The sequence below is a fragment of the Flavobacterium plantiphilum genome, from assembly GCF_046000495.1.
GTDB classification, from domain to species: Bacteria; Bacteroidota; Bacteroidia; order Flavobacteriales; family Flavobacteriaceae; genus Flavobacterium; species Flavobacterium plantiphilum.
The window spans coordinates 57,672-288,357 of record NZ_JBELQA010000006.1; the positions used below are offsets into that span (position 1 = coordinate 57,672).

The 230,686-nt window shown below is 34.2% G+C and carries 193 protein-coding genes and 6 tRNA genes; 129 read left to right on the forward strand and 70 right to left on the reverse strand.

All coding sequences use genetic code 11. The features are described 5' to 3' along the window. Positions 1-126: 126 nt before the first annotated feature. Positions 127-567, forward strand: a complete 441-nt coding sequence (locus tag ABS764_RS11235) for a KTSC domain-containing protein (protein WP_408081896.1) — start codon at positions 127-129, stop codon at positions 565-567. Between the two features lie 76 nt (positions 568-643). Here ABS764_RS11235 and ABS764_RS11240 read toward each other — a convergent pair whose 3' ends face one another. Continuing rightward, on the reverse strand, positions 644-1,336 hold the full coding sequence (locus ABS764_RS11240) for an SIMPL domain-containing protein (RefSeq protein ID WP_408081897.1): 693 nt from the start codon (positions 1,334-1,336) through the stop codon (positions 644-646). Positions 1,337-1,383: 47 nt separating this feature from the next. Next, positions 1,384-2,022 carry a rhomboid family intramembrane serine protease gene (locus ABS764_RS11245; RefSeq protein WP_408081898.1) on the reverse strand — a complete coding sequence of 213 codons (639 nt, stop codon included), beginning with the start codon at positions 2,020-2,022 and terminating at the stop codon, positions 1,384-1,386. 115 nt (positions 2,023-2,137) lie between these two features. Here ABS764_RS11245 and ABS764_RS11250 point away from each other — a divergent pair, with 115 nt between their 5' ends. Continuing rightward, complete coding sequence (locus tag ABS764_RS11250; RefSeq protein WP_408081899.1) at positions 2,138-3,007, forward strand: lysophospholipid acyltransferase family protein; 870 nt, start codon at positions 2,138-2,140, stop codon at positions 3,005-3,007. Positions 3,008-3,070: 63 nt separating this feature from the next. Here ABS764_RS11250 and ABS764_RS11255 read toward each other — a convergent pair whose 3' ends face one another. Together ABS764_RS11255 and ABS764_RS11260 are read right to left on the reverse strand one after the other, a co-directional pair. Further along, the gene (locus ABS764_RS11255) at positions 3,071-3,823 is read right to left on the reverse strand and encodes a membrane metalloprotease (protein ID WP_408081900.1); all 753 of its coding nucleotides are present in this window, start codon (positions 3,821-3,823) and stop codon (positions 3,071-3,073) included. Positions 3,824-3,904: 81 nt separating this feature from the next. Then, complete coding sequence (locus ABS764_RS11260; RefSeq protein ID WP_408081901.1) at positions 3,905-4,945, reverse strand: hypothetical protein; 1,041 nt, start codon at positions 4,943-4,945, stop codon at positions 3,905-3,907. Between the two features lie 239 nt (positions 4,946-5,184). Here ABS764_RS11260 and ABS764_RS11265 point away from each other — a divergent pair, with 239 nt between their 5' ends. From ABS764_RS11265 to ABS764_RS11280, 4 genes are all read left to right on the forward strand, one after another. Then, a complete protein-coding gene (locus ABS764_RS11265; RefSeq protein ID WP_408081902.1) occupies positions 5,185-5,700 on the forward strand; it encodes an RNA polymerase sigma factor in 516 nt (171 codons plus the stop codon). A 59-nt stretch (positions 5,701-5,759) separates the two neighbouring features. Continuing rightward, the gene (locus ABS764_RS11270; protein ID WP_408081903.1) at positions 5,760-6,674 is read left to right on the forward strand and encodes a FecR family protein; all 915 of its coding nucleotides are present in this window, start codon (positions 5,760-5,762) and stop codon (positions 6,672-6,674) included. Continuing rightward, on the forward strand, positions 6,661-9,183 hold the full coding sequence (locus ABS764_RS11275; RefSeq protein WP_408081904.1) for a TonB-dependent receptor: 2,523 nt from the start codon (positions 6,661-6,663) through the stop codon (positions 9,181-9,183). Before ABS764_RS11270 ends, ABS764_RS11275 begins: the two co-directional genes overlap by 14 nt. 86 nt (positions 9,184-9,269) lie before the next feature. After that, positions 9,270-9,668: a DoxX family protein gene (locus tag ABS764_RS11280; protein ID WP_408081905.1), complete on the forward strand. Its 399-nt coding sequence runs from the start codon at positions 9,270-9,272 to the stop codon at positions 9,666-9,668. Between the two features lie 65 nt (positions 9,669-9,733). Here ABS764_RS11280 and glmM read toward each other — a convergent pair whose 3' ends face one another. Next, positions 9,734-11,134: a phosphoglucosamine mutase gene (gene glmM, locus ABS764_RS11285; protein WP_408081906.1), complete on the reverse strand. Its 1,401-nt coding sequence runs from the start codon at positions 11,132-11,134 to the stop codon at positions 9,734-9,736. Positions 11,135-11,232: 98 nt separating this feature from the next. Between glmM and ABS764_RS11290 the strand changes: the two genes are divergently transcribed. The 5 genes from ABS764_RS11290 (at position 11,233) to uvrA (ending at position 18,378) form a co-directional block, all read left to right on the forward strand. Continuing rightward, the gene (locus ABS764_RS11290) at positions 11,233-11,817 is read left to right on the forward strand and encodes an acyl carrier protein phosphodiesterase (RefSeq protein ID WP_408081907.1); all 585 of its coding nucleotides are present in this window, start codon (positions 11,233-11,235) and stop codon (positions 11,815-11,817) included. Between the two features lie 3 nt (positions 11,818-11,820). Then, positions 11,821-12,486 (forward strand): DNA alkylation repair protein, encoded by a 666-nt coding sequence (locus ABS764_RS11295; RefSeq protein ID WP_408081908.1) that lies wholly within the window; start codon positions 11,821-11,823, stop codon positions 12,484-12,486. 48 nt (positions 12,487-12,534) lie between these two features. Beyond that, positions 12,535-14,319 carry a chloride channel protein gene (locus ABS764_RS11300; RefSeq protein WP_408081909.1) on the forward strand — a complete coding sequence of 595 codons (1,785 nt, stop codon included), beginning with the start codon at positions 12,535-12,537 and terminating at the stop codon, positions 14,317-14,319. A gap of 140 nt (positions 14,320-14,459) precedes the next feature. Then, positions 14,460-15,419 (forward strand): tetratricopeptide repeat protein, encoded by a 960-nt coding sequence (locus ABS764_RS11305; protein WP_408081910.1) that lies wholly within the window; start codon positions 14,460-14,462, stop codon positions 15,417-15,419. Between the two features lie 124 nt (positions 15,420-15,543). Continuing rightward, positions 15,544-18,378 carry an excinuclease ABC subunit UvrA gene (uvrA, locus tag ABS764_RS11310; protein WP_408081911.1) on the forward strand — a complete coding sequence of 945 codons (2,835 nt, stop codon included), beginning with the start codon at positions 15,544-15,546 and terminating at the stop codon, positions 18,376-18,378. Between the two features lie 35 nt (positions 18,379-18,413). Here uvrA and ABS764_RS11315 read toward each other — a convergent pair whose 3' ends face one another. Further along, positions 18,414-19,835: an ATP-dependent DNA helicase gene (locus tag ABS764_RS11315; RefSeq protein ID WP_408081912.1), complete on the reverse strand. Its 1,422-nt coding sequence runs from the start codon at positions 19,833-19,835 to the stop codon at positions 18,414-18,416. Between the two features lie 266 nt (positions 19,836-20,101). Here ABS764_RS11315 and ABS764_RS11320 point away from each other — a divergent pair, with 266 nt between their 5' ends. Next, a complete protein-coding gene (locus tag ABS764_RS11320) occupies positions 20,102-20,908 on the forward strand; it encodes a DUF3822 family protein (protein WP_408081913.1) in 807 nt (268 codons plus the stop codon). After that, positions 20,905-21,495: an RsmD family RNA methyltransferase gene (locus ABS764_RS11325; RefSeq protein ID WP_408081914.1), complete on the forward strand. Its 591-nt coding sequence runs from the start codon at positions 20,905-20,907 to the stop codon at positions 21,493-21,495. Before ABS764_RS11320 ends, ABS764_RS11325 begins: the two co-directional genes overlap by 4 nt. A gap of 256 nt (positions 21,496-21,751) precedes the next feature. On the opposite strand, the gene ABS764_RS11330 is transcribed toward ABS764_RS11325, so the two are convergent. Then, positions 21,752-22,300 carry a type 1 glutamine amidotransferase domain-containing protein gene (locus tag ABS764_RS11330; RefSeq protein WP_408081915.1) on the reverse strand — a complete coding sequence of 183 codons (549 nt, stop codon included), beginning with the start codon at positions 22,298-22,300 and terminating at the stop codon, positions 21,752-21,754. A gap of 366 nt (positions 22,301-22,666) precedes the next feature. Then, positions 22,667-23,542 (reverse strand): hypothetical protein, encoded by an 876-nt coding sequence (locus ABS764_RS11335; RefSeq protein WP_408081916.1) that lies wholly within the window; start codon positions 23,540-23,542, stop codon positions 22,667-22,669. Positions 23,543-23,650: 108 nt separating this feature from the next. Between ABS764_RS11335 and ABS764_RS11340 the strand changes: the two genes are divergently transcribed. Both ABS764_RS11340 and ABS764_RS11345 read left to right on the forward strand, forming a co-directional pair. Beyond that, positions 23,651-24,706: a formimidoylglutamase gene (locus ABS764_RS11340; RefSeq protein WP_408081917.1), complete on the forward strand. Its 1,056-nt coding sequence runs from the start codon at positions 23,651-23,653 to the stop codon at positions 24,704-24,706. Positions 24,707-24,820: 114 nt separating this feature from the next. After that, entirely contained in the window at positions 24,821-26,074 is a 1,254-nt protein-coding gene (locus ABS764_RS11345) for a DEAD/DEAH box helicase (protein WP_408081918.1), read from the forward strand. A 59-nt stretch (positions 26,075-26,133) separates the two neighbouring features. On the opposite strand, the gene ABS764_RS11350 is transcribed toward ABS764_RS11345, so the two are convergent. Together ABS764_RS11350 and aroC are read right to left on the reverse strand one after the other, a co-directional pair. Further along, a complete protein-coding gene (locus ABS764_RS11350) occupies positions 26,134-27,417 on the reverse strand; it encodes a dicarboxylate/amino acid:cation symporter (protein WP_408081919.1) in 1,284 nt (427 codons plus the stop codon). A 156-nt stretch (positions 27,418-27,573) separates the two neighbouring features. Next, on the reverse strand, positions 27,574-28,632 hold the full coding sequence (aroC, locus tag ABS764_RS11355; RefSeq protein ID WP_408081920.1) for a chorismate synthase: 1,059 nt from the start codon (positions 28,630-28,632) through the stop codon (positions 27,574-27,576). Between the two features lie 185 nt (positions 28,633-28,817). Between aroC and ABS764_RS11360 the strand changes: the two genes are divergently transcribed. Beyond that, positions 28,818-29,642: a UDP-2,3-diacylglucosamine diphosphatase gene (locus ABS764_RS11360; RefSeq protein ID WP_408081921.1), complete on the forward strand. Its 825-nt coding sequence runs from the start codon at positions 28,818-28,820 to the stop codon at positions 29,640-29,642. Positions 29,643-29,758: 116 nt separating this feature from the next. Next, positions 29,759-30,253, forward strand: a complete 495-nt coding sequence (locus ABS764_RS11365; RefSeq protein ID WP_408081922.1) for a hypothetical protein — start codon at positions 29,759-29,761, stop codon at positions 30,251-30,253. A 52-nt stretch (positions 30,254-30,305) separates the two neighbouring features. Here ABS764_RS11365 and ABS764_RS11370 read toward each other — a convergent pair whose 3' ends face one another. Together ABS764_RS11370 and ABS764_RS11375 are read right to left on the reverse strand one after the other, a co-directional pair. Continuing rightward, on the reverse strand, positions 30,306-30,542 hold the full coding sequence (locus ABS764_RS11370) for a hypothetical protein (protein WP_408081923.1): 237 nt from the start codon (positions 30,540-30,542) through the stop codon (positions 30,306-30,308). Between the two features lie 75 nt (positions 30,543-30,617). Further along, positions 30,618-31,784 carry a THUMP domain-containing class I SAM-dependent RNA methyltransferase gene (locus ABS764_RS11375; protein WP_408081924.1) on the reverse strand — a complete coding sequence of 389 codons (1,167 nt, stop codon included), beginning with the start codon at positions 31,782-31,784 and terminating at the stop codon, positions 30,618-30,620. A 136-nt stretch (positions 31,785-31,920) separates the two neighbouring features. Between ABS764_RS11375 and ABS764_RS11380 the strand changes: the two genes are divergently transcribed. From ABS764_RS11380 to ABS764_RS11420, 9 genes are all read left to right on the forward strand, one after another. Beyond that, on the forward strand, positions 31,921-32,685 hold the full coding sequence (locus ABS764_RS11380; protein ID WP_408081925.1) for a class I SAM-dependent methyltransferase: 765 nt from the start codon (positions 31,921-31,923) through the stop codon (positions 32,683-32,685). A 96-nt stretch (positions 32,686-32,781) separates the two neighbouring features. Continuing rightward, on the forward strand, positions 32,782-33,453 hold the full coding sequence (locus ABS764_RS11385; RefSeq protein ID WP_408081926.1) for a ZIP family metal transporter: 672 nt from the start codon (positions 32,782-32,784) through the stop codon (positions 33,451-33,453). Between the two features lie 64 nt (positions 33,454-33,517). Beyond that, a complete protein-coding gene (gene murQ / locus ABS764_RS11390) occupies positions 33,518-34,333 on the forward strand; it encodes an N-acetylmuramic acid 6-phosphate etherase (RefSeq protein ID WP_408081927.1) in 816 nt (271 codons plus the stop codon). Positions 34,334-34,416: 83 nt separating this feature from the next. Continuing rightward, the gene (locus ABS764_RS11395; protein ID WP_408082130.1) at positions 34,417-34,638 is read left to right on the forward strand and encodes a DUF6095 family protein; all 222 of its coding nucleotides are present in this window, start codon (positions 34,417-34,419) and stop codon (positions 34,636-34,638) included. Next, complete coding sequence (locus ABS764_RS11400; protein WP_408081928.1) at positions 34,638-35,210, forward strand: pentapeptide repeat-containing protein; 573 nt, start codon at positions 34,638-34,640, stop codon at positions 35,208-35,210. The genes ABS764_RS11395 and ABS764_RS11400 overlap by 1 nt, the downstream gene beginning before the upstream one ends. A gap of 1 nt (position 35,211) precedes the next feature. After that, complete coding sequence (locus ABS764_RS11405) at positions 35,212-35,589, forward strand: DNA topoisomerase IV (protein ID WP_408081929.1); 378 nt, start codon at positions 35,212-35,214, stop codon at positions 35,587-35,589. Between the two features lie 35 nt (positions 35,590-35,624). Next, positions 35,625-36,395, forward strand: coding sequence for a TerC family protein (locus ABS764_RS11410; protein WP_408081930.1), 771 nt, complete (start codon positions 35,625-35,627; stop codon positions 36,393-36,395). 115 nt (positions 36,396-36,510) lie between these two features. Further along, complete coding sequence (locus tag ABS764_RS11415; protein WP_408081931.1) at positions 36,511-38,451, forward strand: DUF294 nucleotidyltransferase-like domain-containing protein; 1,941 nt, start codon at positions 36,511-36,513, stop codon at positions 38,449-38,451. Next, positions 38,451-39,104 (forward strand): 3'-5' exonuclease, encoded by a 654-nt coding sequence (locus tag ABS764_RS11420; protein WP_408081932.1) that lies wholly within the window; start codon positions 38,451-38,453, stop codon positions 39,102-39,104. The genes ABS764_RS11415 and ABS764_RS11420 overlap by 1 nt, the downstream gene beginning before the upstream one ends. A gap of 59 nt (positions 39,105-39,163) precedes the next feature. On the opposite strand, the gene ABS764_RS11425 is transcribed toward ABS764_RS11420, so the two are convergent. The 3 genes from ABS764_RS11425 to ABS764_RS11435 form a co-directional block, all read right to left on the reverse strand. Further along, positions 39,164-39,237: transfer RNA gene (locus ABS764_RS11425), tRNA-Arg, on the reverse strand. A 112-nt stretch (positions 39,238-39,349) separates the two neighbouring features. Beyond that, a tRNA-Pro gene (locus tag ABS764_RS11430) sits at positions 39,350-39,424 on the reverse strand. Positions 39,425-39,520: 96 nt separating this feature from the next. After that, a tRNA-Ser gene (locus ABS764_RS11435) sits at positions 39,521-39,604 on the reverse strand. A 246-nt stretch (positions 39,605-39,850) separates the two neighbouring features. Here ABS764_RS11435 and ABS764_RS11440 point away from each other — a divergent pair. Both ABS764_RS11440 and ABS764_RS11445 read left to right on the forward strand, forming a co-directional pair. Then, positions 39,851-41,029 (forward strand): acetyl-CoA C-acyltransferase, encoded by a 1,179-nt coding sequence (locus ABS764_RS11440; protein WP_408081933.1) that lies wholly within the window; start codon positions 39,851-39,853, stop codon positions 41,027-41,029. Positions 41,030-41,042: 13 nt separating this feature from the next. Continuing rightward, a complete protein-coding gene (locus tag ABS764_RS11445; RefSeq protein ID WP_408081934.1) occupies positions 41,043-41,804 on the forward strand; it encodes a C40 family peptidase in 762 nt (253 codons plus the stop codon). A 2-nt stretch (positions 41,805-41,806) separates the two neighbouring features. On the opposite strand, the gene ABS764_RS11450 is transcribed toward ABS764_RS11445, so the two are convergent. Then, positions 41,807-42,463 (reverse strand): M15 family metallopeptidase, encoded by a 657-nt coding sequence (locus tag ABS764_RS11450; RefSeq protein ID WP_408081935.1) that lies wholly within the window; start codon positions 42,461-42,463, stop codon positions 41,807-41,809. 256 nt (positions 42,464-42,719) lie between these two features. On the opposite strand from ABS764_RS11450, the gene purL reads away from it, so the two are divergent. The 13 genes from purL (at position 42,720) to ABS764_RS11515 (ending at position 57,001) form a co-directional block, all read left to right on the forward strand. Then, positions 42,720-46,382: a phosphoribosylformylglycinamidine synthase gene (gene purL / locus ABS764_RS11455; protein ID WP_408081936.1), complete on the forward strand. Its 3,663-nt coding sequence runs from the start codon at positions 42,720-42,722 to the stop codon at positions 46,380-46,382. Between the two features lie 114 nt (positions 46,383-46,496). Beyond that, complete coding sequence (locus tag ABS764_RS11460) at positions 46,497-47,252, forward strand: LuxR C-terminal-related transcriptional regulator (protein ID WP_408081937.1); 756 nt, start codon at positions 46,497-46,499, stop codon at positions 47,250-47,252. Positions 47,253-47,354: 102 nt separating this feature from the next. Then, on the forward strand, positions 47,355-48,536 hold the full coding sequence (locus ABS764_RS11465) for a PQQ-binding-like beta-propeller repeat protein (protein WP_408081938.1): 1,182 nt from the start codon (positions 47,355-47,357) through the stop codon (positions 48,534-48,536). A gap of 11 nt (positions 48,537-48,547) precedes the next feature. Further along, positions 48,548-49,510, forward strand: coding sequence for a cell envelope integrity protein TolA (locus tag ABS764_RS11470; protein WP_408081939.1), 963 nt, complete (start codon positions 48,548-48,550; stop codon positions 49,508-49,510). Positions 49,511-49,553: 43 nt separating this feature from the next. Further along, complete coding sequence (locus ABS764_RS11475; protein WP_408081940.1) at positions 49,554-50,669, forward strand: hypothetical protein; 1,116 nt, start codon at positions 49,554-49,556, stop codon at positions 50,667-50,669. Between the two features lie 73 nt (positions 50,670-50,742). Continuing rightward, entirely contained in the window at positions 50,743-51,330 is a 588-nt protein-coding gene (locus ABS764_RS11480) for a hypothetical protein (RefSeq protein ID WP_408081941.1), read from the forward strand. A 2-nt stretch (positions 51,331-51,332) separates the two neighbouring features. Further along, the gene (locus tag ABS764_RS11485) at positions 51,333-52,496 is read left to right on the forward strand and encodes a LolA-like protein (RefSeq protein ID WP_408081942.1); all 1,164 of its coding nucleotides are present in this window, start codon (positions 51,333-51,335) and stop codon (positions 52,494-52,496) included. Between the two features lie 106 nt (positions 52,497-52,602). Then, the gene (locus tag ABS764_RS11490; RefSeq protein WP_408081943.1) at positions 52,603-53,133 is read left to right on the forward strand and encodes a hypothetical protein; all 531 of its coding nucleotides are present in this window, start codon (positions 52,603-52,605) and stop codon (positions 53,131-53,133) included. A 118-nt stretch (positions 53,134-53,251) separates the two neighbouring features. Next, the gene (locus tag ABS764_RS11495) at positions 53,252-53,692 is read left to right on the forward strand and encodes a DUF2059 domain-containing protein (protein WP_408081944.1); all 441 of its coding nucleotides are present in this window, start codon (positions 53,252-53,254) and stop codon (positions 53,690-53,692) included. Positions 53,693-53,759: 67 nt separating this feature from the next. Then, positions 53,760-54,185, forward strand: coding sequence for an HIT family protein (locus ABS764_RS11500; protein ID WP_408081945.1), 426 nt, complete (start codon positions 53,760-53,762; stop codon positions 54,183-54,185). A 165-nt stretch (positions 54,186-54,350) separates the two neighbouring features. After that, positions 54,351-54,746, forward strand: a complete 396-nt coding sequence (locus ABS764_RS11505) for a GNAT family N-acetyltransferase (protein ID WP_408081946.1) — start codon at positions 54,351-54,353, stop codon at positions 54,744-54,746. Positions 54,747-54,807: 61 nt separating this feature from the next. Further along, on the forward strand, positions 54,808-56,241 hold the full coding sequence (locus tag ABS764_RS11510) for an aminotransferase-like domain-containing protein (RefSeq protein ID WP_408081947.1): 1,434 nt from the start codon (positions 54,808-54,810) through the stop codon (positions 56,239-56,241). Continuing rightward, positions 56,222-57,001: a PhzF family phenazine biosynthesis protein gene (locus tag ABS764_RS11515; RefSeq protein WP_408081948.1), complete on the forward strand. Its 780-nt coding sequence runs from the start codon at positions 56,222-56,224 to the stop codon at positions 56,999-57,001. Before ABS764_RS11510 ends, ABS764_RS11515 begins: the two co-directional genes overlap by 20 nt. A gap of 90 nt (positions 57,002-57,091) precedes the next feature. Here ABS764_RS11515 and ABS764_RS11520 read toward each other — a convergent pair whose 3' ends face one another. The 4 genes from ABS764_RS11520 to ABS764_RS11535 form a co-directional block, all read right to left on the reverse strand. Beyond that, complete coding sequence (locus ABS764_RS11520) at positions 57,092-57,280, reverse strand: hypothetical protein (RefSeq protein WP_408081949.1); 189 nt, start codon at positions 57,278-57,280, stop codon at positions 57,092-57,094. A gap of 133 nt (positions 57,281-57,413) precedes the next feature. Next, a complete protein-coding gene (locus ABS764_RS11525; RefSeq protein ID WP_408081950.1) occupies positions 57,414-57,965 on the reverse strand; it encodes a hypothetical protein in 552 nt (183 codons plus the stop codon). A 2-nt stretch (positions 57,966-57,967) separates the two neighbouring features. Further along, complete coding sequence (locus ABS764_RS11530) at positions 57,968-58,450, reverse strand: RNA polymerase sigma factor (protein ID WP_408081951.1); 483 nt, start codon at positions 58,448-58,450, stop codon at positions 57,968-57,970. 55 nt (positions 58,451-58,505) lie between these two features. Further along, positions 58,506-58,694 carry a hypothetical protein gene (locus ABS764_RS11535; protein ID WP_408081952.1) on the reverse strand — a complete coding sequence of 63 codons (189 nt, stop codon included), beginning with the start codon at positions 58,692-58,694 and terminating at the stop codon, positions 58,506-58,508. 135 nt (positions 58,695-58,829) lie between these two features. Here ABS764_RS11535 and ABS764_RS11540 point away from each other — a divergent pair, with 135 nt between their 5' ends. Genes ABS764_RS11540 through ABS764_RS11550 form a run of 3 tightly spaced genes read left to right on the forward strand, consistent with a single transcriptional unit; the run spans position 58,830 to position 60,593 of the window. After that, positions 58,830-59,168, forward strand: coding sequence for an ArsR/SmtB family transcription factor (locus ABS764_RS11540; protein ID WP_408081953.1), 339 nt, complete (start codon positions 58,830-58,832; stop codon positions 59,166-59,168). After that, a complete protein-coding gene (locus tag ABS764_RS11545; protein ID WP_408081954.1) occupies positions 59,146-59,649 on the forward strand; it encodes an SRPBCC family protein in 504 nt (167 codons plus the stop codon). Before ABS764_RS11540 ends, ABS764_RS11545 begins: the two co-directional genes overlap by 23 nt. Then, on the forward strand, positions 59,646-60,593 hold the full coding sequence (locus ABS764_RS11550; protein WP_408081955.1) for a DUF6807 family protein: 948 nt from the start codon (positions 59,646-59,648) through the stop codon (positions 60,591-60,593). Before ABS764_RS11545 ends, ABS764_RS11550 begins: the two co-directional genes overlap by 4 nt. Positions 60,594-60,732: 139 nt before the next feature. Here ABS764_RS11550 and ABS764_RS11555 read toward each other — a convergent pair whose 3' ends face one another. Further along, positions 60,733-62,265, reverse strand: coding sequence for a SulP family inorganic anion transporter (locus ABS764_RS11555; protein ID WP_408081956.1), 1,533 nt, complete (start codon positions 62,263-62,265; stop codon positions 60,733-60,735). Positions 62,266-62,467: 202 nt separating this feature from the next. On the opposite strand from ABS764_RS11555, the gene ABS764_RS11560 reads away from it, so the two are divergent. The 28 genes from ABS764_RS11560 (at position 62,468) to ABS764_RS11695 (ending at position 99,852) form a co-directional block, all read left to right on the forward strand. Next, entirely contained in the window at positions 62,468-62,923 is a 456-nt protein-coding gene (locus tag ABS764_RS11560; RefSeq protein WP_408081957.1) for a DinB family protein, read from the forward strand. A gap of 43 nt (positions 62,924-62,966) precedes the next feature. Then, the gene (locus ABS764_RS11565) at positions 62,967-63,284 is read left to right on the forward strand and encodes a DUF6660 family protein (protein WP_408081958.1); all 318 of its coding nucleotides are present in this window, start codon (positions 62,967-62,969) and stop codon (positions 63,282-63,284) included. A 48-nt stretch (positions 63,285-63,332) separates the two neighbouring features. Then, positions 63,333-65,504, forward strand: a complete 2,172-nt coding sequence (locus ABS764_RS11570; RefSeq protein WP_408081959.1) for a TonB-dependent receptor — start codon at positions 63,333-63,335, stop codon at positions 65,502-65,504. 127 nt (positions 65,505-65,631) lie between these two features. Continuing rightward, complete coding sequence (locus ABS764_RS11575) at positions 65,632-68,085, forward strand: DUF4982 domain-containing protein (RefSeq protein WP_408081960.1); 2,454 nt, start codon at positions 65,632-65,634, stop codon at positions 68,083-68,085. 523 nt (positions 68,086-68,608) lie between these two features. Then, positions 68,609-68,962: a transcriptional regulator gene (locus ABS764_RS11580; RefSeq protein WP_408081961.1), complete on the forward strand. Its 354-nt coding sequence runs from the start codon at positions 68,609-68,611 to the stop codon at positions 68,960-68,962. Between the two features lie 159 nt (positions 68,963-69,121). Next, positions 69,122-71,344 carry an Eco57I restriction-modification methylase domain-containing protein gene (locus ABS764_RS11585; RefSeq protein WP_408081962.1) on the forward strand — a complete coding sequence of 741 codons (2,223 nt, stop codon included), beginning with the start codon at positions 69,122-69,124 and terminating at the stop codon, positions 71,342-71,344. A 288-nt stretch (positions 71,345-71,632) separates the two neighbouring features. After that, positions 71,633-72,316: a suppressor of fused domain protein gene (locus ABS764_RS11590; RefSeq protein WP_408081963.1), complete on the forward strand. Its 684-nt coding sequence runs from the start codon at positions 71,633-71,635 to the stop codon at positions 72,314-72,316. A 250-nt stretch (positions 72,317-72,566) separates the two neighbouring features. Continuing rightward, positions 72,567-73,016 carry an RDD family protein gene (locus ABS764_RS11595; protein WP_408081964.1) on the forward strand — a complete coding sequence of 150 codons (450 nt, stop codon included), beginning with the start codon at positions 72,567-72,569 and terminating at the stop codon, positions 73,014-73,016. 2 nt (positions 73,017-73,018) lie between these two features. Next, positions 73,019-73,708, forward strand: coding sequence for an SGNH/GDSL hydrolase family protein (locus tag ABS764_RS11600; RefSeq protein ID WP_408081965.1), 690 nt, complete (start codon positions 73,019-73,021; stop codon positions 73,706-73,708). A 211-nt stretch (positions 73,709-73,919) separates the two neighbouring features. After that, positions 73,920-75,161 carry a ribulose-bisphosphate carboxylase large subunit family protein gene (locus ABS764_RS11605; RefSeq protein ID WP_408081966.1) on the forward strand — a complete coding sequence of 414 codons (1,242 nt, stop codon included), beginning with the start codon at positions 73,920-73,922 and terminating at the stop codon, positions 75,159-75,161. A 165-nt stretch (positions 75,162-75,326) separates the two neighbouring features. Then, entirely contained in the window at positions 75,327-76,715 is a 1,389-nt protein-coding gene (locus ABS764_RS11610; protein WP_408081967.1) for a four-carbon acid sugar kinase family protein, read from the forward strand. Positions 76,716-76,734: 19 nt separating this feature from the next. After that, entirely contained in the window at positions 76,735-77,397 is a 663-nt protein-coding gene (locus ABS764_RS11615; RefSeq protein ID WP_408081968.1) for an aspartate/glutamate racemase family protein, read from the forward strand. Positions 77,398-77,407: 10 nt separating this feature from the next. Beyond that, on the forward strand, positions 77,408-78,676 hold the full coding sequence (locus ABS764_RS11620; protein WP_408081969.1) for a bile acid:sodium symporter family protein: 1,269 nt from the start codon (positions 77,408-77,410) through the stop codon (positions 78,674-78,676). A 203-nt stretch (positions 78,677-78,879) separates the two neighbouring features. After that, positions 78,880-80,277 (forward strand): Gfo/Idh/MocA family oxidoreductase, encoded by a 1,398-nt coding sequence (locus ABS764_RS11625; RefSeq protein WP_408081970.1) that lies wholly within the window; start codon positions 78,880-78,882, stop codon positions 80,275-80,277. Positions 80,278-80,287: 10 nt separating this feature from the next. Next, complete coding sequence (locus ABS764_RS11630; RefSeq protein ID WP_408081971.1) at positions 80,288-81,838, forward strand: glycoside hydrolase family 43 protein; 1,551 nt, start codon at positions 80,288-80,290, stop codon at positions 81,836-81,838. Positions 81,839-81,911: 73 nt separating this feature from the next. Further along, positions 81,912-83,267, forward strand: coding sequence for a glycoside hydrolase family 28 protein (locus ABS764_RS11635; RefSeq protein WP_408081972.1), 1,356 nt, complete (start codon positions 81,912-81,914; stop codon positions 83,265-83,267). Between the two features lie 290 nt (positions 83,268-83,557). Then, positions 83,558-86,818, forward strand: coding sequence for a SusC/RagA family TonB-linked outer membrane protein (locus tag ABS764_RS11640; protein ID WP_408081973.1), 3,261 nt, complete (start codon positions 83,558-83,560; stop codon positions 86,816-86,818). Positions 86,819-86,853: 35 nt separating this feature from the next. Next, entirely contained in the window at positions 86,854-88,974 is a 2,121-nt protein-coding gene (locus ABS764_RS11645) for a RagB/SusD family nutrient uptake outer membrane protein (protein WP_408081974.1), read from the forward strand. A 122-nt stretch (positions 88,975-89,096) separates the two neighbouring features. Continuing rightward, a complete protein-coding gene (locus ABS764_RS11650) occupies positions 89,097-89,435 on the forward strand; it encodes a cupin domain-containing protein (protein WP_408081975.1) in 339 nt (112 codons plus the stop codon). Between the two features lie 32 nt (positions 89,436-89,467). Then, on the forward strand, positions 89,468-90,136 hold the full coding sequence (locus tag ABS764_RS11655; protein WP_408081976.1) for a 3-keto-disaccharide hydrolase: 669 nt from the start codon (positions 89,468-89,470) through the stop codon (positions 90,134-90,136). 124 nt (positions 90,137-90,260) lie between these two features. Next, the gene (locus ABS764_RS11660) at positions 90,261-91,064 is read left to right on the forward strand and encodes an O-methyltransferase (RefSeq protein WP_408081977.1); all 804 of its coding nucleotides are present in this window, start codon (positions 90,261-90,263) and stop codon (positions 91,062-91,064) included. A 121-nt stretch (positions 91,065-91,185) separates the two neighbouring features. After that, entirely contained in the window at positions 91,186-91,872 is a 687-nt protein-coding gene (locus tag ABS764_RS11665) for an ABC transporter ATP-binding protein (RefSeq protein ID WP_408081978.1), read from the forward strand. A 96-nt stretch (positions 91,873-91,968) separates the two neighbouring features. Beyond that, positions 91,969-92,538 (forward strand): cob(I)yrinic acid a,c-diamide adenosyltransferase, encoded by a 570-nt coding sequence (locus ABS764_RS11670; protein ID WP_408081979.1) that lies wholly within the window; start codon positions 91,969-91,971, stop codon positions 92,536-92,538. 176 nt (positions 92,539-92,714) lie between these two features. Continuing rightward, on the forward strand, positions 92,715-92,936 hold the full coding sequence (locus tag ABS764_RS11675; protein WP_007138072.1) for a DUF2795 domain-containing protein: 222 nt from the start codon (positions 92,715-92,717) through the stop codon (positions 92,934-92,936). Positions 92,937-93,013: 77 nt separating this feature from the next. After that, positions 93,014-96,391 (forward strand): preprotein translocase subunit SecA, encoded by a 3,378-nt coding sequence (gene secA, locus ABS764_RS11680; protein WP_408081980.1) that lies wholly within the window; start codon positions 93,014-93,016, stop codon positions 96,389-96,391. Between the two features lie 386 nt (positions 96,392-96,777). Then, positions 96,778-97,545 carry an Abi-alpha family protein gene (locus ABS764_RS11685; protein WP_408081981.1) on the forward strand — a complete coding sequence of 256 codons (768 nt, stop codon included), beginning with the start codon at positions 96,778-96,780 and terminating at the stop codon, positions 97,543-97,545. Between the two features lie 905 nt (positions 97,546-98,450). Beyond that, complete coding sequence (locus ABS764_RS11690; RefSeq protein ID WP_408082131.1) at positions 98,451-98,843, forward strand: DUF805 domain-containing protein; 393 nt, start codon at positions 98,451-98,453, stop codon at positions 98,841-98,843. 154 nt (positions 98,844-98,997) lie between these two features. Further along, complete coding sequence (locus tag ABS764_RS11695; protein WP_408081982.1) at positions 98,998-99,852, forward strand: SGNH/GDSL hydrolase family protein; 855 nt, start codon at positions 98,998-99,000, stop codon at positions 99,850-99,852. 118 nt (positions 99,853-99,970) lie between these two features. Here ABS764_RS11695 and ABS764_RS11700 read toward each other — a convergent pair whose 3' ends face one another. Then, positions 99,971-100,252 carry a hypothetical protein gene (locus tag ABS764_RS11700; RefSeq protein ID WP_408081983.1) on the reverse strand — a complete coding sequence of 94 codons (282 nt, stop codon included), beginning with the start codon at positions 100,250-100,252 and terminating at the stop codon, positions 99,971-99,973. 248 nt (positions 100,253-100,500) lie between these two features. On the opposite strand from ABS764_RS11700, the gene ABS764_RS11705 reads away from it, so the two are divergent. After that, on the forward strand, positions 100,501-100,869 hold the full coding sequence (locus ABS764_RS11705; RefSeq protein WP_408081984.1) for a DUF1801 domain-containing protein: 369 nt from the start codon (positions 100,501-100,503) through the stop codon (positions 100,867-100,869). A gap of 30 nt (positions 100,870-100,899) precedes the next feature. On the opposite strand, the gene ABS764_RS11710 is transcribed toward ABS764_RS11705, so the two are convergent. Then, positions 100,900-102,690, reverse strand: a complete 1,791-nt coding sequence (locus ABS764_RS11710; RefSeq protein ID WP_408081985.1) for an SLC13 family permease — start codon at positions 102,688-102,690, stop codon at positions 100,900-100,902. A 232-nt stretch (positions 102,691-102,922) separates the two neighbouring features. Between ABS764_RS11710 and ABS764_RS11715 the strand changes: the two genes are divergently transcribed. After that, the gene (locus tag ABS764_RS11715) at positions 102,923-103,921 is read left to right on the forward strand and encodes a bile acid:sodium symporter family protein (RefSeq protein ID WP_408081986.1); all 999 of its coding nucleotides are present in this window, start codon (positions 102,923-102,925) and stop codon (positions 103,919-103,921) included. 80 nt (positions 103,922-104,001) lie between these two features. Here ABS764_RS11715 and ABS764_RS11720 read toward each other — a convergent pair whose 3' ends face one another. Then, positions 104,002-104,559: a DUF4494 domain-containing protein gene (locus tag ABS764_RS11720; protein ID WP_408081987.1), complete on the reverse strand. Its 558-nt coding sequence runs from the start codon at positions 104,557-104,559 to the stop codon at positions 104,002-104,004. A 178-nt stretch (positions 104,560-104,737) separates the two neighbouring features. On the opposite strand from ABS764_RS11720, the gene ABS764_RS11725 reads away from it, so the two are divergent. The 5 genes from ABS764_RS11725 (at position 104,738) to ABS764_RS11745 (ending at position 110,434) form a co-directional block, all read left to right on the forward strand. Beyond that, positions 104,738-105,418 (forward strand): 2'-5' RNA ligase family protein, encoded by a 681-nt coding sequence (locus tag ABS764_RS11725; protein ID WP_408081988.1) that lies wholly within the window; start codon positions 104,738-104,740, stop codon positions 105,416-105,418. A 203-nt stretch (positions 105,419-105,621) separates the two neighbouring features. Beyond that, positions 105,622-106,248 carry a TetR/AcrR family transcriptional regulator gene (locus tag ABS764_RS11730; RefSeq protein ID WP_408081989.1) on the forward strand — a complete coding sequence of 209 codons (627 nt, stop codon included), beginning with the start codon at positions 105,622-105,624 and terminating at the stop codon, positions 106,246-106,248. Continuing rightward, positions 106,238-107,578: a TolC family protein gene (locus ABS764_RS11735; protein WP_408081990.1), complete on the forward strand. Its 1,341-nt coding sequence runs from the start codon at positions 106,238-106,240 to the stop codon at positions 107,576-107,578. The genes ABS764_RS11730 and ABS764_RS11735 overlap by 11 nt, the downstream gene beginning before the upstream one ends. A 12-nt stretch (positions 107,579-107,590) precedes the next feature. After that, the gene (locus tag ABS764_RS11740; RefSeq protein ID WP_408081991.1) at positions 107,591-108,670 is read left to right on the forward strand and encodes an HlyD family secretion protein; all 1,080 of its coding nucleotides are present in this window, start codon (positions 107,591-107,593) and stop codon (positions 108,668-108,670) included. Positions 108,671-108,853: 183 nt separating this feature from the next. After that, positions 108,854-110,434, forward strand: coding sequence for an MDR family MFS transporter (locus ABS764_RS11745; RefSeq protein WP_408081992.1), 1,581 nt, complete (start codon positions 108,854-108,856; stop codon positions 110,432-110,434). Between the two features lie 140 nt (positions 110,435-110,574). Here the strand turns inward: ABS764_RS11745 and yaaA are convergent, their stop codons facing one another. Then, on the reverse strand, positions 110,575-111,333 hold the full coding sequence (gene yaaA, locus ABS764_RS11750; protein ID WP_408081993.1) for a peroxide stress protein YaaA: 759 nt from the start codon (positions 111,331-111,333) through the stop codon (positions 110,575-110,577). 384 nt (positions 111,334-111,717) lie between these two features. On the opposite strand from yaaA, the gene nhaA reads away from it, so the two are divergent. The 6 genes from nhaA (at position 111,718) to ABS764_RS11780 (ending at position 119,072) form a co-directional block, all read left to right on the forward strand. After that, on the forward strand, positions 111,718-112,890 hold the full coding sequence (gene nhaA, locus ABS764_RS11755; protein ID WP_408081994.1) for a Na+/H+ antiporter NhaA: 1,173 nt from the start codon (positions 111,718-111,720) through the stop codon (positions 112,888-112,890). Continuing rightward, the gene (locus ABS764_RS11760; protein ID WP_408081995.1) at positions 112,874-114,202 is read left to right on the forward strand and encodes a TIGR00341 family protein; all 1,329 of its coding nucleotides are present in this window, start codon (positions 112,874-112,876) and stop codon (positions 114,200-114,202) included. The genes nhaA and ABS764_RS11760 overlap by 17 nt, the downstream gene beginning before the upstream one ends. Positions 114,203-114,204: 2 nt before the next feature. Then, positions 114,205-114,819, forward strand: a complete 615-nt coding sequence (locus tag ABS764_RS11765) for an alpha-ketoglutarate-dependent dioxygenase AlkB family protein (RefSeq protein WP_408081996.1) — start codon at positions 114,205-114,207, stop codon at positions 114,817-114,819. Positions 114,820-115,052: 233 nt separating this feature from the next. Continuing rightward, complete coding sequence (locus ABS764_RS11770; protein ID WP_408081997.1) at positions 115,053-117,014, forward strand: DUF349 domain-containing protein; 1,962 nt, start codon at positions 115,053-115,055, stop codon at positions 117,012-117,014. Between the two features lie 194 nt (positions 117,015-117,208). After that, positions 117,209-118,573 (forward strand): oxygen-independent coproporphyrinogen III oxidase, encoded by a 1,365-nt coding sequence (gene hemN, locus ABS764_RS11775; protein WP_408081998.1) that lies wholly within the window; start codon positions 117,209-117,211, stop codon positions 118,571-118,573. Positions 118,574-118,664: 91 nt separating this feature from the next. Further along, positions 118,665-119,072, forward strand: a complete 408-nt coding sequence (locus ABS764_RS11780; RefSeq protein ID WP_408081999.1) for a VOC family protein — start codon at positions 118,665-118,667, stop codon at positions 119,070-119,072. 85 nt (positions 119,073-119,157) lie between these two features. Here ABS764_RS11780 and ABS764_RS11785 read toward each other — a convergent pair whose 3' ends face one another. The 3 genes from ABS764_RS11785 to ABS764_RS11795 all read right to left on the reverse strand — a co-directional run bounded on the left by ABS764_RS11785 (position 119,158) and on the right by ABS764_RS11795 (position 123,845). Then, on the reverse strand, positions 119,158-120,009 hold the full coding sequence (locus ABS764_RS11785; RefSeq protein ID WP_408082000.1) for an alpha/beta fold hydrolase: 852 nt from the start codon (positions 120,007-120,009) through the stop codon (positions 119,158-119,160). A gap of 169 nt (positions 120,010-120,178) precedes the next feature. Continuing rightward, entirely contained in the window at positions 120,179-121,444 is a 1,266-nt protein-coding gene (locus ABS764_RS11790; RefSeq protein WP_408082001.1) for a hypothetical protein, read from the reverse strand. 22 nt (positions 121,445-121,466) lie between these two features. Beyond that, entirely contained in the window at positions 121,467-123,845 is a 2,379-nt protein-coding gene (locus ABS764_RS11795; protein WP_408082002.1) for a TonB-dependent receptor plug domain-containing protein, read from the reverse strand. A gap of 115 nt (positions 123,846-123,960) precedes the next feature. Here ABS764_RS11795 and ABS764_RS11800 point away from each other — a divergent pair, with 115 nt between their 5' ends. Then, positions 123,961-124,956: a helix-turn-helix domain-containing protein gene (locus ABS764_RS11800; RefSeq protein ID WP_408082003.1), complete on the forward strand. Its 996-nt coding sequence runs from the start codon at positions 123,961-123,963 to the stop codon at positions 124,954-124,956. A 71-nt stretch (positions 124,957-125,027) separates the two neighbouring features. Here the strand turns inward: ABS764_RS11800 and ABS764_RS11805 are convergent, their stop codons facing one another. From ABS764_RS11805 to ABS764_RS11840, 8 genes are all read right to left on the reverse strand, one after another. After that, positions 125,028-125,729 carry a sulfite exporter TauE/SafE family protein gene (locus ABS764_RS11805; protein WP_408082004.1) on the reverse strand — a complete coding sequence of 234 codons (702 nt, stop codon included), beginning with the start codon at positions 125,727-125,729 and terminating at the stop codon, positions 125,028-125,030. Positions 125,730-125,810: 81 nt separating this feature from the next. Then, a complete protein-coding gene (locus ABS764_RS11810) occupies positions 125,811-126,260 on the reverse strand; it encodes a FixH family protein (protein ID WP_408082132.1) in 450 nt (149 codons plus the stop codon). A gap of 134 nt (positions 126,261-126,394) precedes the next feature. After that, on the reverse strand, positions 126,395-127,813 hold the full coding sequence (gene ccoG, locus ABS764_RS11815) for a cytochrome c oxidase accessory protein CcoG (protein WP_408082005.1): 1,419 nt from the start codon (positions 127,811-127,813) through the stop codon (positions 126,395-126,397). 118 nt (positions 127,814-127,931) lie between these two features. Further along, entirely contained in the window at positions 127,932-128,831 is a 900-nt protein-coding gene (locus tag ABS764_RS11820; protein ID WP_408082006.1) for a cbb3-type cytochrome c oxidase N-terminal domain-containing protein, read from the reverse strand. A gap of 15 nt (positions 128,832-128,846) precedes the next feature. Next, positions 128,847-129,029: a CcoQ/FixQ family Cbb3-type cytochrome c oxidase assembly chaperone gene (locus ABS764_RS11825; protein ID WP_408082007.1), complete on the reverse strand. Its 183-nt coding sequence runs from the start codon at positions 129,027-129,029 to the stop codon at positions 128,847-128,849. A 73-nt stretch (positions 129,030-129,102) separates the two neighbouring features. Continuing rightward, on the reverse strand, positions 129,103-131,280 hold the full coding sequence (gene ccoN, locus ABS764_RS11830) for a cytochrome-c oxidase, cbb3-type subunit I (RefSeq protein WP_408082008.1): 2,178 nt from the start codon (positions 131,278-131,280) through the stop codon (positions 129,103-129,105). A 42-nt stretch (positions 131,281-131,322) separates the two neighbouring features. Beyond that, the gene (ccoS, locus tag ABS764_RS11835) at positions 131,323-131,526 is read right to left on the reverse strand and encodes a cbb3-type cytochrome oxidase assembly protein CcoS (protein ID WP_408082009.1); all 204 of its coding nucleotides are present in this window, start codon (positions 131,524-131,526) and stop codon (positions 131,323-131,325) included. Between the two features lie 127 nt (positions 131,527-131,653). Then, positions 131,654-134,062, reverse strand: a complete 2,409-nt coding sequence (locus tag ABS764_RS11840; protein ID WP_408082010.1) for a heavy metal translocating P-type ATPase — start codon at positions 134,060-134,062, stop codon at positions 131,654-131,656. Positions 134,063-134,360: 298 nt separating this feature from the next. Between ABS764_RS11840 and ABS764_RS11845 the strand changes: the two genes are divergently transcribed. The 15 genes from ABS764_RS11845 (at position 134,361) to ABS764_RS11915 (ending at position 151,510) form a co-directional block, all read left to right on the forward strand. Beyond that, positions 134,361-135,038 carry a Crp/Fnr family transcriptional regulator gene (locus ABS764_RS11845; RefSeq protein WP_408082011.1) on the forward strand — a complete coding sequence of 226 codons (678 nt, stop codon included), beginning with the start codon at positions 134,361-134,363 and terminating at the stop codon, positions 135,036-135,038. 580 nt (positions 135,039-135,618) lie between these two features. Then, a complete protein-coding gene (locus tag ABS764_RS11850; protein ID WP_408082012.1) occupies positions 135,619-136,380 on the forward strand; it encodes a DeoR/GlpR family DNA-binding transcription regulator in 762 nt (253 codons plus the stop codon). Between the two features lie 42 nt (positions 136,381-136,422). After that, positions 136,423-137,826: an L-fucose/L-arabinose isomerase family protein gene (locus ABS764_RS11855; RefSeq protein WP_408082013.1), complete on the forward strand. Its 1,404-nt coding sequence runs from the start codon at positions 136,423-136,425 to the stop codon at positions 137,824-137,826. 11 nt (positions 137,827-137,837) lie between these two features. Continuing rightward, entirely contained in the window at positions 137,838-138,677 is an 840-nt protein-coding gene (locus tag ABS764_RS11860) for a transketolase (protein ID WP_408082014.1), read from the forward strand. Beyond that, positions 138,677-139,639, forward strand: a complete 963-nt coding sequence (locus tag ABS764_RS11865) for a transketolase family protein (RefSeq protein WP_408082015.1) — start codon at positions 138,677-138,679, stop codon at positions 139,637-139,639. Before ABS764_RS11860 ends, ABS764_RS11865 begins: the two co-directional genes overlap by 1 nt. Then, a complete protein-coding gene (locus ABS764_RS11870; RefSeq protein ID WP_408082016.1) occupies positions 139,636-140,556 on the forward strand; it encodes a D-ribose ABC transporter substrate-binding protein in 921 nt (306 codons plus the stop codon). Before ABS764_RS11865 ends, ABS764_RS11870 begins: the two co-directional genes overlap by 4 nt. A 2-nt stretch (positions 140,557-140,558) precedes the next feature. After that, positions 140,559-141,170: a DUF2291 domain-containing protein gene (locus tag ABS764_RS11875; protein WP_408082017.1), complete on the forward strand. Its 612-nt coding sequence runs from the start codon at positions 140,559-140,561 to the stop codon at positions 141,168-141,170. 1 nt (position 141,171) lies between these two features. Further along, positions 141,172-142,662: a sugar ABC transporter ATP-binding protein gene (locus ABS764_RS11880; RefSeq protein ID WP_408082018.1), complete on the forward strand. Its 1,491-nt coding sequence runs from the start codon at positions 141,172-141,174 to the stop codon at positions 142,660-142,662. A gap of 2 nt (positions 142,663-142,664) precedes the next feature. Beyond that, positions 142,665-143,639, forward strand: coding sequence for an ABC transporter permease (locus ABS764_RS11885; protein WP_408082019.1), 975 nt, complete (start codon positions 142,665-142,667; stop codon positions 143,637-143,639). Positions 143,640-143,853: 214 nt separating this feature from the next. Continuing rightward, positions 143,854-145,353: an FGGY family carbohydrate kinase gene (locus ABS764_RS11890; protein ID WP_408082020.1), complete on the forward strand. Its 1,500-nt coding sequence runs from the start codon at positions 143,854-143,856 to the stop codon at positions 145,351-145,353. 268 nt (positions 145,354-145,621) lie between these two features. Further along, positions 145,622-147,418 (forward strand): AIPR family protein, encoded by a 1,797-nt coding sequence (locus ABS764_RS11895; RefSeq protein WP_408082021.1) that lies wholly within the window; start codon positions 145,622-145,624, stop codon positions 147,416-147,418. Positions 147,419-147,799: 381 nt separating this feature from the next. Further along, on the forward strand, positions 147,800-148,357 hold the full coding sequence (locus ABS764_RS11900; RefSeq protein WP_408082022.1) for a hypothetical protein: 558 nt from the start codon (positions 147,800-147,802) through the stop codon (positions 148,355-148,357). 328 nt (positions 148,358-148,685) lie between these two features. After that, entirely contained in the window at positions 148,686-150,341 is a 1,656-nt protein-coding gene (locus ABS764_RS11905; protein WP_408082023.1) for a sensor histidine kinase, read from the forward strand. Positions 150,342-150,443: 102 nt separating this feature from the next. Further along, entirely contained in the window at positions 150,444-151,076 is a 633-nt protein-coding gene (locus ABS764_RS11910) for a response regulator (RefSeq protein ID WP_408082024.1), read from the forward strand. Positions 151,077-151,189: 113 nt separating this feature from the next. Then, complete coding sequence (locus ABS764_RS11915) at positions 151,190-151,510, forward strand: hypothetical protein (protein ID WP_408082025.1); 321 nt, start codon at positions 151,190-151,192, stop codon at positions 151,508-151,510. Between the two features lie 92 nt (positions 151,511-151,602). Here the strand turns inward: ABS764_RS11915 and ABS764_RS11920 are convergent, their stop codons facing one another. The 4 genes from ABS764_RS11920 to def form a co-directional block, all read right to left on the reverse strand. Further along, positions 151,603-152,790 (reverse strand): transglutaminase-like domain-containing protein, encoded by a 1,188-nt coding sequence (locus ABS764_RS11920; RefSeq protein ID WP_408082026.1) that lies wholly within the window; start codon positions 152,788-152,790, stop codon positions 151,603-151,605. Between the two features lie 450 nt (positions 152,791-153,240). Further along, complete coding sequence (gene mazG, locus ABS764_RS11925; protein WP_408082027.1) at positions 153,241-154,014, reverse strand: nucleoside triphosphate pyrophosphohydrolase; 774 nt, start codon at positions 154,012-154,014, stop codon at positions 153,241-153,243. 82 nt (positions 154,015-154,096) lie between these two features. Beyond that, positions 154,097-154,567: a DUF5606 family protein gene (locus ABS764_RS11930; protein ID WP_408082028.1), complete on the reverse strand. Its 471-nt coding sequence runs from the start codon at positions 154,565-154,567 to the stop codon at positions 154,097-154,099. Positions 154,568-154,644: 77 nt separating this feature from the next. Next, the gene (def, locus tag ABS764_RS11935) at positions 154,645-155,232 is read right to left on the reverse strand and encodes a peptide deformylase (RefSeq protein WP_408082029.1); all 588 of its coding nucleotides are present in this window, start codon (positions 155,230-155,232) and stop codon (positions 154,645-154,647) included. 196 nt (positions 155,233-155,428) lie between these two features. On the opposite strand from def, the gene ABS764_RS11940 reads away from it, so the two are divergent. Then, on the forward strand, positions 155,429-157,666 hold the full coding sequence (locus ABS764_RS11940; RefSeq protein WP_408082030.1) for an FUSC family protein: 2,238 nt from the start codon (positions 155,429-155,431) through the stop codon (positions 157,664-157,666). 70 nt (positions 157,667-157,736) lie between these two features. Here ABS764_RS11940 and ychF read toward each other — a convergent pair whose 3' ends face one another. After that, the gene (gene ychF, locus ABS764_RS11945) at positions 157,737-158,831 is read right to left on the reverse strand and encodes a redox-regulated ATPase YchF (protein ID WP_408082031.1); all 1,095 of its coding nucleotides are present in this window, start codon (positions 158,829-158,831) and stop codon (positions 157,737-157,739) included. Between the two features lie 255 nt (positions 158,832-159,086). Between ychF and ABS764_RS11950 the strand changes: the two genes are divergently transcribed. Further along, on the forward strand, positions 159,087-159,848 hold the full coding sequence (locus ABS764_RS11950; protein ID WP_408082032.1) for a class I SAM-dependent DNA methyltransferase: 762 nt from the start codon (positions 159,087-159,089) through the stop codon (positions 159,846-159,848). 19 nt (positions 159,849-159,867) lie between these two features. On the opposite strand, the gene ABS764_RS11955 is transcribed toward ABS764_RS11950, so the two are convergent. Continuing rightward, positions 159,868-160,218 (reverse strand): 4Fe-4S dicluster domain-containing protein, encoded by a 351-nt coding sequence (locus ABS764_RS11955; protein WP_408082033.1) that lies wholly within the window; start codon positions 160,216-160,218, stop codon positions 159,868-159,870. Between the two features lie 160 nt (positions 160,219-160,378). Here ABS764_RS11955 and ABS764_RS11960 point away from each other — a divergent pair, with 160 nt between their 5' ends. The 7 genes from ABS764_RS11960 to ABS764_RS11990 all read left to right on the forward strand — a co-directional run bounded on the left by ABS764_RS11960 (position 160,379) and on the right by ABS764_RS11990 (position 167,597). Next, complete coding sequence (locus tag ABS764_RS11960) at positions 160,379-161,437, forward strand: acyl-CoA reductase (RefSeq protein WP_408082034.1); 1,059 nt, start codon at positions 160,379-160,381, stop codon at positions 161,435-161,437. A gap of 93 nt (positions 161,438-161,530) precedes the next feature. Continuing rightward, on the forward strand, positions 161,531-162,601 hold the full coding sequence (serC, locus tag ABS764_RS11965) for a 3-phosphoserine/phosphohydroxythreonine transaminase (protein WP_408082035.1): 1,071 nt from the start codon (positions 161,531-161,533) through the stop codon (positions 162,599-162,601). A gap of 252 nt (positions 162,602-162,853) precedes the next feature. After that, entirely contained in the window at positions 162,854-163,804 is a 951-nt protein-coding gene (locus ABS764_RS11970) for a D-2-hydroxyacid dehydrogenase (RefSeq protein WP_408082036.1), read from the forward strand. Between the two features lie 97 nt (positions 163,805-163,901). Further along, positions 163,902-164,459: a hypothetical protein gene (locus ABS764_RS11975; RefSeq protein ID WP_408082037.1), complete on the forward strand. Its 558-nt coding sequence runs from the start codon at positions 163,902-163,904 to the stop codon at positions 164,457-164,459. A gap of 181 nt (positions 164,460-164,640) precedes the next feature. Then, positions 164,641-166,638 carry a BCCT family transporter gene (locus ABS764_RS11980; RefSeq protein ID WP_408082038.1) on the forward strand — a complete coding sequence of 666 codons (1,998 nt, stop codon included), beginning with the start codon at positions 164,641-164,643 and terminating at the stop codon, positions 166,636-166,638. Between the two features lie 180 nt (positions 166,639-166,818). Then, positions 166,819-167,250 carry a DUF6146 family protein gene (locus ABS764_RS11985; protein WP_408082039.1) on the forward strand — a complete coding sequence of 144 codons (432 nt, stop codon included), beginning with the start codon at positions 166,819-166,821 and terminating at the stop codon, positions 167,248-167,250. Positions 167,251-167,282: 32 nt separating this feature from the next. Next, positions 167,283-167,597: a DUF6787 family protein gene (locus tag ABS764_RS11990; protein WP_408082040.1), complete on the forward strand. Its 315-nt coding sequence runs from the start codon at positions 167,283-167,285 to the stop codon at positions 167,595-167,597. On the opposite strand, the gene ABS764_RS11995 is transcribed toward ABS764_RS11990, so the two are convergent. After that, the gene (locus tag ABS764_RS11995; RefSeq protein WP_408082041.1) at positions 167,594-167,860 is read right to left on the reverse strand and encodes a hypothetical protein; all 267 of its coding nucleotides are present in this window, start codon (positions 167,858-167,860) and stop codon (positions 167,594-167,596) included. The two genes, ABS764_RS11990 and ABS764_RS11995, sit on opposite strands and share 4 nt — an antisense overlap. A 12-nt stretch (positions 167,861-167,872) precedes the next feature. Further along, positions 167,873-168,421: a peptide-methionine (S)-S-oxide reductase MsrA gene (gene msrA, locus ABS764_RS12000; protein ID WP_408082042.1), complete on the reverse strand. Its 549-nt coding sequence runs from the start codon at positions 168,419-168,421 to the stop codon at positions 167,873-167,875. A 127-nt stretch (positions 168,422-168,548) separates the two neighbouring features. Here msrA and ABS764_RS12005 point away from each other — a divergent pair, with 127 nt between their 5' ends. The 8 genes from ABS764_RS12005 to ABS764_RS12040 all read left to right on the forward strand — a co-directional run bounded on the left by ABS764_RS12005 (position 168,549) and on the right by ABS764_RS12040 (position 179,454). Continuing rightward, complete coding sequence (locus ABS764_RS12005; protein WP_408082043.1) at positions 168,549-169,238, forward strand: ABC transporter ATP-binding protein; 690 nt, start codon at positions 168,549-168,551, stop codon at positions 169,236-169,238. Positions 169,239-169,309: 71 nt separating this feature from the next. Further along, complete coding sequence (locus tag ABS764_RS12010; protein WP_408082044.1) at positions 169,310-170,074, forward strand: TIGR02757 family protein; 765 nt, start codon at positions 169,310-169,312, stop codon at positions 170,072-170,074. Between the two features lie 414 nt (positions 170,075-170,488). Then, complete coding sequence (locus ABS764_RS12015; RefSeq protein ID WP_408082045.1) at positions 170,489-173,272, forward strand: T9SS C-terminal target domain-containing protein; 2,784 nt, start codon at positions 170,489-170,491, stop codon at positions 173,270-173,272. A gap of 326 nt (positions 173,273-173,598) precedes the next feature. Continuing rightward, positions 173,599-174,654, forward strand: a complete 1,056-nt coding sequence (locus tag ABS764_RS12020) for a HEAT repeat domain-containing protein (protein ID WP_408082046.1) — start codon at positions 173,599-173,601, stop codon at positions 174,652-174,654. After that, complete coding sequence (locus ABS764_RS12025; RefSeq protein ID WP_408082047.1) at positions 174,651-176,078, forward strand: glycosyltransferase family 2 protein; 1,428 nt, start codon at positions 174,651-174,653, stop codon at positions 176,076-176,078. Before ABS764_RS12020 ends, ABS764_RS12025 begins: the two co-directional genes overlap by 4 nt. 5 nt (positions 176,079-176,083) lie before the next feature. After that, positions 176,084-177,352, forward strand: a complete 1,269-nt coding sequence (locus tag ABS764_RS12030; protein WP_408082048.1) for a YaiO family outer membrane beta-barrel protein — start codon at positions 176,084-176,086, stop codon at positions 177,350-177,352. A gap of 195 nt (positions 177,353-177,547) precedes the next feature. Beyond that, the gene (locus ABS764_RS12035; protein ID WP_408082049.1) at positions 177,548-177,964 is read left to right on the forward strand and encodes a response regulator transcription factor; all 417 of its coding nucleotides are present in this window, start codon (positions 177,548-177,550) and stop codon (positions 177,962-177,964) included. Positions 177,965-178,107: 143 nt separating this feature from the next. Further along, a complete protein-coding gene (locus ABS764_RS12040; RefSeq protein WP_408082050.1) occupies positions 178,108-179,454 on the forward strand; it encodes a DEAD/DEAH box helicase in 1,347 nt (448 codons plus the stop codon). A 39-nt stretch (positions 179,455-179,493) separates the two neighbouring features. Here the strand turns inward: ABS764_RS12040 and ABS764_RS12045 are convergent, their stop codons facing one another. From ABS764_RS12045 to ABS764_RS12055, 3 genes are all read right to left on the reverse strand, one after another. After that, the gene (locus ABS764_RS12045) at positions 179,494-180,030 is read right to left on the reverse strand and encodes a redoxin domain-containing protein (RefSeq protein ID WP_408082051.1); all 537 of its coding nucleotides are present in this window, start codon (positions 180,028-180,030) and stop codon (positions 179,494-179,496) included. Between the two features lie 66 nt (positions 180,031-180,096). Then, on the reverse strand, positions 180,097-180,672 hold the full coding sequence (locus ABS764_RS12050; RefSeq protein ID WP_408082052.1) for a Crp/Fnr family transcriptional regulator: 576 nt from the start codon (positions 180,670-180,672) through the stop codon (positions 180,097-180,099). Between the two features lie 18 nt (positions 180,673-180,690). Further along, the gene (locus ABS764_RS12055) at positions 180,691-181,800 is read right to left on the reverse strand and encodes a lactonase family protein (protein ID WP_408082053.1); all 1,110 of its coding nucleotides are present in this window, start codon (positions 181,798-181,800) and stop codon (positions 180,691-180,693) included. Between the two features lie 144 nt (positions 181,801-181,944). Here ABS764_RS12055 and ABS764_RS12060 point away from each other — a divergent pair, with 144 nt between their 5' ends. Genes ABS764_RS12060 through ABS764_RS12075 form a run of 4 tightly spaced genes read left to right on the forward strand, consistent with a single transcriptional unit; the run spans position 181,945 to position 186,140 of the window. Then, positions 181,945-183,873, forward strand: coding sequence for a vWA domain-containing protein (locus ABS764_RS12060; RefSeq protein WP_408082054.1), 1,929 nt, complete (start codon positions 181,945-181,947; stop codon positions 183,871-183,873). A gap of 15 nt (positions 183,874-183,888) precedes the next feature. Further along, positions 183,889-185,142 (forward strand): dihydroorotase, encoded by a 1,254-nt coding sequence (locus tag ABS764_RS12065; protein ID WP_408082055.1) that lies wholly within the window; start codon positions 183,889-183,891, stop codon positions 185,140-185,142. A gap of 4 nt (positions 185,143-185,146) precedes the next feature. Beyond that, the gene (locus ABS764_RS12070) at positions 185,147-185,473 is read left to right on the forward strand and encodes a hypothetical protein (RefSeq protein ID WP_408082056.1); all 327 of its coding nucleotides are present in this window, start codon (positions 185,147-185,149) and stop codon (positions 185,471-185,473) included. 19 nt (positions 185,474-185,492) lie between these two features. Next, positions 185,493-186,140, forward strand: coding sequence for an alpha/beta hydrolase (locus ABS764_RS12075; protein ID WP_408082057.1), 648 nt, complete (start codon positions 185,493-185,495; stop codon positions 186,138-186,140). Between the two features lie 93 nt (positions 186,141-186,233). On the opposite strand, the gene ABS764_RS12080 is transcribed toward ABS764_RS12075, so the two are convergent. Beyond that, a complete protein-coding gene (locus tag ABS764_RS12080; RefSeq protein ID WP_408082058.1) occupies positions 186,234-187,214 on the reverse strand; it encodes an FKBP-type peptidyl-prolyl cis-trans isomerase in 981 nt (326 codons plus the stop codon). Between the two features lie 78 nt (positions 187,215-187,292). Here ABS764_RS12080 and ABS764_RS12085 point away from each other — a divergent pair, with 78 nt between their 5' ends. Next, positions 187,293-187,688: an RNA-binding S4 domain-containing protein gene (locus ABS764_RS12085; protein WP_408082059.1), complete on the forward strand. Its 396-nt coding sequence runs from the start codon at positions 187,293-187,295 to the stop codon at positions 187,686-187,688. A gap of 48 nt (positions 187,689-187,736) precedes the next feature. Then, positions 187,737-188,237, forward strand: a complete 501-nt coding sequence (locus ABS764_RS12090; protein ID WP_408082060.1) for a phosphoribosyltransferase family protein — start codon at positions 187,737-187,739, stop codon at positions 188,235-188,237. Here ABS764_RS12090 and ABS764_RS12095 read toward each other — a convergent pair. Then, positions 188,229-188,747: a shikimate kinase gene (locus ABS764_RS12095; RefSeq protein ID WP_408082061.1), complete on the reverse strand. Its 519-nt coding sequence runs from the start codon at positions 188,745-188,747 to the stop codon at positions 188,229-188,231. The genes ABS764_RS12090 and ABS764_RS12095 overlap by 9 nt on opposite strands. A gap of 127 nt (positions 188,748-188,874) precedes the next feature. On the opposite strand from ABS764_RS12095, the gene ABS764_RS12100 reads away from it, so the two are divergent. The 3 genes from ABS764_RS12100 (at position 188,875) to ABS764_RS12110 (ending at position 189,189) form a co-directional block, all read left to right on the forward strand. Then, positions 188,875-188,947: transfer RNA gene (locus ABS764_RS12100), tRNA-Lys, on the forward strand. Positions 188,948-188,992: 45 nt separating this feature from the next. Next, a tRNA-Lys gene (locus ABS764_RS12105) sits at positions 188,993-189,065 on the forward strand. 41 nt (positions 189,066-189,106) lie between these two features. Beyond that, a tRNA-Leu gene (locus ABS764_RS12110) sits at positions 189,107-189,189 on the forward strand. 177 nt (positions 189,190-189,366) lie between these two features. Here ABS764_RS12110 and ABS764_RS12115 read toward each other — a convergent pair. After that, on the reverse strand, positions 189,367-189,711 hold the full coding sequence (locus tag ABS764_RS12115) for a winged helix-turn-helix transcriptional regulator (protein ID WP_408082062.1): 345 nt from the start codon (positions 189,709-189,711) through the stop codon (positions 189,367-189,369). 167 nt (positions 189,712-189,878) lie between these two features. On the opposite strand from ABS764_RS12115, the gene ABS764_RS12120 reads away from it, so the two are divergent. Then, a complete protein-coding gene (locus ABS764_RS12120; protein ID WP_408082063.1) occupies positions 189,879-190,625 on the forward strand; it encodes an SDR family NAD(P)-dependent oxidoreductase in 747 nt (248 codons plus the stop codon). Between the two features lie 208 nt (positions 190,626-190,833). Here the strand turns inward: ABS764_RS12120 and ABS764_RS12125 are convergent, their stop codons facing one another. The 14 genes from ABS764_RS12125 to ABS764_RS12190 form a co-directional block, all read right to left on the reverse strand. Next, entirely contained in the window at positions 190,834-191,619 is a 786-nt protein-coding gene (locus ABS764_RS12125) for a gluconate 5-dehydrogenase (protein ID WP_408082064.1), read from the reverse strand. A 40-nt stretch (positions 191,620-191,659) separates the two neighbouring features. After that, positions 191,660-192,985: a sugar porter family MFS transporter gene (locus tag ABS764_RS12130; protein WP_408082065.1), complete on the reverse strand. Its 1,326-nt coding sequence runs from the start codon at positions 192,983-192,985 to the stop codon at positions 191,660-191,662. A 42-nt stretch (positions 192,986-193,027) separates the two neighbouring features. Continuing rightward, positions 193,028-194,269: a glycoside hydrolase family 88 protein gene (locus ABS764_RS12135; RefSeq protein WP_408082066.1), complete on the reverse strand. Its 1,242-nt coding sequence runs from the start codon at positions 194,267-194,269 to the stop codon at positions 193,028-193,030. Positions 194,270-194,713: 444 nt separating this feature from the next. After that, complete coding sequence (locus ABS764_RS12140) at positions 194,714-196,663, reverse strand: glycoside hydrolase family 97 protein (protein ID WP_408082067.1); 1,950 nt, start codon at positions 196,661-196,663, stop codon at positions 194,714-194,716. 199 nt (positions 196,664-196,862) lie between these two features. Then, positions 196,863-198,182: a glycoside hydrolase family protein gene (locus ABS764_RS12145; protein WP_408082068.1), complete on the reverse strand. Its 1,320-nt coding sequence runs from the start codon at positions 198,180-198,182 to the stop codon at positions 196,863-196,865. A gap of 115 nt (positions 198,183-198,297) precedes the next feature. Further along, positions 198,298-199,953, reverse strand: a complete 1,656-nt coding sequence (locus ABS764_RS12150; RefSeq protein WP_408082069.1) for a glycoside hydrolase family 43 protein — start codon at positions 199,951-199,953, stop codon at positions 198,298-198,300. A gap of 27 nt (positions 199,954-199,980) precedes the next feature. Beyond that, positions 199,981-201,183, reverse strand: a complete 1,203-nt coding sequence (locus ABS764_RS12155; protein WP_408082070.1) for a DUF4861 family protein — start codon at positions 201,181-201,183, stop codon at positions 199,981-199,983. 9 nt (positions 201,184-201,192) lie between these two features. Then, positions 201,193-202,620 (reverse strand): glycosyl hydrolase family 28 protein, encoded by a 1,428-nt coding sequence (locus ABS764_RS12160; protein ID WP_408082071.1) that lies wholly within the window; start codon positions 202,618-202,620, stop codon positions 201,193-201,195. Between the two features lie 17 nt (positions 202,621-202,637). Next, positions 202,638-205,427 carry a heparinase II/III domain-containing protein gene (locus ABS764_RS12165; RefSeq protein ID WP_408082072.1) on the reverse strand — a complete coding sequence of 930 codons (2,790 nt, stop codon included), beginning with the start codon at positions 205,425-205,427 and terminating at the stop codon, positions 202,638-202,640. A 434-nt stretch (positions 205,428-205,861) separates the two neighbouring features. Further along, a complete protein-coding gene (locus ABS764_RS12170) occupies positions 205,862-212,476 on the reverse strand; it encodes a cellulose binding domain-containing protein (protein WP_408082073.1) in 6,615 nt (2,204 codons plus the stop codon). 754 nt (positions 212,477-213,230) lie between these two features. After that, positions 213,231-214,280 (reverse strand): IPT/TIG domain-containing protein, encoded by a 1,050-nt coding sequence (locus tag ABS764_RS12175; protein WP_408082074.1) that lies wholly within the window; start codon positions 214,278-214,280, stop codon positions 213,231-213,233. An 82-nt stretch (positions 214,281-214,362) separates the two neighbouring features. Then, the gene (locus tag ABS764_RS12180) at positions 214,363-216,138 is read right to left on the reverse strand and encodes a RagB/SusD family nutrient uptake outer membrane protein (protein ID WP_408082075.1); all 1,776 of its coding nucleotides are present in this window, start codon (positions 216,136-216,138) and stop codon (positions 214,363-214,365) included. Between the two features lie 32 nt (positions 216,139-216,170). Continuing rightward, positions 216,171-219,434, reverse strand: a complete 3,264-nt coding sequence (locus ABS764_RS12185) for a SusC/RagA family TonB-linked outer membrane protein (RefSeq protein WP_408082076.1) — start codon at positions 219,432-219,434, stop codon at positions 216,171-216,173. Positions 219,435-219,885: 451 nt separating this feature from the next. After that, a complete protein-coding gene (locus tag ABS764_RS12190; RefSeq protein WP_408082077.1) occupies positions 219,886-224,076 on the reverse strand; it encodes a two-component regulator propeller domain-containing protein in 4,191 nt (1,396 codons plus the stop codon). 515 nt (positions 224,077-224,591) lie between these two features. On the opposite strand from ABS764_RS12190, the gene ABS764_RS12195 reads away from it, so the two are divergent. Then, the gene (locus ABS764_RS12195; RefSeq protein WP_408082078.1) at positions 224,592-225,314 is read left to right on the forward strand and encodes a hypothetical protein; all 723 of its coding nucleotides are present in this window, start codon (positions 224,592-224,594) and stop codon (positions 225,312-225,314) included. Positions 225,315-225,390: 76 nt separating this feature from the next. On the opposite strand, the gene ABS764_RS12200 is transcribed toward ABS764_RS12195, so the two are convergent. The 6 genes from ABS764_RS12200 to ABS764_RS12225 form a co-directional block, all read right to left on the reverse strand. Next, positions 225,391-226,053: a DUF3826 domain-containing protein gene (locus ABS764_RS12200; RefSeq protein WP_408082079.1), complete on the reverse strand. Its 663-nt coding sequence runs from the start codon at positions 226,051-226,053 to the stop codon at positions 225,391-225,393. Positions 226,054-226,137: 84 nt separating this feature from the next. Next, positions 226,138-227,097: a M20/M25/M40 family metallo-hydrolase gene (locus tag ABS764_RS12205; RefSeq protein WP_408082080.1), complete on the reverse strand. Its 960-nt coding sequence runs from the start codon at positions 227,095-227,097 to the stop codon at positions 226,138-226,140. 30 nt (positions 227,098-227,127) lie between these two features. Next, positions 227,128-227,466 (reverse strand): L-rhamnose mutarotase, encoded by a 339-nt coding sequence (locus ABS764_RS12210; RefSeq protein ID WP_408082081.1) that lies wholly within the window; start codon positions 227,464-227,466, stop codon positions 227,128-227,130. A 50-nt stretch (positions 227,467-227,516) separates the two neighbouring features. Next, complete coding sequence (locus ABS764_RS12215) at positions 227,517-228,569, reverse strand: sialidase family protein (RefSeq protein ID WP_408082082.1); 1,053 nt, start codon at positions 228,567-228,569, stop codon at positions 227,517-227,519. Positions 228,570-228,578: 9 nt separating this feature from the next. Continuing rightward, the gene (locus tag ABS764_RS12220; protein WP_408082083.1) at positions 228,579-229,901 is read right to left on the reverse strand and encodes a sugar MFS transporter; all 1,323 of its coding nucleotides are present in this window, start codon (positions 229,899-229,901) and stop codon (positions 228,579-228,581) included. Positions 229,902-229,957: 56 nt separating this feature from the next. Further along, positions 229,958-230,683 carry a copper homeostasis protein CutC gene (locus tag ABS764_RS12225; protein ID WP_408082084.1) on the reverse strand — a complete coding sequence of 242 codons (726 nt, stop codon included), beginning with the start codon at positions 230,681-230,683 and terminating at the stop codon, positions 229,958-229,960. Between the last annotated feature and the right edge of the window lie 3 nt (positions 230,684-230,686).

A 230,686-nucleotide genomic window follows, 5' to 3' on the forward strand; every position in this document is an offset into this window, starting at 1 on the left:
CTTTTTTCTTTTTTTTTATTGATAAAGTAAAATTTAAAAAAAAGTGTACCTTTGCAAAAAAATTGTCGATTTTGAAACCGAAAAACATCTGTTTCCTCAATAAAAGACAAGTAGTTACCTTAATTTATGAAAAAAATAGTTGAATACCGCAAGCTCTTAAATGTAGACAAAACTGCACAGCTAAAAGATTTAAAAACCATTTATCGCAACGCGATGAAAGAAGCACATCCTGATAAATTTCAGGGAGATGAAGCTGGTTTAAAAGCGGCCGAAGAAAATAGTAAAAAAATTATTGAAGCTTACCATTTTTTAGTAAGCATCAATCCTGAAACTATTAAAGCAAACTTACCTGAGTACAAAGAAACTATTGCTACGGCGACAGTTACAGATTACAAATTTGTAGAAGGAAGATTGATTATCAATTTTTCTAATGGTAGTGTTTATGAATACATCAGTGTTCCTAAAGCAACTTATGTAAAAATGGTGAATGCTGATTCTCCTGCAAGATTTGCAAAAAGACATATCTTTAATGCTTTTCCTTATAGAAAAGTAACTAATCAGGATTAATTCATTTAATCTTAATTGATATAAAAAAAAGCCAGTAAAAATAATTTTACTGGCTTTTTTAGTTATTCTATTTTTTTTATTCTAATATAAAATTCACACTCACATTAGCCGTAATGGTAATTTCTCCTGCGGCAAGAGTTTCTCTTGGTGCAGCTGAATCGCTTTCCATTGCCATAGTTTTAAATCTTGCATACACCGGTTGCGGAGTGTAAGTCTGGGTATTGTCAGATATGGTCATAGCGCGTCCTATTTTTTGTCCTAAAACTGACACATAATCTTCGGCTTTGTGCTTTGCCTCTTTCATGGCTAATTTTCGGGCTTCTGATTCATATTGAGCTAATTTAGACGATTGAAAAACCACATTATCAATTCTGTTGATTCCCTGATTTACTAAACCTTCCATTAATTCGTCATATTTATTTAAATCTCTGACGATAATTTCAATGGTTTGTGTAGCATTATAAGTGGTTTTCTTTTTGTCGCTATCGTATATCGGATTTAACGCCACACGTTGTGTTCTGAAATCTGCGGAAGCAATATTCATTTTTTTAATTAATTTCAAAACAGCTTCCACTTGTTCGTCATTTTGTTTTTTGACATCTTTAGCAACATTCCCTCTGGTTTCAACCGTTGCTGAAATGGTAGCTTCATCAGGAATGACTTTTACCTTTCCTTCACCTGAAACACTTATTTGAGGAACTTGTTTTATCTCCTGACCATAAGATACGGTCATAAACAGTACGGATAGAAATACGACTACATTTTTCATTTTTTATACTTTTTAAAATTTTCAGATAATATTCAAAATTTGTGCCATTAAAGCTTCTTTAGTTTTATTAAAATAAAAAGAAGTATTATAGGAATTGTTAACAATATGACCATCAGTGGCTGTAGCCAGATCAAATCCGGATAAAATAATAATGTAATTAAATAACCGCCTATCGCTCCGCCAAAGTGTGCGGTATGTCCTATATTGTCATTTTTAGCCCGCATTCCGTAAATGGAATACATTAAATATAAAATTCCAAATACATAAGCCGGCATTGGAATGATGAAAAAGATTCCCAACATCATATCCGGTCGCAATAAAATTGCCGAATACAAAATTCCCGTTACTGCTCCTGAAGCTCCAATAGCTCTGTAATTATAATCATTTTTATGCAAAATTAATGTAAGTAAACTTCCAAAAAGCAAACTTGAGAAATAAATAATAAGAAAATGAATATTACCTAAATAAGCGATTACTACAGGTGCAAAAAAATAAAGTGTAATCATATTAAAAGCCAGATGAGCAATATCAGCATGCAGAAATGCAGAAGTTAACATTCGGATTTTTTCCCCGGAAAGAATACTCCCTGTATGAAATTCATATTTTCTAAAAAAAGAATAATCATTAAATCCTTTGTAACTAAAAAGCACATTGGCAACAATTAAAGTAATCAAAAAGCTGTTCATGTATTATTTTTATTATGATTGGTAAATATAATCATTCCGTGACACTCAAAGGCTAAGGAACTCCATTTTATTAAGGTTATTCATTTTTGACTTATATTTGCTAAAAAAATACTGCATGCAATTTTTAATTTTTATAATCGCTTACCCGTTACTCTGGTTGATATCGATTTTGCCTTTCCAAATTTTTTACTGGGTTTCTGACATCATGTATTTTGTAGTTTATTATATCATAGGCTATCGTAAAAAAACCGTCAGAGAAAATTTAAAAATAGCGTTACCACATCTTACTGCCAAAGAACACTTAGCTATAGAAAAAAAATTCTACAGACATTTCTGCGATATGTTTATGGAAATGGCAAAAACCATGACTATGTCTGCGGAAGAAATGAGCAAAAGATTTAAGATTACCAATATTGAGTTAGTCCGGGAATACGAAGCAAAAGATAAAAGTATTATGCTTTTAGCTTCTCATTACGCCAGCTGGGAATGGTTACTTTCTTTCAACATACAATTGTCGTATCAGGGAATTGCGGTTTATAAAAAAATAGCCAATCCTTATTTTGATAAATTAACACGGGATATTCGTTCCAAATATAAAACGGAATTAGTTTCAACCGACAAAACCATTCCATTAATGGCTAACAACAACCGAAAAGGAATTTTGTCCGTCTACGGACTTGCCAGTGACCAATCGCCAAAGAGAGCTCAGATAGCACATTGGGAAAGTTTTATGGGAATTGAAACTCCGGTTCATATTGGTCCTGAATTATTATCGAAAAAATACAATCTGAATGTTCTTTTTGCCAAAGTAAAAAAAGTAAAAAGAGGGTATTACGAAATGACATTAATTCCTATAACGGATGATCCTAAGTCACTTCCTAATTATGAAATCATTCACCGGTATATTAAAGAAGTAGAAAAACAAATATATGAAGCTCCTGAATATTATTTCTGGACACATAAAAGATGGAAACACCATCATTAAAAAAAAAGGGAATCAAACAGCGTTTTAAGCTTTTAATTCCCTTTTTTATATCATACAAAAATGCTATTTTCCTCCATTGGCACGAAGATCAGCAATGCATTGTGCGTCTAATTGAGGTACAACTCCACCCAGAACATTTCCTGATTCTGATTCCCAAAACATTAAGCAAGTCGATACCTTACAATGTCTTTTATGATCGGGATCCTCATGGTCTGACTGCAAAGCTGTCCCGGCATTGGTCAACCCTAAAATATGCCCAAACTCATGATTTATTACTGTCGTTTCTAATACTGTTCTGCTGGGCTTAAAAGGAGAATTACTTAATTTCCGAACTGTATTTTCATAGATTACAAATGAAGTATTTCTGTAAGCAGTACCTAAAACCACAGCGGTATCAGTATCACTCGCCGATTTTCCATCGGCAAAAAATGCCCAGACTGCAATTTCACTTCCGGTATTATAATGTTGTCTGTTAGCATCTTCTATAGCAACAATCTGAGCGTTAGTATAGGTTTCGTTACCCGGAGAAGGAATCGCTCTTTTTACTACATTAATTCCGGCTGTTTTGTAAATTCTGGTATTTAAAAAAGCGACAAAATTATTTATTGCTGTTGCCGAAGGTTCAAAACCTTCTACATAAACCACTTCAAGTAACATGCTGTCAAATTTATCTTCTGATAATAAATCATGTGCCGAAGTACCTAATGTTTTTTTATTGTTGGCTTTTACAACTCCATCCAATTCCTCATCTGAATCTTTAGAGCAGGAAGTTGCTACTAAAAAAATCAAGCTAATAGCAACAAATATTTTCTTCATTTAATGATGGGTTTTAAACTGAATTTCAAAAATACAATTTTAAATAAATTATAAATTGTAAAAGCCAACAAATAACAATTACTATTTTTTCAATACTAACTTCACAGCACTGTTTGTTTTACTTTCCAGCGTAATTGTAGAGTCTGTAAAACTGATTACTTTCCAGGTATTATTAAATAAACTTAAATTAGTATTACCTAAAAATCCAAATTGCAAATATAATTCTGTATCAGAAGTCACCTGATAAGTTCCTGTCGCAATAACACTTAAAGCATTCATTGATTTTATTTTCCAGTCATTTGCAAAATCAATTGTATATCCTAAATAATTCCCGGCCGAATCTATTCCTGCATTAATATATGAGTTGACTTTAAAAGTACCATTTACTAATATTTCTTCTAATTCTTCTTTATCTTCAGCAGCTTCATCCATTGAAGACTCAATATTCAAAGCAGCAGTAATACTCGCTTTTAACTCGGCATCGCTATTTAATTCTTCCGTAGAACCATCGGCAAGTGTTACTGAAATTGGGTATTTTACTGAAAAATATTCGGTGCTGCTAATGTTAATCATGTAGTTGTACATTTGCTCCTGAGAAGTAATCACCACACTTCCTGTTTGCTCTAAACTCGAATCATAAGTTAATAGCGTAATTGGATACTTAATATTTAAAGATGAAATAGCCGCTTCTCCGTCATTTTCTGCTTCTTCACAATTATTTACAATAGCATTATATTCCGCCTGGCTGTTAACTGTTACTTCAGTATAATCACTCATTTTAAGTGTCACAGGAAACTTAATTTCTACTGTATCCTCATTATTATTTAATTCTCCTAAAATAGAAATGGCCTGTTCAAAACTCAATTGACTTAAAAAAGTAAGACTCACTCCGTTTATTTTAGCAATAAAAGGGAATTTAATAGCTGAACAGGAAGAACCATCAATAAAATCATCTGATGATCCGTCAAACATAGCTACTCTTTTTAAATTAGTTGCTGTTGTAGAGTTAGCGGTATTGGTGTTAGGATTATCTCCCTGTACCTCATCTACTTCGTTCTGGCATGATGTTAAACTAAAAATACTCATCAATGCAATTCCGGTAATTAATTTTAATGTTTTCATAATGTTACAAATTTAATATTTTCTAAATAGTTATTAATGTCGATTTATTCGCATTTGTAAGTAAGACAACAGTCTCTTAATTTACCCTACCTAAAAAATTTAAAAAAAACAGATAAAAACCAACAACCTTGAAAATCAGTAAATTAAAATCTAATAAAAAACACGCTTCATATAAATACAGTGATTTCAAAAAAAATAATATAATTTTACCATAACCAAAAACCAATCCTGCTACAAGAATGTCTGAGAAAAAAAATACGCTTTGCGAAGAATCTCATTTCAGCGACTTTTATATAAAAAATGTACAATCAGCAACAAATTTCGCCTATTATAAATCAGGTGATGCAGATGCTGCCTTAGATTTGGTTCAGGAAGCTTTTGCTAAAATCTGGGAAAACTGTTCTCAGATTGATTTCTTAAAAGTCAAAACGTATTTGTTTACTACCGTAAATAATTTATTTCTCAACACCATAAAACATCAGAAAGTAGTAATGGCTTTCGCCAAAGAAACGCCTTATCACGATAAAACCAATCAGAATCCCGAATATATTTTAGAAGAAGAAGAATTTAAAATTAAACTTCAAAATGCCATTGCGTCTTTAAGTGAAGCGCAGAGAGAAGTTTTTTTAATGAACAGAATTGACGGGAAAAAATACAGGGAAATTGCTGATGTATTAGGTATCACACAAAAAGCGGTTGAAAAAAGAATGTCTGCTGCTTTGAAAATATTAAAAGAGCAAATCGAAAATATATAATTCACTTAAAAGTAGGGTAAAACTATACAAAGTTGTCTTATCCTTACAATGAGGAACTAATGAAAAAGGAAAAAGAAATATTAAAATGGTTAGAAGGAACACTTTCTGATAAAGAAACGGAAGATTTAAAACAATCTGAAGATTTTGATACTATCAAAAAGATTGCTCATTATTCTGCTCATATTGCCACACCTAAAGTAGATGCGCAACAGGCTTTGGATGCTTTAAAAAACCGAAAACTTTCTAAAAAAGAACCTAAAGTCCGAAGCTTAAATTATAAAAACTTCTTTAAAGTTGCGGCAATTTTTATAGTAGCATTAACAACAGCTTATTTCTTATTGTATAATACCACACAAACTTTTACCACCGGAATTGCCCAAACTAAAAGTTTTTATCTTCCTGACAATTCTCAGGTGTTACTAAATGCTTCTTCAAAGATTATTTTCAGCAAAAAAGACTGGAATAAACAACGGGATTTAACGCTGGAAGGAGAAGCTTATTTTAAAGTGCAAAAAGGAAAAACCTTTAGTGTAAAAACCACTGACGGAATTGTCAAAGTATTAGGAACCCATTTTGACGTAAAACAGCGCAGCAATTATTATGAGGTAAGCTGTTATGAAGGATTAGTAAGTGTTACTTATAAAACCCAAACGGTAAAACTCCCTCCGGGAAAGACCTTTAGAGTTATCAATAATCAAATTGAAAAAACGGAGGATTTTAATGCTCAGAATCCATCCTGGCTGCAACATGAATCCAGCTTTTCCCGTATTCCTCTGAATCAGGTTATTGCCGAATTTGAGCGTCAGTATGATATAAAAGTAGAAACTAAAGATATTGATACTTCTAAATTATTTACCGGAAGTTTTACACATAATAATCAAAAAACAGCTCTTGAAGCAATTACTATTCCGTTACAATTAAGTTATCGTATCAAAGGAAAAACTATTATATTCTACAAATATGAAGTGCAATAGATGGTTATTTTACTTTTTATTCATCATAAGTTTTAGTTATGCACAACAGCAGACTTCTAAAACTCCTCTAACGGATATTATCCAAACTATTGAACAGCAATTTAATGTAAAGTTTTCTTATGTTGTGGAAGATGTAGCCAGTATTCACATTGAAAAACCTGCTGCAACTCTTAGTCTTCAGGAAACAATGGAATATTTAAACTCAAAAATTCCTTTAAATTTCAAATTATTAGACCAGCGTTATATTACGATTTCTGTACTGAATAAATCATTCTCTGTATGCGGAGTGGTCCTGGACGAAGAATCAAAAACTACACTCCCGGGAGCTTCTGTCCGGATCAGCAACAATTCAAAATGGACTGTCTGTTCAAAAAACGGAAGTTTCAATCTGGAAGACGTTGCTGCTGACGCAACAATTTCAATTTCATATATCGGCTATGAAACTAAAAATTTTAAAGCAAAAGAATTCTTTTCGATCAACAAAAAATGCAAAGAAATTTATTTAAAATCATCTAAAGAAGAACTGAATCCTGTTTTAATCAGTCTGTTTCTGACTTCTGGTTTACAAAAAACCACCGATGGAAGTACGGTGTTAAATACAAAAAAATTTGGCATTCTTCCCGGACTTACGGAGCCTGATATTTTACAATCCATACAAACACTGCCCGGAATTGAAAGCAGTAACGAAAGTATTGCCAATATCAATGTTCGGGGAGGAACAAATGATCAGAATTTAATGCTTTGGGATAATATAAAAATGTATCATTCCGGACATTTTTTTGGGTTAATATCAGCTTATAATCCCAATCTGACCCAAAAAGTAGTGGTTACTAAAAACGGAACGAGTGCGGAATACAGCGATGGTGTTTCCAGTATGATTAAGATGAGTACCAATAACGAAATTAAAAACAAAATTTCGGGTGGAGCAGGCATTAATCTCATCAGCGCAGATGCTTATATAGAAATTCCACTCACTAAAAATCTGGAAATCGATCTTTCTGCCCGTCATTCCATCACAGATATGGTTAACACTCCTGCCTATTCTAATTATTACAAAAAAAGTTTTCAGGACAGTGAAATAAATGCCGATAACGCAGCTAAAAACAGTGATTCTGATTTTTCATTTTATGATTATACCGCTAAAATTCTTTTTGACTTGAACGAGAATCATCAGTTCAGAGCTAATTTTATCGGAATTAATAATGCGTTAAATTATGCTGAAAATCAAAATCAAAACACTACCAAAACCAGTTCGCTTTCGCAAAAAAACACTGGCTACGGCGGAAACTGGAAAGCACAATGGAATAGCAGATTAAGCAGTTTTGTAAGCAGCTATTTTTCCAGATATAATATTGATGCAAGAGATTACAGAGTCAGTGAAGATCAGCTTTTATCAGAAGCTAATGAAGTTATTGAAACAGGAACCAAACTAAATGTATACTATGACTTTAATCCCAATTTAAAATTATTAAACGGTTACCAGATTAACGAAACGGGAATGCTGAATCAGACCCGTGTGAGCGCACCTTTTTATTCCAGTACTAAAAAGAAAGTATTATTAAATCATGCCTTTTTTTCTGAAATTGAATACAATAAAAAAAACAGCTATGTAAGGCTGGGAATGCGCATAAATTATTTTCAGAAATTTGACAAATTGTTATTCGAACCCAGAATTAATTTCAGACAAAAACTCACCAAGGAACTGGCTCTAAAAGTAGAAGGCGAACTTAAAAACCAGACTACAACCCAGATTATTGATTTTGAAGATGATTTTCTGGGAGTCGAAAAAAGACGCTGGCAACTGGTGGATAATAATGAAATTCCGATTGCCAGAAGCAAACAGTTCTCAACAGGGATTGATTTTAACACCAACAACTGGAATATTGAGTTAACAGGATTTTACAAAATTGTGGACGGAATTACAGCTTCTAATCAGGGTTTTTATAATAATTTTCAATTTAAAAAAGCAAACGGCAGTTATACCAATAAAGGAATTGAATTTCTTATTAATAAAACCACTACACGATACAGTACGTGGATTAGCTATACTTTTAACAATAATAATTATAATTTTGAAAGTTTTACCCCGTCCACTTTCCCGAATAATCTGGATATTCGGCATTCGGTAACATTTGGATTTAATTATACTGTTTATAATAATTTAAAGGTGTCTGTTGGAGGAATATGGCGCAATGGTATTCCATATACCAAACCTGTTGAAGGAAATGAAACCGTACAAAACGGCAACAACACTTTTGTAAATTATGATGCGCCGAACAGCCTGAATCTGGATGATTTTTTTCGTTTAGATACTTCTATAAGCTATCATTTTAATTTCACACCAACTGTAAAAACCACTTTGCGGGCAGGAATTATTAATGTTACGAATCAAAACAATACCATTAATCGGTATTACAAAGTTGATCCGGATACTTCCGGAAAAGCCATTGAAATCAATAATTATTCGCTGGCGCTTACACCAAACGTAAGTTTCAGAGTGAATTTTTAAACAGATATATTATTTTTTTGTAAATATTAAGCTATATTTGAAAAAGTTTCCCCATAAAATTTTACTTAACCTGCAAAAATAAATTTATGACTAAAAACACTGATTTAGGTTTACTGATCCTTCGTATCGCTACCGGAGGATTAATGTTATTACACGGAATTGCGAAAATAGGACATACCTCTTTCATTGGAGATATGCTGGTTGATAAAGGCTTGCCATCTTTACTTTCTTATGGTGTATACTTTACTGAAATTATAGCACCAATATTAATTCTGATTGGATTCAGAACCCGGATTGCTTCTATCGTATATGTTTTAGGTGCTTTATTTGCGCTGTTTTTAGTGCATAGTGAACAACTATTTTTACTCAATGAAAATGGAGGCTGGCAATTAGAATTATTAGGATTATATATAGCCGGAGGAATTACGCTGTTCTTTACCGGAGGAGGAAAAATAGCGGTATCATCATCAAATAATTGGGATTAAATAATAAACCCTTTCAGAAATCAAATTCTGAAAGGGTTATTTTTTTTTTGAAAAATTCCAAAAATTTAAATTCCTGCTACTGCTTTAATTTCGTCAATAATACGTAACGCTAAAGCATCTGCCTGCGCCTGTGATGGTGCTTCGGTATAAATACGAATAATCGGTTCAGTATTCGATTTTCTTAAATGCACCCATTCGTCAGCAAAGTCAATTTTGACACCGTCAATGGTCGTAATATCTTCATTTTTATATTTTTCAGTCATAGCGACCAATATCGCATCAACATCAATTTGTGGTGTTAATTCTATTTTATTTTTGCTCATATAATACTCCGGATAAGAAGCACGCAAAGCTGCCACACTCATTTTCTTGTTTGCCAAATGTGTTAAGAACAACGCTACTCCCACTAAACTGTCACGACCATAATGGGATTCAGGATAGATAATTCCGCCATTTCCTTCACCTCCAATAATGGCATTATTTTTCTTCATCAGTTCTACCACATTTACTTCTCCCACAGCACTTGCTTCATAACTTCCATTATGAGCATTTGTTACATCGCGTAATGCACGGGAAGAAGACATATTAGAAACGGTATTGCCTGGTGTTTTACTCAGCACATAATCGGCACAGGCTACCAGCGTATATTCTTCACCAAACATTTCGCCATCATCACTTATAAAAGCCAGACGGTCTACATCAGGATCAACTACTACCCCAAGATGCGCCTTTTCTTTTACAACTAATTCGCAAATATCTGTCAGATGTTCTTTTAAAGGTTCCGGGTTATGAGGAAAATGTCCGTTAGGTTCGCAGTATAATTTTACTACTTCAACTCCCATTAATTCTAACAATTTAGGAATAATAATTCCTCCTGAAGAATTTACGCCATCAACAACAACTTTAAATTTAGCCGCCTTAACAGCCTCTACATCTACCAATGGTAAATTCAATATTTCATCAATATGAATATCCATATAAGCATCATTTTGGGTAATTTCGCCTAAACTATCCACATCAGAAAAATCAAAAGCTTCGGCTTCGGCAATATGAAGGATTTTTTCACCTTCAACACCGTTTAAAAATTCTCCTTTTTCATTTAATAATTTTAAGGCATTCCATTGTTTTGGATTGTGTGAAGCGGTTAAAATAATTCCTCCATTCGCTTTTTCAAGCGGTACAGCAACTTCAACCGTAGGCGTTGTTGACAAACCTAAATCGATTACATCTATTCCTAAACCTATCAATGTATTCACCACTAAATTATGAATCATCGGCCCAGAAATACGGGCGTCGCGTCCTACTACTACTTTTAATTTTGATTCTGTCGCAGCTGTAGTCTGACTGTTTTTTAACCAGGTTCCATAAGCGGATGCAAATTTTACGGCATCAACAGGAGTAAGATTATCCCCTACTTTACCGCCAATAGTTCCCCGAATTCCTGATATTGATTTTATTAATGTCATTCTCTTTTTTTGTTTTGGTTTACTTAAAAATATACATTGGTCACAAATATAATAATTGACTGCTTATAAAAGTCATTTAGAATTCATAATTTAGACGAATGAATTTCTTAGCACACATCTATCTTTCGGGTAATAATGACTTTATAAAAATTGGCAATTTCATGGCAGATGGTATTCGTGGCAAACAGTTTGAAAATTTCCCTGAAGAAATTCAAAAAGGAATACTCCTGCATCGTGCCATTGATACTTTTACTGATGCGCACCCGGTTTTCAGAGAAAGTACCAAACGTCTGCATGAGCGTTATCATCATTATGCAGGTGTAATTGTTGACATATTTTACGATCACTTTTTAGCAAAAAACTGGAAGATGTATTCTGATGAAAATCTGAAAGAATATATAAACCGGTTTTATCAGTCGTTGCACACAAATCATGATTTACTTAGTGAAAAAACAAAAGGATTGCTTCCGTATATGGAAAAACAAAATTGGCTTTTAAGCTATCAGTCGATTGCCGGAATTGATCAGATTTTGAGCCAGATGGATCGGCGGACTAATAATCAATCCAATATGCGTTTTGCCACAGAAGAGCTTAAAAAGCATTACACAGATTTTGAACAGGAATTTACTGTTTTCTTTGAAGAACTTCGTACTTACTGTACGCAAAAACTAACAACACTTTAAAAAATGGCTTTTATAAATCAGTTAGAAACTGCTTTTCAGACTCATAAAAACATTCAAAATAGTCTGGCTATGGCTAAGTATATGAAAAATCATTTTGCCTTTTATGGAATAAAAACTACTGACAGAAGACTGCTTCTTAAAGAAATTTGGCACACCCATAAAGAGGAAATCAAAAATAATATTCAAAATACAGCAACTGAACTTTACACCCGAAAACAGCGCGAACTGCACTATTGCGCTATAGAGATTGTAATCAAAGAATCTAAAGGAAATTATAAAAAATCAGATATTCGTTTTATCGAAAAACTAATCACCACTAATTCCTGGTGGGATAGTGTGGATACTATTTCCAAATATATTTTAGGGCAATATCTGCTGGAATTTCCCGATGCTGTGGAAAATACCATTGAAAAATTTTCAAATTCAGATAACCTTTGGCTTAATCGGAGTGCTATTTTATTTCAGTTGGGCTACAAAGAAAAAACGGATTTTGATTTACTGAAAGCAATTTGTCAGCAACATGAAAATTCAACAGAATTTTTTATTCAGAAAGCCATCGGCTGGTCCTTACGGGAATATGCTAAAACAAATCCTGATCAGGTAATTCTTTTTGTGGAAAACAGCAAACTAAAACCTTTAAGTAAAAAAGAAGCGGTAAAAAACTTATAACATCCTTAAAATAATAGTAAATTTGTTCACTCAAAAAATAAAGCATAAATGTTCAAAAAATATCTTTCTAAGTTAGAAATTATAATTGATTGGGCACAATCTATCTTAACAGAAAAGCAATTTATCTTTCTATCGAGTGTATTAGTAGGCATATCTGCTGCTTTTGCTGTAATTGTGCTAAAAACTTTTGCCCACTGGGTTTATACTTTTGCCACGTATATTAATGGAATTTTAAAACTAAGTTTCATAAACAGTATCTTACCTATTGCAGGTTTATTACTTACTGTATTAGTGGTAAAACGACTTTTAGGAGGTTCGATTGAAAAAGGAACACCCCAAATTTTATATGCTGTAGCTAAAAAAGCAAGTATCATTCCCCGAAAACAAATGTATGCACATATCATGACCAGCTCGTTAACGGTAGGTCTTGGAGGATCGGCAGGTTTAGAAAGTCCTATTGTGGTTACAGGTGCTGCTTTTGGTTCTAATTATGCTCAAAAATATAAATTAACATACAAAGATCGTACTCTCCTTATAGGGTGCGGAGTGGCTGCCGGTATCGCCGCTGCTTTTAACGCTCCTATAGCAGGTGTTTTATTTGCAATCGAATTTTTACTTGTTGATGTCAGTATTTCTGCTTTTACACCTATTATGATTGCAGCTGCAACCGGTGCTTTAGTTTCTGAAATTATACTTGACGAAGCGGTATTATTAAACTTCAGACAACAACAGGAATTTGATTATCACAAAATTCCTTTTTATATCATGCTGGGAATTTTAACGGGATTTATTTCTATCTATTTTACACGAAATTTCCAAAAAACAGAACACTTTTTTCATAGATTAAAAATCAATCCTTATAAGAAAGCTTTGATAGGAGCTTCTATTCTGGCCGTAATGATTTTTGTTTTTCCAACACTTTTTGGAGAAGGATATGAAAGTATCAAAGTTCTTGCTGAAAGCAATCCCGGAGAAATATTAGAAAATACTCTTTTTAGCAGCTTTAAAGACAACAGCTGGGTTTTACTTGCTTTTGTTGGCGTTACGATGATGATAAAAGTTTTTGCTACCGCAATCACTTTAGGTTCAGGAGGAAACGGAGGTAACTTTGCTCCTTCCCTTTTTGTGGGATCCTATGTAGGTTTTGTTTTTTCAAAATTCATCAACCTTACCGGATTAACAAACCTGCCTATAAGTAATTTTACTATGGTAGGAATGGCCGGAATATTAAGCGGATTATTTCATGCGCCGTTAACTGCTATTTTCTTAATTGCAGAAATCACAGGAGGTTACAGCCTTATGTTACCCTTAATGATAGTAGCTTCTATTAGTTTTGCGATTTCAAAACAATTTGAAAAACATTCTATGGATGTAAAAGAATTAGTCAAAAAAGGACATGCTTTTACCAGCAATAAAGACCACAATGTATTGTCTACTTTAGATACAAATACAATCATCCAGACTGATTTTTTAACGCTTTCTCCTAATGATAATTTAGAAAAACTGGTAGATTTAATTTCGCATTCTAACCAAACTTATTTTGCTGTAGTGGACAGCGAAAATCATTTATTGGGAATCGTTAATTTTAATAACATCAGAGAAATTATATTTAATAAGTACCGGGTTAAATATACTTTGGTAAAAGATATTATGATTCAGCCACTGGATGTTGTCTATCCTTTTAACAGCATGGAAACAGTAATGAATAAGTTTGAAAAAACAAAAGCAACCTATTTACCTGTAATCAAGGATGAAAAATACTTTGGATTTATCTCTAAATCTGCTGCGCTTGAAGCGTACAGAAGTAAATTGAAATCGATGACCATTGAATAAGAATAAAATTAATTCCTGAATATTTAAACCAAACGCTAACTTAATTGTTGGCGTTCTTTTTTATTACAATTTAAAAATTTATACTACATATCATTTTAGTATTGAAAAAAATATTAGATTTGATTTCTAATATTTTTATGATGAAAAAACCTATACTCAGTTTATTTCTTGGCTGCTGTTCTTTTATATATTCACAAGATAAAAATGCAACACTCAACTCAGACGAATTATTGAAAGAATTATCAAATGAAGCCTGTCTTTGTATTGATTCAATCCCTACCAGAGATGTGAGAACAAAAATTATTGCTTCTAAAATCAGCAGGTGTATCGATAATGTCACAGCTGCATACCAAATTGGTTTAAGCCTGAAAAATATAAATCTATCCGACAATACTAAAAACAAAGAAATCAATATTAATTTCAATACTGATAAAAATTCTACTGATTATAAAAAAAATTACAGTACTATTGAAAAACATCTGATGGATAATTGTGATGCCTTAAAAGAAACCTTAACAGTTAATGATGTTTTAAACGAAAAGTCTATTTCTAAAAATGAGAATGCAATGAAGGCATATCATCTTGGAATTGCTGCAGCCAGAAAAGAAAACGATAAAGAAGCAATTGAATATTACAAGAAGGCAATCTCTTTAGATCCTGAATTTGCTTTCGCTTATGACAATATGGGACTATCTTATCGCAAATTGAATGACATTGACAATGCCATTCTTGCGTATCAAAAATCATTAGAAATAGATCCAAACGGCGCAATGCCATTACAAAATATTGCAGTGGCTTACCAATATAAAAAAGAATTTTATAAAGCCATTGATGCCTATAAAAAATTAGCTGAACTGGACTCTAAAAATCCTGAAATTTATTATGGTATTGGAAATGTATATGCTTTTAATCTCAACGATCAGGAAAACGGATTAGATAATTTATGCAAAGCTTATACTATTTATACCGAAATAAAATCTCCTTACCGAACTGATGCCGGAACATTAATACAACGAATTTACGAGAATTTAAAAAGAGAAGGCAAGGAAGACAAATTTTTTGAAATATTAAAAAACAACAATATCAGTGTTAATGAATAATTAGCAAAAATATAAGACCTAAACTCCTTTTTAACAAAATCTTCCATAGTGTTCTATCAGATAAAATAAATCAAAATAGTAACTTTGCTGTCATTGCGATGAAAGAAGCAACCAGCAAAAAATTATGTTAGATAAAGATAATACTATTGAAGTTTTAGGTGCCAGAGTACACAATCTTAAAAATATTGACATTTCCATACCCCGTGAACAATTAGTTGTCATAACAGGGCTTTCGGGTTCTGGAAAATCATCTTTAGCATTCGACACTATTTATGCCGAAGGACAACGTCGTTATGTAGAAACATTCTCTGCTTATGCCAGACAGTTTTTAGGAGGTCTGGAACGTCCTGATGTAGATAAAATTGACGGATTGTCTCCTGTTATTGCGATAGAGCAAAAAACGACATCCAAAAGTCCGCGTTCTACCGTAGGAACTATAACTGAAATATACGATTTTTTGCGTTTGCTGTATGCCCGTGGAGCTGATGCTTACAGTTACAATACCGGCGAAAAAATGGTTTCCTACTCCGATGAACAAATTAAAGATTTGATTATTGAGAATTTCACGAACAAACGCATCAATATTCTCGCTCCGGTTATCAGAGCCAGAAAAGGACATTATGGCGAATTATTTCAGCAAATTGCCAAACAGGGTTTTTTAAAAGTTCGTGTTAATGGTGATATTCTCGATATCACTCCGGGAATGAAACTGGATCGTTATAAAACCCATGATATCGAAATTGTAGTAGACAGAATGGTTGTTGAAGCCACTCCGGATAATGAAAAACGCCTGAGCGAAAGTATCAATACAGCCATGCATCACGGTGAAAATGTATTAATGATTCTGGATCAGGATACGAATGAAGTGCGCTATTTCAGCCGTAATTTAATGTGTCCGTCAACAGGAATATCCTATCAGAATCCGGAACCTAATTTATTCTCTTTTAACTCTCCAAAAGGCGCCTGTGAACATTGCAACGGATTAGGAACAGTAAATCAAATCAACGTTAAAAAAATAATTCCAAACCCTAAATTATCGATAAAAGCAGGTGGTTTTGTGCCTTTGGGCGAATACAAATCGTCCTGGATTTTTAAGCAGTTGGAAATTATTGGACAAAAATATAATTTCAAAATTACGGATCCCATCGAAAGTATTTCTGAAGAAGCAATGGAAATGATTCTGAATGGCGGAAAAGAAAAATTCACCATCAATTCTAAGGATTTAGGAGTTGCCAGAGATTACAAAATAGACTTTGAAGGAATCGCACATTTTATAAAAAATCAGCATGATGAAAGTGGCTCCACAAGCATAAAACGTTGGGCTAAAGATTTTATGGATGAAGTAAAATGTCCTGTTTGTGAAGGTTCCCGTTTAAAAAAAGAAGCACTTTTTTTTAAAATTGACGAAAAAAATATTGCCGAATTGTGTGCGATGGATATTTCTGATTTAACCAGATGGTTTCAGGAATTAGACTCGCATTTATCTGACAAACAACGACGAATCGCTTCTGAAGTGATTAAAGAAATCAAAGACCGATTAGACTTTTTGATGAATGTAGGTCTGGATTATCTGGCTTTAAGCCGAAGTTCAAAATCCCTTTCGGGAGGAGAAGCACAACGCATCCGTTTAGCGACACAAATTGGTTCACAGCTTGTGGGTGTGCTCTATATTTTAGATGAACCCAGCATCGGACTTCATCAAAGAGACAATGAAAAACTGATTCATTCTCTTGAACAATTGCGTGATATAGGGAACTCGGTAATCGTAGTTGAACATGATAAAGACATGATTGAACGTGCCGATTATGTCATTGATATTGGACCAAAAGCGGGGAAATTTGGTGGCGAAATCATTAGTAAAGGCACTCCTGCCGAAACATTGAAATCCAATACAATTACTGCGCAATATCTAAACGGGAAAATGAAATTTGATATCCCTAAAAAACGCAGGGAAGGAAACGGAAAATTTCTAAAACTAAGCGGTGCAACCGGAAATAACTTAAAAAATGTTACTATTGAGTTGCCTTTAGGAAAAATGATCTGCGTTACGGGAGTTTCCGGAAGCGGAAAATCGACTTTAATAAATGAGACACTCTACCCTATTTTAAATGCTTATTATTTTAATGGGGTAAAAAAACCGCAGCCTTACAAAAAAATTGAAGGACTGGAACATATCGATAAAGTGATTGATATAGACCAGAGTCCGATAGGTAGAACGCCGCGTTCCAATCCGGCAACCTATACCGATGTTTTTTCGGAAATCAGGAACTTGTTTACGATGACTTCTGAGAGTATGATACGCGGTTACAAAGCGGGTCGTTTTAGTTTTAATGTCAAAGGCGGACGTTGTGAAACCTGTCAGGGTTCCGGTGTGCGTACGATAGAAATGAACTTTCTTCCGGATGTGTATGTAGAATGCGAGAGCTGTCAGGGCAAACGTTTTAACCGTGAAACACTGGAAATTCGCTATAAAGGAAAATCTATTTCGGATGTTTTAGACATGACGGTTGATGAAGCAGTTCCTTTTTTCGAAAATATTCCTAAAATTTATCGCAAAGTAAAAACCATTCAGGATGTTGGTTTGGGATATATTACACTGGGACAACAAAGTACTACGCTTTCCGGCGGAGAAGCACAACGTATCAAACTGGCGGGAGAACTGTCTAAAAAAGATACGGGAAATACTTTTTATATATTAGACGAACCTACTACCGGACTGCATTTTGAAGACATCAGAGTATTAATGGAAGTCATCAATAAATTAGTCGATAAAGGCAATACGATTTTGATTATTGAACATAATATGGATGTTATCAAACTTGCCGATTACATTATCGACATTGGTCCCGAAGGTGGAAAAGGCGGCGGAACAGTAGTGGCTAAAGGAACTCCTGAAGAAGTGGCCAAAATCAAAAAAAGCTATACTGCTAAGTTTTTGAAGAAAGAATTAGATCAATAAAATTCATAAAAGAGGCTAAATACAAGCCTCTTTTTTTATTCCTCAAAACTTTCGTCTTTAAAATTTATCAAATACAGTTTGTTTTTAGCACGTGTCATGGCTGTGTACAACCAGCGGATGTAATCCCGGTCAATTCCGTTGGGCAAATACGGCTGTTCTATAAAAACGGTATTCCACTGTCCTCCTTGTGATTTATGACAGGTAATGGCATAAGAAAATTTCACCTGAAGTCCGTTAAAATATTCGTTAGCTTTTACTTTCTGAAACTGCTTAAATTTGGTTTCGCCTTCATAATCTTTTAAAACTTCCTGATACAAACGGTTAGATTCTTCGTATGTTAATGATGGAGATTCACTTTTTATAGTATCTAATAATAAAACGGTTTCAAATGGTTTCTGGTTGGGATAATCCACCATTCTGATTTTAACATTGGCAAACTTAAATCCGTACAATTCTTTGATGCTAAAAATCTCCAGAATTTCAATAATATCACCATTGGCAATAAAACCGGCTTCATCGGAATCTTTTAGCCAAAAGTAATTGTTCTTGACTACCATCAGGAAATCGCCTGTGGAAAGTTCGCTTTCTTTATCCAGAATTTTTGTCCTGATTTGCTCATTGTACTGATTGGCTCTTTTATTCGAACGAACAATAAAAGCAGTGTCTTCGATACTATAATTACTGTAAGCCGAATTAATAGCATCCTGAATATCATAACCGTCAATGAGTCGAACAATATCTTTAAATTTCCTGACATTAAACTGAAAATCAGTAATAAAAGAATCTTTCAACAATTCCCTGAGTTCAGTGGCATTATGTAAAATTCCGGAACTTTCCTCCTGACGCATTACCTCATCAAGCTCAATAGAATCTACTTCTTTATTGTAATTCATACTCAAGGTACGAATATCCAAAGCCGGACTGATATCTAAATTTACCGGCGGTAACTGAGCAGTATCGCCCAGCAGAATCATTTTACAATTGGTTCCTGAATAAACATATGAAATCAAATCGTCAAGCAGGGAACCATTGACATACATTTTTGAATCAGAATCCACATCTGAAATCATCGAGGCTTCATCGACTATAAAAATGGTATTTTTATGTTTGTTTTGCTGTAATGTAAACGTTACTCCGCCCCCGGAAGATTTTTTGGGGAAATAAATTTTTTTATGAATGGTAAAAGCAGGCTTCTCTGAATAGTTTGCAATTACCTTAGCCGCACGTCCTGTTGGTGCAAGTAAAACATACTTTTTATTTATTTCTAAAAGATTATTTACAATGGTCGAAATTACGGTAGTCTTTCCCGTTCCGGCATATCCTTTAAGCACAAAAATACTGTCATTAGTAGTTTCTGTCAAAAAGATGGCAATCTTCTGAAAAAAAATATCCTGATTGTAAGTAGGTGAAAACGGAAATTTATTTTTTAAAAGACTGTAAAACTGGGAGGAAATCATGTACTAGAATTTTAAGTTCAAAGATAGTTTTTTTTGAACCATATAAGCCAAATAACTTTTTTTGAAATGGTTTATATACAAAAGCTAAAAGCATAAAGTACATATCAGTATTTCGATTTTTATATTTATTTATGAAATATGCGGTTATAAAAACTTAGCAAATCTCCGCGATTCCTTTGAGACACTTTGTGGTAAAACTTTCAATGTGTATTATTGGTGTTGGCATTAAAATTTGTAAGTTTGCCACTCAGAAAAAATCTTCATTAATGGACATTACCGAAAAGAAATATAAAAAACTCTCCATTCAGGTTTCACTGAGCGGACTTTCTTTTTGCTGTTTTGATACCCTTAACAATACCGTTTCTTTATTCCGAGAAATCCATTTTGACAATTTTGACAAAAACCTAAAGATAGAAGAATTGTTTGCCAATGCTTTTGAAGAATATCCTGAACTCAATGAAAAATATGATAATATCCTTGTTATACACAATAATACATTATCTACTTTTGTTCCGGAACCTCTTTTTGACGAAAACTATTTAGGCAGCTATCTGCAATACAATACCAAGGTTTTTGAAACTGATTTTTTTGCTTTTGACGAAATCAGCAATTACGGAATCAATGCTGTTTATATTCCGTATGTGAATATGAATAATTTTTTTATAGATAAATTTGGCTCTTTCGATTACAAACACGCCAACAGTATTTTAGTCACTAAATTATTAGATGCTTCTAAAAATATTGATACTAAAAAAATGATAGTTCATTTTAATTCCGGTCATTTTGAAATCATAGTTATCCAAAATCAAAAGTTACTTTTGTTCAATTCATTTGAATACCAGACTCCCGAAGATTTTATTTATTACATGCTGTTCACTGCCGAACAACTCCATATGAATCCTGAGAATTTTCCTTTGGAATTGATTGGAAATATCACCGCCGAAAGTCCATTTTACAAAATCGCTTATAAATACATTCGCAATGTTTCACTTATTGATGTCGAAGATTTGCGATGGAACAATTATTTTTCTGAGGCCGAAAACAGAAATCATTTTATACTTTTCAATTCATGAGAATCATTTCAGGAAAATACAAAGGAAGACGCATAAATCCGCCAAAAGGTTTGCCTGTTCGTCCTACAACCGATATGTCTAAAGAAGCTTTGTTCAATGTTTTAAACAATCATTTTAGTTTTGATGGTTTAAAAATTCTGGACTTATTTGCCGGAACCGGGAATATCAGTTATGAATTTGCTTCTCGCGGAAGTTCGCCTATCACTTCTGTGGATGGTGATTTTGGATGTGTAAAATTCATTAAACAAACGGCTGCCGAATATGATTTTCCTATTGCCGCAACCAAAAGTGATGTTTTTAAGTTCCTGGAAAAATGCAATACTTCTTATGATATTGTTTTTGCCGATCCACCTTACGGATTAGACCAAGCCACTTTTGAAAAAGTAGTTTTACTGGTTTTTGAAAGAAATATTTTGAACGAAGAAGGAATGATGATTATTGAACATTCCAAATACACCAAATTAGACCACTTAATCAATTTTTCTTTTCAAAAAAGTTACGGCGGCTCTATTTTTAGCTTTTTCGAATTTGAATCTAATGAGGAAGAATCAGATGATTCAGCTGAAGACGAAGGAGAGGAAGAATAATATTTTACCGTTTTTAGACAAAACGAAAAAGAGGCATTTCATTGATTGAAATGCCTCTTTCAGTATAAGTAGTGGATTATTTCAAAGTCAGAGATATCGTAATTAAACCTTTAGATTATTATCCTTGTAGCTCCAACCTCTTATTTCCGGTCCAGGGAATTACATATTTTTTCTAAACTGGGAATTAAAAAAAAAATGCAAGACCAAAAAACTGATCTTGCATTTCTTATAACTTGATGTGTATAATCAAAATATCTTACACTGTCTGACGTTCGTGTTTTCCTTCTTTAATTTCTTCCACCATTTTTTTATTAAAAGCGGGCAAGTCATTAGGATTTCGGCTGGTTACCAATCCATTGTCTACGACTACTTCTGAGTCTTCCCAATGTGCTCCGGCATTTTTCAAATCGTTTTTAACTGAGAAAAACGAAGTTACTTTTCGACCTTCTAAAACATCAGCATCTACCAGAATCTGAGGACCATGACAAATAGCCGCTACTGGTTTTTTACTTTTAAAAAAAGCGCGTACAAAATTTACGGCAGCCTCTTCTCTTCTCAATAAATCAGGATTTATAACTCCTCCCGGAAGAACTAAAGCATCGTAATCTGCTTCATTTGCCTGATCTAATACTACATCAACATTATATTCGTTGCTCCAATTACCGTCTTTCCATCCTTTGATTGTTCCTGATTTTAAGCTGATGATATCTGCATTCCATCCCTGCTCTTCAAGATAAGCTTTAGGCGATGATAATTCTGATTCTTCAAAACCGTTTGTTGCTAATATGGCTATATTCTTTTTCATAATTCTAAATTTTTAAAATGTTATTAATTTGATTAGTCTAAAATTAGCTATTTCATAGGACCAGCAGAAACAGACGATGTTAAACCTTTCTTTAATAAAAGTTAATTAATTGAATTACAGTTTTTTATTAAAAATAAAACTAAAATTATATAACATTGGTATCAATCTCGTTTATTATTTTATAGCCTGAAAGCCAAGAAAAGAATTACTATAAATTAGTTGAGTATAAAAATAAAAAGTATTCAGGAAAAGAATCAAATGATGCAGTTGAAGACGAAGGCGAAGAAGAATAAAATTTCAACATTTTTACATAAAAAAAAGAGGCATTTCAATGAAATGCCTCTTTTCTATATAAAATATAATGGATTATTTCAAAGTAAAACTTGATTTGGAAACCAGCTCTCCCTTATCAAAAATATTTACATAATAAGTACCCGGAGCAAAATCTTTTCCCGGTAAATTTTCTGAAACCTGTACTGTTTTATTTTCATATTTTACAGTACTTGTAAAACTATAAGTCAAATCTTTTCCATCGAAACTAATGTTTTTCTTTTCGCCTAAAACATTGTTTTTACCGTCGATAACCTGTACATAATACGTTTTATCGCCTGATTGCGCAATTTGGTTTCCGGCAATTGTAAAACTAATTTTTAGCATATTAGTACGTCTTGCTTTCTCCGTCTCTATTTCTTTACCTGAACTTCTTACTTTATACGCAGAACTCTGAATATTTAAAACGGTTAGTTTCGCTCCTTTTTCAACCACTTTAGCTAATTCGTCATTTTGACCTACAAGCGCTTCGTTGTATTTTTTAGATTCTGTCAAAATTACTGCTGTACTATCACGTTGTGTTTTTAAGACTTTATTCTGATTTTTCAATCCTTCATTTTCAGCCATCATGGCTTTCATTTTATTTTGTAAAAGATTAATCTGGTTTTTAAAAGCAGAAACATCTCCCTTAGACTTCTTTACTTCAGCCATCAGGTTCACTACTTTGTCTCTTTCCTGAATTAACTCGTCAGACATTGAAGTGTTTTCGGCAATCGCAGCATCATAGGTTGCTTTCAACTGTTCTAAATCTTTCATTACGGACTCTTTTTCCGTTTCGGTAGTTGTTAGTACTGTTTGTACTTTTTCGGTATCCGAAGATATTTTAAAAATATAAACTAAACTCCCAACCAATAAAACTGCCAGCACAGCAATAACTGCCTTTAGACCTGAACTACTTTGTTTGTTTTCCATTTTTTTAACGTTTTTTCAATTTTAATAATCCCAAATTTAACAATATATATTTAACATATAACGTAAGTAAGGAAATTATATTATTTTTGGTAAAAAATTTTCTTTTACATGGAAAAGTTTCTGCCATTTACAATTAACAATCTAGCCAAAGTCACTAACCATCGAAGTGGAGAAATTAAATTTGGAGAAAAAATGCTCACAGTCCCCGTGGGTGCCAATCCTATTTCATTTATAAAAAACACTGATGCAAAATATGTTTTATTAGGGATTCCCGAAGATATAGGAATCCGCGCAAATTATGGCAGACCCGGTGCTGCTTCTGCCTGGAATGAAGCGATTAAAAGTATTGCAAACATTCAGCACAATCGTTTTTGCAAAGGAAACCAGATCATTGTTTTAGGACAGATTAATGTTCAGGAGGAAATGAAAGAGGTAGAAAATCTGGATTTTAACCACATGGATGATCGTGTAAAGCTAAGCCAGTTAGTCAAAAAAATAGACAAAGATGTTTCTCATATCATTTTCAGCATCGTTAAACTGGGAAAGATTCCCATTATTATTGGTGGCGGACACAATAATGCCTACGGAAATATTAAAGGAACTGCTCTTGCAAAAGGAAAACCGGTAAACGCAATAAACTTTGATGCACATTCGGATTTCAGAATTTTAGAAGGGCGTCACAGCGGAAACGGCTTTTCTTATGCCTATGAAGAAGGTTTCCTGAAAAAATATTTTGTTTTTGGTTTACACGAAAACTATACTTCTAAAAGTGTTCTGGATATTATTAAAAAAACAGAAGACCGAGTGCGTTACAATACCTATGACAGTATCAATATCCGAAAAGAAAAAGATTTTCAAAAAGAAATGATTCAGGCTCTGGATTTTATCAAAACAGATCATTTTGGAATTGAAGTTGATTTAGACGCCATACCTAATATTGCCAGCAGTGCCATGACATTAAGTGGTTTTTCGGTAGAAGAATTACGTCAATTTGTTTCTTTTTTTGCTAAAAATAAAAACACCAGCTATTTACACATTTGCGAAGGCGCACCTGAATTAGACGTAGATAAAAACAACCATTTAATAGGGAAACTTATTGGGTATCTTGTAACCGATTTTATAAAAGCCAATTCAAATAAAGCCCTGAAAGAAAATACTATTTGATTGAGTTATGTTTATCAGAAGTAAAAACAGGCATTAACAAGCATCAGGAATAATAATGCTATCTTTGCCAAACTTATCGCTGTAACTTATTACGCGCTAATTAATATCAAACTTATGTTATTCGAAGATTTATCACTTTCAAAAAGTATTCAGAAAGCCGTGCACGAACATGGCTATACCACTCCCACACCTATTCAGGAACAAGCAATTCCGCTTATCTTAGCAGGAAATGATCTGATAGGTTGTGCACAAACAGGAACCGGAAAAACAGCTGCTTTTGCCATACCCATTATCCATCAGTTGCACCGCATTGTGGGTTCATCAAAAAAGACAAAGCAAATTCGTGCTTTAGTTGTAACTCCTACCCGGGAACTGGCTGTACAAATAGGACAAAGCTTTGACACCTATGCTAAATATACTAATTTGACACAGCTTACCATTTTTGGCGGTGTTTCTCAAAATCCTCAGGTAGATGCACTAAAAAACGGTGTTGATATTTTAATTGCAACTCCCGGAAGATTGTTGGATTTACACAAACAAGGATTCATCAATTTAGATCATTTGCATAATTTAGTGCTGGACGAAGCGGATCAGATGCTTGATATGGGATTTGTAAATGATGTAAAGAAAATTGTAAAACTAACTCCTAAAAACAGACAAACACTGTTTTTTTCGGCTACAATGCCAATTGCGATAAGAGAATTAGCCGAAATGTTTTTGACTAATCCTGAAACTGTAACGGTTTCACCTGTTTCTTCTACAGCAGAAAATGTAGAACAACGTGTTTATTTTGTTGAAAAAGGAGAAAAAAGAAACCTTTTATACAGCTTACTTCAGAATGAAAATCTAACTGATGTTTTAGTTTTTTCAAGAACAAAACATGGAGCTGATAATGTGGTAAAAGCTTTGCGTAAAAAAGGAATTGCTGCCGAAGCTATTCATGGAGATAAATCGCAAAATGCGAGACAAAGAGTATTAGATGCTTTTAAAAACAAGGAAGTTGGCGTTCTTGTTGCTACCGATATTGCAGCACGCGGAATTGATATTGACCAGTTGCCTTATGTAATCAATTTTGATTTACCTAATATCCCCGAGACCTATGTACACCGGATAGGAAGAACCGGCCGTGCAGGAAATGGCGGAATTGCAATTTCATTTTGCGGAAAAGATGAACACGGATACTGGAAAGACATTCAAAGACTCATAAAAGTTGATGTAAAAACCATTACAGATCATCCGTATCCATGGCATGCGGGAAGCCCTGACAACACTAACGAAACAAAGCCTAAAAACTCAAATCGAAGCGGTGCTGCTCATAAATCCAGAAAATCAAACGCTTCAAAACAGAATAAAAAACGCTGGTATTAAAAAACAGTTTGTGTTATCAACCGTAAATTAGTTCAACTATTTTACGGTTTTTTTTTATATTATATTTCAGGTTTTGGATTCAGCTTTCCAACCGATTTTGCTACAATTGTAGCTGCTGTAGCATCGCTGGTAATATTAACTACAGTTCTGCACATATCCAATGGTCTGTCAATTGCAAAAATCAGTGCTAAACCGGCTTCCGGAATTCCAGCCTGCCCCAATACAATCACCAGCATTACCATGCCGGCACTAGGTACGGCAGCTGAACCTATAGATGCTAAAGTAGCGGTAACTACAATCATTAACTGAGTGGCAACATCCAAAGGATTCGGGAGCATGGCCTGAGCAATAAAAATGGCAGCTACAGCCTGATACAAGCTGGTTCCATCCATATTTACCGTTGCTCCTAAAGGCAATACAAAGCTTGAAACCTCTTCATCAACACCTAACTTATCTGTTACACACTCCATCGTTACAGGAAGTGTGGCAGCACTTGAACTTGTTGAAAATGCCAATAATTGTGCAGGAGCTATCGCCTTAAAAAACTGTATTGGATTTACCTTGGCAAATACCATTAATAAAGCTGGATAGAATATAAAAATCATTAGCAACAGACCCAACAATACCGTCAATCCATAGATAATCAATGCTCCTAAAGTAGAAAAACCGGGAATTTCGACCATTAAAGAAGCCATCAGTGCAAACACACCATAAGGTGAAAATAACATAATAATGTCGATGATTTTTAAAATTACATCATTCATCCCTTTGAAAAAAGCAACTACGGGTTTTGCTTTTTCTTCTTCAATTAAAATCAGACCAATTCCTATAAGTACTACAAAGAAAATTACCTGTAACATACTTGCATTTTCAGTCAATGCTCTAAAAAAATTATCCGGTACAATATCAACCAAAGGCTGGAGTGGCCCATTTTCTTTAGCTTTCTGGGCTAATTCAATCTTTTGCGAAGCATCACCTGAAAAACTCGTTAGCAAACTTTCTCTGGCTTCTGCATTAATATAACTTCCCGGCTTTATGATATTAGCCAATAAGAGTCCGGTAGAAACTGCAAAAACAGTTGTTCCCAAATAAAACAAAACTGTTCTTCCGCCTAAGCGTGATAATTTAGAAATATCTTTTAAATCTGCCAGTCCTACAATTAGAGACACTACAATTAAAGGAACAGCAATTACTTTTAATAAATTGATAAAAATAGTTCCAAATGGTTTAATCCAGTCTATAACCAGAGCATTTAGCTCTAAATTTTTCATTAATAATCCAAAAAGCAACCCCAGTATGATACCGATTAAAATTTTCCAATGTAAGGCGAGCTTTTTCTTCATATTATAATATTTAAGTTATCAGTAAAAAATAAAAGCTCCTCTTAAAAAAAGAGGAGCTTTAAATTATTATAAGCGTTTTAGCAAATTCCAAAAGAATTATTCAACGTTTTTACCTCTTCGGGGGTAAAAATAAGAAAAAATCATTACGATTAGTTATTAATACGTTTTATTTATTAAATAGAAATCAGCTAATACAATTGCTGCCATAGCTTCTACAATAGGTACGGCACGGGGAACAACACAAGGATCATGACGTCCTTTTCCTGTCATTTCAGTAATATTCCCTTTATTATCTAGTGATTCCTGTTTTTGCATAATCGTAGCTACCGGTTTAAAAGCGACACGGAAATAAATATCCATTCCGTTGCTTATTCCGCCCTGAATTCCTCCGGAAAGATTGGTTCTGGTAGTCCCATCAGCATTGTACAAATCATTATGCTGACTTCCTTTCATTTTAGAACCTTCAAATCCGCTTCCAAATTCAAAACCTTTTACCGCATTAATAGAAAGCATTGCTTTTCCTAATTCGGCATGTAATTTATCAAAAACAGGTTCTCCCAGACCTACAGGTACATTTTGAATAACACAAGTCACCACACCACCTACAGTATCTCCTTCTTTACGAATTTGCTTAATATAATTTTCCATTACAGCTGCCATCTCCTCGTCCGGACAACGTACCGGATTGCTTTCTATTTTAGAAAAATCCAGATCCTGATATGGTTTATCTAAAGTAAGAGGTCCTACGGCTGAAACATACGCATGAATTTTAATATCTGCTAACATTTGCTTGGCAATAGCTCCTGCTACTACTCTGCTTGCAGTTTCACGTGCTGAACTTCGTCCGCCACCTCTATAATCTCTAAAACCATATTTTTGATCATACACATAATCAGCATGACTGGGTCTGTAATTATCTTTTATATGCGAATAATCATCAGATTTTTGATTGGTATTCGGAATAATAAAACCAATAGGAGTTCCTGTAGTTTTTCCCTCAAATATTCCGGACAAAAACTGCACATCATCCGGTTCTTTTCGTTGGGTAACTATAGCGGATTGTCCTGGTTTTCTTCTTGACATTTCTAATTGAATCGCATCAAAATCTAATGCAATTCCTGATGGACAACCATCAATGATTCCTCCTAAAGCCTCACCGTGTGATTCTCCAAAAGTGGTTATTCTAAATAGGGTTCCGTAGCTATTTCCTGCCATTATAATTAATTTTGAACAAAAGTACCATTTTAGTTTTAGCTTTAAAAATTAATGATTTAAAGATTTCATTCTGCAATAAAAAATAACCATTTAATTTACATACAACACACTATTTATTAACCTTAACTTTAACATTAATCCGTATTTACAAGCTTAATTTGCAAAACAATAAATTTGTAAATCCATTGAAAAAAAGAAAAGTTGAAGTAGTTGTAATTTCTGATGTTCATTTAGGAACTTACGGAAGCCACGCTAAAGAGCTGTACAACTACCTATTGTCAATAAAACCAAATATTTTAGTATTAAATGGTGATATTATTGATATCTGGCAATTTAGAAAATCTTATTTCCCTAAATCTCATTTAAAAGTAATCCAGAAAATTATCAGTTTTGCTTCTAAGGGTACTAAAGTATATTACATTACAGGAAATCACGATGAGATGCTTCGAAAATTTACCGAAATGAATATGGGAAATTTTATTCTGGCCGATAAACTAGTCTTAGAATTAGACGATAAAAAAGCCTGGATATTTCACGGTGATGTATTTGATGCTTCTGTTAATCACGCTAAATGGATTGCGAAATTAGGTGGATTAGGTTATGATTATTTAATTTTAATCAATCGTTTTTTTAATTGGTGTTTAAAAAAAGTGGGGCGCGAACCGTATTCATTTTCAAAAAAGATTAAAGCCAGTGTAAAAAAAGCAGTCAAACATATTTCGGATTTTGAAGAAACTGCTACTGAAATAGCCATTGAAAACAAATACGATTATGTGTTATGCGGTCATATTCATGAGCCTAAAATTTTGAAAAAATCAAATAAAAACGGTTCAACAACGTACTTGAATTCGGGGGATTGGGTCGAAAACTTAACCGCTTTAGAATACAACAGAAAAAAATGGAAACTATTTCGTTACATGGAATCCAATTATAGTTTACTGGAAAACCCGGCAGAAAAAGAACAACTCACTGGAGAACAACTTATTGCCTCTATCATTCTCTCAAAATAAGTTAATTTTAATGATTTTTTAATAAAAAAAAGTGGAAATTATATAACAACATATAATTATATAATAAACTTTCCGTTTGATATTAATTGTAGATTTGCAATAACAAAACTTTATTTATGAAAAAAATCATTTTATCAGCTTTTATGCTAATGGGATTAGCATTCAGCACACAAGCACAAGAAATTTCAAAAAATGCTTTAGGTTTACGTTTAGGTGACAATGACGGTTTTGGAGGAGAAATCTCATACCAAAGAGGATTGTCTGATAACAACCGATTAGAGTTAGATTTAGGCTGGAGAAACAGCAAAAATGTTGATGCCTTTAAACTAACAGGTATTTACCAATGGGTTTGGAATATTGACGGCGGTTTCAACTGGTACGCCGGTGTTGGTGGTGGTGTTGGAAACTGGAGTATTGACAACAATGGACCAGGAGGTGACGACAGTAAAACATTTGCATTTGTTGCTGGTGACCTTGGTATTGAATACAACTTTCCTGAAGTGCCTATCTTACTTTCATTAGATATCAGACCTGAGTTGTATTTTTCTGACAACTATTCTGGAGATAATTTTGGTCCGGACATCGCTTTAGGTATCAGATTCCAATTCTAATTTAGAAAAACATTATACTAAAATGCCACTATTTCCAGTGGCATTTTTTATTTTATCCTATCTCTTTTATGTTTTTAGAAAAAACCCATTTCATAAATAATTTTTCTCCATCTTTAGTTTTCACCGCCTGAAACTTAGGCCCTACAAAAGTTGCTATCACAAATGCTGCAAAAGGTTCCCAAAAACCGGTAAGTCCCGCATATTGATGAATTAAATAACGTGATAATATAAACAAACTGGCAAAAGTTCCCAGCTGGTATAAAAATGCTCTTACTTGTAATTTACTCATAGTACTATTTTCTGTTTTATTTATTTTCCTAAGCTCTGATTTGTATCCTACAGCTTACTTTTTCATCAGCAAACACTATTCTTTTTCTCTCTGAAACTTCGTTCTTTTACTTCCTTCATACATTTCGTATTTTACCAAACGTGCTTCTAGTCCTGCATTGAATAATTTTATTTTTCGGGAAGGCCTTAAGCCTACAAACTTTAAAGCTTCCAGATTTCCTGTAATAAACCAGGCATTGGTTCCCGGATAACTTTGTTTTAAAGTGTCTCCTATATTTTTATAAAATTCTTCCATGTGAATATCCAGACGCTCATCATAAGGCGGATTGAAAACTACATGAAGTTTAGCTTCCGATGTTTTTTCTGTATCAAAAAAATTCTCCTCCGTAATAGTTACATATTCTTCTAAATTGGCATTTCTGATATTATCTTTGGCTTTATTCACTGCGCTTGGCGCTTTATCATAGCCTTTTATGGTATGATGAAACTCACGCACCTTCCCAAGCAAACTGTCGGTAATTTTGTCAAACAAATCATTATCCCAGTCTTTCCACTTTTCGAAAGCAAATTCTTTTCGGTTAATATTTGCCGGAATATTACAGGCAATCATTGCTGCTTCGGCAAGAAAAGTTCCCGAACCACACATAGGATCTAAAAAATCGGTTTGTCCATCCCAACCCGAAAGCAACAGGATTCCGGCAGCCAGAACTTCGTTTATTGGAGCAATATTAGTTGCGGTTCTGTATCCACGTTGATTCAGTGCATTTCCAGAAGTATCTAAAGCAACCGAAACCTGATCTTTATCAATATGAATGTTAATTCGCAAATCAGGATGTACTTTATCTATACTTGGACGTTGCCCTGTACGCTCTCTGAATTGATCTACAATGGCATCTTTACATTTTTGAGAAACAAACTCTGTATGATTAAAATATTCGGAATGCACTGTTGCATCAATTACAAAAGTCTGATTGGCATTAATAAATTTAGACCAGTTAACTCCCGAAACACCTTTATATAAGGCCTGATCATTATTGGCTCTGAAAGAATAAATGGGTTTCAATATTTTTAATGCGGTACGCAAAGACAAATTGGCTTTATACATAAATCCTTTATCTCCTTTGAAGCTAACCATTCTTACACCTTGCTCTACATCCTGTGCTCCTAAATTTTTCAATTCGGCAGCCAATATTTCTTCAAAACCAAAAAAGGTTTTGGCAATCATCTTAAAATTTTCTTCCATTTCTCTTTTAAATTCCAATAATTAAATTGCTATGCCAGTTCGCTTTCGCTCTTGTTTATATTACAAACAACCTGAAATAGTATATTTCCACAAAAATACACTAAATTTGCGGGATAGAAATAATTGAAAAGAATAAATGTCTGCAATGCAAAAAACCACTATTCCAAATCAGGCTCAACCGGAAGAAACCTGGTTCAGTTCCTGGTTTGATACTCCCTACTATCACATCCTTTATAAAGAACGAAATGAAAACGAGGCGCAGCTTTTTATGGATAATTTAACGCATTATTTAAATCTTCCCGAAAACGCAAAAGTCCTGGATTTAGCCTGTGGCAAAGGGCGTCATGCCATTTATTTAAACCAGTTGGGGTTTGATGTTATAGGAGCCGATTTATCCGAAAACAGTATTGCAGAAGCCAGCAAAAGCTCCAATGAAACCCTGCATTTTAAAGTCCATGACATGCGCGAAGCATTCGAAGAAAAATACGATGCTATCTTTAATTTGTTTACCAGTTTTGGCTATTTTGAAAATGACGATGACAATTTAACGACTTTAAAAGCCATCAAAAACAGCCTGTCTGAATATGGGTTTGCAGTAATTGATTTCATGAATGTATATCAGGTTATCAATACACTGGTTCCTGAAGAAGTAAAAACCGTTGATGGTATTGATTTTCATATCAAACGCTATGTAAAAGACGGACATATTTTTAAAGAAATTGATTTTGAAGACCAGGGTCATAGCTATCATTTTACCGAAAAAGTAAAAGCCCTGACTCTACAGGATTTTGAATCCATGATGGAAGAAGCAGGAATTTATCTTTTGGATATCTTTGGGGATTACAAACTAAAAAAATTCCACAAAACAGAAAGTGAACGACTTATTCTTATTTTTAAATAGATTGACAGGTTTAACTGTTAATTTGTCTAATCGTTTCATCGAATAAACAAATTCACCGTTAAATGATTAAACAATTAAACAATTCAGCTAAATTAAATGAATTATCTATTACCATTACTTTCGGTACTCCTTGGATATATTATTGCTTTGGTCATCAAACCAAAAAACAAAACCAATCTAAAACTATTACTGGCTTTTAGTGGTTCGTTTTTGCTTTCACTTACCGTCATGCATCTTTTACCGGATGTTTATGAAAGTCATAACAGCAATATTGGAATTTGCATTATGCTTGGGATTTTGTTCCAAATCATCTTAGAGTTTTTCTCAAAAGGTGCTGAGCATGGTCACGTACACGGACATCCTAACATGACTCATATTCCCTGGTTGTTGTTTATTAGTCTTTGCATTCACGCCTTTCTGGAAGGATTTCCCGTAGGACATCATCATGATAATTTAGCCATCGGGATTGCTATTCACCACCTTCCTATTGCCATTATTCTGACTACTTTTTTCATCAATTCACATCTGAATCAAAAAGCCATTTTTGCCTTCATGCTCAGCTTTGCATTAATGACACCCCTAGGCACATTTGCCTCAGATTATCTTACAGGGCTAAGCAATTTCCATAACGAAATTACCGCTGTGGTTATCGGAATTTTATTTCATATTTCTTCGACTATTATTTTCGAAAGCAGCGAAGGACATAAATTTAATATCGCTAAAGTTTCGATGATTGTTTTAGGAATTGTTTTGGCTTATTTTTTATAATTTTTAATTTGCAAATTTTGTTATTTTTTGATGTAATTTTCGAAAATCAAATAAACCTAAAAAAATGACCTTCATAAAAACCACCGAGCAATCATCTAAATACGAACATCTGGAGAAAATGTCAGTTATTGACTTGCTTTCGAACATCAATAACGAAGACAAAACCGTTCCGCTTGCTGTTGAAAAAGCTTTGCCTCAAATCGAAACCCTAGTCAGCCAAATCGTTGCTAAAATGAAACAAGGCGGACGTTTATTTTACATAGGTGCGGGAACTTCAGGGCGTTTAGGTGTGGTGGATGCATCGGAATGTCCTCCTACTTTTGGAGTACCTTTTGACCTGGTTGTGGGTATTATTGCCGGTGGCGACAAAGCCATCCGTAAAGCGGTAGAAAATGCCGAAGACAATGCTACGCAAGCCTGGATGGATTTGCAGGAATTCAATATTAATGAAAATGATGTGGTGGTGGGAATTGCCGCTTCGGGAACAACGCCTTATGTTATTGGTGGATTAGAAGCCTGTAATAAAAATAATATCATCACAGGAAGTATTTCCTGCAATGCGGCGAGTCCGCTTTCGCAAACAGCACAATTTCCTATTGATGTGGTTGTAGGACCGGAATTTGTTACCGGAAGTTCCAGAATGAAAGCAGGTACTGCTCAGAAACTGGTTTTAAATATGATATCGACCGCAACGATGATTCAGTTAGGAAAAGTAAAAGGAAACAAAATGGTCGATATGCAGTTGAGTAACAACAAACTCGTTGATCGCGGAACCAAAATGATTATGGGCGAAATTCCTGTAAGCTACGAAGAAGCCGCCCAACTATTGAAAGAACACGGCAGTGTGCGTAAAGCAGTTGATTTTTATAATTCTAAATAAGTCCTTAGCAGTTAGTTATTAGTCCTTAGTTGGACTCCAAAAAACTAAGGACTATGGACTCATCACTAAGTACTAAAAAAAACATGGCTACAAACAAAGAATTATTATCCAAAGGCGTAAAATACCTAACAGGTGCTTTACCTTTGCTTTTTATAGGCCCCTCCTTTATCCATAATGCTTTTATGAATCAACAAAATGTATGGCATTATTTGGTTTTGGGATTCGGGATCGCATTTTGTATTACTGCTGTCATTTTGAGTTTCAAAGGACTGCAATTTATTATGAAAGCCTTATTCAACGATTAATGGAAGACTTAATTCATATCCAGAAAATATTCGAAAAAGTCGTTTTTATTAACAAAAAAGTGAGCAATCGCGAATTTGAAGATTGCGTTTTTAAAAACTGTGACTTTTCCAATAGTGATTTCTCGAACAATACTTTTATGGATTGCGAATTCACCAACTGTAATCTTTCGATGACTGCTCTTGGTAATACCCGCTTAAAAACTGTTCATTTTTCCAATTGTAAATTATTAGGAATCCAATTTAATACGTGTGCCGATTTTATGTTTGCCGTGAGTTTCAATGACTGTATTTTAGATTACGCTTCTTTTTCAAATAAAAAAATGCCTAAATCCCGATTCAATTCTTGTTCTATGAAAGAAGTGAGTTTCATCGGAACTAATCTTTCTAATTCGGTTTTTGACAATTGCAATCTGGAAAATGCTGTTTTTAACGACACTGAATTGAAAGAAGTGAATTTCCTGACGGCTTACAATTATAAAATTGATCCAGAATTCAACCCGATGCGAAAAGCCAAATTTTCGATGCAGGGAATTCCGGGACTTTTAGACAAATACGATATTAAAATTCAATAAAATGAAAAAATTATTTTTACTTCCCTTACTTCTTATTATTGTTTCCTGCTATAATGCAGAACACAATTGTGCAGACTTTAAAACCGGGAAATTTCGTTTTGAACACGAAGTTGATGGCGTAAAAAAAGTGACACTTTTTGAACGTAATGACAGCATCGAGATTGAAACCTTTGAAGGAAAAACCGATACCGCTTCTATACGCTGGGTTAATGATTGCGAATATGTTCTTAAAAAACTACATCCTAAAAATATGGCTGAAGAAAAAGCAATAGGAATGAAAATTTTGACCACTTCTAAAAATTCCTATACCTTTGAATTTGGCATTGTTGGTTCAGACCAAAAACAAAGAGGAACTGTCACTAAAGTTGGTGAACTGTAAATTCTAATTATTTTTTTAATCATATTATATTTATTATGGAAGTATTTTTAAATGCTGATGCCTGGATAGCGTTATTGACTTTAACCTTTCTCGAAATTGTACTGGGGATTGATAATATAATTTTTATATCAATAGCTACCGGAAAGCTACCGGAAGAAAGTCGCAAAAAAGCCACTAAAATAGGGATGTTTCTGGCGATGTTCATGAGAATTGCATTGCTGATGGGAATTTCTTATCTAATTGCTATGAAAGAGCCATGGTTTACTATTGAACTAAGCTGGATAAATGCTCAGGTTTCAGGACAAAGTATCATTTTATTATTAGGAGGATTGTTTCTGATTTACAAAAGTACTAACGAGATTAGAGAAAAAGTCGATCATAAAGGAGAAGAAGAAAAAGAAATTGGAAAAACAGCCGCAAAATCCTTCAGCAGTGTGATTTTACAAATTATCCTGATTGACTTAGTGTTCTCATTTGATAGTATTTTAACAGCTGTAGGAATGACTAATGGTGTTACCGGCGCCTTGTATATCATGATTACTGCTGTGATTATCTCTATTTTGATTATGATGCAATTTGCTGTTCCGGTAGGGACTTTTGTAAACAAACATCCTTCAATCCAAATTTTAGGTTTATCATTTTTAATATTAATTGGGTTAATGCTGATTACTGAAAGTGCTCATTTATCCAATGCTTTAGTTTTTGGCAGTCATGTAACTCCTATTCCAAAAGGGTATTTGTATTTTGCTATATCTTTCTCACTGATGGTAGAAGTACTAAACATGAAAGTCTCCAAAAAGAAATAATTATTTCATACATTCTCAACAAAAGAAGCTCCTCAACAGGAGCTTTTTTTAGTTATAAAACATAAAAAGTAATAAATTAGCATACGAAATAAACCAAGCCTAAAAATAATTATTAATGAAAAATACCATCTCTCAAAGAGTTGCCGACTTTTTAAAAAATTTCCCTCCTTTTAATTTTTTAGAAAAAAATGATATAGAAGTACTTTCTGAACAGGTTTCAATAATTTACAAAGACAAAGGAGCTGTTATTTTTGAAGAAAATGAAGAGACACATGATTCTTTTTATGTTGTTCATAAAGGAGCTGTGGAATTACGCAAAAAAGCCAAAAATGATATCCTGGATATGTGTGATGAAGGTGATATTTTTGGTTTACGACCATTAATTGCCCATGAAAATTATAAAATGGAAGCTACCACTCATGAAGAAACCATTTTATACGCAATTCCCATCGCTGTTTTCAAACCTTATGCTATAAAAAATGCCGATGTAGGCAGTTTTATAATTGATAGTTTTGCTTCTAACACGCATAATCCTTTTTCAAAAAGCCATGGTGGTAAACTATATGGAGAGCGCATTGATTTTGAAAATACAAATGGAGATGATATCATTGATTATGATAATAAAATACTGGATCTGCAACCTATAAAATATTCTAAAAAAATAATTACCTGCTCCCGTGCTACTACAGCTAAAGAAATTGCAGCAACTATGACAAAAAAGAATATTGGAGCGATGCTGGTAGTAGAAGATATGCTACCTATAGGGATTATAACCGATAAAGATTTAAGAAATAAAATTGTAACCGGTGAACATTCTATTAATACTTCTGCAGATGTAATCATGAACTCACCGGTAATTACTTATTCTAAAAAAATGACCATCACACAGGCACAAATGGCAATGATGAAAAGCAATATCAGTCATTTATGCCTTACTAAAGACGGGACAGCAAATACCAAAGCTATCGGAATTCTTTCTAAACACGACGTAATGGTTGCTTTAGGAAATAATCCTGCCGTATTAATCAAGGCATTAAAGAGGGTAAAAAAAGCCAAAGCCATCAAACCTATTCGTACCAAAATAATGCAATTACTACAGGGATATTTAGACCAAAATATTCCTATAACGATTACCTCAAAAATTATTACAGAGCTCAATGATGCCTGTATTAAAAGGGTTATAGAATTATCCCTGGCTAAGATGAAAACTCCGCCACCTGTACGGTTTTCCTGGCTGGCATTAGGAAGTCAGGGACGCAGCGAACAATTATTACACACCGATCAGGATAATGCGTTGATTTATGAAGATGTCCCTGAAGAGTTACAGGAAAAAACCAGCAAGTATTTTCTGGAACTAGCAGCAATAGTTAACAAAGGGCTTTTTGAAATTGGATATGAATACTGTCCTGCAGAAATGATGGCTTCCAATCCTAAATGGTGCCTGAGTTTAAACCAATGGAAAGAATTAGTTCACGATTGGATTAGTAAACCAGGTAAAGATGAAGTCTTACTTTCCTTTATCTTTTTTGATTACAGCTTATCTTTTGGAGACAGAGAATTAGCCAATGAATTAGCCGATTATATTTTTGAAGATATTGCCGCCAATCCTATCTTCTATGTGCATTTAGTTAGCGGTGCTTTACAAAGTCCGTCACCAACAGGTTTTTTCAGACAATTTCTGGTAGAACAGGATGGTGCCCATAAAGATTTTTTCGACATTAAAAGACGTGCTTTAATGCCATTAGCTGATGCTGCCCGCGTTTTGATTTTATCCCATTCTGTAAAAGGAATCAGCAATACTCCCGAACGTTTTGAAAAACTGGCCGAGTTGGAACCACAAAACAAAGAACTGTATTTATCTTGTGCTTATTCATACAAAGCCTTACTCAAATTCCGAACAAAACAAGGTCTTTTACATCATGATTCCGGACAATTTATTGAATTAGAAGCACTTTCCAAATTAGAAAAAGTAAAACTAAAGGGAACCTTTAAAACAATTAAAGAATTACAAGAAGTGATTTCGATGCGTTTTAATCCTGGAAAAATTACAATATAATGACTATTAAAGAAAAAATAACCGAGTCTCTTCAAATTCTGGGAATTCTGAAGGAACCTATTGAAGAAAATTTAAATCAACCCATCGAATCTGCACGGTTTGTTGTTCTTGATACAGAAACTACCGGATTTGATTACATAAATGACCGTATTCTTTGTATTGGAGCCATCGTACTACAAAACGGAGTCATCAATTTACAAAATGCTTTTGAACATTATATGGATCAGGAGCATTTTGATAAATCCAGCGTTCAAATTCATGGAATTATAAGAAGTGATGTATTGGATCATAAAACAGAATTACAGGTACTTCAGTTGTTTTTAGACTATTTAGGAGATTCCATTATCATTGCGCATCATACTAAATTTGACATCACCATGATTAATAATGCACTGGAAAGAAACGGTCTGCCGAAACTAACCAACAAAACCCTCGATACCGCTGTTTTATACAAAAAAACATTAATTAAATCTAATTTACTGGTACGTAAAGATCACTATACATTAGATGATCTGGCCGATAAATTTGATATATCAAAAAAGGATCGGCACACTGCAATAGGAGATGCATACATCACTGCTATCGCTTTTCTTAAAATTCTAAAAAAACTAAAAGAGAGTAAAGTTAGTTTATTGTACCAGCTTTTCAGATAAAGGTTATTGGAATTTTATAAACTTAAAACAAAAAAGCCACTCAAATGAGTGGCCTTTTGTGAACGCAGAAGGATTCGAACCTTCGACCGCCTGCTTAGAAGGCAGGTGCTCTATCCAGCTGAGCTATGCGTCCTTTAATCTTTTTGATCATATCTAAACCTTCTGACCGTCCCGATTAATAATCGGGATGCTCTATCCAGCTGAGCTATGCATCCATTTGTTTTTAAACTTATGGCAAAGTTTTGTCGGGGTGGCAGGATTCGAACCTGCGGCCTCCTGCTCCCAAAGCAGGCGCGATAACCGGGCTACGCTACACCCCGAACTTTTTATAGATAGATTCGTTATCTGTGGTCTTCCCGATTTCAATCGGGACACAATAACCGGGCTACGCTACACCCCGAAGACAAAGTATTAAGCGGAGAGACAGGGACTCGAACCCTGGCGACGGTTACCCGTCGACAGATTAGCAATCTGCTCCATTACCGCTCTGGCACCTCTCCAAGCTCAAAGAACGTGTCTTGTTTTGCGGTTGCAAATGTAACACATCATCCCATTTCTCACAACTATTTTGATGCTTTTTTTTATTATTTTTTTTACTGTTTTCAAAAAACACTAAAAATCAAATACATAAGATTAAAAAATTTAGAAAACATTTTTTCAAAAACAGAATCAACAACTGAAAATCTAAATTTTATACAAAAAAGAGTAAATTTGCTACAAGCATACAACCAATAAGAATTTCAGTCATGAATAAAAAAGTAGTAATTGTTTCTGCAGTTAGAACCCCTATCGGGAGTTTTATGGGAGGATTATCAAATGTTACTGCACCACAACTTGGTGCAATAGCCATAAAAGGGGCTTTAGATAAAATTAATTTAGACCCAGCTATGGTTGACGAAGTATTTATGGGAAATGTAATTCAGGCCGGTGTAGGACAAGCTCCAGCCAGGCAGGCAGCCATTTTTGCCGGATTAAATAATACTGTTCCCTGTACAACAATTAACAAAGTTTGTGCTTCAGGAATGAAAGCCGTTATGATGGCTGCTCAGGCAATACAATCTGGCGATGCCGAAACGGTAATAGCAGGTGGTATGGAAAACATGAGCCTGATTCCGCATTATACGCATTTAAGAAATGGAACTAAATTTGGTCCAACTACCCTTATTGACGGTATGCAAAAAGACGGTTTGGTTGATGCTTATGACAATCAGGCTATGGGTGTTTACGCCGATTTATGCGCTAGCGAACACCATATTAGTCGTGAAGAACAAGACAATTATGCCATTGAATCCTACCGTCGTTCTGCAAAGGCTTGGGAAGCGGGTAAATTTGATGCCGAAATAGTTCCGGTTACAGTACCACAAAGACGTGGCGAACCGATTATCATTAGTAAAGATGAAGAGTTTACCAATGTAAAATTGGAAAAAATCCCAACTTTAAATGCCGTTTTCACAAAAAACGGAACAGTAACTGCTGCCAATGCCTCTACTATCAATGATGGTGCTGCTGCTTTAATATTAATGAGTGAAGAAAAAGCAGCCCAATTAAACCTAAAACCATTGGCTTACATAAAAAGTTATGCCGATGCTGCGCAGGAACCAAAATGGTTTACTACAAGTCCTGCTAAAGCTTTACCTAAGGCTTTAGACAAAGCAGGAATAACACTCAACGATGTCGATTTTTTTGAATTCAATGAAGCTTTTTCTGTTGTTGGATTAGCCAACATCAAAATCCTGAATCTGGATAGCAAAAAAGTAAATGTAAATGGCGGTGCAGTGTCTCTGGGTCATCCATTGGGTTGTTCCGGAGCGCGAATCATAGTGAGTTTACTAAATATTTTAGAACAAAATAATGCTAAAATAGGAGCAGCAGCTATATGTAACGGAGGTGGCGGAGCTTCAGCAATTGTTATTGAAAGAATTTAAAAAAATAGAATTAATGTTCGGAATTTGTAATTTAGCCATTATACCACTTCGTTTTGAAGCTAGTGACAGAAGCGAAATTGTTTCCCAGGTTTTGTTTGGAGAACATTTTAAAATAATAGAAACAAACAAACAATGGTCCCGCATTAAACTGCAGTATGATGATTATGAAGGCTGGGTTGATTCTAAGCAATATCAGGTTATTTCAGAATCTAATTACAACCAATTATCTAAAGAAACGCCAATATTAAATGCTGATTTGATAGAATACATTACCGGGTCTTCCAACACGCTTATACCAATTCCATTAGGTTCTTCTCTGTCGTTTTTACATAACAGCGAAATAAACACCGCCAATTATGAATTTGAAGGAACTAAAGTAAACGGAATCAAAAACAAAAAAAATATTATCAATACATCTTACCTTTACTTAAATGCACCTTATTTATGGGGAGGAAAAACACCTTTTGGGATTGACTGTTCCGGTTTTACACAAATGGTTTATAAACTTAACGGCTACAAGTTATTAAGAGATGCATCACAACAGGCAACACAGGGTGAGGCCCTAAGTTTCATTGAAGAAAGCGAGCCCGGAGATTTAGCTTTTTTTGACAATGAAGAAGGTAATATTATTCATGTGGGTATTATTATGGAAAACAATTATATCATTCATGCCAGTGGTAAAGTGAGAATTGACCGCATAGATCACTTAGGAATTTTTAATGCTGAAATCAACAAACACACCCACAAACTCAGGGTAATTAAAAAGATTATCTAAACTTACTCACAATCCCATTTTGTATTAGCAACCTTATCTTTTAAAGCCGATTGTAAATTGTAATGCCACCATTCTGAATCTAAAGCTTTAAAATGATGCTTATCCATAATCTTTTTAAGAAACTTTCTGTTGTTTTTTATCTTTTTAGGCAAATTGGCGTAATTATGCCCAGCTTCTGCACCAAAAAAGTCAAACGGAGTTCCCATATCCAGCTCTTTTCCATTTTTATCAACTAAGGTAATATCTACTGCCCCTCCCCGATTATGAATGGATCCTTTGGCTGGATCTGCAACATATTGAGGATTAGGAACAATTTTCCACATTCTCTTTTGAATAGCTAACGGACGATAACAATCAAACAGTTTTATCCGATATCCCTTTTCTATAAATTCTATATTTGCAGCAATTAATGCTTTGACTGTTTTTAATCGCAAATAACATTCAGCACAATCATACACTTTTGCTTTCAGGAAATTATCTGTTGTTGCATACTTCATATCATAAACAAAATCAACACTGTACTCTTTCAAATTTACAAATGCAGTATCAGAAATAACAGTTTGCTCATTTTTATATACTTCCGCTGCAGATTGCGACTTACAGGAATAAAAACACATCACAAAAAAAGCTGTAAAAATGAATCTTATTAAATATATCATTGCTATTATTTTTTTATAAAATTAGAACAATAGAATGGTTTTATAAAATAAAACAATTTCATTATTAAATAAAGGGAACTATATACCGACCCTTTTTTACAAAAATAAATTGACTGACTTTAAAAAATATTAAAAAATGCATCCAAAACACGGCAAATACCACACTGATTTCGGCTCCTTTAAAAAGTCTTTTTTACACTTGTTCATACTGTTTTTTTAAACTAAATTTGCACCGTAATTCATCAAATACAAAACAATGATTCATTTCTTTGAAAACCCAGGCAACGCAATTTATGCCGTACAAACAGAAGGCGAAATTTCGGCTCAAGATATTTCTAAACTGAACTGGCTTTTTGCCAATGCAAATAAAATAGAAAAATCCGTGTTGACGGATTTTTTTGTTGGTCCCCGCGCCACTATGATTACGCCATGGAGCACCAATGCAGTTGAAATAACTCAAAATATGGGTATTTCGGGAATCATTCGTATCGAAGAATTTTTCAAAGTATCAGAAGATTTTTCTGATTTTGACCCAATGCTTTCGCAAAAATACACCGAATTAAATCAGGATATTTTTAATATTCATATTCAGCCGGAAGACATTTTAGAAATTGAAGATATCGCTGCTTACAATAAGCAGGAAGGTTTGGCATTAAGCTCAGAAGAAGTAGAATATTTAAATAATCTGGCAGGTAAATTAGGTCGGAAATTAACTGATTCTGAAATATTTGCTTTCTCACAAGCCAATTCAGAACACTGTCGTCACAAAATTTTCAATGGAACTTTTGTAATTGATGGCGTAGAAAAAGAAACTTCTCTTTTTAAATTAATCAAGAAAACATCACAGGAAAACCCTAACGATATTGTTTCTGCTTACAAAGACAATGTGGCTTTTGTAAAAGGACCAAGAGTACAGCAATTTGCTCCTAAAACAGCTGACAAACCTGATTACTATGAAATAAAAGAATTTGATTCAGTTATTTCTTTAAAAGCAGAAACACATAATTTCCCTACCACTGTAGAGCCTTTCAATGGTGCTGCAACCGGTTCAGGAGGAGAAATTCGTGACCGTTTGGCTGGTGGACAAGGTTCATTACCAATGGCCGGAACTGCAGTTTATATGACTTCTTATTCAAGATTAGAAGAAAACAGACCCTGGGAAACTGCAGTAGCTGAAAGAAAATGGCTGTATCAGACACCAATGGATATTTTAATCAAAGCATCTAATGGAGCTTCTGATTTTGGAAATAAATTTGGACAACCGTTAATTACCGGTTCTGTTTTAACTTTCGAACATGAAGAAAATGCACGCAAAATAGGTTACGACAAAGTAATCATGCAGGCAGGCGGAATTGGTTACGGAAAATTAGATCAGGCTATCAAACACAAACCACAAGAAGGAGACAAAATTGTTATCCTTGGTGGAGAAAATTATAGAATCGGAATGGGTGGAGCTGCGGTTTCTTCGGCAGATACAGGAGCTTTTGGTTCAGGAATTGAGTTAAATGCCATCCAGCGATCCAATCCGGAAATGCAAAAACGAGCCGCTAATGCTATTCGAGGATTAGTGGAAAGTGATAACAACCCGATTGTTTCTATTCACGATCACGGAGCGGGCGGACACTTAAACTGTCTTTCTGAATTAGTGGAAGATACCGGAGGATTAATCGATTTAGATAAATTACCTGTGGGCGACCCTACTCTTTCTGCTAAAGAAATTATCGGAAACGAATCGCAAGAAAGAATGGGATTAGTAATTGGTCAGAAAGATATTGACACTTTACACCGAATTGCCGACAGAGAGCGCTCGCCAATGTACGAAGTAGGTGATGTAACCGGCGATCATCGTTTTACTTTCGAATCAAAAACTACCGGAGCAAAACCTATGGATTATGCATTGGAAGATTTCTTTGGAAGTTCGCCAAAAACAATAATGACTGATAAAACGGTTGATTATAACTATACCGCATTAGATTATTCAGCATCAAAAATTGCTGAATATTTAGAACAGGTATTGCAATTAGAAGCAGTTGCCTGTAAAGACTGGCTTACCAATAAAGTGGATCGTTGTGTAGGTGGAAAAGTAGCCAAGCAACAATGTGCAGGTCCATTGCAATTGCCTTTAAACAACTGCGGTGTTGTCGCTTTAGATTTTAACGGAAAAGAAGGAATTGCAACCTCTATTGGTCATGCTCCTATTTCGGCATTAATTGATCCTGTTGCAGGAAGCCGTAATGCTATTGCGGAATCTTTATCAAATATTGTCTGGGCTCCAATTAAAGACGGACTAAAAGGAATTTCTCTTTCGGCCAACTGGATGTGGGCTTGTAAAAACGAAGGTGAAGATGCCCGTTTATACGCAGCTGTTGAAGGCTGTTCTGACTTTGCCATTGAATTAGGAATTAATATTCCAACAGGAAAAGATTCTCTTTCGATGAAGCAAAAATATCCTAATGACGAAGTAATTGCACCGGGAACGGTTATTATTTCGGCAGGTGGAAACTGTACTGATATCAGAAAAGTAGTAGAACCTGTTTTACAAAAAGACGGTGGTTCCATTTATTATATCAATTTATCTCAGGATGAGTACAAATTAGGAGGCTCTTCGTTTGCACAAATTAGAAATGCTATAGGAACAGAAACGCCAACAATTAAAGATGCTGCTTTCTTTAAAAATGCATTCAATACAATCCAGGAATTAATTTTGGATAACCAAATTGTAGCGGGACACGATATTGGAAGTGGTGGTTTAATCACTACTTTATTAGAAATGTGTTTTGCCGATGTAAATTTAGGAGCCAAAGTTGATTTCACTGCTTTCGCAGAAAAAGATTTATTAAAAATCCTTTTTGCTGAAAATATCGGAATTGTGTTCCAGGCTAAAGCAGATGCAGCTGTTGAAAACAAACTAAAATCAAACAATATTGAGTTTTTCAAAATCGGTTCTGTGACAACAACTGAGACTTTAGATCTCGGAACTTTAACTTTTGATATCAAAAAGTACAGAGATACCTGGTTTAAAACTTCTTTCTTATTAGACCAGAAACAATCAAAAAACGGAACAGCACAAGAACGTTATAACAATTATAAAAACCAACCGTTACACTTTAATTTCCCTGCTCATTTTACAGGAAAAAAACCTGAAATAGACGCTTCTAAACCAAGACCAAAAGCAGCAATTATTCGTGAAAAAGGAAGTAATTCAGAACGCGAAATGGCTAATGCGATGTATCTGGCTGGTTTTGATGTAAAAGACGTTCACATGACCGATTTGATTTCGGGACGTGAAACTCTGGAAGATATTCAGTTTATTGGGGCCGTTGGCGGATTCTCTAATTCAGATGTTTTAGGTTCAGCTAAAGGCTGGGCAGGAGCTTTCAAATACAATGAAAAAGCAAACACTGCTTTAAAAAACTTCTTTAAAAGAGAAGATACTTTATCGGTTGGTATTTGTAACGGCTGTCAGTTGTTCATGGAATTAGAACTAATTAATCCGGAACATGGTGTAGCATTACACGGAAAAATGTTGCATAATACCAGTCAAAAACATGAAAGCATCTTTACTTCTGTAACCATAAAAGAGAATAACTCAGTAATGTTATCCAGCTTAGCGGGAACAACTTTAGGAGTATGGGTTTCTCATGGGGAAGGTAAATTTAATCTTTCTATGACTGAAGACAGCTATAATATTGTGGGTAAATACGGTTATGAAGAGTATCCTGCAAATCCAAACGGTTCTCATTTTAATACCGCTATGTTGTGTGATAAAACGGGTCGTCACTTAGTTACCATGCCGCATATTGAACGTTCCGTTTTCCAATGGAACTGGGCTAATTATCCAGCCCACAGAAACGATGAAGTTACTCCTTGGCAGGAAGCTTTTGTTAATGCCAGAAAATGGATTGAAAACAATAACTAATTTTTAGTTTCTTAAATATCATAAAGCGTTCTCGAAAGAGAGCGCTTTTTTTGTGAGAATATTTCTTATTTAACATTTTTTTTATGTTAATTTGTAATCAAAATCACAAATCCTATGCTTCCAGAGATACAAAACCTACATGATGTTTGGCTTTCTAACAGGACAGCCACAACTTCTTCTACGAATCAAATCTCATTTGATGATTTGACTAATTCTATTATTAGCACAGGACCTTTTTCTTTCTACATCATTGATTTTTTTGATATGTCACTTTCACATATCAGTCCGTCAATTTATGAAATGCATGGATTTGACCCTGAGACTTTAACTTTTAATGATGTGTTAGGAGCTATTCATCCAGAGGATATCAACTTTGTGATAAAGGCTGAAGATTTTTTGACAAAATTTTTCTCTGATACCATTGGTCGTGAAAAATTATTGACATACAAAATTAGTTACAGTCACAGAGCCCGATTAGCAAATGGGGAATATGCTCTATTCAACCATCAAGCATTAATGTTGACAATGGATGACAATGGTGGTTACGGTAAATCATTAAACATACATACCCGAATCGACCACTTAAGTAATTTGAATACCTACAAAATATCACTTATAGGACTCAATGGCGAACCTTCATTTATGAATTTAAGCCTTGATGAAGAAAATAAAAAATGTAAAGAATTTTCAAAGAGAGAAATTGAAATATTAAAATTGATTAGTGAAGGACTAAACAATACTGAAATAGCCAAAAACCTTTTTATTAGTCCTTTAACAGTTAAGAAACACCGGAATAATATACTGACGAAATCAGATTCTAAAAATACGGCAGAGCTTATAAAAAACTGTATTCTTCAGGGACTGATTTAGTTTCTTTAAAAAAAGAAATACTCCTTTTGGTGTATTTTTTTTGCTAATCACATAAGTTATTTTTGTAAAAAATAGATATTCAAATTTGTAACACACCATTAGATGTCAAAAAAAGTGGATAGTTTTTATTCTATAAAATGGTGTTTACTCCTCGTTTGCTCAAACATTTTTTCGCAGACAGTTATTTACAAATCAGATTTTGCATTTGATAATTTTAAATCAGACAGACTTTTAGCTTCCATAATTATGGCGGGCGACAATGTTCTCTTTAATGCGTCGAATCAAAAAGTATATTGTATTGCTAAAAAGCATGGAAAAATAAATTGGGAAATAGATGCCGTTATAAATTCAGAGATAGTTCCTTATCCGTATAACAATACTTTTTTTTACGGAAAGTATAACAATGGAGTTCCAAGAATAGCACAATTTAATCTTGATACAGGCGAAAAAATTAAAGATCTGCCGTTTACATCTTTAAATACCGTTCCCTTTTTTTTAAATAGTATTATGTATTGTACGGCTCTTGCTGATGGTGGTATGCTTGTGGCTTACAATATGGATGAAAATAAAATAATTTGGCAAAAAAATATTGGATTTGGAGTTGACGTAAAGCCCGTTTATTTAAAAGATAGAATAATAGTAAATGCCGAAGATGATAACTGGTTTGAAATAGGTTACGATGGAAATTTCCTTAAAGCAAAATCCAAAAAACACATTTATCTCGATACCACGCAAGTATTTATAAAAAAATACAAATTTTTAACTCACGACAGTAAAGAAATTACTGCGGATTTTTTAAATAAAAATAAGTTGCTAAACTCAGATTATCAAACTAAAGCTACAGATAATCAAACTTTTATATTGTCCGAAAATCAACTTTTGATATTAGGCAATAACAAAAAGAAAGTGCTGCAGTTACATCTTGAAAAAGAATTTCCTACTGATGATTTTTCTACTGATACCTACAGGAGCATTTTAGCAATTCAGACGGAAAGCGTTTGGTTTTGCTATCAGAATTTTTTAATACAATATGATTTTATTAAGAAAAAATGTTTGCGAAAAGTCATTTTAACTCCTTGGAATCCGCATCAAATAGTATTAGAAAACAGAACCATTTGGTTGATTTCTAAAAATGACGGACAACTCTATGGTTTGGATTTTGAACCCAATCAGCAAACATCTGATAAAATAAAAGCTATAGCCGATTATTATAAGTGTACAGAACCCGATTCAAAAAAGATTGAAGCGGCAAAAGCAGCACCGGAAAAATTAAAAAATAACTAAACTTGAAAATTATGAAAATTAAATTTTTATTATCGGCTCTATTGATGCTGTTTTTCTTAAACTCGGTGAATGCTCAATCACACAAAGTAGGGCAAGCAAATTATAACTGTAAACTAAATAAAAAGGGATGGTTCTTTAATAGTGAAAAATTATCTTGTCCTGCTTGTGAAGCTACCGATAAAAAAGAAAAAACAGCAAAAGCAGCAGAAGATAAACGTAGAAATGATGTAGCTATCGCCAAAGCGAATGCGGATAAATTAGCAGCTGAAAAGTTAAGACAAGAAAAATTAAGATTAGCTAAAGAAGAAGAAAAAAGAATAAAAGACAAAGAAATAGCAGATAAAATTGCTAATGACAAAGCAATACAAAAAAACAAACAAATTGCTGCTTCTGCTGCAATTAAGTCTAATGTGAAAGGACAAATTGGTAAAACAGACCCCTCGACAGTTACTTCTTTCTATGACAATAAAAGACGAGTTTATGGATTAATAGCAGATGGTAAAGAGATTATAACATTCCCTTATGAAGAAAATTTAACAACCATAAGAAGAATAAATGACACCAATTTATTTGAAGTTCATGTGTCAGGAAAACATCCAAATGGATGGGAAAAATACTTATATAGTTTCATTATCGATTATAAGGGGAAGAGATTATCTGTGAATGGACTAAGTAAATTTGACTTTCCACCTGAAATTGATAGTGAGTCAAATAAGATTTATTTATATAAAAAGTTAGCTGAATCGGAGCGAGTAGGACGTCATTGTCCCGAAGCCCAGACATTTGGAGTTGTGTTTCAAAGCAAAGAAGCGGCGGTTGCTGATGTGTCTAAAGGAACGGGAAGAACATGTCAAGCACTACCGATGGTTTCGGCAAATGTTACAGTATACAGCGTTGACTATAATTTTAAATTAATTGAACAAGTAAACGGATATGTGCTATTTGGATTTTACTATTCAGGATTTAAGGATTAATTCCAATAAAAAATAGATTTATAATCAACAAAAACTAAACACGATGAGAAAAATTCTACTACTTACAGCTCTTCTATTTGGAATAAATAGTTTTGGACAAGAAACAAATCCTGTTTTGGATCAGGCTACAACAGATTTCAAAAAACTGGAGAGCGATTTTACCCCCAATAATCAAGAGCTTTTAAAAAAAGAGGAAGAATTAAAAGTTTTATTGGAAGAAATATCCAAAAATCAAGACCCTAATCTTACTAAAAACCTGAATACAAAACTTTCTGAAATCCAGGAATTAAGAACTAAGCTCAACAAAACATATGAATCATATCAATCTTACAAAACATATTTTTTGGACAAAGGATTAACTGTAGAGCAAATTAATACTATTTTTAAACCAGAATATAAAATTTCTGAGCCATTAACTAATATTATTGATGAGCCAAAGGTTTATCAATATTATGGTAACGATTTAATATTAGAAGAAGTAAAACTAACAGGTAATAAAAAAACTGATGATATTCTTAAAGCAGTATTGAGTCAAAAAAGTGAAGCCTATTTAGGAGATATTATCATTCCTAAAGAAAATCAAGAGTTTAGTTTTTACGTGAAAAAAAATGATGTAAAAACTGAATTAAACTGGAAAACTATTAAATCTAAAATAAGTTGGGCTACTATTCAATCCAATTTAGAAAAAGAAAGCGACAAATTCATCCCAGCAGGAAAAAAATATAAATTTAAAAGTGTTTCTTTTGAAATTTGTGATGGTTTTTTTGTAGATATAAAGGTTTTTGTATTAGATGAAAAAGGTTCAAAATATTTATTTGAAAATAAAGTACCAGTTAGTATTTTACGTTATTCCACGTATGCACCTAATCAATTTTTAGTTTTTAAATACCCCGTTAATCAAAAGGAAAATATAGTTATCAAAGAGTTCGAGAATTTAAGAATAAGATTATCGGATATATTAATGTATGTTTCTAAAGCGGGTTATAACTATATTCCCAATGATGTCGTTTATGATTTTCCAAAAAAAAATGAACAAGGAGACTTTCACAATAAGGAATCATCTGTAAAATACGAAATAAAAGAAGACACCAGCTTACAAAATGTAGTAGAATTGAGAGCCTACACCGATTTTTTTAGGATTATTTGGAGATGCTCCTAACGGAATTGTTCAACTACAAGGAAAAGGAGATTTTTATATGGTTCCTTTTCTCTTACCTAAATTTCGATTTGATTTGAGATTTTTAGATAAGATTTCACCTTACATTAATTTTTCACGAATTGATGACGAATCAAGAGCAATAGAAACTTTAACCCTCCCAAACTCAAATATAACTCCTAAAAACAATTTAGATTTAATACAAAAATCCTATTTAGAAATGGGAACAGTTGTAAATATTTTTAACTTAAAATTTAATAAAGAAATGCCATTTAGAACGATTGGATATTTTCCTGCCCGTTATCAAATTACAGATGTAAAAATAGACAATGAATTCAAAAGTATTCAGGGATTTGCTTATGGTTTTGGACTAAAATTTGAATTTAAGCGCTTTAATAATTTTGGTTTTAATTACTCGTTAGAATATTCTAAATATAGTTTTAAAGATTATAATTCAATTACAACTTTTGAAGCTCCTGGCACTTTTGATCTTTTTAAAAACGAAGCCGAAATTTTTTATCATCCTGGTACGAGCAAAAATCAATCTATTTTTTTAAGATTTAAAACCTTTAATAATTTAGGAAATAATGAAGCTTTTTATCAATTACAATTTGGTTATCGTTTTTCAATAGGAATTTCAGATGTTAAAACTAAAACTCAATAACTATGAAGCAGCTAATTTTAATACTTCTTTTAACAATCGCTTTTAAAAGTAGTGCCCAAAATATTCCATACGAAAAATTAGATGCAATATCGGCAGGTATTAGTCAATTACAATTAAAGGTTAACGGTTTAACTTTCAATGATGGCAAGGAAGATTATATTTTGAGTTTCCCTGAAAACAATTTTCAACTATTGTATAGTACAGGAAAAGCTCAAAGAGTCGTATATAAAAAAAAGGGAAATACAGAATACTTATATCTTACAGAAAATATAGACTTAGCAAAGGTAGATGTATTTTATCATATACGATATCCTGGAGCTATTGGAGTTCTTAGGATGGCATTCCCAAATGGAATTCAAACGCATACATATATCAATGGGGAATATACAGAGACAAAAAGTGAAAATTATTTGAATTTCTACTATGAACAAAAAGGAGACTCAGGAAAAATACTTTTGGAGCAACTAAATAGCATGTTATATTCTTTAGGACTTGGAAAGAAAATGTATATAAAGAGGGAAACAATTGATGATATTGTAGATCAATATGTTGAAGCATTTGGTGGTACTGATAAAATTAGATCAATAAGAACTATCAAAACTGTGGGAACTACAACAACTCAGGGTATAAACATTCCGACTACAGCGTGGGCTATAAACAATAAAGGTATGCGTATGGAAATGTTAATTCAAGGTAAAATTAACACAACCGTTATGACGACCAATGGTGGCTGGACGCTTTTTCCTGCACAAAGGCAGAAAAGACCTCTAGATGCAGACCAAAAAACAGCAAAAGAGGGAGCAGAGGAACTTGATCTTACCGGGGATCTTTTTGAATACAAGGAAAAGGGTAATAAAGCTATATTAAAGGGTAAAGAAACTGTAAATGGAATAGAAAATTATAAAATATCACTTACTCGTAAAAGCGGTACTATTGTAACATTTTTCATCGATGCAAATACTTTTCTGCCCAGCCAAAGGATTATTGATAAAAATATAGCGGGAAAAACTGTAGAGATGGTGGAGACTTTCGGGAATTATAAAAAAAATTCGGATGGATACTTATATGCATCTACCTTTCATTATTCGCCTATGAATATAGATTTTACCTACTCAAAATATGAAGTAAATGTACCTGTAGAAGAAACTTTATTTGATAAGCCCTAACCAATAAATCTAAGTACCTATCGTTGAATTTTTAGTCTATAGATTTAATAATGTTATTCTGTTGCAAAATGTTTTTATATGTGATCAAATTTAAATCAAACGAATCATGCAGCTAACAAAAGAAGAAAAGAAATTTTGGCAACGCTATTTCCGAGTTGAAAAAATCGGAGATATTCCTAATGTATGGCCTAGCATAGGTGGTTATGGTTATGGCGATGAACAGTTTGATGACTATTTTTATTTTATCAGTTTGCGTGTTTCTATTGTTCATGAAATTATTCTAAAAGGATCTTATGTTACTGACGAAGGTGTAAAACATATGACAGTTTTCAAAGAATTAAAATTGCTTTATTTGAGAAAACATCAGGCAATTACTAAAAAGAGCATTCCTTATTTTAACCAAATGAAATCTTTAGAAAGTTTAAACATCACAAAAACGAACATTACATTAACTGATTTATGCGAAAACTTAAATAATCAAAGTCTCAAAGAAGTATTTATAGATTCTGAAGAGAATGAAGAAAACATTTTAGAAAAAGCATTCATATTAAAAGAACGTATGCCCAATTGCAATATTTATCTGGATACTTGCTTTGCTACAAATATTTTAGGAAATCCCATTAAACCCATTTTCTAAATATCACAAGGCGTTCTCGAAAGGGGACGCTTTTTTTGTGAGATAATTTTTATTATCTTATTTTAAATTCTTACATTTAAAACTTTAATCAATCATAAATCAACTATTACAATCAACCATGAAAAAATCACTTTTAATTTTAAGTTTCTGTATTCTTTCCCTTTCGGCAAATGCGCAAAACACTTCAAAAACAGAAAAAATAAACCAACTTATGGAACTAATGGGTTCCGGAAAAATGGCAATCCAGATGATGAACCAAATGATGGAGAGTTTTAAAAGTTCTTATTCCAAAGTAAATGATACCTTTTGGGAAGATTTTAAAAAAGAAATAAAAGCTGAAGATATTACCAATATGATTATCCCAATTTATGATAAATATTATACCGAAAGTGATATCGACCAATTAATTGCTTTTTACAATTCACCAATAGGAAAAAAAATGATTGCTACTATGCCTCAGGTTATGCAGGAATCTATGGTTGCGGGACAAGCCTGGGGAAAGCAAATTAGCGAAAAAGTAATCGCTAAGCTGAAAGAAAAAGACAATTTGGAAAAGTAAAAAAGTATGGATAGCTTTACCCTATCTTATTAAAATCATTTTTATAATATTATTAAAATAAATCACTATGCCATCAGCTGTTTCTGAATGTTTGTATTGTCAGGAAAACGAAACCTTACATAACTTAATGATTAAAATCACCGACTTAAAAGTGTCGCAATTGTTCTTGTTTAAAGAGCAGTCGTACACCGGTCGTTTAAATGTAGTTTACAAAGATCACGGAGTGGAATTTTATGAATTAAGCGACGAAGAACGCAAAGCATTCATGGATGATGTAGCCACGGCTGCTAAAGCAATTGCAAAAGCTTTTAATCCTGACAAAATTAATTACGGTGCATTTTCAGATACATTATCGCACTTGCATTTTCACATCGTTCCAAAATATAAAGACGGCTATGGTTTTGGAAGTGTTTTTGAAATGAATCCAAACAAAGTAATACTTTCTGATACCGAATATATGGCGTTGATTGAAAAAATAAAAGCAAACTTATAATCCTTTTAAGTTTTACAATATAGGATCCTCTTTTAAATTAATTTAAAAGAGGATTTTTTTTAGATTAACAATTAAAAAAACATTCTGTACCCATAAACAACCACATTTCTGTATCTGTGCTTGTTTTTTTGAATTCGATACTTTTACTCTTCTAAAGAGTAACTTATGGAAACGAAGCCGGAACCTAATCAAAATCTAATATTAAGAGCTATTACAATTGCTGATCTTCCTACCATTGTAAAGATTTATAAGCAACAAAAGAATGCAACTACTGAGCTAAAAAGTCCGGATATGCCATTAACTGACCAATTTGGACTTCCTTTCTTTGTGGCTGAAAAGGATAGCAAAATCATAGCTTATTCCTATGTCATGCTAACAAGCGGGAATAATTACAGTCTAAATGCTGCAATAGATTCAACTTTATCAGGTAATTCCATAGTCAGCTATTTAATAAAAGAATCGGAAATCTTTTTTAAACAACAATGTCAAAAGGGTATGTTTAAAAATCTTAATACAACAACTCAACGATTGGTTAATTGGCTAAACAATACTTACCAATAATAAACACAACAGACACAGTTGTAAATTTATTATTTTTACAAGACACAGAAAAACTGATAATATGGCGAGAGAAATTTTATATTTAAAAATTGCAAGAATTATTGAAGAACAAATCCATATCGGGAGTCTGAAAACAGGCGAAAAACTTCCCTCCATTCGCACCGTTCAAAAGATTTATGGCATAAGTATTAATACTGTAAAACAGGCTTTTTTAGAACTGGAAAGTAAATCATTAATAGAATCCAAACCTAAATCCGGTTATTATGTCAGTAATTTTTTTGATACCAGATTAGCTCTTCCCTCTATCAGTAAACTTCACTTATCTGACAAAGAAAAAACTCCTGAAGATTTAATCAGCAAGGTTTTCAATACTTTAACAGATAAAAATATCACTCAGTTTTCCTTAGGGGTTACAGACAAAAGTATGTTGCCTATAGCTAAACTGAACAAAGGAATTAACAAAGTGTTGCGACAATTAGACGACAGCGGAACGGGATACGAACCCGCTCAGGGAAACCTTAATTTAAGAAGAAACGTAGCCAAATGGTCTTTTACCTGGGGTGGAAATTTAACCGAAAAAGACATTGTAACAACATCAGGAGCATTAAACGCTTTATTTTATGCTTTGATTACAGTTACTAAACCGGGAGACACCGTAGCTATTGAAACGCCACTGTATTTTGGTATTTTACAAATGATAAAATCACTGGGACTTCATATTATTGAACTCCCCACCCACCCTGTAACGGGAGTTTCTCTGGAAGATTTAAAAAAAGTATTACCTCAAATCAGCGCTTGTTGCTTTGTAACAAACTTTAATAATCCTCTGGGAAGCTGTATGCCTGAAGAAAATAAAAAAGAAGTTGTCAGATTGCTTACACAGCATAACATTCCGTTGATTGAAGATGATTTGTATGGCGATTTATTTTTTGGCGCCAGCCGTCCAAAACCCTGTAAAGCTTTTGATAAAGAAGGAATCGTGATGTGGTGTGGTTCTGTTTCAAAAACCTTAGCGCCCGGCTATCGTGTGGGTTGGGTTGCTCCGGGAAAATTTAAAAATAAACTGATCAGAAAAAAACTTTTACATACTATTTCCAGTCCCCCATTATATCAGGAAGTGATTGCTGATTTTATGGAACATGGCCGTTATGAACATCATCTTAGAGGATTACGAAATACATTGTACAGCAACTATTTGCAATTTCAACGTACTATTGAAGAACATTTTCCTGAAAACACTAAAATTTCAAAACCTCAGGGCGGATTTGTACTTTGGCTGGAACTGGATCCAAAGATAGACACTGCCCTGCTTTTTGATATTGCTATACAGCAAAAAATAGGTTTTGCTCCCGGTCGAATGTTTACCCAACACGACCAATACAACAATTGTATGCGGCTAAATTTTGGATTAAAATGGGATGATAAAGTCGAAAACAGCCTTAAAAAACTTGGATTATTAATTAAACAACAACTTTATGAAATTATATCAAATTGATGCTTTTACCAAAAATATATTTTCCGGAAACCCCGCAGCTGTTTGTCCGCTGGAAGAATGGCTGACCGATGAAATGATGCAAAATATTGCAGCTGAAAACAATCTTTCCGAAACAGCATTTTATGTTAAAAACGGAGCTAAATATGAGATAAGATGGTTTACACCTACTGTTGAAGTCGATCTTTGCGGACACGCCACTTTAGCTGCTGCGTATGTACTATTCAATTATGAAAATCATAAGGATTCACTAATCAACTTTTATTCTTCCAGAAGTGGTGATTTAATGGTAACTAAAGAAGACGATTTACTTTCACTAAATTTTCCTTCCGATGTATTCGAAGCTGTCGAATTAACGAATCAGCTGCTAGATGCATTTGATGTAAAACCCAAAAAAGCTTTTAAAGGAAAAACAGATTATATGATTGTGTTTAATGACGAAGAAGAAATACTGTATTTAAAGCCTCAATTTGATAAAATTGTAAAGCTCGGAGTCAGAGGTGTAATTGCAACCGCTCCCGGGAATAATGTTGACTTTGTATCGCGATTTTTTGGTCCGCAATCCGGAATAGATGAAGATCCTGTGACAGGTTCCGCACATACAACTTTAATTCCTTTTTGGGCAAAAGAACTGAATAAATCTAAATTATCCGCCATTCAGCTTTCAGAAAGAAGAGGATATCTGGAATGTGAATTATTAGAAAACAGCGTTCGCATAAGCGGTTACGCCAGATGTTATCTCATTGGGGATTTGTTTTTATAAAAAAGAAAAGCCTCTTTAAAAATAAAGAGGCTATCTATAAAAATTTATCAAACCCTAAAATGACAAATTTTATTTTTTTATAATGTATTATTAATCTATTTCTGCCATAACATTTTCCATGAAGATTTCCGGTTCTCTTTCATTGTACCAATAATCTGCAACAATACTCAAAACAATATCTTTTAAACCACTTAAAGAACTTTCCGGTTGATGTTGTTCATCTTTAATTACTTCAATAAGTAATTCATTTACTTTACTGATTTTCTCTGAATTTGTCATCTTGCTTATTGTTGATTAAACACTTAATTGCCTTATTGTTTCCGGGAATAAAAGTATAGGAATTACGATTTCCCGACAATACCCACTTTTAGTGATTTTTTTATGTTTTTTTAATATAATTTTAAGATTTGTCTTATTTAACCTCTTCAAGCGTGTGAATACAGTCCTGAATTTGTATAATTCTCTTAATCCAGATACGATATAATATTCTCAATTGAATTAAAAAAATAACAGTCGTAAACAACAGTAAAAAGTACTTTGGCATCGTAAACTGAATTCCATACGTAAAAAACACGAGTAATCCGGAAATAAATCCCAATCTGGCAATAACAGCAATCAATGCAAACTTTTTTATTCTGATATAAAGCTGTACTAACGCTATTTTAATATTCGAGTTATCTGTTAAATAGCGATTGTGATAATATCCGTAAACGTTATGAAGTATAGGCAGTAATAAACTTATTATCAAAATTAAATTAACCCAAAAAGGCTTTTCAGAACCATCAAACATTGAATAATAAACCATTAAAAAAAGTACCCAACCGGTAATCTCAAGCAGAATTTGTTTACGAATGGATTTCAAAACCGGGTGTTTATTTTCCTGTAACATCCTTACTAATGTTGCTTCGTCTTTAGAATCGGCTTCAATCGCTTTCCAATCAGATTTTAAATCATGTAGTTCCATCGCTATTTGTTTAACAAGGTTTTAATTTTTATTTTAATTCTGTTTAATTTTACTCCCACATAATTTTCACTGATTCCTGTAATCTCTGCAATTTGCTGATAGGACAATTCCTCAAAATACAGCGCTATTAATGCTTTTTCACTGTCATCCAATACTTTTAGAACAGCAAACAAGCGTTCCTGCCGCAGCTCTACCTCATCATTAGGCTGCTCTTCGGCAAAATCAGGTAATTGTGTGAGATAATTAATGGGTGTTGTTTTTTTTCGAAAAGAAGCAATGGCTGTATTCAGTGCAACACGATACATCCAGGTACTTATTTCTGAATTTCCTTTGAAATCAGGATAGGATTTCCAAAGCTGGAAAACTATTTCCTGAAACAAATCTTCACGATCCTCAGCACTATCCCGATACAAACGAACGATTTTATAAAGCATTGCATCGTATTGCGCTACAATCTCTAAAAACTCTTTTTCAACTGCATTCATTTCTAATACATTTCTTTTCGAATAAAACTAAGATAAGCAAAATCATATTCTACGCTCATTTATGCTCTAAATTTAATTTCTCCTTAACAAGCTGAATATCAGTTTTTATTTGTGCATTCTCCAGTTTTAAACTATCAATCTGTTCCTGAAGATTAGTATCTCTGATTTTTGATCTTCCTTCCGGTGAAGATTCTTTTCCACATCCCACTACTACAAAAAGCAGCATTACAATAATTGTTTTCATATCTATTGGTTTTTATATATTAGTTGTCTTTTCTTTCAAAAACTTACAGCTGACTAAAAAAAACAATAAAATATTTGCGCAACCAATTAATTGCATTATATTTGCAACTGATTGATTGCATTAAAATTATTCAGAATGAGAAGAGACATATTTCAGGCTATTGCTGATCCAACCCGAAGAGCCATCATAAGTCTGATAGCAGTTCAGGCGATGACACCGAATGCCATTGCAGAACATTTTGAAACCAGCAGACAAGCCATTTCAAAACATTTAAGAATCCTGACAGAATGCGAACTTTTAAAACAAGAACAAAAAGGCAGGGAAATTTATTACCAACTCGAACTGGAAAAAATGAAAGAAATTGACCAATGGCTGTCACAATTCAAAGCCATTTGGGAAAACCGTTTTAATGAATTAGATACTATATTAGCAACCTTAAAAAACAAAAAAGATGAAAACGAACCTACAATTTGACTTTATTGTTGATAAAGAAAACAATACTGTAAACGTAAAAAGAGAATTTGCAGCTAAACTTCCTTTAGTTTGGGATGCCTGGACTAAACCGGAAATTTTAGATTTATGGTGGGCACCTAAGCCATATAAGACCGAAACCAAATCAATGGATTTTAGAGAAGGTGGCACTTGGTTTTATGGCATGGTTAGCCCCGAAGGCGAAACACACTGGTGCAGAAATGATTATAAAAAAATAAATGTACAAAAATCTTTTTCAGGATTAGATGCTTTTTGCGATGAAAACGGAACTATCAACACTGATTTTCCGCGAACCGTATGGAACAATACTTTTATCGAAAACGGAGCAACTACCACTGTAAATATTGTAGCTCAATATGAAAAACTAGCCGACCTGGAACAAATTATCTCTATGGGATTCCAGGAAGGATTCACGATGGCATTGGGTAATTTAGATGACTATTTAAATGAAATGACTAAATGATGCTAACCAAAAAAATCCATCTGTTGCTTGCTGTTGGTTTTATGAGCCAAATCACTTTTAGTCAGGTTCATTTAAAAATTGAAAAAAGTCAAAGTTATTTTACCGAAGGCAAAGACAGTATTTTAACGTATCAGGCTTCAGAAAAGTCAATTAACGGACAATACATTCGTTCGAATTACATTCATCCGTTATATAATCTGGATGGAAGTGTCTTAAGTGAAGATTTCCCTGCTGATCATTTGCATCATCGGGGAATTTTCTGGGCTTGGCATCAATTATACATTGGAGATAAGCGAATAGGAGACGGCTGGGAAATAGAAAACTTCAGTTGGGAAGTGGCTGCTGTAAAAAAGAAAAAGCAAAAAGACGGTAGCAAAGCTATTCAAGCTACTGTTTATTGGAAATCGCCATTATGGATCAATAAAAAAGGTGTGGAAAAAACTTTTGTAAAAGAAACCACAACGATAAAAGTTTATCCCAAACAATTGCATTACCGTTTAATTGATATCGAAATTGCATTATTGGCACTGGAACCCAACATGCGAATTGGCGGTTCAGAAGACGAAAAAGGTTACGGTGGTTTTTCGCCACGAATTAAACTCAGTGACGATATTGTTTTTACCGATCCCTCGGGAAAAATCACGCCCACTAACCTACCTCTCCCTGCCAGCGAATGGATGGATATATCAGGTTCTTTAGGTAAAAATGGAAATAAAGCAGGAATTACTATCTTATGTAATCCTAAAAATCCGGATTCAAAAAATCCCTGGATATTACGGGCTAAAAAAAGTATGCAAAATGCTGTTTATCCGTTTCCGGGAGCTAAAGCAGTTCCTTTATCAAATAAAAAACCAACTGTTTTACGTTACCGATTAATCGTTCACGACGGCGATGCAAACAGCATTCCGATTGATGAAATATTTCAAAACTATATTAAAAAATAAATTAGTAATAGATTTAATTGAAAAAGCCACGAATTCACGAATTATGAGATTATAATTCGTGAATTCGTGGCTTTATTTTTTTTCTAAAAAACAGAGCCAATACATTTTGTAATGGCTCTGGCTATTAGTATGACTGGTATTAATTCGGAACTACCTTATAAGTAGGATCTTCCATAATATTTACTTCAATAATTCCTTGAGCATTTTGTAACAATTGACGACAATCATTACTTAAATGACGCAAATGCACCGTCTTACCGACTTTAGCATAACGCTCCGTGATTTTGTTTACGGCATCAATAGCACTCATATCGGCAATTTTACTTTCTTTAAAATCAATAATTACCTCATTGGGGTCATTCAACACATCAAATTTCTCAGCAAAAGCAGTTGTAGAAGCAAAGAACAATGGACCATAAATTTCATAATGTTTCGCTCCATTTTCGTCAATATATTTTTTAGCACGAATTCGTTTTGCACTTTCCCATGCAAAAACCAATGCTGAAATAATTACTCCTATCAATACGGCTAAAGCCAAATTGTGCATCAAAATAGTAATAACCGCTACCAAAACTCCAACAAAAATATCCTGTTTAGGCATTTTGTTTATGATACGAAAACTAATCCATTCAAAAGTACCTATTGCCACCATAATCATAACTCCTGTTAAGGCTGCCATAGGTAATTTTTCAATTACAGGTGCGCCAAACAGCACAATACAAAGTATCGTTAAGGCTGCAATAATACCTGACAAACGTGCTCTGGAACCTGCTGATAAATTCACTAAAGTTTGAGCAATCATTGGGCATCCACCCATTCCAAAGAAGAATCCGTTCAGGATATTGGCACTTCCTTGCGCCACACATTCTCTGTTTCCATTTCCTTTAGTTCCTGTAATTTCGTCTACTAGGTTTAGGGTTAACAATCCTTCTGTCAATCCTACACAAGCCATAATCAATCCGTAAGGAAGAATTAATTCTAAGGTTTCTAAGTTGAAAGGAATGTTCGGAATATGAAAAGGCGGAAATCCTCCGCTTACTGATGCAATATCAGCCACAGTTTTTGTTTGGATTCCAAAACCAAAAACCAACGCAAAAACAACCATAATAGCTACCAAAGATGCTGGAACCGCTTTGGTGATTTTTGGAAAACCAATCACGATTGCAATAGTTAAAGCCACCAAACCAATCATGATATACAACGGATTTCCGGATAACCAAACACTTTCACCATTGACAATCGTTTTAAATTGTTCTAATTGTGACATGAAAATTATAATCGCCAAACCGTTTACAAACCCGAACATTACCGGTTGCGGTACCAAACGAATAAATTTACCTAATTTGAATACACCAATTAAAATCTGAATTATTCCTGCTAAAGCAACCGCCGCAAAAACATAATCCAATCCATGCGATTTCATCAGTGCAATCAATACAATGACTGTTGCTCCTGCTCCACCTGAAACTAATCCTGGACGTCCGCCAAAAATAGCCGTTACCAATCCCATGATAAATGCAGCATACAAACCCACTAATGGCGGAAAACCAGCTAAAATAGCAAAGGAAAGCGACTCCGGAATCATCGTCATGGCTACCGTTAATCCTGCTAATATTTCGGTTTTATAATTTACTTTTTGCGAAAAGTCAAATAGGGTAAAATATTGTTTCATTCTTTTGAGTAAGGAGTTATAAAATTAAAGCGCTCTTTATATCACTTTAGTGATAAATGATTTTAAGTTTTTTTAAGAAGTGCAAAGGTAATTTTTTTAAATCCTTATTCCAATTAAATTAGAAATTGCCTAGTATTCTATCCAACCAACCTATTTTTGAAAGTCCATTTTTAATTATATTTGAAAGAAAACTACAAGTCCAATGGAAACACACGATTTTTTTAAAGACGCATTCGAATATACTTATCATTTCAATCAGGAACTCATTCATTTATTTAAAAATAACAAAAATTGTATTCCTGAAAAATCCATGCAATTATTAAATCATTTGATAAATGCACAACAAATTTGGAATGAGCGTATTCTAAATGAGCCAAATACTATTGGAGTTTGGGAAATGAGATCTTTAGAAAATCTAAAAACAATCAACCAACAAAATTACAATCAAAGCCTAAACATTTTAGAAACAATAGCATTGGATAAAAAAATAGATTATAAAAATTCTAAAGGAATTCAATTTTCAAATACGGTACAGGAAATTATTTTTCACATCATTAATCATGCTACGTATCACAGAGCTCAAATTGCCAGTGATTTGAAAGCCAATGGAATCGAACCCATCAATACCGATTATATTTTTTATAAAAGAAACACCTAAGCTACACAGAATATAAAATAGATTTTTTAACTTCGTTGCCGTAATGAAAATAAGTACCTTCATATTATCACTTTTAATACTTGTTTTATCTTTAAAACCCTGCTCTGACGGAAGTAATGCCGAAGACCTGAAAAAAGATAACATCAGTCTTAATCACAATCATCAGGAAGATCATGATGATTCCTGCCCTGTGACCTGTATTTGCAGTTGTTGCGGAATGTCGGTAACTTTTGAAAGCATTAAAATCTATACTTTTAGAATCCATACGGAAATTTCTAATGTAGTAGTATCTTCTTATCAGTCAAATTATCAATTTGATTCTGTTGCTGCTATCTGGCAACCTCCTCAGTTAATTAGTTAAAATATCCGGACAAAAGTCTCATTTTTAATTAATTAAATTTCATATCAAATGAATAAATTCATTTTGAGCGCAATGCTCATCCTATTATCATGCCTTGGAATGAAGGCACAGACAAATACTATTCAAATACAGGTAGTTTCTGAAAAAGAACCTATAATTGGTGCCAACATTTATCTCGAATCAGACAAAAAATCGGCTGTTACAGATGCTGAGGGAAAAGCCAGATTATCGGATGTTTCGAATGGGAAACAAACCATAATAATTTCTTATCTGGGTTTCGAAACCCTGAAAAAAAACATTCAAATTCCGGGGGAGTCCGTTTTTGTTTTTAATTTGGAACCCAATGAAAACGAACTCGAAGAAGTCGTTTTACAAACATCACGTACCAGCAGAACGGTTAGAAAAATCCCTACCCGGATTGAATTTATTGGTGCAGAAGAATTAGAAGAAAAAGCTACGATGAACCCAACGAATATTTCGATGGTTTTACGTGAAAGCACCGGAATCCAGATGCAGCAGACTTCGCTAAGCAGCGGAAATTCAAATATAAAAATTCAGGGACTGGACGGGCGTTATACCCAGCTTTTAAGAGACGGTTTTCCGTTGTATTCCGGTTTTTCCAGCGGTTTGAGTATTATGCAGATTCCGCCTTTAGACTTGCAGCAATTCGAAATTATCAAAGGAAGTTCTTCTACACTTTACGGCGGTGGCGCTATTGCCGGATTAGTCAATATGGTTTCGAAAACTCCCGATGAAGAACCGGCTTTGGATATTATGCTTACCCAGACACACGCTTTAGGAAGTACAGCAAATATTTTTTACAGCAAACGAAACCAAAAATTCGGAACGACACTCTATGGTTCGGCACATTATCAAAAAGCCTATGACCCCGAAGATGATGATTTTAGTAATCTGCCTAAAACAAAATCCATTTCTTTTAATCCCAAATTCTTTTATTATCCTTCTGAAAAAACAACACTGTGGTTAGGCGTTAACGGAACGTATGATGATCGGATTGGTGGGGATATGACAAAAATTAAAAGTCAGCAAAACGGCATTCATCAATATACTGAGGACAATGTTTCTAAGCGTTTGAGTACTCAGGCAGTGTACAAAACCCAACTGGATTCACTAAGTAATTTCAACATCAAAAATAGTATTTCTTATTTTGACCGTTCGCTGCAGGTACCTGATTTTAACTTTAGCGGAAAGCAAATCAATACCTTTACCGAAGTAAGTTATGAAAGAACTAATGCTAAGACCGACTGGATTCTGGGTGCTAATTTCTATTCGGTAGATTTTGATGAAGCTGATGATGCGCTGTTGCAACGCGATCAAAAAGAGTTTACCTACGGGCTATTTGCCAATAATATATTTGACATTAGCGAAAACTGGATTCTGGAAACGGGTTTACGTACCGATTATAATGCGGACTGGGGATTTTTCCCTTTGCCAAGAATTTCAATATTGTACAAAAATGAAAACGGGATTTCGAGTCGTATAGGTGGTGGACTAGGATATAAAATTCCCGATATTTTTACTGAAGAAGCAGAATCCATTAATTTCGAAAACGTACTCGGCATTGATAAAGACAATCTAAAAGCCGAACGTTCTTATGGCGTGAATTATGATTTTAATTATCAGACTCATTTCGGGGAAATTGGATTTTCGGCCAACCAGCTTTTTTATGTTACCGCTATTCAAAATGCCTTGCTGTTAAACAGCTCAGGAACTAATTTCCAATTTGAAAATGCAGCAGAAGTCATCCTAAGTAAAGGTGCTGAAACGAATATTAAGTTGACTTACAACGATTTTAAATGGTTTTTAAACTATGCTTTTATTGATGCACGCCTGCACTATTTGCCAGGAAACCCACAAAAACCACTTACTCCTAAACACAATGCAGGTAGTGTAATCATGTATGAAAACGAAACCTGGCGTATAGGATTTGAAACCTATTACACCGGAAAACAACTGTTATCTAACGGAACTAAAACTACCGATTATACTACTATGGGATTTTTACTGATGCGAAATTTCAAATGGGGTGCACTCTTTACCAACTTTGAGAATTTTACTGACAGAAGGCAAAGTCGTTTTTCTCCATTGGTTTTACCTACACATGATAATCCCACATTTCCGGAGATCTATGCTCCTACTGACGGATTTATTTTCAGTCTGGGAATCATCATAAAACCTTTTGGAAATAAAGAACATTAAAAAACTCAGGCAACCTTCTTTTACAAAATAAAGGAAGGTTGTTTTTTTTATACAAAAGCAGGATTCTCAAGTTCGATTATTTTTCTATTTTGCAACGCATTTTATAAAAACCAACCTTGTAGAAAAAATGAATTATAAAAAACTACTGTTCTTCTTAATTGTTCTAAACATTCATTGTAGTCATGCTCAGGACATTCGAAAATCAATTTTATTAAATAAAAACTGGAAATTCTCTAAAGGCGATTTCAAAGATGCCAATCAAATTGGCTTTAATGATAAAAAATGGGAAACAGTAAGCATCCCGCACGACTGGGCAATCTACGGCCCTTTTGACGAAAATAATGATGTCCAAAAAGTAGCTATTACACAAAATTTAGAAAAAGAAGCAAAAAGACAAACCGGAAGAACCGGTGGTTTACCTTATATGGGAATAGGCTGGTACAGAAATACGTTTAGTGTACCCAATTACCAAAAAGGACAACGCGTAAGTCTGATTTTTGATGGTGCTATGAGCGAGGCTCATGTGTCCGTTAACGGTAAAGAAGCCATATTCTGGCCTTACGGATACAATTCATTCCATATAGATGTAACGGATTTATTGAATGCTGACGGACAAAAAAACCTGTTATCTGTTCGATTAGAAAATAAAGAACAATCTTCGCGCTGGTATCCCGGAGCCGGATTGTACCGCAATGTACATTTGGTTATTACCAATCCTATTCATGTTCCGGTTTGGGGAACTTACATTACCACTCCTTATGTGGCTAAGGATTATGCTTCGGTACGATTAGAAACCAAAGTAGAAAATGTACCGAATAAAACGGAAATCAGGATAGAAACCAACATTCTGGATAAAAACGGAAAAGTGGTTGCCACTAAAAATGATATTCGAAAAATGAATCACAGTGAACCCTTTGTTCAAAATTTCACGGTGAACAATCCTGCTTTATGGTCTCCTGAGACACCTACTTTATACAAAGCCGTTTCTAAAGTCTATTTAAAAGACCAATTAGTAGATACTTATACAACCCCTTTTGGTATTCGTGATATTAAATTTATTGCTGACAAAGGATTTTTCCTCAACGGACAACTGCGTAAATTCCAGGGAGTTTGTAACCACCACGATTTAGGACCATTAGGTGCGGCAATCAATGTGGCAGCTTTACGCCGTCAGTTAACGATGTTAAAAGATATGGGTTGCGATGCTATCCGAACCGCTCACAATATGCCGGCACCTGAATTAGTAGCGCTTTGTGATGAAATGGGTTTTATGATGATGATAGAACCTTTTGACGAATGGGACAAAGCCAAATGTAAAAATGGTTACCACCGTTTCTTTGCAGAATGGGCAGAGAAAGACATGATTAATATGTTACACCACTACCGTAATAATGCCAGTGTTATTTTATGGAGCATTGGTAACGAAGTACCTACACAATGCAGCCCTGAAGGCTATAAAGTGGCTAAATTTTTACAGGATATCTGCCACCGTGAAGACCCTTCCCGATTAGTAACCTGCGGAATGGATCAGGTGACTTGTGTGCTTGAAAATGGTTTTGCCAATATGATTGATATTCCGGGATTTAATTACCGTGTGAATCGCTATGAAGAAGCATTTAGCAAATTATCCCAGAATATGGTTTTAGGTTCTGAGACTACCTCAACGGTAAGTTCGCGTGGTATTTATAAATTTCCTGTAGAGAAAAAAGCAGATGCTATTTATCCGGATCACCAGTCGTCCTCTTATGATTTTGAATATTGCAGCTGGTCTAATTTACCCGATTTGGATTTTGCTATGGCCGATGACAAAGAATGGACTTTAGGACAGTTTGTCTGGACCGGATTTGATTATTTGGGCGAACCAAGTCCGTATAGCATCAATGCCTGGCCGAACCACAGTTCGATGTTTGGAATTATCGATTTAGCCAGCATTCCTAAAGACCGTTACTATTTGTACCGCAGTGTCTGGAATAAAAATGCCGAAACCCTGCATGTCTTACCACACTGGAACTGGGAAGGAAAAGAAGGAGACATCGTTCCTGTTTTTGCTTATACCAATTATCCAACGGCGGAATTGTTTGTAAACGGAAAAAGTTACGGCAAGCAGACTAAAAACAATACAACACCTCAAAACCGCTACCGCCTGATGTGGATGGACGTAAAATATGAACCGGGCGAAGTAAAAGTAGTTGCTTATGACAAAGATGGTAATAAAAAAGCCGAAAAAATCATTCGCACCGCCGGAAAAGCACACCATCTTGAACTAGTTCCGGACAGAACTGAAATGCAGGCCGATGGTACAGATTTGGTGTATATCAACGTTAGAATGGTAGATAAAGACGGAAACTTATGTCCTAACGACCAGAGTTTAGTGAATTTCAGCGCTGGCGGTGCCGGAAATTATAAGGCTTCCGCCAATGGAGACGCTACTTGTCTGGATTTATTCCATTTGCCTAAAATGCATCTTTTTAACGGTCAATTAACAGCCATTGTACAGGCAGCTGAAAAAGCAGGAAAACTATCTTTCGAAGCCAAAGCCAGCGGAGTAAAATCCGGAAAAATTGCACTGGATGTGAAGTAATTTTAAAAATAGTTAATTATAACAACCTCTTTTATGTTTTTAAAAGAGGTTGTTTTTTTGGCGCTCCTTGTACAAATTCATTGCGAAGAATGAAGCAATCCCACTAGCTGCTCACATTATGTGATTTCTCCTTTATTGAAATGATACAAAATTAGCTTTGCTTAAAGACATTGCACGCATTACAGTAATAAATACAACCATTATTTCCAGCCCCATTCAACAAATGGGGCTTTTTTATGCCTAAAAAGAACTATTTAGGTTCGCTATAGGTACTTTTTTAATCCATTAAAGTAGTTTTTAGGTTCGTTATAGGTCTTTTTTAAGTACTAAAAAGGAGTTTTTAGGTTTGCTATAGCTGTTTTTTTAGTATCTGAAAGGAGTTTTTAAGTAGGCTACAAGTACTTTTTAAGTACTAAAAGGAATTTTTTAAGTTCGCTATGAGGAGTTTTTAGGTACTATGAAGCTAAAACACTATAGAAATTTTGCTTATATTTGACACTATTCCTCTAAAAAATAGCGCCTTATGCCTGATAACACGAAACCTACCCAAGCCGAACAATACCCTCCAATAGGGAATTTTATCCATTACCATATTATACAGCAAGCCCAAACCAAAAGCAGCATTGCCAAGGCAATGGGTATAGGTCCTAAAGGATTAAGGGATTATTTTAAGAAAGATTCGCTGCAATTTGCCGTTTTGTGGAAACTAAGCCTGGTGCTGAAACACAATTTTCTGGCGCAGCTGGGCGAATACCTGCCGTACCGCTTTGAAACCCTACAGGAAAAAGCCCTAAAAACAGAACTGGCTGATAAAAACGACTATATCCAGAAACTGGAAATCCAGCTCGAAACCTTAAGAGAAATGATAAGGAAATAAATGCTAATATCAACTATTTTGTAAGATTTATTTATATATTAGCAAAAAAAGTAAATTTTGATTTTGTCAGACAAAGCAACCCGATTTAAGGGTGATAGGTCTGATTCTATCAGACCTATATACTAGTTACAGGCAAGCTTAAAAAAACAGACGCTAAAAATGACAATAGACGAATTGACTTCAAAAAATATAAAAACCTTAGACGACTTTGAATTATTATCAAATCGTGGTAGACAAGAGGGTTTATTCTTTGTGCCTGACACTATATCAAATATAGTTGCAGATTTAGCTAATATTTCAAATCCAAAGAATGCTATTGTACTTAATTCAAACTATGGCGAAATTTCCTCAAAACTTTCTGAAATTGAAAATCTTGTAAGTATTGATATAAATGCAAACAACATTGAGCTTTCTAAATATCTGAACCCAAAACTAACATTTATAAATTCAGACCCTTTAAATTATTCTCTATCTGACAAGTTTGATTTCGTAGTAACTTTTCCACCACTCGGACAAAGGCTGGAAATTGACGGAAGACGAACTTCAAGCGAAATATTATATATTGAAAAAGCACTTGAATTGTTAAATGAAAATGGCTACGCCATTTTCATTTTATCCAGTAATTTTTTAACAGCAACAATATATACGGAACAAAGGAATATAATATTAAGCAAGTTTGGATTAAGCAAAATTATATCGCTACCACAAGGAACAATCCGACATACAGGTGTTGAACTTTCAATTTTAGTTTTAAGTAAATTTAATACTTCAAAAACTGATTATTATACTTACACAAATGGTTTTAAAATAAATACTGCAAAACCAAACTTTTCGGTTTCAAAAGACAAACTTAAAGAAAGGTGGGATTTTAATTTTCATAATCCCAAAAATCAAAGTTATCAAGAACAATTAAATGAAAACGAAACAAAAAAAATAGGAGATTTAGTTGAAATATGTCTTGGAATCCCTTTTAACCAAGACGAAAGGAAAGCAACAGGGAACTATAAAATTCTTTCACCAAGAAACATTTTAAACGGTTTTCTCGAAGAAACTGAATCTGATAACTTTATTAAAAAAGATATTTTAAACACACGAGAAAAAAAGGCAATCCTTAAAAACGGGGATATACTTTTTCCTCGTTTCAACAGAGAAAAAGTTTCTATATATGTGCATAATTCCGATGACAATAAATTCATTGCCAATCAACATATTGTTATTCTTCGTGGTAAATATGCTGAATATGTTGCAACTTACCTTAATACGGATAGCGGTTTAAATTTATTTAATCAACAAATTAAAAGACACGCAAGAGGTGTTGTCCTTCCAACTATTTCGATACAAGACCTGACAAATATTCAAATTCCAATTTTACCAATAGCTGACCTGGAATATGCTTCAAAAAGTAAACTTGAAAAATTATCATACGATCAACTTCTTGAAATTAAAGAGAAATACGATTTATTAAAAACCAAGTATTCTAGTCTTAAAAAAGAAAAAGTAGTTAGTCCACACGCAGAGCAGTTGCAAAGTATGCAAAATACTTTACAGCAAGTTTTAGCAAATCAACAAGAACATACTCAAAAGCTTACTATCATAGAAAGTAAAATTGATGATATTAAAACTGTAATTCTCAATTTGTCAGTTGATTTTAAAAAAATACAAAATTTACCACGTGAAATTGAAGATAAAATTTCACGATTAAACCAAAAATTAGAAGAACAAATTTCCAATCTAAATTTTGAACAAAAACAAATTGAGACCTATATCAAAGAAATTAAAAATTGGTTTGACTATTATGACTTGTTAGAATCAAAAAGTCAAAAATATTTACCAGAGGCTGAATATATCTTCGACCAAATTTCAAAACTTGACAATCCAGACTACTCTCCTTTCATTCTTCAATATTGTAGAGCATTGGAAAACGAGTTATTAAGTAAAATATTTAGAGCATATGTTCAATCGTTGATTAACAGAAATATTGATTTTGAAAAACAATTTGCTTGGGATTTAGGGAAAAAAGATTCAGGCAAACCAAATGATGAAAATACTTTTAGGTTATCGAAACATATTCAAAAGTGTCTTACTAAAAATAATGAAGATTGGTTTTTTGAATTAGGTTCAATGGAAGTAAATCTTAGATATTTAACAGGTAGGACAATTGAAAAAAGCCCACTACTGCAAGATTTAAAAGAGTTTGTTTTAGACCGTTTTGAAAAGGAATTATTAAATATTGAATATCTTGATGAAATAAAAACAATAATCAGGGATTATCGAAATCAATCTGCACACCCAAATTTAATGGACACTGAAAAAGCAACGACATTTCACAAACAAATGAAAGAATGTTTAATCAATTTAATGGAAAACTACAAGACGAAATAAAAAGCCAGCCTATAATCGAGTAGACGGCTCTGTCAGTAACTGACAGAGTGTGCCTCTCACACCACCGTACGTACGGGTCACGTATACGGCGGTTCGCAAAATGATGGATTAAGTTCGATATAAACATCTGTTAAAGATTGATAACCAGAGTGTTTTAGGCGTTTCAAGGTAATGGTAGTACTCAAAATAGGACCCACTCTGGCGCTCGTTTGCAACGAGTGCCTACTTACATGAATAGATAAATTGTAGCGTTTGCAACACGGTTCATTAAAAAATAACTCGTAATAAATGAATAAAATTAGCCACATGATGAACTTATTAAAAAAAATATTCGGTAAAGCAAAGAGACAAGAGCCAAAAGAATTTACAGAGCAAGAACATGAACTTGACTATGAATTAAAATCACAAGGACTTGAAAATATTCTTGGTAAAATGCACGACTTAGTCGGACATGCGATAATTCCTTTTGCTGTTGGTGGTGCTGTTGATATGTATTATTTTCCAAATCACATTAAGGGGACAGGCTTTGCAACAATGGAACTTTTAGAACCCGACGGAACAGGACCATTACCAAATAAGTTAGGAACTTATGAACTTGTTACATTTACTAAATACAACTATAATAACAGTGAAGACAAGCAAACACGATTTAATCTAATTGAAAGGAAAATCTGTGGCATTTTTACAACAATTGGGTTCTTTTCTCGAGAAGCTGTTTTAAATCCTAATGAAACTTGTGAGATTCCCAATGACGAAGGAAAAGAAAACACTTGCTTGATATTTGACCTTTACCAACCCGAAAATAAAGAATTTAGAATAGGCAACAGAAAACATCATTTATTATTATGCTTAGAGGTTTTTAGGAGCGAAATGGAATTTTCAAGAGCAAACGGAAGCGAAGAATTATTTAAAAAGTTAAAAGAAACGGGACATTATCCTTATAGTGATTTGGACAGACAAGCTGTCGTATGAATCCCTCACTTCGGGCGATCGTTTGCAATGAGAGCCAACTTTAAATAAAAAGATAAATACTAGCGTTTGCAACGTGGATCATCAAAAATAATTCTTAATAAATGAATAAAAATTAGCCGCGTTGCAAACGCTTTATTTAAGGATTATCAAGTAAGTAGGTACTCGATGCAATCGAGCACCAGAGAAAGAGGAATCGTAGGATTTACAACTCCAATCATTAGCCAATAAATATTAAAAAACTTTGCTCAAAATGACAAAGCCTTATATTGAAAGAAAATTTATAGCAGTTATAATTGATTATTCAATTATCCTAACTATTGATTACAATCTTATTGTAATTTTTGGAAAACCAGCAGTTGGAAATCCTGAAAGCTATGAATTAACTGGCATATCATTATTTATTATAGTTATACCATGGCTTATTTTTACAGTTTGCCTTGAAACTTTTTTAGGTTCAACTTTAGGTAATGGAATTATGAGTTTAAAGCCAGTTGACCAAAAAAATCAAAATAGAGGGTTGACATTTATTCAATCTTTCCAAAGACATTTATTAGATCCGATTGATATGTTCTTTTTTGGATTGGTTGGATATTTAGTTATGAAACACAACAATGGGCTAAGATTAGGTGATCTTTGGGCAAAAACTGTTGTCGTAGATATGAAATCAAAAAATAAAAATGAATCAATAAAAACCGAATAGAAATGACAACAAACAAACTGAGATTAATACTGATTTTATCACTCTTTTTTAGCTTTTTTGGTTATGCACAGAGTCTTAAATCGGTTTCCATTTTAGGGGATTCCTACTCCACTTTTGAGGGGTATATGGTTCCTGACACCAATTTTGTATGGTACAATACCCGCATCACTCAAAAAACAGATGTTACTTCGGTAAAACAAACCTGGTGGTACCCATTCATAAAAGACAACAATTACAAATTAGAGGTTAATAATTCTTTTTCGGGTTCTACTATTTGTAACACGGGTTATCAAAAACAAGATTACAGCACTCGTTCGTTCATTCGCCGTATGGATAATCTTGGGAGTCCTGATGTGATATTCATTTTTGGAGCAACTAACGACGCCTGGGCTAACGCACCTATCGGGCAATTCAAATATAAAGACTGGACTAAAGAAGAATTATATGATTTTCGTCCCGCCATGGCCTATATGCTCGATTATATGCTAGGCCGTTATCCGAATGTTAAAATATACTTTCTGCTAAATTCAGATTTGAAAGAGACCATCAATGAATCTGTAAAAACCATTTGCAAACACTACAATATAGATTGTATAGAACTGAAAAATATTGATAAAAAGGAAGGGCATCCATCGATAAAAGGTATGGAACAAATCAGTAATCAAATCAGTGATTTTCTATCAAAGAAATAAAACGATGCGTAAATAGTGCAACACATTCATGCAAAAAATACCCCAAAAGCAACTCCTACCACGAGTTGTTTTTTTATTTGTATTACTTTCTATTATTTTCGAATATTATTTATTTTTTTCGAAAAAAACACTAATCATTTGTATTTGTGATTTTAAGTCTTAATTTTACAAGAAGACTAAAACAATAACAACAGTATAGTGTATTAAAGAAATGGAAAGAATATTTGCAGAATATTACATCGAAACCCCTTATGAAGTAGAACAGGCGGCAGCGGTTTTGGCAGGCGAACAATCCTCAGGGACTTTTGTATCGGTTCCGGGAGAAACCGCCGAACTCAAACAACGTTTTGCTGCCCGTGTGGAACACATTGAAAAACTGGATTTGGTGGATGAACCTTCGATTCCGGGGAATGCTATTCCGGGTAAAAAATACCAAAGAGCCAAAGTTCAGGTGAGTTGGTCCATAGAAAACTTTGGTTACAACCTTCCTGTTCTTATTAGTACTTTACAGGGGAATCTATACGAAATAAGTCAGTTTACCGGTTTAAAATTGATGGATTTTGATGTTCCGGATTCTTTTAAAAACCATTTCAAAGGACCTCGATTTGGTATTCAGGGTTCCAAAGCTTCCTGCGGTGTAGGTGACCGACCGATGATTGGAACTATTATCAAACCTAGCGTTGGAATGAGCCCGGAGCAAACAGCAGCTTTAGTACAAACTTTAATCGATGCAGGGATCGATTTTATCAAGGATGATGAATTAATGGGATCGACTGCCAACTCTCTTTTTAATGACCGTGTAAACGTTATCATGAAAGTAATTAATGAGCACGCACACAAAACCGGCAAGAAAGTCATGTATGCTTTCAACATCAGTGATGAGATTGATGCGATGCAACGCAAATACGAACACATCCAAAAAAACGAAGGAACTTGCGCCATGATTAGTATCAACAGCGTAGGATTGAGTGGAACAAAAAAAATATGTGATCAGGGCGATTTAGTCATCCACGGACATAGAAATGGCTGGGGAATGTTGAACCGTCATCCGTTATTAGGAATTGAATTTCCGGCTTACCAAAAAATCTGGCGTTTGGCAGGTGTTGACCAAATGCACGTTAACGGAATTCAGAATAAATTCTGGGAATCGGATGATTCGGTTGTAAAATCGATACAATCCTGTCTGAAACCTTTTGTATGCGGAAACAATCCGTTACCCGTAGTTTCTTCGGGACAATGGGGCGGTCAGGCACCGGAAACCTACCGCAGAACTCAAACCACCGATTTATTATACATGGCTGGTGGCGGAATTTTAGCCCATCCTATGGGAGCAACTGCGGGTGTAAACGCCTTACAACAAGCCTGGAAAGCAGCCGTTGACGGATTATCTGTTGAAGAAGCCGCTTTACAATATCCGGAATTTGCAGCATCAGTAAAAAAATTCTCGAAATAATAAATCGTAAAAAAAAGCCACGAATTACACTAATTAGCAAAAATACTAATTATCTAAGAGTTATTACACAAATTTTTATCTGCCTTTTGCAAATTCGTGGAATAGTATGATATCCAAATTTATGTCAATTCGTGTAATTCGTGGTAAAAAAATAATTTCACAGCTATGAACAAAGAACATCCTTTATTATTGGCCTACTATGGAGATGATTTTACAGGCTCCACGGATGCCTTAGAATTCCTGACCTTAGCCGGTATAAAAACCGTTCTTTTTCTGCGTCCGCCGTTGCATAAAGATTTGGATTTTTTTCCCGGAGTACAGGCTATTGGTCTGGCCGGAAAAAGCCGTTCGATGTCTCCCAAAGAAATGGAAGAGGAATTATTCCCTGCTTTCGAAACCTTAAGAGATTTCAATGCAGAGCAAGTACATTATAAAGTTTGTTCAACTTTCGATTCGGCGCCTCATGTGGGCAACATTGGCAAAGCTATCGAAATTGGCAGCGAAGTTTTTAACCAAAAAACTACTTTTGTTTCTGCTTCCGCCCCGCATTTGGGAAGATATTGTGTTTTTGGGAATTTATTTGCCAAAATGGGAACCAGCGGCAATGGTGAAATTTACCGTATTGACCGTCATCCGTCAATGAGTACGCATCCGGTAACTCCGGCACATGAAGCCGACCTGAGATTGCATTTGGCACAACAAACTACAAAAAGTATCAATTTAGTCAATATCACTACTATCGAACAAGGAGCTGAAGCGGTAGCAGCAGAAATAAAAAACAAAGAAAATGCTGAAATAGTTTTCTTAGACGGAATCAATCAGGAGCATTTAAAAACAATAGGAACTGTTTTCCATCAAAAAGGAAAAGAAAAAACACTTTTTACGGTGGGTTCTTCAGGTATCGAAATGGCTTTAGGACTGGCATGGAATAAAGAAAAAATAATCCATAAAACTTTTGAATTCAATCATCCGGGGCCAGCTGCTCCCCTATTGGTCGTTTCCGGAAGCTGTTCACCGGTAACAGCAGGTCAAATTGAATATGCCTTAGCAAATGGTTTTGAAGGTATCGCTCTGGAAAGTAAAGTTATGCATCACGACCATCAGGAACAAAGCATTGCCGAAGTGGCTCAGGCTATTATCCAAAATATAAAAGCAGGGAAAAATACGATTTTGCATACCAGCATCGGCAACAATGATCCACGGATTGCCGAAACCGAGGATTATTTGAAACACAGCGGGCTTACTCAAAAAGAAATCCAAAAACAAAGCAGCAAAATTTACGGTCGCGTTTTAGGACAAATTATCAAAACGGCGTTACAATCAGCATCGATTCAAAGAATACTTTTTGCCGGCGGAGACACTTCCAGTTACGCGGCATCTGAACTGGGCATTTTTGCTTTGGAAATGTTGGCGCCTTTAGCCCCCGGAGCACCGCTTTGCAAAGCTATATCAGAAGAGGAATTAGTAAATGGATTGGAGTTAAATTTCAAAGGAGGGCAAGTAGGAACTCCGAATTATTTTATCAAAGTATTACAAGGAGAAAAATTAAGTTAGACACATAAAAAAATTATATATGAAAGCAAAAACATTAGGATTCGTTCACACTTCAGCTACGCTGGTTCCTTTATTTCAACAATTAAGTTCGGAGCATTTAAGTGGTGTGGAAACCTTTAACATAGTAGATGACAGTCTGATTAAAGATGTTATAAAAAAAGGTAAACTAATGCCTAATACAGCAGCCAGAGTGGTCAACCATGTAAAAGCTGCCGAAGAAGCCGGAGCCGATGTGATTTTAGTAACCTGTTCATCCATTGGCGTAGCCATTGAAACAGCAGCAACTTTATCCAGCGTTCCTGTAATCAGAGTAGATCAGGCGATGGCTGACGAAGCCGTACAAATTAGCAACAAAATTGGCGTAATTGCGACCTTGCCTACGACTTTAGAACCTACTTCTGATTTGGTGAGAAGAAGAGCCTTAGCAGCGGGTAAAGAAGTTACCATAGTATCCAAACTTTGTGAAGGTGCTTTTGAAGCCTTAATGAGTGGCGATGCTGCAAAACATGACGAAATGGTTGCTAAAGCATTAAAAGAATTAATGAAGGAAGTGGGTGTAATTGTTTTGGCTCAGGCTTCCATGGCTCGCGTGGTTGACGGATTAAGCGACGCAGAAAAAGTAGTTCCTATCTTGGCCAGTCCCGGAATTGCCATGAAAAAATTAGCCGAAGTATACTTCTAACAAAATTCTTATGCGTAAAATCTTCTTATGGGCAAGTCCCATTCTCTTCATTCTTGCCGCTATTGGTTGGTTTTCACAAATGGAGCAAATTTGGAAAATCAGTCTGATAGCTGCTTTTTCAAGTTTATCTATTGGTATCGGGCATAGCAAACTTTTGAGTGGTTACCAATACACTTTTTGGATTGTCACCGCCGTTTGTGCCGGACTAATTTATCCGCAAACTTTTTTACATATTGGTTCGATAGATTTGCGTAACAAATGGCTTATTTTAATCATTATCCAACTGGTGATGTTTGGGATGGGAACTCAGATGAGCATTGAAGATTTTACAGGCATACGCAAATCGGGAAAAGGAGTTCTCATTGGTTTATTGGGGCATTTTACCATCATGCCCATAACAGGTTTTATTCTGGCAAAAACTTTTAATTTCGAACCGGAAATTGCAGCCGGAATCATCTTAATAGGTTCCTGCAGCAGCGGGTTAGCTTCGAATGTAATGACTTATATTGCCAAAGGGAATTTAGTTTTATCGGTTACGGTTACTGCAATTTCTACTTTGGCTGCACCTATCATGACCCCGTTTCTGATGAAAATTTTTGCGGGAACTATGGTCGAAGTTCATTTTTTTAATATGATGATGGAAATTATTAAGATTGTGCTGGTTCCCTTAGCGGCAGCTATGATTCATGATATATTAAAAAATTACGGTGCAACCGCCCGAAAACGAATTGATATTTTAAGTATTTTATCTGCAGTATGGCTGGGAATATTACTTTTCTTTAGCAGTAGTTTCTCTTACGAAAATGATAGTACAATAGCACATTTAGTAGAAATAAGTGCTTTTATTGCAGGAGCTTTTATTGTTGGGAAACTATACCATTTAGCTTATAAAGCTTACCCTAAAATTGACAGTCTGATGCCTTATTTTTCAATGTTCGGTATTATTTACTTCACACTCGTAACCACAGCAGCCGGAAGAGATAATTTAATCCAGATAGGATTTTTACTTTTCTTAGTCGCTATTCTGCACAACGGAGCCGGTTATTTTTTTGGTTATTACCTCAGTCGCATTTGTGGTTTAGACAAAAATTGCAGTCGCACCATCGCTTTCGAAGTAGGTTTACAAAATGGTGGAATGGCTTCCGGTCTTGCCGGGTCTATGGGAAAACTAGCCACTCTCGGTTTAGCATCAGCGGTTTTTAGTCCGTGGATGAATGTTTCCGGTTCATTATTAGCCAACTATTGGCGAAAAAAGGCAGAAAACGAAGAAAAATTATAAACTATTTATAACATAAGATTAAAATCATCTGGTAGTGCGTTAGTATATCAGATGATTTTTTTTTACCATGAGGCCAATCAGAGACATTTTCGAAACAAAAACAAAAATCGCCGCTAACAACCTATCAATAAATTAATTACATTTAAAAAACCAAAAAACCATTTATTAAATTTATTAATTAACCCAAATTAAAACCAATTTTTATGGAAGTTACAAGAAGAAAATTTTTGACATCTATAAGTATGCTTGCAGCTTATACTGCATTCCCTCTTAGTTCATTTGATTTTGACAGCACTAAAAAACTCCGAATTGTCCTTGTAGGTACCGGAATCAGAGGTATCAGTTTCTGGGGAAAAAGATTAGTTCAGGAATATTCGGATATTCTGGAATTTGTGGGGCTATCTGATATAAATCCCGGCAGATTAGAATATGCCAAAAAATTTATCGGAGTCAACTGTCCTACTTTTGTGAATTTTGACGAAATGATAAATAAGACTAAACCGGATTTAATCATCGTTACCACAAAAGACGCCACCCATCATGAATTTATCATTAAAGGTCTGAATTCCGGCTATGATGTACTTACCGAAAAACCGTTAACTACGGATGAAAATAAATGTCAGCAAATCCTAAATGCCGAAAGAAAATCAGGCAAAAATTTGATTGTTGGTTTTAATTACAGATGGAGTCCTTACAGTACTAAAATTAAAGAACTTTTAGCCAATAATACGATTGGAAAAATCACATCGGTAGATTTTCATTGGTACCTAAACACCTATCACGGGGCTTCCTATTTCAGACGGTGGCACGGACAAAAAGAAAGCGGAGGTTCACTATGGGTTCACAAAGCCACTCATCATTTTGATTTACTCAATTGGTGGCTGGATTCAGATCCAACTGACGTTTTTGCTTTGGGAGATTTAGAACATTATGGAAAAAACAATCCTTTCAGAGGTGAAAATTGCAGAAGCTGCGACCATAAAACAACTTGTGATTACTATTATGATATCACTAAAGACCAGCAATCGATGAATCTGTATGTTGCTAATGAACAATACGATGGTTACATCAGAGACAACTGCCTTTTTAGAGAAGAGATTGATATTTATGATAAAATGTCGGCTCAAATAAAATATGCCAACAATGCCATTGTCAACTATTCGCTGACAACCTATTCTCCTTTTGAAGGCTGGAGATTAGCTTTTAATGGTACCGAAGGCCGTATTGAAGCCTCTTTAGACATTCCATATGATAAAAAAACGACTGTGGATCAGGCTGAAATGCATGCCAAAGAGATGGAACAATCTGCTTTAGAAGAAGCGAAACACGAAACAATAATTGTCCATAAACTTTGGAAAGATTTTGAAAGAGTAACGGTTCCAACCGAAAAAGGCGGTCATGGCGGAGGCGATCAACGATTACACGATAAAATATTCAAAACTCCAAATACTGCTGATCCATTTGAAAGATCAGCCGGAAGCCGGGATGGTGCCATGTCAGTATTAATTGGTATTGCTGCCCGAAACAGTATTGAAACTGGAAATCCAATTAAAATCAAAGATTTAACTGATATAACTCCAATGCCTAAAAGAGGAAAATAAGTTTCTTAACATGAAAGAAAAACTACTGGTTCTCTGTCTCCTCATACTAATTTCATCTTTAGCCTATAGTCAAAAAAAAGGTTCCTGGGGAGATCAGGGAAATGGCACGTATATCAATCCCCTATTAAATGCTGATTACTCCGATCCGGATGTTATCAGAGTTGGAAAAAAATACTATATGATTTGTTCTGAATTTCATTACATGGGAATGACCATTCAGGAATCAGATGATATGGTAAACTGGAAAATCGTTAGCCGGATTTACGATCGATTGGATTTTCCTGCCTATGATACTTTTAAAAGATATGCCGGAGGCAGCTGGGCTCCGGCAATACGTTTTCATGACAATAAATTTTGGGTTTACTTTTGTACAATTAATGAAGGTTTGTTTATGACCAGTTCCAGTACACCAGAAGGTCCGTGGTCTCCACTCCTACTGGTAAAAGAGGTAGAAAAATGGGAAGATCCCTGTCCGTTTTGGGATGATGACGGACAGGCTTATCTGGGACACAGCGTTCACGGTGCAGGTCCTATTATTATCCATAAAATGAGTGCTGACGGAACAAAACTGCTCGATGAGGGCAAGACAGTATATACAGGTCCTGTAGCCGAAGGAACAAAAATTTACAAGCGAAATAATTATTATTACATCAGCATTCCGGAAGGCGGCGTTTCTGAAGGCTGGCAAACTGTTTTACGCTCCAAAAACATTTATGGTCCTTATGAAAAAAAAGTAGTTTTAGAAAAAGGAAGTACCGAAATTAATGGTCCGCACCAGGGAGCAATTGTTGACACGCCAAATGGAGAATGGTGGTTTTATCATTTCCAATCAGCGGATGCTTTGGGTCGCGTATTGCACTTACAACCTATGTTTTGGCATGACGACTGGCCAGTTATTGGAATTGATATTGACAGAAACGGAATTGGAGAACCTGTAGCGGTATGGAAAAAACCTGATATAGCTGGTAATTTCCCTATTGTTGCCCCGCAATCAGATGACGAATTTAATTCCGCCGAATTAGGGCTTCAATGGCAATGGAATCATAACCCCATAAATGCTAATTGGTCTTTAAGTAAAAAGAAAGGATGGTTTGTTTTAAAAGCAAAAAAAGCAGCAAATATCATGGAAGCTTACAATACTCTAACCCAAAAAGTAATGGGAAATACCGGAGAAGTTATGGTTCAAATGGATGCTACTCATATGGTTTCTGGGCAAAAAGCAGGATTAAGTAGTATGTCTAAAATGTACAATTCGATTGGCGTTAAAAATGATAACGGAAAATTATATGTTTATTTTGAAGGAAAAGACAAAACCTATGAAGAAATTTTAATTTCTAAAAAAATCATTTATTTTAAGTTAACACTCGATCTCATCCATCAAAAAAATCATTTCTACTATAGTTTTGACAATAAAAATTTCAAAGGTATTGGTCCAGATTTCAGCACTGCATTCGGATATTGGAAAGGAACTCGACTAGCATTATTCAGTTATAATGAAGTAACCGATGGCGGAAAAGCGGCATTCAATTATTTCCACTATAATTATGATGGTCCTAAATAGCAGCATCTAAATTTCATCTTCAAATCTTATTTTTATTTTCAAAAATTACAACCTATCTATTTCACTTAAAACCATGAAAAAAGCCAGCCTTACACTTTTAGTATTATTTTCCTTTTTATGCATCCATGCACAAAGCAACAAAACAGTTTATAATGTTTATGATTTTGGCGCAAAAGGAGATGGAACAACAAATGATCAGACAGCCATTCAAAAGGCGATTGATGCCTGCAAAGAAAAAGGAGGGACAGTTGTTCTCGAAAAAGGAACTTTTTTAACTGGACAAATAGTTTTGGTAAACAATCTAACTTTACAAATTGAGCCTTCTGCCACTCTTTTAGGAATTAAATCTGATGATGAAAAAGACTATCCACATCATCTTATTGACACAAAATATCCTAATCGAATGCTGGAAGATTGTCAAAGAAGATTAATTTACGGAAATAAAGTTAGAAATGTAACCATAACCGGCGGCGGAATCATCAATGGACAAGGCGATTACGAACCCTGGATGCATGTAAAAGAAATAGGTACCGAGAAAGACCGCCCTTCTATACTGGCATTTGTGGGCAGTAACAACATTACGGTATCTAATCTGACACTTATTAAACCTGCTTGTTGGACGCAAGTTTATATTGAATCGGAAAATATTAATATCCAAAAAATAAAAGTAAACACAGGACAACTTACGCCTAATCGCGACGGAATTGATATTGTGGATTGTCATAATGTACTTATTGAAGATAGTTACATTGAATCGGAAGACGATGGAATTTGCTTTAAAAGTGGCAGCGAATATGGCTGTAAAGATATTATTGTAAGAAGATGTATTTTGGACAAATTAAATGTAAAAGCCGGTAATTGCTTCAAATTAGGCACTGATGGTTTGGGCAGTTTTATGAATTTTGATGTTTCTGAATTAATTCTAAAAAATGCGTATCAAAATTCCGCTTTCTGTATTGAATCCATGGATGGAGCTGTAATTGATAATTTGAATTTCCGCGATTGCCAAATTACAAATTGCGGTCAGGCTATTTTTATTCTTTTAGCGGACAGAAGAAGAACTGTTCCTGATAGAAAAACTCGCATCGGTGCTATTTCAAACATTAGTTTCAAAAATATAAACGGAACAGATTTCACTCAGCAATATCCTTCTATTATTACAGGTATAAAAGGACATAACATTCAAAATGTAACTTTTGAAAATCTGAATTTCGAATTAAAAGGAGGCATTCAAACTACAAATCAAACCGTAATGGAATACGATGGAAAATATCCTGAAGGAAGTTATTTTGGCAACACCAATGCTTTTGGTTTCTTTATCCGGCATGCCGATACTATTACTTTTACAAATTGCAACATTACTGCGAAATCGGAAGATAAAAGACCCTGGTTAGTTCAGGAAGATACTCATAAAGTTGAGATCAATTAACTAATTTTATGTGGAAAAATTAACGTAAAAAAAGTAAATACATCTTAAATTTTACATTATCAAAAAAACGGATAAAAAAAACCATATGTGTTTTTTTATCCGTTTTTTTATTTACTAAATATATATTTTTTTAGTTTTTTTAACTAATTATAACTTTTTTTATTACATTAGCTGAATGTAATCGATTACAATTTAAATGAATTATAAATCAAAAACTTACAAAAAAATGAATTAAAAAAATTAAAAACACAACTAAAACGATTATCGAAATTAAAACCAAAAAAAAAATTATGAATGCATTAAACAAGAAGTATTACTTCATCTTACTTGGAATACTATTTTATTTACCAATGCTTGGACAACAAACCACCATAACAGGTGTTGTTAAAGATGCAAAAACAGGAATGCCTCTCCCGGGAGTTACTGTACTTATTAAAAGCACCACCCAAGGTACATCAACAGATTTAGACGGTAATTATAGTATTAAAGTTGATTCTAAAGGAATATTACAATTTAGTTATATTGGCTACAAAACGAGTGAATCGCCAGTAATCGGAAAAACTACAATAAATATTAACTTAACTGAAGAAAGCAATCAACTCGATGAAATTGTAGTTGTAGGATATGGTACTGCAAAAAGAAAAGACCTTACCGGATCTGTAGTATCGGTAAAAGGAAAAGAGCTTGCAGCCTATCCTGTACCGAATGTTGCCACCGCAATGCAAGGAAAAATGCCTGGTGTAACCATTACAGCATTAGATGGACGACCTGACTCTAAAGTTTCAATTAGAGTACGTGGCGGAGGTTCAATCACTCAAAGTAACGATCCTTTATTTATTGTTGATGGCTTTCCAGTAAGCAATATTAATGATATACCAGCCTCTCAAATTGCTAGCATTGATGTATTAAAAGATGCCTCATCAACAGCTATTTATGGAGCACGTGGGGCGAATGGTGTTGTTCTTATTACAACTAAAGCCCCTACATCAGGTAAAGTAAGTGTAACTTATAGTGGTAATACACAATTTAAATCCCCTGCAAAATATTTAGGAGCATTAAATGGATATGATTTTGTAAAACTAAACTGGGATTTTGGTACGCTTTTCGGAAATGGCACTGCGTGGGCTAGTCAATACGGACTGGGTACTGCAAACAGCAGCTTAAATCCTGAAGGTATAAACGCATATAAAACTGCTCGTTATAGAGATTTAGAAAAAGAAGTTCTTAGAAATACAACTGCACAAAACCATAACATTACTATTAGCGGTGGTAACGAAAAAACCAAATACAGCGTTTCTTTTGACAATTTTAATGATAATGGATTAAAAATCGAATCGTACTATAAAAGAACTAATGTTTTAGGAAAAATAAAAAGTGAAATTGCCAAAGGGCTAGATTTTGAAGCCGATATGTATTATAGTAACCAAGAAGTTTTTGGTAGCGAATCGCAAACCAGCTCGGTAGGTTCTCGATTAACTAATGCTTCACGCTACACACCGGTAACTCCTTTAGGTGATCCCAATACTGATCTTGGACTTTTCGAAACTTATGTTAAGCCTGAATTTGATCCAATTGGAATTATTAGAGACATATATGACAAAACGGAACGTCAAAAATACAGAGCCAATCTAGCGCTAAACTGGAAAGTTACAGATGCTTTAACTTTACGTACTGATTACGGAACAACCAGAAATTACAGTAACCGTTACCAGTTTACAGGTTCATTTGCTAAAAATACCGTAGGTGTTCAAGGAGGAGATGCAAGCATCAGCAAAACTACCGACAAAGGATACCGTTTAGTCAACACTCTTAATTACAAATTCTTAAAATTAGGTGAAAATCATGACTTAAATATCTTGTTGGGACAAGAAATAAACAATAAAGAAAGCGAAAACACAAGTCTTTCGGGAACTAATTATCCTGTCTCATTTGACTATAATAGAGCATTTTCATTAATGAGCCAATACGGAGACCAAAACAATATAAGAATTGAAAATACTTATGACATTCCTGGACATTTAGCCTCTTTTTTTGGACGTATAAACTATACTTTTAAAGATAGATATTTATTTACAGCCACCTTACGCGCAGACGGCTCAAGCAATTTTGCTCCTGCTAACAGATGGGGCTATTTCCCTGCTGCAGCTTTTGCATGGAGAGTATCTGACGAATCATTTTTACAAAATTCTAAAATAATCAGTAATTTAAAATTGCGTTTAAGTTATGGTCAAGTAGGTAACGATCAAATTTCTTCTGGTCTATGGAAAGAAAACTGGACAGGAAGCACTGGATATTCATATAATAATATCAATAATGGTATTTATATACCTTCAACTTCTATGATGATAAATCCTAATTTAAAATGGGAAACAACTATAACGCGAAATCTAGGTATTGATTATGGTCTTTTTGACAACAGACTATACGGTACAATAGATGCCTATTGGAATACAACTAAAGATCTTTTATTACCAAAGAATGTTCCTGCTTATACTGGTTATTTGAATCAAATGGATAATATTGGACAAACCCGTAATATTGGACTAGAATTTTCGTTGGGTGGAGATATAATTAGTGACGGTGATTTTAAATTATCGGCTAATATGAATATTTCCATTAATAGAAATAAAGTAGAATCCCTTTCAGAAGGTATAAATTACAACTATTACAATAGCGGATGGGCATCAACAACCATATCCCCTATTAATGGTGATTATGCTTTTTCTGTTGGAGATCCTGTAGGTTTAATACGAGGATATAAATACGATGGTTTTTACACCACTGATGACTTTGATTACAATTCTGCTACACAAGTTTACACATTAAAATCAGGGATAGCTAATTCAACCTCAGTTTTAGGAACTTTCCCTGGACTTCCTGCTAATTCAGCTTATCCTGGAATGTTAAAACTAAAAAAAGTAAACACAGACACTCATGCAACAAACATTAACGAAACAGATGATGCTACAATTATAGGTAATACTAATGCAAAATTCACTGGTGGTTTCAATATCAATGCATCTTATAAATCTTTTGATTTATTATTAGGGTTTAATGGCTCTTACGGAAATGACATTTACAATGCTAACAAATTAGGAAACTCTTACGGTAACAAAGCTCCTTTTAGAAATTTTAGTACTGTTACACAAAATGCCTACACTTTGTTTGATGTAAATGCAAGTGGCGACTTAGTCAGAATTTATGATCCAGCAACATTAAATATCTTAAATGCTAACGCTAAAACCTATATGCCTTTTCACGAACGTGCTGTTATCCATTCAGGAGGAATTGAAGACGGTTCATTCTTAAGACTAAACAATGTAACTTTAGGATATACCTTACCAACAGATATATCGCAAAAAGTAGCTATTCAAAACTTAAGAATTTATGCAACTATTACAAATGCTTTGCTCTGGACAAAATACACAGGATACGATCCTGAAGTTGATGCTGGAAACGGTCGAAACAGTACTTATCCAACTCCAGGAATGGATTTTGGAGCTTATCCTAAAGCCCGTACTTTCACTCTTGGAATAAGCATTAAATTCTAAAATTCTAAGTTGATAATTAATTAAAAATATACAAAATGAAAAGAAAAATAATATACTTAGGCCTATTATCAACCCTAATATTCAGTTCGTGTCAAGATTTTCTTGAAACCCAGTCTGATTCTAATTTTGAATCTGAATTTGTTTTTCAATCACCATCAGAAGCAGACAAAGCATTATTAGGTGCTTATCAATTAGTTAGTTCCGAATCAGGAATACATTCTAATCGTTTGTTTTATGAAGTTACAGGCGTAGGTTCGGACATCGAATTAGGACCTGAATTTGTATCTAATTCCGGTCGTTATAACGGAGAAAACCTATATTATAAGACCCCGACTCTAGCCGACAATCCACCAGATTCATGGAATGGAATATACAAAACAATTAACCGTTGTAATACTATTATTGCAGCTTTCGAAAAAAACCCAGAATATCTTGAAGCCGACAAAACAACACCTTCAGCATTAACGCATTTGTATGGAGAAGCAATAGCTATCCGGGCTACAATGTATTTTGAGTTAACCAGAAACTGGGGAGATGTAATATATTTCACAAAACCTATACTATCTGAGTCTGATTACAAAAATGAAGGCTTAACCGATCGAAATACCATTCAAGAAGCTGAATTAGACAATCTGGTTAGAGTAGAACCCATGATGTATAAATTAAACTCTGGGGGTAACGCTACTACTGCTACTCGTATGACAAAAGAATACGTTCAAGGATTAATAGGTCGCTTAGCCTTAATCAGAGGGGGTTATGCTCTTAGACCACCTAGTTATTCCGGTGACGGAGATGTTATTCAATCTCATAGTACCAGAGGAAAAATGGTGCGTAGAAGCGATTATTTAACTTATTATACATTAGCAAACACTTATTTAAAAAAGTTAGTCTATGAAGGAAATGCTTCTCTGGTAACTACCGATTCCAGAACACCTGTTGAAAAATTCAGCAATCCTTTTCAGGCAATTTTCCAGGATGGCATGGACTACAAAATTAGTCCAGAAATGATCTTTGAGGTAAGTCAAACAGCCGGAAGTTCGACTGAACGTCCTTATGCGTTTGGTCGTCCTTCTGGTGGTGGAAGTACCGCTTACCCTCCAAAAGCTTATGGTCAAATTCGTTTTTATCCAACTTACTATTTTGGTATGTTTGACAATAAAGATTTAAGACGTGATGTTACTGTTACTACAACAGGATTAGGTGGAGTTGCTGATGAAAAAATGCTCTTATTCAAAAAAGGAAGTACTACAAATGGTGGATTATCTTTAAACAAATGGGATTATTCCCGTATGAGTGATAAAACACATGCTATCAAACAAAGAGTAGCAGGTATTAATGCTCCAGTTATGCGTTTGGGAGATATGATCTTATTATTGGCTGAAACTTATTCAGTATTAGGAGACGATGCAAATGCCAGAGCAGAATTACTAAAAATACGTCAACGCGCCTTTAATCCGTCAGATTCTGAATATACTTTAAAAACCACAACTTATGTTAATAGTAAATCAGGGACATCTCTTTTAACTGCTATTCAGGATGAACGTGCTTTTGAATTGGGAGGCGAAGGACAACGCAAAATGGATTTAGTACGTTGGGGATTACTTGCAAAAAAAGTTAATGAATTGCAAACTCAAATGACTGCCATGGCAGATGCTCTTCGTGCAAATGGTTCTTATACTTTTCCAAATGGAAATGTAATTTCTAGTCATATATATACTAAGACGTATACTCTTGCACAAGCACAAGCATTAGGTTTAAATGATATATTAACAGGAAACACTTATGTTACCGAATCAGACCCTCTATATCCTCTATTATTTCCTGCTTGGAGAGGAACAGCTACTGATTGGGCGGCTCCTTCATCTGTAACACTAAAAAAATCAATGTTAGCAATAAAAGGATTGTTTAAACCTTTAACTGATTCAGAAATTACAACTGCAACAACAGCAGGTTATACAAAAGTAGCTTATGGGATTGACTTAGTTAATGACAGTGCTAAACCTTGGGAAGTAAATATAAATGGAATATTCGGAGGTTATCTACCTGATGACTATGCAGCTAATTATTCTCCTCTATATTTAGTAGCCATACCTGCCGCTACTATTCAGGCATCAGGAGGAAATGTATCTAATGATTATGGTTTCCCAAATCAATAAATAATTTAAATTGTACAAACTAACACCTCATTACCTATAAATAATGAGGTGTTTTTTTTGCTATTAAATTCGGTAATAAAAAAAATATTCAGGAAATTTGAGCCTCCTATCTACAAACACTTATGGAAGTAATAAAAAACAAAGAAGGATTTGAAGCAGTAAATTCAAATCCGTCCTTAATGCGCAAGATTGTTCATTTAGATCATTTAATGGTTACCATTATTGAATTCCTTAACGGACCAATGGAAAAACCGGATCCACCGCACAAACACGTTCACGAACAAATTACCTATGTAGCTTCGGGTTCGCTAAAATTATTTGTCGAAGATCGAGAATACCTACTAGAAGAAGGTGATGTTTTTAAAATTGAATCCAATTTAAATCACAGCATCCAAACCCTGTCTGAATATGTGAAACTAGTAGACAGTTTTACACCACTCAGAGCAGATTTTATTTCGTAAGATTTCTAATTTAGAAAATAAAAAATAGCATTATGAATCACGTGTATCGTTTTTTATTTATTGTTCTATTTTTGCTTTCGCAAAATAGTAATGCCCAACGCATCAAACTTTTCAACCAAAAAGACTTAAAAAGCTGGTATGCTTTTGGGGAAGAAAAAGGAAAAGTAAACCATGCAGCCGAACTATTTTCGGTAGAAGATAACATCATCCGTATGTATGGTCCAAAAGCGGGCTATTTGATATCAGAACAATCTTTTAAAAATTTCAAATTAACGGTTGAATTCCGCTGGAACACTGACACTAAATTTGCTAAAAAAAGCAATAATAAAAACAGCGGTGTCATGTATCTGGTTCCTGCTGAAACTCCAGATGTTTTATGGCCTAAAGGAATTCAGTTTCAAATAAAAGAAGGTGCCACCGGTGATTTTGTTTTGTTACAAGAAGTAACTTTAAACATCAATGGAACAAAAACAGAACCAGGAAAAAGTGTGGTAACCAAACGTTTTATCGATGCTGAAAAAGCTATCGGAGCATGGAACAAACTTGAGGTTACTTCTAAAAATGGGGTTATTACTCAAAAACTAAACGGAAAATTAGTCAATAAAGGAACGGAATCATCGGTTACCGAAGGTAGAATTTTATTGCAATACGAAGGTTTCCCAATTGATTTTAGAAAAGTGAATATTAAAAAGTGTAAATAATCTTAGTCAAAAGAAATTCTTTTATTTTTGCCCGAGATTTAAAAGATTAGCATGGATTAATGGGTGTAAATCTTTTAAATCTGTGGCATTTTTTTTTAGAAAAAGTAAATCCTTTTATCAATCTATGTTTTTCCAAATCAAAGCGTATCTAAAATTTCTTTGGCATTCAAAAAACGAACATGCGGTACACTCCCCTTTTGTTTTTAGTTTGATTACCAACTGTTTTTACGATAAAAAACCAAAACCGGAATACGAAATATTGGAAGACTATCGCAATGCGCTTTTAAAGAATAAAAACAGTATTGAAGTTACCGATTTCGGCGCCGGTTCTAAAGTATTTAAATCAAATACCAGAGCGATTGCCCAAATTGCCAAAACGGCTGGGATTTCTAAAAAAAGAGCCCAATTATTATTTCGAATTACTGCATATTTCAAACCGGAAAACATTTTGGAATTAGGTACTTCTTTAGGATTAGCGACTTCAGCCTTGGCTTTAGGAAATCCAAAAGCAAGTATTACAACATTAGAAGGTTGTGCAAACACAATGGTAATTGCAAAAAAACAATTATCCTCATTGCTATCCCGAGCGAAGTCGAGGGACAATATCAATAATGTTGAATTGATTACAACTGAATTTTCAAAATACCTCGCAACGCACAACTCACAACTCACAACTTACAACTTAATTTACTTTGACGGCCATCATTCTAAAAAAGCCACTTTAGATTACTTTGAGTCTTTACTCCCAACAATTACCAATGATAGTGTATGGATTTTTGATGACATTCATTGGTCAGCCGATATGGAAGAAGCTTGGGAAACCATTAAAGAACATCCAAAAGTCTCTGTAACTATCGACACTTTTCAGTGGGGACTTGTTTTTTTTAGAAGAGAACAATCCAAAGAGCATTTTATTATTCGGGTGTAATCTTTCTGTTAAATTAATCCACTCATAAATCATAAGATTTTCACAATAATATCCACTTATTACTAAATGATTTTTTAGCTTTGGTTTTTCGAAAATAAATTCTAAATCGAAACCTGAAATTATGAGCAAGCCATTAATTAAAATATCGGATATAAAACGAAATTTTGTACTAGGAGACGAAATTGTTTATGTATTAAAAGGAATCAATTTAGAAATTAATAAAGGAGAATACGTGGCACTTATGGGACCTTCGGGTTCGGGAAAGTCCACCTTAATGAATCTTTTAGGCTGTTTAGACACTCCCACATCCGGAACCTATATCTTAAACGGAAAGGATGTAAGTAAGATGAAAGATGATGAACTGGCAGGAATTCGCAATACCGAAATTGGTTTTGTTTTTCAAACTTTTAATTTATTACCCAGAACTACAGCTCTGGATAATGTAGCATTACCCATGATTTATGCGGGATACCCAAAATCGGAACGAAATACCAGAGCTACTGAAGTACTCAAGCAAGTCAATCTGGCCGACCGAATGGATCATCAGCCCAACCAGCTTTCAGGAGGACAACGCCAGCGTGTAGCTGTGGCAAGAGCTTTAGTCAACAAACCTTCTATTATTCTTGCCGATGAACCTACAGGAAACTTAGACAGTAAAACTTCCGTAGAAATCATGAATCTTTTTAATGATATTCATGCGCAAGGCAATACTGTGATTTTAGTAACACACGAAGAAGAAATTGCGGATTATGCGCACCGGATTATTCGTTTGCGTGACGGAATGATTGAAAGTGACACTACAAAATAATTTTAGATTTCTGAATTTAGATTATTTTCTAAATCTTAATTTTTAGACTACAACATTTAATCTAAAATCAGAACTCTAAAATCTAAATTTTTTAAAATGAAAATATATACCAAAACCGGAGATAAAGGAACAACAGCACTTTTTGGCGGAAGCCGGGTTCCTAAAGACCACATCCGGATTGAAAGCTACGGGACTACAGATGAGCTGAATTCCTACATCGGACTGATTCGGGATCAGGAAATGGATTCTCATTATAAAACTATTTTAATCGAGATTCAGGACCGATTGTTTACTGTGGGAGCCATTTTGGCAACACCTGAAGACAAAACTACCTTAAAAAATGGTCAACCAAGATTACAAAATCTGGGAATCATCGAATCGGATATTGAATTATTAGAAAAAGAAATTGACACCATGGAAACTAAATTGCCTCAAATGACACATTTTGTGTTGCCGGGCGGACATCCTACTGTGTCACATTGTCATATTGCGCGTTGCATTTGCCGCCGTGCAGAACGCTTAACCGTACATTTAAGTCATAATGAAACCATTCCGGAAATAGTAATCCGTTATTTAAACCGACTTTCTGACTATCTTTTTGTGTTGGCACGAAAGTTGACCCATGATTTGAACGCTGAGGAAGTCAAATGGATTCCGAGGAAATGAGATTTTAGATTTTTATTAAATTATGAGATAACTTCAAAAAATTTTTAAAAATAATGCGTTTTAAATCAAAAATTATAAATAAAACAACGTTCTTAACTTTAACATAAAATAAATGATTTTTTACTTGTCTTTTTCAGTAAAAAAATTATTTTTGCACAAAACTAAATCGACAAAAGATGTATTGGACATTAGAATTAGCATCCTATCTTAGCGATGCCCCATGGCCTGCTAACAAAGACGAACTTATTGATTACGCTATACGTGCAGGAGCTCCACTAGAAGTAGTTGAAAACCTACAATCTATTGAAGATGAAGGCGAGATATACGAATCGATGGAAGAAATCTGGCCAGATTACCCTACTGACGAAGATTATCTTTGGAATGAGGATGAATATTAAAAACTAAGAAAAAGTCTCAAAAGAGGCTTTTTTTTTGGTTCACCATAGAGATAAATTAATTTGAAATACAACCCATTATGAGTTTCATAAACAGCATTATTAAAGCTTTCGTCGGAGATAAATCCGAAAAAGATGTAAAAGCTTTACAACCTTACATCAATAAAATAAAATCTTTTGAAAGTCAGTTAATCACTTTATCGCATGATGAATTGAGAAACAGAACGGCTTTTTTTAAAGAAACAATACAGGAGGCACGCGCTGCCCTGGATACCAAAATTGCTGCTTTAAAAGCTGAAGTTGAAAGTATCGAAGATATTGATAAAAGAGAAGATATCTATACAGAAATTGATGCGCTTGAAAAAGAAGCCTATACTATTTCTGAAAAAACTTTAATGGAAATTCTCCCGGAAGCTTTTGCAGTGGTAAAAGAAACGGCACGACGTTTTAAAGAAAACAGCGAAATTACCGTTACTGCTACCGCTAAAGACCGTGAATTTTCTGCTACTAAAACCTATGTAAGCATCGAAGGAGATAACGCCATCTGGTTAAACAAATGGAATGCTGCCGGTAAAGAAATCACCTGGGACATGATTCACTATGATGTTCAGCTGATTGGTGGTATGGTATTGCACCAGGGGAAAGTGGCCGAAATGCAAACAGGGGAAGGAAAAACACTGGTAGCAACCCTGCCTTTATACTTAAATGCATTAACCGGAAACGGAGTGCATTTAGTAACCGTGAATGACTATCTGGCAAAACGTGACAGCACCTGGAAAGCACCTTTATTTGAATTCCACGGAATGACTGTAGATTGTATTGACAATCACCAGCCAAATTCTGAAGGAAGAAAAAAAGCGTATGACGCAGATATTACGTATGGTACCAATAACGAATTTGGTTTTGACTACCTGAGAGACAACATGGCACATTCGCCATCTGATCTGGTTCAAAGAAAACACAATTTTGCCATTGTCGATGAGGTCGATTCGGTATTAATTGATGATGCCAGAACACCATTGATTATTTCAGGACCGGTTCCTCAGGGAGACCGTCATGAATTCAACGAATTGAAGCCAAAAATCGAAACACTGGTTGGATTACAACGTCAGTTAGCAACAGGTTTCCTGACTGAGGCTAAAAAATTAATCAAAGAAGGAAATACTAAAGATGGTGGTTTCATGCTGTTGAGAGCTTACAGAAGTTTACCTAAAAACAAAGCTTTGATAAAGTTTTTAAGTGAAGAAGGAATCAAACAATTGCTTCAAAAAACAGAAAACCAATACATGCAGGACAACAACCGCGAAATGCCAAAAGTGGACGAAGCCCTGTATTTTGTAATTGAAGAAAAAAACAATCAGGTAGAATTGACTGATAACGGAATCAAATTCCTTTCAGGAGATACAGATGCTGACTTTTTCGTGTTACCGGACATTGGAACTGAAATTGCCAATATCGAAAAACAAAAATTAGACAAAGACGCTGAAGCGGAAGAAAAAGAAAAATTATTCCAGGATTTCAGTATTAAAAGTGAACGTATTCACACTTTAACACAACTTTTAAAAGCCTATTCTTTATTCGAAAAAGATGTAGAATACGTAATCATGGACAACAAAATCATGATTGTCGATGAGCAGACAGGTCGTATTATGGACGGTCGTCGTTATTCTGACGGATTGCATCAGGCAATTGAAGCTAAAGAAAACGTAAAAATCGAAGCTGCCACTCAGACTTTTGCAACGGTAACTTTGCAAAACTATTTCAGAATGTACAACAAACTTGCCGGTATGACCGGTACAGCTGTTACTGAGGCTGGCGAGCTTTGGGAAATCTATAAATTAGACGTAGTTGAAATACCTACTAACCGTCCGATTGCAAGACAAGACAAAGAAGATTTTATCTATAAAACTACCCGTGAAAAATTCAATGCCGTTATCGAAGATGTAACTGAATTGTCTAAAGCAGGTCGTCCGGTTCTTATTGGTACCACTTCTGTTGAAATCTCTGAATTATTAAGCCGTATGCTTAAAATGAGAGGAGTTACGCATAATGTATTGAATGCGAAAATGCACAAACAGGAGGCACAAATTGTTGAGGAAGCAGGAAAAGCCGGAGTGGTAACTATTGCAACTAACATGGCTGGTCGTGGTACCGATATTAAATTATCTGCCGAAGTAAAAGCTGCCGGAGGTTTAGCCATTGTAGGTACTGAGCGTCACGATTCCCGTCGTGTTGACCGTCAGTTGCGTGGTCGTGCCGGTCGTCAGGGAGATCCGGGAAGTTCTCAGTTTTATGTGTCTCTGGAAGACAACCTGATGCGTTTATTTGGTTCTGAAAGAGTAGCTAAAGTAATGGACCGTATGGGACTGGAAGAAGGTGAAGTTATCCAGCATTCGATGATGACTAAATCTATCGAGCGTGCTCAGAAAAAAGTAGAAGAAAATAACTTTGGTGTTCGTAAACGTTTATTAGAATATGATGACGTGATGAACGCACAACGTGAAGTAGTTTACAAACGTCGTCGTCACGCCTTGTTTGGAGAGCGTTTGAAACTGGACATCGCAAACATGTTGTATGACACCTGCGAATTATTCGTTCAGAATACTAAAGCGACTAACGATTATAAAACATTTGAGTTTGATTTAATTCGTTATTTCTCCATCACTTCTCCGGTAACAGAAGCGGAGTTCACAAGATTAAACGAAATCGAATTAACCGGAAAAGTGTATAAAGAAGCACTAAAATACTATAACGAAAAATGTGATCGCAGCGCCAGAGAAGCCTTCCCTATTGTAAAAAATATTTTCGAAGATCCAAACAATCAGTTTGAGCGCATTGTGGTTCCGTTTACGGATGGTGTAAAAGCATTAAGCGTAGTAACTGATCTGAAAAAAGCATACGAAACAGAAGGAAAACAATTAATCGCTGATTTCGAGAAAAACATCACTTTATCAATTGTAGATGAAGCCTGGAAAAAACACCTGCGTAAAATGGACGAACTGAAACAATCTGTTCAATTGGCCGTTCACGAACAAAAAGATCCGTTGCTTATCTATAAGTTTGAAGCTTTCAACCTGTTTAACAGCATGCTAAACGGAATCAACAAGGAAGTTATTTCATTCCTGTTCAAAGGTGATTTACCGCAACAATCGGCTCCTGAAATTGAAGAAGCCAGAGAAGTAGTGCGTCCTAAAGAAAAATTGCAATTGACTAAAGACGAAATTGCTTCGCCAATTCGGTCTTCGGCCTCGGGTCCTAATAGCGAAAATATGAACCGCGAAGCTGGCGAAACTCAGCAACGCCAGGTAACGGAAACTATTGTACGCGATATGCCAAAAATCAATCGTAACGATACCGTAACCGTTCAGCAAATAGCTACCGGAAAAACAGAATCTATGAAATACAAAAAAGCAGAAGCCTTATTAGCAACCGGCGAATGGGTTATTGTTAACGAATAATACTCAGAATGCAGTAGCAGAAAGCAGACCGCATAAATTTAGAAATCCCCGATTATGAAAATAGTCGGGGATTTTTTTTTATTCTGAATTCATTTCAGAATCTCTGTACTCGTTTCAAAATCTTTTCTTTTTAGGAGCAGCACTTTTTGGGTTTTCAATGAACCTCCCTCCCGCTTTCGCCTTTATCTCTTCGCTACGCTACGAGGATATCGGCTCTATCTGGGCTAGTAAATAACGTTTTATTTCCAAAATCAATTTTGTAAGAATATTTTAATATATTTGAGTTTATTTAAAATTTAAAAAACTGTCAGGCATATCCATAAAAAATGGAGACATAAATTTGAATTATCAGTCTTTATGGACTTGTCATAACTAAATTGAACAAAATGGAAGAAAAAAACAAAAATACTGTAGATATATTTGGACTTGCACCATACGGAGAAGCTCTAAAGATTAGCGTAGAAAAGAGTTTTGATGCTGCTCAATCATTATTAAGCCGAGTTTGTATTCCCGCTGCTGAAGAGCTGGGTTTAATGTTTCAAGATAAAGTCAGATATTGGAGATTAAATAATATTATTAAAATCATTCAAAAAAGTGAAGAAAAAATGAGTTTTGATGGTGAAAAATTGACACTTTGTGCTCATCCTAGAGTGATTAAAGAGATCATGGAAAATGGTTCGTGGTGCGACGATGATACTTTACAAGAAATGTGGGCAGGATTAATAGCCTCCTCTTGTGAAAAGAATATTGGTGATGATATTAATTTACTATTTGTAAACATCTTAAAAAACCTAACCTCTAATCAAGCGAAAATATTGAATTATATTTGTGAAAACTGTCATATGGAAATTGACAAAAACGATTTCATTCATGCAGAACATATTGACTTGAATTTAGACCAAATATATGAGATCATAGGAGTTCAAGATATACATAAAATTGACACAGAGTTCGACAATATGGCTAACGCTAATTTACTAAATGGAGGTTCTTTAATAGGACATGCAAGAGGATTTACATTTGGTTCAGAAAAAATATTAGCTCAACTTGAACCTTCTCCTTTTGCAATAGCATTATACATTAAATCCAAAGGATTTAAAGGCACGCCAAAACAATATTATAACTTAGAACATATAGAGCGTGAAATAGAATAAAATCCAGATCGCTCGTCTATACACAAACGTTAGCGCAGAATTGCATTCTGTGCCTGCAACAGTGAACAAATAACTTTGTAGAATTACTTAATGAGATACTTTCTTCGTCAGCATGACAAGTTTGCGGAAAACAATTTAAAAACCTGATAGCTCAAATAGACCAATACCTCAAAAAAAGGTAATAATGAAAAAATAAAATAGCTTTTTAATTATATGCATTTCACTTCTTGTGACTACTTTGTCTGTGTTCCCTTTTTTAGGTACAGAAGAATTTCATAATAAAATAATTGAAAACTGGTACTATACTCTTCCCTTAAGAATTTTATCAGGTATTTTTATAGGGCTTATTTTTTTTATTCCTGTATTAATTTTAAACGTATTAATTAGCAAATTCGACTTTAAAAAAATTCTTGAATATATTCCGTTAAAACAACTTTTTGTATTTCTCTTTTTTGGAAGTTTAATTGGTAATATTGTATTTTTATTAATATAAAAACATACTTTTTTGATAAAACAAAATAAAACAACAAAGCATTTTAAAAACTTATTGTTTTTCTATACTTCTTTCTCTGGAAAATCTGGAAGAATTGAGTTTGGAATCTATTTTTTAGTTTATATTGTTTTACAAATAATTATGCTTCATTTATATTCCGAGATAAATTTAGATAATGAAAAAATACTAAATTTATTTTATATTTATTTAACCCGATAGCGCGGAAATGTTTTCCGTGCCCGCAACAGTGAGCAAATAATCAATAAAAAGGCAACAAAATAATATACTGTGTCGAGTAACTTGATGAGATTCCTCATTCTTCGGAATGACAAGATTAAGGAAACACTTGGTCTTGAACATCTACAAACGTTAGCACAGAATTATATTTTCTAACCGTAACAATAAAAGCATGATGAACCATTTGAAAAAAATACTGTTTTTCTATTCTTCTTTCTCTGGAAAATCTGGAAGAATTGAGTTTGGAATCTATTTTTTAGTTTATATTGTTTTACAAATAATTATGCTTCATTTATATTCCGAGGTAAATTTAGATAATGAAAAAATACTAAATTTATTTTATATTTATTTAATCTTATTGTTACAATTTATCCCCATGCAAGCTGTAGTAACAAGAAGATTAAGAGATTTAAGCATAAATACGACGTTAATTATTATAAATTTTATTCCAATTCTAAGTCTTATTTTTAAAATCTATTTAGCTGTTGCAAAACCTAACCCGATGGCTCGGATTTGCACAAAGGTTAGCGCAGTCCCGAAGTTTCGGGATCTATTCTCTGAACGCTAGAATGAGAAAAACACTTTGTAGAGTAACTTGATGAGATTGTTTCGTTCCTCGCGATGACAAAACTGGGGTTACTGAGACTTAAAAAATCGGTGACAATCCGTTGCATCTGTATCATCTGTGGTCGATTTCTCAACAATAATAAAATAATAAATTCATGAAAAAAACACTAACAACCATTTGTATTCTTATCTCAGTAAGTTTTAGCTTATTTGCACAACAGCCTACTGTAACTGCGATTCCAAAAGTAATATTAACAGAGCATGAAAAAACATTAGATTCCCAATGGGCCGGCAAGCGTGTCGCTTTTCTGGGCGATTCGATGACTGATAAACGCCGTGTGGGTACCACTTATGTATATTGGGAGTACCTGAATGAATTGCTGGGAATTGAATCATTTGTATATGGCATTAGTGGAAATCAATGGAATCATATTTACACGCAGGCGGAAAAATTACAGACTGAGAAAGGAACAAATATTGATGCCATAATATTATTTGCCGGAACCAATGACTACATGCATGGCACTCCGCTGGGTGAGTTTTTTACTGAAACGACAAAGCAAACCAATTATAACGGACAAGAGGTCACACGCAAATACCGAACTCCAAATCTAAATGACTCGACCTTTTGCGGACGTATCAACAAAGCCATGTCATTCCTGAAAAGCAATTATCCGCAACAACAGATTGTTATTATGACTCCTATTCACAGGGGGTATGCCAAATTCAATGAAAAAAATGTACAACCTGATGAGAACTTTGCTAACGAGCGTGGTCTTTATATTGATGATTATGTTAATGTACTGAAACAGGCGGCTTCAAACTGGGCTGTGCCACTGATTAATTTATACAGTACAAGCGGTTTGTTTCCAATGGCTGATAAACAACTGCAATATTTTCATAATAAAGAAACAGATCGCTTACATCCAAACGCATCGGGTGATTACCGCTTAGCCAAAACAATTCAATATCAATTACTGGCTTTGCCTTCGGGTTTTGTGAGGGAATAAAGGATTACATTCAAATAAAAAACGGCGCAGACTCCGTTGAGACCTGCGCCGTTTTTTATGCTTATAGCAAAAAGTTAATTTATTATTAGATAATTGGATAATAATGATAATTTGTAAGCTAGAATAATTTATATATTCTGTTAATCGGGATAACTACCCCCTGTTTTAACACAATATTTTTATCCGTCACCGCCCAGACAGTAGTATTTACCATTTTTTTTGATTCACTGTCTTCAAAGAAAATCTTAATTTTTGAATGCTCTAAATTTCCTAATGCCAAAGCCCGGTTTATTTCGCCTATTCGTGTTTTAATTTCGTTGTCATCCTCCAGGACATCTGTTTTTGGGAACATAAGAGAAGCAATGTTTTCTTTTTCAATTGTTGCAAATTCTGCTGTCATAATTCTAAAATTTAATTAATAATTACTCTTCACCGGAACAAAATAACAAAAGCTTTAAATGCTTATAATTGCTGCGATGAGCGCATATATAAATTTAAAAAATATCTTTTTTTTAAATGCCAATATTTTATTAATTTTCCAGAAATACTCTTAAATTACACTGAATATAACAACACTTAGCGTATCCAATTGGGGAAAAATTTAACTATTCTCTTTTTCACTGATTGTTAGCTAATAATATAAAAAAAATGAACGATCAGATACAGCATTATTTTCTAAGCAAACAAGGAGTAAACAGAGATTGTTTACTGGCTCTGAGAAGTATTATTCTTCATCAGGATCCTTTTGTTACGGAAACACTAAAATGGGGAATGCCTTGTTATTGTTATAAAAAAAAGATATTCTGTTATTTATGGACCGATAAAAAAACAGCAGAACCTTATTTATTATTCGCAGAAGGAAAACATCTGTATTATCCGGAATTAGAACAGGGACAACGCTCCCGAATGAAAATTTTCAGAATCAATCCCCACGAGGATTTACCCTTACAGCAAATTGAAGCTATCTTGCAAAAAGCATTAGATTTATACAAAAACGGAATCATCAAAATAAAATAAAAAATACCTCCTTTAGCAGTAAAATCTATTTTACAAATACAAAAATGGCAATAAAAAAGAAGCTAAAACTAACAATACAACTGACAGAATACTTCCAATTATTAAAAAATGCCTGAACTTATAAATTCCTAAACCATAAATAATTGCATTAGTCTGATATCCCATTGGAGTATAAAAACTAAAATTAGCTCCGAACATCACCGCATATAATAGAGGTTTGGGATCCATATTCAATTTTGCTGCGATTGCTATAACAATGGGTGCAATTATAATTGCTGTGGCATTGTTAGATACGAATCCGCTCATCAGCATCGTAAAAGCAAAAATAATAGATATAATTACAGAAGCAGGAACGGACTTTAACACCAGATACAAATAATTAGCAATAAACATATCCGTTCCGGTATTGTGCATCGCAATTCCTAAGGGTATCATACCTGCTAATAAAAAAATGACCTGCCAGTTGATCCCTGTATAAGCATCTTTTAACTGAATACAGCCCGAAAACAGACACAAAGCAACTCCAAGAATACAACTCTTCAGAATAGAAAAAGTATTTGTTGCCGACAGTACAATTACCAGTAAAATAGCAATAAAAGAAATTATTTTTTTATAAGTTGGAATACGCGGATTAGTGATTACTGTATTAGCAAAAAGCAAATTATTATTGTTTGCAATTTTCTGAATCTCCGGTAAACTTCCTGTAAGTAAAACACGGTTGCCGGGAATGATAAATTTTTTAGAAAATATTTTTTTAAAATAATTATCATGATGCGAGCGCTTCTTATCACTGCTGATTCCTTTTACATATACATTATCGGGCAGCGTATCATTAAACTCTTCAATAGACATATTAATAAAGCGGGAGTTGGGTAAAATAATAACCTCATGGTATTCATTTGTAAAATGCTCTTCGATTAAATCCTGATCAACTCCTAAAATATTTAATCCCAGACTTTCAGTTTGTGCTGTTAAATCTTCTAAAGTTAAATCCAGCCAGAGAATATCATTTTCCTGTAGGACTTCTGATTTTAAATCGCTTTTTAAATGGCGTTTTCCACGTTGTACTTTAATTAAACGAATATCATTTTCATCCCAGATTTCAGTTTCAGAAGCTTTTTTACCTATTAATCGTGAACCCGATTTAATTTTTACAGCAGTGATATAACCAAATTTATTATGAATATCAATCTTTTCTTCGTTTGGCGTCTTAGGTAAAAATTTATTGGCCAGAATATAAATAATAGGAATTGAAACCAGTAAAAAGATAACTCCTGCAATTGAAAATTCAAAAAATTCAAAACGCCCTATTCCGCTTTTTCTTGAAATATCTGAAACAATCAGATTCGTACTGGTTCCCATCAAAGTACAACTACCACCTAAGATTCCTGCAAAAGAAATGGGTAAAAGCACTTTAGAACGATCTATTTTCCCCAGTTTATCCAGTTCATTTACCAATTTTATAAAAATAATTACAACGGCTGTGGTGGCGATAAATCCTGAGAAAAAGCCAACAGTCATCATTAATAAAGGTAAAAAAATCCAAATGGGTAATTTTTTAACAATCGGAATAATTTTTTGAGCCATTAAAGAAACCACCCCATTTTTTTCTAAACTGATAGCGATAATCATCAGACACAAAATGGTTAGAACAGCATTATCCGAAAAACCTGAAATCGCTTCTTCAGGTGTAACTACACCGGTAATTAACAGACTTGATAATATAAAAAAAGCCGTTTTATCCACCGTAAATTTTTCGCTTATAAACAAAGCAAATGCTATAAGCAAAATTCCTGTTACAATGGCTATAGAGAGAGTCATGACTTTTTATATTAGAAAAATAAAAGTATTCCTTATTACATCTTTTAAAGTTATAGAATTTTTTACAAATCTTATATTTAAAAACTTAATTACTGCATATTTTTTAATTTGACTGCTTTGATATGGGATATTATTTGTAAAACAGTTAAAAACCTCACAAAATCAGCTATCAAGTCACATCCTTTTTTTAGCAGTTTTTTATCTTTGCGTCTTCTACAATGAAATAATTAGTATGAAATTTAAAATTGACAAGTTTGTTCTTTCCATAATAATAGTCGTAATTGCCGCTTATCTGTTCCCAGAATTGGGAGGAAAATCCGGTCCGTTGCCACTGGAGCGTATCGGGAGTATTGGAATTTCTTTAATCTTTTTTTTCTATGGACTCAAACTCAGCCCTGAAAAAACCAAATCAGGATTAAAAAACTGGAAATTACATCTGGTGATACAAACCTGTACTTTTTTACTGTTTCCTTTAATTGTATTGTGTTTTTATCCCTTATTACAAACTGAAAACGACAGGAATATCTGGATTGCTTTTTTATTTCTGGCCTCATTGCCTTCCACCGTTTCTTCTTCGGTCGTAATGGTTTCTATAGCCAGAGGAAATATCCCTGCTGCTATATTTAATGCCAGTATTTCAGGATTAATAGGGATTGTTGTTACACCCCTCTGGCTGGGTCTTTTTCTGAACAACAGCGGTGCTAATTATGATTTAGGCGAAATTTACAGTAAACTCATCACCGAAGTTGTAATTCCGGTAGTTTTGGGATTATTACTGCATCGGTACTGGGGTACTTTAGCCCAAAAATACAATGATTACCTGACTTTTTTTGACAAATCAATTATTCTGTTAATTATTTATAAGAGTTTTTGCAGCTCTTTTGAGGAAAATGTTTTTAGCGGAATAGATGCATTTGAATTAGTACTGATTGCTCTTGCTGTTTTCGGATTATTTTATGTTGTTTATTTTCTGACCGGTTTTGTGAGTAACAGACTTGAATTTAGTACCGAAGATAAAATTACAGCCCAGTTTTGCGGTACTAAAAAATCCTTAGTCCACGGAACCGTATTTGCCAAAATATTATTTCCTAATCCAAGTGCAATGGGAATAATTTTATTACCCATCATGCTTTTTCATGCTTCCCAGATTTTTATCATCAGCTTTCTTGCCAGCTCTATCAGCACCCGAAAAGAAGAAAACAAGCTGTCTTATGTCGTAGAAAATAAGTAACAACAATAAAAAAATCGCAAATCACAATTCCGTTTTGGGATTTATGATTTGCGATTTATATTTTTTTTTCAAATTGTTTTTTATAAAACAGACTCTTCTTCTTCCTCAACTGCAAATTCCATAGGATCTTCCGTTTCTGAAATAATTTCCGGTTTAGAAGCTTTCAGTGTGTTGAATTTTTCCAATTGCTCCAGCTCATCTTCATCGCCACTGAAATAAGGAAAAACATCCATTACAGGCGATTCAGAAATTGCAGGAATAGTATAATCACCCATGGTTCCTTTCATGGCAGAAACCGTATTATCATATGCTTCTTTTACATCATTGGCCTGCACTAAAAAATACATATTGGTCTTGCGTTCTTTACCACTTTCTTCATCATAAGCCAGTAATGAAATCTTCGATTTAAACCAGCGGTCGGCATTTTCAAAGGGATGAATTTCGGCATAATTAGCAACTTTAATATTCGCTATTTTGAATTCTTCGCTTACAAAAGCCTTCATCTCTTCATTCATTCTGCTTTCGGCTTCGGTAAAAGAAATAGCGTCAACTAAATATATTTCACCTACCATTTTCTGATTACCGGTTTCATCCGTTTTTCTATATTTTACTTTGCATTCGTACCAGATAGCGCTCATAATTTTCTTTTTTTAAGGATGTCAAAGATATATTTTAGGGTAAAAAAAAACGTAAATAATTCAAATAGATATTCACAATTTTGAATCAAAACGCTATACTGCTTATTTCAAAGCATTTAACTTTATATTAATTCAAACTGGGAAAAATGTTTAGTTTTGTGTATCACAATCACTCATTATGGATTTAAAGGCTCATTATAAAAAATTATTTGATCGATCTGTTCAAAATATTTTAAATAATAAATATGTGCTGGATCCAGAAATTGATTCCAACAATGACAATCGTTACGGAATTACATTACTTATTCGCCCTTCGGAAAAAGTAAAAAAGCAAATCCAGCGCTTTTTAAGTGCCTTAAAAGAAGTAGACAACAGCCAGTATTATTACCCCAATACGGATATTCATATTACTGTTCTTTCAATTATTTCCTGCCAAACCGGTTTCTCTTTAAATCAGATTAATACTGAAGAATACCTTACTGTAATTGAAGAAAATTTAGATTCCATTGCAAATCTGGAAATTCATTGCAAGGGTATTACGGCATCTGATTCGGCTGTTATGATTCAGGGATTCCCATCTGACGAAAGCTTAAATTCCTTTAGGGATTCGCTCAGAAAAGCTTTCAGTAAAACTAATCTTAAACAAAGTATTGACAGCCGCTATACTCTTTTAACTGCTCATAGTACCGTATGCCGTTTTAGAGCGCCTATTGAGAATACTGCTGAACTCATTGCGGTATTAGAAAAATACAAGCATTACGATTTTGGAACTTTTCAGGTAAATACTCTTGATTTGGTATATAATGACTGGTATCAGAGAGCCGAAAAAACTCAAATTATTCATCAGTTTAAGATTTAAAACAACTATTTATCAAGTGACTATCTGATGGCTTTTTGATAAACAAAAGCACCGCTGTCTCTAATAATAACAGCAGTTTACAAAGTTTTCTAAAAAAATAATAACAAATCACACAGTGTTAAGATTACGTTAAATAAAAATTAAACAGCTGTTTAAATTAAACACTTGTTTAATTTTGTGCTGTAATTATAAATTTATCTAAAGTGAAAACTGATTTTAATGAAAAGCAGATTCAAATTCTTCTGATAGCCGAAACGCTGTTTGCCGAAAATGGATTTGAGGGAACTTCGATAAGAACAATTGCCAAGAAAGCCGAAATCAATGTTGCCATGGTATCTTACTATTTTGGTTCAAAAGAAAAACTTTTAGAGGCTTTAATACTGTACCGCACTTCTGATTTAAAAATTCAGATAGAAAACTTATCGGTGGAAAATTTAGATCCTGTTGAAAAAATTGACAAATTAATCGAATTGTATGTCAATCGAATCCGATGCAATAAAGGAATTTACAGAATCCTGCATTTTGAATTTTCTTCAGAAGAGAAAGAAGACAAAATGAAGCTCTTAAATGAAGTCCGTGACCGGAATTTAAAATCACTCGAAACCATTATTCATGAAGGTCAGGCGAAAGGAATTTTTAGAAAAGAAGTGATTATTCCGCTAATTCCTCCCACGATTATGGGTACTTTTTTCCATTTCTACATGAATAAGGATTATTTTAAAAAACTGTTAACCCTTGAAACAGACGAAGAATTCGATAATTATATTCAGACAAAACTTAAAACACACATTCAACAAACAATAAAAGCACTGCTACTATATGAAAGCTAATCATTTAATACTCTTTGGGTTTTTATTCCTGGGAATAACAGCCACAGAAGCACAGGAAAAAAAGAGTTTAACGCTCGACCAAGCCATTCACCTGGCCTGGGAGAAAAGCAATGAGGTAAATTTAGCCAATGCCAAAGTAACGACTAAAAAATACGAGTTGCAATCTGTAAAAAATCATCGCTATCCCGATTTAAAAGCTTCGGCACAATACCAGCGCTTAACTAAAGCTTCTATTGATTTAAAAAATAATGGCAGCGAGAATGAGGAAAGTGGTTCAGATACTAAAGCCCCAAATGTCGACCAACTGGTTTTAGGCCAAATCAATGCCAGTTTACCGCTGTTCTCCGGTTTTAAATTACAAAACAGCATTAAAGTTTCGGATAATCTGTATAAGGCCGAAGCTGCAAATGCGTTACAAACCAAAGAAGAAACAGCCATGGAAGTAATTAATTATTATGTGGCATTGTACAAAGCACAAAAAACGGTAGAATTACTAAAGGAAAATTACAAAAGCGCTGAACAGCGTGTAAAAGACTTTACCGAGCTGGAAAAAAACGAAATCGTTCCTAAAAACGATTTACTTAAAACCCAATTACAGCTGTCTAAAGTGCAACTATCTTTAGATCAGGCTAAAAGTGATTTAAACGTGGTAAATTACAAATTAGCAAGTCTTTTAAAACTGGATACTAATACCCAGATAAGCGTTCAGGAAAGTGATTTGGCAGCTTATGAACTAAACAACATTCCCACAGATGAAAATCCGGCATTAGAAAACCGCAAAGATTTAGAGGCACTTCGCTTTCAGGAACAAGCAAGTCTTGAAAGTATAAAAGTAGCGCGAAGTGGCTACTACCCTTCTCTGTCACTTATTGCCGGTTACACCACATTAGATTTAAAAAATGTAGTAACGGTACAGAATGCGATGAATTTTGGAATTGGATTATCTTATAATATCAGTGATATTTTTAAAAACGGGACGGAAGTTAAAGTAGCAAAAAGCAAAGCAGCAGAAGTTCAGAATTCAGAAATGATGCTTACTGATTACATTAAAAATCAGGTTAAAAAAGCACTGGAAGATTATGATTTATCAGTGAAACAAAACAGCGTTTATACTCAGGCAGTAGAACAGGCAACTGAAAATTACCGAATTATAAAAGATAAATACGACAATGGCTTATCTGACACTAATGATTTACTGGAGGCCGATGTTGAACAACTGAGTGCTAAAATTAATAAAGCTGTGGCAAAAGCCAATGTGATTCAAAAATATTACAGTTTACTGGCTGTAACAGGACAATTAAACCAAACTTTCAACCTTTCTAAAATATAATTGATACCTAAAATGGAAAAGAAAAAAACAAACAAAAAATTTATCGTTATAATAGGTTCTTTAATCCTATTAGGCGTTATATATGGTTCTTATAAATACATTCATTCTCTTTCTCACGAAGAAACAGATGATGCACAAGTGGAGAAATATATGAATCCTATTATCCCAAGAGTTTCAGGATATATAAGCAAGGTGTATATCAAAGACAATGATTATGTAAAAAAAGGAGATACTCTATTTACTATTGATAAAAAAGATTATCAGTTAAAAATTGATGAAGCTAAAGCCGCATTGGCAGCAGCCGAAGGGAATTTTGAAGTATCAAAAGCAGATGTAGGGAGTATTCTGGCAAGTGTATCTGTATCGGATGCGAATGTAAAATCAGCAACCGGAAATATTGAGACCGCAAAAATTAAACTTGGTTTAGCAACAAATGATTTTAACCGTTACAGCAATTTGTACAAAAATCATACGATTACTAAACAGCAATATGAGCAGGCCTTAGCAGCGAAACAGGAAGCTGAAAATCAGGTTCGCATTTTACAACAACAACAAAGAGCCAGCGCTTTTCAAAAATCAGTTACTCAGGCCAAATCTGTTGTTTCTGACAAGCAAATTAATGTTGCTGAGGCAAATATTAAAAGAGCGGAGGCTTTGTTAGAATCGGCTAAATTAAATCTAAGTTATACCGTTGTAACAGCTGCAATTGATGGTCAGGTTTCTAAAATTGACATTCAGCCGGGACAATTAGTACAACCGGGACAATCCTTGTTTTATATCATCAATAACAATGAAGCCTGGGTTATTGCCAACTTTAAAGAAACTCAATTAAACAAAATGGTTGCAGGTCAAAAAGTAGCTTTAAAAGTAGATGCTTATCCTGATTATGAATTTAAAGGAACAGTAACATCGTTTTCACCGGCTACAGGTTCCCGTTTTTCGATTTTGCCTCCGGATAATGCTACCGGAAACTTTGTAAAAACCATTCAGCGTTTACCAGTAAAAATTAGTATCGACTCAAGCAACGACATCGAAAAAGTAAAACTACTGCGTCCGGGAATGAATGTGGATGTAGATGTGCATTTGAAATAAATATAAAAGCTAATTTAAGTTGTGTAAGTCCCAACACTTCGGGAAGAGTTCTTCTCTTTTAGCAGAACATAAAAATTAGAATAAAAACTGATTTTAGATCCATTTTGCTTTATTCTATCAGGCAAAATATCCGAACTAACGGTTTAATAAAAAACGAAATCAGAATAAAATAATACAGAATAAATGGTACTAGCAGATGACGATTTAGTAGAATATGGCTTTAGAAGAGTAATCATAACAATTACAGCTGTGCTATGTGCCCTGCTGGAAATTGTAGATACTACTATTGTCAATGTGGCTCTGACTAATATGAGGGGAAGCCTGGGAGCCACTTTAACAGATGTTGCCTGGGTAATTACGGCCTATGCAATTGCAAATGTTATTGTAATCCCGATGACAAGCTGGCTTTCGCAACAATTTGGAAGACGTAATTATTTTGCTGTTTCTATCATTATATTTACTATTTCTTCTTTCTTGTGCGGAAATGCCACAAATATATGGGAATTAGTAGCTTTCCGGTTTGTACAGGGTTTGGGAGGTGGCGCTCTGCTGGTAACCGCACAAACCATCATTACCGAAAGTTATCCCATTACTAAGCGCGGAATGGCTCAGGCTATTTACGGAATGGGTGTAATTGTAGGACCTACACTGGGTCCGCCATTAGGTGGTTATCTGGTAGATAATTTTTCATGGCCTTACATTTTTTACATCAATATTCCATTGGGAATTATTGCGACACTTTTGACACTTACATTTGTCAGAAGCCCTAAATATGGTGAGAAATTAAAATCCAATCAGGTCGATTGGTACGGAATTATTCTGCTGGCTACTTTTATTGGTTCGTTACAGTTTGTATTAGAACACGGGCAACAGGATGACTGGTTTAATGATGATTTGATTGTAACGCTGAGTGTTGTTTCTTTATTTGGATTAATCCTCTTTATCTGGAGACAATTAGTATACAAATATCCAATTGTGAATTTAAGTGTACTAAAAGACGGAAATTTACGCATAGGAACCGTCATGAGTTTCATTATGGGATTCGGTTTATATGGTTCTACATTAATTATCCCTATTTACACGCAATCCATATTAGGCTGGACTGCCACAGATGCCGGTTTGTTATTAATTCCCGGATCGATTACAACAGCCATCATGATGCCTTTCGTGGGTAAAATGATTCAAAGAGGTGTTCCGCAGGGATATATGGTTGCGGGAGGTTTTCTGGTGTTCTTTATTTTTACACTGCTCATGTATTATAACATGACTCCTGACACCGGAGTCGAACATATGTACTGGCCTTTAATTCTGAGGGGAGTTGGTTTAGGATTACTTTTTGTACCCATTACCACATTATCACTTTCCACACTTAAAGGAAAAAACATTGGCGAAGGAGCAGCATTTACAGGAATGATGCGACAATTAGGAGGTTCTTTTGGTATTGCTATTATAACCACTTTTATCACCAGATTGAGTCAAATGCATCGAGTAAATCTTGTTTCTAACTTAGACGGCAGCAATTTTGCCGTACAGGAAAGACTAAATCAGCTGCAAAAAGGTTTTATGGCTAAGGGATACTCTGTAAATGAATCTTTGAAAAAGGCTTATGAAGTACTTGATTTTTCGGTTATGAAACAAAGTACAGTATTGGCTTACATGGATATTTTCCTGTATCTGGGTTTGCTTTTTTTATGCTGTATTCCTATTATTTTATTTATTAAAAAAGGAAATAACAAAATCAATCCTGCTGATGCAATGCATTAATATGGATTTTTGAATTTAGAACTTAGAATTTGATTTATTGAAAAAATTCCGAATTGCACTATTTATTAAAGTGCAATTCGGAATTTTTTATAACTACTATCTTTACTCTTTCTTCTTTCTTCTTTCTTCTTGCCTTTATTCTACCTTGTAAAAACCAAATGATTTCCTTTGGACAAATTAGCATCAAACTGATAGCCTTCATAATTAAATCCTTTTAAATCATCAATAGTTTCGGCATTCGTATCAATAATATAACGCACCATCATTCCTCTGGCTTTTTTAGCAAAAAAACTAATCATTTTCAGCTTTCCATCTTTATAATCTTTAAAATCAGGAGTGATTACAGGCACTTTCAAAGCTTTTACATCAATTGCAGAAAAATACTCATTACTGGCTAAATTGATAAACAACTCTCCTTTTTTCAGTTCTTTATTGAGCGAATGTGTCAATGTTGTTTTCCAAAAATCATACAGATTTTTTTGTTCACCAACAGCGAGTTTTGTTCCCATTTCCAATCGGTATGCCTGCATGAGATCCAAAGGCTTTAAAATACCGTATAAACCGGACAGAATTCTTAATTTGTCCTGAAGCACATCTAATTTTTCTACCGGAATCGTGTAAGCATCTAAACCGGTGTACACATCACCGTCAAAAGTATATACTGCCGGACGCGCATTTTCGGGCGTGAAAGGCGTTTTCCATTCTTTATTACGCTGCCAGTTTAAGTCGGCTAATTTATCTGAAATAGCCATTAAATCAGATAAATCTTTGGGTGATTGCTGTTTTAATACTTTATGAATTTGTCTGGATTCTTTCAGGAATGCAGGTTGCGTAAATTCTGCTGTAGGCAGTTCCGTTTCAAAATTTAATGATTTGGCGGGTGATAGTACTATTTTCATAAGTAGTGGTAGCATTTTTTTATCGATTCCAAAAATACTACATTGATTATAAATTAGCAGTCAGATTGGAATAGTTTTAATCTAATATCCTATAAAAACCTTCTATAAAAGGATTAAGGTACTTATTTCAAAGACTTTAAAATTTCATAACTATTTCTTTTTGAAAGTTTTTTTAAATATTCCTTACTAAATTGATAAAAAAACTAAAGGCAATTTTTCATTTTAATATTTTATCTGTGTATAAAGTGACTAATATTATGTTTTTAACAGCATATTTTTAATAGATATTTCGTTATTTTTGCATATCTCTACATTTTTAATAAATATTAAAGCCATTTAAATCATTTCTTTAACTAAATGATAAAATAACAAAAGTAACAACACATGAAAAAAACAATTAAGCGCCTGTACAAATCAGAACTTTTTACGGAATTTTTTGATAATGAAAAATCAAGTGGACTTGTTTTAATTGGCTGTACTATAATTTCATTAATACTTGCTAATTCAATTTTTTCAGACCAATATCTTCATACCTGGCACATGAAAATAGGAACGCAGAGTCTGGAATACTGGATTAACGATGGTTTAATGACTATTTTCTTTTTACTTATCGGATTAGAATTAGAACGCGAAATTTATCTGGGCGAATTGTCTAATATTAAGGAAGCTTTATTACCTATTTTTGCTGCACTGGGAGGAATGCTGGTTCCTGCAGGGCTCTATTTACTGCTTAATTACGGGACATTGGCACAATCAGGAGCAGGAATCCCGATGGCTACTGATATTGCTTTTGCTCTGGGAGTGCTTTCCTTACTGGGCAACCGCGTACCATTGTCTTTAAAAGTTTTCTTAACAGCTCTGGCCGTTATTGATGATTTGGGAGCTATACTTGTTATTGCTGTTTTTTATACTAAAACTATTCTATGGATCAATTTAGCCATTGCTTTGGGAATTTTATTGTTCTTATTCATTCTTAACAGGATGAAAATAAAAAACTTAATCCCATATCTTATCGGTGGGGTAATCATGTGGTATTTTATGCTGAATTCCGGAATTCATGCTACAATTACGGGTGTATTAATCGCCTTTGTTATTCCTTTTGGAGACGGAACAAAAAAATCTGTTTCTTATAAATTGCAACATTTTTTACACAAACCGGTAGCCTTTATTATTTTACCGCTGTTTGCGCTAGCCAATACAGCCATTGTCTTAGGATCAGATATTGTAGAGACTTTGAGTTTACATTACAGTATCGGAATTATGCTGGGACTGATTGTTGGTAAGCCCTTAGGTATAGCATTATTTAGTTTTCTCGCTGTTTCAATAGGTCTGTGCAAACTGCCTGGTGATTTAAACTGGAAAACTATTATCAGTGTTGGTTTTTTAGGAGGTATTGGTTTTACAATGTCAATTTTTGTTACTTTATTAGCTTTTGATGATCATCGTATAATAAATAATGCTAAATTTATAATTCTGCTGTCTTCTTTAACGGCAGGTTGTATTGGTTTTATGTTATTAAAATATAATTTAAAGAAAAGTAATGAAATCCATAATTAGAAAGTTTTTTGATTATATAAACCTTGCTAAGGGTGAAGATGATAAGTCTAAAGTTTTAGATAATGTAAAAGTAAATATATCGTTTCGGGGAGCCAATTTATGGATTTTAGCCTGTGCGATTGCAGTTGCATCGATTGGATTAAATGTCAATTCGGCCGCTGTAATCATTGGAGCGATGCTTATTTCTCCTTTGATGGGACCTATTGTAGGAGCAGGTTTCGGACTTGGAACCTATGATTTTGAACTCCTTAAAAGATCCCTGAAAAATCTTTTAATTGCTACTATTGCCGGACTGGTCGTTTCTACTATTTATTTTTATATCAGTCCGTTTAAAGAAGCACAGCCGGAACTTTTATCCCGTACTTCACCTAATATCTATGATATTCTGATTGCGTTTTTTGGTGGTCTGGTTGGAGTAATTGCAATAACCCGGGTTGAAAAAGGTAATCCAATTCCCGGTGTGGCAATTGCAACTGCTTTAATGCCTCCTCTTTGTACTGCCGGATACGGATTAGCAACCGGTGGTTACAAATTCTTTTTCGGAGCGATGTACCTCTACTCCATCAACTGTGTATTCATTTGTATATCCACATTTTTAATTGTTAAATACCTGAAATATCCAATAAAAAAACAATTGGATGAAAAGCTTCAGAAAAAAGTAAAATACTATATCAGTACAGTGATCACTATTGTGCTTTTGCCAAGTATTTATTTTGCGTATCAGTTATTTGAAGAGAAAAAATACCAGCAACAAATTGATATTTTTACAGAAAAAGAATTTAATGAAAAAGGAATTACTGTGGTCTATAAAAAAACACAGTTCAATAAAAGTCCCAAAATTCTGGAATTGGGTTTTTTGTCCAAACGTTTTAGCGATGCCGAAATAAAAGCACTCAACCAAAGCCTCCCTGATTATGAATTAAACAACACCAAATTAGTTATAAAACAAGACACCACTGATTTGAAAAGTGATATTTTAAACGAAATTAATTTTAACAAATCTGCTTTAAGCCAGAAAGATGTTACTATTCTGAACTTAAAAAAACAAATTGCATTCAATCATTTTGACAATAATGAACTCCTTGCCGAAATGAAAATATTATTTCCTGACATACAAAACATTTCGATTTCAAACCATACTTTTAATGAAAAAACGGATAGTACTAAAACAGTTCCGGTCCTTATCTATAAAAGTAAAAACGAATTTGAGAAACAAGAGCTCGATAAAATAATGCAATGGCTAAAACAGCGCTTAACTAAAAAAGAAATTGAAGTATACCGCCAACCCAATATTTCTAAAGATTCAAAATAAAAATGGATTTATTCAGTGCAGCATCCGAATATGACCCAAACACCAATCTTTTGCCCGTAGATGGTACGGTATTGTATTATGGTAAAATAATGGATTACGCTGAAGCCGAATTCTACTACCACCGTTTACTGGAAAGTATCGAATGGAAAAATGATGAAGCTGTTATTTTTGGAAAACTGATTATTACCAAAAGAAAAGTGGCCTGGTATGGCGATAGTAATTTTAAATACAGCTATTCAAATACCACCAAAGAAGCGCTTGCATGGACAAGTGAACTCAGGGAATTAAAATTATTAACCGAACAGATAACAGGCGAAACCTATAATTCCTGTCTGCTCAATTTATATCACAATGGTGATGAAGGTATGGCGTGGCATAGCGATGGAGAAAAAGATTTAAAGAAAAACGGTGCCATTGCTTCACTAAGTTTTGGGGCACAAAGAAAATTTGCATTCAAACACAAAACCACTAAAGAAACCGTTTCACTAATACTTGAACAAGGAAGTCTTTTAGTAATGAAAGGTACTACGCAAACCCATTGGCTGCATCGGTTACCCCCGTCTAAAAAAATAAATAAACCCCGAATTAACCTGACTTTCAGAACTATTGTTATTTAAGATTACTGTCTTTATATCAGTTTGTGAATAATAGCTGACAAAAGGAAACCACATTAAAAACATCGTACTGCTTATACTGAATTATTAAAAAAAAGTGGCTTATTTTCTTAAAAAACACCACTTTTTTTTACAACATCAACGATAAACAATGGTTTTATTTTGATTTTCAGCAGACCTTTACTATCTTTCCAAGCGATTTAACCAATTATAATGAACCCTTAAACATTTTAAAAATGTTAGAAGAAACGAATGATAACCTGTCCGGGCCAGAAGTACGGACAGACGGAAATTTAGCCACTGATATTCAGGAAAACTCGAATAATGAAACGGCTAAAAATGAAACAGCAACAGATATCGAAGAATCAAATTCATTATCAAAAAGACAACAGGCTTTAAATGAAATTGAAGCTTCAAACGCTGAAGAACATGAAGACGAAACCTTAAAAGCCCGTCATGAAATTCCTATGCCTGATTATGAGACTTTCTCTATGGAAGTATTAGTTGATGAACTGCAAAAGCTGGTTACCAATGAAAAAGTAATGTCAATACGGGATCATGTTGAGGAAATCAAAAAAGCTTTTTTATCAAAATACAATCATTTTATTGAAGAGAAAAAAGAGGAATTTCAAGCTGAAAACCCTGAAAGTACCGAAGAATTTGAATACCATTTTCCCTTAAAAACAAAATTTGATCAGTTTTATACTTTATACAAAGACAACAAACACACACACTTTAAAAGTCTTGAGAATAATTTAAAAAATAATTTAGCTACGCGATTAGCTATTGTAGAAGAACTAAAAGAACTCATTAATCCTAATGAAAATATTAAGGATACCTTAAAAAGTTTCAATGAATTAAGAGAGCGCTGGAAAAATGCAGGTCCGATTCCTAAGGATAAATACAATCACGTGTGGAATAATTATCATTTTCATATAGAGAATTTTTATGATTATCTGCACTTAGACAGAGAAGCCAGAGACCTGGATTTCAAGCACAATTTAGAGCTTAAACAAAAAATCATTTCCCGCGTGGAAGAATTGCTTCAGGAGCAGGATATCAACAAAGCATTCAGAGAATTACAGGATTTACACCGTATATGGAAAGAAGATATAGGTCCTGTTTCCAGAGAACATCGTGATGAAATATGGAATCAGTTTAGTGATTTAACTAAGAAAATGCATGACAAACGCGAAGTTCTTTTTGAAAAAATAAGAGGAACGGAACAGGAAAATCTGGAAAAAAAGAATTCTATTATTGCCCAGATTGAAGAATTAGGGACTATAAAAGTAAATGCACATTCTCAATGGCTCGTTCAGATTGAGAAAGTAGAAGCCTTAAGAAATGCTTTCTTTTCTACCGGAAAAGTACCTTCGGAAGTGAATGAAGCTACCTGGTCTGCCTTTAAAATTGCGGTTAGAAATTTTAATTCTTTTAAAAACTCTTTTTACAAGGATATTAAGAAGGAACAAAATGAAAATCTGAATAAAAAAAATGCACTGGTAGCCAAAGCAAATGAATTAAAAGAAAGCGAAGATTTTTCAGCAACAACACCAATCATGAAACAAATTCAGGAAGATTGGAAAAAAATAGGACATGTTCCAAGAAAATATTCTGATAAAGTCTGGACTGAGTTTAAAGAAGCCTGTAATCATTACTTTAATCGTTTAAAAGAACAAAGAAATGAGCACAATGCGGAAGAGATGGAAGCTTTTGACAAAAAGAAAGAATATCTGGAAACCATCAAAGAATTTCAGCTCGCTGGTGATCATAAAACCGATTTAGATGCTATCAAACAGCATATTGAAAACTGGAAAAATCTGGGTAGAGTTCCTTACACCAGAAGACATATTGAAGGAAAGTTCAACAAAATATTAGATGCCCTTTTTGACAAACTCAGTTTGAGTAAAAAAGATTCCGATATGATGCGTTTTACCAATAAAATAGAAAACCTTTCGGAAAATAATGACAACAGAAAATTAGAAAACGAAAAGATTTTTATCATCCGCAAAATTGAAGAAGTCCAAAATGAAATTTTCCAGTTGGAAAACAACATTCAGTTTTTTACAAATACTAAAAATGCTAAAAAGGAAAATTCAATTGTTTTAGAAGTCCGAAAAAATATTGCTATCCACAAAGAAAGTTTAGAAACCTGGAAAGAAAAACTAAAACAACTTAGAAATCTGAATCAGGAGTAGTCCAAGAAGTCAGAAATGTAAAAAATATGCAGAAGCATGATAAAACCAGGCAATTTTCAAATTTGAAAAATTGCCTGGTTTTTTTTATACCATTTTTGACTACTTCACTCTATAACTAACTTCTTGCTTTCATGATAATTGTCATTTTTATTTGCTGTAATGCATATTATTTTTGAATTATAAAAATACTTATCATGAACAATTCATTGATTCAAAAATACAATGTACCCGGTCCGCGCTATACCAGTTATCCCACTGTTCCCTACTGGAACGAAACTGATTTTACATATCAGGACTGGATTACAACTTTTAGAAAATCATTTGCTGAGAGCAATGCTACAGAAGGAATCAGCTTGTACATTCATCTTCCGTTTTGCGAAAGTCTGTGTACATTTTGTGGCTGCAATAAACGTATTACTAAAAATCATAATGTAGAATCCGTTTACATTCAGGCTGTTTTGAAAGAATGGCGTCTTTACAGCAAACTTCTGAATGAAAAACCCATTATCAAAGAAATTCATCGGGGCGGCGGAACACCTACTTTTTTTTCAACAAAAAGCCTGGAAGATTTAATCAACGGTATTTTTGCTTACGCCGATAAAGCTGAAAATTATGAATTTAGTTTTGAAGGACATCCCAACAATACAACGTATGCACATTTGCAAAAACTCTATGATTTAGGTTTTAGAAGAGTCAGTTTTGGGGTTCAGGATTATTCTGAAAAAGTACAGAAAGCTATCCATCGCGAACAGCCTTTTCACAATGTTGCTAAAGTTACTTTCTGGGCAAGAGAAATAGGTTATACCTCTGTTGGGCATGATATTATTTTTGGATTACCTTTTCAGAAAACAGAAGATATTGTGGATACAATAGAAAAAACAAAATCATTACAGCCCGACCGTCTGGCTTTTTACAGCTATGCTCATGTGCCGTGGATTAAAGGAAATGGTCAGCGTGGTTTTAAAGATGAGGATATTCCTAAAAATCAGGAAAAAAGAATTTTGTACCAAGTGGGAAAAGAATTATTACTCAAAAATGGGTATTTCGAAATAGGTATGGATCATTTTGCATTAGAAACCGATAGTCTGTATCAATCTTTGCAAAAAGGTCAGCTGCATCGTAATTTTATGGGATACAGTTCGTCAAAAACCCAATTAATGATTGGTTTAGGTGTTTCGTCTATTAGTGACAGCTGGTATAGTTTTGCACAAAATGAGAAAAACCTGGATGATTATTACCAACTTTTAGAATGGGATCAACTTCCTGTTTTCAGAGGTCATTTGTTAACGAATGAAGATCTGATTATTAGAAAACATATTCTGAACCTCATGTGTCATTTTGAAACCAGCTGGGATACTAATGAAACTTATTTTAAAGAAATAAGAGAAATTTTAGGACAACTGAAAGAAATGCAGCAGGACGGAATCCTTATAATCAGAGAAAACGGAATCCAGGTAACAGATAAAGGCAAAGCTTTTGTTAGAAATATTTGTATGGCATTTGATTTACATTTAAAACGAAAAGCACCCGAAACTGCTTTGTTTTCTATGACAGTTTAAATTAAAATCAATTTTTATGAACTAGAAATTACTTAGTTGATATTTTACTTATCTTAGAACAATTAAAATCAGACAACTAAAATTTAAAAATATGGCAAAACAAGTTTTTATCAATCTGGCTGTAACTGACCTTCAAAAGTCAATGGATTTCTACACTGCATTAGGTTTTTCAAACAATCCTCAATTTTCTGATGACACCGCAAAATGCATGTTGTGGAGTGACAGCATTTATGTAATGCTTTTAACGCACGAAAAGTTTTTAAACTTTACAAATAAACCCATTGCGGATACCAAAGCCCATATTGCGGGATTGTTTTCGTTATCGACTGACAGTATTGACGAAGTAAATACTATTGTAAACAACGGTTTGAATGCTGGCGGAACCGAACCTACTGAAATGAGAGATTATGGTTTTATGCAACAACGTACTATTGAAGATTTTGACGGTCACACCTGGGAAGTATTCTATATGGATATGTCGAAAATGCCGACAGAATAAACTTTTATAAATCAAAAATATACTTACAAAAAACCTCCTTTTTGCCAAAGCGAGGTTTTTTATAAATACAATTATTAGTTCTCCCTTAATCTACTTTAAAAGCTCCGTCACCAACAACATCTATAGCTTTTAAAAAATCTAAAATATGTTGATTGAATTTATCCTTCTGTTCCAGATTAGACACATGACCTGCATTTTCAATAACTTTTAATGTTGCTCCGGATATAGATTCTTTCATTGCTTCTGATTGTGCTAACGGGGTCACAGAATCTTCTTTTCCGCAGATAATTAATGTTGGAATATTAATTTCAGTCAGAACAGAACAGCTTTCTGATCGCTCAGCAATTGCTTTAAGTCCTCGTTGTACAACATGCTCAGGATTAGAGAATACCACTTTTTTTAATTCTTCTACCTGTTCCTTTTTATTTCTAAATGAATCTTCATAAAAAACTTTTTTTATGAAACCCTCATTAAAATTTGCAGTGCCATTAACCTCTATTTCATTGATGGCCTCATAACGTTTTTCTTTGACTTCAGGAGTATCGGCTATACATTGTGTGTCGGCTAAAATTAAAGCTTCAAACCGTTCAGAAAATCGCTGATAGGCATTTAGAGCTATATATCCACCCATAGACAAACCACACACCACTGCTTTTTCGATGTTTAATTCATCCATAAATGCTATTAAATCTTCAGCAAATAAATCAATACTCAAAGAAGAATCTGTATCAATAGAATTCCCAAATCCTCGAATATCAAAACTAATTACACGATAAGCTGATTTTAAAAAATCCATTTGCCCATGCCACATCGATTTATCAAAAGGAAAACCGTGTATAAATATAACCGGAACACTTCCTTCTCCAACATCATTATAAGACAAATTAAAGTTATTTACAGTAATAGTTAAATCAAAACCTTCATTTTCTGTTTTCATGTCTTGTATTTTTTCTGTTTAGGTAACTGCTGTAAATTTACATTTTGAATTCTGGAAATAATTTACAGAATTTACAATAAGAACTACACAATTCACACTTAACAAAAACCATAAAAAAAACCTGCTTATCGATTAGACAAGCAGGTTAGGTTTTAAAAAAAGACTAAAATTAATCTGTAATAATATTGAATCCCTGGATTCTTCCGCTTTCTTTTAAACGGAAAGTTTCTTTAGTAACTTTTGTAGTTGGATTGTATTGCATCACTCCTGAAAAACCATCTGAAGTACTATTTGACAGGAAATAAATTTCACCATTATGGAAAAATGGATTTTGTGTTGTATAGAAATTATCCGGTGGCATGTTTAAGCGAGTTGCTTTTTTAGTATTGGCATCAATTTCGTTCCAGAACCAAACATCATCTCTATATTTAACTCCATGTTGTCCTCCTCCATAATAAGAAACCGGTCTTGATGGAATTGTAGTATAAATTTTGTTGTTGTGAGCAAAAAGTCGGTTGAATTCAGCCGGAAACTGATACGCTCTAATATCAAGTACAAATGTTGTATCAAAATTAACTTCTCCTTTTTTAATTCTAAGAATTTTAGAAGAATAGTCCGTTGGCTGTGTTTTCATATCACCTACTGTAGCAAAATATAAATCACCGGTAACCGCGTCTAAACTCCATAGAACGTGGTCAATAAAAACACCTAAATTAGTTGTATTACCAATTTTAGTTACATTTTCAATTTTATTTGTCGTTAAATCATAAACTGCAATTGCTACTTCTTTTACCGCAGGAGTTACCTGCCAGTTGTTCCCTACTTTACTTCCTAATAATAAATCAAGATATAATTTGTTTTCTCTTTTTGCGATAATTAACTGCCCGATTGATTCTAAAGGTTGTCCTTCTGAAAGCGAAGAAAAATCAATTTCTCCTGTTCTTTCCATAGTGGTTGGGTTGAATTTTTGTAATTTCAATCCGCCTCTAACTTTATCCCAGTAGTAACCTTCTGTAGCACTTGCCACTAAGTAGTTTGTTTCGTACGCGTTAGAAAGTGATGGTAAAAATCCTTGATCTACCACTTTACCTGAAGCATCAAGCCCCATTTTAGTAATTCCCTGTTTTGTATTTGAAACATCATTTACTTTAAAAAGGCTTTTGTCTAAAACACTTCCACCTAAAGAAGAGGCTACCTGAAGAAAGGGAAGTCCGGCAAGATTGATTTCTCTTGATTTATTGTCTTTTAATGCATAAACACCTCCGCTCCAATTAGCTGCACCATTGTAAATAATCCAGGTTTCATTTTTTGGCAAAGTTTCATCTACATTACCATTGTCATCATTATTGTTATCATCATTGCTGCTGCAAGAAAATAAAAGCATACAAGCAGCTACTCCTGCAAGTATGGAACCAAGTGATTTGCTTCTTTTCATAGTTATTGTAATTATTGTTAATTTAAAAAAAGTTATAAATTAGTTTGAGATGGAATGACCTTCCCGGTCTCTGAACATTAAAATTGTCATACAATCTTATGTCTCCAATGTTTCGGCATTCAGCTGAAACAGTTGTTTTTTTATTCGAAAAATGGTAATAAATGCCCACATCATTCGAAAACTGCCCCATTCTTCCATCTTTTGGAATGATTAATGAAGTTTGAAAATCTTTTACAGGTTCAAACAAAGACGGTTCCTGACTTTTTGGAATTTCAACCAGAAAAAACCGATGAGTGTAATTAGCATTCCACGTAAAGTTTAGATTATCACCCTTCGCAAACAGATTTCCGAAATAAGTATTTAACCAAAAGTTTCCAAACAGAAACGGAATATTAGGCACTCTTGAATCCTGAAGGTAGTTAAACTGACTCTCAACCGCTATTCTTCTAATATCCTGATAAGTCATATTCAATCCGGTACTTAACCATTTTGCAGGAACATAATTCGTTTCAAATTCAAAACCTTTTATTTCAGTTTGCTGGTAGTTTATGTATCGGCTGAATGGAATATCATACTGAAGAAAAATTCCGTCTTTGGCATTTCTATAAAACAAATTGGCCGAAAAAACCAGACTGCTTTTTCCTTTTAGGATTGAATATTCGCCATATAAATTTAAATTGTCGCTCTTTTCAGGTTTAAGATCTAAATTTTCTCTGGTCATGACAGCGTCGCCAAAAACTTCTGATTCATCAGGAAGACGCGTGGCTTTTTCGTAAGAAAATTTTAATAAATAATTTTTATCTGCCCATTTTAGTCCTGCCAAATAACCAAAACGACTGTCTGCTTTTGATGATTTCCAGGCTGCTCCATAATTATCAGTTGTATATCCGTCTGTCTTATAATGGTAATATTTAGCGGCAATAACGCTTTCCAGTCTGCTGTCCAGCCATAATGAACGCCAAGCCAGAGCCAAATTATCTTTTCTGTAAGTTGCCGGAATAGTCATTACATCAATACCATCAATTGGAGAAATTGCTCCCAGAGGATCGCTTCCTTTTCTTCGCTGATATTGAAACAGTTCACTGAATTCTAAAAAGTTTCGGTCAGACAATCGATATTCCATATTTAATCTCGACGCAGCCAGATTGTATTTTAATTGTTGGTTATTTCCTGCCCTGATTTCGCCTGCCTGTAAACCGCTAGCCATGATATCTCCTTCCCAATTGTAACGAACCGTTGTTGTATCAATAAATTTGGTATCAAAGTGACTGTAATTAGTCAGGAAATTTACTTTTAGTTTATCATCAAAAAATTTCTTTTTATAATGGATCATTCCTGTGTAATTCTGTTCTTTCGAAAACGCCTGCCCGTAAACATTTACCATTTGAGCATCATTTTGAATTTCTTTAAAGAAATCAGAATAAATCAAAGTCAGTCGAAGATTATCAGCCCATGATTTTTCTTTTAATCCAATAAAAGCTTCCCCATAATTTGATCTTGTCATGTCGTGAAAACGCTTCACATCTTTAAATTCCTCATTTTTATCATTCTGAATGGGAACATTTACTTTATAATTATTATCCGAATAATTCAATGAACCATTAAAACCGCCGTAGAAATTCTTTTTATTTTGAAGATAAAAATTAGCTGTTGCGCGGTGTGTATTAAATGAAGCTATTTCATATGATACCTCTGCAAAATTTTTATTTGAAGTTCTGGTTACCATATTTACTCCGCCGCCTAAAGCATCCGAAGCCAAATAAACCGGCATCACTCCTTTGTAAATTTCTACTCTGTCCAGCATATTTACAGGAATTGTTCCTATGCTGAAACCGTGACCAAACAATTCAATAGGAATTCCGTCTTTAAAAAAACGAACTGCTTTTCCCTGCAATCCGCCTAGATTAATTTGTACAGCCGAACCTAAATTTCCATTGGTTCTTAATTTTACTCCCGAAGCACGGTTTATAAAATCCCCCACATCGCCTGCTTTGGCATATTGTTTTTTAAAATCGATAACCTCAACAGAAAACGCAGACGTTTCAATTTGCTTTTTTACTGTTCGGTTTTGCACCACGACTTCTTTTAACTTTGCCGAATCACTGCCGGAAATATTTAAAGTAAATTTGAAATAATTTTTAGTATTACAATCAGCCGTAATGGTTTGTTTTAGTTTAAAACCGTTCTTGGTTACAACTTCTATAGTGTAACTTCCATCTGTTAGCGAAAGCTCTGCAATTCCTTTATTGTTACTCACTCCCATAGCTTTGTTATCTACAAATACACTAACGTTTGCCTGTGGGTTACCTAAATTGTCTTCGACTTGAATATGTACAGGACAAGCATTTCCGTAGAAAAATCCCATTAGATAAATAAATAAAATATTTAATTTAATTGCCAAGCTATTTTAATTTAAACTGATTATGAATTACATTTGCAGCTGCAAAAGTATTTCATAACTGAGTAATGCATTTATGAAAGTGGAAGTTTTAATTATGAATATAGAAGTATAAGCGATGGCATTTAAAATTGACTCTAATGATTTTGCTGATTTTCTGGAAACTGGTCAAGAACTCGAAATTGTCCACTCAGAAATAAAAATTGAAGGCGAAAAGGACATGAAATTTGTTACTCCTAAGGGAGATATTCTGTTTCATGAACATGCTATTAATGACGATTTATCAGTACTTGAAGGAAATTATCAATTGCACGATGATGTTAGTATTTCAGGGCGTGGTGAAACGGCATTGTTAGAAATGCATTTTAATCTTTCTGAGCAGCAAATTGGCTGTGTAAGCCCGACTTCAGTAACAGGATTTGCCGGATCGATGTCGGGCAATATCACTTACCTTGCCGTTGAAGAGAATCATGCTAAAATGGATTTTAAAAAAGATATAATTTACAATACTTTTGATATTCATCTTCCGGTAAATGTGCTTGCTAAATATGAAGGAGAATCAAAAATAATGGATAATTTCCTGAATAATATTCAAAAAAACATCAGTACTACTCTGGCTAAAAATGAAATAAAAGTTGGAGCTAAAATCTATAGTGTAATACAGGACATCAAAAACTGTTTTTACAAAGGACTTACCCGAAAAATTTATATCGAATCTAAAATATATGAGCTTATTGCTTTAAGCCATTATAGTTTAGATGACGAAAAAGAATATACTAATTTTTCTGCTGATGATGTCGAAAAAATAAAATTTGCAGCGCAATTAATCAGAGATAATATTAATAATCCGGACACCATTGTTGGACTTGCCCGAAAAGTAGGTGTAAACCAAACCAAACTGAAAGAAGGATTTAAAGCGGTTTTTGGTGATACGGTTTTTGGTTACTTACAGGAAATCCGAATGAATAAGGCCAAGCATTACTTAGTCGACACTTCGCTTTCTATCCAGGAAATAAGCCATCTTTCAGGATATCAAAATGTTTCGAATTTCAGTATTGCTTTCAAACGAATATTTGGTTATCCACCTACTAAATTAAGAACGAAACTTATGTAATTGAAAAAGCGATTTCACACTACAAGAAATCGCTTTTTCATTAAAAAAACTATTTAAACTAAAAAAATCACTCAATGACAATTAGGATTTGCCTGAACAAACAAACTCATGGTAGATGGCGAAACATAAGGAATCCCTAATCCTAATCCTCTTAGAATAAACAATACTCCTATCAGCACTACTACATAAGGAATCGCTTTTTGAATGCGGTTACGAACACCGAGTGACAAAAATGATTTAAGGTATAATACACTACTCATTAATGGCACTGTTCCTAATCCAAATAAAACCATATACAAAACGCCTAAACTACTGTTTTGCATGGCAATTGCGCCAAATAAAGCCACATAAACCATTCCGCAAGGCAAAAAGCCGTTTAACAATCCAATCGTAAAAAGGGATTGATAGCTTTTCTTCTTAAACTGGCTGCCCAGAATTTGTTTCAATTTTGAAATCAATCGAAATACCGGTTTAGAAAAATTGTATTTAGCAAATGTCTTTTCAGGAATTACAATAACTATAATCATTAAAACGCCAATCACAATCGATAATCTTTGCTGCATACCTGCCATAAAAAAACCTTTACCTAACAAGCCAAAAACTAAACCAATACTGGCATAACCAGTAATTCGCCCTAAATGATAGGTGAATATCTGACTTACTTTTTTAGCCGGATTCCTTTGATCTACAGGCAACATCATAGCAATAGGACCGCACATTCCAATGCAGTGAAAGCTACTTAGTAATCCGAATATTAAGGCGGTGTAAAGCATTTTTTCTTTTGAAGTTTCTGAGTTACTGAGTTACTAAGTTGCTAAGAATCTCAGTACCTCAGCAACTTAGTAGCTTAGCAACTACTCAATATAAATTGGTTGTTTCGTTAAATAACTTTTTCCGGCATACTGCCATTCCATAGTAATGCCCCATTGACCGCCTACCAATTTTGATTTAGGTATGAGCAAAGTTGGATTAGACAACGAAATCGGAGTATCGAAATCTAATTTTTTGTTAGACGGTCTGTAGAGGGACACTGTTCCTTTAATTTGGGCAGCATTAAATTCCTGAGGAAATACAATAGTTATTCCCTCATTTGTGTTGGTTATGATTGGTTTGTGATTTAAATCCTGTGCATTTTGAACACGCTCCATTTCTTCCTGAAAGCGGGCATCATGCTTGTAATATTCTTCAACTACTAATTCATTATCGTATTTAGAATTGGATTGTACTTTAATGACGAAGTACAAAATAAAACTGATAAATAATGCTATGGCTATGGATAATCCTGTTCCCCAATTAATTTTAATCCCCCTAGCCCCCAAAGGGGGAACTCCCACTGAAGTATTCAAATCTTTTAAATTGTTTGTTTTCATATTTTCTATTTATTAAAATATAATGCTTCTATTCACTATACATATTCCCCCTTTGGAGCTTAGGGGAATTAGTCAAAACTTCTAGGGCTCAAAAAACTAGTGGTGGTAGTTTCAATTTTTTTATCGCCGTTGTAAACTTCTATTTTTAATTTGGTTTTGTCGCTTTCCAGCAAATATTTATTGATTTCAACAAATAAAGTTCCGCTACTCATCCCCTGTTTAGGAACTTTGATAATTTGCTTTCCAACCAATTTTAAATCTCCTTTGATATTTTTTAATTTAAAATGAAGGGCATTGAAATCATCATTGGTTTTATTAATAATTTTATACGTAAATACATTACTGATATTATCGCCTTTATGCTCGTACAACTGTCCCGGTAATCTTAAAATAAGTGCCTCAACATCCGTTCTTAAAAACAACAGCCCAATAAGCATCCCTACTAAAATGGTCAAAACAGCAGTGTAACCTTTCATTCTGGTGGTGAATTTAAAAGGCGCTTTTTTCTCTATTTCATCTTCGGAAGCATAGCGAATCAAACCTTTTGGCAAGCCTACACTTTCCATAATGCTGTCGCATTCGTCAATACAGGCGGTACAATTCACACACTCTAATTGTGTTCCGTTTCGAATATCAATGCCGGTTGGACACACATTGACACATTGATGGCAATCAATACAATCCCCTTTTCCACTTAAAGCACGATTTTCTTTCTTATTAAATTTAGCTCTTCCTGCTTCTTTTTCACCCCGAACAAAATCATAGGCTACATTAATCGATTTATTGTCTAAAAGTACCCCTTGTAATCTTCCGTAAGGACAGGCAATAATACATACCTGCTCTCTGAACCAGACAAAAATAAAATAGAAGATTCCGGTAAAAATGCCCAGTGAGATCAGCGTTTTCAAATGATTCAAAGGATTATCTTCAATCATAACAATCAATTCATCACTACCTATCAGATAAGCCAGAAAAACATTTGCAATTCCAAAAGAGATTATCAGAAACACAGTCCATTTCAAGCCTTTTTTTCTGATTTTCTCAGCATTCCATTGCTGTTTGGCTAATCGCATCTGAGCACCTCTGTCGCCTTCTATCCAAAATTCGATTCTTCTGAAAACCATTTCCAGAAAAATAGTTTGCGGACAAATCCAGCCACAAAAGATGCGTCCGAAAATAACCGTAAACAAAATCACGAACACCACTCCTATAATCATAAAGAGTACAAAGAGATAGAAATCCTGTGGCCAGAATGGAAATCCGAAAATATTAAAGCGCCGCTCCAGAATATTGAACAACATGAACTGGTTACCGTTGATCTTTATAAACGGATTTGCAATCAGAATTAGTAATAAAAAATAACTAACCCATTTTCTATACTTATAAAACCGTCCCGAAGGTTTTTTAGGGTAAATAAATTTCCTTTTTCCTTCATTATCAATCGTTCCAATGCTATCTCTAAAAGCTTCGTCGGCTAATTGTGCCATTTTGTTTAGTGTTTACTATTATTTAACCACAGATTACACAGATTATTTTTTTACAAAGAGTAAATGACTCAACTAATAAATTAAATCTATAAAATCCTCTAATCTGCGGTAAAAACATTTATTTCGCTTCAGCTGCAGCAATTTCTTCTACCCAAAGATCACCATCTGGTGCTTTTGGATCTTTTGGATTACTTCCTTTTAAAGACATGATATAGCTGGCAATTTTTTGAATTTCTTTAGGTTTCAACGTTCCTTTCCAGGAAATCATCCCTTTTCCGTCACGTCCTCCGTTAGTAATCGTATGGAAAATATTTTTAATTCCGCCTCCCAGAATCCAATGGTCGTCAGTTAAATTTGGTCCAATTTGTCCTCCGGCATCCGCTCTGTGACAAGCCGCACAATTATTTTCAAAAAGTGTTTTACCTATTGCTAAATCGGCCGGATCCGTTAGTTGTGTAACCGATTTTTCGTCCATTAAATCAGGTGCATTTTTCATGTACTCCGCCACTTCAATTTTAGCCTGAGCCAATTCTTTTTTCAGTTCCATTTCCTGATTATCTGCACCTAGAATTTCAAAACGAACTAAATAAATGGCTGCAAAAACAATACAGGCATAGAATGAATACACCCACCAAGGCGGTAAATTATTATCTAACTCTTTGATTCCATCGTAATCATGATTCAGTAACAAACTACCTTCTTCTTCAATAGGAACCGTTTTAGTTAATTTTTTCATCAGGTTTTTAAACCAGACAGACTCCCTTAGCGGTTTTAACTCCTCAGCTGCTAATCGGGCTTTTTCTTCCTCCGGTAGCAATTGGTACACAATATTATCAGCGGCACTAATAACTGCCTCTATAGCAATTAGCAATATCAGAACAACTAAGAGAATTACATTGACCATGGGAAATTTTAGAAAAGCAGGCCGGTTACCTGAATCTATAAAATATTCTATCAAACCAAAAATGATAAAGAAAAGTACAATGACTCTAAGATAGGCTGGGATTATTTTTTTCATAATACTATGGCTTTATTATTCAACTGGTATGGCATCATTCAACGGAATCTGACTCAACTCTTTAATTTTTTCTTTTTTATAGGAGAAAACCCAAAAGCCTAATCCTACAAAGAAGAAAAAAAAGATCAATAATGATAGTATTGGATATATCGCTACTCCTGCGATGGTCTCCATATTGTGTTTTATTTGTTCAAACATATTTTTTCTTTTTAAGTTGTGAAGGTTCTAAGTTGCTGAGATTCTAAATTAGCTTCTCAGCATCTTCAAAAAACTATTTTTTCACTTTAATATCAGTTCCTAATCTCTGGATGTAAGCAATAAGAGCTACAATTTCTCTGTCCTGCATTGGAACAAAAACTTCTCCTCTGGCCACAGCTTTCTTTTTACTTTCTTCGTAGCTTTTTACAAAATCAGGATCGGCATGTAGATTATTTTCAATTTTTCCGGCTTGTGCTTTTATCGCTTTTTCAGCGTTGGCAATTTCGGCATCTGTATAAGGAACACCGAGAGTCCGCATTACTTTCATCTTGTTTTCGATGTCTGAAATATCCAAAGCCTTATTATCAAACAACCATTTGTAACCCGGCATAATAGAACCTGCAGAAGTACTTTGAGGTGACCACATGTGATTAAAATGCCAGTTGTCGTTGTACTTACCTCCTACTCTCAGTAAATCAGGACCGGTACGTTTAGACCCCCAAAGAAACGGATGATCGTAAACAAATTCACCAGCTTTAGATTGCGGCCCGTAACGTTCTACCTCACTTCTGAACGGACGAACCATCTGAGAGTGACATCCCACACAACCCTCACGGATGTATAAATCACGTCCTTCTAATTCCAATGGTGTATAAGGTTTTACACTTGTAATGGTAGGAATATTAGATTTTACCATAATAGTTGGAACAATTTGAATAATACCTCCAATCAAAATCGCTACCGTTGCCAGAATAGTCAACTGAATTGGTTTTCTTTCCAACCAAGGGTGGAATTTTTCTCCTTTGATTCTTCCTGCACTGATTTTTTGTAAAGCTGGTGCTTCAGCCAATTCGTCTTCTACTGCATTATTAACTTTAACCGTTTGATAAATGTTATATACTAATATGAACATTCCGCTAATGTATAATGTCCCTCCTACTGCACGCATCCAGTACATTGGAATAATCTGAGTTACTGTTTCTAAGAAGTTCCCATAAGTCAAAGTTCCGTCAGGATTGAATTGTTTCCACATAGAAGCCTGAGTAAATCCGGCTACATACAATGGTAATGTGTACAGAATAATTCCTAAAGTACCCAGCCAGAAATGAGTATTAGCTAATTTTAAAGAGTACAGAGGCCCTTTTGTCATTCTTGGAATCAACCAATAAATGATACCAAAAGCCATAAATCCGTTCCAGGCTAAAGCTCCTACGTGTACGTGAGCAATAATCCAATCGGTAAAATGTGCAATTGCATTCACATTTTTAAGAGACAACATAGGTCCTTCAAAAGTAGCCATACCGTAACCGGTTACCGCAACAACAAAGAATTTTAAAACCGGTTCTTCACGAACTTTATCCCAGGCACCACGCAACGTCAGTAATCCGTTAATCATACCTCCCCAGGATGGCGCAATTAGCATAACAGAGAAAACCACTCCTAAATTCTGAGCCCAGTTAGGCAAAGCAGAATACAATAAATGGTGCGGACCAGCCCAGATGTATAAAAAGATTAAAGACCAAAAATGCACAATAGACAATCGGTAAGAGTAGACCGGACGATTAGCCGCTTTAGGAATATAATAATACATCAATCCTAAAAAAGGTGTCGTTAAGAAAAAAGCAACTGCATTATGACCATACCACCATTGTACTAAAGCATCCTGAACTCCTGCATAAACAGAATAACTTTTCATGGCAGAAACCGGCAACGCCAAACTATTAAAAATGTGCAATACGGCTACTGTAACAAAAGTGGCAAGGTAAAACCAGATAGCCACATACAAATGACGCTCTCTTCTTTTTAAAATAGTTCCAATCATATTGATCCCAAAAACTACCCAAATCAGTGCAATTGCAACATCAATAGGCCATTCTAATTCAGCATATTCTTTAGAAGTGCTGTATCCTAAAGGAAGTGAAATAGCCGCTGCAACAATCATTAGCTGCCAGCCCCAGAAATTAAGATTACTCAAAAAATCAGAAAACATTCTTGCTTTCAGCAATCGTTGCAGAGAATAATAAATCCCGGCAAACATGGCATTTCCCACAAAGGCAAAAATAACAGCATTAGTATGCAAAGGTCTTAAGCGACCAAAACTCAGCCAGGAAATCCCGTCTGTTAAATTTGGGAATAAAAATAAAAGAGCTAACAAAAGTCCGACCGCCATACCAACTACTCCAAAAACAATGGTAGCGTAAATGAACTTTTTAACAATTTTGTTATCGTAATAAAACTGCTGCATTTCCATATATTAAAATTAAAATGTTTATGAATTGTAAAATGTTAGGGGTTAAGAGTTAGAGGTTTGTTCATAGTCGCTTAACTTTTTTAGCTCCTCACTCTTAACTTTTTTGAGTTCATCATCAAAAAGCATCCGGACCGATGGTGTATAATCATCGTCAAATTGCCCATTTTTCACCGCCATAAAAAAGGCAATTAAAAAGGCGATAGCTACGAAAATACTAATGGTGATTAATAAATAAATGACACTCATACCTTGTAAATTTATACCCCAAAAGTAGAATCCCTACTCCGGAAATTCTATGACATTTATCATGCTTTGGGATTCTATTAATGAGAAAAAATCAAATTTTCTTCCTCTATTTTCTATTCTCTATTCTCTATTCTCTATTCTCTATTCTCTTGCTTCTAACTTCCAACTTCCTCGCATAATAATTACTCATCAGCGTCACAAAACTCACAATAGTAATCGTACTCAAAGGCATTATAATAGCAGCTATCAGAGGGTCTAAGTTACCTGTTACAGCAAATGTTAATCCTACCACATTATAAAGTAAGGATAAACCAAAACTCAGCTTAATCACTAACATCGCTTTCTTAGAGAGTTTTAAGAAATAATCTAATTTTTGGAATTGCCCGGCTTCTAAAATAGCATCACAGGCCGGAGAAAAAACATTGACATTCTCCGAAATCGAAATCCCAACGTTGCTTTGTGCCAAAGCTCCCGCATCGTTTAGTCCGTCGCCTACCATCATCACATTTTTACCTGAATCCTGTAACTGTCTGATGAATTCCAGTTTTTGTTCCGGTTTTTGATTAAAAACCAATTCGGTTCCCTGCGGTAAAAGTTGTTCTAAAGCGTATTTTTCCCCGGCATTATCGCCCGACAAAACTTTGATTAGGTATTTTTTATTCAATTTTTTAAATAAATTTTCTAATCCCTCCCGATATTGATTTTTAAAAACATATTTCCCCAAATACTCTCCATTAATTTGAATGTGAACGGAGGTTTGTATTACCGAATTCTCTTCAGAATTTCCGGCAAAAGCTGCTGAACCAATTTTTATAAAATTACCTGCTGTTTCTGCCTGAATTCCTTTTCCTGCAATTTCCTCAAAATCGTTAATTTTCACTTTTTCTATTTCCGGTAAAAAATCATATAACATTCGGCTTAAAGGGTGATTCGATGCGCGAAGAATGGATTTTATCAAAATTAAATCAGGTTCAGAAAGTAACTTTCCTTCATAAGAGATATTCGATTTTTTATTGGTAGTAATTGTTCCGGTTTTATCAAAAACAAGGGTATCCACTTGTGCCAGTTGTTCGATAACCAAAACATTCTTAAGATAAAATTGCTGCTTTCCTGTAATTCGCAAAATATTTCCTAATGTAAAAGGTGCTGTTAATGCTAAAGCACAGGGACAAGCCACGATTAATACCGCCGTAAATACATTAAAAGCAGTATTCACATCTGTAAAAATCCAATAGCCAAATCCCAGAAAAGCGATCAATAATAATATAGGAGTAAAATATCTGGAAATACTGTCAGTAATGCTTTTGTGTTTTTGTTCCACTTTTTTCTGAAACACATCATTACTCCACAATTGGGTCAGATAACTTTGGGAAACCGAAAACAAGACTTCCATTTCGATCACTTTCCCTATTTGTTTTCCTCCGGCAAAAACTTTATCACCTGAAATCTTGCTGATTGGAATGGCTTCGCCGGTAACAAAACTGTAATCAATAGCGGCTTTTTCGCTAATTAAAATTCCGTCAACGGGAATTAATTCCTGATTTCGAATCAGTAGCCTGTCGCCTTTTTGAATATCATAAACCGCAACACTTTCTTCAGAAGCATCACTATTTATTCGGGTCACAGCCACCGGAAAATACGATTTAAAGTCTCTTTCGAAACTTAGAAAACTGTAGGTTTTAATCTGAAACATTTTGCCCAAAAGCATAAAGAAAATCAAGCCCGTCAGACTGTCAAAAAAACCTGAACCGTAATCCAATACAATATCAACCAGGCTGCGAATAAACATGACAATAATTCCTAAAGCGATAGGAACATCAATATTGAACATTTTAGACCTAATGCTTTTATATGCCGAAACATAATAACCACTTGCGGAATAAAAGAAAGAAGGTAAAGCCAAAGCAAAAATCAGCCACCTGAAAAACGGTTTGTAATTGTCCAGCCAGAATTCTCTGATCTCAAAATATTCGGGAAAAGAAAGCAGCATAATGTTGCCAAAACAGAAAAAAGCGACACCCAGTTTATAGGTCAGACTTCTGTCCATGTTTTGTTTTTGAGTTTCGTAATTATCTAAACTAATATACGGTTCGTAACCAATAGAACACAGCAAACGAACAATTTCGCTCAGTGAAACTTCATTCGAATTATAAACAATACGTACTTTTTTCTCCGAAAAATTAACCTGAGAACTGCTTATTCCTTTTTGAAGGCGTTGTAAATTTTCCAGAATCCAAATACAAGAACTACAATGTATATGAGGAATGCTAAGTGAAACAATAGCGGTTGAATCCTCTTCAAATTCCAATAATTTTGAAACGATGTTTTCATTGTCTAAAAAATCATATTTACCCTTAATTTCCTGCGGAGTTGCTCCGGGTGATTTTTCAAAATCGTAATAGCAAGTCAAATCATTCAGACTAAAAATTTCGTACACGGTTTTACAGCCGTTGCAACAAAAAGTTTTTGCGTCAAAAATAATTTCAGCTTCTTTTACAATAGCTAAACCACAATGGAAACAGTTTTGTGTGTCCATAACTTTACTCATTTTACCTGATGCAAAGCTCCTGAATGAATCTTAGGCAAAAAATGATATATATCATATAAATCATTAATTTTGTAACTCGTTGGAAGAATTAATTTTGATGATAATTTTTCGTTAGTACGAGGGATTCCGCTTTTGGTAGGGATCGTATCGAAAACAAGAAAGATTACATCAAAAACAGTTCTCGATACATTTTTTGTTCCGTTTTTACTACACAAAAAAAACACTCGAACTGACGTCTATTATTCCAACTAACAGTTTTTACAACGACAATTAAACTTCCTTTAAAATGAGTAAATGCGAACAATGTATCGTTAGAGAATTCAGCTCTTTAAAAGCACTAAACAAAGACGAATTAGTAAAACTTGCCGAGTGCAAAACGTCCCGTTTGGTGAAAAAAGGTGAAGTCATTTTTGAAGAAGGAGAGAATGTAAATGGTATTTTTTGTATTAAAGACGGTGTTTGTAAACTCACTAAACTGAGCCCAAACGGCAAAGACCATATTGTAAAATTAGTTACCAAAGGAGAACTTCTGGGACAACGCTCGATGATTAGTGACGAACCGGTAAACCTGAGTGCCGTAGCACTTGAGGACATGCAGGTATGTTTTGTTCCAAAAAGTGAAATCATGGGCTTTTTTGACAAAAACAATCAGTTTTCTATGAACGTGATGAGAACCATCTGCGGAGACCTGAAAGAAGCCGACAGCCAGATGGTGAATATGGCTCAAAAAACCGTTAAAGAACGCCTTGCAGAAACCCTGCTCTATCTTCAGGATACTTTTGGTAAAAATGAAGATGACACACTTAAAATCCAACTCAGCCGCGACGAAATCGCCAGTATAATTGGTACTGCTACCGAAAGCTGTATTCGTTTATTATCTGATTTTAATAAATTAGGTTTGATTGAATTAAAAGGAAAAAAAATTATCCTGAAAGATATTCTTAAGTTGAAAAAGATGAGTTAAGTTTTTTATTGACTCTTTACCACAAATTATTTTCTCCCATCTGGCGCTCGTTTGCAACGAGTGCCTACTTACATAAATAGATAAATCGTAGCGTTTGCAACGCGGTTTACTAAACATAAATCCTTACCCGTTTTCATAAAAAAAATTGAAATTACTGAATAAGATTGTTTCGTTCCTAGCAATGACATATTAAGCGGTTTAAGTCATTGCGAACGATAGCGTAGCAATCTCACTAAACTAAGGCTATGAAAACCCGATTGCAAGGATATACACTAAACGTTGATTGGAATTTACCTGTAGTGATTGCGAATTGACGAAGCAATCCGTACCCTTAACAATAAGAAAATCGAATTTCCTTCATGAGATGCTTCCTTCGTCGGCATGACAAGTTTGCGAAAAATACTAAACAAAACTTGAAAGCTTTGCAATCTTGTAGACAATAAAAACCCCTATTTTTTTCGAATTTTATAATAGCTTCTTAAAATTAATACATTCTATCAAAAATTAACGTTTATTTTCTTTTTCTTTCTTTTATTTTCTTTTATATTTGTTTTTACACTAACACTAAAGAAAACAAAACATGTTGCCAAATCAACGAAGGGAGAAAATTTTAGAACTGTTAAAAGAAGACGGATTTGCTAAAGTAATCGATCTCGCCCGCCTATTCAAAGTTACAGAAGTAACGGTACGTCAGGACCTTGAAAAATTAGAAAGTGAGGGACTCATTTTAAAAGAACACGGGGGAGCAAGTATCAAAAACGTTGAAGATCAGGTACGAAGCTTTTCATTACAACGTCAGGAAAATCTGGAACAAAAATCGGCAATTGCCCAAAAATGCTTAGAATTTATTGAAAACGGAGATACCATTATTCTGGATTCGGGTTCTACCACTACCGAAATAGCCAAAAAACTAAAAGGCTTTAAACAATTAACCGTAATCACCAATGCTTTAAATATTGCATTATTATTAGGAACTGATCCTGATATTGAAGTAATTATGACCGGAGGCGAATTCAAACCGCCAACATTGTCACTAACCGGTCAAAAAGCCGCTGATTTTTTCAAAGGTCTTAATGTGCAGAAATTATTTTTGGCCACAGCCGGAATCTCATTAAAATCAGGACTTACCTACCCTAGTATCAGTGATTTAGTAGTAAAAAAAGCGATGATTGAAGCCGCAGAAGTTACTTATCTGGTTGCCGACAGTACTAAAATGGGCAAAAGTGCTTTAGCCAGTTTAGGTGCCTTATCTTTAATTGATTATATCATAACAGACAACAAGATTGAAGAAAAACACAAACAGGTATTCATGGATAACGAAATAGAAGTAATCGTATCCTAAACATAAAAATAAAAAAAGACAAAAAACCAAAGCAATAAAAAAATGACAACATCAACATTAGGAGTAATCATAGGAAACAGAGATTTTTTCCCGGACAGTTTAGTAGAAAAAGCAAGAACAGAAATTATTGAAGTTTTTGAAAAGTTAAACATCAAACCTATTTTATTAGACAGTAATGACACTAAACTGGGCGGTGTGGAAACCTATAAAGAAGCGCAAAAATGTGCCGATTTATTCAAAAAACACCAAAATGAAATCATGGGTGTGCTGGTCTTACTGCCAAATTTCGGAGATGAAAAAGGAGTAGCTGATACTTTAAAATTGGCTAATCTGAATGTTCCGGTATTAATTCAGGCGTATCCGGATGAGCTAACTAAAATGAACGTAGTAAACAGACGTGATTCCTGGTGCGGTAAAATTTCTGTTTGTAACAATTTATATCAATACGGAATTAAATATTCATTGACATCTCAACACGTAATGAGTCCGTCTAATCCTGTTTTTCATAAAGATTTACTGGATTTTACAGCCGTTTGCCGTGTGGTAAAAGGAATGCGTAATGTGCGTATCGGAGCTATCGGAGCAAGACCTGGAGCTTTTAACACCGTTCGTTATTCAGAAAAAATATTACAAAGACACGGGGTTACAGTAACCACATTTGACTTGTCAGAAATTTTAGGAAAAGCCAATAAATTAACAGCTGATGATGCTAAAGTAAAAGCGCATTTAGAATCTATCAATGCTTATGTGGCTCAAGGCAAAACCCCAAATGAAGCCATGATTCAAATTGCCAAACTGGATGTGGTTTTAAAAGAATACATGGAAGAATACGCGCTTGATGCTACTGCTATCCAATGTTGGACTTCCTTACAGCAAAATTATGGTTGTAATGTATGTACGAGCATGAGTATCATGAGCGAAAACATGTTACCAAGTGCCTGTGAGGTTGATGTTACCGGGACTTTGAGTATGTATGCCATGCAATTGGCTTCAGGTTCTCCAAGTGCCTTAGTAGACTGGAATAACAATTATGCCGACGATCCTGAAAAATGTGTTTTATTCCACTGTGGCAACTGGGCCAAATCATTCCTGCCGGACATTTCATTAAGCACCGCTCCTATTCTGGGAACTTCTGTGGGTGTGGAAAATACCTATGGTGCGCTGGACGGAAGAACACCTTCTATGCCACTTACTTACGGAAGAATCAGTACCGATGATCCTAAGGGAATCATCAAAGTATACATTGGCGAAGGCGAATTAACGAATGACGAACTCAATACTTTTGGGAACAGAGCCGTAGCTCAAATACCTGACTTACAAGGATTAATGCAATACATTTGTAAAAACGGATTCGAACACCACGTAGTAATGAATGCTTCAAAAACAGCCGCTATTTTAGAGGAAGCACTTGGAAACTATATGGGTTGGGAAGTTTACAAACACTAAAAACTAAGAAAATGCAGCTAGAAGAATTAAAACGAAAATCAATCGAGAACAGAAAGAAAGTGCTCCAATACATCTACCATGCTAAGGCAGGACATACAGGAGGAAGTTTGTCTATTTTAGACATTCTGAATGTGCTGTACAATGATGTCATGAACGTTTCCCCTGAAAATTTTGATTCTAATGACAGAGACCGCTTCATTCAGAGTAAAGGCCATAGTGTGGAAGCTTTGTATGTTGTTTTAGCCGACAAAGGCTTTTTCCCTGAAGAAGATTTGCTGACTATGTGCCAATACAATTCTCCATACATAGGACATCCTACCAAATCGATTCCCGGAATTGAACAAAACACCGGCGGACTCGGACATGGTTTACCTATCTCATCCGGCGCCGCATTAGCAGCAAAAAAAGACAATTCGGCTGTAAAAGTTTTTACTGTACTGGGAGATGGAGAAATGGCTGAAGGTTCTAACTGGGAAGCGATGATGTTTGCTGCTCACTATAAGCTGGACAATCTGTGTGCTATTTTAGATTATAATAAACTACAAATTACCGCTCCCAATGCTGATGTGATGGGCTTAGAGCCAATTGATCAAAAAATTGAAGCTTTTGGCTGGGCTGTAAAACATGTAGACGGACACAATCTGGAAGAGCTTTCAAAAACCCTTAACAGCTTGCCATTAGTAGAAGGAAAACCAACTTTTATCATTGCACATACTACAAAGGGAAAAGGAATCAGCTACATGGAAAATGTATTAAAATGGCATCATGGTGTACCTTCAGAAGAGCAATATGATTCGGCTATGAAAGAATTAGACCTGCAATTACAAGAACTAGAAACTGTCTTAAAATAATGGAAGAAACAAAAACAGCAGCTGCAGCAAATTTGGAAGTTTTTTCAGAAGTACTTCAAAATTTAGCCGCAACAGATAAAGATATTATGGTAGTTACGAGCGATTCTCGTGGCTCAGGAAAACTAGTGCCTTTTGGGCAAAAATATCCCGAACAGATTGTTGAAGTGGGTATTGCCGAACAAAACCTGGTAGGTGTTGCCGCAGGATTAGCCAGTATGGGCAAGAAAGCATTTGCGGTTTCTCCAGCCTGTTTTTTAACCGCCAGAGCCTTGGAACAAATCAAAAATGACGTGGCCTATTCTGATAATCCTGTAAAATTAATCGGGATTAGCGCCGGCGTAAGCTATGGTGCTTTAGGAACCACACACCACAGTCTGCATGATTATGCGGTGCTCAGAGCCATCAATAATATTACCATTGTAGCTCCAGCCGATAATTTTGAAACTGCCGAAGCCATTAAAGCAGCTGCCCAAATGACAAGTCCGGTTTACATTCGTTTTGGAAAAAAAGGAATGCCGGAAAATTTGCAACAAAACCCCAATCCTTCTGATTTTAAAATTGGAAAAGGACGTGTCATTCAGGAAGGGAATGATTTGACTTTTATTGCTACCGGAGAAGCCGTTCTGCCTTGTGTTGAAGCGGCAAGATTACTGCAAAAAGACCACCAAATCTCCTGTAAAATAATCAGTTTGCATACTATCAAGCCTTTGGATACCGAATTATTACTGGCCGCTGCTGCTATGGGAAAACCCATAATTACTGCCGAAGAACATTCTGTCAATGGCGGATTAGGCGAAGCAGTAGCATCTTTATTGTTCCAGAACGGCTGTACAAATACATTCAAAATTGTAGGCCTACCGGATGATCATACTGTTTCAGGTTCACAAATTGAAATTTTTAATCATTATGGCATTTCTGGCGAAGGATTAAAAAACACTGCTTTAAACCTAATTAAATTATGAAAATAAGATCGTTTGCTTTACTTGTTTTGACTGTAATTTTTGTTTTTGGATGTTCTTCAAAAGACAAGTCCGAAAAACCGAAAATTGCGGTTGTGGTTTCTACTTTAAACAATCCGTGGTTTGTAATGCTGGCCGAATCAGCCGCTAAAAATGCTGAGAAACTGGGCTATGAAGCTAAAATATTCGATTCGCAAAATAACCCTGCGGTAGAATCAGACAATTTTGAAAACCTGATTTCCTCGGGTTATGATGCTATTTTGCTGAACCCAACCGATTCTGATGGTTCTATTTCGAATGTTCTAAAAGCCAAAACAGCCGGAATCCCTGTGTTTTGTATGGACAGAGAAATCAATGCTGATGATGCGGCTACGAGCCAGATTCTTTCGGACAATTATTCGGGCTGCGTGGCTATAGGAATTGAATTTGTAAAAGAGCTAAAAGAAAAAGGAAATTATGTAGAAATTTTAGGTTTAGTGGGCGATAATAATACCTGGGCACGTTCGGGCGGTTTTCATTCAGTGGTGGACAAATTTCCAAATTTAAAAATGGTTGCACAGCAAAGCGGCAATTTCGACCGAAACAAAGCGATGGAAGTGCTGGAAACCATTATGCAGGCAAATCCTGATATCGATGCTGTTTTTTGTGGCAATGATGCTATGGCTATGGGTGCTTTTCAGGCTTTACAATCGGCGGGAAAAGCCTATAAAGTTAAAATATTTGGTTTTGACGGAGCCGGTGACGTAATTGAAAAAATTCGTGAAAAGAAAATTGTGGCAACAGGAATGCAGTTTCCGGTAGTAATGGCAGAAACTGCTGCTAAATACGCCGATGAATATTTTAAAGGCAGACGGGATTTTCCTCAAAGAGTACCTGTTGAAGTAGAATTAGTAAACGCAGCAAACATAAAAGACTATTAATTATGAAAAAAAGATATGCGTATATTTTAGGACTGCTGATTGTGCTTACTTTAGGATACAATTCGGTGTACTTTAAAAAACTGAGTGTGGTTAAAGCAGCAAAAAAAGAAAATTTTGACTTCAGAGCTTATGCTGATTCCATTTATTACAAAGGGATTCTGAAAAGCGAAAAAATTTCCCTGACAGATTTGAGTTCTATGATGAAAGTCAACCCTGAACCTACTTTTGAAAAGTATGGAAACCGTCTGGGAATAGGAAATTCGGCTTATTTTATGATTCAGAGTACCGGAAAAATTATCGATATTAAAGACGGACTTTACACTATTGCCGATGAAAAGAATGGTATTATTTACATTGATACCAAATACATTTTTGGAAATGCTATCCGCGATGCTTCCGGATTGGTAAAACTGACTGATTTTAAAACCAATTCAGAGTTTAATAAAGTTTCTGAATCTCTGAACGATATTATTCGAAATGAAGTCATTCCACAAGAAATCAGCAAAGTTAAACTGGGTGACAGCATCCGCTTTAACGGAGCTATAAAACTAAATAAAAATCAAAATTTACGAGAAAAAATAACCGTCATTCCGTCTCAAATAAAACTCCAATAAATTGTTAGAAGCAGTTAAAATATCAAAAGAATTCCCGGGTGTAAAAGTACTGAATCAGGTAAATTTCAAATTTTATCCTGCAAAAGTAAACGCTATACTGGGAGAAAATGGTGCGGGTAAATCGACCTTGCTGAAAATTTTGACAGGCGCTTACACTGAATACGATGGCGAAATAAAACTGAATGGTGAAACTGTTACTTTTTCAAGTATTAAAGAAGCTCAGCAGGCCGGAATTGCCATCATTCATCAGGAACTGAATTTAATTCCTGAGCTCAGTGTAACCGAAAATTTATTTTTAGGAAGAGAAATTTTAAACACTTTTGGACTTCTGGATACCGCAAAAATGGAGGCAGAAGCCAGAATAATTTTCGAAAAAATTCAGCTGAATGTTTCTCCTAAAACTTTAGTTCAAAAACTAAAAGTAGGCGAACAGCAATTGGTCGAAATTGCCAAAGCTTTATTGTCGAATGCCGACATCATTCTGATGGACGAACCCACATCGGCTTTGAGTGATAAGGAAATTGAAAACCTGCACCGCATCATTGAACAATTAAAATCCGAAGGAAAAACGATTGTTTACATTTCGCATAAAATGGACGAATTATTCCGAATTGCAGAACATTACACGGTTTTAAGAGACGGAAATACCATTGATGCCGGCGAAATGAAAACCACTACCGAACAGGATTTAATCCGCAAAATGGTAGGGCGTGAAGTACTTATTGAGAAAAAAGATACCAGCGCAGTATTCCATGATACAGTCTTAAAGGTTCAGGATTTGAATCTTAACAATCCAGTGGTCAAAAACAGAAAAATACTTGAAGACATTTCTTTCGAATTAAAAAAAGGAGAAATTCTGGGGATTTTTGGATTAATGGGAGCCGGAAGAACAGAACTTCTGGAAACTATTTTTGGCATGCATCCTAACCATAGCGAAAGTATTATCGAAATTAACGGAGTAAAAGCCATCCATAAACAACCTAAGAATGCCATTGAAAACGGATTGGCTTTTGTAACCGAAGACCGCAAAACAGAAGGATTGGTTTTAGGCATGGATATATCGTCGAATATCAGCCTGACGCAGCTTGCTTCTTTGGGACTTTTACATGCCTCCAAGGAGAGGGCTTCTGCAAAAGATTATATCGAAAAATTAAGCATCAAAACGCCGTCAGAAACACAATTGTGCCAGAACCTGAGTGGCGGAAATCAACAAAAAGTAGTTTTAGCCAAATGGCTCGCAACCAATCCGCAGATTTTAATGATGGATGAGCCTACCCGAGGAATCGATATTAATGCTAAAAACGAAATTTACAACCTCATCAAAATACTCGCTGCCAACCAAATGAGTATTCTTTTAGTTTCCTCTGAAATTCCCGAAATCCTTGCGCTTTCGGATCGGATTTTAGTAATGGCCGAAGGAAAGATTAAAGCCTCCTATTTAGCCGCAGAAGCCAACGAAGATAAATTATTAAAATCAGCCTTACCTGAATAATTATGAACATCACCTTAAACCACCCCCTTGTTAAAAAATCGCAATCGTTAATTGCCTTATTCCTGCTGTGCTTATTTATTAGTCTGCTGTCTGATAAGTTCATGACGAGCACCAATCTGTGGAATGTATTACGACAGATTTCTGTCAATGTTTGCATTTCTGTAGGTATGACCTTAGTCGTTTTAATGGCAGGAATAGACCTTTCTGTAGGTTCTGTTTTAGGACTTTCAGCTGCTGTTTGTGCAGGAGTATTAAAAAACGGACTCGTATTTGAATCCTTGGATTTATTTGTTGGATTTACCGTTCTGGGCGCCATTTTAGCGGCCATGCTCATCGGAATGGCGCTGGGCTTGTTCAATGGCTGGGTCATCACTAAATTTGCCATCCCGCCCTTTGTCGCCACACTCGCTATGCTGACAATTGCCCGCGGTTTGACCATGCTTTACACCGAAGGAATTCCTATTTCCAACTTAGGTCCTAAGTTTGAATTTATTGGTTCCGGCTGGATTTTAGGCATCCCCGTTCCGGTCTGGATTTCACTCATTATGGTTTTAATTGTGGTTTTTCTAACCAATAAAACTACTTTTGGACGTTATATTTATGCTATTGGAGGGAATGAGAAAGCAGCTTTTTTATCCGGAATCAGCATCAACAAAATCAAACTGGCGGTTTATGGAATAGCCGGAATGATGGCTGCTGTAGGCGGTATTTTAGTTACTTCCAGACTAAATTCAGCACAGCCCAATGCCGGTATGAGTTACGAACTGGATTCGATTGCCGCAGTAGTAATTGGAGGAACTTCGCTTTCGGGCGGTGTAGGAACCGTAACCGGAACTGTTATTGGTGCCATCATCATCGGAGTTTTAAATAACGGATTAGTATTGCTTGATGTTTCACCTTTCTGGCAACAGGTAGTAAAAGGAATTGTGATTTTATTGGCAGTGATTATTGATAAAATGAATCAGAAAAATAAGTAACCTATTTTTTGATCTTAAGAAACTAACACTTAGAGCCTGTTTGAAATTATTAAAAAAAAAAAATCTTTTTTTCCTTACGGGTGGAAAATTTATTAAAAATTCACGAACACCTATTTAAATAAGCACTTCGACAAGCTCAGTGTGACAATAATTCTAAAATTAATCCCTTGTCAGTCTGAGCCTGTCGAAGACCATTTTATACTAAATTATACAAATGAAAAAATACATTCTCGCCATAGACCAGGGTACCAGCAGTACCAAAACCATCATTTTTGACGAATTAGGTCAGGCTGCCGCCAAAGGCAGTGTGGACTTAAAAACTAATTATTTTGACAATGGTTTTGTGGAGCAAAATCCGGAAGATATTTATCAAAATGTACTGGATTCGGTAACCGAATGCATGAATGATTTCACCCGAAAGGGACTGGATATTCACAATATTGTTTCCTGCGGGATTAGTAATCAAAGAGAAACTTTTGTGCTTTGGGACAAAGAAGGAAAAGCTTTGGCTCCGGCAGTCGTTTGGGCTTGTAAACGCTCCATTGGGATTTGTACGGATTTAATTGAAAAAGGACAAAATGACCTTATCAAACAAAAAACAGGTTTGCTGTTAGACCCTTATTTTTCGGGTACTAAATTGCTTTGGTTGCTTGAAAATGATATAGAATTAAAAGAAAAAGTAGTAAACGGCGAAGTTTATTTTGGAACTGTAGATTGTTGGATTTTATATAAATTAACCTATGGAACCGTTTTTAAAACTGATTATACCAATGCCTGCAGAACTTTACTTTTTAATATTCATAACTTACAATGGGATGCTGAAATTTTAGAAAAATGGGATCTTTCCAACTTAAATTTGCCGCAGCCCTGCCCTTCTTCGCATGATTTTGGGATAATTAAATGGGGAGAAATTTTAAACTTAGAAAATCAGTTTTCGATTCCCATGACTTCCCTTATTGGCGATTCGCATGCGGCTACTTTTGGAGAAGGTTGTTTCGAAAAAGGGACTGCTAAAGTTACGCTGGGAACAGGAAGTTCGATCATGATGAATATAGGCGATAAAGCCGTTTTATCCGATTCCGGGATGCTGACAACCATTTGCTGGAGTACCGAAAACCGTGTGGATTATGCGCTTGAAGGTGCTATCGTTTCCTGTGGTTCGACTATTGAATGGCTGAAAAACGAACTGCAATTGTTCTCCTCGCCTGCCGAAACAGCAGCTATGGCAGCCGCAATTGCAGATAATGCCGGAGTGTATCTGATTCCGGCTTTTAGCGGACTGGGCGCGCCACACTGGCAAATGAGCCGAAAAGCATCTATTGAGGGAATGACATTTGGCACTACTAAAAATCATATTGTACGTGCAGCTCTGGAAAGTATTCCGTACCAAATTAAAGATGTGGTGCAAGCCATGGAACAAGACATGCAGGCGGCTTTAAAATCCATTTCAGTAAATGGCGGTATGACGCAAAACCAGTTTGTGATTCATTTTGTGGCAGATTTACTAGGAATTCCATTGAACAAACAACGCAATCCTGATGTTTCTGCTTTAGGAGCTGCCTATTTATCAGGATTAAAAAGTGGTGTTTATGAAAGTATCTCCCAACTTTCGGAAATTAATAAACAACAAACCGAACAGGTTTTGGCTAATGCTAATAACGATTTACCAAGTAAAGGTTATCAGGGTTGGAAAGAGAAGATTGCAAGATTTTAGAAAGCAGATAGCAGATTTCAGAACGCAGTCCCGAATCTTCGGGACAGAAAATATATATAATAACTATTCACAGCCGTTTTTAAAGCGGCTGTTTTTGTGTATGTAAGAAATATTTTTACTTTTGTAAAATATAATTAAAAATATACGCAATAATAAAAACAAAAATAGGCGTATAACATGCCATATTAGAGTAAAACTAGTTTAGTTTAATGTATAAAACTAGTTAGTAGCAAGCAAACCTCATGACACATAAAAAACCATATTAAATATGACGCAATATTCTGACTTATTAAGAATTATAGATAGCTTGAGATTAGAAGCTCCTCTAAACTATGTTCGTTACCATCCAAAGGCAGAAGAAGTTGAAAAATTAGAAAACGCAAGAGGAAGAGCATTTATTCACTTATATTTAAAAGTAACTTTTGGGCTTATTGAATTTAATGAACGAGAAAATTACATCACCGACGATGGCTACGACGGAGGAATTGACGCATACTATGTAGATCAGGAAAATAAAAAACTTTACTTCATTCAATCTAAATTTAGAAATTCAGATTTGAATTTTGAAAATAAAGATATAACTTTTGAAGAGTTATTATCAATGGATATTGGAAGAATAGTTGAAGGAGAGGAAGAAGGTGAAGATGGGATTAAATATAACAGGAAAATACAAAATCTAATTAAACATCTTCAATCAATTTCAGATCTTCCAAAATATAGTTATGAAATTATTTTGCTTGCAAATGTTAAATCTAGTTTACGACCGAAACTAAATAAATTAACTGGTGGTTATCCTGTAGATGTTTACAATTTTCAAAGAATCTATTCTGAACTTGTCTTTCCATTAGTTTCAGGCTCTTACTACAATATTTCAGAATTAAAAATAACAATTAATGTTGACAGAAATAGTGCTGGTCATCGTATTCAATATTATCCTGTAACAAAATATTCTGAATGTACAGTTAATGCATTATTTGTACCAACTGTTGAAATTGCAAAAATACTATCGAAATATAAAAACTCAATATTAAAATTCAATCCAAGAAGTTATTTAGATCTTTCAGCAGGAAGTATTAATGAAAAGATTTCAAAATCAATAACTGATTTTAATACAAATGAATTTGCTCTATTTAATAATGGAATTACTATGCTTTCAGATGACACGGTTTATAGTGATAAAGTTGGTAAAAAAAATAAAGCTGAAGTTTTGGTGACCAATCCACAAATTATAAATGGCGGACAAACTGCCTATACTCTTAGTATTTTGTACGATCGATTTTTAAAAAATGATACACTACATATATTTGAAAATAAAGAAGTCCTTCTCAAAATAATTTCGTTTAACATAGAAGAGAATGATTCGAAGAATTTTGAAGAAAACAAATTAAAACTTATTGAACAAATCTCTATTGCAACAAATCAACAATCGCCAGTTTTCGAAGCCGATAGAAGAGCTAATGACAAAGTACAAATAGAATTACAAAAATTAATATATCAAGATTTTGGTATGTTTTATGAACGCAAACGTGGTGAGTTTGGTGATGGAATAAGAAGTGGTTATATAGATAGATCAAAAATAATTGACAGAGAACATTTTATTCGAATTTGTCTTGCTTCCCAAAATAATCCAGTACAAGCGAGAGCTGGAAGCGTTGCTAATTTCTTCAATAAACCAACTTTTGATTCTATTTTACCAGACACTTCTAATTTTAGAAAATACATTTTTTGTTTAAAGGCCTTCGAAAAGATTATTCATATAAAGTCAGATTCATCTAATGTTCGTTTTAATGCGAGACATTCTATAACGAGCGTCATATCTAATAGATTTAATAACTCATTTGAAATAAAAGATTATGATAATCTGATTGATACACATCTAACAGACATTATAGGTAATTGGTCTAATTTTGAAGATTATGCTAGACAAACAATCGAGAATCAAAAATATTATTTCAAAGAGCGTTTTGATAAAGAAACAGGTGAAAGATTTATTGAAACCAATTGGACAGCATATTATAAAGGGAGAACTTTACTAAATGATCTTAAAGAATATTTTATTTTTTAAATTGCCAGCCACTAGCAGCGATAGCTGTTGCTCAACTCTCTTAAAAAGTAATCATAAAAAACAATCCCTCTGGTGCTCGTTTGCAACGAGTGCCTACTTACATTAAAACACAAATCGTAGCATTTGCAATGCGGAAATTAAAAACATTCCCTAATGGATGCTTCCTTCGTCAGCATGACAAGTTTGTGAGAAAATCTTAAGCTTAAAAATTTCTCCCCTTAACTGCAAGTAATCGCAAATTTGGCCTGGTGCTTATTTAAAGTTAGTTTTGTAATTGCATAATTACTGCTTAATGGAAAACTATTGTATTTTTATCCCAACCTGCGTACCAACTAAACCTTAGCTGCAAATTACTAAGACTTAATTGACAAATACTAACGAATGGAACAAATAAAAGTAATATTTTTTGCCTTAGCTTCTTTTTTTGGAATTGAAGACTCTAGAATTGCTGCTGATAAAACTACCATAACGATTTACCCTGAAAAAAAAGAAATTGAAATAATTCAAGAAGGTCTTTTTTCTATTGTACAAACAGAAAAAGACAGTGTATTGATTCTGGAAGAATGGAATAAGTTATCTGAATTAAAAAAAGGACATACAAATTGGTCCGGAGAATTAGATAGTTTTACTATGAAAAGTTTTGATTTTACGCCTGTAAAAAATGCAATTCAGCCACATTTAATACTTAAATATTCAAATGAAAAGGATTTAAGAAATTTAGGAATTTGGTATGATGAAAATAAAAATCAATTTTCTGTTAATCATAATGAACAAGACAACTTAACGACTAGCGATGGCAATCTTGAAGGAAATTATTGGGTTTTTAATGGAGATCACAAATTTAGTTTTACATTAGCACCTTTTCTTCAGATGCCGGAAAATTATCTAAAATTTAAACGACCTTTAAAAGAATTGATTTCCAGTGTAAAAAAGCAATGATACCAGCGGCTAACAAGGTTAGCATTTTCACAACCTCTTTTAAAAGCTAAATTTTAAAGATAATTATAAGTATCTGCGCACTGGAACCCGACCGCACGCATATCTCAACACAACCATAGGCGGAAATATTTTCCGCGCCCACAATAGTGAGCAATAAAAATATTTTATAGAGTCACTTGCTGAGATGTTTCCTTCATAAGCAAAACAACTGTACGATTAAATTCTATCAAGGACGTACAATTTACAGAAAATTAAGCCGAACTATTGCTTTAAAATTTCTTTTAAAACGGCAAACGAAGTATATTTACATGAATTAAAAAAGGGAAATATGCATCTCAAAACACTGATACTGATTATCATTAATAGCCTGATCGCCTTAGTCATTGCTTTATTGTCTTTTTCTTCGTACCAACAGTTTTCCAACGTTTTGAATGATCGTATTTTACTGCAATTAAATTCGATTAAAACACTGAAGCAAAACCAGATAGAACATTTATTAAAATCAGAATGGGAGCGCTTTGAAACTTCAGGGGTGTTCAGTCAAAATAGTGACATCTCCTTATTAAAGCTTCCGGACAGCATCAAAAAAGGCAATGGAATTTATGATTTGACTCCCTATCATATTGCTAAAAAAACGACAATCGCTTTTATCTCCAATTCGAAAAAAAGAACCCGGATTAAGGTTTTAGATTATAACAAAATAAAAAAAATACTGTTGGAACGTACCGGAATGGGCGACAGTGGCGAATCCTATCTGGTAGGTCAGGATTTTAGAATGCGTTCGCAATCGCGTTTTTACCCAAATAAAACACCTTATACGATATTGGTAAAAACAAAAGGCGTAACCAATGCTATAAAAGGGAAAAACAGCAGAGGTGTTTTTGAGGATTACCGGGGCATTGATGTCTACAGTGTATACAGTCAGATTGTAGTAGGAAAGTTAAAGATGGTTATTCTTTCTGAAATAGATGTTGACGAGGTGACAATTCCCTTAAAAGAACTCCGGGAAAGACTTGCAGGTTTAACGCTTGCTATTTTTTTACTGGCGGTGATGCTTTCTCTGTTTCTGACAAAAATTATTACCAACCCGATTAAAAATATGCAAAAAAGCCTCCGGATTATGGCAGAAGGAGACTATAATCAGACCAATGAATTTATAAAAAATTCGAAGGAAATAAAAGAAATGTTTGATGCACTGGCCCATTTAAAAGCTTCTTTACAGGGTGCCGTAAAATTCTCAGATGATATTGGCAAAATGAATTTACATAGTGATTTTAAACCTAAAAGTCCGAATGATTTGCTGGGAAAAAGTCTTTTAGCAATGCGTGACAAACTTATTGAGTTTCGAAATAATGAAGAAAATACCCGGATAATATCCAAAAGAATGCTGGTAAACGGAATGGAAAATGAAAGACGCCGACTTGCCCGCGAGCTCCATGATGGGATAGGTCCGTATCTCACCTCTTTGAAACATTATATTGAAAACAGAGTGCAAAATGAAGTAAAAAAATCAGAAATGAAGAAAATAGTTGATGATACCATTTCTGAAATCCGATTGATGTCTAATGCGTTGATGCCTGCTTCTATAGATGACTTTGGAATTGGTGTTACGTTAACAAACTTTATCGAGAGTCTAAAAAAATCAACAACAGTAACTATTGAATATGAAGATTTGACCCAACAGGAAAATTCTAATATTACCAATCATCAGGCTATTAATCTTTTCAGAATAAGTCAGGAGCTGATTAATAATTCATTAAAACATGCTGATGCTAAAAATATCCGGATTACACTTTCAGAATTTGATGATTTTATTTCTCTTTTTTATTTTGATGATGGTATTGGGTTTGATTTAAACACGGTGAAATTAGGTTTGGGAATTATCAATATCAAAGAACGAGTGGAAATCTGCAATGGTACCATTACCATCAATGCAGCTCCCGGAAATTCTACCTTTGAAATTGAATTACCTATAGAATTATAAAATTATTTACAATTAAAATCATTATACCAACAGGAATAACAGCAATAAACATTGATAAAAATGTTGAATTACTGAACCTATAAAAACAACAAACAGCTACCGATGAATGAGATTAGATTAATTATAGCCGACGATCATGAACTTTTCAGAAACGGACTTGCAGAGCTTTTAAGAAAGCATGACGACATCAAAATCGTTAAAAGTGTTGCTGATGGTCTGGAATTTATGGAGCTTATCAATAGCTCATTTGAAGCCGATATTGTACTGCTGGATATTACCATGCCTAATATGGATGGTTTTCAGGTTTTAAAAGAAATAAAAGACATCAATTATAACATCAAACCTATTGTTATTTCAATGCATAATGATGGTAATTATATTGCCAAATGTGCTAAAATGGGTGCTTACGGTTATTTATTAAAAAACACTGACGAATCAGAATTGATACTCGCCATAAGAAGCGTTGCTAAAGGTAAAAAATATTTCAGCGCCGAAATTTCTGAAAAGATGATCAACTTTATGTCAACGCAAAGTATCAGTGAAAATATTTTATCCAATAAAGAAACCGAAGTTTTAGGATTGATTGCCAAGGGATTAACTACTAAAGAAATTGCAACTAAACTCTTTGTGAGTTCCCGCACCATTGAAACACACCGCGCCAATATTTTAAAAAAACTGGAAGTAAAAAACACTGCTGAACTCATTAAAAAAGCGGCAAAAATGAATTTGATTTAACCCTTAAAAACCACAATATCCGTATTTATACGGATGCAAATTGAGTAGATTCCCATAATTCTGAAATGCTATTACTGAATGTAACTTTGTTAAGAACAAAAAAAGTAATAGTCATGAAAAATATAGCATTAATTTTAGGAGTCTTATTAATTTCTTTTGGTGCCTTTGCACAGGAAAAAGACAATGTAAAACAGAGTGATTTAAAAGGTCCTGCTTACAAGAATTACAAGCATTGGATGCACAAAACAGCACCTACTAAAATATACTCTGAAAATAATAAAAAAGCACTGCAGGGACCAGCATATAAAAATCAACAAGTCTGGAAAGAAACTACAAATAAAGAACTGGTTGAAGTAAAAATTGGTGGTTCTGAAAGACAAAAATTAACAGGACCGGCATACAAAAATTTTGGTCCATGGAGTAAAAACTGGTAGTATTTCCAAAAATCAGATTCCACATAGAATATCTAAGAGGGCTGTCCGAAATTATTTTTCGGGCAGCCTCATTTTTTTATTCTAAAAAAACTTTAATTTTTATATAAAGTAAATAGTTCCTCTTTATCTTTTACAGTAATATCACTGTGTTTTTCTTTACCTCTATTATCTAAATAAACAAATTGGTAAGTGGTATTCTTTGTTACTTTAAATTTTAGAAACTTATTTAAATCGTCAATAGGCGAAGGAGAAAATCCAAAATCCAATTCCTTCCCGTCTCTTTCTATAGCAATTTTCTCTGACACACGTTTTAAATCTTTATCCGATTTATAAAGTTGTAAACTAATCCATACTTCATCAGGTTTTAAGTTTTCTAAGACTTTCTCTTTTTCATACAAATCAATGTATCTTTTAGTAACATTTTCGGCATGAATAGCTGTAGAAAGTGTATCCCATTCTAATCTGAAATAAGTTTCTTTTGGCTTATAAGAAGAGGCATAAATCCAGTGTCTCGGATTGGATATATCAGCTCTTCCGGCATCAGCTAAAAACCAGGCTTTGTTCAAATCTTCCGGATAGTATTCAGTAAAATACCATTGACCATCCACCCACACTTCTACCCAGCTGTGATTTCCTTTCATATTGGTCCACATAGGAGTACCCGCCATGCGGGCAGGAATTCCAACCGACCTGAAAGCATCCACCAAGAGAAAAGAAAGTCCGGTACAGGTAGCCATTTTTTCCTTTATAGATTGAAACGGACTAATATTTACAATACTGCGATTTACATTATAATCAACTGATAAAACATTTCGAATATTAGTGGCAACAGCTTTAATCGCTTCCCTAACGTTTTTACTGTCTTTAACTAGTGGCGAAAACTTTAAATAAAAATCATTTCTCCAGTTATCCCTGTTTTCATCAAAACAATAATAGGGCAACACTTCATTAAAAAAAATAGAATCCGGTAATTTAGCACACCATGAAAATTCTTTTTTTACCTTATAAGCGCCATCAATCTGATCTTTTATATAAGGAATAGATAAGGATTTCAAATCACGTTCGGGCATATAAGCAATAAGAAAAGAAGCTGCTTCGTAATGCTTTTTGGGCACGGTGTTTAAAAAATATTGTAAGGAGTCTTTTCTGTCTCCGGATTTTTCTAAAGCTGTATGCAATAAAGCTTCATATTTAGGTAAAAAAACGCGATTTTTAATTTGGCTGAACGCCAAAAAAGGAATAATTGTAAAAACGAGAACGAGGCAATTAATTTTTTTCATGGATTTAAAAAGAGTATTTTAGATATAAAAAACGCTACTTCATTTAAGTTTATTTTTATATCTGATTATAGTATTTACGGGCAATTGTTAGCTCTAAAAACTAAAGTTAGCAAAAAACAATACTATAATTCAAGAGAAAATTAAAAACGGTGTTCTATTTAACAGACAGTAATTTTCCTTTTGAGAAGTGATAAGAAGGTAGTATAACCGGCTGTCTTGGGAAATTAGTAATTATTCCCCAGTTATTTTTTTTAATAAAAAAAATCAATATTCTTTAAGATGAAATCTGTAAATAATAGCCTTTTTATAAAATTAGGCTTTCATCAAAAGTACAAAAGTATTTTTTAAAAAATTAAGAATAAATTCATCCGAAAAAACTCAGTATAGCCTTGACTCATTTGATTTTATTATCTTTTAAGTTCCAAATTATGATTTATAAAATCTATTTTTTTAAAGCTTTTTGGCTTCTTCCCAAAAAACATCCATCTCTGCCAAAGTCATATCAGAGAGTGATTTTCCTAATTCTCCTGCTTTGCTTTCCAGATATTGAAAACGTTTAATGAATTTTTTATTAGTCCGCTCTAAGGCATCTTCCGGATTAACCTTTAAAAAACGGGCATAATTAATCATGGAGAACAAAACATCACCAAATTCGGCTTCTATTTTATCCGGATTCCCTGATTTTACCTCAACTTGCAGTTCTTCTAATTCTTCCTGCACTTTGTCCCAAACCTGATGCGGTTCTTCCCAGTCAAAACCTACTCCTTTTACCTTATCCTGAATTCTGCTGGCTTTTACCAATGCCGGTAAACTTCTGGGAACTCCTTGCAAAACCGATTTTTTCCCTTCTTTGAGCTTAAGCTTTTCCCAGTTTTGCTTGACTTCTTCTTCATCTTTTACAACGGTATCGCTATAAATATGCGGATGACGGTGAATGAGTTTTTCACAAATTTCATTACACACATCGGCAATATCAAAATCGTTGGTTTCACTGCCAATCTTAGCATAAAAAACGATATGCAATAACAAATCCCCCAACTCTTTTTTGACTTCGTTTAAATCATTATCTAAAATGGCATCACCCAGCTCATAGGTTTCTTCAATAGTAAGATGCCTAAGGGTTTGCAGGGTTTGTTTTTTATCCCAGGGACATTTTTCACGCAAATCGTCCATGATGTCTAATAATCTTTCAAAAGCCTGTAGTTGAATTTGTCTCGCGTTCATTGGATTTAGTTTGGTGTAAAAATAAGAAATCCTGTGTTCTAAGCCGTTTAGAACACAGGATTTTTATATTATTAAAAAATAATTATTCCGTTACTTTTTTAGCTTTTTTTGGTTTTTCAGCCGGAACTGTCTCAGCAACTGCTGCTTTTGCTACTTCTTCTGCAGGAGTCTCCTCAACAACTAATCCTTTAGCCTGCAAGGTGTTGTACCAGTTTAAAATTTTCTTGATATCTGAAGCATAAACTCTTTCCTCATCATAGTTTGGTAAAACCTCTTTGAAATAAGCCGCTAAAGTTGCAGGATCTTCTTTGTGAGAAATAGCAGGACCTTTATTTTCTTTTTCAGCGATGCTGCTCATCACTTCTTTCAATGGTTTTTCACCTTCGTAAGTGTACACTGAAATTTCAGATAACAAACTCACATTACTTTTTAAGTTTACAGTGATTTTTTTACCATCTGCTAATGATTCTGCTACAAAACCAGTACGCGTTTGTACTTTTAAAACATATAAACCCGGTTTTCCTGAAATCGCTAATACTTTATCTAAATTCATGCTTTTATAATTATTATTAAGAATTCATTTTATTTTTTCTGTCGCTACTTTGTCAAAAACAATACCAAAAAAGGTTTTTATCTTCCTTTTTTAGCAAAGAATCGCATTCTGTAATCCTGAAAAGTTTTCCCTTCCATGATATTCTTTAACTTTCCTTTGATTAATCGTTTTTTAAGTGATGAGATTTTATCGGTAAACAACACACCCTCAATATGATCGTATTCATGCTGGATAACTCTTGCAATCAATCCGTCAAAAACTTCCGTTTTCATCACAAAATCCTCTTCGCAATATTCGATAGTAATTTTTTCTTTGCGGTATACATCTTCACGAACATCAGGTATACTCAGACAACCTTCATTAAAAGACCAGTCATTTCCTTCTTCCTTAATGATTTTAGCATTAATAAAAGTACGTTTAAAACCTTTTAATTGTTTTTGCTGATCAGCATGTAAATCTTCGTCATCGCTAAAAGGGGTAGCGTCTATTACAAATAAACGAATTGCTATTCCTACTTGTGGCGCTGCCAGCCCTACTCCGGATGCGTTATACATTGTTTCGTACATGTTGGCAATTGTTTCTTTCAAGTTAGGATATCCGGAAGTTATATCCTCTCCTACTTTTCTTAAAACCGGATCACCATATCCTACAATTGGTAAAATCATTGTTGTTGTATTAAAAATTATTAACCTGATAAAGATTGTAACGCCTAAATTAGGATTGCCAAAAATAGTAAAATTTAAACAATGCTTAAAGTGAATGAGAATAAATAGTATCTTTAAATTTAATCTTAAAAAAACAATTTCATTTATCTCATTGATAAATCGTACAATTCATACCTTTGCAGATAATCCTAAATTTATGATTTCAAAAATTCAGAAATTTTTTTCGAGTACTGAATTCAGTAATGCACTAAAAGTTACTATTGCCGCTGTCTCTCCTGTTTTATTATTTTCTTATCTGGGCAATTTTCAAATAGGCTTTACCATTGCTTTAGGGGCTTTTTTTACTTTTCCAAGTGATATTCCAAGTAATTTAAAACATAAAATTAATGGTTTACTGGTGACTTCTTTTATTATCGCCGGCGTAAACCTAATTATCAATCTTTGTTATCCGCTGCCGTGGTTATTTTATCCTGTATTGCTTTTACTGGTTTTTTGTGTTTCGATGATTTTAGTCTACGGACAACGGGCCACCATGGTTTCTTTTTCGGCACTGCTATCCCTTTCGCTGGCTTTTGCTCATTTAAATTCAGGTTGGGAAATGCTTAGGTATTCCGGACTATTATTAATTGGAGGATTATTTTATACCTTAATCTCAGTCATTTTTTTTCACATCAAACCCAATCGCTATGTAGAATTACAAATGGCAGAATGCATGCGTCTGACGGCAAAATATCTGAAATTACGCGGAGATTTATGGGAATTAAATTCCGACAGGAAAGCCATAACCAAGAAACAACTGCATTTTCAAGTGGAACTAAATGTACTACACGAAAACATTCGGGAAATCCTTGTTACTAACAGAACCAAATCAGGTTCATCGGGGCAAAACAGAAAAATGCTGCTGAGTTTTATTTCATTAGTAGAAATATTAGAACTGGCGATGGCTACTTCTTTTGACCATAATAAATTGCATCAAAAATTTGACGGCTATCCCAAAGCTTTACAAACCTATCAGAATTTAGCCTATAATCTTGCTAAAAGCCTGAAACTAATTTCTAAAAGTATTGAAGATGCTAAAGCTTATGAGTCCAGACACAATTTAATTGAAGATTTACATCAGTTTGAACTTACTATTAAAGATTATAAAAAAAATATTCAGACCGAATCCTCCTCAGAAGAAGTTTTAATGCTGATTACCATGTTGCATTATGCCGAAAAACAGGTGGAAAAAATCATCACTCTGGAGCGTGCATATACAGATAACATTAACTCAAAAGACCTGAAAGGAAGAGATAAGGATATCGAAAAATTTATCAAACCGCAATATTATCCACTGAGTACATTTACTGAGAATTTAAGTTTTTCATCCACTGTTTTCAGACATTCGCTCCGAATAACAATCACTATTCTATTGGGATATATGATTGGAAAAGTACTTCCGTTAGAAAATGTATATTGGATAATCCTGACTATTGTTGTGATTATGAAACAAGGATTCGGACTCACTAATGAGCGCACCTACCATCGAATTTTCGGGACATTAGTGGGTGGCGTTATTGCTTTTGGAATTCTTTCGGTAGTTCATGATTCTTATGTCATCAGTACAGTTGCTATCATTGCCATGCTTCTGGGCTTTTCCTTCAATCCCACTAACTACAAAATCGGAGCTACCTTTATTACTATTTATGTCATTCTGATTTATGGAATTCTGGCTCCTGATAATGGTAATGTAATTGAATACCGCATTTTAGATACTATTGTGGGAGCAATTCTGTGTCTTTTAGCCAATTATTTTTTATGGCCATCGTGGGAATTTTTAAATCTTCCAGAGTATATTAAAAACGCAATAGAAGCCAACAGGAATTATTTAAAAGAAATATCTACACTGTACAATAAAAAAGGAGAAGTTCCTACCGAATACCGTCTTGCACGAAAACAGGCTTTTATCGAAATTGGGAATTTAATGGCTTCTTTTCAAAGAATGTTACAGGAGCCTAAATCCAAACAAAACAAACTTGCCCAAGTATACAAACTGACAGTGCTCAATCATTCTTTATTATCTTCTATTGCTTCATTAGGAACTTACATTCAGTCCCATAAAACAACAGAAGCTTCAAAAGCCTTTAATGTAGTTGTAGATAAGGTTATTGAAAATTTAGAGTTTGCAATGAATATATTAGAAAAGCAACATTTTGATTCGATAGCGGCAGCTTCTAATGAAGATCTGGATCAAAGACTTACCGAATTGAAAAACATTCGTGCTAAAGAACTCAAACAAATAAAACTTATTGATGAGGAAGCGTATCAAATCAAAATGCAGGAAGCTCAATTGGTTATCGAACAACTCATCTGGATGACCAGCCTGTCTGAAAATATCGTAAAAACAGCTCAGCTATTAATGTCTGTAACTTCTAAAAAAGAAGCTGTTTTATAAAAGTAAGCATAAAAAAAGAGGCTGTTTTCTGAACAGCCTCTACATTATCTAAGTATCTTTCTAAAAAAAACTATACGTTAAACCTAAAATGCATCACATCACCATCCTTAACAATATACTCTTTTCCTTCTACTCTTAATTTTCCGGCTTCTTTTACTTTAGATTCAGAGCCATAGTTGGAGAAATCTTCATAAGCAATAACTTCAGCGCGAATGAATCCTTTTTCAAAATCAGTATGAATAACTCCGGCAGCTTTAGGTGCTGTATCTCCAATATTGATGGTCCAGGCACGAACTTCTTTTACTCCTGCTGTAAAATAGGTTTGCAGGTTTAATAATTTATAAGCTGCACGAATTAACACAGCCGATCCCGGCTCAGACAATCCTAAATCTTCTAAGAAAACCTGACGCTCTTCATAACTTTCTAATTCTGTAATATCAGCCTCAGCACCCACTGAAAGCACAATCACTTCAGCATTTTCATCTTTTACTAATTCGCGTACCTGATCTACATATTTATTTCCATTTACTGCAGCAGCTTCATCTACATTACATACATACAAAACCGGTTTGGTTGTAATCAGTTGAAATTCTTCCATTAAAGCTTCCTCATCATTCGTTTGCGGAACAACAGTTCTGGCAGATTTAGCCTGTAACAAAGCTTCTTTAATTCTGTCTAATAAAGCTTTTTCGGTTTGTGCTTCTTTATTACCGGTTTTTGCAGCACGATTTACTTTTTCCAAACGTTTTTCGACAGTTTCTAAATCTTTTAACTGTAATTCGATATCGATGGTTTCCTTATCACGAATCGGGTTTACATTTCCGTCTACGTGAACGATATTGTCATTGTCAAAACAACGTAAAACATGAATAATTGCATTACATTCTCTAATATTTCCAAGAAATTGATTCCCTAAACCTTCTCCTTTACTGGCCCCTTTTACCAAACCGGCAATATCTACAATATCTACAGTAGCCATTTGCACACGTTCCGGTTTTACTAATTCCTCTAATCTGGCAATTCTGGGATCCGGTACATTTACCACACCAATATTAGGTTCAATAGTACAAAACGGAAAGTTCGCACTTTGTGCCTTAGCATTTGACAAACAATTAAATAAAGTTGATTTCCCTACATTTGGTAATCCTACAATTCCTGCTTTCATGATCGTATTGTTTACAGCCAGCGTTTTTCGCTATGCGTTTAAATTTTGATTTTAAAAGTTGCAAATATAATATATAAAATCTATAGATAGCATAAATCCAAAATTTATACAAAGTCTCTTTCAAGCTAAAAAATTAAGCGGATATGAAGCTCTTAAATTTAAAGTAACTGTAAGTTAATTTAACATAGCCAAACTACAGTAAACCTAAAATTTCCATAAAAAAAGATTATCTTGTAATCTCTTAAAAAAAAAGTCATGAGCAGTCTTTATCCCGATAAAATGGCCGAAATCTATGACGCTATGTACCAAAGTTTCATAGATTATAATAAGGAATATACTTTTTACAATACACTGCTGCAAAAAAACAGTCCGGAAAGTATTTTAGAAATAGGAAGCGGAACAGGCAATCTGGCACACTATTTTATTGAAAACAAACAAAACTACACAGGACTGGATTACAGTAAAAGCATGATTGCCATTGCAGAAAAAAGAAACCCAAGCGGTCGCTTTATTCACGGCGATATGCGGGATTTTAATCTGGAACAAAAGACTGATGCTATCATTATTACGAGTCGTTCGACCAGTTATCTGATTACAAATAATGATATCAACGACACCTTTAAAACTCTGTACAATAATCTGAATTCAAATGGAATTATTATTTTTGATTTTATTGATGCCAGTCGCTTTATTCCTTACATCAGAGAAAATGATACAATCGTTCATTCTGTACTGTACAAAGGTGTTAATTATATTAGAAAAAGTGATTGGGAAATAAGCTCACAGGACAATTTTATTCTCGAATGGACCGCTAAATATTACGAAGCAGAAGACAGTAATATTATTGCTAATGATTACGCTACTGTCAGGGTTTTTACACTTCACGAAATGCAGCTGTTTTTATATCTCAATCATTTTGAAATCCTGCAAACTATTGACCGAAAAACTTATGCCTATGATACGTATGTAATTGTAGCCAAAAAAAAAAATCCTGAACACAGGCTCAGGATTTTCTAAATTGAAATTATATATTTAACTATTCATTATGCAAGAAAGCTTGTCGGCTTAACAAGGTTTCTTCATCCTCAACATGATTTTCATCCGGTACACAACAATCAACAGGACATACTGCAGCACATTGAGGTTCGTCGTGAAACCCTTTACACTCCGTACATTTTCCGGGAACAATATAGTATACCTCATCCGAAATAGGAGTCTGAGCTTCCTCAGCATCTACTTCAGTTCCGTCCGGAAGCACTACTTTTCCGCTTAAAGATGTTCCGTCTTTATATCTCCAGTCATCAGCTCCTTCATAAATTGCTGTATTTGGACATTCCGGTTCACATGCACCACAGTTGATACATTCGTCTGTTATGATAATTGCCATTCTTAATTAGTCTTAAAGTTATAAAGTCTGCCAGTTAATTAGTCTTTTCAAATCGTTTTACACAAACTTTTTGTCTTTCGACTTTTGACTTTTGACTTTAGATTTTATTATGATTACTTTTGTGCAAAATTACAATCAAAACATTTCATAAACAAACATTATGACATTAGAAAACAAAAAAAATATTTTTATAGAATTAGGAACGTTTTTAAGTCAGTTTTCTGAAGCCGGAAATCACCAGAAAGAAGGCGTTTCAGCTAATGCTGTTTTTTTTGATTCTTTTGTTGACCTGATTGCGCTTTCCCAGTCGCACAATGGCTGGTACACACCTGAACAGGTGTATTATGCTGTTAATTCCTGGGCAAAAGCACTAAGCAAAGAAAACCTCGATAAATGGCTGAGTACTTATGATTTTACGATTGTAAAACCCAAAAAAATAGCCCTCATATTAGCCGGAAATATTCCGCTGGTAGGTTTTCATGATTTTCTTTCGGTTTTAATAAGCGGACATGATGTTATCGTAAAAACCTCTTCAAATGACCAGCATTTATTGCCGTTTTTAGCAAAATATTTAATTCATATCGCTCCGGAATTTGAAAGCAAAATCACTTTCAGCGAAGGGAGGCTGGAAAATTTTGATGCTGTAATAGCTACCGGAAGTAACAATACCGCCCGCTATTTTGAGTATTATTTTAAAGATAAACCTTCCATTATCCGCAAAAGCAGAAATTCTGTTGCTGTGTTAAATGGCAAAGAAACTAAAGAACAATTAATTGCTTTAGGAGAAGATATTTTCAGATATTTCGGCTTAGGCTGTCGCAATGTTTCTAAATTATTTGTACCAAAAGGCTATTCTTTTGATGCATTTTTTGAAGCTATGTTTGAATATCAGGATATCATTAAATATGAAAAATACGCTAATAATTACGATTATAACAAAGCCGTTTTCCTGATGAGTAACTTCAAATTGTTAGATAATGGTTTTTTAACCATCAAAGAAGACAGCAGCCATGCCTCTCCTATTTCCAGTGTTTTTTATGAATATTATGAAAATCTGGAAGATGTAGAAAAAAAACTGACAGCAGAAGCAGAGCAAATTCAATGTATTGTAAGCAATAATCTGATAAAAAACAGTGTCGAATTCGGACAAACCCAACAGCCTAAATTATGGGATTATGCGGATAATACTGATACTATATCGTTTTTGTTAATAACATAGAAAATTTTTTAATAATTATTATGAATATTTTAATGCTTATTCGGGTCCTATTACCGAAATTTGCATTTTAATTTTTTGGACTTAAACTACACCATGAAAAAACACAATTACAGCGCAGGACCATCTATTTTACCTCAGGAAGTTTTTGAAAAATCAGCTCAGGCTATTTTAGACTTCAATAATTCAGGATTATCAATTTTAGAAATTTCACACAGAAGCAAAGATTTTGTTGCTGTTATGGACGAAGCCAGAGCTTTGGCTCTTGAGTTACTGGGATTAGAAGGAAAAGGATACCAGGCTCTTTTTCTTGGAGGTGGAGCCAGCCTTGAATTTTTGATGGTTCCTTATAACCTGATGAAAGAAGGTGGAAAAGCCGCTTATTTAGATTCAGGAACCTGGGCTACAGCAGCAATTAAAGAAGCTAAACTTTTTGGAGAAACTGTAATCGTAGCTTCTTCAAAAGAGGATAATTACACTTATGTTCCAAAAGGATATGAAATTCCTGCAGATGCAGATTATTTTCACTGTACTTCTAACAATACCATTTTTGGTACTCAGATGAAATCATTTCCTCAAACAAATGTTCCATTGGTTTGTGATATGAGTTCAGATATTTTCTCCAGACAACTGGATTTTTCTCAATTTGATATTATTTATGCCGGTGCTCAAAAGAACATGGGACCAGCAGGAACTGCTCTAGTAGTTATTAAAGAAGAAATCATCGGTAAAAGTGGTCGTGCTATTCCTAGTATGCTGGATTATGCCAAACACGTTAAAGCAGATAGTATGTTCAACACACCACCTGTATTCTCTGTATACGCATCTCTGTTGACATTGAGATGGATCAAAGAAAAAGGCGGAATTGCAGCGGTTGAAAAACTAAACAATGCAAAAGCAGAATTGCTTTACAACGAAATTGACAGAAACCCATTATTTAAAGGAGCAGCTGTTAAGGAAGATCGTTCTAACATGAATGTTACTTTCTTACTGACTAATCCGGAGCACACAGAAACATTTGACAAAATGTGGAAAGAAGCCGGAATTTCAGGTTTACCGGGACACCGTTCTGTAGGCGGATACAGAGCATCTATCTATAACTCTATGCCTATTGAAAGCGTACAGGTATTAGTGGATGTGATGCAAGCTTTAGAAAAAGCAGTTTAAATAGATTAAAAGATTCAATGATTGAAAGATTAAAAAGAATCTAAGTTTATTTAAATAAAATTTATTGATTGAATCTTTGAATTTTTCAATCTTTAAATTGAAATTGCTAGCAGAGGCTCTAGCCCCGATAGAAGTGGAAATCCTTGTGGAGGCAGGCATCTACGCCTGCACAAGATTGAAACGGATAGCGGGAAACAGCTTCTAAACCATTCAATTAATTTGAGGATAAAACCTCGTAATGTAATAAAAAACATGAAAGTATTAGCAAACGACGGGATTTCAAAAAGTGGAATCTTAGCTTTAGAAAAAGGTGGTTTTGAAGTAATCACTACAAAAGTTGCTCAGGAACAGGTAGCAAACTACATTAATGAAAATAACGTAAGTGTTATTCTTGTTCGTAGTGCTACTAAAGTTCGTAAGGACATTATTGATGCTTGTCCGGGCATAAAAATCATTGGTCGTGGTGGTGTTGGTATGGATAATATTGATGTGGATTATGCTAAAAGCAAAGGAATTCACGTAATCAACACTCCTGCTTCTTCATCAGAATCAGTAGCTGAATTAGTTTTTGCTCACTTATTAACTGGTGTTCGTTTCTTACACGATTCTAACAGAAACATGCCATTAGAAGGAGATACAAAATTCAATGATTTGAAAAAAGCGTATGCTAATGGTGTTGAATTAAGAGGTAAAACATTAGGAATTGTAGGTATTGGCCGTATTGGTCAGGCTACAGCTAAAATGGCTCTTGGTTTAGGTATGAAAGTTATCGCTGCCGACAGCTTTATTCCGAAAGTGGATGTAAAAGTTGAATTTTTTGACGGACAATCGATAACAACAACTATCGTTCCTCAGTCATTAGAATCTGTTTTTCAGGAAGCTGATTTTATTTCTTTCCATGTACCTGCTCAAAACGGATATATTCTGACTGAAAAAGAGTTTACTACAATGAAAGACGGTGTAGGAATTGTAAACTGTGCCCGTGGTGGTGTTATTAACGAAGTAGATTTAGTAAAAGCATTAGACAGCGGAAAAGTAGCATTTGCCGGTCTGGATGTTTTTGAAAACGAACCAACTCCTGCAACACAACTTTTGATGCATCCGAAAATTTCTTTGACTCCGCATATCGGAGCTGCTACCGGAGAAGCACAAGACAGAATTGGAACTGAATTAGCATCACAAATTATTACTTTGTTAAGCTAAGAATTACCATTTTTATAACATAAAAGGACTCATTACAAATTGCTAATGAGTCCTTTTTTTATTAAATTTGATAACAAACCTTATAAAAGTAAACCTCATGTTAGATCAATTAGCACAATTAGTAAAGGAATTTGGTCAGGATGCTGTTGTAAAAAACGATGCCATCCCAAATGATAAAAACGATGCAGTACTGGAAGAAACCGGTAATTCTCTTTTTTCCAGTCTTCAAAAAATAGCCTCCAGTGGTGATTTATCACAAATAGCAAACTTATTGCAAGGCAAAGACATTGATAAAAAAAACCCTGTTGTACACGGAATCATCAGTAATGTCTCTGAATTATTAACTCAAAAGTTAGGTATCAATGCTGCTACGGCGACCGATACAGCAACAAACATTATCCCGAAAGTTTTGAATATTCTGGTAGAAAGAGCAAGAGATCCCAAAAACAGCAGCATCAGCATATCAGAACTTCTTAATTCCCTGACAGGTGGTGACAGTCCTGAACATGCCGGAATCATGGAAGCTATTTCTACTTATGATATCCATTTTGGCTTAGATCAAAATACAGACGGAAAAGTAGATCTTGATGATGCTGCCGAACTCACAAAAAAAGGAGGATTAGGCGGAATGATGGGAAAACTTTTTGGAAAATAAAACCACAGTTCTATTTCTATGCCATTTAACTTAAATTAAATGGCATACTTTTTTAAAATTAAAAAATGTGACTGAACTAAAGAGTTCTGAATATTTATGCTGCCCGTTTACCTATAAATTACAACTTTAAACAATGCGGGCATACAGCTTCACACATTTTTAAAATCCTAAACAAAACTATATGTTTAAAACTACTCTGAAAATGGGGATTTTTATACCCAGCATGGTATTTATATTTTCTATCTCGATAATATCAGTAGTCTATCCGGATATGGCCAACGAAATACTGAATGTTATAAAAAACTTTATTTTTATAAATCTGAACTGGATTTATATTTGGTCAGTAACATTTTTCGTTATTTTTCTGGTCTATCTTCTGTTTAGCAAATATGGTGATATCCGGCTGGGAAATAATGACAGCCGTCCGGAGCACAGTTTTTTCTCCTGGATTTCGATGTTATTTGCTGCCGGAATGGGAATTGGGTTAATGTATTTTGGCGTAGCCGAACCCATGCAGCATTATACTTCGGAAGTTTTTGGTATAGCTCATTATGTCAATAAAGCAAAAAACGCCCAACTTTATACTTTTTTCCACTGGGGTATACATGCCTGGGCAATTTATGCAGTGGTAGGATTGTCACTTTCCTATTTCTCATACCGCCTGAAGCTGCCATTGTCGCTTCGAAGCTGTTTTTATCCTTTACTTAAAAATAAAATAAACGGAAAATGGGGAAATACTATTGATGTATTTGCACTTTGCAGTACGTTTTTTGGAATTACTACCACTTTAGGGTTTGGTGTTGTTCAAATTAATTCAGGATTACAAATCTTGAATATTGTTCCGGATACTACTTTTACTTATCAGGTTTTAATTGTCGCTGTTTTAGTATCATTAGCTATATTTTCAGCACTTACAGGAGTTGACAAAGGAATTAAAATCCTAAGTAATATCAATGTAACACTTGTAGTTTCTCTCTTATTATTCGTACTTATATTAGGACCTACTGTTTTTTTAATAGGGAGTTTTACCGAGGGACTGGGAAATTATATTAATAATTTTTTTAATCTGACTTTTGGAACCCATGTTTATGATACCGAAACATTACCCTGGTTTTATGACTGGACTATCCTTTACTGGGCCTGGTGGATATCCTGGTCACCTTATGTAGGTCTTTTTATTGCAAAAATTTCTAAAGGACGAACAATAAGAGAATTTATAGTTGCTGTATTACTGATTCCTACATTTTTTAATTTTATCTGGATGACTGTATTTGGAAACAGTGCTATCTGGTTTGATCTTACTACAGCCAATGGTGCTCTGAGCGAACTGGCTGCCAATCCGGATGCCCTGATGTTTCGATTTTTAGAATATTTACCCTTTTCACAAACAGCAAGTCTAATTACCATTATTATTGTGATTGTTTTTTTTGTAACATCTGCTGATTCAGGAATTTTTGTAATGAATAATATTGCAACTAAAAATGCTGTAAAATCTCCGCAATGGCAGACTATTTTATGGGGAGGTTTACTGGCACTATTATCCTTGTTACTGCTTAATGCCGGTGGTTTAAAAGCACTGCAGAGTATGACGCTGATTACCGCTCTGCCCTTTTCAATAATTATGATATTGTTTATTGTAAGTTTAATAAAAGCGCTCCATATTGATCATTCCTATTACGATCAAAATTTCTCCAACACTACGGTTCCATGGTCAGGAAGATTATGGAAAGACCGGTTAAAACAGATTGTTTCGGCAAAAGACCGCTCTTCTGTTGACTTTTTTATCAGTACAGTAGTCAAAGATGCTTTTACTGATCTTAAAACAGAATTTGCTAAAAATGGAGTTATTGCGACTATTAATATCATTGATTCTTCTAATATTGAAATTGAGATAAAGTACGATATTGTCAACAACTTTATTTACGGAGTTACTACTACTTCTAAAAAAGTAGCTAATTATTTTATTGATGAAGACAATCTTCCGGATATTGAGAAAAAAAGAACCTATTTTCCAAAAGCATATTTTGGAGATACCAGAGAAAGTTATGATATACAATATTTCACTAAAAATGAATTAATATCCGATGTGTTAAAACATTATGATCGCTTTTTAAATATTGTCTCAGAAGAAAAAAATGAAATGCTTATAAGTAGTGATTTTAATAATAAGTTAGAATAATATAATTTCTAAAAAACACGAAAAAGCCTCCGTGTTTTAGATGATGGAGGCTTTAATTCCAACAGAGCTGAATGAAAACCACTAATAATGCGAACGCCAATTAATTTTGCATAATTATTTCAAAATAAGCTTTAATTAATTCTATAATTCTTAATTTTAAGTCAACTGATTTTTTTTACGATGAAAAATATTTTTTACTTATTAGCACTTATTATTGGTATTATAGTCAGCTGTAATTCATCCAAAACTATAGTATCTAAAGAGAAAAACGCTGGTTCTGTAAATGACACCGTCAGAATAGCCAATGATTCTCTGGAATATGAAGTAATCATTATCGATCCGGGCTTTAACACCTGGCTCGCATCCAGAGCTTATCCCAGATGGTATTACACACAGGAATATCTGGAAACTAAAAATCAGATATATGTAAATGAGTGGAACAATCGTGTCTTACAGCCACAACGTTACAATCCAAATTTATATGAAATGACCATAAATTATGATCCCAATATCGATTATGGTTATGAGGTAAATTATTTGATTTATAATTACATGGTTTATTTTCAAAATAATTACCATCAAAGGCTTTTCGGTCGTGTCCCTCTAAGATAATCTTGTTATATTTGTTGTCATCTTAAAGGGATATGGAGAAATTAAAGAGACGTTGGGGAATAGCTTCTAATTATGATTTAGTCATTATTTTTATAGTTTTTGCTATAAACGGTTCTCTGTCTGCAAAAATATCCAGTTATGCGATGAATCTTTTAAATATAAACCAGGAAAACACTCATTGGTTTTTCTACTATTTTATCTTAATTATTTTAGTACTGCCGCTGTACCCCTTTTTATTAATGTTTTTTGGTTATATTTTTGGTCAGTCAAAATTCTTTTTCCCTTTTTCCAAAAAAATGCTTCGCGGCATGGGACTGGGATTCCTATTCAAAGACAATAAGAATTAGTTTTCTTTTTTTATAATATAATAATAAATCCAGGTTAACGTAAAGGTGGGAACAACATCGGTGAAAGGAAAAAACTCTTCCACAAAAGAAACAATTCCTGCTATTTTACCTAAGCTGCCTTTATACATTCTGGAAATCAAAAAACCCGAAACAGGAGCCCAAACGACATCTGAAAATTCTCCTAAAAAAGGAATGGAAAAAGAAAGCATTCCGACAGCATCGAAGACAATTCCTAAAATTAGTTTTTTATATCGGGCTTCCATTCGTAATATTGATTAGTTTTTTAATTTGTCTTTAAAATACTCTCTCACTTTATTGATTTTTGGAGTAATTACAAACGAGCAATACCCCTGAGTCTGGTTTTGATTGTAATAATTCTGATGGTATTCTTCGGCTTCAAAAAAAGTCGATGCCGGAGAAAGCTTAGTTACAATTGGTTTCTCAAAAACATTTTCTTCTGTTAAAAAAGCAATAAAATCAGCTGTCATTTTTCGTTGTTCTTCATTGTGATAGAAAACTTCACTGCGGTATTGAGTTCCCACATCATTCCCCTGTCTGTTCAAAGTAGTAGGGTCATGGGTTGCAAAAAACAATTCTAACAATTCTCCAAAAGAAATCACTTCCGGATTAAAAGTTATCTGGACAGCTTCGGCATGACCGGTATCGCCCTGACAAATTTCTTTGTACGTAGGATTGATGGTTTTCCCTCCTATATAACCCGAAACCACTTTTTCTACACCTTTTAGTTCTAAAAAAACAGCTTCAGTACACCAGAAGCAACCTCCTGCAAAAGTCGCTGTATCACTTTTCATCTCATTTTTCATATCTTTTGTTTAAATAATCATTTTATTATTTGAATTTACTCAAATTTATTGTTTTTTGACCAAAAATTATAGCTTATCTCATTTTATAATCCTTAAAATCTTTGTTTCTTTGTAAAAACTGTCAAGAATGATACAAGCCAAAAACTTACATAAATATTACAGTCAGCTTCATGTATTAAAAGGAGTTGATATACATATACAAAAAGGAGAAATTGTATCTATTGTAGGAGCTTCCGGAGCCGGAAAAACAACACTTTTACAAATTCTGGGAACTTTAGACAAACCAAACTCCACAGCCGTTAAAGGCGAAACAAATACTGGAAATGAAATTGAACTTTTAATCAATGATGAAAACATCTTGTCTATGAATGACAGGAGTTTATCTAAATTCAGAAATCTAAATTTAGGATTCATCTTCCAGTTTCATCAGTTGCTACCTGAATTCACTGCCTTAGAAAACGTATGCATACCTGCTTTTATTGCCAAAAAAAACAGGAAAGAAACTGAGGAAGAAGCCATAAAACTATTAACTTATCTTGGTCTTTCTCATCGGATTCATCATAAACCCAATGAACTTTCGGGAGGAGAACAACAGCGGGTGGCTGTAGCGAGAGCATTGATTAATAAACCTGCTGTTATTTTTGCCGATGAGCCTTCCGGAAATCTGGATACGCATTCGGCAGAGAACTTACATCAGTTGTTTTTTAAATTAAGGGATGAATTTGGACAAACTTTTGTTATTGTGACTCATAACGAAGAATTAGCCAATATGGCCGACAGAAAGCTGGTAATGGTTGACGGACAAATAAGTTTTTAAAATAACGGCTAACACACTACGATAGGACTCAATACTTGCACTTTAAACTCTAAAGCTTATCAAACAAAAGAATGAACAAAGCTGAACTCAAAGATTTTCTTGACGAAAAAGTATTGCAATACAACACTCTCGATTTTATTGAAAGTGATCCGGTACAGATTCCGCATTTATTTACTCAAAAAGAAGATATTGAAATAGCCGGTTTTTTAAGCGCTACTATTGCCTGGGGAAACCGTAAAATGATTATAAAAAATAGTCATCGCATGATGGAATTAATGGGCAATGCGCCTTATGATTTTGTGATGTCTCATACTGAGCCTGACTTAGAACGACTTGAAAACTTTGTACACCGTACCTTTAACGGCCAGGATTTTATGGTTTTTATAAAAAGCCTGCAAAACATTTATAAAAACCATAATGGTTTAGAGGCTGTTTTTTCAAAAAATAAAGAAATCAATTCCATGCAGAAAAGCATTTCTGAATTTAAAAAGATATTTTTTGACATTCCGCATGCAGCCCGCACACAAAAACACATCTCTGATCCCTTAAATAATTCTGCTGCTAAACGTATTAATATGTATCTGCGCTGGATGTGCCGTGAAGACAATAACGGAGTTGATTTAGGACTCTGGAAAAGCATTCCTTCTGCTGCATTATCCTGTCCTTTAGACGTACATTCAGGAAATGTAGCCCGTAAATTGGGTTTATTAAACCGAAAACAAAATGACGCAAAAGCGCTTTTAGAATTAGATACCAAACTTAGAGAATTAGATGCCAATGATCCTGTAAAGTATGACTTTGCACTTTTTGGTCTTGGCGTTTTTGAAAGTTTTTAGACAGTTCATCTTAACTAAAGTAAATCCACCAATTAAAGCACTAATGCTTTACTTAGTATATATTTTACATATAAAAAAAAACATTTTAGTAAATTTATTATTACTTTTAGCAGCAAATTGCTATTTGCCCCTGCTTTAAAAGCAATTTTTACCCCTAGTTTGTTCTTTGAACATCTATTTTTACTCCGGACAAAATCCTTTTTAAAAGATTATTAAATGAGCTAAAAAGTGAATTAAAAATTTTTTATTACTTTATGTAAACGTTTACAATTATTCATTCATTAATTATAATTTACAGTATTTAAACTTAAAAGCCTATGACATAACAGTTTTTATTTATGCTTTCTCAATTTACAATAGAAATAAACAAAGAATTATTAACCCAAAAACCAACCTTAAATGTTAAAAAAGTACATGAAACCATCATTAGTATTGGCTATTGCATGCCTCACAATGAAAACCACCGCAATTTTTGCTCAGAATCCTGTAGTAAAAATTGATTTTGATCAAACAGGAAGAAGCGCTTCCGAAGTAAGCGAATCCGGATATGCCCCTTGGGTAATTACAACTACTACAGCCACCAAAACAGTAAACGATGTCACATTTACACTGACTAAAGTGGGAGATAAAGGAGATGTTTTAGGTACCAATTGGTATAAAACCGGAATCCAGGCTCCTTATTACGCAAAATTAGTTTGTGATGGTGTTACTGTAAAAAACGGTACCGCAAATGAAGGTGGCCAAATAGAACTTAAAATAAGTGGATTAGAAACAGGAGAGCATACCTTAATGGCTTTTTTAAATGCTGTAGATAATCCTATTTATACTTTTAGTCCAATTGACATATCAATAAACGGAAATTTAGTAGTCGATAATGTAATTCCGACTGTTAGAGCTCTTAATTCGTCAACTGCAAAATCAGCATACTTAAAATTTCAGGCTACAACAGGAACCGATGTGGTTATTCTTTTTGCTGCCGAAAGATCGGGTAACGAAACCTATAAAAATGTGATGTTAAATGGATTTGAATTAAATACACCTAATATTTTTAATCAGGCTACTAATCCAAAACCCAGCCACGATGATGAACATGTAGAATTAAATTCAGGAAGTAGCATTTTAAGCTGGACAGCAGCAATTAATGCCGTATCTCACAATATCTATTTCGGAACAGATTTAGCATCCATTGATGCTGCAGATACATCTTCAGTTTTATACAAAGGAAATCAGCCTAAAGAAAATGTATCGTATCCGGTAAATGGATTATATACAGGAGAAACTTATTACTGGAGAATTGACGAAGTTTTAGCAAATAATGAAGTCGTAAAAGGAAACATTTGGCGATTTAGACCTGCTCAACTGGCTTTTCCTGATGCTGAAGGTTATGGTCGTTTTGCCCGTGGCGGAAGAGGCGGAAAAGTTGTTGCAGTAACCAATTTGAATGATAGTGGTCCGGGAAGTTTACGAGAAGCTGTTACCAATGATATAGGACCAAGAACAATTGTTTTTAATACTTCAGGAATTATCCAATTAAATTCCCGTTTGGTTCTAAGTCAGCCTTATGTGACTATTGCGGGTCAAACAGCTCCCGGAAAAGGAATCTGTATTCGTTCTGCTCCTTTTGGAATTACAGGAAATGACGCTATCGTTCAAAATATAAGAGTTAGATTAGGCGCAGGTCCTACTTATGACGGAATGGGATTAACCGGTGCCAACAATAGTATTATCGATCACTGTTCCATCAGCTGGACTATTGATGAAGCTTTCAGTTCACGGTCGGGAAAAAACATTACGTTACAAAGAACCTTAATTTCTGAAGCATTAAATGCTGCAGGACATCAAAATTATCCTGCAGGGAATGAGCATGGGTATGCAGCAACTATAGGTGGAGATATAGGTAGTTTTCATCATAATCTTTTAGCACACTGTTACGGACGTAATTGGAGCTTAGGCGGAGGATTAGATGGTAGCGGAGCTTATGCTGGCAGAATGGATATCACTAATAATGTCGTTTACAATTGGGGTTCCAGAACTACTGATGGAGGAACTAAAGAGGTTAACTTTGTGAATAATTATTATAAACCCGGAGCGGGTTCTAAAATATTTGTTGCATTTAGTGCTGATAACGAAAATGTTGGAACGGGAATGCAAAGATGTTATTTTAACGGAAATGTAATGCCAGGTTATTTTGACGAAAATAATCAAATCATCGGAAGAAGAGCAACCTTTAAAAACGGTGCAACTTATCAATACGATAACTTTGTTGATACTCCTTTTTTCCCATCTTATGTAACAACACAAACAGCCGGGGAAGCATATAAAATTGTACTTTCTGATGTGGGATGTGTACAACCGGAATTTGATGAACATGATGAAAGAATTATTACAGAAACACTCAATGGAACTTATACCTATACAGGAAGCGTAACCGGCAAACCGGGATTTCCTGATAATGAATCAGACGTTGGCGGATATGAAAATTATCCTGAGGTAAGCAGAGATACTGATTGGGATACTGACCAAGACGGTTTACCAAACTGGTGGGAGGCAATCAAAGGAACAAATCTAAATTCTGCAATTGGAGATTTTTCAGATACTAATGCTGATGAAGATTTAGACGGTTACACTAATCTGGATGAGTATCTACAATGGATGTCACTACCTCATTACGAATCTCCAAAAGGACATAAACTAAGTATTGATATCAAAAAACTTTCGAGAGGATTTACCGATGGAGTTAGTTACTCCCTATCCAATGTTGAAAAAGGAAATGCTACTTTAGTTTCTAACATAGTAGAATACAGACCAACAGCCAACGGCTTAGGCTCATTCGATTTTACCGTTAGTGATAATAGTGGAGCAACAATGACCCGTAGAATAAATATAGTTAACGGATATTCTTTGTCAGCAACAAAAAAAAATCCGGAAATCTCTACTCAGGTTAATGTTTGGCCTATTCCAAATAATGGTTCATTTTCTATACTAATGACCAATGACAGTGATGAAACTAATACAAAAATGAATTCTAATGCAGAGTACAAAATCTATGATGTTTTTGGAAAAGAAGTCAAAAAAGGTATTCTTAAAGAAAGTCGTCAGGAAAACGTCAGTTTACAGTTAAAAGGAGTTTTCATTCTAAATGTTTTAAATCTTTCAACAAAAAAAATAATACATTCACAAAAAATCATCATCCAATAAGTTTTAATAACTTTTAAACCAATGGCAACTTTTCTAGTTGCCATTTTTTTTTTACCATCTTTTAATCGATTCTTATTGGTTTACTTCTTAAATTCTCTTTAAGGTGCGACTTTGCACTTTTTGGTCTTGGAGTTTTTGAAGGTTTGATTATTGCTCTACAAAAAACATATTGTTTGCAAATAAAAAGATACAAAAAAAAAACAAAAAAAAAACAAAAAGTGTTTTTTATCGATGTTTTTATGCACTTTATCGATAATGTTATGATATAATTATTACATTTATACCGTAATAAATGACCCCTTTACAAAACTAACAACCAGCAAAAGATGAATCTCACCTACTATTTGACTCATTACATTTTACCCGTTTTAGCACTTTTTTTTCTCATTTTAATTTCAATATTAATAATAAACCGGTTTCTTACTAATTTACGTACCCCAAAAACAAATGCTGTAAAAGCTAAAATTGATGATTTTTTAACCACTTTAGTATTCTCATCTTATGATGAGAAAGAGTTTGTTTTAAAAATTCAGAATTTCAAAAAAGAAATTCCTTTTAAAAAAAAATGGTGTAAAAAAATCGTTTTGAATAAAATTATTTTCCTGAAACGAAATTTAAAAGGAGACATTATTAAAACTTCCCATTTGATTTATGAACAATTTGACTTATTTAATTATACTGTTTCGTTATTAAAAAGCAGAAAAAAGTATTTAATTCCTCTTGGAATGTATCATTTAAAAGCCTTAGAATATAATAAAGGCAAAAACTTTGTTACTCCTTTTCTAAACAATAAAGACAGAATTCTAAACTCTAGTGCTTATCTTACTCTTATTTCCTTAGAGCCAGAAAATTTAGGACTCTTTTATAATTATCAAAAGCCTGTTTTCTTAGCAGGAGAAATTAATATAATGAATATTATTCATCAAAAAAAACCACCAATTCCAAGCAACTTAAAGGATTGGATTCATTCTCAAAATCCGTCCGTTGTAAGACTGGGAATAAAACTGATGGCTTTTTACAATTATACAAATGAAAATCAGTCTATTGTAGCTCTTTTAAAATCAGATGACGAAAAAATACGTTTCGCAGCTATTTGTGCTATAGGGCAGTTATTTATATTGGATACCGAAAAAAATTTAATCGAAGTTTTTGAAAATGAAACAAAGAATAACCAAATCGAAATTCTAAAGACTTTAACCATAGTTGGCGGAGAAATCGCTGAGGAATTTATTTGTGGTTTATTAAAAGAATCTATCGACTCTGATATAAAACTTACAGCAGTAAGAAGTCTTTCAAAGATGCAATCTGGTCATATTGAAAATTTTATCGGCAACCATGAAATTAGTAAAATGATTCAACACGTAAAAATACCTTCTATATGATATTAAAAAAAATTATCGATTATTATGAAATATTTGTAGCTGTATTTTCAACTACTTATATTCTTTTGTATATGGTATTAGCTGTATTGTCTTATTATGCCATTAAAAAGCATCTTAATTCAAAATATTTTATTCATGATGATGTCCTTTTAAAATCCAACTATATTCCCGGAGTTTCAGTAGTTGCCCCCGCTTTTAATGAAGGCGCTAATGTGGTTTATAATGTAAAATCTTTACTTTCTTTAAATTACCCTAAATATGAAGTTGTATTAGTAAATGATGGTAGTTCTGACGATACTTTAGAAAAACTTATTAAAGAATTTGAACTAGTTAAAATAGATTTTTATTATCAGGAAAAAATACCAACAAAAACAGTCAGAGGTCATTATAAGTCAAAAAACCCAGTATATTCTAAACTTTTAGTTGTAGATAAAGAAAATGGAAAGAGTAAAGCTGATGCATCTAATGCAGGAATAAATTCTTCAAAATATCCTTTATTTCTTTGTACTGATGTGGATTGCATATTAAAGAATGATACGATTATAAAATTGGCAAAACCATTCATCGAAAGTAAAAAGAGAGTAATTGCTACCGGAGCAGGCATCCGGATTTCAAATTCATGTGAAGTAAAAGAAGGATTTTTAGTAAAAATAAGGTTTCCAAAAGGCTGGTATCCTCGATTTCAGGAGCTTGAATATGTAAGAGCATTCCTTTTTGGCAGAATGGCCTGGAGTCAGTTAAACAGTCTGTTACTAGTATCCGGGGGACTTGGAATGTTTGATAAGGAAATAGCTGTTAAAGCTGGCGGATATTGGCATAAATCGTTAGGTGAAGACATGGAACTCATTACCAGAATGCGAAAATACATGTATGAAAATAAACTGGATTTTTCGGTTAAATACATTCCGGAATCTTTATGCTGGACAGAAGTACCCGGAAACCGCGAAATATTAATACGTCAGCGTGTACGCTGGGCAAGAGGATTAATTCAAACATTAAATCTGCATAAAGACATATTCTTTAACCCCAAATACGGAAGAACCGGGTTTTTAATTTTTCCTTATTTTTTTGCATTCGAATTCTTAGTTCCTGTTTTAGAAGTAGTAGGTCTCATTGTATTGATACTTTCATTTTTCTATTTGAATATTAATTACGATAGTTTTCTATATTTAACCATGGCAGTATATCTTTTTTATCTTAATATTACGATAATATCTATTTTATTAGATGAAATACTCTACAAACATTATTCAAGTGTAAAAGAAATATTTATTCTAATTTTAACTGCCATGATTGAACCTATTTTTTACCATCCCATAAATGTTTACGCTTCTTTAAAAGGTTACTATCATTTTTTCAGGCAGAAAGAACAAGCATGGGGAAACATGCAAAGACAAGGCTTTAATACCCAAAATAACAATTAATATTTATGACAACTAACACTGTTAAAAAAAGATTAGTTATACTAACTTATTTACTTCCATTATTCAGCTACAGCATTTTTGCTCAGAAAATTGATACTGATAATCTATTAAAAGAGGCTCTTCATGATGTGAATGTTGAGAAGAACTATTCAGCTGGTTTAAAGAAAACGAAATTAGGGATTAAACTTGCTCCTGATTATTTAGACTTCTATTTATTAACAGGAAGAATTTATCAATTAACCCAAAAAAGAGACAGTGCCAGTTATTATTTTAATTATGTAATTGATAAAAATCCAAAATATGAAGAAGCTTTTTTATATTTAATTAATTTGAATATAGAAGATCAAAAATATAATGAAGCTGAAATTACAGTAAATCAGGCATTGCAAAACTATCCTGAAAATAAAAATTTCCGATACAAAAAACTGGCTATCTATCAATTAAAAAAGGATGAACAAAAAGAACAGGACTATTTAAAAAATTTAGAATTACAATATCCAAATGATCCCGAAATTAAGCAACGTATTTTTATTATTGAAACCAAAAACAATTCAGAACGAATAGGAGTTAATTACAGCTATACTGCTTTTGACAGAAAAAATTATGGACCATGGCATTTAGGAAGTTTACAATATATCAGACAACGAAATTGGGGTTCACTGATTGGTCGATTAAGTTATGCCAACAGATTTGCTTCCGGCGAAAGTGTTATTGATGGAATTCAATATGAACTTGAATCTTATATTTTTACAGGAAAAAAAAGTTATTCCTATCTGGATGCGGCATATAGCGAGAAAACCGTTTTTCCAAAATTGAAGCTCGGGTATTCTTATTTTCAAAATTTTTCAAAGGGATGGGAAGCTGATTTGGGATTACGTTATGTCAAAACTTCCGATAGTGATTTTACAACTGCTGTTATTGGACTCGGAAAATATATTGGATCCTACTGGATTAATTTAAAATCCTTTATTCAAAATACTGATAATACTGTTTATCCTGCCTTTACATTAACTACCAGATATTACTTTGACACACAATTTGATTATCTAACTTTAATTGCCGGTTATGGTTCTTCTCCTGACGACAGATCTACTTTTGGACAATATGAGAACAGAGTTTCATTAAATTCTTACCGAATTGGAGGTGGTTATTTTAAATTAATAAATAATAATTATCTAACTGGTTTACAACTCACTGTCAATAATCAGGAATATGCGCCTGATTTAAAACAAAACGAGATAGAAATTGCTTTAATGTTCCAATACAAATTCTAAAAAATCTTTTTTAAAGACACGAAACTAAATACCTAAACTTACAAAAAAGAACAAAAACGTGTATTTCATCGATTATTTTTACTTTTAATCGATTATTTTCAATTATACCTCTATATTTGTTTGTATAACTTTTGAGAAAAAATAAAAGAAATATAGTAATTACATTATTACTTAGAAAAGCAAAACATCATGCAAATGGAAGATAACGTAAACAAAATTTTAGTAATTGAGGACGATATTTTAATGGTGAAAATTTTAGAATTTGTTCTTAAAAAAGAAGGATATGAAATAATAATTGCTAAAGACGGAATTGAAGGTCTTGAAAAAATAAAAACCCTCAATCCCGATATGATAATAACTGATATTATACTTCCTTTCAAATCAGGATTAGAAATAATAAGTTTTTCAAAAGAAAATCATAAACATGTACCGGTCATAGTAGTATCTTCAATGGGAGAAGAAGAAGGAACTGTTATGGAGGCATTTAACCTTGGAGCTGATGATTTTGTTCCTAAACCTTTTAACCCAAATGAACTAAAACTCAGAGTAAAAAGATTGTTTGCACGAAATACGTTTTTTGAAAACTCAACAAAGAATAATATAAGTGCATAACTTATAAAACTAAACAAATAATATTAAGAGCAGAATTTAGAAAATTCTGCTCTTTTTTTATATCTCTTCTTAATAAAGACGATTCCTTCAGTTGTATCTCCATTACTTTCAAAAAGACTATCTTTGCACAAAATATATGTTTTATGGCCACTTTCGAGCAATTCAATCTTCCTAAATCATTACAAAAAGCAATTGATGAATTAGGAATTACAACTCCTACTCCTATTCAGGAGAAATCTTTTTCTGTAATAATGTCCGGAAGAGATATGATGGGAATTGCACAAACAGGTACTGGTAAAACCTTTGCCTACTTATTACCTTTATTAAAGCAATACAAATTTAGTGTAACACATACTCCTAAAATTGTCATTTTAGTTCCTACCAGAGAACTTGTAGTTCAGGTCGTTGAAGAGCTGGAAAAGTTAACCCAATTCATGTCTATCCGAACCATTGGGATTTTTGGAGGAGTAAATATCAATACCCAAAAAAAATCAGTCTATGAAGGTTCAGATATTCTTGTAGGAACTCCGGGTAGAACGATGGATTTGGCTTTAGACAATGTGGTTCGTTTTGAAGACATGCAAAAGCTAGTTATTGATGAATTTGACGAAATGCTGAATTTAGGTTTCCGTGTTCAGCTGACTGCCTTGTTAGCAATGATGCCTAAAAAACGTCAAAACATCTTATTCTCGGCTACTATGACCGATGAAGTTGACGCTATTTTGAATGACTATTTTGATTATCCTGAAGAAGTTACCCTTTCACCATCTGGAACTCCATTAGAACGAATCAGACAAATTACATATAACGTTCCTAATTTCAATACTAAAGTTAACTTAGTAAAGCATTTATTAAAAAACAACGAAGACATGAGTCGGGTTTTGATTTTTGTAAACAACAAAAAGATTTCTGATATGCTTCACGAAAGTATTGAGGAAGATTTTGAAGGCCAATTTGGTGTGATTCACTCTAATAAATCACAAAATTACCGTTTGAATACCATGGCTTCTTTCCAGGAAGGAACCCTTCGCGGATTAATTACAACGGATATTATGGCGAGAGGTTTGGATATTTCAAACATTACTCATGTTATCAATTTCGAAATGCCCGAAGAACCTGAATTGTACATGCACCGTATTGGTCGTACCGGTCGTGCCGATGCTACAGGAACAGCTATAAGCTTGGTAACGCCACGTGAAGAAGAATTAAAAGTGGCTGCAGAAGTATTGATGAATATGGAATTAGACGTCGAAGATTTCCCTGAAGAAGTAGAGATTTCTACAAAATTAATTGGTCCTGAAAAAGACAGGCAACCCATTAAGATTTTAATGAAAAGACCCAAAACAGATGGAGACGGAGCTTTTCATGAAAAAGCTAAAAAGAACCAAAAAGTCAATCTTGGCGGACCATCCAAAACCAAAAAGAAAACACATGGTTCTGTTAACCGAAACATGCTGAAAACAAGAGCAAAAAAGAAAAAAAAGAAATAATTACAAAGCCTGGAACATACATTTCAGGCTTTTTTTATGCTAGTTTTTAAATAGTTCTTCCAAAGGAAAATGATCAATCACACTATTTCCATAATGAGCTATTTCAATGTTTTTATCAGAACCAATTAAAAAATCAGCCGGAATTTGATGCAAGGTTCCCTCTACTTTTCCACCGGCTTTAAAACCCAGTTTAACAGCCTCGGAAAGATGCTGTATCCCTTTAATTGTTATGGTTCTCATTGTTTTTAACCAGGAAGGGTTCACCTTATACAATTTATACAAATCCCGATGGGTATCGGCAATTATCGTGAAATCAAACTGATGTCGGTTAGCAATACTTGTTTTTAAACTTTCAGCCGGAGATTCAAAAACAGTGATTAGTTTAATTCCCTTTTCAGCAAATGAATCTTTGTGTTTCATAATTTTAGAAATCTGAAGGTTGCACATAGCACATTCAGCATAGCGAAAAAAACTCAACATAATTTTTTGATTCTGGATTTGATCCAAATCTACTGTATTTCCAAAAATGTCTTTTACCACAAATAACGGGGCTTTATGACCTGAAGCTAATTTCATAATTGATGATTTTATATTTACAATCACAAATTTGAAATTAAAACAACAATTCACACTTGATTAAAATCAAGAAATCTTAGCCCGTATCCTACTGAGGGTTTCTGGTTTCATCATCAAATAAGAAGCGATAAATTTGAGCGGAATTCTGTTAATCAGATGACCACTTCTTTTTATAAAAACTTCGTAACGCTCATAGGGTTTTAAGGTCAACAGCTCTACTTGTCGTTGAATGTGACCTGATAAGGTAAATTCAAGTATGGACTGATACCAAAGAGCAATTTCGGAATTACTTTGAATCAATGGCATCAAATCTTCCTTAGCAATCGCTACCAGCTCTGTATCAACAATTGCTTCGATACTTATCAACGAAGGTTTTCCTTCAATAAAAGTCTGAAAACAGGTGATTAACGAATTTTCATATCCAAAACCCAAATTAATCTGCTCTCCGTTTTTATCAATTACAAATAGGCGTACACAACCATTTTTTACAAAATACAAATTGGAATCTTTTTGATTAAACCCCAACAACAGTTCTTTTGATTGGAGAACTTTGTCCTTATTCCAAAATGCCTCTAAAATCTTAGCTGATTCGGTTCCTAAAATTCTGTTTTCAGATAAAAAATTTGATATTGCTACACTCATTCTACTACAATAACAGAATTATATTTTAGTAAAAACCAAACAAACTGGTGAACACAAAGGAATTCGTTTTCCGGTATCAGTCAACTCCCCTGTGGTTTTATCTCTTTTAAAAACAACAATATCATTTGTATATTGATGGGCAACTAAAAGGAAATTCCCTGTTGGATCTATAGCAAAATTACGAGGTCCATCGCCCAGAGTACTGTTTCTGGACACCAATTCCAGTTTCCCATCTTTCAGGATCTTAAAACAACTAATAGTATTAGCTTCTTTTCTATTGGTAGCATATAAAAATTGTTCGTCAGGCGAAATATGAATATCAGCGGCTGTAAAACTTTCTTTAAACCCTTCTTCCACCACTGTAGTTTCCTGAACCAATTGCAATTTTCCTTTAGAATAATTAAAAACTGATAAAGTGCCATCCAACTCATGCAGTAAATAAAGTTTATTTCCATCTTTGCTAAAAGTAAAATGTCTGGGACCACTCCCCGCTTTTACGCTAATACTGTCTTTAAGTTCCAATGGTTTGGCAGCATTCGCATGGTATTGGTACAAATACATTTGGTCGGTTCCTAAATCGGTTGCTAAAACAAATTGATGATTGGGCGAAAACTGCACCATGTGTACATGTGATTTCTCCTGACGCTTCGGGTTTGGTCCTTTCCCAAAATGTTGATCCAATTGCTTCAGAGGAGTCAGACTTCCGTTTTTATTTTTTCCGAAAACAGCAACGCTACCACCTGTATAATTAGCAGTTATTACCGATTTATCATCATTAATAATATAACACGGTCCCGGATTATTTATGTTTTGTTTGTTTAAAAAATCTAATTTTCCACTTTTAGAATCATATTTAAAAGCACTCACCGTACTTTTGGGTCCATCTTCATTAACCGAATAAACGAAATCATTATTTTTAGAAACTGTCAAAAAACTGGGATTTACAACATTCTCCGTGGCACTTTTATATACAGTCTCTCCAGTTTCGGTATCAAATTCGTACACATAAACACCTTTGCTTTCACAGCTTTTAGTATAAGTCCCTACAACTAAATTAAATTTCTTTTCCTGTGCCTGACTACCAGTGCAAAACAACAAAACTACTACCACTAAAAAACCTATTTTCATTTTATCCTTTTTGATAATTGCTAAAATACATATAAAAACCGAACCGATAATAGGATTTAAAACTATTTAAAAAATCCTACACTGTCCATTTAAAACTGTTTACAAATTTGTATTTTTGGATACTAAATAAAAGCCAAAACAAGAATGCAATTCAAACATCCTGAAATTTTATACTTTCTCTTTTTATTGATTGTCCCTATTTTGGTTCATTTATTTCAGTTTCGAAGATTTAAAAAAGAATATTTTACTAATGTTCGATTCTTAAAATCAATTTCAATTCAAACCAGAAAAAGTTCCCAACTAAAAAAATGGTTGTTGCTTGCTTGCCGTTTATTGCTACTGGCTGCTATTATTTTAGCTTTTGCTCAGCCATATTTTGATGCAAAAGACCATAAAAACCGCTCCAACGAAATGTATATTATTCTGGACAATTCTTTTAGCATGCAGGCCAAAGGAAAAAAAGGAGAATTACTAAAAAGAGCCGTACAGGAACTACTGGAGGAAGCACCAGAAAACAAAAATTTTTCGCTGCTTACCAATACGGAAAGTTACTGGAATACCGATATCAAATCAATTAGAAGCACACTGCAGAATATAAAATACAGTGCCATTCCTTTAGACTTAAATCCTATTTTAGCCAAAATAAATGCACGTCCTGACAATGTAAAAAAAGACATCATTATCATTACGGATGCTGTAGGATTGAATCAAAAACAGCTAAAAAGTATTCCTGAAACTGACGTCAGCTATTTTATCATTCCAAAATCGGAACAAAAAAACAATGTTAGTATTGACAGAGTTTTTATTGATGAAACCACCAATGATTTCTATGATATCAATGTAAACTTATCCCGTTTTGGCGAGGACATTAAATCGGTTCCAATTGCCATTTACAATCAAAACAAACTGATTGCTAAAACCGTAACTCATTTAGACAGTCCTAAAAAAATATTGCATTTTAGCATTCCTAAACAAGCTTTCCACGGTTATGTTTCCATTATTGATAACAGCTTAGCTTATGACAATACTTTTTATTTTAGTATTTCAAAAGTTAAAAAAATCAACATTATTAGCATTGGCGAAGCCCAAAAAAGTAACTTTTTACAACGTATTTATACTAACGACGAATTCAATTACAGCAATTCAGAATTAGCGACTTTAGATTACAACAATTTAGAGAAACAAAATGCTGTGGTTTTGAATGAATTGGATGAAATTCCACAAGCTTTACAAATCACGCTTAAGGATTTTGTTCAAAAAGGCGGGAACTTAATTGTTATTCCTTCTGCTAAATGTTCTGTTGGCACGCTGAACTCATTCTTGGGGAATTTTGGAAACATCCAATTTAAATCCTATGAAACGGTGGAGAAATTAATCAGCAAAATCAATTTCAATCATCCTTTATTTTCTGGTGTTTTTGAAAATAGGATTAGTAATTTCCAATATCCAAGTACCAAAGCTTCATTTTCAATTTCAAATTCCAATTCCGGAGCTTTGATTTATGATGATCAAACTGCTTTTCTTTCGGCTTTATTTACACCAGTTTCAGTCGTATATGTGTTTTCAGCACCTATCAATACCGAAAATTCTAACTTTCAACAATCGCCTTTAATTGTTCCTGCATTTTATAAAATGGGACAATTCAACCAAAATAACGGCATCAATGCGTTGACTATTGGTAATACTAATCCTTTTATTGTAAATGCTTTTGTTGCTAAAGATGGTATTTTAGAAGTCAAAAACAGCACCGAACAATTTATTCCAATTCAGCAAATTATGAATTCAAAAGTTAAAATGACATTTAACGATTTGCCACAAGAAGCTGGAAATTTTGAAATTTACAATCAAAAACAATGGATAGAAAATATCAGTTTTAATTACAACAGAAGCGAAAGCAATCTCAACCAGCTGGATAACAATTTACTATCCGATTATCAAACTTCTGAGTCTATTGAAAGTGTTTTTAGCAGCATACAAAGCGACCGAATGGATAATCAACTTTGGAAATGGTTTGTTATCTTTGCACTGCTCTTCCTGGTATGCGAAATAGCTATTATAAAATTCCTGAAATAAAAATATATTCTACTTATGAAACTCATTATCCGAAACGCCAAAATTATCGACCCGCAAAGTCCTTTTCACAATCAAACGGCAGATATTTTAATAGTAGATGGATTCATTGAAAAAATAGGAGTTTCTCTGGCTGATTCTGAAAACACCCAAGAAGTACTGCTAGACGATCTTCATGTTTCCCAAGGCTGGTTTGACAGTAGTGTATCTCTGGGCGAACCTGGTTTTGAAGATCGGGAAACAATTGCTAACGGATTAATGGTTGCTGCAAAAAGCGGTTTCACAGGTATTGCTTTACAACCCCATTCTTTCCCGATAATTGACAATCAATCGCAAATTAATTTTGTAAAAAGTAAAGCAAACTCAAGTGCTACGGAACTTTTCCCAATTGGTGCTTTAACTAAAAATGCCGAAGGAAAAGACATGGCTGAATTGTTCGACATGAAACAAGCCGGTGCCATTGCCTTTGGCGATTACAACAAGAGTTTTGAAAACGCTAACTTGCTTAAAATTGCACTACAATACACTCAGGATTTTGACGGATTAGTAATCGCTTATTCGCAGGATTCTAATATTAAAGGAAATGGTGTTGCTAATGAAGGGATTGTTTCAACACGTTTGGGGCTGAAAGGAATTCCCAATTTAGCCGAAGAATTACAAATTGCCCGAAATTTATTTTTACTGGAATATACTGGCGGAAAAATGCATATTCCAACCATCTCTACAGCAAAATCGGTAGCTTTAATCCAAGAAGCTAAAGCCAAAGGCTTACAAGTAAGCTGTAGCGTGAGCGTACATCATTTAACAATGACAGACGAAAAATTAGATAATTTTGACACTCGTTACAAAGTAACTCCGCCATTAAGAACGGAAGCTGACAGACAGGCTTTAATAAGCGGAATTCTAGACAATACGATTGATATGATTACTACGGACCATAATCCAATTGATATCGAACATAAAAAAATGGAATTTGATACAGCAAAAAACGGAACAATTGGTCTGGAAAGCGCTTTTTGTACATTGACAAAAGTCCTTCCATTAGAAAAAATAATAGAAAAACTAACCGAAGGAAAAACAGTTTTTGGTATCGAAAATTCGGTTATAAAAGAAGGAGCAATTGCCAACATCAGCTTATTCAATCCTGAAGGAAAAAGTACTTTTACGAAAACCAGTATTTTATCCAAATCTAAAAATTCTGCTTTTTTAGGAATGGAAACGCAAGGAAAAGCATACGGAATTATCAATAAAGGAAAATTAATTTTAGCTTAAAAACATGAATAATACCATTGAAAAAGGAAAAACTGCTGCAATAACCAGTTACATTTTAGGCGTGGGTGTATTTATTGCGATGTCTATGAATGCCGAAGATAAAAATCCCTATGCTTCTTTTCATATACGTCAGGGGTTAGGAATTACGTTAACTTTTATTTCTTTAGGATTAATCATCAGCAATTTTGACAGTATGATGATAACTGCTCCTATGTGGATTTTTATATCAGTACTTTGGGCTTATGGAATTTTAAGCGCTATAAAAGGCGATACAAAACCAATGCCGCTTGTAGGGAACCTATATCAGAGATGGTTTAAAAGCATCTCTTAAAATCACAGAAATTAATATTATGAATCTATCTTTAGAATACCTCATCAGAGAACCCAAAATAAAATCAGAAAAAAATCCTTTATTGCTATTATTACACGGCTATGGCAGCAATGAAGCCGATTTGTTTTCGTTTGCTTCTGAACTTCCGGAAGAATATTATGTCATTTCAGCACGTGCTCCCTATGATTTACAATACGGAAGCTATGCCTGGTATGCCATTAATTTTGATGCCAATGAAAATAAGTTTTCAGATCACGAACAAGCTAAAAAATCAAGAGATTTAATAGCTACATTTATTGAAGAATTAGTTACTATTTATCCAATAGACCCAAATAAAATTACATTATTAGGCTTTAGCCAGGGCGCTATTTTAAGTCAGGCTATTGCATTGTCACATCCTGATAAAGTTCAGAAAGTCATTGCATTGAGCGGATACATTAGCGAACCTATATTTGAAGAAAATTATAAAAACAATGATTTTTCTAATCTGAAAATATTTGCTGCGCATGGTACCGTAGATCAGGTGATTCCTGTAGAATGGGCCAGAAAAACAAAATCTTTTTTAACTACTCTGGGAATTGAATCCGTTTATAATGAATATCCTATTGGTCATGGCGTTTCTCCTCAGGTTTTTAATGATTTCAGTAACTGGCTGAAACAAAATTAATTTACCCCTAAAAAAAAACATAGTTACATAAAAAAAATCCCGCCTTTTTTTTTAGAACAAGACGGGATTTTTTATAATTTTTAAAGAATTAATTTAGTAACAATTTTTATCTAAATATTTCTTTTTTCTATCTGGGTTTGTTGTATTTCCGCTACAATCAGGAATTGATTCAAACGGAATCAGTTTTCCATTTACAGTGATTTCTCTTCTGGTCAAAAAACCATCACCATCATCATCAGCATCTAGATAATCAGGAATGCCGTCGCCATCAGAATCATCTTTCATATCAGCACTTGATGATAAAGGCAGATAACCATCTCCATCAATATCTTCCAGATAAGAAGGAATTCCATCGTTATCATGATCGTATCGTCTCAACTCATATAATTTAAAGCTAAACAATATTGGAGTATAACTAGGTATAGAACCGCTTCCTGAACCATAATATGCTAATCCGGAAGGTAAAAACATCACTCCTGCTCCAAAATCTTTATAGACTAAAGTTCCGTCTCCTAAACCTGATTCCTCATAATTCCCTGTTTTAAATTCCGGAAAAACCTCACTCCATCCTCTAATAACTGGTACTCCTGCTGTTTGAGTATAACCATCCAAATTGTATAATCCTTGAGGATTCATCGATTGATCAAACACAGTTCCATCTAATAATGTTCCTTTGTAATCGGCAAATACACCATCTACATTCGTAGGTTTTTCTCCAACTCCTTCTCTTAAAACTAAATAATACAATTTATAGGTAATATCGTGTAGCTTAATTTCTTTCTCCAGTAATTTTGGAAAAGTAGGACTATTTAAAAGTGACATTATTGATTCCTGTGTTCCCCCTTCAGGAATTTTAGTCATTTTGATATCCTGATCCTGCGGTTCTCCCGGCGCATCGGTAATTTCTTCTATATAATAATTGTTTAAATATTTTTCAATACTATCATTATCTTTTGCATGTTGCTCGCCATAATCTCTAAGGGGCACTTCTTCAATAGTATTATCGTCTTTCGAACATGAAAATAACGAGAGGGTTGTAATTATTAAAATAAAATAATACCTAAATTTGTTCATTATAACTGAATTTTAAGTGCGCAAGATACAATATTGATTTATTTTTGTAAACTATTTAACTCTGATTTTAGAAATTTTATGCGAATAGATAAATATCTATGGTGTGTCCGATATTATAAAACCCGAAATATGGTTACGGAAGCCTGTAAAAAAAATCATATTACTGTAAACGGTATCGTTGCAAAGCCTTCCAAAGAAGTATTTCCTACCGATAAAATTACATTTAGAAAAGATCAGATTACGCAAACCATTACGGTATTAGATATTCCTGAAAATCGTGTAGGAGCCAAACTGGTTGATATTTACCGCAGAAATGATACCCCTGCAGAAGTATACCAGCATTTAGAATTATTAAAATTATCTAAAGAACATTATCGTAAAACAGGAACGGGTAGACCTACTAAAAAAGACCGAAGAGATATTGATGATTACGGAAATGAAATTCATCACGATGACGACGAGGAAAATTTGTAATTAAAAAAAACAATTACATAATCTAAAATTTTAAACAAAAACAAAACCATGAGTAAAAATATCATTCTGACAAATCAGGAAATCAAACATAAAACCAAACGAATTGCCTACCAAATCTATGAAACTTTTATTGATGAAGACGAAGTAGTCCTTGCCGGAATAGCAACTAACGGTTATGTATTTGCACAAAAAATTGCCGAAGAATTAAAAACTATTTCTGATTTAAAGATTATTCTATGTGAAGTTCATGTAGACAAACAAAATCCTGCTGTTGCCATTAAGACTTCTGTACCGGCTGAAGAATACGCTAATAAAGGATTAATTGTTGTAGATGATGTATTGAATTCAGGCACAACCTTAATTTATGCTGTAAAACATTTTCTGGATGTGCCATTAAAAAAATTCAAGACAGCGGTCTTAGTTGACCGTAATCATAAAAAATATCCTGTAAAAGCCGATTTTAAAGGGATTTCACTTTCTACATCCTTGTTAGAGCATGTACAGGTAGAATTTGACCATGATGACAACAGCTGTGCCTGGTTAAGTTAAAATTGCCAAAATTTCTTCTACAGTCTGCGCAATAGTTTGTTCATCTACAACAATTTTATATTGCGCCTGATTGTAATAGTAGCTTCTTTCAAATAAATGAGTAGCAATAAACTCTTTCATCTCTTCATCATTTTTATTGGCAATAAGAGGTCTATTGTTTTTATTCAATGATAACCTGCCAACTAAAGTATCTATAGAAGCTTTTAAATAGACCGACAATACATCATCCCTTTTAAGTAATTCATGATTATTAGCATAACAAGGTGTTCCTCCACCTAGTCCAATTACAATAGGCTCTGTAAAATTCAATAATTCCACAAAACATTCGTGTTCTAATTTCCTAAAATAGATTTCTCCTTTTTCGGCAAAAATCGATTTTATGCTTAATCCCAGCTTTTTTTCGATAAATTCATCTAAATCAACAAAAGGAATTTCCAGCTTTTTTGATAATTCTCTGGCAACAGTTGACTTTCCACAACCCATGTAACCTAGTAGTATAATTTTCTTCATAGAATAAAACCCTATAAACTAAGGTGTTAAAATTTATTATTAAAAAAAGACAAATTTATAATAAAATAGCTTGGAAATAATAAAAAAAACGCCTTATATTTGCACCCGCAATCAGGGAACGATGCAAGACTCGATAGCTCAGTTGGTAGAGCACATCACTTTTAATGATGGGGTCCTGGGTTCGAGCCCCAGTCGGGTCACAAATTAAGTGATTCACTTGAAAAACAAACGTTCTCTGATGCAATGACTCGATAGCTCAGTTGGTAGAGCACATCACTTTTAATGATGGGGTCCTGGGTTCGAGCCCCAGTCGGGTCACAAAAGGTTAAGTAATTATTACTTAACCTTTTTTACTTTTAGGCCATGTGGAGAAACGGTAGACTCGCCATCTTGAGGGGGTGGTGCTCGCAAGGGCGTGAGGGTTCAAATCCCTCCATGGTCACTACAAAAAAGGAGCTAAATCAATTGATTTAGCTCCTTTTTTATAACTATTCACTAAAATTAATTACAAAAAAGCATTTTAACTTAATGTGTTGTTTTTATTTGCATATCCAAATGCATTTTTATTCAAGTTATTGTATTCAAAATTAAGGGAAATTATTCCCAAATACGATTAATGTTATATACTTAGCTTTCTATCTTTAATGTGTTTTCGGTGAGATATTCCCCATTTTATCATTTCGACAATAATGGGACCAAAAGATTTACAATAGTCAGTAGACTCATATATAATTGTAATTTCTGCATCATGATCTTCAGTTCTTTTAACCAGATTATTAATTTCCATGTTTTTTAATTCTTTGGAAAGCATTCTGGAGGTAATACCAGGAATACTCTTTTGAATTTCTTTAAATCTTGTATTCCCATTACAAATTGAATTAATGATTGGTAACTTCCATTTACCACCTAAAACGTATATAGTGTCCTGAAGTGCGCGAACTTCTTCTTGTTGATTTCTTTCCATAACCTTTTTATTTACAGGTATAACCTTTCATAAAGGTACTAAAGGCATGCAATATATAAAAGAACAATTTATTGACTATTCAAATTTTCAGTATACTCCATGATACCATTAAAAAAGTAATAGTGTTTCATTTTTAAATTTGTAGAGTTAATTTAAAAGACATAAAGATGGATAATTTAAAAAATAAAGTTGTGATTATAACGGGTGGAAACAGCGGTATTGGTTATGCAACAGCCAAACAATTAAAAGAACAAGGAGCAACCGTTATTATTACCGGGAGAAGAAAAGAAGCTATAGAAAAAGTTGCTACGGAATTGGGAGTTTATGCTATTGTTGCTGATCAGTCTCGTATTTCAGACATTGAAAATCTGGTACTAAAAGTAAAAAACGATTTTGGAACAGTTGACATTCTTTTTATCAATGCTGGAATTGCAGGGTTAGGATCAATTGAGCAAGCAACGGAAGAGTTATTTGACAACATTATTGACATCAACTTTAAAGGCGCTTTTTTTACATTAAGTCGCTTTATTCCGATATTAAAAGACGGCGCATCAGTTGTCTTTCTTTCTTCCAATACAGCAAGTATGCCTGGACCTGGTTCATCTATTTACTCCTCTAGTAAAACAGCATTAAATTCGATTATGAAATCAGCTGCTTTAGAATTAGCGCCAAGAAAAATCAGAGTTAATTCGGTTAGTCCTGATCCAACAGAAACAGAAGTAATGAAAAAAGTGGGACTAGATGAAACAGCCGTAAAATCAATTATGGATATTGTAGTAGAACAAAAAGTTCCGTTGAAACAAATGGGAACTGCGTCAGATGTGGCAAAAATGGTATCTTATATAAGTAGCGATGCTTCAAAGTTTATAACTGGTGCGAATATCATAATGGATGGAGGAATGGTATTAGCATAACAAAATTCAATTTTTATCCTATAAAGAACTTGCAATTGACACTATCCCAAAAGTGTGTAAGTTTAAAAAATAACGGGTTTGACTTTTACTTTAGTCAAACCCTAGTATTGTTTTTCATTATCACTTATATTTTTTCGAAAATTACTTTTTATCAATCATCTTAGATATAGTGAAAATCATCTTTATAATTTAAATTCTAAAAAACATTCTATTCATTAGAAGGTTTCCCGATAGTAGCTAAAATACCACCATCAACATAAATCACCTGACCGTTAACAAAATTACTGGCATCTGAAGCAAGGAAAACTGCTGTTCCGGCTAAATCTTCCGGATCTCCCCAACGACCTGCAGGCGTTCTGCCGATAATAAAATCATTGAAGGGATGACCATCCACACGAATTGGAGCTGTTTGAGAAGTAGCAAAATAACCCGGACCAATTGCATTAACCTGAACATTATATTTCGCCCATTCCGTTGCTAAACTGCGGGTCAACATTTTCAATCCTCCTTTGGCAGAAGCATAAGCACTCACATTGTCACGACCTAATTCACTCATCATCGAACAAATATTAATAATCTTACCCGATTGGCGTGCAATCATTCCTTTGGCTACTAATTTTGACATGATAAATGGTCCGACCAAATCTACATCAATCACTTTTCTGAAATCAGAAACAGGCATATCGATAGCTAAAACACGCATGATAATTCCAGCATTGTTAACCAAAATATCAATTTTACTATGATTGGCTTCAATTTCTGCTACTTTCTTTTCAGCGTCTACCTCAGCGGTAACATCAAACACATAACCTGTAGCTTTATATCCTGCTTTCTTATATTGTTCTATAGCCATTTCTAAAGGCTCCTGTACATTATTGGTAATAATTAGTTCTGCTCCTGCTCTGGCTAAACCTTCTGCCATTGCCATTCCTAATCCATGTATTCCTCCGGTAACCATTGCTGTTTTACCTTCCAGGCTAAATAAATTTGTCATTTTTTGTTTTATTTATTAGTTGTTAGTTGTTAGTTAAAAATTATTTTGTTGCCAGACTTTCTGACAATTCCTCTAAAGTTTTCCCTTTAGTTTCCGGCATTTTAAAGAATACCCAAAGTAATTGCCAAACCATCATCAGACAAAAAATAGCAAACACTGTTGTAGAACCAATTTCTTTGAACAAAAAAGGAATAAAAGAAGGGATTAAAGCAGCCAAAACCCAGTGAACTGAGGTACCAAAAGAAGTTCCGGCTGCTCTTAATTTATTTGGGAATAATTCAGAAATAAATACCCAAATTACAGAACCCTGGCCTACTGCATGAGAAGCAATGAATAAAAAGAAAAATACTGGAACTGCCATTCCTTTCCACTCGAAATAAAAAGCCAGTGTTACTAATCCTAAAGACACTATATAACCAACAGATCCTAAATACATTAATGTTTTTCTACCATACTTATCAATCAAGGAAATACCAATTAAGGTAAAAATCAAATTAACAATTCCAATTCCGATACTACTGAAAAAAGAAGCTGATTTTTCCAAACCAGCCAATTCAAAGATACGTGGCGCATAATACAGGAAAGCATTAATACCTGAAAATTGATTAAATAAGGCTATAAAGAAAGCCAGCATTAATGGCTTTCTGTATTTTTTCATAAAAATGGATTCATCCAATACTTCATGTTGCTTTTCATGCTCCATGGCTTTTATCTCTTCAGCTACTTCATCATCTGTATTGACCATACGCAATATTTCAACCGCTTTTTCCTTATCTTTTTTATATTGATAAATCCAACGTGGACTTTCAGGAATTCCAAAAACTAATAAAGTATAAATTAAAGCCGGAGCCGATTGTACTCCTAACATCCAACGCCAGGAATTCTCTCCTATATCCTGCAACAAATAATTGGATAAAAAAGCAATCAGAATGCCAAAAACAATATTAAATTGGTACAAGGCTACCAATTTCCCTCTGTCTTTTGCAGGGGCAATTTCCGAAACATAGGTTGGCGCTGCAATGGTGGAAGCTCCAATTCCTAATCCTCCCAAGAATCTGAAAATTGAAAAAATGATGGAATCATTAGCCAAAGCGGTACCTACTGCGGAAAGGAAAAATAAAACTCCTATCAAAATTAAAGTTTTCTTTCTACCTAAAGCGTTTGTAGGTATAGCACCAAAAATAGCACCTATTACTGTTCCCCAAAGTGCTGATGACATCACCACCAAACCGTGATACAAATCGGAAGAATTCCATAATTGTTGCAATTGCTTATCGGCACCTGAAATCACTACGGTATCAAAACCAAATAGAAAACCGGCTAAGGCTACAACTATAGACCAGTATATTATTTTTTTATTGTTCATTTTTAATTTTTATTTTTTGGATTGGTTATAATTTAATTTTTCTTAGTCAAAACTATATGTCAATAAAGGGGCATTACCTGCTTTCATTTTTTTATATCTCAATAAGGCTTCTACATAATAATAATCGGCGTAAATAATCGAATAATCGATTTCGGAACCAGCCGGTTTATGTCCTGTAGAATGTAACAATAACGCAGTATTTTTATCTCTACTTAGATAATGCTCTGACAGTTCTTTCAACATAGCTTCTGCTTTATCAAAATATTCTTTGGCTAAAACAGCATCCTTTGTATAGGTTGATAATTCTAAAAGTGCTGAAGCTACTACTGCAGCTGCGGAAGCATCTCGAGGAGCCTTAGGAATTGTTGGATCATCAAAATCCCAATAAGGAATCAAATCTTTTGGCAATCGGTCTAAATACACTCGAGTCACTTTATGTGCAAAATCCAAAAATTTAGGATCTTTCGTTTCTCTGTAAACCATAGTATAACCATAAATTGCCCAGGACTGACCACGTGCCCACATACTACTGTCGCTATAGCCTTGATGGGTAACCGCTTTTATTTTTTTACCAGTTTCTTTGTCGTAAATCACTACATGATACGAGGTATAATCCGGTCGGAAATGATTGTTCATTGTTACGGTGGCGTGACTTACCGCCATATCGTATAACTTTTTACTTCCTCCATTTTTAGAAGCCCAGAACAATAATTCCAAATTGATCATATTATCCATAATCGTATTATGCTGGGGCCATTCCATATTAGGTACTTCTCTTGGCCAGGACAAAATGGTTCCTACTTTGGGATTAAAAAGTGTTGCCAGAGTATCGGCTGTTTTTAATACAACAGATTTATATTCCGGATTTTTAGTTAAACGATACCCATTCCCGTAACTGTTAAATACCTGAAAACCTAAGTCGTGATCTAGTGCCGGAGTAACTGAAAGCGGTTTCAAATAAGCGGTAAATTTATCCGCAGCTGTTTCCCATTTTTGATCCCCTGTAGCTTCGTATAAATACCATAGTTCTCCTGACCAGAAACCACTGGTCCAGTCTGTAAAATCCACATATTTCCATTGTTTACTATCCGGAGCAATATTCCTGAGAATAGATGAGCCATCATGGGGTATTAATTTCAAAGCATCTGAAGATTGTTTGACACAATAAGTTAATTGTTGCTCAACATCAAATCCTTTATCTGATTTGTAATTTATAATAGTTCCACAACTCACCAATAGTAAAGTTGCAAAAAGAGATCCTATAATTTCTTTTTTTATGTTCATATTTAGGTAAAAATTATTGACATTATCTAGACATTATTTTTAAAATAAAGACTACCCCAATGTTAGCTAGAAAAATTATTTTAAGCGATAAATTATAATGCAATCAGTATAAATTATCGCCCTTATGCTCTATAAAAGCCCGCAAATACAGCCATTTATCCAATCACCCCACACCATCATAAAAAAAGCAGCTAAACTTTACTGCTTAACTGCTTTTCTTTTTATATGCTGGTACCAACATCTTATAGATAGGGGATTTATTGCAAAGCCTATTTTTGGCATTAAGAGAAGCAACAAAAAACGGTCAATGCCTATTCAAATGGGATATTATTTTAACCTATTTACTCTTATATTTGAAAAAAAGCTCCGATTATTAAAATTGAAGCCTTGACTTTTCAACTTACACACTTTTTGGGATAGTGTCTTTTTTCACCTTTAATAAATTTACTTTTTGACAACTTCAGTAATAATTAAAGCTACACCACCGGAAGCTTTAACATCAAAATTCAAAACTTCTCCTCCTTTAATCTTTTGTTCTGATACAGCCACTTTGGTACGCGTTGCTACTTTGTCATCGTCCTGAAATGATTTCACTACATATTTTCTTCCTTTTACAAGAAAATCTGTTGGAATAGTTATTTTACGTGCCTCAGCATTCGTAATTGCACCTACAAACCATTCATTTCCACTTCTTCTGGCTACACTAATGTTTTTTCCTATTTCTCCATTCAGCACTTTAGTTTCATCCCAAACCGCTTTTACTCGATCAAAAAACTCAATCTCCGGCTCTCCCTGATATGCTGAAGGCTGGTCGTACCAATACATAAATTGAATCGGACTATAATACACCGCTGCTAATGCCAATTGGTGGGCGTGCGTATTTTTTATTCGCTGGTTATAATAGGCAATCGTATAATCAGCCGGTCCTGCTAAGAAACGTGTAAAAGGCAAAATGGTATTATGATCGGCATCGGGCATTTCTTCGTTGCCACGAATTCCTTCCTGAGTCATTAAATTAGGATACGTACGACTAAAACCGGTAGGACGGTATTCGTCATGTATATCCACCATTAAACCGTATTCTGCACATTTTTTTACCGCTTCATGCATCCAAGTTGACCAACGCTGATTGCCTACCTGCACAAATCCAAATTTAATTCCTTTCAATCCCCATTTCTTATATAATGGCAAAATCGAATCCAATTGCTGAATTAAGGCACGCTGATTGACATACACCCAAAGTCCTATTCCTTTTGAAGCAGCATAAGCTGTCAATTCAGGCATATTAAAATCTTTGGTTTCGGAAACTGTAGTTGCATCGGAACTCATTTTCATTTCAGGCCCGTACCATCCCGCATCCAAGTGGATGTATTGTAAACCTCTTTCGGCAGCAAAATCAACACACTTTTTAGCATCTTCCTGAGTCAGCTTAGCCACACGAATCACTTTCCCTGGTTTAATCCAGGAAGCATCCTTAATTTGATTTTCAGGATTAAGATTCAAAATGATTGTGTTGTTTTTGATTAAATCGATATCCTTATCTGCAGCCATAATCACACGCCAAGGTGTACTGTATGCAGGAATTACATCCACGCTGCTGTATAATGAAGCCTGTAAGGTATTTGGTTTTGTTACATTTAAACTGAATTTCATTCGGGCATAATCGGTCATTTGCGCCTCAGCAATGGCTACTGACAAGCCGTTTGTCAGTTTCATAGTTAAAGGACGTTCACTTTGCCCTTTCCAATCTGTAAGAGGCAATAGAGAATAGGGACCTTGTGCCCAAGGCTCGTAATACGCCAAAGTGCCTTCTGGCATTGTAAACTGGGTTTGTTCTCCTACAATATGCAGAAATAAACCGTTTGAAGGCTCTGGAAAATGGTATCGAACAGCTACACCTTCATTGTAGGCACGAACCACTACATTCATAAAGTAGCTTTTGTTCTTATCGTAACCATCTGTTAATTTTTGATTATCCAAATCTCCTTTTCGAAAAGCGATGGTCATTTCATTATAATTATTGCTTATTGTCGAATTTTCACCGTAAACGGGTTTCCAACTATCATTTACCTGATTGCGTTGAATTCCTGTAAAATTTAGATTTTCACCCCATACTTTACAACTGTCATTTGGAATACCCAATGCCGACTCGAAAGTCTGATTTTCAATCAACACCCCAAGCTCTGATTCTTCTACAACCTTTTTCCCTTTGAAAGAAAGCGAATAATACATTTGTTTCTCTCCCACATTATTCAGCCTTTGATAAAAAGCAAATTCGTAAGCACCGTTTGGTGAATTCAGTTTTTGAACCGTTTCATCAATAATAGACTGCGCCTGAATAGTTAATGCACACAGGAGTAGCCCCAATAAATGATAAAATTTGTTTGCTTTCATTTTTGTATTTTTATTTCCTTGTTCTATAAATCAGTCAAAATTGGTATAGCCATCTATTCTTAGCTTGGATTCACTTTTGATAAAATTCTGTTTTGGCTAAAATTCATAGGTTCTTTAGTTGTCCCAGAAGGCTCAACAGCAAAATTGACACTAACTTGACCAAAATTGAATTAATAACCCATTCAATATTAATATCCACTTACCATTTACCTCTTCCACTCATCATTTTAACCTCACTATTTTTCAACTCTGGAGATATTGATTTTATATCAAGGTTTTTCGCTTCATCGCTTTTAATAATCAATTTATTTTCTAATTCATTAATCAACATGATATTTTCAGCTTCCATAGGTCGAATGGCAGAACTCATTTCTGCATGAGCCGGCATTCCAAATCCCAGCATAATAGGTAAGGCTGGTGTATTTATCTTTGATTCGTTAGTATAAAGCCTTATACGGTGATTTTTACCTGCAATAGTTGCAATTGTATGTACTAATGATTTGGGCATAGAGGGTATCAGTTCTAATTCGACATCAGTGCCTAAGGTATTTTCACGAAGATATAGCAGTGGTCCGTATTGAATATCACCCCTGCAATTTCGCACAAGTACATTTGATCCCAGTAAAAAACCACGTTCTGTCCCAATGGCCTGACATCCTTGAAGTTCTGTACGATTTACAGCATCGTTAGTACCACCAATTTCAAAACCGGAACGCGTGTTTTTTGCAATACAATTACGAAGTGTCACTTTACCAACCCCTCCATAGGTACGAAAACCATCCTCGCTCAATGATTTTGTATATCCAGGACTTATTATATAATATCCATCACGGTTTTCATATACACTGCGATAATTTAGCTTTTCTGCAAGACCACCTCTTTCAGCTAAAATATCATCTGTGGTTCGCATTGCCCCCTCAGCATAACAATCCTCCAATACAATATCTCGTGTATCATGACCTTGGGTTTGAATGTAAAAACAGTGTCCAAATGCACGGCTAAATACTTTACATCGCCTTAAAATATTGTTTTGACCGGCAACCATTATACCGCTTTGTTTTTTAAGTGTAGTCAGCACTGGGCCTCCTTTTCCAAACAAATCACCATAACCGTAGGAAGAACCACTCACATACAACATAACGTCTTCTAATACCGTATTGTTACCAAAAACAGAGAGTATATTACCGTTACTGCCTATATCAGGAGATCCGGTATTTTTTATTGTCAATCCTTTTAATGTATTACCGTTCCCATCAATGAAAAGGCAGCGCATATAACCATAAGGCAATTCTTTGTATAATTTAGTATCAATTTCTATTGTCACTCCTGTAAAGTCAAATGTATTATTGTTTCCACTAAATCTTAAAAACCAGCGAGGCTGACGCTTTTGTTGCTCTGTTTGTGCAGGTAGCTCTGTTAATAATTTAGTAATCCGTTCACTGTTCAAAAAATTGGCTAAATCATAGACTCCCGGTTTCATACGAATTTGTTGTCCATTTTTAGACGCAAGCTTTACCAAAGCTTCAAGAGTTTCAATTTCTTTAATTTTATTCTTTGCCTGAACAGTAATCAAAGCAGAAAAAAACAACAAAACACATAAAACATCAATTCTTTTTATTTTCATTACATCAATTTTATTTAGTTATTCTAAACCAGTCGAAATCGGCATACCCTCCCATTCGTACATTTGGTTGACTTATGGCAAAAACTCCAATTTTGGCAGAAATCCATAAATCTTTTTCGGCTATCGCTTCTTGTCCAATTTCAAAAAAATCGATTCCGTTTTCACTATAACTAAACTTACAGGCTGCATTAGGAGCTTTGATTTTCATACGCAAATGCACTTCATTTGAATTTAAAGGTTTTTCTTCAATTAGTTTTTCCAATGTCCCTTCATTAGCATTGATACAACTAGTTTGTTGCACCCAATATTTCTCATCATGATAAGCAATTGCAGCATAAGCATAGGATTTCCCCATCAACAACATGCCTGCCTTTTTATCTGGAGTATCCCATTCGGTAGTCAATTTCACTTTGGTTGTTGCCGTAAAATTAGGAGCCGGTAATTTTTGTAATAATAGATTAGATACATTCCAAAGATTGGGTTCTTCTTTCTGACTTATGGCAAATAACCGTAGATAATCAGAACCCGGAATTTGTGCACTCCACTTTACAGATGAATTAGCATACCATTGCCATTGCAAGCCCGGTTTTCCATTCTCAAATTCATCACTTTCAACAGGATGCATAATTGGTAAACTATTGCCATTTACTGGTTTCACCCCAGAGAGTATCGGTTCTCCAACTCCGTTCCCATCAAAATCTTTTCCAATTAAAGGCCAATTGTCTTTCCATTGCATCGGTTGTAAATGCAACACACGTCCGTAAACACCCTGATCCTGAAAATGGATAAACCAGGAAGCATCATCAGGAGTCGTTACCCAAGCACCCTGATGGGGACCATTTATTATAGTACTTCCTTGTTCTAATACAATTTTATCTTCATAAGGCCCGTAAATATTTTTAGATCGCATCACTACCTGCCAGCCATTTTCTACACCTCCTGCCGGAGCAAAAATATAATAATAGCCGTCTTTTTTATACAGTTTTGGACCTTCCATGGTATGGTGTTTATCATGTCCATCAAAAACATTTTGACCTTCATCAAGTACTTTTGTTCCTTCAGCATTCATTTTATTTATAGTCAATACACTATTAATTCCGGCACGACTACCTGCCCAGGCGTGAACTAAATAAGTATTTTCACCATCCCACAGCGGACAGGGATCGATGATTCCTTTTCCTTCCATTACTAAAACTGGTACTGACCATTTACCATAAATGTTTTTGGTTTTAACCATATAAACACCAAAATCAGGATCGCCCCAGTAAATATAAAATTCTCCTTTATGAAACCGAATTGCAGGAGCCCAAACTCCTTTACTGTGTTGTGGAATATTAAAAACAGCTTCGGGAATTTGTTTTTCCAAAGCATAATTGACAATCTGCCAATTCACCAAATCCTTAGAATGTAAAATAGGCAAACCAGGAACACAGTTAAAACTACTGGCTGTCATATAATAATCCTTCCCTACCCGAATTACATCCGGATCGGAATAATCGGCATACAAAATTGGATTGGTGTAAGTACCATCACCCCTATCAGATTGCCAAACTTGAGAAATGTAATTACCTTTCTGTTCCTGCAATTCCGTTTTTTTAACCGATGTACAGGCACCAAAAAACAAGCCTAACACTAATATATATGTATATTTATTTGTAAAAATCATTCTCTTAATTTCTTACGAATTCCTTCCTTATTTTATTACCTTAACCTCTAAAGGATTGGCTATAATTTTTGCCTGTTTATCAAGCATTTCATCCCAGTCCATAACATCTCTAATCTGTTTACTTCCCGTCCAGGCAAAACCAGCATAATAAGTTATTTTGTCCTTCGGATTGGTTAGAATTAACAAATTACTTTGATCAGCTGTTTTGGAATCATGAACAAAAGCAGTATCAATTAATTTTGGACTTAAGACAATACCTTCACCAACAAATGCACTATCTATTTGTTCCCAATGACGAAACCATCCCTTGGGTTTGTTGATATTCACTTCTCCTTTTTTATCATGAAGTGTAATCCCTACTGTATAATTGGGAATCATTTTATTTGAACGATAACTAATTTCAAATTTTGAAAAATTAGAATCTAAATCCAATGAGATTCGTTTTACTTCCTGAACACCGTAACTACTCCACGGCGCATAAGTCAATTCAAAAACAGTTCTCAAAGGTCCTGTGGCAATGGTTTTATAGTTCACATAATTTTTAGATACCTGTAAACTATCTTTTTCCCAAAGTCCTGTACCACCAGTACCACGACTGGCACCTACATGGTAAGGGTCATAACCTTCACCATGCTCAATATGATAATATCCCGGATTGGCTACATTTTTTTTATACCAACTGTCAATTATGGAATAGTCCACTTTTTTTAACCATAAGTCGATACCACTGGAAAGTGTTCCACCTTCTTTACCTTCTTCAACTAATTGTTGTGCGAAAGGACCATAAGCTCTGAATGCCACTTTATTATTTTCCCAGGCGTAATCATCAATACGTTCCGGAACAAAACGGGAGTAGGTTTTCGCCTTTGGCTCAGCAACCTGAATTGTATCCAGCATAATTACATATTTTGCCGTTGCATTGGCCGCTACATTGGCCTGAAAAAGCAACTCATCTCCTTTTCCGTCCCCATCATTATCAACCCATTGTGTGACTAAATATTGATCAGCTCCCTGCTCCTTGATACGAATGTTTTTTGGGTCGTTTTTATCTAAAAGAGGTTGCAATTTATTACGTTGCAGGCTAATAATTTCATAACGGCTAAACCCCAATGTATTTTTTATTTCAATATTAATTTCTTCATGTTTATTCGTTTTTGTACAGGCCGTTAAAGTTATCAACTGAAAAAAGCCTGCTGCAAAAAGTGCTCTTTTGAAATACTTATATCTCATAATATTTACTTAATTCATTTTAAAAGTTATTCCTTCAACATGTTCTCCTACAAAAATGTTGGCCATATCAGAAGTCTTATACCATTTGGGTTTCCCTATCATATCATCAGAAATTAAAAGACCGTTTATTTTTAAGTTTTCAAAACTGATACTTTTTATTTTTCTGTTTTCGTTATAACCGGCAATTATTGAAGTATTTGCATTCTTTCCCTTGTATTCAATATTGCGAAAGACTACATTTTCTATTCCTAAACCGGGTGCTGTACAATACTTCGCATTATAAAACACTCTCAAATTAAGCAATTGTCCTTCTCTGAAATCTTCTACTCTGATATTCTCAAAAAGCACATTTTTAGCCAGATTATTATCTCCAACATTAATACTCAAACAACCCTGATAATCGAGTTGTTTTTCTTTATGATCTAAAATATCAATATTTTGATATTTTAGATTTTCTAATACATCCGGCTTTTCACTATTACCATGTGTCCCAATTAAAATAGGGTGTCCAACATCAGCCCAAAGGGTAGCATTTTTCATGGTTATATTTTTAGCTCCTCCTTTAAACTCTTTACGAGTACCATATACCGTTGTACAATCGTCAGAAGAACGAATGAAAACCCCATCAAACAAAACATTATTAGCAGCCATCACATTCATCCCGTCGCCCCAACCAAAAAAACTGATTGTTTTTACATTTTGAATAGTTACCTGATCCGATTCGCCTGTTAAGCATTGTGAAGCGAAAATATCCTGAACAGTGATGTTTTTAGAAAATGCTATTTTAATGCCCAGTCTGACTTCCTGATCAACTATTCCTCTGCCGCAAACTTTCACATTTTGAACATTGTCAATAAGTATTTGCCCTTTTACTACAGCACCTCCTGCCAAATAAAGGGTTTTATTAGAAGGTACTTTTAAGATTTGATTCGGAATTTCATGAATTCCGGGACCAAAATAAATTACATTTTTATCTTTAGGATTAGGTAGATTTTTTTCAATTGGGTTAGCAAATAAATGCAGATTATGAAAAATATCATCATTGATTTCTACCGATAGATTCGCAGGATTTGTTAAAGTAAAATATAGCGTATTCTTATTTATTTGAATTTTTATTTCTTTAGATAAAGGTCTTACTCTGGCTGTATTAATATTACCTTTATTAGAAGTAACCGCTACTTCAACAGTTCCTGAAAAATCAAAAGAAGCCATAGAGGCATTTTGTACTGAATGTCCGGTTCCAATTATCTGATCTACTTTTACATTATACTCAAACAACTCTTTCCAATCGCCTCCCGGTTTTCTAACCTTTACTGAAAAATCCTTATTATGCATCGTGTTTATAATATCCTGAGACGGATTATAAACTACTAAATCCTGAGCTGACATTTTCAAACTCAACACCAAAACAAATGTTATTGCTATTATTTTTTTCACGTTCTTTAATTTATTCTTTAATTAATTTCAATTTTTATTATCTGATAAGTCAATACAGGTAGTTTAAAACTTAACGTATTTTCATTTTTGTTATACATCCCTGTATACTTTGTTCCGGCTGCATCTGTTAGAATTCCTTTTTTTATTTTTCCTTCTACTGAAACTGTCAAAACCGATGTCTTTTCAGTACTGAAATACATTGTTCCATTTTCGCTTTTAAATACGGCTGAGGCAACTTCATTACCCAAATCAAGCGTATAATTCCCATTGGAAATGTTTATTCCATTACCTAAAAAGAGTGTAAAACCATCCACTTTTTTACTGATTATTCCATAAGTTCCTGTAACTGAAAATGAATTAAAATTCATTTTTTTATCGGTAGTTGTATTCGAAAAAATAAAATCTTCTCTTCCCGATTTATTATTCACATGAACTCCAACAAACTCATTGTTTCCAAAATAATCCACTGATTGAATATTCGTTTCATTATTTAAAGCCGGTTCGTAAACAGCAACAAAGGGTCGGTTCCAGGCTTCACCATTTTGTCTCACTACCAATGTAGGTATCGGATTCTTATTGATGTCATCCGGCAATAGACCATGAGACAAGGCAGTGGATTTTGGCGAAAGCACTGAGAATACCTCCCGGTCTTCCTGCCCTTGAACCCAAAGGTTCATATTTACTGTTTTGTCCTGAAGTTTTAAATTGAATCTCCCTTTAAAATCCTGTGTAGTTTCCATTGATTTTTTGTCCCACATATAATCGTAAGCCATCAAATCACCATCACCAAAAGCCAATTTTGTAGTAGGTTTTAAATCTAATGGAGTCCCATTTGTTGCTGTTAATTCTAAATTTTGTCCCAGATTATGGAAGAAGTATTCATTCTTTATGTTATTACCGTCTTTCTGATTGGAACGAAAAATATCAATATAATAACCCTCTTCTTCATTATCTTTTACAATTCCAATAACTCTGCGTTGATCACTATAAGTTTCAGGCTCTAAAAAAGAAACATCAGAAAAAGTAATTCCAGAAGCTATTCCTGAAGTAACCCCACTTTTAGGATAAGCTGCATTTAAGCTAAAAGCGTGATTACTTTTCATCTCAGGATATTTGGATTTTCCATTTACAATTACGGTATTGTGTGCTGGAAACTGAGTGTAATATTCGGCATATTCAATCGAAAAATAGCTGGACCCATGACCCATTTCAGGAGCTAATGGTAAACCTTTTCCATATAATTCCATCGCAATTCCGTTAGAATGCATGTGATTTCCTAAGGAACCTATTTGACTAATCATTAAAGCCGAATCGCCTTCGCCCTGACGTTGTACCAGCCAACTTGCATGAGGTACATGAAATAAGGGTGTTGTAAAATCAGTGAGTCGAGCCGCTTTTATTTTAGTATCAAATTGTAGTGGTTTTTCAGCAAAAAGATCCTGAATAGTTTTCCCAATAAACTTTCCTTCTCTTGCTTCATCGCTATAAATCGTTTGATACATTTTGGTAAAATACTCCTCATCGTCTTTTTTACCATATTTCTGAGCATTTTCAATCAGGTAAACAATAGGTTCTTTGCGCAGTTTGTTATAATGACCGTCACCAAAAGAAACCATATATTTATTTGGATACAGGTATTGCGCACTTGACTTTACGGCTTGTTTTAATATTGGCATTTCTTTTAACAAATCGATATCAAAATTACGGTCGTAAAACTCAGCAAACGAAATGAAATCGCTCAAAACATTCATCGAATATCCCGGGCTTTCGTTCCAAACTCCGGTTTTTTTATCATAACCATAATCCATTAATTTATTCATAGACCATTGTCTGGTTGAAGTTTGATTCATGATTTGATCCAGGTAATATTGGGCTCCTTTTCCGTTTTTGTATGCCGAATTATTTTCTAAAACCAAAGCAATATGCGAAATATGAGCTGCTTCTAACAAATTCCAATTGTTAAAACTTACTCCGTTTTTAATTTGTAAGTCGGCCCATTTTTGCAAAGTAGCATTATAAATCGCTAAACTTTCCGGATTTTTATCACGAATGAAATCATGTAAGAAATCATAACATTGTGTTATTTCATTTAAAATATGATCCTGAATAACTTCAAACTGAATGTAGCTTACCAAAGTTTGATGGTGGCCATGACTTAAATCAATAGGTTCATTCAAATAGTAAACCCCTTTTAAATATGTATCCAGAACATCGTATGCTAAATTTGCATATTCTTCCTTTCCGGTGTACCAATACAGAAATGCAGCATCTCTGGCAATACTTAAAATTTGTCTGTTAATAGCATTTGTAATACCACTTGTAGCAGCTATTGGTCCCCATTCCCAAACATTAGTAGTACTATTTTGAAGATACAAACCTCTCGGATCATCCATATAAGGCTTAACATCTTCTAATTTTGGGGTTTTATAACTGGATGGTGTACCACGTCCGCCAATAAACTTTACAGTAGGAACCGGAGCTTCTCCATCAGCATGGTCGTATTTCCCTCCATTGATGTAAACCTGTGTTGATTTGGTTTTCCAATACATCTGCAATCGGGAAACTAACCAGGTTTTATCTGTTTTATAATGGTCAATATAGGGTGCAATATTATTTTGAGTTTTTGTAATAATGGCTGCAGCCCAATCTTCTTTTAGTACCAGTTCTTTTAGCTGATTCAAAGACATATCTTTCCCAAAAACGCGCGGATGTTGTGTTCCTATATTCTTTGGAACAGGTAATCCCTGCGCATTTACAGCATTCATTGAAAGCAACAGAAAAAACAACGACAGAATTTTAATTCGCATAGTAATTATTTTATATTCAAGTAAGTTATAAAAATTTGATTAAAGGTTGCTGAAAACCACCCAGCAACCTTACTACACACTAATCAAACTAATTACAAACTAACCAAAATTTGTATTTTACACCACGTTCTATATACCTTAAGGAATACGTCAAAAATGGATTTATTGTTATTTTTTTAAAAACTCATTAACACGTTTAGAAAGACTGAAAGTTCAGATCTAAACTTTTTCAATATTACTAAGAATAGGGCTTTTTAAAGATAACTTATCATTCATTTACTATAAATTATAACCCAAAAACAATCGAAACCCCTCGAGATCATTGACTATTTTTATTTAACACTTAAAAATCAATAATTTTTTTAAAGCATGAAGATTTTAATTTATTTTATAAATAACAAAGCCGACAAGAGTCGGCTTTAAAATTAATTGATTTATTTTTTAATAACCTTTTTCACAATACTGTCACTTCCATTTGTAATATACAATGAATATAAACCTGAAGGTAATCCTTGTAAAGACATATATCCTAAAACATTAGTCAAAGCTTGTGTTTTTACCTTTATTCCTAAAAAATTATATAGGTCAAGTTTTGCATTCGTATGTATTTTATTCACTTTTACATTTAATATATCTATAACAGGATTAGGAAAAAGCATAACGCTTTCTGCTTTTTCTTCATTATTATCAATTGTAATGTCTTTTAATTGCTTTTCTGTTGAAGTTTTGCTACTAGTTGTAATCAATGGTTCTGTTCCATAGATTAATTGACCTTGATAATATATTGTCACTTTATCATTCAATGCCATTGTTGTGTTATTTTTATATGAATAATCATCTGATTGATCAAAATTTGACCAATCTGTTTTGGTAATTCTATATTGAATATTAGCTGTACTGCTTGAAGGATAAAAAGTCCCCAAACTGGCTTTCAATCCTAATTCTAAGTAGGTATTAGCCCCATTTTGAATAGGATTCAATACAACAAATCCAGATTCTATATTCGAATTACCTAAAGCAGAATAATCTAAATAGTAATTTAAATTCGCTGTACCTTCTTTGGTAAACCAGTATCTCACTTTTAAATCTCCATAAGCAACCGGAACATTACCTTCGTTATTAATTTTTAAATAGGTACTTATAGTATTTGTTGAAGCATTTGATTTTGTTTCAGTATATGCTTTTAGTTTTACTACTGCAGGTATAACGTCAGGCTCAATCCCCAAAACTAATTGTCCATTACGATACATTGTAATACGCTCATTAAAACCATTAATATTAGAATAAGAATAATCATTATTTTCATTCTGATTAAACCAATTATTAGTAGCAAATCTGGACTGTATTTGACCCGAATTATCGCCAGCTAATAAATTTCCGGCAGTCGTTTCAAAACTATACTCTACATAACCAAAAGCACCGTTTCTTGGTTCAGGTAAAGCTATATATTTCATTTTCACTTTGCTATTGCCTATTTGAGCATAGTCAACCCAGGTATTAATACTCGTGTAATTTTCAGGAGTTATCCAATAACGAAGAGTCAATTCATCATAAGGTATAGCAAGAGCACCTTCGTTATAAATAGTTAAATTAGGTTTAATTTGATTGTTTGTCAAATTATTATCTCCATCTTGGTATTTCACTTTCAAAGTAGCAGTAACTGTTAAAGTCTGACTAACATCGGCTGCCTGATTATAAGTTTCATCTCCCGATTGAGAAGCAGTTACACTGGTAATTCCAGTACCTACAATATGGATTTTACCATTTACAATTGTAGCAACTTCCGAATTAGAACTTGTATAATTTACTGTCAATCCTGAACTAGCTATTGCGGGAGAATAATCAGCATCACCCATCTCTTTTTGAGCAACAGCAGCCAATGATATCGTTTGATTTAATTTAGCGCTTTGAGCTATCTCTAAATCACTTAATGCTCTGCTGTAAATTTTAAATTCATCAATTGCTCCTTTAAACATAGGATCATTCCATTGAGATTTACCTAAATAATTTAGATTAGTACTTCCTATTGTTGCAGGTTTTATAGTAATTCCAGTGCTATTGGCTACTGAAATTCCATTAATATATAAACGACAAGTATTGCCTGACTGAGTTACAGCAAAATGTGTCCATGTATTAATCGGCGTAGTAAAATTATGAGTAATTCCCTGCTCACTACCTCCATTTTTAATTGCATAACGAATAGAACCAGCACTTCCTGTTTGAACTGATAAGAACATATATTTTGCTGTTCCTGTCCCGAAGTCAAATACTCGCATCCAGTTGGCCAAAGCATCCATTTTAACCCAAGCCGAAATTGTAAAATCATTCAATGTACTTACTATAGCAGTTGGAAGGGTAGCATAAGAGTTCGCAGTACCATCCAATTTAAGTGCTTCTTCATATTTACCTGTACTACGACTTGCAGTACTTGCCAATATTCCGTGATTCGCTCCCCAACTATCAATACATTTTGTACCGCTTAGCTCATCAAATTTTAGATAGGAAACTTGCCCTAAATTTGGTGTAGCAAGAACTTCTGTACTATTTGGTTTTTCTCCAATAGCATCAACAGCAGAAACTACATAATAATAAATACTGCCGTTATTGACAGCTGTATCTGTATATGCTGTTCCTACAGTAGTCCCAATAGTAGTGTAAGGTCCTCCCGAAGTAGTTGAACGTTTAATATTGTAGCTAAAATCCTGAATAGGATTCCATTCTATAGTATTTTTAGCATCCCCTGACGCCACAATAACACCATTTACAGTTGTACTTTGTACTGTTAACTTAAAGGTAACTGTAGCAGTAGTGTTCTCATTTGAAGCTGTTAGAATAATAGAAAAAATACCTGACTCTGTTGGAATTCCTGAAATCACACCAGTAGTTGTTTCAATATTTAATCCCATAGGAAGTCCCGTAGCAGTAAAACTGTTAGGTGATTTAATTCCTGTAATAGTATAATTAAATGGTTGCCCTATTAATGTAATATCTTCAGTAGTACTAGTAATAACAACAGGCACAATTCGATCATCCAATAATTGAATGTCATTACCAGTACCCCCTTTATAAGTAATTCGAAAATCATATCCATTAATACTTATCAAAGTCATTTCTGGCAAATCCTTAAATATTCCTACTACATCATCAGAACCAGAGTTCTCTAAAATGGTGTATGTTGTTCCCAAAGGCAACTCTCCTGCAACAAGGTTATTTAACACCAAATTGGCTTGATTTAATGTAATATTAGCAGCAATTACTTTGTCACAACTAACAGCTGAATTATTCACATCAACTTTATAAGTAGCATTAGGATTAAGTGTAACAAGTCCTGTTGTTGTGAAAGTCCCGATTGTTCCGTCAATTCCAGGTGCTAATATGGTGTTAGCTCCAATAGTTACAGAATTTGTACTTCTCCCGTTTCCGCCAAATGTTCCGTTTTGAGTAATAATGGGACTGTTGTAAGTACCCGTTGAACCATTGTTATTCAACAAAAATGTTCCATTTAATATTGTAGTTGCTCCGCCAAAAGTGCTATTTCCAGAAAAAATTAAAATTCCTGTTCCTACTTTTTCTACGGACAATGTTCCGGCAGCATTAGCTATTGTACCACTAAAATTTGTATTCGTATTCAGTGCTCCAATTCTAATAACAGGTGTTCCCGCTACATTACAACGAATTCCTCCCCTTCCTGCAAGAGAACCAAACTCCAGTACTCCTGACCCAAACATAATTCTATGACAATCAGCACCCTGAGCATCTAAAAGCCAAGCCGCATTAGCACTTCCTGATTCAGGAACCATAAATGCCATACGATGATTTCCACTACGTAATTTTGTTATGAATGTTCCAGTGAAACTACTATTATTAGCATAAAGACTAATATTAGCATAATTATCAGAGCCATCATTGTAAATTGTACCATTACCCAAAAGTTTGCCATACAAATTCAAATTCCCTTGACGCTCATAAAAATAGCCTGAATTTCCTGCAGTTACTTCAATATCATTATAAAGTGTAGCTGCAGCTGTAGTTGAACCAGTATATAAAGCACCTCCTTCTAATATAATCTTTCCAGTACCTAAAGGACCTGAAGTTGGAACTCCAGATACACCAGTTCCAATACCTAACACTTGAATTCCATCTGTAGAACCCCAAACATATCCTCTTGTTCCACGAATAATAGTATTACCAGAATAAGTATTTGTTCCTGACATTATAAGCGCTGAAGTACCTGTTTTAAGTAAACTACCTGTCCCGCTTACCACACCATTAAGCTCAATACTACTGTTTTTTGAATTTACATTCAACTGATTGTCAATAACAATAGGTAAACTTAGTGTTTGATTTTGGACTGAATTATTGATTAAATCACTTTTCAAGTTGATACTGTTTCCTTCAATATTATAGTTTACAGCATCGTCAGCAAACATAATTCTTGAAACATCTAAAGCTGTTATATCATTGTTTATCACATTTGTTTCCGTATTCTTAAAAGTCAAAATAGCTGGACTTGTAGGAACAACATTTTCTACCCAATTATTTGGAACATTAAAGGTATTGGTTGATGGAGTATTATTCCAAATTAAGCTACTTGTCCCTGGGTTACCAAATACCTCTGATGAAATTGCGCTTTCTAGAGTAGTTCCTTTTGAACTAATTACATAATAATAAGGAGTACCATTAGTAACATTATTATCCGTATAGGCTGGTATTGATACAGAAGCAATTTCTGTGTAAGGACCTCCGCTAGTTGTAGCACGCTTGATATTGTATACTGATGCCCCATCAGCACTATCCCAAGTTAAATTAACATTCCCATTATTATTTACAGCAGCTAAATTAGAGGGAACCGCAGGAGCAATTGCTCCAGAAACTTCATTGGATATTGTACTTTCATTTTCACCTATCCAAGCTGTTACTACATAATAATTATTAACCTCATAAGCTGGTGATGGATCAATAAATGAAGTACCTGTAATATCAGCTTGAATGTTTGTATAGGGACCTCCTGAAGTCAATGAACGCTTGACAACATAGCTCGTAGCATTAGTAGTGGCAGTCCATGAAAGTTTAATCATAGAATTAACAGAACTTACCGATAAATTGTTAACAGCAACTGGAGTCTGATTACTTAGAACATTAATAACAAGTGCTGCTTTACCAGTTCCACTAGTATTTGTTGCTTCTAAAAGGACTATATTTTGACCAACAGTAGTAGGTGTTCCAGAAATAATACCCGTAGTTGAATCAATACTTAACCCATTAGGTAAAGCTGTTGCAGCATAAGAAGTGGGAGAATTAATAGCCGTAACATTAAAATTAAAAGAGGTTTCTAAAGTAGCTGTTGCTGAGGTCACACTATTTATTTCAGGAGACCCCACAGCATAAGTATTATTGAGAGCCACATTACTAAATGTAGCTGTATTTAAAGCCGAAGTATTTCTTGATGCTGTATAAAAACCTATATAAGCATCTGTTGGAAGTGAAATAATCGATAAAGCAATATTTGTCCATATATTTCCATCTGCTGAATGATATACAAATACTCTGTTTCCAACTCTTTCTAATTTAAGCCACCAAGATGAACTGGTACTATAATGTGTGTAAGCACCACTTGATGCCGTAGCTCCTGAACTACTTACATTTATAGTATTTGATGGATTGAAATTAATCGACACATATTTTGAATTAGTTGACAGCGACTCCCGAATCATTAATCCAGACACCGCATTACTAATAGAATTATTTTCAATTTTAGCAATAATGGCAGCATCTCCTTTTATAGATTTAAAAGTAAAGTTATTGGAATTAGCTGCTGATGAACCTGCCCCCTTTGCTGTCCAAATTCCTGCATTAGAAGTAACACTTCCTTTGATACCAGTAACACCAATGTCAGTATTACTAAAGTAATTTGTTGGCACAGCGTTTTCAGATGGATAAACAATTGGAGTCATTGCGGTCGCTGTAGAATTATCCGATGATTTTAAGTATAAAAATGACCATGCACCTTCACCAACTAATGTTCGCATTTGATCTGTATACGGAGTTGGAATTCCTTTACGTAGTGAATAGGCAGCTTGTATAACGTTATTGAATGGGTGTTGTTTGCGGGATCCTGTACTTATTCCCCAGCCATTGGTCCAATACACTGAATAACCACCATAAGGAGTAAACGTTAATCCGCTGGGATCTATAGCATAATGATTGTATAACTCTCCTATAGCCAGCATACGATTATCAAGTTCAGCAAACATATCCACACCTTGTTTATAGGCAACCTCAGCATCCCAAGCCAATGCCCAGGCCTGTCCAAACCAGTGATCATCTCTGCCTGTATCTCCTAATTGACCCGATGGCAAACTATTTCGTAAAGTTGCCCCCGCTTCCATTCTATATGATTCAATTGCTTGATTCCACTTTACTTCATCGTCTAAAAAAGCTGCAATCCCTAAAGCAATTTGGATTTGGATAGCTCCTTTATTGCAATCCCTGAGTGGATTTGGCACCCAAGATGCCGGATAGAGTACATTTTCAAAATAATTATTAACATGAGTAGTATTAGCAGCTGTCCATCCGGGATAGGTACTCTTTAAAATATCAGCAGCTGTTATAAAATAAGGTGCATAATCTCCAATATCAAGCATGTTCTCTCCACCACCCCAAACAGTATTTGTAGTAGCCCAAGCATCTAAAATTTGAGTAGCTTTAGCGGCATAAGCTTCATCATCTGTAAAAACATACATAAAAGTTAAGTTATGGATAGCAATCATATCTGTTTTCCATGCACCATTGTTTAAATCCGGTGCCCGGGTTACTGTCGCAAAAGGACCTCTCATTGTGTAAGAAAGCTGCGATCTATAATCATTTTTTAAAGCATTATAGCCCGAAAGCCAAGGCTCTTGGGATATATTTGTTTTCAACTGATCTAAATCAGATTGGGTAAAAGGAATCCCTGGATGGACAAATGTCTTTTGTGCTATTATGGATGGATTAAATCCAAAGAATAGCAACAAAATTCCAAGTAATAGAATTGGATTAAGTTTTCTCATGGTTTTAAAAAATTATAATTTGTGGTTTATTAATAGTGAATTCTATATATTTTTAAAATAATACAATAGATAAGAGATATTTTACTTTTTATACCCTAGTAAAGAGAATTTATGGACTTGATACTTTGTTCTTGAAATAAATTAAAAAGTGGTCTGTTCTTAAACAGATTTTAATATCTAGTCAGTATTTTAAAACTATTAAAAAAGACAATGATACTATTCATTAAAAAAATAAATAGTAATTAAAGTAGTTGTTTTTGCATATTGTTAAAGGTAAAACGCGGTTAATAATTAACTAAAATGAGACTATTGAGTTATTTTAAAACCCAATAGTCTTACTATTATCAAATTATTTCAAAGTATAAATTAAAGTACAATCACATATCCCAATTAGCTCAATAATGAGAAAAACAAGCAGCATTGTGTCTTTCTAAAAAATCCTGACTATTTGGTAAAATCAACGGTTCAGTATTGGCATCCACTCTACTTTTTATCCGATTAAAATCGGCTTGAGTATGTAATAACCGTGGATGTAAAATGTCTTGTTACGGTTAATTGGGATAGGAGTAATGCGGAGGTACTACAGCTGGCGGGTGTGTTTTTGGATTATCTTCATCCAAAGAATTACTACCGCATAAGACTTAATATCATTATAGTTTTAATAAAAATTAAAAAAAATCATGATGCTATTTTTCATTTAATTAAAATCCAACCTACCTTATTAACCTGATAGGTTGGATAAATTCTAGAGATTCTATTCTTTTTTACCATAAAATTCTATTTCAGCTACATTATTACCATTTCCAGCAGTATCATTGAAATAATAAATGTAACGGTAACTAGTTGAAGTGTCTGAAATTACTAGTTGATTCCATGCATACAATGGTAATACTGAAATTGTAGCTAAAAGAGTTCCTCCATTAGTTCCCACCTTAGTAGGATCATTTGTACCATAAATTTTAGCATTTAACATTCGAGAAGCAAAAGTTGCTCTAGGATAAAAACGAACTGCTTTTAGTTTTGCCTTAACAGTTGCTCCAAAATCATATCCCAAATAGTAAGTTGTCCCTGCCGCTCCATCAACAAACGTTGAAGTGTTTCCATCAAATGCTGCAGCAATTGTAGCATTAGCATTATTGTTCCAAGATCCAGGCGTACCAATGATAGTAGCTGTTATCTTTTCAGCATCTACAAGAAAAAATCCGGCATCAATTTTTTGTAAACCAACATATACATTCATAGTACCAGTAATACCGCCTACTGGAATTTTTGCTTGAATTTGGGTATCAGTAACGGAGATAACTTCTCCATATACTCCACCAAAAGCTACTTTTATATCATTTTTTACGGTTCCAAAATTCTTCCCAACTATAGTAACTAAGTCTCCCTCTAGACCTAATAATGGTGAAACACTAGTAACTTGTCCTCCGGTTATAAAAGTAAAATCGCTTGATAATAATGGTTTAGTATATTTCCAAACCTTTACCGTTATTTGACCTGTACTTTGAGTATTATCAGGAACGGTAACAATAATTTTATCATCTACAACACTCACTATATTTGCCTGAGGTACAGCTATACCATTAAAATAAACAGTTACAGCTGGTTTTAATGTTCCAAAATTAGAACCATTAATTGTCAATTCTTGTGTAGGTCTGGCAGTTACGGGTGAGAAATCTGTTACTGAAAACTCTGGATACTCATAAATTTTAAAATTGGCATCTTCTTCCTGACAACCTGTAAAAGTAATCAGAGTCCCAATTAACATCATCAATTTGATGCTAAATTTTAATACTATTTTCATAATTAAAAAAAATTAAGTTGGATAATTATATTTTTTAGAATTGGCAAGTTTACCCAATAGTAAACTTGCCAATTTCATATTGTTAGTTATAGCCTGGGTTTTGTTTCAGAGCAGGATTTAAATCTCTTTGTTTTTGAGGTAAAGGCCATAAATAGTTTTTCTTTGAAAAATTACGGTTTAGTTTACTGTCGATAACCACACATTTTAAAGGTCCTTTAGCTGTTTGAACAATTTCTTCTCCCCAAACATAAGCTGACGGATTATAAGCAGCAGTTGCAGCACCTGTTCCGTCTCTGTATGCTGTAGTGTAAGAAGCATCACCTACTACCTGACCACAAGTAGATTGATTTAACTCTGCTTCGGCTATACCCCAACGTTTCAAATCATCATACCGAAATCCTTCTTTATACAACTCTAAAGTTCTTTCTCTTCTAATTTCAGTTAACATATCTAAACTATTAGCTGCAACCAAGGCATTAGTTAAATTGGCAACACCTGCTCTTGCTCTAATTTTATTAATTGATAGATTTAAATCAGCATCTGAAATTGTTCCATTTTTTTCAAACAAAGCTTCTGCATACATTAAATACACTTCTGCCAACCGGATAATAGGATAATTAGGTGACTCTTGATTTGCATTTCTATAGATTCCATATTGATACGAAACAAATTTTCTATTTCCATACCCCGCCACTCCATTAGTGATAGGTGCTGTAGTAGGAGTAACGCCTATATAGCCTAAAATTCTCAAATCTCTATTTTTATATTCATCCCCTATTGCATGATATCCTTGAAACAATGGAGATTTAGAAGCTGGTAAACCATCGGTGCACAAGAACATATCCATCATTTTTCTGCTTGATCCTGAGTTTTGAGATGTTAGGGATAAATTTTGATTTCCTGTTCTCAAAACAACATCATATACACCATAAAGAATAAATTCCTTGTTAGTCGCTTTGGTAAATCCTCCAGGATTACTTCCTGCATCTTCTAAGTTGAATAAATAATAATAACTCTGATTTGCAATAGAGGTATTACTGTTATAATTCCACAACTCATACCCTCCATTATCCATGATATCTTTACATTGATTGACAGCATCAGTTAAAAAAGTATCAATCTGATCTGAAGCAGGACCTGTAGAACCTTCAAAATCAGTTGAAGTCCCATTGTATTTTCGCCAAGTCGCTTCGTACAATTCTACCTCTGCTTTTAAGGCTTTGGCAGCCCATTTACTAATACGTCCCTTATCTGCACCAGGAATAGATTGTTCTGTTGGCAGATTCGCTATAGCATTATCTAGATCCGATAAAATTAAATCCACCACTTCATAACGACTATTACGTGGTCCGAATAATTCTGGTGAATTAACCTCAAGTACTCCTGTTACAATAGGAACACCACCAAAAGTTTTTAACAAGCTGTAATAAGCATTTGCTCTAAAAAAATAGGCTTCTGAAACATAAGGTGCAATATCATTAACGTTACCAGGATAGGAATCGACTTTTGACAATAGTATATTGATTTTTCTAATCCATGAATATGGATTATTCCAGCGATTATCATCATTTACTATTTGTATTGTACCACGACCTACATCCGCTTGAAAATTAAAATAATTAGACAAATCAGAAGAAAAATCCATATTATTATAAACTGTATTACCTCCATAAGGTGATCTCCATCCCATCAATTGGCTGTAAAAATCCCCTGTATATGCTTTAAAATCAGATGGCTTTTTAAAATAAACTACATCTGTAAATTGATCTTGAGGATCTAAATCCAAATAGTCATCCTGACATGAGAAAAGCCCTAATGAAAGCCCTCCTATCAAAGTCATATATATAAATCTTTTCATATTATTTCTATTTTACTATTAAATTAATTTGCTTATAAACCTACATTAATACCAAAAGACAGGGTTCTGTAAAAAGGATAACCCACATTTTGAGTAGTCTCTCCCATCTCAGGATCATAACCATCTTTAATTTTAGAGGTTTCCCATAAATCATTTCCTGAAAAATAAAATCTTACTTTTTCTAATCTAATTTTATCTGTAATAGTTTTAGGTAATGTATATCCTATAACCAAAGATTTCAAACGGATATAAGCATTGTTTTCTAACATAAAATCATTGTTTGCATAATTCCATCGGGCTCTATTTGAATTTACTGTCAAACGAGGATATTCGGCATTCGGATTTTCTTCAGTCCAAGTTCGTCCTTCAAAACTAGTAGGTTGATTAGTTGAAAGTACCGCAAAAGGATAGGCTAGAAAACCGGAACGCATAATTTGCTGTTTACCAACTCCTTGAAAAAAAGCATTTAAATCAAATCCTTTATAGTTTCCTCCTAAATTAATTCCGAATGTATAATGTGGATTAGCATCTCCCATGTACTTGAGATCACTTGCATTATTAGTGTTATTACCCCCATTTCCCGTAATAACGCCATCACCATTCAAATCAATTCTCTTAGTATCTCCTGGTCTTAAACCAGAAGCTGATCCTACTGGCACAGGAGATAAATCTGCTCCACCTGCAGCATATTGCGCATAATAAGCATCTACTTCAGCCTGATTTTTAAAATAGCCATCGGTTTGATACAAAAACCAAGAATTTAATGGGTATCCTACTACATTGCTAATTTTTCCTGGCGTATAATTATCTCTTCCTTGCATATCTTTCAAAAGACTACGCGTATCACCTATATTGAAAGACACATTATATGAAAAATCTTTAATTCTGTCTTTCCATGTAATTACTGCTTCCCATCCTTTAACATTCAGTTCTCCATTATTCGTTCTAGGAGCTGCACCACCTAATACTGATGGATAGTCTACATTTACTAACATTCCTTTATTGTCTTTAACAAAATAATCAAATGCCGCAGAAAGTCTTCTATCTAAAAAACCCAGTTCAATACCAATATTCTTTTGAGATACTCTTTCCCATTCTCTATCTCTACTTATTAATCCATTAGCTGCTAAAGAAGAAGATGCTTGCGAAGATGCAGGAAGTCCTAAAATAACTGTACCATTATTAATGGCCGAGATATAGTCATAATTACCAATACCTACATTATTTCCTGATACTCCATAAGTTGCTTTAATTTTTCCAAAATTTACAACTGAACTAATACCTTCTAAAAATTTTTCTTTAGTAAAAACCCAACCTACTAATGCTGATCCAAAATTTTTGAATTTATATCCTGGAGCAAATTTTGAAGAACCATCAATACGCCCTGTTACTTCAGCAAGATATTTTTCATCATAATTATATTGTAATCTGGAAATATAAGCATATTGTCCGTTATGAAATTTACCTCCTCCATTACCTAAACTGGTTGCTGTAGCATCAGCAGCATTCAAATCATAAATTCCCAGATCGGTAAAAAAAGCACGGCTACCGGATAAAGTATTTACTTGCGTATGTTCTGCATTAATTCCTACCATAGCAGCAAAATTATGACGATTATTCAATGTCAAATCGTACCTTAATCTTCCTTCATAATATTGATACAAAGAATTGTAAGTACTACTTTTATAACCTACATTAGAAGCGCTTTGTACAGTACTGGAAAGGTTCTCTACTGATTTGTTACCATACCAATCATACAATTGCACTGGATTTACATATCTTTCATCTCTATACTGTTCATTTTGAAGAGAAGCTATACCTTCAAAATTTAATCCTTTAACAATATTCACAGTAGCTTTCATATCTAATCTGCCTGTTAAAGAATTTTTGTCAAAACGTCCCCCATCTGAAGTAGCTGCAGCTGCATTTCTATTTCCTACATTACCAAAATTAGCATTCCATTGTCCGTAAGGATTTTTAGCTGGAAAGAAAGGCATGTCTTGAGCATAAAGGGAACCGTCCAATCCTACTGAAGGTGCACTAGTAATGGCATTAACAAAACTAATTCCTGTTTCTAACTTTACTCTTTCTGACAGTTTATAATCGTAATTAAAGCGGAAGTTGTATTGCTTTTGTCCATCATAAGCTGTTGCTAAGTTTCCCTGATTGTCAGCAAAAGCAAGAGACAAACGATATCCCATAGTGTCAGTATTATTAGAAATACTTAAATTATGCTGATACGAAACGCGTTGAGCAAACATTTCATCGATTCGATTTCCTTTTCCTATAAAAACATCCCCCCAAAATTGAGTGGTATAAATGCCTTCGTCTCCAGCGGCCATTTTCTCCATATTCTCTTTAGTAGCCCAACCCCACCAATTTGGTATTGCCTCTTCCTTATTTGCGGCTAACCAAAGAGAGGCATACTCTCTTCCTGTTGCTGAATATCCAGTAATCCCATTTACCGTAAAACGAATGTTATTACTATAATCAATTCTTACCTTGCCTTTTCCCTTCTTAGTAGTTACTAAAATAACTCCATTAGCTGCTCTAGCACCGTAAATACCCGCAGCAGCATCTTTCAGTACACTAATACTTTCGATGTCATCTGCATTCATATTCTGGAATGAGTAAAAATTAATTGCAGGAACTCCATCAATAACTACTAAAGGCTCTCCTCCATTTACTGAAGTTGCACCACGTATCTGAAAATTTATACCTTCATTTCCTGGTCTAGAGGAAGATCTGGTAACCAGTAACCCTGGCGTTTGTCCTTGCAGAGCTAAACCTACATTCGTAACAGCACGATCTTCAAAAGCCTTAGAGCTTACTACTTCCACAGCACCAGTTAAAGTAGCTTTTTTCTGAGTACCATATCCTACAACTACTACCTCATTTAATGTAGAAACATCAGCAGCCATAGTCACATTCATGATTGTTTGATTTCCAACTTTAATTTCCTGGCTTTTCATACCTACAGCGCTAAATACTAAAACGGCATTTGATGAAGGCACACTGATAGTATAATTACCGTCGATATCTGTACTCACTCCGCCAGCTACTCCTTTTATATTTACATTCACTCCCGGAATACCCATATTATCCTCGGCAGATAGTACTTTTCCCTTAATTGTAATTTGTTGCTGAGCGGTATTTAAAGAAAATTTTTCGACCAGATTAAATTTCCCATTATTAACAGCAAATGACTGGGAAGAAACACAAACCAGAAAAGATAAAACCAAAGACGGTTTTAGTCTGTTCCATAATTCGGTTTTATTCAAAACATTTATTCTCATAATGAATTGTTTTTTTCGTTATTAATTAATTGATTTAGTTATTAGTTTTTTTATTAGAATTCACGTTTAAATTAGTGAATCGAAATTGGTAATGAAATTTAGTCCTTTTTACATTTAATTATTTTTTTCAGGTTAATAATTTTAATACTCATAATTTTTAATCATTAATTTTATCATAATGACTGGAATAGCATTACAATATTATATATTAAAAAAAAAGCAGTGTATAAGCTATAATCCAAACTGTATAACTTATCGACCATTTCTCTGTTTTCTCTTGTTTTACAAGACTTCCAAGCTTTCAAATCCTATTAACTTTTGAAAAAATAATTTTAAAATCTTTTTTTATATGAAGGATTTTCCAGTAAAACACCTTAAATAAATATTAAAAAAAAGGCTCCGTTTTTGAATTAAAACGGAGCCTTTTTAGCAAAATATTATGTTATTGAATTTATTCTTCAGTAGTTTCATCCAGATTTTTTTGATCCTGAATATACTGTGTAGGGGTTACTTTAAAAACTTCTTTAAAGGTTTTTGTAAAATAAGCTGTAGAATTAAATCCGCAATTTAGTGCCACTTCTTTTATCGAATATTGATTTGTTAACAACATTTCGGAAGCATATTTTAAGCGAATAGTTCGAATAAAATTACTCGGATTTTGTCCTGTCAAAGAATTAATCTTTCTGTAAAATTGCGAACGACCCATTCCCAGACTTCCTAATAGATCATCCAAGGTAAAATCGATATTACTGACATTATCCACTACTACTTTGGTAGCTTTATCCAAAAAGTGTTCATCTAATGAGTTAATCGTAATTTCAGAAGAAGCAACTATCCCTCCAATAGCAGCAAAACGCTCTCTGGATCTTTTTCTGGCTTCAAGCAAATTATCAATTCGGGTTTTAAGTACTGCCATATTAAAAGGTTTAGACAGATAAGCATCAGCTCCGGTTTGATAGCCTCTAATCATATCTTCATCCAGATTTCTGGCTGTTAATAATAAAATAGGAATATGACTGATTTCAAAATCATTTTTAAGCTGTTGACAGAGTTCAAACCCGTCCATCTTTGGCATCATCACATCACTAATAACCATATTTGGCTGGTACCTTCTGATTCTTTCCAAACCTTCTGCTCCATTCGTAGCTTCTTTTACCTGATAAAACTCTTTTAACTCACTCTTAAGATGATTACGAAGCACTTTATTATCTTCTACAATAAGAATCAGTGGTTTATTTTCACTTTCAGAAGTCAGTGAATCCGGTTTCATTTTTTCGTCTGAAATAGCAATTTCATATTCTGCAGATTGAATTGCATTCATTTCTTTTCCTTGTGAATTCCAGCTATCCGACTGCTTTTGTTTTACTACTGCTTTTAAATCAACAGGGAGTATAATCGAAAAAGTAGTTCCTTTTTTATACTGACTTTCAACTGTAATATTTCCTTTATGCAATTCGACTAAGCTCTTAGTATAATTCAACCCAATACCTGTACCTGTTTTACTGGAATCAGCATGAAAAAAACGTTGAAACACTTCCTTCAATTGTTTCTTTTTAAAACCAATACCTGTATCGGAAATCTGAATTCGAATCCCTTTTACCTGATTTGTTGGACTAAAGAACATTTTTTTATATTTCTTTTCTGAAATCATCACTTCGGATAAGGAAAGGGTAATCACCCCTCCATTATCAGTAAACTTTATCGCATTGGACAACAAATTAGCCAGCATCTTTTCTATTTTATCCGGATCAAACTGTCCGTAATACTCTTTCAATGCAGTTTGAAAAACAAAACGGATTTGCTTCTTTTTAGCTAAATCTTCAAAAAGTGAAAAAGTATCTCTGGCAAAAGCGACAATATCTATATTAGAAAGTTCCAAACGGGACTTACCCAAATCCATCTTTCTTAAATCTAATAGTTGGTCTACTAAATATAATAATCGTTTACTACTCTTTTGAATAATCAAGGCTGACTTTTGAACCTCTTCTGCATCATTAAAATGAGATAATATCTTCTCGACCGGATTCAAGATTAAAGTAAGCGGGGTTCTGAATTCATGAGAAACATTGATAAAAAAGCGTAATTTCATCTGATCTAATTCATGTTCTTTCTCTTCATTAATTTTATTGGTATAATAATCAAGTCCAAACCATATTAAAGCAACAAGAAATGTGAGATATAAAATATATGCCCACCATGTTTTCCAAAATGGAGGAAGTACCCTTACCAAAATACTGGTTTTACCTGCATTTTTCCATTGCCCGTCAATGGCTGCCATAACTTCAAAGGCATAAAGCCCCGGAGCCAGATTAGCATAATTAGCAACTCTGTTATTATCCACATTTACAAACTCTTCATCCAAACCACTCATTTTATAGGCATATTTTACACGTTCCGGATTTTGATAATTCAAAGCCACAAATCCAAATGATATATAACCTTCATTATATTTTAATTCAATTTCTTTAACATTTGAAATTGCTTGGTTGTACAGTACTCTTCCGTTTACAGAATCACCAGCATTTATTCGTTTATTAAATATTTTAAGATCTGTAATAATAGGTTTTACTTCATCTGAATTCAACGAAATATCATTAGGATAAAATATATTAAAACCATTAATTCCTCCCACTATGATTCGACCATCAAAAGTCTTCACAATCGATTTACTTTGAAACTCTAAACCCTGTAATCCATCATGGATATTAAAGTTTTTAATATTCTTTGTTCTAGGATTTAGTAGTGATAAACCACTTTTGGTACTTATCCAGATATTCTTATTATTATCTTCCTGTAAGCCTACTACTAAGTTATTTGGAAGGCCGTTTTTAGATGAATACGCCTGTTTTAATTTTAAATCAGTATCTAACTGACACAATCCCATATCAGTAGCCACCCAAATATTGCCATTATAATCTTCAGTTACCTGGTTAACCCGGTTACCCTGGATATTTTTTAATTTTATTTCTTCAAAATTGATATTTTTAGGAATCCTGCTTCCCAAATGATTAAGCTTTACATAACATAATCCTAAAGAGGTTCCTACCCAAAGACGTTGTTTAGAATCTACAAATAAGGAAAAAACAAAATTACTTATTAAACTTTCCGAATTGTTAAGTTGGTTTTTATATTGGTAAAACTTATCTGTTTGAGTATCCAAAAGATTTAATCCGGCTGTAGAAGTACCTACCCAAAGTCTTTTTTGATTGTCCTGAACTGCGCACCAAACTGTATTTTGACCGATAGAAAAAGGATTTTTAATATTGTTTTCATAACGCTTTACCGTTCCGGATTCAGTATCAAATCTGTTAAGTCCACCATCCCAGGTACATACCCATAAGTCATTATTATCTCCGGTAGCCAAGTATAAAATTTTATTAGAACTTAAGGTGTTTGCAGCACCAGGAACCGATTTGAAATGCTTAAAAGTTTCCGTTTTACTGTCAAATAAATCTAAGCCTCCTCCATCAGTACCTATCCAAATACGTTGTTTACTGTCTTCTATCACCGATTGGGCAATTTTAGTACTCAGGCCTTTATTACCACTATTGGGTTTATAAAAATGATGTCCGAAGGATGATTTAAATAAAGCCAGTTTATTAATCCCTTTATTATAACTGGCAATCCAGTAAATTCCGTCTTTATCTTCTAATACATTTGAGGGCTGGTTATTAGGTAACGAAAAAGGATCATCCTGATTTTGCATCAGATGCTGTATAACCCCTTTATTTCTGTCTAATAAATAAAGACCACTTCCGTCAGTAGCTGCCCAGACTGTTCCTTTTTTATCCTGAAATAAATGAAAAACCGGGGTGCTTTGACCTACGGGTGCTATTTTCTTAGTCGTTTTAGTAATTGGATTATACAAATAAAGATGTGACAAGTCGTTGCCAATCCAAAAATAACCCGAATTATCTAAAAGAATTTGTTTTGGTAAATGATCCAGATACTGATTTGCTTCAAAAGCTATGTTAACTCTTTCAAACGTATTGGTCTTAAAATTATACTTATGCAAATTATCCCCTTCAGTCCCAATCCAAACATTTCCCTTTTTATCCTGTATAACACTGGTTACATTATTATTATCAATAGATTTTACATCTTTTGGCTTATGGACATAACGGACAAAATCGAGACTTTTAAATATAGAATAGTCTACCGATTTTAAACTGATTTTTACCAATCCATTTTTAGTTGCCACCCAAAGCAGGTTGTTTTTTCTATCAAATAGCAAACTGTTAATTTCCTCTCTTACACTGAATTCTTTATCATTCTTTTTATAAAGATTTATTCGATGAAATTTTTGGCTTTTTTTATCAAAAACATTCAAACCGTTGCTGGTCCCCACCCATAAAAAGCCTTTGTCATCCTGTGTAATGGCATTAATCCTGTTATTACTTATTGAATGAATATCATTTATAACCGGTCGGTAAATTTCAAATTCATAACCATTGTATTTATTCAAACCATCAATAGTACCAAACCACAAAAATCCATCACTATCCTGAAAAATTTCCACACTGGTACTACTGGAAAGTCCTTTATTAGTATCAAAATTTTCAAATTTCAGATTGGAATATTGCGAGTAACTTAAATGGCTGACTAATAACACCACCACCCAAATGATGATTGTATTTTTCATTAATGGTTAATTTAGTTTGGTTTATCTTGGTATTTTAAGAAGTTTTCAAAATTATAAATTAAAAATTAAAAGCGACTATTTTTCTACTATAGAATTAAATATTCTTAAAATTTTATAACATCTACAATCTGTTAACACTAGTTTCATTGTATACACTCTTAATAATTGATTATGAGAAAGGGATAGTCATAATCAAAAAAATTACAACTAATAAAACGACTCTAACTAATTAGAGTAAAAAAACTTCATCAAAATTTGTCATTTTATTACAACCAATCGCTCCAAATCCTCTACAAAATAGTTCGACATTTGTTCGGTATTGGTAACCGTTTTATATTCATAAAAATACTCATCCATCTATTATTAGGGGTATTTTACCTTACTATTTTCCATCAAATAGTAATTACAGATAACTTTAAAAAAAAATTATTTATATTAAATCTAAATAAATTGCAATAAAAAGATTTAAAAAGTATATTTGCGTTTATTTTAAACAATCTAAAATTTTCAATTTTATGAAATCAAACTTTTTTAAAACAATAACGGTTGCGTTTTTATTGTTAGTTACCAGCCAATCATTTGCTCACGCTTTATGGATCGAAACTAAAGCTACCGGAACAAAAGGAAAACCTCAGGAAATATCCGTTTATTTTGGAGAGTTTTCGGAAAATGATATTACAAAAGCAGAAAAATGGTTTTCGGATTTAAAAGATTTTACTCTGGTGGTCATTAGTCCTTCTAAAAAAGAAATCAGACTGAAATCGACTCCATTAGAGAATAAATATCAGGCCTTTTTTACTCCTGAAGAAGATGGGGTTTATACTGTTGTCATGCAACATACCGTAAAAGATGTTTACGGAACCATGAAACTGGATTATAATTCCAGTGCCAATATAGTGGTAGGAAATAAATTAGCAGGGAACGAAGCTGCTGCTAACACTAATAAAATTTCTGTATTTGCTGAAAATGCCTCTTCACTGGCAAAAAACACTAAAGTTACGGCCGTTGCTACTTATAATGCAGCTGTTGCCAAAGAGCAAAAAGTAAAAGTAATTGCTCCGAACGGCTGGGAAAAAGAATTATGGACCAATGAAAACGGAGAGTTTTCATTTACTCCTATCTGGTCCGGAAATTACATGGTTGAATTTTCTCAAACAGAAAAAGCCGGAGGAGAACACAATGGGAAAAATTACAATGAGATATGGAAAATGGCTACCTGCCACCTGACTGTTAAATAATTACCAATCATTTTACCTAAAAAAAGGTCTTTAATCAACGAATTAAAGACCTTTTTTGTTTTACAGAAGATAAAATCTACTCTTTTTTCTTAGCTGCTTTCTCCGCTTTTATCTTTTTAGTGTAATCACTATACATTTGGCGCCAGTTACGACCGTGGTTATTCAGATATTTTTCGGCTTCTGTTTTGTAAATTTCGAAAATAGCCGATATCTCTTTCATGCTTTTATAATCTACCGCCTGCTCACGTGCTTTTTCCAGTAATTTTCTAATTTCGGCACTTTCGGCAGCAGTTAAATTAGGAACGATAGCTTCATATCCTTTCATCGTAAAGGCAACTTTTCCAATCGTGTATTTGTCTAATACTGCCGCTACTTGTTCTTCCGTTAAATCTTTTCTCAGTCCGTTCATCAAGTCTTCATGTATTGTTGAAGGCATTGCAGAATCGGCAATAATTTGTCTATGCAAATCTGAAAGCGGCTTACCGTCTAACGGATTAATACCGGCCGGAACGGTAGAAAAAGGATGCGTATTATGCCAGTCTTTGATTGTTGATAGATGTGTAGCTACTACCTTTACTACTCTGTCTTGTTTCTCAGCATTATTCAGATTCAATTCACTAACCCATTCCTCTGCTTTTTTAATGTCATCAGCTGTTGCCTCTACAGATTGGGCTTTTACAAATGAACCTGCAGTCATGAAAGCAATAAGTAATGCTATTTTAATTTTTTTGGTTTTCATATTATAATTTAAAATTAAACATCCGGCAAAATAAGGCTTTCTTTTTAATTTTTCTTTTATTATTTCCAAAAAAATACACTTTGACTAATCCTGACTGATAAAATAAAGCGGCTGATCATAGTTAGCAATTGCCTTTAAAACTGTATAAATATATTGAGAAACCAATGCACCGCCTTCTGTATTTATCAGTTCAATATCATCTTCCGGAGTATGATACTGCGGATGACCTCCTGTATGAAATCCCACCGCAGAAATTCCTGCTTTGTAAAAAGAAACATGGTCTGAACCTCCTACATCTCCGGAGTGGACAACAGGATTAAGACCGCTGTTTTCGCCTGTTTTTTTCATTAGTGCAACGCCGTCAGGAAAAGTTCCTGCTCCACCCATATAGAGTTCTTTTTCCGAATTTAATCTGCCTACCATATCCATGTTCAACATTACTTTTACTTTCTTTTTGTCAAAAGGCAAATGCTGAATAAAATATTTGGAACCTAATAAGCCTTCTTCTTCCCCGCTGAACGAAATAAAAACAACACTTCTTTTAGGTTTGTTTTCCGGTTTAGATAATTCTTTTAAAATACAAAGCAGTGCCGCAACACCAGATGCATTGTCATCGGCACCATTATGAATTGCTACCGTATCCTTTTTTTTACTGCCCGAAGTTCTTCCTCCCCAACCCCAGTGATCATAATGTGCGCCTATTACTACAAACTCATTTTTTAAATTTTCATCAGAACCTTCCAGATAACCCACCACATTTTGTGTAACCACAGTATCTGATTTGACTTTATTGAGTCCTTCTTTTACAAAAAGACTAAAAGACTGATAGTAATTATCATTAAACTTTTTTAGATCATACTTTTTAAAATGCTTTTTTATGTATGCTGCTGCATCGTTATTTCCTTTAGTTCCCGGAAATCGTCCTTCCATTTTATCCGAAGACAGAAATTGATCATGTTTATAAAATGTCTTACTGCTAATATCAGTTTGAGCATTTGTAACAACATTAAAAAGTAGTGTACTAATTAAAAAAAGCTTATTCATTGTCTTTATATTTTCAAAATTCAATTGTAATTACTGTTGATCTAACTGAAATATTTTTTCCGTTAACAGCCATTTTTCTCCCTCCTTTGCCTGAGGAAGCGCTTGCTGAAATTTCCACATCAATGTTTCCCATTCCTGAACTTTTGGATTTTCGGCATCCATTTCAGCTTTCTTTTCGAAAGAAAAATCAGCACTAGCTTCAATTAGCATCACCAGTCGGTTTCCTGCATTATAAATTTCCAGATTTGTAATTCCGGAGTCTTTTATACTTGCTATAACCTCAGGCCATACATGTTGATGTAATAATTTATATTCTGCAATTAAATCAGCATCTTCTTTTAAGTCCAGAACCAGACAATATTTTTGCATAATTTTTTATTTTTTCTTTAAAAGGAATTTATATTTTTAAAATCGGTTTTCTATTTTCTAATATTAAAAGTTACATGTTTAATGTATTTTCGATTATAGGTATACAAAACATGTATTTTTTTATCCTCAGTCTGAATAACAGCAGGATAACTAAACTCTCCTTCTTTTTGATTTTCCAAATCGAATAATTTTTCCCAACGTAAACCGTCTCCTGAATATTCTACGTCCAGAATATTGCGACCGTTAAACCAGTCTTTTCCCTGCCGTAACGGATTGTTAACTAATAGAAACAATTTTGGTGACAGCGTAAGGGCATCAATCCCTGAATTAGAATTCACAACCTCAATACTATCAGTATTTTTCCAGCTTTGTCCGTAATCTTTAGACCAGCTTGTGATTAGTTTGTTGTGCTTACTTCTGGACAAAATTTGAATATTTTTTTTCGAATGCACCAAAAATGTGGGTTGAATAATATCAAAATTTTTCTTGTTTTCAACCGGGATTTTTTTCCAGTTGTTCGTTGCTTCAGTATAAGTTTCGACATGTACCCGCCATTGATTATCTGTAACACTTTCAGTACTGCTTCCACATAAAATTGTACCGGGGACCACTTCAACAGGTTTATTTTTAATAGGACCTAAAATTCCGTTTGGCAGGTATTCAGGTTTACTCCAGCTCATACCGTTGTCATTTGAAACAATCATAGCTCCAAACCATTCCCTTGGATTTTTACCAATTTTATAAAACAAATATAATTTTTCACTCTTACTTTTATATAAAACCGGATTCCAGCAAGGCAGAGTATCGCCGTCTTTTACTAAAGGAGCAATACACATTTGCGGTTGGGACCAGCTTTTCCCATCATAATTTGACGTATAAATACCTACATCCTTAGCGCCTTCATGTTTTCCGCCAAACCATGCTACCAGAAGGTGATTGGGTTTTATTTCCTCAAGAGTCGCAGCATGACTGTTAGCCGTCAGAGGATTATCCGTAATAAATTGTTCCGTTTTATGTTCTGCCTTGATTTTTTTAGAAACAGAAACACAGGAAAAACAAAATCCTGCCAGCACAATTACTACATATTTTAATTTAGAAATCATGATTTATTTTTAATTTTTCTTTAACCCTAATTTATGTCCTGAAATAGCATAATACAAAATCACAACATAACAAGGTAACAAAATCCAATATCCTTTAGTAGAAGCTGTAGCTGTAGCTAATGCTTCATTCATTCCCTGTGCGATATATGTTGCTTTGTTGCTATCAACTAATTTTCCATATAAAGGCGGAATAATAGCTCCCCCGGAAATCGCCATAATCAATAATGCCGAAGCTGTTTTGGTGAATTTCCCCAGACCTTTTAATGTTAACGGCCATACTGCAGGCCAAACTAAAGCATTAGCAATTCCTAATGCAGCTACAAACAATACAGAAGTAAATCCGGTGGTGAATACAATACAAAAAGAAAAGACAATTCCGATTATAGCACTTGCTCTCAAAGCCAAAGCCTGACTGATGTATTTAGGAATCAAAAATACACCTAAAACATAAGTAAGTACCATTGCTAATAAGGTAAACGTGGTGAAAAACTTGGCATCAGCGGCAGGAAATCCTAATGAGATTCCGTATGCAATAATAGTATCTCCGGCTATTACCTCCACACCTACATACATAAAAAGTGTAAGTACACCCAGCCATAAATGAGGAAACTGGAAAATACTGCTTTTTGTGGTTTCACCCGCCTTAGATTCATCTATAGGTTCTGCTTCCACATGAGGAAGAGGAGCTTTTCTTATTAAGATGCCTAAAATAAATAATACTACTGCCATAATAATGTATGGTAGCACGACACTATCGGCCATGGTGTCTAACAGCTGTATTTTTTCTGCATCTGAAACCGTAGTTAATTTTTCATTTATTTCATCAATTCCGGATAATAAAATAGCTCCAAAAATAAGTGATCCTAAAGCTCCTGCAACCTTATTAGCGATGCCCATAATAGCGATACGCTTGGCAGCACTGTCGATAGGTCCCAGGATGGTAATATAAGGATTTGACGCTGTTTGTAATAAAGTCATTCCGGCTCCCTGAATAAAAATTCCTGCCAGAAAAATCCAATAAGTTCTTGCTTCAGCTGCCGGTATAAAGACTAAGGCACCTGCACCCATAATAAATAATCCCAGTGACATTCCTTTTTTATACCCTATTTTAGACAAAATATAAGATGCCGGTAAAGCCATTACCACAAACGAAATATAGGATGCCGAAGCTACCAGAAGAGACTGTGCCGAGGTTAATTCGTTAATTGTTTTCATAAACGGAATTAAGGCTCCGTTAATCCATGTTACAAATCCGAAAATAAAGAATAGTCCAGATATAATCAGAATCGGAAGTAATGCATTGTTTTTCTGCTGAGTATGTAATTGGCTCATATTTAAATATAATTATTTTAATGTGTTGTAAAAAGAAGTCTAAAGTTAAAATTTGCTTAGGAGGCCATACACCTAATAATTGCTTTTATTTTATCAAAATCAGAATGAACAATAATGCGTTCATCAAATAATTTGGTGCTGTTCATCGGGATTTTACCTAAATGATGGTCATAGACAATGCTTGTTGCCGAACAATGAATTTCGCCAAATCCATTTTTTTTAAATAAAATGACATTGTCACTATTTATTCCGCTTCCAGGTAAAATAGTGATAGTATTCCCTGCTTTTTCTTTTAAAGCTGTAAGATGGGAAATTCCTTCTACGGCAGTTATTTTAGAACCTGAAGTTAAAATTCTGTTTACTCCGATTTCTTTTAACTGTTCCAATGCTTCGAAAGAATTTTCAATCCAGTCAAAAGCGCGATGGAAAGTAAATTGTAATGGTTTTGCCAGTTCGATTAATTCTTTTGTTCTTTGAATATCAACAGTATTATCAGCATTCAGAACCCCCGAAACAATTCCTTGGCATCCTAAATCCTTACACAATTGAATATCGGTTTTCATTACATCAAATTCTTCTTCTGAATACGTAAAGTTCCCACTTCTGGGACGTATTAATACAAAAACCGGAATAGTAATATGTGTCAATACATTTTTAAGCAATCCGTATGAAGGTGTTATCCCACCCAGTGCAAGCTCTGAGCATAATTCTATTCTGTGAGCACCTGCTTCCTGAGCATTTATTGCAGATTGATAAGACGAAGCACAAATTTCTAGTAGCATTTT

Coding starts and splice junctions, on each gene's coding strand:
- ABS764_RS11235 (WP_408081896.1), top strand. CDS start 127: ATGAAAAAAATAGTTGAATACCGCAAGCTCTTAAATGTAGACAAAACT.
- ABS764_RS11240 (WP_408081897.1), bottom strand. CDS start 1,336: ATGAAAAATGTAGTCGTATTTCTATCCGTACTGTTTATGACCGTATCT.
- ABS764_RS11245 (WP_408081898.1), bottom strand. CDS start 2,022: ATGAACAGCTTTTTGATTACTTTAATTGTTGCCAATGTGCTTTTTAGT.
- ABS764_RS11250 (WP_408081899.1), top strand. CDS start 2,138: ATGCAATTTTTAATTTTTATAATCGCTTACCCGTTACTCTGGTTGATA.
- ABS764_RS11255 (WP_408081900.1), bottom strand. CDS start 3,823: ATGAAGAAAATATTTGTTGCTATTAGCTTGATTTTTTTAGTAGCAACT.
- ABS764_RS11260 (WP_408081901.1), bottom strand. CDS start 4,945: ATGAAAACATTAAAATTAATTACCGGAATTGCATTGATGAGTATTTTT.
- ABS764_RS11265 (WP_408081902.1), top strand. CDS start 5,185: ATGTCTGAGAAAAAAAATACGCTTTGCGAAGAATCTCATTTCAGCGAC.
- ABS764_RS11270 (WP_408081903.1), top strand. CDS start 5,760: ATGAAAAAGGAAAAAGAAATATTAAAATGGTTAGAAGGAACACTTTCT.
- ABS764_RS11275 (WP_408081904.1), top strand. CDS start 6,661: ATGAAGTGCAATAGATGGTTATTTTACTTTTTATTCATCATAAGTTTT.
- ABS764_RS11280 (WP_408081905.1), top strand. CDS start 9,270: ATGACTAAAAACACTGATTTAGGTTTACTGATCCTTCGTATCGCTACC.
- glmM (WP_408081906.1), bottom strand. CDS start 11,134: ATGACATTAATAAAATCAATATCAGGAATTCGGGGAACTATTGGCGGT.
- ABS764_RS11290 (WP_408081907.1), top strand. CDS start 11,233: ATGAATTTCTTAGCACACATCTATCTTTCGGGTAATAATGACTTTATA.
- ABS764_RS11295 (WP_408081908.1), top strand. CDS start 11,821: ATGGCTTTTATAAATCAGTTAGAAACTGCTTTTCAGACTCATAAAAAC.
- ABS764_RS11300 (WP_408081909.1), top strand. CDS start 12,535: ATGTTCAAAAAATATCTTTCTAAGTTAGAAATTATAATTGATTGGGCA.
- ABS764_RS11305 (WP_408081910.1), top strand. CDS start 14,460: ATGAAAAAACCTATACTCAGTTTATTTCTTGGCTGCTGTTCTTTTATA.
- uvrA (WP_408081911.1), top strand. CDS start 15,544: ATGTTAGATAAAGATAATACTATTGAAGTTTTAGGTGCCAGAGTACAC.
- ABS764_RS11315 (WP_408081912.1), bottom strand. CDS start 19,835: ATGATTTCCTCCCAGTTTTACAGTCTTTTAAAAAATAAATTTCCGTTT.
- ABS764_RS11320 (WP_408081913.1), top strand. CDS start 20,102: ATGGACATTACCGAAAAGAAATATAAAAAACTCTCCATTCAGGTTTCA.
- ABS764_RS11325 (WP_408081914.1), top strand. CDS start 20,905: ATGAGAATCATTTCAGGAAAATACAAAGGAAGACGCATAAATCCGCCA.
- ABS764_RS11330 (WP_408081915.1), bottom strand. CDS start 22,300: ATGAAAAAGAATATAGCCATATTAGCAACAAACGGTTTTGAAGAATCA.
- ABS764_RS11335 (WP_408081916.1), bottom strand. CDS start 23,542: ATGGAAAACAAACAAAGTAGTTCAGGTCTAAAGGCAGTTATTGCTGTG.
- ABS764_RS11340 (WP_408081917.1), top strand. CDS start 23,651: ATGGAAAAGTTTCTGCCATTTACAATTAACAATCTAGCCAAAGTCACT.
- ABS764_RS11345 (WP_408081918.1), top strand. CDS start 24,821: ATGTTATTCGAAGATTTATCACTTTCAAAAAGTATTCAGAAAGCCGTG.
- ABS764_RS11350 (WP_408081919.1), bottom strand. CDS start 27,417: ATGAAGAAAAAGCTCGCCTTACATTGGAAAATTTTAATCGGTATCATA.
- aroC (WP_408081920.1), bottom strand. CDS start 28,632: ATGGCAGGAAATAGCTACGGAACCCTATTTAGAATAACCACTTTTGGA.
- ABS764_RS11365 (WP_408081922.1), top strand. CDS start 29,759: ATGAAAAAAATCATTTTATCAGCTTTTATGCTAATGGGATTAGCATTC.
- ABS764_RS11370 (WP_408081923.1), bottom strand. CDS start 30,542: ATGAGTAAATTACAAGTAAGAGCATTTTTATACCAGCTGGGAACTTTT.
- ABS764_RS11375 (WP_408081924.1), bottom strand. CDS start 31,784: ATGGAAGAAAATTTTAAGATGATTGCCAAAACCTTTTTTGGTTTTGAA.
- ABS764_RS11380 (WP_408081925.1), top strand. CDS start 31,921: ATGTCTGCAATGCAAAAAACCACTATTCCAAATCAGGCTCAACCGGAA.
- ABS764_RS11385 (WP_408081926.1), top strand. CDS start 32,782: ATGAATTATCTATTACCATTACTTTCGGTACTCCTTGGATATATTATT.
- murQ (WP_408081927.1), top strand. CDS start 33,518: ATGACCTTCATAAAAACCACCGAGCAATCATCTAAATACGAACATCTG.
- ABS764_RS11395 (WP_408082130.1), top strand. CDS start 34,417: ATGGCTACAAACAAAGAATTATTATCCAAAGGCGTAAAATACCTAACA.
- ABS764_RS11400 (WP_408081928.1), top strand. CDS start 34,638: ATGGAAGACTTAATTCATATCCAGAAAATATTCGAAAAAGTCGTTTTT.
- ABS764_RS11405 (WP_408081929.1), top strand. CDS start 35,212: ATGAAAAAATTATTTTTACTTCCCTTACTTCTTATTATTGTTTCCTGC.
- ABS764_RS11410 (WP_408081930.1), top strand. CDS start 35,625: ATGGAAGTATTTTTAAATGCTGATGCCTGGATAGCGTTATTGACTTTA.
- ABS764_RS11415 (WP_408081931.1), top strand. CDS start 36,511: ATGAAAAATACCATCTCTCAAAGAGTTGCCGACTTTTTAAAAAATTTC.
- ABS764_RS11420 (WP_408081932.1), top strand. CDS start 38,451: ATGACTATTAAAGAAAAAATAACCGAGTCTCTTCAAATTCTGGGAATT.
- ABS764_RS11440 (WP_408081933.1), top strand. CDS start 39,851: ATGAATAAAAAAGTAGTAATTGTTTCTGCAGTTAGAACCCCTATCGGG.
- ABS764_RS11445 (WP_408081934.1), top strand. CDS start 41,043: ATGTTCGGAATTTGTAATTTAGCCATTATACCACTTCGTTTTGAAGCT.
- ABS764_RS11450 (WP_408081935.1), bottom strand. CDS start 42,463: ATGATATATTTAATAAGATTCATTTTTACAGCTTTTTTTGTGATGTGT.
- purL (WP_408081936.1), top strand. CDS start 42,720: ATGATTCATTTCTTTGAAAACCCAGGCAACGCAATTTATGCCGTACAA.
- ABS764_RS11460 (WP_408081937.1), top strand. CDS start 46,497: ATGCTTCCAGAGATACAAAACCTACATGATGTTTGGCTTTCTAACAGG.
- ABS764_RS11465 (WP_408081938.1), top strand. CDS start 47,355: ATGTCAAAAAAAGTGGATAGTTTTTATTCTATAAAATGGTGTTTACTC.
- ABS764_RS11470 (WP_408081939.1), top strand. CDS start 48,548: ATGAAAATTAAATTTTTATTATCGGCTCTATTGATGCTGTTTTTCTTA.
- ABS764_RS11475 (WP_408081940.1), top strand. CDS start 49,554: ATGAGAAAAATTCTACTACTTACAGCTCTTCTATTTGGAATAAATAGT.
- ABS764_RS11485 (WP_408081942.1), top strand. CDS start 51,333: ATGAAGCAGCTAATTTTAATACTTCTTTTAACAATCGCTTTTAAAAGT.
- ABS764_RS11490 (WP_408081943.1), top strand. CDS start 52,603: ATGCAGCTAACAAAAGAAGAAAAGAAATTTTGGCAACGCTATTTCCGA.
- ABS764_RS11495 (WP_408081944.1), top strand. CDS start 53,252: ATGAAAAAATCACTTTTAATTTTAAGTTTCTGTATTCTTTCCCTTTCG.
- ABS764_RS11500 (WP_408081945.1), top strand. CDS start 53,760: ATGCCATCAGCTGTTTCTGAATGTTTGTATTGTCAGGAAAACGAAACC.
- ABS764_RS11505 (WP_408081946.1), top strand. CDS start 54,351: ATGGAAACGAAGCCGGAACCTAATCAAAATCTAATATTAAGAGCTATT.
- ABS764_RS11510 (WP_408081947.1), top strand. CDS start 54,808: ATGGCGAGAGAAATTTTATATTTAAAAATTGCAAGAATTATTGAAGAA.
- ABS764_RS11515 (WP_408081948.1), top strand. CDS start 56,222: ATGAAATTATATCAAATTGATGCTTTTACCAAAAATATATTTTCCGGA.
- ABS764_RS11520 (WP_408081949.1), bottom strand. CDS start 57,280: ATGACAAATTCAGAGAAAATCAGTAAAGTAAATGAATTACTTATTGAA.
- ABS764_RS11525 (WP_408081950.1), bottom strand. CDS start 57,965: ATGGAACTACATGATTTAAAATCTGATTGGAAAGCGATTGAAGCCGAT.
- ABS764_RS11530 (WP_408081951.1), bottom strand. CDS start 58,450: ATGAATGCAGTTGAAAAAGAGTTTTTAGAGATTGTAGCGCAATACGAT.
- ABS764_RS11535 (WP_408081952.1), bottom strand. CDS start 58,694: ATGAAAACAATTATTGTAATGCTGCTTTTTGTAGTAGTGGGATGTGGA.
- ABS764_RS11540 (WP_408081953.1), top strand. CDS start 58,830: ATGAGAAGAGACATATTTCAGGCTATTGCTGATCCAACCCGAAGAGCC.
- ABS764_RS11545 (WP_408081954.1), top strand. CDS start 59,146: ATGAAAACGAACCTACAATTTGACTTTATTGTTGATAAAGAAAACAAT.
- ABS764_RS11550 (WP_408081955.1), top strand. CDS start 59,646: ATGATGCTAACCAAAAAAATCCATCTGTTGCTTGCTGTTGGTTTTATG.
- ABS764_RS11555 (WP_408081956.1), bottom strand. CDS start 62,265: ATGAAACAATATTTTACCCTATTTGACTTTTCGCAAAAAGTAAATTAT.
- ABS764_RS11560 (WP_408081957.1), top strand. CDS start 62,468: ATGGAAACACACGATTTTTTTAAAGACGCATTCGAATATACTTATCAT.
- ABS764_RS11565 (WP_408081958.1), top strand. CDS start 62,967: ATGAAAATAAGTACCTTCATATTATCACTTTTAATACTTGTTTTATCT.
- ABS764_RS11570 (WP_408081959.1), top strand. CDS start 63,333: ATGAATAAATTCATTTTGAGCGCAATGCTCATCCTATTATCATGCCTT.
- ABS764_RS11575 (WP_408081960.1), top strand. CDS start 65,632: ATGAATTATAAAAAACTACTGTTCTTCTTAATTGTTCTAAACATTCAT.
- ABS764_RS11580 (WP_408081961.1), top strand. CDS start 68,609: ATGCCTGATAACACGAAACCTACCCAAGCCGAACAATACCCTCCAATA.
- ABS764_RS11585 (WP_408081962.1), top strand. CDS start 69,122: ATGACAATAGACGAATTGACTTCAAAAAATATAAAAACCTTAGACGAC.
- ABS764_RS11590 (WP_408081963.1), top strand. CDS start 71,633: ATGAATAAAATTAGCCACATGATGAACTTATTAAAAAAAATATTCGGT.
- ABS764_RS11595 (WP_408081964.1), top strand. CDS start 72,567: ATGACAAAGCCTTATATTGAAAGAAAATTTATAGCAGTTATAATTGAT.
- ABS764_RS11600 (WP_408081965.1), top strand. CDS start 73,019: ATGACAACAAACAAACTGAGATTAATACTGATTTTATCACTCTTTTTT.
- ABS764_RS11605 (WP_408081966.1), top strand. CDS start 73,920: ATGGAAAGAATATTTGCAGAATATTACATCGAAACCCCTTATGAAGTA.
- ABS764_RS11610 (WP_408081967.1), top strand. CDS start 75,327: ATGAACAAAGAACATCCTTTATTATTGGCCTACTATGGAGATGATTTT.
- ABS764_RS11615 (WP_408081968.1), top strand. CDS start 76,735: ATGAAAGCAAAAACATTAGGATTCGTTCACACTTCAGCTACGCTGGTT.
- ABS764_RS11620 (WP_408081969.1), top strand. CDS start 77,408: ATGCGTAAAATCTTCTTATGGGCAAGTCCCATTCTCTTCATTCTTGCC.
- ABS764_RS11625 (WP_408081970.1), top strand. CDS start 78,880: ATGGAAGTTACAAGAAGAAAATTTTTGACATCTATAAGTATGCTTGCA.
- ABS764_RS11630 (WP_408081971.1), top strand. CDS start 80,288: ATGAAAGAAAAACTACTGGTTCTCTGTCTCCTCATACTAATTTCATCT.
- ABS764_RS11635 (WP_408081972.1), top strand. CDS start 81,912: ATGAAAAAAGCCAGCCTTACACTTTTAGTATTATTTTCCTTTTTATGC.
- ABS764_RS11640 (WP_408081973.1), top strand. CDS start 83,558: ATGAATGCATTAAACAAGAAGTATTACTTCATCTTACTTGGAATACTA.
- ABS764_RS11645 (WP_408081974.1), top strand. CDS start 86,854: ATGAAAAGAAAAATAATATACTTAGGCCTATTATCAACCCTAATATTC.
- ABS764_RS11650 (WP_408081975.1), top strand. CDS start 89,097: ATGGAAGTAATAAAAAACAAAGAAGGATTTGAAGCAGTAAATTCAAAT.
- ABS764_RS11655 (WP_408081976.1), top strand. CDS start 89,468: ATGAATCACGTGTATCGTTTTTTATTTATTGTTCTATTTTTGCTTTCG.
- ABS764_RS11660 (WP_408081977.1), top strand. CDS start 90,261: ATGTTTTTCCAAATCAAAGCGTATCTAAAATTTCTTTGGCATTCAAAA.
- ABS764_RS11665 (WP_408081978.1), top strand. CDS start 91,186: ATGAGCAAGCCATTAATTAAAATATCGGATATAAAACGAAATTTTGTA.
- ABS764_RS11670 (WP_408081979.1), top strand. CDS start 91,969: ATGAAAATATATACCAAAACCGGAGATAAAGGAACAACAGCACTTTTT.
- ABS764_RS11675 (WP_007138072.1), top strand. CDS start 92,715: ATGTATTGGACATTAGAATTAGCATCCTATCTTAGCGATGCCCCATGG.
- secA (WP_408081980.1), top strand. CDS start 93,014: ATGAGTTTCATAAACAGCATTATTAAAGCTTTCGTCGGAGATAAATCC.
- ABS764_RS11685 (WP_408081981.1), top strand. CDS start 96,778: ATGGAAGAAAAAAACAAAAATACTGTAGATATATTTGGACTTGCACCA.
- ABS764_RS11690 (WP_408082131.1), top strand. CDS start 98,451: ATGAACCATTTGAAAAAAATACTGTTTTTCTATTCTTCTTTCTCTGGA.
- ABS764_RS11695 (WP_408081982.1), top strand. CDS start 98,998: ATGAAAAAAACACTAACAACCATTTGTATTCTTATCTCAGTAAGTTTT.
- ABS764_RS11700 (WP_408081983.1), bottom strand. CDS start 100,252: ATGACAGCAGAATTTGCAACAATTGAAAAAGAAAACATTGCTTCTCTT.
- ABS764_RS11705 (WP_408081984.1), top strand. CDS start 100,501: ATGAACGATCAGATACAGCATTATTTTCTAAGCAAACAAGGAGTAAAC.
- ABS764_RS11710 (WP_408081985.1), bottom strand. CDS start 102,690: ATGACTCTCTCTATAGCCATTGTAACAGGAATTTTGCTTATAGCATTT.
- ABS764_RS11715 (WP_408081986.1), top strand. CDS start 102,923: ATGAAATTTAAAATTGACAAGTTTGTTCTTTCCATAATAATAGTCGTA.
- ABS764_RS11720 (WP_408081987.1), bottom strand. CDS start 104,559: ATGAGCGCTATCTGGTACGAATGCAAAGTAAAATATAGAAAAACGGAT.
- ABS764_RS11725 (WP_408081988.1), top strand. CDS start 104,738: ATGGATTTAAAGGCTCATTATAAAAAATTATTTGATCGATCTGTTCAA.
- ABS764_RS11735 (WP_408081990.1), top strand. CDS start 106,238: ATGAAAGCTAATCATTTAATACTCTTTGGGTTTTTATTCCTGGGAATA.
- ABS764_RS11740 (WP_408081991.1), top strand. CDS start 107,591: ATGGAAAAGAAAAAAACAAACAAAAAATTTATCGTTATAATAGGTTCT.
- ABS764_RS11745 (WP_408081992.1), top strand. CDS start 108,854: ATGGTACTAGCAGATGACGATTTAGTAGAATATGGCTTTAGAAGAGTA.
- yaaA (WP_408081993.1), bottom strand. CDS start 111,333: ATGAAAATAGTACTATCACCCGCCAAATCATTAAATTTTGAAACGGAA.
- nhaA (WP_408081994.1), top strand. CDS start 111,718: ATGAAAAAAACAATTAAGCGCCTGTACAAATCAGAACTTTTTACGGAA.
- ABS764_RS11760 (WP_408081995.1), top strand. CDS start 112,874: ATGAAATCCATAATTAGAAAGTTTTTTGATTATATAAACCTTGCTAAG.
- ABS764_RS11765 (WP_408081996.1), top strand. CDS start 114,205: ATGGATTTATTCAGTGCAGCATCCGAATATGACCCAAACACCAATCTT.
- ABS764_RS11770 (WP_408081997.1), top strand. CDS start 115,053: ATGTTAGAAGAAACGAATGATAACCTGTCCGGGCCAGAAGTACGGACA.
- hemN (WP_408081998.1), top strand. CDS start 117,209: ATGAACAATTCATTGATTCAAAAATACAATGTACCCGGTCCGCGCTAT.
- ABS764_RS11780 (WP_408081999.1), top strand. CDS start 118,665: ATGGCAAAACAAGTTTTTATCAATCTGGCTGTAACTGACCTTCAAAAG.
- ABS764_RS11785 (WP_408082000.1), bottom strand. CDS start 120,009: ATGAAAACAGAAAATGAAGGTTTTGATTTAACTATTACTGTAAATAAC.
- ABS764_RS11790 (WP_408082001.1), bottom strand. CDS start 121,444: ATGAAAAGAAGCAAATCACTTGGTTCCATACTTGCAGGAGTAGCTGCT.
- ABS764_RS11800 (WP_408082003.1), top strand. CDS start 123,961: ATGGCATTTAAAATTGACTCTAATGATTTTGCTGATTTTCTGGAAACT.
- ABS764_RS11805 (WP_408082004.1), bottom strand. CDS start 125,729: ATGCTTTACACCGCCTTAATATTCGGATTACTAAGTAGCTTTCACTGC.
- ccoG (WP_408082005.1), bottom strand. CDS start 127,813: ATGGCACAATTAGCCGACGAAGCTTTTAGAGATAGCATTGGAACGATT.
- ABS764_RS11820 (WP_408082006.1), bottom strand. CDS start 128,831: ATGAAAAAAATAATCCCAGCCTATCTTAGAGTCATTGTACTTTTCTTT.
- ABS764_RS11825 (WP_408082007.1), bottom strand. CDS start 129,029: ATGTTTGAACAAATAAAACACAATATGGAGACCATCGCAGGAGTAGCG.
- ccoN (WP_408082008.1), bottom strand. CDS start 131,280: ATGGAAATGCAGCAGTTTTATTACGATAACAAAATTGTTAAAAAGTTC.
- ccoS (WP_408082009.1), bottom strand. CDS start 131,526: ATGAGTGTCATTTATTTATTAATCACCATTAGTATTTTCGTAGCTATC.
- ABS764_RS11840 (WP_408082010.1), bottom strand. CDS start 134,062: ATGGACACACAAAACTGTTTCCATTGTGGTTTAGCTATTGTAAAAGAA.
- ABS764_RS11845 (WP_408082011.1), top strand. CDS start 134,361: ATGAGTAAATGCGAACAATGTATCGTTAGAGAATTCAGCTCTTTAAAA.
- ABS764_RS11850 (WP_408082012.1), top strand. CDS start 135,619: ATGTTGCCAAATCAACGAAGGGAGAAAATTTTAGAACTGTTAAAAGAA.
- ABS764_RS11855 (WP_408082013.1), top strand. CDS start 136,423: ATGACAACATCAACATTAGGAGTAATCATAGGAAACAGAGATTTTTTC.
- ABS764_RS11860 (WP_408082014.1), top strand. CDS start 137,838: ATGCAGCTAGAAGAATTAAAACGAAAATCAATCGAGAACAGAAAGAAA.
- ABS764_RS11865 (WP_408082015.1), top strand. CDS start 138,677: ATGGAAGAAACAAAAACAGCAGCTGCAGCAAATTTGGAAGTTTTTTCA.
- ABS764_RS11870 (WP_408082016.1), top strand. CDS start 139,636: ATGAAAATAAGATCGTTTGCTTTACTTGTTTTGACTGTAATTTTTGTT.
- ABS764_RS11875 (WP_408082017.1), top strand. CDS start 140,559: ATGAAAAAAAGATATGCGTATATTTTAGGACTGCTGATTGTGCTTACT.
- ABS764_RS11885 (WP_408082019.1), top strand. CDS start 142,665: ATGAACATCACCTTAAACCACCCCCTTGTTAAAAAATCGCAATCGTTA.
- ABS764_RS11890 (WP_408082020.1), top strand. CDS start 143,854: ATGAAAAAATACATTCTCGCCATAGACCAGGGTACCAGCAGTACCAAA.
- ABS764_RS11895 (WP_408082021.1), top strand. CDS start 145,622: ATGACGCAATATTCTGACTTATTAAGAATTATAGATAGCTTGAGATTA.
- ABS764_RS11900 (WP_408082022.1), top strand. CDS start 147,800: ATGGAACAAATAAAAGTAATATTTTTTGCCTTAGCTTCTTTTTTTGGA.
- ABS764_RS11905 (WP_408082023.1), top strand. CDS start 148,686: ATGCATCTCAAAACACTGATACTGATTATCATTAATAGCCTGATCGCC.
- ABS764_RS11910 (WP_408082024.1), top strand. CDS start 150,444: ATGAATGAGATTAGATTAATTATAGCCGACGATCATGAACTTTTCAGA.
- ABS764_RS11915 (WP_408082025.1), top strand. CDS start 151,190: ATGAAAAATATAGCATTAATTTTAGGAGTCTTATTAATTTCTTTTGGT.
- ABS764_RS11920 (WP_408082026.1), bottom strand. CDS start 152,790: ATGAAAAAAATTAATTGCCTCGTTCTCGTTTTTACAATTATTCCTTTT.
- mazG (WP_408082027.1), bottom strand. CDS start 154,014: ATGAACGCGAGACAAATTCAACTACAGGCTTTTGAAAGATTATTAGAC.
- ABS764_RS11930 (WP_408082028.1), bottom strand. CDS start 154,567: ATGAATTTAGATAAAGTATTAGCGATTTCAGGAAAACCGGGTTTATAT.
- def (WP_408082029.1), bottom strand. CDS start 155,232: ATGATTTTACCAATTGTAGGATATGGTGATCCGGTTTTAAGAAAAGTA.
- ABS764_RS11940 (WP_408082030.1), top strand. CDS start 155,429: ATGATTTCAAAAATTCAGAAATTTTTTTCGAGTACTGAATTCAGTAAT.
- ychF (WP_408082031.1), bottom strand. CDS start 158,831: ATGAAAGCAGGAATTGTAGGATTACCAAATGTAGGGAAATCAACTTTA.
- ABS764_RS11950 (WP_408082032.1), top strand. CDS start 159,087: ATGAGCAGTCTTTATCCCGATAAAATGGCCGAAATCTATGACGCTATG.
- ABS764_RS11955 (WP_408082033.1), bottom strand. CDS start 160,218: ATGGCAATTATCATAACAGACGAATGTATCAACTGTGGTGCATGTGAA.
- ABS764_RS11960 (WP_408082034.1), top strand. CDS start 160,379: ATGACATTAGAAAACAAAAAAAATATTTTTATAGAATTAGGAACGTTT.
- serC (WP_408082035.1), top strand. CDS start 161,531: ATGAAAAAACACAATTACAGCGCAGGACCATCTATTTTACCTCAGGAA.
- ABS764_RS11970 (WP_408082036.1), top strand. CDS start 162,854: ATGAAAGTATTAGCAAACGACGGGATTTCAAAAAGTGGAATCTTAGCT.
- ABS764_RS11975 (WP_408082037.1), top strand. CDS start 163,902: ATGTTAGATCAATTAGCACAATTAGTAAAGGAATTTGGTCAGGATGCT.
- ABS764_RS11980 (WP_408082038.1), top strand. CDS start 164,641: ATGTTTAAAACTACTCTGAAAATGGGGATTTTTATACCCAGCATGGTA.
- ABS764_RS11985 (WP_408082039.1), top strand. CDS start 166,819: ATGAAAAATATTTTTTACTTATTAGCACTTATTATTGGTATTATAGTC.
- ABS764_RS11990 (WP_408082040.1), top strand. CDS start 167,283: ATGGAGAAATTAAAGAGACGTTGGGGAATAGCTTCTAATTATGATTTA.
- ABS764_RS11995 (WP_408082041.1), bottom strand. CDS start 167,860: ATGGAAGCCCGATATAAAAAACTAATTTTAGGAATTGTCTTCGATGCT.
- msrA (WP_408082042.1), bottom strand. CDS start 168,421: ATGAAAAATGAGATGAAAAGTGATACAGCGACTTTTGCAGGAGGTTGC.
- ABS764_RS12005 (WP_408082043.1), top strand. CDS start 168,549: ATGATACAAGCCAAAAACTTACATAAATATTACAGTCAGCTTCATGTA.
- ABS764_RS12010 (WP_408082044.1), top strand. CDS start 169,310: ATGAACAAAGCTGAACTCAAAGATTTTCTTGACGAAAAAGTATTGCAA.
- ABS764_RS12015 (WP_408082045.1), top strand. CDS start 170,489: ATGAAACCATCATTAGTATTGGCTATTGCATGCCTCACAATGAAAACC.
- ABS764_RS12020 (WP_408082046.1), top strand. CDS start 173,599: ATGAATCTCACCTACTATTTGACTCATTACATTTTACCCGTTTTAGCA.
- ABS764_RS12025 (WP_408082047.1), top strand. CDS start 174,651: ATGATATTAAAAAAAATTATCGATTATTATGAAATATTTGTAGCTGTA.
- ABS764_RS12030 (WP_408082048.1), top strand. CDS start 176,084: ATGACAACTAACACTGTTAAAAAAAGATTAGTTATACTAACTTATTTA.
- ABS764_RS12035 (WP_408082049.1), top strand. CDS start 177,548: ATGGAAGATAACGTAAACAAAATTTTAGTAATTGAGGACGATATTTTA.
- ABS764_RS12040 (WP_408082050.1), top strand. CDS start 178,108: ATGGCCACTTTCGAGCAATTCAATCTTCCTAAATCATTACAAAAAGCA.
- ABS764_RS12045 (WP_408082051.1), bottom strand. CDS start 180,030: ATGAAATTAGCTTCAGGTCATAAAGCCCCGTTATTTGTGGTAAAAGAC.
- ABS764_RS12050 (WP_408082052.1), bottom strand. CDS start 180,672: ATGAGTGTAGCAATATCAAATTTTTTATCTGAAAACAGAATTTTAGGA.
- ABS764_RS12055 (WP_408082053.1), bottom strand. CDS start 181,800: ATGAAAATAGGTTTTTTAGTGGTAGTAGTTTTGTTGTTTTGCACTGGT.
- ABS764_RS12060 (WP_408082054.1), top strand. CDS start 181,945: ATGCAATTCAAACATCCTGAAATTTTATACTTTCTCTTTTTATTGATT.
- ABS764_RS12065 (WP_408082055.1), top strand. CDS start 183,889: ATGAAACTCATTATCCGAAACGCCAAAATTATCGACCCGCAAAGTCCT.
- ABS764_RS12070 (WP_408082056.1), top strand. CDS start 185,147: ATGAATAATACCATTGAAAAAGGAAAAACTGCTGCAATAACCAGTTAC.
- ABS764_RS12075 (WP_408082057.1), top strand. CDS start 185,493: ATGAATCTATCTTTAGAATACCTCATCAGAGAACCCAAAATAAAATCA.
- ABS764_RS12080 (WP_408082058.1), bottom strand. CDS start 187,214: ATGAACAAATTTAGGTATTATTTTATTTTAATAATTACAACCCTCTCG.
- ABS764_RS12085 (WP_408082059.1), top strand. CDS start 187,293: ATGCGAATAGATAAATATCTATGGTGTGTCCGATATTATAAAACCCGA.
- ABS764_RS12090 (WP_408082060.1), top strand. CDS start 187,737: ATGAGTAAAAATATCATTCTGACAAATCAGGAAATCAAACATAAAACC.
- ABS764_RS12095 (WP_408082061.1), bottom strand. CDS start 188,747: ATGAAGAAAATTATACTACTAGGTTACATGGGTTGTGGAAAGTCAACT.
- ABS764_RS12115 (WP_408082062.1), bottom strand. CDS start 189,711: ATGGAAAGAAATCAACAAGAAGAAGTTCGCGCACTTCAGGACACTATA.
- ABS764_RS12120 (WP_408082063.1), top strand. CDS start 189,879: ATGGATAATTTAAAAAATAAAGTTGTGATTATAACGGGTGGAAACAGC.
- ABS764_RS12125 (WP_408082064.1), bottom strand. CDS start 191,619: ATGACAAATTTATTTAGCCTGGAAGGTAAAACAGCAATGGTTACCGGA.
- ABS764_RS12130 (WP_408082065.1), bottom strand. CDS start 192,985: ATGAACAATAAAAAAATAATATACTGGTCTATAGTTGTAGCCTTAGCC.
- ABS764_RS12135 (WP_408082066.1), bottom strand. CDS start 194,269: ATGAACATAAAAAAAGAAATTATAGGATCTCTTTTTGCAACTTTACTA.
- ABS764_RS12140 (WP_408082067.1), bottom strand. CDS start 196,663: ATGAAAGCAAACAAATTTTATCATTTATTGGGGCTACTCCTGTGTGCA.
- ABS764_RS12150 (WP_408082069.1), bottom strand. CDS start 199,953: ATGATTTTTACAAATAAATATACATATATATTAGTGTTAGGCTTGTTT.
- ABS764_RS12155 (WP_408082070.1), bottom strand. CDS start 201,183: ATGAGATATAAGTATTTCAAAAGAGCACTTTTTGCAGCAGGCTTTTTT.
- ABS764_RS12165 (WP_408082072.1), bottom strand. CDS start 205,427: ATGCGAATTAAAATTCTGTCGTTGTTTTTTCTGTTGCTTTCAATGAAT.
- ABS764_RS12170 (WP_408082073.1), bottom strand. CDS start 212,476: ATGAGAAAACTTAATCCAATTCTATTACTTGGAATTTTGTTGCTATTC.
- ABS764_RS12175 (WP_408082074.1), bottom strand. CDS start 214,280: ATGAAAATAGTATTAAAATTTAGCATCAAATTGATGATGTTAATTGGG.
- ABS764_RS12180 (WP_408082075.1), bottom strand. CDS start 216,138: ATGAAAAGATTTATATATATGACTTTGATAGGAGGGCTTTCATTAGGG.
- ABS764_RS12185 (WP_408082076.1), bottom strand. CDS start 219,434: ATGAGAATAAATGTTTTGAATAAAACCGAATTATGGAACAGACTAAAA.
- ABS764_RS12190 (WP_408082077.1), bottom strand. CDS start 224,076: ATGAAAAATACAATCATCATTTGGGTGGTGGTGTTATTAGTCAGCCAT.
- ABS764_RS12195 (WP_408082078.1), top strand. CDS start 224,592: ATGAAATCAAACTTTTTTAAAACAATAACGGTTGCGTTTTTATTGTTA.
- ABS764_RS12200 (WP_408082079.1), bottom strand. CDS start 226,053: ATGAAAACCAAAAAAATTAAAATAGCATTACTTATTGCTTTCATGACT.
- ABS764_RS12205 (WP_408082080.1), bottom strand. CDS start 227,097: ATGAATAAGCTTTTTTTAATTAGTACACTACTTTTTAATGTTGTTACA.
- ABS764_RS12210 (WP_408082081.1), bottom strand. CDS start 227,466: ATGCAAAAATATTGTCTGGTTCTGGACTTAAAAGAAGATGCTGATTTA.
- ABS764_RS12215 (WP_408082082.1), bottom strand. CDS start 228,569: ATGATTTCTAAATTAAAATATGTAGTAATTGTGCTGGCAGGATTTTGT.
- ABS764_RS12220 (WP_408082083.1), bottom strand. CDS start 229,901: ATGAGCCAATTACATACTCAGCAGAAAAACAATGCATTACTTCCGATT.
- ABS764_RS12225 (WP_408082084.1), bottom strand. CDS start 230,683: ATGCTACTAGAAATTTGTGCTTCGTCTTATCAATCTGCAATAAATGCT.